The organism is Bacillus sp. ISL-78 (assembly GCF_018613455.1).
In the GTDB taxonomy this organism is placed as follows: domain Bacteria; phylum Bacillota; class Bacilli; order Bacillales; family DSM-1321; genus Peribacillus; species Peribacillus frigoritolerans.
In genome coordinates this window covers 1-230,686 of sequence record NZ_JAGGQC010000004.1, presented here as the reverse complement: position 1 = coordinate 230,686, position 230,686 = coordinate 1, and the positions used below count along the sequence as shown (strand labels likewise).

227 protein-coding genes, 1 tRNA gene, 10 pseudogenes and 1 riboswitch (1 of these 239 cut by a window edge) are annotated in these 230,686 nt (G+C 40.2%); of the genes and pseudogenes, 52 read left to right on the top strand and 186 right to left on the bottom strand.

Features of this window, described 5'->3' with window-relative positions; all coding sequences use genetic code 11:
- From J7I96_RS06660 to J7I96_RS06590, 16 genes are all read right to left on the bottom strand, one after another.
- Positions 1-3,694, bottom strand: partial view of a phage tail tape measure protein gene (locus tag J7I96_RS06660; protein WP_214922738.1) — the 5' portion only. The gene continues 1,232 nt to the left of window position 1, outside the view; 3,694 of the gene's 4,926 nt are visible here — the first part of the coding sequence; its start codon is at positions 3,692-3,694; its stop codon lies beyond the left edge, outside the window.
- A gap of 16 nt (positions 3,695-3,710) precedes the next feature.
- Complete coding sequence (locus J7I96_RS28355) at positions 3,711-3,833, bottom strand: hypothetical protein (protein WP_285292092.1); 123 nt, start codon at positions 3,831-3,833, stop codon at positions 3,711-3,713.
- Positions 3,834-3,892: 59 nt separating this feature from the next.
- Complete coding sequence (gene gpG / locus J7I96_RS06655) at positions 3,893-4,219, bottom strand: phage tail assembly chaperone G (RefSeq protein ID WP_214922740.1); 327 nt, start codon at positions 4,217-4,219, stop codon at positions 3,893-3,895.
- A 64-nt stretch (positions 4,220-4,283) separates the two neighbouring features.
- On the bottom strand, positions 4,284-4,859 hold the full coding sequence (locus J7I96_RS06650; protein WP_214922742.1) for a major tail protein: 576 nt from the start codon (positions 4,857-4,859) through the stop codon (positions 4,284-4,286).
- Position 4,860: 1 nt separating this feature from the next.
- Positions 4,861-5,244: a DUF3168 domain-containing protein gene (locus J7I96_RS06645; protein WP_214922744.1), complete on the bottom strand. Its 384-nt coding sequence runs from the start codon at positions 5,242-5,244 to the stop codon at positions 4,861-4,863.
- On the bottom strand, positions 5,241-5,642 hold the full coding sequence (locus J7I96_RS06640; RefSeq protein WP_214922747.1) for an HK97 gp10 family phage protein: 402 nt from the start codon (positions 5,640-5,642) through the stop codon (positions 5,241-5,243). The genes J7I96_RS06645 and J7I96_RS06640 overlap by 4 nt, the downstream gene beginning before the upstream one ends.
- A complete protein-coding gene (locus J7I96_RS06635; RefSeq protein ID WP_214922749.1) occupies positions 5,639-6,055 on the bottom strand; it encodes a phage head-tail adapter protein in 417 nt (138 codons plus the stop codon). Before J7I96_RS06635 ends, J7I96_RS06640 begins: the two co-directional genes overlap by 4 nt.
- Positions 6,039-6,338, bottom strand: a complete 300-nt coding sequence (locus J7I96_RS06630; protein ID WP_214922751.1) for a phage gp6-like head-tail connector protein — start codon at positions 6,336-6,338, stop codon at positions 6,039-6,041. Before J7I96_RS06630 ends, J7I96_RS06635 begins: the two co-directional genes overlap by 17 nt.
- A 9-nt stretch (positions 6,339-6,347) precedes the next feature.
- Entirely contained in the window at positions 6,348-6,569 is a 222-nt protein-coding gene (locus J7I96_RS06625) for a hypothetical protein (RefSeq protein WP_214922792.1), read from the bottom strand.
- Positions 6,570-6,585: 16 nt separating this feature from the next.
- The gene (locus J7I96_RS06620; RefSeq protein WP_214922753.1) at positions 6,586-7,743 is read right to left on the bottom strand and encodes a phage major capsid protein; all 1,158 of its coding nucleotides are present in this window, start codon (positions 7,741-7,743) and stop codon (positions 6,586-6,588) included.
- Positions 7,744-7,757: 14 nt separating this feature from the next.
- Entirely contained in the window at positions 7,758-8,513 is a 756-nt protein-coding gene (locus J7I96_RS06615; protein ID WP_214922755.1) for a head maturation protease, ClpP-related, read from the bottom strand.
- Entirely contained in the window at positions 8,494-9,651 is a 1,158-nt protein-coding gene (locus J7I96_RS06610) for a phage portal protein (RefSeq protein WP_311315160.1), read from the bottom strand. Before J7I96_RS06610 ends, J7I96_RS06615 begins: the two co-directional genes overlap by 20 nt.
- A gap of 7 nt (positions 9,652-9,658) precedes the next feature.
- Positions 9,659-11,374: a terminase large subunit domain-containing protein gene (locus J7I96_RS06605; RefSeq protein WP_214922757.1), complete on the bottom strand. Its 1,716-nt coding sequence runs from the start codon at positions 11,372-11,374 to the stop codon at positions 9,659-9,661.
- A complete protein-coding gene (locus tag J7I96_RS06600; protein WP_214922759.1) occupies positions 11,371-11,703 on the bottom strand; it encodes a hypothetical protein in 333 nt (110 codons plus the stop codon). Before J7I96_RS06600 ends, J7I96_RS06605 begins: the two co-directional genes overlap by 4 nt.
- Positions 11,704-11,824: 121 nt before the next feature.
- Complete coding sequence (locus tag J7I96_RS06595; protein ID WP_214922761.1) at positions 11,825-12,154, bottom strand: HNH endonuclease; 330 nt, start codon at positions 12,152-12,154, stop codon at positions 11,825-11,827.
- Between the two features lie 46 nt (positions 12,155-12,200).
- Positions 12,201-12,773, bottom strand: coding sequence for a hypothetical protein (locus J7I96_RS06590; protein ID WP_214922763.1), 573 nt, complete (start codon positions 12,771-12,773; stop codon positions 12,201-12,203).
- 171 nt (positions 12,774-12,944) lie between these two features.
- On the opposite strand from J7I96_RS06590, the gene J7I96_RS06585 reads away from it, so the two are divergent.
- On the top strand, positions 12,945-13,262 hold the full coding sequence (locus J7I96_RS06585; protein WP_214922765.1) for a hypothetical protein: 318 nt from the start codon (positions 12,945-12,947) through the stop codon (positions 13,260-13,262).
- Positions 13,263-13,283: 21 nt separating this feature from the next.
- On the opposite strand, the gene J7I96_RS06580 is transcribed toward J7I96_RS06585, so the two are convergent.
- From J7I96_RS06580 to J7I96_RS06560, 5 genes are all read right to left on the bottom strand, one after another.
- Positions 13,284-13,442: a hypothetical protein gene (locus J7I96_RS06580; protein WP_214922766.1), complete on the bottom strand. Its 159-nt coding sequence runs from the start codon at positions 13,440-13,442 to the stop codon at positions 13,284-13,286.
- 39 nt (positions 13,443-13,481) lie between these two features.
- Positions 13,482-13,712 (bottom strand): DNA-binding protein, encoded by a 231-nt coding sequence (locus J7I96_RS06575; RefSeq protein ID WP_214922768.1) that lies wholly within the window; start codon positions 13,710-13,712, stop codon positions 13,482-13,484.
- A 536-nt stretch (positions 13,713-14,248) separates the two neighbouring features.
- Positions 14,249-14,944: a BA5345 family protein gene (locus J7I96_RS06570; RefSeq protein ID WP_214922769.1), complete on the bottom strand. Its 696-nt coding sequence runs from the start codon at positions 14,942-14,944 to the stop codon at positions 14,249-14,251.
- 560 nt (positions 14,945-15,504) lie between these two features.
- Positions 15,505-15,885 (bottom strand): ArpU family phage packaging/lysis transcriptional regulator, encoded by a 381-nt coding sequence (locus J7I96_RS06565; protein ID WP_214922770.1) that lies wholly within the window; start codon positions 15,883-15,885, stop codon positions 15,505-15,507.
- A 93-nt stretch (positions 15,886-15,978) separates the two neighbouring features.
- Positions 15,979-16,326 (bottom strand): organic solvent tolerance protein OstA, encoded by a 348-nt coding sequence (locus tag J7I96_RS06560; RefSeq protein WP_214922771.1) that lies wholly within the window; start codon positions 16,324-16,326, stop codon positions 15,979-15,981.
- Positions 16,327-17,008: 682 nt separating this feature from the next.
- On the opposite strand from J7I96_RS06560, the gene J7I96_RS06555 reads away from it, so the two are divergent.
- The gene (locus J7I96_RS06555; RefSeq protein ID WP_251029108.1) at positions 17,009-17,197 is read left to right on the top strand and encodes an aspartyl-phosphate phosphatase Spo0E family protein; all 189 of its coding nucleotides are present in this window, start codon (positions 17,009-17,011) and stop codon (positions 17,195-17,197) included.
- Between the two features lie 410 nt (positions 17,198-17,607).
- Here J7I96_RS06555 and J7I96_RS06550 read toward each other — a convergent pair whose 3' ends face one another.
- The 15 genes and pseudogenes from J7I96_RS06550 to J7I96_RS06480 form a co-directional block, all read right to left on the bottom strand.
- Positions 17,608-17,877, bottom strand: coding sequence for a hypothetical protein (locus J7I96_RS06550; RefSeq protein WP_214922772.1), 270 nt, complete (start codon positions 17,875-17,877; stop codon positions 17,608-17,610).
- Between the two features lie 74 nt (positions 17,878-17,951).
- Positions 17,952-18,119 (bottom strand): Fur-regulated basic protein FbpA, encoded by a 168-nt coding sequence (locus J7I96_RS06545; RefSeq protein ID WP_214922773.1) that lies wholly within the window; start codon positions 18,117-18,119, stop codon positions 17,952-17,954.
- 151 nt (positions 18,120-18,270) lie between these two features.
- Positions 18,271-18,810: an ERCC4 domain-containing protein gene (locus tag J7I96_RS06540; protein ID WP_214922774.1), complete on the bottom strand. Its 540-nt coding sequence runs from the start codon at positions 18,808-18,810 to the stop codon at positions 18,271-18,273.
- A gap of 2 nt (positions 18,811-18,812) precedes the next feature.
- The gene (locus tag J7I96_RS06535) at positions 18,813-19,253 is read right to left on the bottom strand and encodes a hypothetical protein (RefSeq protein ID WP_214922775.1); all 441 of its coding nucleotides are present in this window, start codon (positions 19,251-19,253) and stop codon (positions 18,813-18,815) included.
- Positions 19,253-19,498, bottom strand: a complete 246-nt coding sequence (locus tag J7I96_RS28765) for a primase-like DNA-binding domain-containing protein (protein ID WP_214922776.1) — start codon at positions 19,496-19,498, stop codon at positions 19,253-19,255. The genes J7I96_RS06535 and J7I96_RS28765 overlap by 1 nt, the downstream gene beginning before the upstream one ends.
- Positions 19,499-19,790: 292 nt before the next feature.
- Positions 19,791-22,133, bottom strand: coding sequence for a phage/plasmid primase, P4 family (locus J7I96_RS06525; RefSeq protein ID WP_214922777.1), 2,343 nt, complete (start codon positions 22,131-22,133; stop codon positions 19,791-19,793).
- Between the two features lie 86 nt (positions 22,134-22,219).
- The gene (locus J7I96_RS06520) at positions 22,220-22,699 is read right to left on the bottom strand and encodes a DUF669 domain-containing protein (RefSeq protein WP_215048053.1); all 480 of its coding nucleotides are present in this window, start codon (positions 22,697-22,699) and stop codon (positions 22,220-22,222) included.
- Positions 22,699-23,391, bottom strand: a complete 693-nt coding sequence (locus tag J7I96_RS06515; RefSeq protein WP_214922245.1) for an AAA family ATPase — start codon at positions 23,389-23,391, stop codon at positions 22,699-22,701. The genes J7I96_RS06520 and J7I96_RS06515 overlap by 1 nt, the downstream gene beginning before the upstream one ends.
- A gap of 13 nt (positions 23,392-23,404) precedes the next feature.
- Positions 23,405-23,952 (bottom strand): annotated as a pseudogene (locus tag J7I96_RS06510) (host-nuclease inhibitor Gam family protein).
- Positions 23,952-24,122: a hypothetical protein gene (locus tag J7I96_RS06505; RefSeq protein ID WP_214922243.1), complete on the bottom strand. Its 171-nt coding sequence runs from the start codon at positions 24,120-24,122 to the stop codon at positions 23,952-23,954. Before J7I96_RS06505 ends, J7I96_RS06510 begins: the two are co-directional and overlap by 1 nt.
- A gap of 100 nt (positions 24,123-24,222) precedes the next feature.
- Entirely contained in the window at positions 24,223-24,381 is a 159-nt protein-coding gene (locus tag J7I96_RS06500) for a DUF6906 family protein (RefSeq protein WP_214922241.1), read from the bottom strand.
- Positions 24,382-24,393: 12 nt separating this feature from the next.
- Positions 24,394-24,615 carry a hypothetical protein gene (locus J7I96_RS06495; RefSeq protein ID WP_214922239.1) on the bottom strand — a complete coding sequence of 74 codons (222 nt, stop codon included), beginning with the start codon at positions 24,613-24,615 and terminating at the stop codon, positions 24,394-24,396.
- Between the two features lie 69 nt (positions 24,616-24,684).
- Positions 24,685-24,828: a hypothetical protein gene (locus J7I96_RS06490; RefSeq protein ID WP_214922237.1), complete on the bottom strand. Its 144-nt coding sequence runs from the start codon at positions 24,826-24,828 to the stop codon at positions 24,685-24,687.
- A gap of 13 nt (positions 24,829-24,841) precedes the next feature.
- Complete coding sequence (locus J7I96_RS06485) at positions 24,842-25,093, bottom strand: hypothetical protein (protein ID WP_214922235.1); 252 nt, start codon at positions 25,091-25,093, stop codon at positions 24,842-24,844.
- A 19-nt stretch (positions 25,094-25,112) separates the two neighbouring features.
- Positions 25,113-25,346 carry a helix-turn-helix transcriptional regulator gene (locus J7I96_RS06480; RefSeq protein WP_214922233.1) on the bottom strand — a complete coding sequence of 78 codons (234 nt, stop codon included), beginning with the start codon at positions 25,344-25,346 and terminating at the stop codon, positions 25,113-25,115.
- Between the two features lie 208 nt (positions 25,347-25,554).
- Between J7I96_RS06480 and J7I96_RS06475 the strand changes: the two genes are divergently transcribed.
- Together J7I96_RS06475 and J7I96_RS06470 are read left to right on the top strand one after the other, a co-directional pair.
- Positions 25,555-26,214 (top strand): LexA family protein, encoded by a 660-nt coding sequence (locus J7I96_RS06475; protein ID WP_214922231.1) that lies wholly within the window; start codon positions 25,555-25,557, stop codon positions 26,212-26,214.
- Between the two features lie 17 nt (positions 26,215-26,231).
- Complete coding sequence (locus J7I96_RS06470; protein WP_214922229.1) at positions 26,232-27,584, top strand: recombinase family protein; 1,353 nt, start codon at positions 26,232-26,234, stop codon at positions 27,582-27,584.
- 34 nt (positions 27,585-27,618) lie between these two features.
- Here J7I96_RS06470 and J7I96_RS06465 read toward each other — a convergent pair whose 3' ends face one another.
- On the bottom strand, positions 27,619-28,068 hold the full coding sequence (locus J7I96_RS06465) for a hypothetical protein (protein ID WP_214922227.1): 450 nt from the start codon (positions 28,066-28,068) through the stop codon (positions 27,619-27,621).
- 137 nt (positions 28,069-28,205) lie between these two features.
- Between J7I96_RS06465 and J7I96_RS27910 the strand changes: the two genes are divergently transcribed.
- The 5 genes from J7I96_RS27910 to J7I96_RS06440 all read left to right on the top strand — a co-directional run bounded on the left by J7I96_RS27910 (position 28,206) and on the right by J7I96_RS06440 (position 31,641).
- The gene (locus J7I96_RS27910) at positions 28,206-28,424 is read left to right on the top strand and encodes a helix-turn-helix domain-containing protein (RefSeq protein WP_251029106.1); all 219 of its coding nucleotides are present in this window, start codon (positions 28,206-28,208) and stop codon (positions 28,422-28,424) included.
- Positions 28,425-29,134: 710 nt separating this feature from the next.
- A complete protein-coding gene (locus J7I96_RS06455; RefSeq protein ID WP_214922225.1) occupies positions 29,135-29,323 on the top strand; it encodes a hypothetical protein in 189 nt (62 codons plus the stop codon).
- A 153-nt stretch (positions 29,324-29,476) separates the two neighbouring features.
- Positions 29,477-30,106 (top strand): hypothetical protein, encoded by a 630-nt coding sequence (locus J7I96_RS27905; protein ID WP_251025272.1) that lies wholly within the window; start codon positions 29,477-29,479, stop codon positions 30,104-30,106.
- Between the two features lie 72 nt (positions 30,107-30,178).
- Positions 30,179-31,126: a S8 family peptidase gene (locus tag J7I96_RS06445; RefSeq protein ID WP_311315149.1), complete on the top strand. Its 948-nt coding sequence runs from the start codon at positions 30,179-30,181 to the stop codon at positions 31,124-31,126.
- 161 nt (positions 31,127-31,287) lie between these two features.
- Positions 31,288-31,641, top strand: a complete 354-nt coding sequence (locus J7I96_RS06440) for a DUF4064 domain-containing protein (protein ID WP_214772214.1) — start codon at positions 31,288-31,290, stop codon at positions 31,639-31,641.
- A gap of 210 nt (positions 31,642-31,851) precedes the next feature.
- Here J7I96_RS06440 and J7I96_RS28760 read toward each other — a convergent pair.
- From J7I96_RS28760 to J7I96_RS06375, 13 genes and pseudogenes are all read right to left on the bottom strand, one after another.
- Positions 31,852-31,962: pseudogene (locus tag J7I96_RS28760) on the bottom strand (peptidoglycan-binding domain-containing protein); the annotation flags it as partial.
- Between the two features lie 397 nt (positions 31,963-32,359).
- Entirely contained in the window at positions 32,360-32,701 is a 342-nt protein-coding gene (locus tag J7I96_RS06430) for a hypothetical protein (protein WP_214922224.1), read from the bottom strand.
- Between the two features lie 113 nt (positions 32,702-32,814).
- Positions 32,815-33,606, bottom strand: coding sequence for a glycerophosphodiester phosphodiesterase family protein (locus tag J7I96_RS06425; protein ID WP_214772218.1), 792 nt, complete (start codon positions 33,604-33,606; stop codon positions 32,815-32,817).
- A 12-nt stretch (positions 33,607-33,618) separates the two neighbouring features.
- Positions 33,619-34,296, bottom strand: a complete 678-nt coding sequence (locus tag J7I96_RS06420; protein ID WP_214922222.1) for a hypothetical protein — start codon at positions 34,294-34,296, stop codon at positions 33,619-33,621.
- Positions 34,297-34,422: 126 nt separating this feature from the next.
- Positions 34,423-34,854 (bottom strand): hypothetical protein, encoded by a 432-nt coding sequence (locus J7I96_RS06415; RefSeq protein ID WP_214922220.1) that lies wholly within the window; start codon positions 34,852-34,854, stop codon positions 34,423-34,425.
- 128 nt (positions 34,855-34,982) lie between these two features.
- Positions 34,983-35,141, bottom strand: coding sequence for a hypothetical protein (locus tag J7I96_RS06410; protein WP_214922217.1), 159 nt, complete (start codon positions 35,139-35,141; stop codon positions 34,983-34,985).
- Positions 35,134-35,358: pseudogene (locus J7I96_RS06405) on the bottom strand (transposase); the annotation flags it as partial. The gene J7I96_RS06410 and the pseudogene J7I96_RS06405, both read right to left, overlap by 8 nt.
- Positions 35,359-35,562: 204 nt before the next feature.
- Positions 35,563-35,667: pseudogene (locus tag J7I96_RS06400) on the bottom strand (DegV family protein); the annotation flags it as partial.
- Between the two features lie 418 nt (positions 35,668-36,085).
- A complete protein-coding gene (locus J7I96_RS06395) occupies positions 36,086-36,508 on the bottom strand; it encodes a DUF4944 domain-containing protein (RefSeq protein WP_214772225.1) in 423 nt (140 codons plus the stop codon).
- 15 nt (positions 36,509-36,523) lie between these two features.
- Complete coding sequence (locus J7I96_RS06390) at positions 36,524-38,683, bottom strand: amidase domain-containing protein (RefSeq protein ID WP_214772226.1); 2,160 nt, start codon at positions 38,681-38,683, stop codon at positions 36,524-36,526.
- A gap of 1,242 nt (positions 38,684-39,925) precedes the next feature.
- Entirely contained in the window at positions 39,926-40,768 is an 843-nt protein-coding gene (locus J7I96_RS06385; protein ID WP_214922213.1) for a DegV family protein, read from the bottom strand.
- A gap of 182 nt (positions 40,769-40,950) precedes the next feature.
- A complete protein-coding gene (locus J7I96_RS06380; RefSeq protein WP_048687855.1) occupies positions 40,951-41,634 on the bottom strand; it encodes a response regulator in 684 nt (227 codons plus the stop codon).
- A gap of 33 nt (positions 41,635-41,667) precedes the next feature.
- The gene (locus tag J7I96_RS06375) at positions 41,668-42,822 is read right to left on the bottom strand and encodes a sensor histidine kinase (protein WP_214922211.1); all 1,155 of its coding nucleotides are present in this window, start codon (positions 42,820-42,822) and stop codon (positions 41,668-41,670) included.
- Between the two features lie 616 nt (positions 42,823-43,438).
- On the opposite strand from J7I96_RS06375, the gene J7I96_RS06370 reads away from it, so the two are divergent.
- Positions 43,439-44,074: a YigZ family protein gene (locus J7I96_RS06370; RefSeq protein ID WP_214772231.1), complete on the top strand. Its 636-nt coding sequence runs from the start codon at positions 43,439-43,441 to the stop codon at positions 44,072-44,074.
- 178 nt (positions 44,075-44,252) lie between these two features.
- Positions 44,253-45,275: an LCP family protein gene (locus J7I96_RS06365; RefSeq protein WP_214772233.1), complete on the top strand. Its 1,023-nt coding sequence runs from the start codon at positions 44,253-44,255 to the stop codon at positions 45,273-45,275.
- Between the two features lie 138 nt (positions 45,276-45,413).
- On the opposite strand, the gene J7I96_RS06360 is transcribed toward J7I96_RS06365, so the two are convergent.
- From J7I96_RS06360 to J7I96_RS06350, 3 genes are all read right to left on the bottom strand, one after another.
- Positions 45,414-46,463, bottom strand: a complete 1,050-nt coding sequence (locus J7I96_RS06360; RefSeq protein ID WP_214772234.1) for a glycosyltransferase family 4 protein — start codon at positions 46,461-46,463, stop codon at positions 45,414-45,416.
- A gap of 76 nt (positions 46,464-46,539) precedes the next feature.
- On the bottom strand, positions 46,540-47,643 hold the full coding sequence (locus J7I96_RS06355; protein ID WP_214922210.1) for a glycosyltransferase family 4 protein: 1,104 nt from the start codon (positions 47,641-47,643) through the stop codon (positions 46,540-46,542).
- A gap of 18 nt (positions 47,644-47,661) precedes the next feature.
- Positions 47,662-48,405 (bottom strand): WecB/TagA/CpsF family glycosyltransferase, encoded by a 744-nt coding sequence (locus tag J7I96_RS06350; protein ID WP_053536849.1) that lies wholly within the window; start codon positions 48,403-48,405, stop codon positions 47,662-47,664.
- 111 nt (positions 48,406-48,516) lie between these two features.
- Between J7I96_RS06350 and J7I96_RS06345 the strand changes: the two genes are divergently transcribed.
- The 3 genes from J7I96_RS06345 to J7I96_RS06335 are packed head-to-tail and all read left to right on the top strand — an operon-like array spanning position 48,517 to position 52,669.
- Positions 48,517-49,947, top strand: a complete 1,431-nt coding sequence (locus tag J7I96_RS06345; RefSeq protein WP_214922208.1) for an O-antigen ligase family protein — start codon at positions 48,517-48,519, stop codon at positions 49,945-49,947.
- 4 nt (positions 49,948-49,951) lie between these two features.
- On the top strand, positions 49,952-51,478 hold the full coding sequence (gene murJ / locus J7I96_RS06340) for a murein biosynthesis integral membrane protein MurJ (RefSeq protein ID WP_214922206.1): 1,527 nt from the start codon (positions 49,952-49,954) through the stop codon (positions 51,476-51,478).
- 24 nt (positions 51,479-51,502) lie between these two features.
- Positions 51,503-52,669, top strand: coding sequence for a glycosyltransferase family 4 protein (locus J7I96_RS06335; protein WP_214922205.1), 1,167 nt, complete (start codon positions 51,503-51,505; stop codon positions 52,667-52,669).
- A gap of 37 nt (positions 52,670-52,706) precedes the next feature.
- Here J7I96_RS06335 and tagH read toward each other — a convergent pair whose 3' ends face one another.
- The 4 genes and pseudogenes from tagH to J7I96_RS06315 form a co-directional block, all read right to left on the bottom strand.
- Positions 52,707-53,504 (bottom strand): teichoic acids export ABC transporter ATP-binding subunit TagH, encoded by a 798-nt coding sequence (tagH, locus tag J7I96_RS06330; protein WP_214772239.1) that lies wholly within the window; start codon positions 53,502-53,504, stop codon positions 52,707-52,709.
- A 17-nt stretch (positions 53,505-53,521) separates the two neighbouring features.
- Positions 53,522-54,319: an ABC transporter permease gene (locus J7I96_RS06325; protein WP_214772241.1), complete on the bottom strand. Its 798-nt coding sequence runs from the start codon at positions 54,317-54,319 to the stop codon at positions 53,522-53,524.
- Positions 54,320-54,322: 3 nt separating this feature from the next.
- Positions 54,323-55,531 (bottom strand): annotated as a pseudogene (locus tag J7I96_RS06320) (CDP-glycerol glycerophosphotransferase family protein); the annotation flags it as partial.
- A gap of 52 nt (positions 55,532-55,583) precedes the next feature.
- On the bottom strand, positions 55,584-57,725 hold the full coding sequence (locus tag J7I96_RS06315; RefSeq protein WP_214922201.1) for a CDP-glycerol glycerophosphotransferase family protein: 2,142 nt from the start codon (positions 57,723-57,725) through the stop codon (positions 55,584-55,586).
- A gap of 548 nt (positions 57,726-58,273) precedes the next feature.
- Between J7I96_RS06315 and tagD the strand changes: the two genes are divergently transcribed.
- Positions 58,274-58,672 (top strand): glycerol-3-phosphate cytidylyltransferase, encoded by a 399-nt coding sequence (gene tagD, locus J7I96_RS06310; RefSeq protein WP_214772247.1) that lies wholly within the window; start codon positions 58,274-58,276, stop codon positions 58,670-58,672.
- Positions 58,665-59,828, top strand: a complete 1,164-nt coding sequence (locus J7I96_RS06305; protein WP_214922199.1) for a CDP-glycerol glycerophosphotransferase family protein — start codon at positions 58,665-58,667, stop codon at positions 59,826-59,828. Before tagD ends, J7I96_RS06305 begins: the two co-directional genes overlap by 8 nt.
- A 180-nt stretch (positions 59,829-60,008) precedes the next feature.
- Here the strand turns inward: J7I96_RS06305 and J7I96_RS06300 are convergent, their stop codons facing one another.
- Entirely contained in the window at positions 60,009-61,574 is a 1,566-nt protein-coding gene (locus J7I96_RS06300) for a glycosyltransferase (protein ID WP_214772251.1), read from the bottom strand.
- Positions 61,575-62,851: 1,277 nt separating this feature from the next.
- On the opposite strand from J7I96_RS06300, the gene J7I96_RS06295 reads away from it, so the two are divergent.
- Together J7I96_RS06295 and J7I96_RS06290 are read left to right on the top strand one after the other, a co-directional pair.
- Entirely contained in the window at positions 62,852-63,892 is a 1,041-nt protein-coding gene (locus J7I96_RS06295; protein ID WP_214922197.1) for a C40 family peptidase, read from the top strand.
- A 276-nt stretch (positions 63,893-64,168) separates the two neighbouring features.
- Positions 64,169-65,095, top strand: a complete 927-nt coding sequence (locus J7I96_RS06290; protein WP_214922195.1) for an LCP family glycopolymer transferase — start codon at positions 64,169-64,171, stop codon at positions 65,093-65,095.
- A gap of 19 nt (positions 65,096-65,114) precedes the next feature.
- On the opposite strand, the gene J7I96_RS06285 is transcribed toward J7I96_RS06290, so the two are convergent.
- The 4 genes from J7I96_RS06285 to secA all read right to left on the bottom strand — a co-directional run bounded on the left by J7I96_RS06285 (position 65,115) and on the right by secA (position 69,973).
- Positions 65,115-66,902 carry an LTA synthase family protein gene (locus tag J7I96_RS06285; RefSeq protein WP_214922193.1) on the bottom strand — a complete coding sequence of 596 codons (1,788 nt, stop codon included), beginning with the start codon at positions 66,900-66,902 and terminating at the stop codon, positions 65,115-65,117.
- A 76-nt stretch (positions 66,903-66,978) separates the two neighbouring features.
- Complete coding sequence (locus tag J7I96_RS06280; protein WP_214922191.1) at positions 66,979-67,152, bottom strand: hypothetical protein; 174 nt, start codon at positions 67,150-67,152, stop codon at positions 66,979-66,981.
- Positions 67,137-67,598, bottom strand: a complete 462-nt coding sequence (locus J7I96_RS06275; protein ID WP_214922189.1) for an SLAP domain-containing protein — start codon at positions 67,596-67,598, stop codon at positions 67,137-67,139. The genes J7I96_RS06280 and J7I96_RS06275 overlap by 16 nt, the downstream gene beginning before the upstream one ends.
- On the bottom strand, positions 67,595-69,973 hold the full coding sequence (gene secA, locus J7I96_RS06270; protein ID WP_214922187.1) for a preprotein translocase subunit SecA: 2,379 nt from the start codon (positions 69,971-69,973) through the stop codon (positions 67,595-67,597). The genes J7I96_RS06275 and secA overlap by 4 nt, the downstream gene beginning before the upstream one ends.
- A gap of 257 nt (positions 69,974-70,230) precedes the next feature.
- On the opposite strand from secA, the gene J7I96_RS06265 reads away from it, so the two are divergent.
- A complete protein-coding gene (locus J7I96_RS06265; protein WP_214922186.1) occupies positions 70,231-71,655 on the top strand; it encodes an alkaline phosphatase in 1,425 nt (474 codons plus the stop codon).
- Between the two features lie 340 nt (positions 71,656-71,995).
- Here J7I96_RS06265 and J7I96_RS06260 read toward each other — a convergent pair whose 3' ends face one another.
- The 4 genes from J7I96_RS06260 to J7I96_RS06245 all read right to left on the bottom strand — a co-directional run bounded on the left by J7I96_RS06260 (position 71,996) and on the right by J7I96_RS06245 (position 77,974).
- Positions 71,996-74,065: a SpoIID/LytB domain-containing protein gene (locus tag J7I96_RS06260; protein ID WP_214922184.1), complete on the bottom strand. Its 2,070-nt coding sequence runs from the start codon at positions 74,063-74,065 to the stop codon at positions 71,996-71,998.
- Between the two features lie 27 nt (positions 74,066-74,092).
- Positions 74,093-74,278, bottom strand: a complete 186-nt coding sequence (locus tag J7I96_RS06255) for a hypothetical protein (RefSeq protein WP_214922182.1) — start codon at positions 74,276-74,278, stop codon at positions 74,093-74,095.
- Positions 74,279-74,381: 103 nt separating this feature from the next.
- The gene (locus J7I96_RS06250) at positions 74,382-76,388 is read right to left on the bottom strand and encodes a penicillin-binding transpeptidase domain-containing protein (protein ID WP_214922180.1); all 2,007 of its coding nucleotides are present in this window, start codon (positions 76,386-76,388) and stop codon (positions 74,382-74,384) included.
- 149 nt (positions 76,389-76,537) lie between these two features.
- A complete protein-coding gene (locus tag J7I96_RS06245) occupies positions 76,538-77,974 on the bottom strand; it encodes a hypothetical protein (RefSeq protein WP_214922178.1) in 1,437 nt (478 codons plus the stop codon).
- Between the two features lie 466 nt (positions 77,975-78,440).
- Between J7I96_RS06245 and J7I96_RS06240 the strand changes: the two genes are divergently transcribed.
- Positions 78,441-78,584: a hypothetical protein gene (locus J7I96_RS06240; RefSeq protein ID WP_214772273.1), complete on the top strand. Its 144-nt coding sequence runs from the start codon at positions 78,441-78,443 to the stop codon at positions 78,582-78,584.
- A 40-nt stretch (positions 78,585-78,624) separates the two neighbouring features.
- On the opposite strand, the gene J7I96_RS06235 is transcribed toward J7I96_RS06240, so the two are convergent.
- Entirely contained in the window at positions 78,625-78,927 is a 303-nt protein-coding gene (locus J7I96_RS06235; RefSeq protein ID WP_214922176.1) for a hypothetical protein, read from the bottom strand.
- Positions 78,928-79,475: 548 nt separating this feature from the next.
- Here J7I96_RS06235 and J7I96_RS06230 point away from each other — a divergent pair.
- From J7I96_RS06230 to J7I96_RS27900, 3 genes and pseudogenes are all read left to right on the top strand, one after another.
- Positions 79,476-80,369, top strand: a complete 894-nt coding sequence (locus J7I96_RS06230; RefSeq protein ID WP_214772278.1) for a helix-turn-helix domain-containing protein — start codon at positions 79,476-79,478, stop codon at positions 80,367-80,369.
- 489 nt (positions 80,370-80,858) lie between these two features.
- On the top strand, positions 80,859-82,484 hold the full coding sequence (locus J7I96_RS06225; protein ID WP_214772282.1) for a hypothetical protein: 1,626 nt from the start codon (positions 80,859-80,861) through the stop codon (positions 82,482-82,484).
- An 820-nt stretch (positions 82,485-83,304) separates the two neighbouring features.
- Positions 83,305-85,449, top strand: a pseudogene (locus J7I96_RS27900) (DEAD/DEAH box helicase); the annotation flags it as partial.
- A 126-nt stretch (positions 85,450-85,575) separates the two neighbouring features.
- On the opposite strand, the gene J7I96_RS06215 reads toward J7I96_RS27900, so the two are convergent.
- Positions 85,576-86,184, bottom strand: a complete 609-nt coding sequence (locus tag J7I96_RS06215; protein ID WP_214922174.1) for a LysE/ArgO family amino acid transporter — start codon at positions 86,182-86,184, stop codon at positions 85,576-85,578.
- A 124-nt stretch (positions 86,185-86,308) separates the two neighbouring features.
- Between J7I96_RS06215 and J7I96_RS06210 the strand changes: the two genes are divergently transcribed.
- A complete protein-coding gene (locus J7I96_RS06210; protein ID WP_214922172.1) occupies positions 86,309-87,754 on the top strand; it encodes an aminotransferase-like domain-containing protein in 1,446 nt (481 codons plus the stop codon).
- A gap of 70 nt (positions 87,755-87,824) precedes the next feature.
- On the opposite strand, the gene J7I96_RS06205 is transcribed toward J7I96_RS06210, so the two are convergent.
- The 8 genes from J7I96_RS06205 to ssb all read right to left on the bottom strand — a co-directional run bounded on the left by J7I96_RS06205 (position 87,825) and on the right by ssb (position 99,374).
- Positions 87,825-88,241, bottom strand: coding sequence for a hypothetical protein (locus tag J7I96_RS06205; protein WP_214772285.1), 417 nt, complete (start codon positions 88,239-88,241; stop codon positions 87,825-87,827).
- 733 nt (positions 88,242-88,974) lie between these two features.
- Positions 88,975-92,712 (bottom strand): S8 family serine peptidase, encoded by a 3,738-nt coding sequence (locus J7I96_RS06200; RefSeq protein ID WP_251029103.1) that lies wholly within the window; start codon positions 92,710-92,712, stop codon positions 88,975-88,977.
- A gap of 207 nt (positions 92,713-92,919) precedes the next feature.
- Positions 92,920-93,822 carry an ABC transporter permease gene (locus J7I96_RS06195; RefSeq protein ID WP_214922171.1) on the bottom strand — a complete coding sequence of 301 codons (903 nt, stop codon included), beginning with the start codon at positions 93,820-93,822 and terminating at the stop codon, positions 92,920-92,922.
- Positions 93,823-93,834: 12 nt separating this feature from the next.
- Complete coding sequence (locus tag J7I96_RS06190) at positions 93,835-94,839, bottom strand: ABC transporter permease (protein WP_214772289.1); 1,005 nt, start codon at positions 94,837-94,839, stop codon at positions 93,835-93,837.
- Positions 94,840-94,954: 115 nt separating this feature from the next.
- Positions 94,955-96,571, bottom strand: coding sequence for an ABC transporter substrate-binding protein (locus tag J7I96_RS06185; protein WP_214772292.1), 1,617 nt, complete (start codon positions 96,569-96,571; stop codon positions 94,955-94,957).
- Between the two features lie 42 nt (positions 96,572-96,613).
- A complete protein-coding gene (locus J7I96_RS06180) occupies positions 96,614-97,582 on the bottom strand; it encodes an ABC transporter ATP-binding protein (protein ID WP_095390538.1) in 969 nt (322 codons plus the stop codon).
- Complete coding sequence (locus J7I96_RS06175; RefSeq protein WP_214922169.1) at positions 97,563-98,567, bottom strand: ABC transporter ATP-binding protein; 1,005 nt, start codon at positions 98,565-98,567, stop codon at positions 97,563-97,565. Before J7I96_RS06175 ends, J7I96_RS06180 begins: the two co-directional genes overlap by 20 nt.
- 444 nt (positions 98,568-99,011) lie before the next feature.
- Complete coding sequence (gene ssb / locus J7I96_RS06170; protein WP_214922167.1) at positions 99,012-99,374, bottom strand: single-stranded DNA-binding protein; 363 nt, start codon at positions 99,372-99,374, stop codon at positions 99,012-99,014.
- A gap of 359 nt (positions 99,375-99,733) precedes the next feature.
- Here ssb and J7I96_RS06165 point away from each other — a divergent pair, with 359 nt between their 5' ends.
- Entirely contained in the window at positions 99,734-100,168 is a 435-nt protein-coding gene (locus J7I96_RS06165) for a YwpF family protein (RefSeq protein WP_034315749.1), read from the top strand.
- A 107-nt stretch (positions 100,169-100,275) separates the two neighbouring features.
- On the opposite strand, the gene J7I96_RS06160 is transcribed toward J7I96_RS06165, so the two are convergent.
- The 8 genes from J7I96_RS06160 to spoIIQ all read right to left on the bottom strand — a co-directional run bounded on the left by J7I96_RS06160 (position 100,276) and on the right by spoIIQ (position 106,725).
- Complete coding sequence (locus J7I96_RS06160) at positions 100,276-100,584, bottom strand: hypothetical protein (protein WP_214922165.1); 309 nt, start codon at positions 100,582-100,584, stop codon at positions 100,276-100,278.
- 277 nt (positions 100,585-100,861) lie between these two features.
- On the bottom strand, positions 100,862-101,290 hold the full coding sequence (fabZ, locus tag J7I96_RS06155) for a 3-hydroxyacyl-ACP dehydratase FabZ (protein WP_034315755.1): 429 nt from the start codon (positions 101,288-101,290) through the stop codon (positions 100,862-100,864).
- A gap of 128 nt (positions 101,291-101,418) precedes the next feature.
- Positions 101,419-101,673, bottom strand: coding sequence for a DNA-directed RNA polymerase subunit beta (locus tag J7I96_RS06150; RefSeq protein ID WP_053087418.1), 255 nt, complete (start codon positions 101,671-101,673; stop codon positions 101,419-101,421).
- A 114-nt stretch (positions 101,674-101,787) separates the two neighbouring features.
- Positions 101,788-102,630 carry a flagellar hook-basal body protein gene (locus tag J7I96_RS06145; protein WP_214772332.1) on the bottom strand — a complete coding sequence of 281 codons (843 nt, stop codon included), beginning with the start codon at positions 102,628-102,630 and terminating at the stop codon, positions 101,788-101,790.
- Positions 102,631-102,678: 48 nt separating this feature from the next.
- On the bottom strand, positions 102,679-103,518 hold the full coding sequence (locus J7I96_RS06140; RefSeq protein WP_214772334.1) for a flagellar hook-basal body protein: 840 nt from the start codon (positions 103,516-103,518) through the stop codon (positions 102,679-102,681).
- A 277-nt stretch (positions 103,519-103,795) separates the two neighbouring features.
- Complete coding sequence (gene mreB, locus J7I96_RS06135; protein ID WP_034315765.1) at positions 103,796-104,797, bottom strand: rod shape-determining protein; 1,002 nt, start codon at positions 104,795-104,797, stop codon at positions 103,796-103,798.
- Positions 104,798-105,103: 306 nt separating this feature from the next.
- On the bottom strand, positions 105,104-105,376 hold the full coding sequence (spoIIID, locus tag J7I96_RS06130; RefSeq protein ID WP_034315767.1) for a sporulation transcriptional regulator SpoIIID: 273 nt from the start codon (positions 105,374-105,376) through the stop codon (positions 105,104-105,106).
- A gap of 434 nt (positions 105,377-105,810) precedes the next feature.
- On the bottom strand, positions 105,811-106,725 hold the full coding sequence (gene spoIIQ / locus J7I96_RS06125) for a stage II sporulation protein SpoIIQ (RefSeq protein ID WP_214772607.1): 915 nt from the start codon (positions 106,723-106,725) through the stop codon (positions 105,811-105,813).
- A 152-nt stretch (positions 106,726-106,877) separates the two neighbouring features.
- Here spoIIQ and J7I96_RS06120 point away from each other — a divergent pair, with 152 nt between their 5' ends.
- Entirely contained in the window at positions 106,878-107,303 is a 426-nt protein-coding gene (locus J7I96_RS06120; protein ID WP_214772336.1) for a VanZ family protein, read from the top strand.
- Positions 107,304-107,323: 20 nt separating this feature from the next.
- On the opposite strand, the gene spoIID is transcribed toward J7I96_RS06120, so the two are convergent.
- The 45 genes from spoIID to J7I96_RS05895 form a co-directional block, all read right to left on the bottom strand.
- Entirely contained in the window at positions 107,324-108,361 is a 1,038-nt protein-coding gene (spoIID, locus tag J7I96_RS06115; RefSeq protein WP_251025279.1) for a stage II sporulation protein D, read from the bottom strand.
- A gap of 200 nt (positions 108,362-108,561) precedes the next feature.
- Positions 108,562-109,863, bottom strand: coding sequence for a UDP-N-acetylglucosamine 1-carboxyvinyltransferase (gene murA / locus J7I96_RS06110; protein WP_034315774.1), 1,302 nt, complete (start codon positions 109,861-109,863; stop codon positions 108,562-108,564).
- Between the two features lie 32 nt (positions 109,864-109,895).
- Positions 109,896-110,645 (bottom strand): YwmB family TATA-box binding protein, encoded by a 750-nt coding sequence (locus J7I96_RS06105; protein WP_214772338.1) that lies wholly within the window; start codon positions 110,643-110,645, stop codon positions 109,896-109,898.
- Between the two features lie 158 nt (positions 110,646-110,803).
- Positions 110,804-111,046, bottom strand: coding sequence for a DUF1146 family protein (locus J7I96_RS06100; protein ID WP_034315776.1), 243 nt, complete (start codon positions 111,044-111,046; stop codon positions 110,804-110,806).
- 149 nt (positions 111,047-111,195) lie between these two features.
- Entirely contained in the window at positions 111,196-112,722 is a 1,527-nt protein-coding gene (gene nuoN, locus J7I96_RS06095) for an NADH-quinone oxidoreductase subunit NuoN (RefSeq protein WP_214772341.1), read from the bottom strand.
- Positions 112,723-112,725: 3 nt separating this feature from the next.
- A complete protein-coding gene (locus tag J7I96_RS06090; RefSeq protein WP_214922163.1) occupies positions 112,726-114,249 on the bottom strand; it encodes an NADH-quinone oxidoreductase subunit M in 1,524 nt (507 codons plus the stop codon).
- Complete coding sequence (gene nuoL, locus J7I96_RS06085; RefSeq protein WP_214922161.1) at positions 114,246-116,117, bottom strand: NADH-quinone oxidoreductase subunit L; 1,872 nt, start codon at positions 116,115-116,117, stop codon at positions 114,246-114,248. The genes J7I96_RS06090 and nuoL overlap by 4 nt, the downstream gene beginning before the upstream one ends.
- Before the next feature lie 34 nt (positions 116,118-116,151).
- On the bottom strand, positions 116,152-116,466 hold the full coding sequence (nuoK, locus tag J7I96_RS06080; RefSeq protein ID WP_214772347.1) for an NADH-quinone oxidoreductase subunit NuoK: 315 nt from the start codon (positions 116,464-116,466) through the stop codon (positions 116,152-116,154).
- Positions 116,463-116,981, bottom strand: a complete 519-nt coding sequence (locus tag J7I96_RS06075) for an NADH-quinone oxidoreductase subunit J (protein WP_214922160.1) — start codon at positions 116,979-116,981, stop codon at positions 116,463-116,465. Before J7I96_RS06075 ends, nuoK begins: the two co-directional genes overlap by 4 nt.
- Positions 116,978-117,397: an NADH-quinone oxidoreductase subunit NuoI gene (gene nuoI, locus J7I96_RS06070; protein ID WP_048685828.1), complete on the bottom strand. Its 420-nt coding sequence runs from the start codon at positions 117,395-117,397 to the stop codon at positions 116,978-116,980. The genes J7I96_RS06075 and nuoI overlap by 4 nt, the downstream gene beginning before the upstream one ends.
- Before the next feature lie 33 nt (positions 117,398-117,430).
- Positions 117,431-118,438: an NADH-quinone oxidoreductase subunit NuoH gene (gene nuoH / locus J7I96_RS06065; protein WP_048685830.1), complete on the bottom strand. Its 1,008-nt coding sequence runs from the start codon at positions 118,436-118,438 to the stop codon at positions 117,431-117,433.
- Positions 118,439-119,536, bottom strand: a complete 1,098-nt coding sequence (locus J7I96_RS06060) for an NADH-quinone oxidoreductase subunit D (protein WP_034315793.1) — start codon at positions 119,534-119,536, stop codon at positions 118,439-118,441.
- A gap of 5 nt (positions 119,537-119,541) precedes the next feature.
- Complete coding sequence (locus J7I96_RS06055) at positions 119,542-120,591, bottom strand: NADH-quinone oxidoreductase subunit C (RefSeq protein ID WP_215048051.1); 1,050 nt, start codon at positions 120,589-120,591, stop codon at positions 119,542-119,544.
- The gene (locus tag J7I96_RS06050; protein ID WP_170946902.1) at positions 120,592-121,068 is read right to left on the bottom strand and encodes a NuoB/complex I 20 kDa subunit family protein; all 477 of its coding nucleotides are present in this window, start codon (positions 121,066-121,068) and stop codon (positions 120,592-120,594) included.
- A 26-nt stretch (positions 121,069-121,094) separates the two neighbouring features.
- On the bottom strand, positions 121,095-121,469 hold the full coding sequence (locus J7I96_RS06045) for an NADH-quinone oxidoreductase subunit A (protein WP_057278185.1): 375 nt from the start codon (positions 121,467-121,469) through the stop codon (positions 121,095-121,097).
- A 340-nt stretch (positions 121,470-121,809) separates the two neighbouring features.
- Positions 121,810-122,211: a F0F1 ATP synthase subunit epsilon gene (locus J7I96_RS06040; protein ID WP_034315803.1), complete on the bottom strand. Its 402-nt coding sequence runs from the start codon at positions 122,209-122,211 to the stop codon at positions 121,810-121,812.
- Positions 122,212-122,236: 25 nt separating this feature from the next.
- On the bottom strand, positions 122,237-123,634 hold the full coding sequence (atpD, locus tag J7I96_RS06035) for a F0F1 ATP synthase subunit beta (RefSeq protein WP_214772353.1): 1,398 nt from the start codon (positions 123,632-123,634) through the stop codon (positions 122,237-122,239).
- Between the two features lie 87 nt (positions 123,635-123,721).
- The gene (locus tag J7I96_RS06030; protein WP_034315808.1) at positions 123,722-124,582 is read right to left on the bottom strand and encodes a F0F1 ATP synthase subunit gamma; all 861 of its coding nucleotides are present in this window, start codon (positions 124,580-124,582) and stop codon (positions 123,722-123,724) included.
- Positions 124,583-124,619: 37 nt separating this feature from the next.
- Entirely contained in the window at positions 124,620-126,128 is a 1,509-nt protein-coding gene (atpA, locus tag J7I96_RS06025) for a F0F1 ATP synthase subunit alpha (protein ID WP_034315812.1), read from the bottom strand.
- A gap of 24 nt (positions 126,129-126,152) precedes the next feature.
- The gene (locus J7I96_RS06020; RefSeq protein WP_214772355.1) at positions 126,153-126,689 is read right to left on the bottom strand and encodes a F0F1 ATP synthase subunit delta; all 537 of its coding nucleotides are present in this window, start codon (positions 126,687-126,689) and stop codon (positions 126,153-126,155) included.
- Positions 126,686-127,204, bottom strand: a complete 519-nt coding sequence (gene atpF, locus J7I96_RS06015) for a F0F1 ATP synthase subunit B (RefSeq protein WP_057278186.1) — start codon at positions 127,202-127,204, stop codon at positions 126,686-126,688. Before atpF ends, J7I96_RS06020 begins: the two co-directional genes overlap by 4 nt.
- A gap of 150 nt (positions 127,205-127,354) precedes the next feature.
- Positions 127,355-127,579 (bottom strand): F0F1 ATP synthase subunit C, encoded by a 225-nt coding sequence (gene atpE, locus J7I96_RS06010; RefSeq protein ID WP_034315818.1) that lies wholly within the window; start codon positions 127,577-127,579, stop codon positions 127,355-127,357.
- Between the two features lie 73 nt (positions 127,580-127,652).
- The gene (gene atpB / locus J7I96_RS06005; protein WP_034315819.1) at positions 127,653-128,369 is read right to left on the bottom strand and encodes a F0F1 ATP synthase subunit A; all 717 of its coding nucleotides are present in this window, start codon (positions 128,367-128,369) and stop codon (positions 127,653-127,655) included.
- Between the two features lie 22 nt (positions 128,370-128,391).
- Complete coding sequence (locus J7I96_RS06000) at positions 128,392-128,760, bottom strand: ATP synthase subunit I (RefSeq protein ID WP_214772357.1); 369 nt, start codon at positions 128,758-128,760, stop codon at positions 128,392-128,394.
- 285 nt (positions 128,761-129,045) lie between these two features.
- Positions 129,046-131,274, bottom strand: coding sequence for a S8 family serine peptidase (locus J7I96_RS05995; protein WP_285292091.1), 2,229 nt, complete (start codon positions 131,272-131,274; stop codon positions 129,046-129,048).
- Between the two features lie 83 nt (positions 131,275-131,357).
- Positions 131,358-132,500 (bottom strand): non-hydrolyzing UDP-N-acetylglucosamine 2-epimerase, encoded by a 1,143-nt coding sequence (gene wecB / locus J7I96_RS05990; RefSeq protein WP_214772359.1) that lies wholly within the window; start codon positions 132,498-132,500, stop codon positions 131,358-131,360.
- Positions 132,501-132,523: 23 nt separating this feature from the next.
- Complete coding sequence (gene upp / locus J7I96_RS05985; protein WP_034315825.1) at positions 132,524-133,153, bottom strand: uracil phosphoribosyltransferase; 630 nt, start codon at positions 133,151-133,153, stop codon at positions 132,524-132,526.
- A gap of 233 nt (positions 133,154-133,386) precedes the next feature.
- Positions 133,387-134,628 carry a serine hydroxymethyltransferase gene (locus tag J7I96_RS05980; protein ID WP_053536892.1) on the bottom strand — a complete coding sequence of 414 codons (1,242 nt, stop codon included), beginning with the start codon at positions 134,626-134,628 and terminating at the stop codon, positions 133,387-133,389.
- A 362-nt stretch (positions 134,629-134,990) separates the two neighbouring features.
- Positions 134,991-135,584, bottom strand: coding sequence for a TIGR01440 family protein (locus J7I96_RS05975; protein ID WP_214772361.1), 594 nt, complete (start codon positions 135,582-135,584; stop codon positions 134,991-134,993).
- A gap of 59 nt (positions 135,585-135,643) precedes the next feature.
- Positions 135,644-136,090 (bottom strand): ribose 5-phosphate isomerase B, encoded by a 447-nt coding sequence (gene rpiB / locus J7I96_RS05970; RefSeq protein ID WP_034315832.1) that lies wholly within the window; start codon positions 136,088-136,090, stop codon positions 135,644-135,646.
- Positions 136,091-136,423: 333 nt separating this feature from the next.
- Positions 136,424-136,867, bottom strand: coding sequence for a low molecular weight protein arginine phosphatase (locus tag J7I96_RS05965; protein ID WP_214772363.1), 444 nt, complete (start codon positions 136,865-136,867; stop codon positions 136,424-136,426).
- 143 nt (positions 136,868-137,010) lie between these two features.
- Positions 137,011-137,577 (bottom strand): manganese efflux pump MntP, encoded by a 567-nt coding sequence (locus J7I96_RS05960; RefSeq protein WP_214772365.1) that lies wholly within the window; start codon positions 137,575-137,577, stop codon positions 137,011-137,013.
- A 74-nt stretch (positions 137,578-137,651) separates the two neighbouring features.
- Positions 137,652-138,701 carry an L-threonylcarbamoyladenylate synthase gene (locus J7I96_RS05955; protein WP_214772367.1) on the bottom strand — a complete coding sequence of 350 codons (1,050 nt, stop codon included), beginning with the start codon at positions 138,699-138,701 and terminating at the stop codon, positions 137,652-137,654.
- Between the two features lie 289 nt (positions 138,702-138,990).
- Positions 138,991-139,875 (bottom strand): stage II sporulation protein R, encoded by an 885-nt coding sequence (gene spoIIR, locus J7I96_RS05950; RefSeq protein ID WP_214772369.1) that lies wholly within the window; start codon positions 139,873-139,875, stop codon positions 138,991-138,993.
- A 150-nt stretch (positions 139,876-140,025) separates the two neighbouring features.
- On the bottom strand, positions 140,026-140,880 hold the full coding sequence (prmC, locus tag J7I96_RS05945; protein ID WP_214772371.1) for a peptide chain release factor N(5)-glutamine methyltransferase: 855 nt from the start codon (positions 140,878-140,880) through the stop codon (positions 140,026-140,028).
- Positions 140,881-140,887: 7 nt separating this feature from the next.
- Positions 140,888-141,958, bottom strand: coding sequence for a peptide chain release factor 1 (gene prfA, locus J7I96_RS05940; RefSeq protein ID WP_048683507.1), 1,071 nt, complete (start codon positions 141,956-141,958; stop codon positions 140,888-140,890).
- Positions 141,959-142,122: 164 nt separating this feature from the next.
- Positions 142,123-142,572: a hypothetical protein gene (locus J7I96_RS05935; RefSeq protein WP_214922155.1), complete on the bottom strand. Its 450-nt coding sequence runs from the start codon at positions 142,570-142,572 to the stop codon at positions 142,123-142,125.
- Between the two features lie 188 nt (positions 142,573-142,760).
- A complete protein-coding gene (locus tag J7I96_RS05930; RefSeq protein WP_034315845.1) occupies positions 142,761-143,366 on the bottom strand; it encodes a thymidine kinase in 606 nt (201 codons plus the stop codon).
- A gap of 138 nt (positions 143,367-143,504) precedes the next feature.
- Complete coding sequence (gene rpmE / locus J7I96_RS05925) at positions 143,505-143,705, bottom strand: 50S ribosomal protein L31 (protein WP_034315847.1); 201 nt, start codon at positions 143,703-143,705, stop codon at positions 143,505-143,507.
- A 149-nt stretch (positions 143,706-143,854) separates the two neighbouring features.
- Positions 143,855-145,144 (bottom strand): transcription termination factor Rho, encoded by a 1,290-nt coding sequence (rho, locus tag J7I96_RS05920; RefSeq protein ID WP_034315849.1) that lies wholly within the window; start codon positions 145,142-145,144, stop codon positions 143,855-143,857.
- Positions 145,145-145,465: 321 nt separating this feature from the next.
- Positions 145,466-146,428, bottom strand: coding sequence for a class II fructose-bisphosphatase (glpX, locus tag J7I96_RS05915; RefSeq protein ID WP_034315852.1), 963 nt, complete (start codon positions 146,426-146,428; stop codon positions 145,466-145,468).
- Positions 146,429-146,527: 99 nt separating this feature from the next.
- Positions 146,528-147,811, bottom strand: coding sequence for a UDP-N-acetylglucosamine 1-carboxyvinyltransferase (locus tag J7I96_RS05910; protein WP_034315853.1), 1,284 nt, complete (start codon positions 147,809-147,811; stop codon positions 146,528-146,530).
- A gap of 208 nt (positions 147,812-148,019) precedes the next feature.
- On the bottom strand, positions 148,020-148,670 hold the full coding sequence (fsa, locus tag J7I96_RS05905; protein ID WP_034315855.1) for a fructose-6-phosphate aldolase: 651 nt from the start codon (positions 148,668-148,670) through the stop codon (positions 148,020-148,022).
- 161 nt (positions 148,671-148,831) lie between these two features.
- A complete protein-coding gene (locus J7I96_RS05900; protein ID WP_048683519.1) occupies positions 148,832-149,689 on the bottom strand; it encodes a class II fructose-bisphosphate aldolase in 858 nt (285 codons plus the stop codon).
- A 247-nt stretch (positions 149,690-149,936) separates the two neighbouring features.
- Positions 149,937-150,308, bottom strand: coding sequence for a response regulator (locus tag J7I96_RS05895; RefSeq protein ID WP_034315860.1), 372 nt, complete (start codon positions 150,306-150,308; stop codon positions 149,937-149,939).
- A 311-nt stretch (positions 150,309-150,619) separates the two neighbouring features.
- Here J7I96_RS05895 and J7I96_RS05890 point away from each other — a divergent pair, with 311 nt between their 5' ends.
- Complete coding sequence (locus tag J7I96_RS05890; protein WP_063595704.1) at positions 150,620-151,150, top strand: DUF2529 domain-containing protein; 531 nt, start codon at positions 150,620-150,622, stop codon at positions 151,148-151,150.
- A gap of 249 nt (positions 151,151-151,399) precedes the next feature.
- Here J7I96_RS05890 and J7I96_RS05885 read toward each other — a convergent pair whose 3' ends face one another.
- From J7I96_RS05885 to J7I96_RS05840, 10 genes are all read right to left on the bottom strand, one after another.
- The gene (locus J7I96_RS05885; RefSeq protein ID WP_214922153.1) at positions 151,400-153,007 is read right to left on the bottom strand and encodes a CTP synthase; all 1,608 of its coding nucleotides are present in this window, start codon (positions 153,005-153,007) and stop codon (positions 151,400-151,402) included.
- Between the two features lie 411 nt (positions 153,008-153,418).
- Positions 153,419-154,003 carry a DNA-directed RNA polymerase subunit delta gene (gene rpoE, locus J7I96_RS05880; RefSeq protein ID WP_214922151.1) on the bottom strand — a complete coding sequence of 195 codons (585 nt, stop codon included), beginning with the start codon at positions 154,001-154,003 and terminating at the stop codon, positions 153,419-153,421.
- Between the two features lie 205 nt (positions 154,004-154,208).
- Positions 154,209-154,379, bottom strand: coding sequence for a hypothetical protein (locus tag J7I96_RS05875; RefSeq protein ID WP_214772379.1), 171 nt, complete (start codon positions 154,377-154,379; stop codon positions 154,209-154,211).
- Positions 154,380-154,517: 138 nt separating this feature from the next.
- Complete coding sequence (icmF, locus tag J7I96_RS05870) at positions 154,518-157,784, bottom strand: fused isobutyryl-CoA mutase/GTPase IcmF (RefSeq protein ID WP_214772381.1); 3,267 nt, start codon at positions 157,782-157,784, stop codon at positions 154,518-154,520.
- A 30-nt stretch (positions 157,785-157,814) separates the two neighbouring features.
- A complete protein-coding gene (locus tag J7I96_RS05865; protein WP_095396251.1) occupies positions 157,815-158,447 on the bottom strand; it encodes a TetR/AcrR family transcriptional regulator in 633 nt (210 codons plus the stop codon).
- A gap of 108 nt (positions 158,448-158,555) precedes the next feature.
- The gene (locus J7I96_RS05860; protein WP_214922149.1) at positions 158,556-159,695 is read right to left on the bottom strand and encodes an acyl-CoA dehydrogenase; all 1,140 of its coding nucleotides are present in this window, start codon (positions 159,693-159,695) and stop codon (positions 158,556-158,558) included.
- A gap of 26 nt (positions 159,696-159,721) precedes the next feature.
- Positions 159,722-160,858 carry an acyl-CoA dehydrogenase gene (locus tag J7I96_RS05855; protein WP_214772384.1) on the bottom strand — a complete coding sequence of 379 codons (1,137 nt, stop codon included), beginning with the start codon at positions 160,856-160,858 and terminating at the stop codon, positions 159,722-159,724.
- Between the two features lie 35 nt (positions 160,859-160,893).
- Entirely contained in the window at positions 160,894-161,745 is an 852-nt protein-coding gene (locus J7I96_RS05850; RefSeq protein ID WP_214772386.1) for a 3-hydroxybutyryl-CoA dehydrogenase, read from the bottom strand.
- A gap of 33 nt (positions 161,746-161,778) precedes the next feature.
- A complete protein-coding gene (locus J7I96_RS05845; RefSeq protein ID WP_214744521.1) occupies positions 161,779-162,969 on the bottom strand; it encodes an acetyl-CoA C-acetyltransferase in 1,191 nt (396 codons plus the stop codon).
- 197 nt (positions 162,970-163,166) lie between these two features.
- A complete protein-coding gene (locus J7I96_RS05840; RefSeq protein WP_214772613.1) occupies positions 163,167-165,296 on the bottom strand; it encodes a (Fe-S)-binding protein in 2,130 nt (709 codons plus the stop codon).
- A 291-nt stretch (positions 165,297-165,587) separates the two neighbouring features.
- Between J7I96_RS05840 and cls the strand changes: the two genes are divergently transcribed.
- Together cls and uvsE are read left to right on the top strand one after the other, a co-directional pair.
- Entirely contained in the window at positions 165,588-166,790 is a 1,203-nt protein-coding gene (gene cls, locus J7I96_RS05835) for a cardiolipin synthase (RefSeq protein WP_251025281.1), read from the top strand.
- Positions 166,791-166,818: 28 nt separating this feature from the next.
- Positions 166,819-167,772: a UV DNA damage repair endonuclease UvsE gene (gene uvsE, locus J7I96_RS05830; RefSeq protein ID WP_214772388.1), complete on the top strand. Its 954-nt coding sequence runs from the start codon at positions 166,819-166,821 to the stop codon at positions 167,770-167,772.
- A 49-nt stretch (positions 167,773-167,821) separates the two neighbouring features.
- Here the strand turns inward: uvsE and argS are convergent, their stop codons facing one another.
- From argS to speE, 4 genes are all read right to left on the bottom strand, one after another.
- Positions 167,822-169,492, bottom strand: coding sequence for an arginine--tRNA ligase (argS, locus tag J7I96_RS05825; protein WP_214772390.1), 1,671 nt, complete (start codon positions 169,490-169,492; stop codon positions 167,822-167,824).
- 3 nt (positions 169,493-169,495) lie between these two features.
- On the bottom strand, positions 169,496-169,936 hold the full coding sequence (locus J7I96_RS05820) for a YwiB family protein (protein WP_214772392.1): 441 nt from the start codon (positions 169,934-169,936) through the stop codon (positions 169,496-169,498).
- A 261-nt stretch (positions 169,937-170,197) separates the two neighbouring features.
- On the bottom strand, positions 170,198-171,076 hold the full coding sequence (gene speB, locus J7I96_RS05815) for an agmatinase (protein ID WP_034315888.1): 879 nt from the start codon (positions 171,074-171,076) through the stop codon (positions 170,198-170,200).
- Positions 171,077-171,090: 14 nt separating this feature from the next.
- Complete coding sequence (speE, locus tag J7I96_RS05810; protein ID WP_034315891.1) at positions 171,091-171,918, bottom strand: spermidine synthase; 828 nt, start codon at positions 171,916-171,918, stop codon at positions 171,091-171,093.
- Positions 171,919-172,125: 207 nt separating this feature from the next.
- Between speE and J7I96_RS05805 the strand changes: the two genes are divergently transcribed.
- Positions 172,126-174,195, top strand: coding sequence for a transglycosylase domain-containing protein (locus J7I96_RS05805; protein ID WP_214772394.1), 2,070 nt, complete (start codon positions 172,126-172,128; stop codon positions 174,193-174,195).
- A 150-nt stretch (positions 174,196-174,345) separates the two neighbouring features.
- Here the strand turns inward: J7I96_RS05805 and J7I96_RS05800 are convergent, their stop codons facing one another.
- Complete coding sequence (locus tag J7I96_RS05800) at positions 174,346-174,855, bottom strand: YwhD family protein (protein ID WP_054398584.1); 510 nt, start codon at positions 174,853-174,855, stop codon at positions 174,346-174,348.
- Positions 174,856-174,896: 41 nt separating this feature from the next.
- The gene (locus tag J7I96_RS05795) at positions 174,897-175,571 is read right to left on the bottom strand and encodes a site-2 protease family protein (RefSeq protein ID WP_214772396.1); all 675 of its coding nucleotides are present in this window, start codon (positions 175,569-175,571) and stop codon (positions 174,897-174,899) included.
- A 139-nt stretch (positions 175,572-175,710) separates the two neighbouring features.
- On the opposite strand from J7I96_RS05795, the gene J7I96_RS05790 reads away from it, so the two are divergent.
- A complete protein-coding gene (locus tag J7I96_RS05790) occupies positions 175,711-175,896 on the top strand; it encodes a 2-hydroxymuconate tautomerase (RefSeq protein ID WP_034315897.1) in 186 nt (61 codons plus the stop codon).
- Positions 175,897-175,925: 29 nt separating this feature from the next.
- Here J7I96_RS05790 and J7I96_RS05785 read toward each other — a convergent pair whose 3' ends face one another.
- The 3 genes from J7I96_RS05785 to J7I96_RS05775 all read right to left on the bottom strand — a co-directional run bounded on the left by J7I96_RS05785 (position 175,926) and on the right by J7I96_RS05775 (position 178,232).
- Positions 175,926-176,435, bottom strand: a complete 510-nt coding sequence (locus J7I96_RS05785) for a YwgA family protein (RefSeq protein ID WP_214772397.1) — start codon at positions 176,433-176,435, stop codon at positions 175,926-175,928.
- Positions 176,436-176,467: 32 nt separating this feature from the next.
- Complete coding sequence (locus tag J7I96_RS05780; RefSeq protein ID WP_214772398.1) at positions 176,468-177,775, bottom strand: HD domain-containing protein; 1,308 nt, start codon at positions 177,773-177,775, stop codon at positions 176,468-176,470.
- A gap of 235 nt (positions 177,776-178,010) precedes the next feature.
- Positions 178,011-178,232 carry a YuzB family protein gene (locus J7I96_RS05775; RefSeq protein WP_048683566.1) on the bottom strand — a complete coding sequence of 74 codons (222 nt, stop codon included), beginning with the start codon at positions 178,230-178,232 and terminating at the stop codon, positions 178,011-178,013.
- 270 nt (positions 178,233-178,502) lie between these two features.
- Between J7I96_RS05775 and J7I96_RS05770 the strand changes: the two genes are divergently transcribed.
- Positions 178,503-179,249: an RsfA family transcriptional regulator gene (locus J7I96_RS05770; RefSeq protein WP_214772399.1), complete on the top strand. Its 747-nt coding sequence runs from the start codon at positions 178,503-178,505 to the stop codon at positions 179,247-179,249.
- A gap of 232 nt (positions 179,250-179,481) precedes the next feature.
- Here the strand turns inward: J7I96_RS05770 and lipL are convergent, their stop codons facing one another.
- Both lipL and pta read right to left on the bottom strand, forming a co-directional pair.
- Positions 179,482-180,330 carry an octanoyl-[GcvH]:protein N-octanoyltransferase gene (gene lipL, locus J7I96_RS05765; RefSeq protein WP_214922147.1) on the bottom strand — a complete coding sequence of 283 codons (849 nt, stop codon included), beginning with the start codon at positions 180,328-180,330 and terminating at the stop codon, positions 179,482-179,484.
- 34 nt (positions 180,331-180,364) lie between these two features.
- A complete protein-coding gene (pta, locus tag J7I96_RS05760) occupies positions 180,365-181,351 on the bottom strand; it encodes a phosphate acetyltransferase (protein WP_214772401.1) in 987 nt (328 codons plus the stop codon).
- Between the two features lie 240 nt (positions 181,352-181,591).
- Between pta and hemQ the strand changes: the two genes are divergently transcribed.
- The 3 genes from hemQ (at position 181,592) to J7I96_RS05745 (ending at position 183,576) form a co-directional block, all read left to right on the top strand.
- Entirely contained in the window at positions 181,592-182,341 is a 750-nt protein-coding gene (hemQ, locus tag J7I96_RS05755; RefSeq protein WP_053536913.1) for a hydrogen peroxide-dependent heme synthase, read from the top strand.
- Between the two features lie 415 nt (positions 182,342-182,756).
- On the top strand, positions 182,757-183,272 hold the full coding sequence (gene gerQ / locus J7I96_RS05750; RefSeq protein WP_214772402.1) for a spore coat protein GerQ: 516 nt from the start codon (positions 182,757-182,759) through the stop codon (positions 183,270-183,272).
- Entirely contained in the window at positions 183,223-183,576 is a 354-nt protein-coding gene (locus J7I96_RS05745) for a hypothetical protein (RefSeq protein WP_214922258.1), read from the top strand. The genes gerQ and J7I96_RS05745 overlap by 50 nt, the downstream gene beginning before the upstream one ends.
- Positions 183,577-183,578: 2 nt before the next feature.
- Here J7I96_RS05745 and J7I96_RS05740 read toward each other — a convergent pair whose 3' ends face one another.
- From J7I96_RS05740 to J7I96_RS05730, 3 genes are all read right to left on the bottom strand, one after another.
- Positions 183,579-183,947, bottom strand: a complete 369-nt coding sequence (locus J7I96_RS05740) for a DUF423 domain-containing protein (protein WP_053536916.1) — start codon at positions 183,945-183,947, stop codon at positions 183,579-183,581.
- Positions 183,948-183,970: 23 nt separating this feature from the next.
- Entirely contained in the window at positions 183,971-184,228 is a 258-nt protein-coding gene (locus J7I96_RS05735; RefSeq protein WP_053536917.1) for a YwdI family protein, read from the bottom strand.
- Between the two features lie 270 nt (positions 184,229-184,498).
- Positions 184,499-185,179 carry a uracil-DNA glycosylase gene (locus tag J7I96_RS05730; RefSeq protein ID WP_214772404.1) on the bottom strand — a complete coding sequence of 227 codons (681 nt, stop codon included), beginning with the start codon at positions 185,177-185,179 and terminating at the stop codon, positions 184,499-184,501.
- A gap of 152 nt (positions 185,180-185,331) precedes the next feature.
- Here J7I96_RS05730 and J7I96_RS27890 point away from each other — a divergent pair, with 152 nt between their 5' ends.
- From J7I96_RS27890 to J7I96_RS05720, 3 genes are all read left to right on the top strand, one after another.
- A complete protein-coding gene (locus J7I96_RS27890; protein ID WP_251029102.1) occupies positions 185,332-185,469 on the top strand; it encodes a hypothetical protein in 138 nt (45 codons plus the stop codon).
- Positions 185,470-185,598: 129 nt separating this feature from the next.
- Positions 185,599-186,765 carry a phospholipase D-like domain-containing protein gene (locus J7I96_RS05725; RefSeq protein ID WP_251029101.1) on the top strand — a complete coding sequence of 389 codons (1,167 nt, stop codon included), beginning with the start codon at positions 185,599-185,601 and terminating at the stop codon, positions 186,763-186,765.
- Positions 186,766-186,900: 135 nt separating this feature from the next.
- Positions 186,901-187,248, top strand: a complete 348-nt coding sequence (locus J7I96_RS05720) for a YflT domain-containing protein (RefSeq protein WP_192207294.1) — start codon at positions 186,901-186,903, stop codon at positions 187,246-187,248.
- A 76-nt stretch (positions 187,249-187,324) separates the two neighbouring features.
- Here the strand turns inward: J7I96_RS05720 and J7I96_RS05715 are convergent, their stop codons facing one another.
- From J7I96_RS05715 to mobA, 4 genes are read right to left on the bottom strand one after another with little or no spacing between them, the layout of a single operon-like run.
- Complete coding sequence (locus tag J7I96_RS05715; RefSeq protein ID WP_214772406.1) at positions 187,325-188,344, bottom strand: MoeB/ThiF family adenylyltransferase; 1,020 nt, start codon at positions 188,342-188,344, stop codon at positions 187,325-187,327.
- 24 nt (positions 188,345-188,368) lie between these two features.
- On the bottom strand, positions 188,369-188,602 hold the full coding sequence (gene moaD / locus J7I96_RS05710) for a molybdopterin converting factor subunit 1 (protein WP_214772407.1): 234 nt from the start codon (positions 188,600-188,602) through the stop codon (positions 188,369-188,371).
- A complete protein-coding gene (locus J7I96_RS05705; protein WP_214772408.1) occupies positions 188,595-189,059 on the bottom strand; it encodes a molybdenum cofactor biosynthesis protein MoaE in 465 nt (154 codons plus the stop codon). Before J7I96_RS05705 ends, moaD begins: the two co-directional genes overlap by 8 nt.
- Positions 189,060-189,061: 2 nt before the next feature.
- Complete coding sequence (gene mobA / locus J7I96_RS05700; RefSeq protein ID WP_214772410.1) at positions 189,062-189,682, bottom strand: molybdenum cofactor guanylyltransferase; 621 nt, start codon at positions 189,680-189,682, stop codon at positions 189,062-189,064.
- A 350-nt stretch (positions 189,683-190,032) separates the two neighbouring features.
- Between mobA and pdxK the strand changes: the two genes are divergently transcribed.
- The 3 genes from pdxK to bshB2 all read left to right on the top strand — a co-directional run bounded on the left by pdxK (position 190,033) and on the right by bshB2 (position 192,098).
- Positions 190,033-190,860: a pyridoxine/pyridoxal/pyridoxamine kinase gene (gene pdxK / locus J7I96_RS05695; RefSeq protein WP_214922145.1), complete on the top strand. Its 828-nt coding sequence runs from the start codon at positions 190,033-190,035 to the stop codon at positions 190,858-190,860.
- A gap of 124 nt (positions 190,861-190,984) precedes the next feature.
- Entirely contained in the window at positions 190,985-191,332 is a 348-nt protein-coding gene (locus J7I96_RS05690; RefSeq protein WP_034315946.1) for a YojF family protein, read from the top strand.
- Positions 191,333-191,432: 100 nt separating this feature from the next.
- Positions 191,433-192,098: a bacillithiol biosynthesis deacetylase BshB2 gene (gene bshB2, locus J7I96_RS05685; protein ID WP_034315960.1), complete on the top strand. Its 666-nt coding sequence runs from the start codon at positions 191,433-191,435 to the stop codon at positions 192,096-192,098.
- A 148-nt stretch (positions 192,099-192,246) separates the two neighbouring features.
- Here the strand turns inward: bshB2 and J7I96_RS05680 are convergent, their stop codons facing one another.
- The 22 genes and pseudogenes from J7I96_RS05680 to J7I96_RS05580 all read right to left on the bottom strand — a co-directional run bounded on the left by J7I96_RS05680 (position 192,247) and on the right by J7I96_RS05580 (position 211,450).
- Positions 192,247-193,452: an MFS transporter gene (locus J7I96_RS05680; RefSeq protein ID WP_214772415.1), complete on the bottom strand. Its 1,206-nt coding sequence runs from the start codon at positions 193,450-193,452 to the stop codon at positions 192,247-192,249.
- An 18-nt stretch (positions 193,453-193,470) separates the two neighbouring features.
- On the bottom strand, positions 193,471-193,890 hold the full coding sequence (locus tag J7I96_RS05675) for a MarR family winged helix-turn-helix transcriptional regulator (RefSeq protein ID WP_214772416.1): 420 nt from the start codon (positions 193,888-193,890) through the stop codon (positions 193,471-193,473).
- 332 nt (positions 193,891-194,222) lie between these two features.
- Positions 194,223-195,311: pseudogene (locus J7I96_RS05670) on the bottom strand (PQQ-dependent sugar dehydrogenase).
- Between the two features lie 28 nt (positions 195,312-195,339).
- Positions 195,340-196,206, bottom strand: coding sequence for a Cof-type HAD-IIB family hydrolase (locus J7I96_RS05665; RefSeq protein ID WP_214772418.1), 867 nt, complete (start codon positions 196,204-196,206; stop codon positions 195,340-195,342).
- A gap of 155 nt (positions 196,207-196,361) precedes the next feature.
- Positions 196,362-197,480 carry a PRK06851 family protein gene (locus J7I96_RS05660; protein WP_053536930.1) on the bottom strand — a complete coding sequence of 373 codons (1,119 nt, stop codon included), beginning with the start codon at positions 197,478-197,480 and terminating at the stop codon, positions 196,362-196,364.
- Positions 197,481-197,569: 89 nt separating this feature from the next.
- Entirely contained in the window at positions 197,570-198,046 is a 477-nt protein-coding gene (gene ybaK, locus J7I96_RS05655; RefSeq protein WP_214772618.1) for a Cys-tRNA(Pro) deacylase, read from the bottom strand.
- Positions 198,047-198,265: 219 nt separating this feature from the next.
- Entirely contained in the window at positions 198,266-199,810 is a 1,545-nt protein-coding gene (gene gntK, locus J7I96_RS05650) for a gluconokinase (RefSeq protein ID WP_214772419.1), read from the bottom strand.
- A gap of 338 nt (positions 199,811-200,148) precedes the next feature.
- A complete protein-coding gene (locus J7I96_RS05645) occupies positions 200,149-200,415 on the bottom strand; it encodes a GntT/GntP/DsdX family permease (RefSeq protein WP_214772619.1) in 267 nt (88 codons plus the stop codon).
- Positions 200,416-200,605: 190 nt separating this feature from the next.
- Positions 200,606-201,304, bottom strand: coding sequence for an ATP-binding protein (locus J7I96_RS05640; RefSeq protein WP_214772420.1), 699 nt, complete (start codon positions 201,302-201,304; stop codon positions 200,606-200,608).
- Complete coding sequence (locus J7I96_RS05635; protein ID WP_214772421.1) at positions 201,301-201,795, bottom strand: ECF transporter S component; 495 nt, start codon at positions 201,793-201,795, stop codon at positions 201,301-201,303. The genes J7I96_RS05640 and J7I96_RS05635 overlap by 4 nt, the downstream gene beginning before the upstream one ends.
- 2 nt (positions 201,796-201,797) lie before the next feature.
- Positions 201,798-202,382 (bottom strand): cob(I)yrinic acid a,c-diamide adenosyltransferase, encoded by a 585-nt coding sequence (locus J7I96_RS05630; protein WP_214772423.1) that lies wholly within the window; start codon positions 202,380-202,382, stop codon positions 201,798-201,800.
- A gap of 14 nt (positions 202,383-202,396) precedes the next feature.
- Complete coding sequence (locus J7I96_RS05625; RefSeq protein WP_251029100.1) at positions 202,397-202,771, bottom strand: bifunctional adenosylcobinamide kinase/adenosylcobinamide-phosphate guanylyltransferase; 375 nt, start codon at positions 202,769-202,771, stop codon at positions 202,397-202,399.
- Between the two features lie 5 nt (positions 202,772-202,776).
- Positions 202,777-203,394, bottom strand: a complete 618-nt coding sequence (locus J7I96_RS05620; protein WP_214772425.1) for a histidine phosphatase family protein — start codon at positions 203,392-203,394, stop codon at positions 202,777-202,779.
- Entirely contained in the window at positions 203,352-204,143 is a 792-nt protein-coding gene (cobS, locus tag J7I96_RS05615; protein WP_214772427.1) for an adenosylcobinamide-GDP ribazoletransferase, read from the bottom strand. Before cobS ends, J7I96_RS05620 begins: the two co-directional genes overlap by 43 nt.
- The gene (locus tag J7I96_RS05610) at positions 204,140-204,715 is read right to left on the bottom strand and encodes a bifunctional adenosylcobinamide kinase/adenosylcobinamide-phosphate guanylyltransferase (protein ID WP_214772429.1); all 576 of its coding nucleotides are present in this window, start codon (positions 204,713-204,715) and stop codon (positions 204,140-204,142) included. Before J7I96_RS05610 ends, cobS begins: the two co-directional genes overlap by 4 nt.
- Complete coding sequence (cobD, locus tag J7I96_RS05605) at positions 204,688-205,761, bottom strand: threonine-phosphate decarboxylase CobD (protein ID WP_214772431.1); 1,074 nt, start codon at positions 205,759-205,761, stop codon at positions 204,688-204,690. Before cobD ends, J7I96_RS05610 begins: the two co-directional genes overlap by 28 nt.
- Entirely contained in the window at positions 205,736-206,701 is a 966-nt protein-coding gene (gene cbiB, locus J7I96_RS05600) for an adenosylcobinamide-phosphate synthase CbiB (protein ID WP_214772433.1), read from the bottom strand. Before cbiB ends, cobD begins: the two co-directional genes overlap by 26 nt.
- Complete coding sequence (locus J7I96_RS28975; RefSeq protein WP_483861590.1) at positions 206,698-207,333, bottom strand: adenosylcobinamide amidohydrolase; 636 nt, start codon at positions 207,331-207,333, stop codon at positions 206,698-206,700. Before J7I96_RS28975 ends, cbiB begins: the two co-directional genes overlap by 4 nt.
- An 87-nt stretch (positions 207,334-207,420) precedes the next feature.
- Positions 207,421-208,170 (bottom strand): annotated as a pseudogene (locus tag J7I96_RS28970) (heme ABC transporter ATP-binding protein); the annotation flags it as partial.
- Positions 208,171-208,175: 5 nt separating this feature from the next.
- Positions 208,176-209,231 (bottom strand): FecCD family ABC transporter permease, encoded by a 1,056-nt coding sequence (locus J7I96_RS05590; RefSeq protein WP_251029099.1) that lies wholly within the window; start codon positions 209,229-209,231, stop codon positions 208,176-208,178.
- Positions 209,194-210,165 carry an ABC transporter substrate-binding protein gene (locus tag J7I96_RS05585; protein ID WP_214772436.1) on the bottom strand — a complete coding sequence of 324 codons (972 nt, stop codon included), beginning with the start codon at positions 210,163-210,165 and terminating at the stop codon, positions 209,194-209,196. Before J7I96_RS05585 ends, J7I96_RS05590 begins: the two co-directional genes overlap by 38 nt.
- 175 nt (positions 210,166-210,340) lie before the next feature.
- A riboswitch (cobalamin riboswitch) is annotated at positions 210,341-210,515 on the bottom strand.
- A gap of 86 nt (positions 210,516-210,601) precedes the next feature.
- Positions 210,602-211,450, bottom strand: coding sequence for a polysaccharide deacetylase family protein (locus J7I96_RS05580; RefSeq protein ID WP_214772622.1), 849 nt, complete (start codon positions 211,448-211,450; stop codon positions 210,602-210,604).
- 228 nt (positions 211,451-211,678) lie between these two features.
- On the opposite strand from J7I96_RS05580, the gene J7I96_RS05575 reads away from it, so the two are divergent.
- A tRNA-Arg gene (locus J7I96_RS05575) sits at positions 211,679-211,752 on the top strand.
- Positions 211,753-212,237: 485 nt separating this feature from the next.
- Complete coding sequence (locus J7I96_RS05570) at positions 212,238-212,402, top strand: hypothetical protein (protein WP_156404392.1); 165 nt, start codon at positions 212,238-212,240, stop codon at positions 212,400-212,402.
- A gap of 54 nt (positions 212,403-212,456) precedes the next feature.
- On the opposite strand, the pseudogene J7I96_RS05565 reads toward J7I96_RS05570, so the two are convergent.
- Positions 212,457-214,334, bottom strand: a pseudogene (locus tag J7I96_RS05565) (DNA topoisomerase III); the annotation flags it as partial.
- A gap of 144 nt (positions 214,335-214,478) precedes the next feature.
- Here J7I96_RS05565 and J7I96_RS05560 point away from each other — a divergent pair.
- The 4 genes from J7I96_RS05560 to J7I96_RS05545 are packed head-to-tail and all read left to right on the top strand — an operon-like array spanning position 214,479 to position 219,941.
- Complete coding sequence (locus tag J7I96_RS05560; RefSeq protein ID WP_214772437.1) at positions 214,479-215,726, top strand: tyrosine-type recombinase/integrase; 1,248 nt, start codon at positions 214,479-214,481, stop codon at positions 215,724-215,726.
- A complete protein-coding gene (locus tag J7I96_RS05555; protein ID WP_214772627.1) occupies positions 215,710-217,653 on the top strand; it encodes a helix-turn-helix domain-containing protein in 1,944 nt (647 codons plus the stop codon). The genes J7I96_RS05560 and J7I96_RS05555 overlap by 17 nt, the downstream gene beginning before the upstream one ends.
- On the top strand, positions 217,643-219,280 hold the full coding sequence (locus J7I96_RS05550; RefSeq protein WP_251025287.1) for a tyrosine-type recombinase/integrase: 1,638 nt from the start codon (positions 217,643-217,645) through the stop codon (positions 219,278-219,280). Before J7I96_RS05555 ends, J7I96_RS05550 begins: the two co-directional genes overlap by 11 nt.
- Entirely contained in the window at positions 219,267-219,941 is a 675-nt protein-coding gene (locus J7I96_RS05545; RefSeq protein WP_214772438.1) for a hypothetical protein, read from the top strand. The genes J7I96_RS05550 and J7I96_RS05545 overlap by 14 nt, the downstream gene beginning before the upstream one ends.
- A 351-nt stretch (positions 219,942-220,292) precedes the next feature.
- Here the strand turns inward: J7I96_RS05545 and J7I96_RS05540 are convergent, their stop codons facing one another.
- From J7I96_RS05540 to J7I96_RS05530, 3 genes are all read right to left on the bottom strand, one after another.
- The gene (locus tag J7I96_RS05540) at positions 220,293-220,487 is read right to left on the bottom strand and encodes a hypothetical protein (RefSeq protein WP_214772439.1); all 195 of its coding nucleotides are present in this window, start codon (positions 220,485-220,487) and stop codon (positions 220,293-220,295) included.
- Positions 220,488-220,639: 152 nt separating this feature from the next.
- Positions 220,640-221,479 carry a tyrosine-type recombinase/integrase gene (locus J7I96_RS05535; protein ID WP_214772440.1) on the bottom strand — a complete coding sequence of 280 codons (840 nt, stop codon included), beginning with the start codon at positions 221,477-221,479 and terminating at the stop codon, positions 220,640-220,642.
- A 432-nt stretch (positions 221,480-221,911) separates the two neighbouring features.
- Complete coding sequence (locus tag J7I96_RS05530; protein ID WP_214772442.1) at positions 221,912-222,136, bottom strand: helix-turn-helix domain-containing protein; 225 nt, start codon at positions 222,134-222,136, stop codon at positions 221,912-221,914.
- Between the two features lie 124 nt (positions 222,137-222,260).
- Between J7I96_RS05530 and J7I96_RS05525 the strand changes: the two genes are divergently transcribed.
- Entirely contained in the window at positions 222,261-222,518 is a 258-nt protein-coding gene (locus J7I96_RS05525; RefSeq protein WP_214922142.1) for a transposase, read from the top strand.
- A 74-nt stretch (positions 222,519-222,592) separates the two neighbouring features.
- The gene (locus J7I96_RS05520) at positions 222,593-224,785 is read left to right on the top strand and encodes a DNA topoisomerase III (protein ID WP_214772444.1); all 2,193 of its coding nucleotides are present in this window, start codon (positions 222,593-222,595) and stop codon (positions 224,783-224,785) included.
- Between the two features lie 278 nt (positions 224,786-225,063).
- On the opposite strand, the pseudogene J7I96_RS05515 reads toward J7I96_RS05520, so the two are convergent.
- Positions 225,064-225,357: pseudogene (locus J7I96_RS05515) on the bottom strand (HNH endonuclease signature motif containing protein); the annotation flags it as partial.
- A gap of 235 nt (positions 225,358-225,592) precedes the next feature.
- Between J7I96_RS05515 and J7I96_RS05510 the strand changes: the two are divergent.
- The 3 genes from J7I96_RS05510 (at position 225,593) to J7I96_RS05500 (ending at position 229,007) form a co-directional block, all read left to right on the top strand.
- On the top strand, positions 225,593-225,958 hold the full coding sequence (locus J7I96_RS05510) for a hypothetical protein (protein WP_214772446.1): 366 nt from the start codon (positions 225,593-225,595) through the stop codon (positions 225,956-225,958).
- A gap of 420 nt (positions 225,959-226,378) precedes the next feature.
- On the top strand, positions 226,379-228,370 hold the full coding sequence (locus J7I96_RS05505) for a hypothetical protein (protein WP_214772447.1): 1,992 nt from the start codon (positions 226,379-226,381) through the stop codon (positions 228,368-228,370).
- Between the two features lies 1 nt (position 228,371).
- Entirely contained in the window at positions 228,372-229,007 is a 636-nt protein-coding gene (locus J7I96_RS05500) for a putative bacteriocin export ABC transporter (RefSeq protein WP_056520936.1), read from the top strand.
- 301 nt (positions 229,008-229,308) lie between these two features.
- On the opposite strand, the gene J7I96_RS05495 is transcribed toward J7I96_RS05500, so the two are convergent.
- Together J7I96_RS05495 and J7I96_RS05490 are read right to left on the bottom strand one after the other, a co-directional pair.
- Entirely contained in the window at positions 229,309-229,641 is a 333-nt protein-coding gene (locus tag J7I96_RS05495) for a YolC/YozM family protein (RefSeq protein ID WP_057219383.1), read from the bottom strand.
- A 212-nt stretch (positions 229,642-229,853) separates the two neighbouring features.
- A complete protein-coding gene (locus J7I96_RS05490; RefSeq protein WP_214772448.1) occupies positions 229,854-230,321 on the bottom strand; it encodes a hypothetical protein in 468 nt (155 codons plus the stop codon).
- Between the last annotated feature and the right edge of the window lie 365 nt (positions 230,322-230,686).

Sequence of the window (230,686 nt, the reverse complement as noted above, 5' to 3'; positions counted from 1 at the left end):
CTCCTGGATAACTGGCATTAAATTTTGGAGGGGACGAGGTCTTTTCTTTATTACCAAATATACCTTTAACCCAACTAATCGCGCCTTTCAAGAAACCTGTTAAACCCTCCATTGCTTTTCCTACTCCGCTTGTTTCTTTTTGGGCATTTTCAATATTAAGTTCCTTTTGTTTTTTGGAAGCTTTTACGGACTCACTTTTTTGTAGCGATGCATTCTTTATGACTCCGTCTTTTTTCTTTTTGGCTTGAGCAACGGTCTTGTCTTTTTCATTTTGAGCATCATTAACAATCTTGTTATACTCATCTTTAGAAATTACGCCTAATTTCTTGTATTGCACTTCAGCATTATGAACTTTATTTAAGCGTTTTTTTTCTGCATTTTTTATCGTTTCTTTATATTCTTTTTCTGCTGCTTTAATGGTCTGATTCATTTCTTTGGTCGTAATATCATATCGTTGCTTACTTCGTCTCTTGTTTATGGCGGTTATTTCATCTTCACTTTTGGCCGTCTTGTTAATTTTTGTATTATACATCTGGTCATTGATCTGGTTAATTTCAAGCTTTTCACTTCGAGTAAGGGCTCTTTTTTGTTTAGAGGCACTACTCATAATCTGTTTAATGCGCTCATTGCCACCATTGACTTTAGCAATTTCGGCCTTATGCTTTTCATCTAGTTTTTTTAGCGCATCATCTTTATCTTTTTGGGATAATTCCTTATTAGAATTCAAAGCCTTTACAGCTTCGACACGTTCTTTCTGGTGCTGATCTTTTAAGGATGAAAGAACACTATTGGTCATGGAATTATATTGTTTGGTGGTGTCATCTTTAATCTTTTTATTTATCACAGTATTGGATAGCATGATTTGATTAAGCTTGGTTTTTGCCCCGGTATATAGCTTGTCATACTCACTTAGTGCCTTTTGGGTTGAATCTGAAACTCCCTTGATTTTCAGGTTAAGTGAAGCGCCGTTTTCTGCTGTTTTCGTCGCTTTTTTACGGGCAGCTTCCTTCTTATCCTGTTTATCAAAACTCTTCCCAATAGCCGCACCAACGTCTTTCCCGACAATTCCACCGATAATGCCTCCTGCTATCCCGCCGATGGCTGTTCCAAACACTGGAATGACAGATCCTAACGCCGCGCCTGCTAAAGCACCAGCACCCATTCCCCCTAATGCACCGCCAATTCCACCGCCGATTGATTCTTTTGTTCCTGAACCGGTGGCCAACTCATACCCTAATGCGCCGACTCCAACAACCGTCCCGATTGCGCCAGCCCCTTTTACAAATTGTAAGGCCTTGGCACCTTTACCAACCTTTCCTGCATTTTGAGCCACTCTACTTCCACTAGAAACAGTGGGAGTAATGGTAGTTCCTGCAGGTGCCTTTTTGCCGCCTGTTATCCCGCCGCCACGAACGCTATTGTTGCGTTGTAAGGCTCTGGTATTGGTATTAAGGGCAACCGTCTCAGCGTTTAAAGATTGTGCGCTGCCTTTGGTCATGGACGTAAAGCTACCTAAATTAATGACACCATTTGATAAAAATTTAAGTAGGCCAGCCCCGCCAAGCGTAATCTTTCCAACTCCAGCAACTAAACCGCCAATACCGATCGTTAAAAATCCAAGTGCCGCACCTACACCTGTAGCCCCCACGCCGATTGCTGTCCATTTTGCGATGGTATGCTGCGTTCCTTGGTCTAGTTTATTGAACCATCCAACTACATCCTCGATGCCACCAGCTACCGTTTTTATGGTCGGGATCAATGCAGTTCCGAAACTCGTGGCAGCACTTTCAGCTTCACCTTTCATTTTTTCAATAGAGCCCTTTAATGTGTCCATTTTAGTGGCAGCTACATCATCGGCACTAATTTTATTAATAGCTACGCCCATTTCGTCAAATGCTTCAGCACCTGATTTACTGGCAATCATGGCCCCACGAATGGCATCCGAACCAAAAATGGTATTAAAGGCATTGATTTTTTGTTCTTTTGATAGATTCTTTGTGGATTCTTGAAGAATATTGAAAACTTCAGACATGGATTTAACATTACCTTGCTCATCAAAGAATGATGATGAAAGATACCCACTCGTTTTTTGAAGTCGGTCGTATTCTTTTCGTAATTTTGCCTTAGATGCCCCAGAACCAAGTTCTTGTTTGGCTAATTCTTTGAATGCCTTATCCAAATCCGGAATCGTTCTTGAAGCTGGCTGAATGCCCTTTTCCACTAAGTACTTATATCCGGCTGTTGTATTGGTTGTGGCAATTCCTAATTCATCCATCGCGGTTGCAGCCGCATCAGTCTGCGGAGACAATCGCATTATCATGGTTTTTAAGGATGTACCTGCATCGGATCCTTTAAGTCCCGCTTGAGCGAATACTGCCAATGCTGTATTTGTATCCGCAAAGCTAAAACCAACGGGTCCTGCCACACTTGAAACCTGGGATAATGAATAGTTCATTTCTTCTACGGATGTGGCGGAAGCATTAGCAGAACCGGCTAGTAAATCGGCTGCCTTTGCCATATTAATATTGTCATCTCTAAATGAATTCAACACGGTGGAGGCTATTTCAGCTGCTTGACCTAATTCCAATTCACCAGCTGTGGCTAATGAAAGGGATGCTTTTAATCCACCGCTCATGATGGATTCTAGATCAACACCTGCTTTAATCAACTCTTGCAAGCCTATGGCCACTTCTTTATTGCTATACTTTGTTTCCATTCCAAGTTCATTTACAAGGCTATTCATCTGTTTTCCATATTGTTTCCACTCTTGCGGACTCATGAGTGCCTTAATGTTGGCCATAGCTTGTTCAAAATCAGCTGCTTGTTTGATGGTATAGCCTAAACCTATACCGCCAGCTAAAGTAATGCCGCTAAAGCTAGATGAAATCGAATGCCCTGTTTCATTTAATGTTGAACTCGTGGTCATTGCGCGATTAGATAAACCTCGAAGCTTTGATTCAGCTTTTCCGATGTCATCCGCTAACTTACCAAAAGAAGGATGGACAGTGGAGATTTTTCGATTCAGAGTATTGAACGATGCATTCAATTTTTGTTGTTCATCCACGAGGGACTTGTATTTATTTTTGGCCTCAACGACTCTGCGATCATGTTCTCCAAATTCCCTTGTCAAATCCGCTACTTTTCGCTGTTGAGTATCAACAATCTGTTGATGGATATTAGCCTGGTCACTTAATCCTTTAAGCTTATCTTTTTGAGCCGAAAAGGCTAACCCGCTTTTTTTTTGGCTCTCAACATGGTCGTCCGTTTTCTTTTTAAGTTTGGCCAATTCGGATTCTAAATCTTTCGTGGACGATGTAAAGTCGACCATTTTGCTGGTAGCATCTTTGACTTGCTTTTGCCAGGCACTTTGTCGCTGTACGGCTGTATTAATTTCTTTATTTAAATCCTGTATAACCTTTGAACTTTCCGCGTTTGTCTTGAGCTCATTTTTACGTTTTTCATTCAATTGCTGAATGCGTTTTTCGTTCAAAGACATGATTTTATTCAAGCCGGCAACCTGCTTACCTAATGCACCATATTTATCATCTGCATTATTCAACACGGCCATATTGGCTTTCATTTCCCGTTCTGCGCTTTTAATCGATCGGTTTACAGCCGTTAAAGATTTGGTGAAATTGGTGGACGATAAATCCATTTCGATAATCATTTTCCCAAGGGGTTGATTTCCTATCAATTAGTTTCCTCCTTTCCTAGGATAATGTTTTTACAAAGTCTGCTAAATCCATGGCTTTTTCTTTTTTCGGTTTTTCATCATTATTTAATATTTCCATCAAATGATAGTAATCGGCATTCACAACATCGTGATAGCTCATGCCCTGCTGCATTAAATTAAGAAAAAGAGCATTTAGATTATCAATGGCTTCTTGTGGGGTTAATCCAGTTCCGCTTCTACTTCCCCGTCCTTCATGAACTGGATCAACTTCTGACTCTTTTTTTCACTGTAACCAAGAACCTTGTAATAGACTTCATACAACTTCTGCATCAATTCATGTGCCTGGATACCATCTAGAATGTCATTTGCTTTAATGCCAAATAAATCAGCAACAAAATTGACAAGAGCCATCGTAGATTCTTCATCATCTTCATAAATGGCATTATTCAGCTTTAACGCTGTAATTAATTGCTTGCCGCTTACCCATGGTTGTGTATGGGTAGTGACTTCTTTTGTTTTGGAATTGGTTAATTCTAATGTGTACATGTTTCATCCTCCAATTTTTATAAAAAATAAAATGAAAAAGCCCTCCATAAGGAAGGCTTTCTATTTATCCAGCTGGTGGTGCTATAGGGGGAAATGCATATGCTTTTAACTTTGTAGCAACTTCCGAACCGATTCCGTAAGCAATGGTTTCACCATCGTTATTTGCAATACATTCCATCGTCAACTTTTCATCATCTGGTTCTGCTGGTTTATCTTCACTTGTTTTAAGCGATACATCACCGGCAGACATTTTACCTTTTAATAAAGCAAATAAAACGGGCTGGCCTGCTGCATCCTCTGATTCAAGTAATGCTGCCACATACGGCGCCTCTGTACGTTCACCAATCAATGTAAAGCCATCTGTATGTTTCTTACGGCCAAGAACCGCTTCTGTCATTTCTTCTGGTACGTCCAGAATGCTAATTTCCGCTTTAACGTCACCCGTACCTTTTGCCGACACATAATACGCCACATTTGAAGCGTAAACCTTCACAGATTCAGGGGAGATACCTGAAATGGTTGCTTCCTTGGTACCACCCTTATTGGCCTTACCTTCTACAACAAAAACAGATGATGTGGCTTTACCATCTTTATCTAAAACGACAAATGTCGCTCGCTTGAAACCTACTCTAATACCCAATTTACAACACCTCTTCTTTTATTAGTCCTCGATAACGCCTGGCATCAACAAAGCGTTTTGTTTCTTTGAAGTATTCATCTAAACCATCTTTTAACTGTCCGAAACCAAGCTTTTTTAATTCTTTTTTTATCTCAGCCTGAATCTCTTTAACTTGCAAACGGTTCGTTGATTCCACATCAATTTGATACAAATATTCATTTGCATGATTTTCATTACTGGCATAGACAGTTGGAACAGGAACATCCAATGGATCAATCACAATAAAAGGTTTGCTGGTATCTCCTGTTTCGGGATATTCATAAAATTTTATCCGGTCTTCACAAAGGGAAACAATTAATTCATTTGATTTTAGCTGGTTATAGATCACCATTAAACCGTCTGTCATAATTGTTTTTTCATCTCCTTCGTGACCGCATGTAAAAAGGCTCCTTCACTATTCGAAATTGCTCGTTGAATAGATCCGTAGCCTTTTGGTTTTATTTTTATGCCTTGTCTGTTATACCCGAATTCATTTAAATGGACCAATCGATAACGCTCTTTTGGCCCGTTCCAACCAACTAATACCGATTTAAAACCGTTCTTGCTTGTTACCTTACCCACTACAATTTCTTCCTGAGACGCCCCTGAATCTTTAAATTCCTCGAATTCATCGGAAACGGCTTTTGAAACCACATTAGCTCCGGCCATTAAGGCTTTATTGGATACTCTGCTTAAAGCCTGTTCTGACAATTGATTTTGCAGTTTTTTATAAACGTCCTCGAACCCCTTAAATCCAACACTCATGTGATCACCGCCAAAAGAACGGTAATAAAATCGTTATTAGTTAGGTTAGCACGAACATCAATCACGTTAAAACGAATATATTTACGTTCACCATTTATCATTTTTGAATATCGATCATCCTCTAACTCTGCGTAGTGTTCAGTGTCGGGAAAATACTCACCGATTGAATCGCGGATATTAATAGTCACGGCATTTTTCGTATTCATAAATTTTAGCTGCTGTTGTTCCTTACCGGAATTGAGAATTTCGATATCTTTCATGCTGGCGCTGTACACTTCTGCAAAACACTCATATACCTGCATCAATGCTCCTTCACCTGGTTCTGGGCCATTATTCGGGGCATATTGGTAAAAACAAACTGGTGTCCTTAACTCACCACAGCCGATTTTATTCGGCTTAAAAGTTGGTTTCATCAGCAATCTCCCCAGTAGGTGTATAAAGCTCCAAAGCTAAAGATGTCATTTGCGACGCGAAATTATCGTTAAAAAACTCTAAGGCGTCATTATAAACATAGCGTGAACGTTCAAATACCAGCTCCCTAGCCCTTTCATTCTTTTCCATAGTAAAGGAACCACACTTTACTTTTATGTCCTCAGCAGAGGAAGATAGGATATCTTTTAACGCATCATCCTCGATACTATGTGAAATTTTCATACGTTTTTTAAATTTCGTTAATATTTCGCTTGTGATTTCCAATTAAATCACCTACTTTGTTTTCATTTTCTTATCTTGCTTTTCTTCTTTACCATCGTCTTTATTAGTCCCAGGATCTTCTTGCTTTTCTTCCACACGAACTAAAAAAGAGCCATCAAGGTTTTTCTCAACCTCATCAGCCCTTTTAATAGTCATTTCAATTTCAGATTTAGGAGTATAAATCACACCTGAATGAATGTCACGAAACGTTTTCAGCACTTTAAATTTAGCCATTAATAATTCCCCCCTATTAGCCTTCAGGCACTGTCTCTGTAACTTCTAGTTTATAAATCAGTGAAGCTTTATTATCTTTAGCTTTACCAAATGCAAAACCTTTCGCAGTATACAGATTGACATCTTCAATAGCTAACGTTTGATCGTATTTATTAACTTGAACACCACCAGCTGAATAAGCATCATAACGATCACGAACGAATGCTACTAATTCGCCTTCTTCTGCAAATTCTGATTCAACAATTTGTACGTTAAATGGTAACGCTGTGATATATGCGCCTAATGAATTTTGAATCGTAAAATTAATTTTCACATCCCACGCATCCATTGGATTTAGAAGGAAGTAAACTTTACCACCGACATTGATTTTTTTGTCTTTTTCTGTTTTAGATAATGTTTTGCAAATAGTTCCGATTTCTTTAATAGATGTTCTAGCATCAGTGAAAGTTAGAGTTCCTGTAGAATCTTTTTTAGCATGTCCATTCGTTGGGTCTACAGCTTTCTTTAAATCGCGAATTAAACCGATTGGTTCGTGTTTCGTTGGACCAGCACCAAGGATAATACCTTGCTCTAAAGCTACCGCATATGTTTCTGTAATTTGTGTACGTACATATGCTTCAACCCACGCTGGACCAAATTTATCTAAATCTTTTGCAAGTACAACAAACGATGTCAGTTTAGATTGATCGAATGATTCCTTTTTGAACGCAGCATCTAATTGACTGCGAATTTCTCCGAAAATTGGGCCCCACGCAAATGCGCCGGATTTTTCAGATGTAATAATTTCAGCTTTCACAGTACCTAGATTAGTGAAGTTGATAATTGATAGCAGTGGATGTTCTGTTGTTAAATCTTCAAAGATTCGGTCAACTGTTGTGTACGGTAAAACTGTTTCAGATTCAAAACCACCAGAACGAACAACTTCGTTGAAAAACTTCGTCTCTTCAGAAGTAAGTACGTTTACACCACGTGCAGCTAAAACTGTATTGTCATTATTTTGTGATTGTACACGATTAGTAATTTGTGTTGTTAGTGAGTTTACTAACTCATCTTGCATTGTGTTCCAAGCCGTTTCAATTTGTTCTGGTGTAGAGCTCTCGTTTTTCACCACTTGAGCATATGCTGTTTTAGCCTCGTCATAAGCTTTTGTATGATTATTTAATTTGATTGTCATTATTTTTCCTCCAATTAAAAAATGAACCCTCGTTTTTTCGCCACAGGCGTAGGTTCATTAGTTTGGTTAATATTCATCTGTAGATTAGCTGTTACTTTAGCAACGATGCTGTCTATTTGTTTATCAGAAATCTGGATATTAGTCATATCGTTGCCTGACTTATTCTTCATTTCTCTTGCTTTATCGATTACAGATTGCGGCAAAAGGACACTATCAATTGAATTTGTTAAAACCGGAATTTCAGTATCAAACATAATTTCATCTACAAATCCATGAGCTGCAGCTGATTGAGCATTAAAAAATGTTTCTTCATCCATCAGTTTTGCAAGCTCTTCACGAGTTTTACCAGTTTTTAAGATATACGCATTTGCGATACCTGTACTGATTACTTCCAACATATTTGCATTGTGTCTCATGGCATGTTGATCGCCTTGAGCGTAATTTGCAGCATTATGAATCATCATATAACCAGTAGGAGCAATAAGAACTTTACCCTCATCACCAGCCATTGCAACAACTGAAGCAGCCGAAGCAGCAGCGCCGACAATTTTTGTTGTTACTTGCCCCTGATATTCCTTAAGTATCGTATAAATCTCGCTGCCAGCATCAACGTGGCCGCCTGGCGAATTAATAATCACTTCGACTGGAGATGCATCGCTAGGCAAAGCATTGGCTACATCATTAGGCGAAACAGATTCCATCCCATACCAGTCATATACTTCTTTATAGTCGTTACTGACAATAACACCTTTAATTTGAATCTTCGTCATTTTTTTCACCTCCCTTCGGTTCATCGATGCTTTCATAGTTTTTAGTTAATATAAATTCATCGAGTTTCGGATTGTCTGAACGATTAAATCCAGCTTCCTCACGCAATTCATTTTGTGTAAATGCACCTGACGCTATTAACTTATCAAATGCTGCAGCAAGCTCAAATACATCTTTCACTTTTACGCCAATTGCCTTTATGTGTTCACCAATTTGATATTCCTGTCGAGTGATTGTTTTAGCGTTCAATTCATCTGTTATTTTCTTAACCAGTGGATTGATACATAGCTCGATATAAGCTTTTAAGCCGCTATCAAGCTCTGCAACCTCACCATGTAATAAATTGATTGGGATACCCAAAATGTTAGCTACATCGTCTATCAAGGCTCGTTTTATTTTGTTAATATCCTCGGCACTTGGTCCCTTTACACTTCCGTTCGAAAACTCTTCGTAACTAATGCCTTTGAACAAAGGGAAAATAGCTGTTACTTTATCTCTAACAGCACCTGTGATTTTGTTAATGAGTGACTGTGTTTTTTCTGTATCATTCAAATTTTGGGCAGAGTCAAACTTGATGGCACCACGTATTTGATAACTTCGCTTAGATGATTCGATTAACGATCCGAATAACTCGGCATAATCATTAATTAATCCATCCATAAAAGTTGTTAAACGCTTGTTGTTATAGGTAAGATAAATAACTTCATCCATATTCCATACTTTGTTGTTGAACGTGAAATTTTTCACCGTAACGCTCTGGAATGTGTCTGGGAATAGTGCATATTCATTACGTAGGAAAGAGTCTGCAATTAACAGTTGATCCTGGTAAGGAATGATTAACACTTCGTTATCACTTATTAAATTAGCTATAACCGTTTGCCAAAAGTCCGAAGCGCTCATATCTGTGTTAGGACGTACATTAAAAGCATAATCTAACTCATTACGTATTCGCTCATTATCACGCATGTAACGAAATTCTGTTTGCGATATAGTTCGAGCGATAAAATTAATACATGTTTCTAATGCAATTTCTTTTAAATACACTTTTTTTGATGCTTCAATAGTGAACTCATAATCATAGGACGAAGCCAATTCCTTATTTTTATGAAAAATACTGTCAAATAACCCGATTGTTTTCACCCCCTCCCTAAAAATTTAGTGCATCTAATGCATCTAAAGCATCTGAAAAATCGTAATCCTCTAAATCTCTAGATGCCCATACTCCATATAAAAACATCATAAAACCATCCGTTTTACGTTTGACTGGCTCTTTTTTTCGATATAACTTATTGCCCTTGTTATCAATAACCACCAGAACATTGTTTGTGTACCAACGCATAATAGGATTCTTACCAAAAATAACTCGCTCCTCATCAAACGCAAGGTCGATTTTAGGGGATAACAAAGCACTCGCCGCATCTGGATTTCGAATGGTTTCCACTTCGAATCCTTCTGCTTCAAAAAGAGGTCGTAAAATTTCCATACGGAAACTATCTCCTATGATTTTCTTTATATTCCAACCTTCATCACGGCGGTTAACGAACCACCCAACAACGATATATGGATCCATTGAATCTTTATCTAGCACTTTCAATAAACCATCTTCTTCCCATTTGCGAATAGGTGCAAATTTGCGATGGTCCTTTTTGTTATTACCTTCTGCTTTCGGCGTACTATAACCGTAATGTTTATCAGCAAAAGGTTTGCAAACGAATGAATACGATAGTTCTCTCGGTATGATGTAATAATCGTTTTTCAAGAAAAGCAACCCACATGCAACAAAGTCTCGAATAGCAGCATAGTCGACAGAACCTATACATTCGCGTTTTTTCAATTCTGATAAATCATATCCTTGATTGGTAGCTTTTATTTTCTCCCAGGATGCAACTGATTTTTCTAAATCAACTTTTGGTAGATTCATCCGTTTGGTAATGAAATTTTCATATCCTGATGAGTCGTTTTCGAGCTTCTTGTATTGTTTCAACACTTTCTTGAATAATGTTTTTGCATAGCTACTTAATGGCGGATGAAACTGTGGATTCGCCTTTTGCCACATGTCTGGATTATGCATTTCTTCTTCATCATCAATACAACACATGAATGGAAATAATGAATCTTCTTTTACCGAAACTTCACGCTTCAAAATACTCATAGCACGTTCTTTTAAACGATCGATAAAACCATCTCGTACAAATCCATCTGTACCAATAAAAAATTCCCGACTGTCTCGCACTTTACCGAGACCACCCGAGAATACATCTACTACATCATTGTTTTCATATTCATGTACTTCATCATAAATAACACAACCATCGCGCAAACCATCTTTCGTGCTTGCATTTGACGTATGGAATTGGAAGATAGCTTTTGTATCTACCGATTCAATAACAGCTTTTTGATGCTTGAAATAAGACTTCAAATCATCATTCATATCTATTGCATTGTAGACTTCTGCAAATGAAGTCTTAGCTTGTTTTTCGCTATTGGCCACAATTGACACATTATAAAATTCGATTCCGTGAAGCTCGCTAATTAGATAATTTACAAGTGCTGAAATAAAACCGTTTTTACCGGCTCCGCGTGCCATGTAAATGAAAAATTCATCGAATACTAAATCATCAGCATCCTTATAACGCAAGAAAATAAAACAAGTGATAAATGTTTGAAATGGCTCTAAATCGAAATACCACTTTTCAGCAAATTGTATAAACTGTTCAATGTGCTTACTGTCGAAGTAAACGTCATCCATAGTCAGAATGTCCGCTTCAAGCCACTCGATAAGCATGATCCGCTCTTTGTTTAAAATGATGTCGCCGTTACGCCACATCGAAATATATTCTTCTACGTAGTTATAAGTAATCAAATTAAACTACCACGCTTTTGTTTGTCTTCCACAGATGTTGATGCAGGGGCAGGAGTTGCCTTTAATTTAAATTTTATTGATTTTTCTAGAGCGATTTTTTGAGCGTTGATTTTCATTTTTTCATTCATACTTGGATGGCTTTTTATGAATTTTTGTTTTCCATTTTCAATAGTAATACTTATTCCGTCACGATCAATCACTGTATCGCACTCTGCATCTAATTCATGCAAACGAATTAAATCATTTACTTTCTTTACTTCCAGCAGATCATCAGTATCAATACGTGATAATAATTGAATTTTTAACTTTTCAAAGTTTGTTTTTTCCATACTACCCCTCCCCCCATCACCCCTAATGTGAAGGACTATTTTTTAAAAATTTTCAGACAGTTGGGCCCCCACCCGGTCCCCGGTTTTCGAAAAGTTGATCAAAGTTATTGACCGGGGGGTACTACCATTTCTCATCGTCCCATTTCTTAAGCTTTGTTCCTCCAAAAACTCTGTTGTGCATCTTGTTATGGCAATCCAGGCATAAAGTTTCAAGGTTATCCAATACCAAAGCCAATTGAGGATAGTGTTCAATCTCATACTTATGATGGACGTTGAGCTCCACACTCTTACGTTCACCCTCTACCTTGATTGAGTCCACATGCACCCTGCCTTCACGCTTACACTCTTGGCATTCACGAATGTCTCTATCCAATGCTTCAAGCCTTAGCTTGTTCCACTCACTTGAACGATAAAACTTTTTCTTCTGTGCATCTGTCTTGTACTCAGCCATCTCCTTTTATAATCCACCTTCTTTCTTTCTACGAAGAAAAAGACATCTACCTTTTACCTAGATGTCTTTTTCTTTTTCTCTTTATATATTTTTTTTGCTCAATTGCCTCTTCAATGATTACAGAATAACAATATAAATTATCTATTGGTTTTTTTATTGAACGGACAACTATTGCCATTGCAATAAATATTAATAATAAGATTAGACAAATCAAATATACCCATTTATTTACCGGTGCTGACAAATCAATACTAGTAAAGATATCACTTAAATTATCAGCGTCTTTTATTTGATTCTCATTAATTTTTAGAAAGTTATTGAGGAATGCCAGATTATAATTAGTAACGATATTAAAAATAGTTATGCCCATTGAAGTGAAAACAGGTATTAATAATCCCAGATACATAACAATATGATTATCTAAATAACCAGTATCTTTCTTGTATGAGATAGCAGCATTAATTCTTCTACTCATCATTTGTAAATCTTCTGTTGTATGGTCATTAACAATATCCTTAATGTATTGAACATCGTCAGCGATAGTATTACCTTTAAGCCTTCCATACCTTTTCTCTAAGTATTTTATTACGCTTTTTGCATATTTAAAATTATTTTTCATAATCTCACCCCATATTAAATATCGGGGAGAACGAAAAAAATTTAATTTATCTTAATGCTAAACTTAAAAAGCACACACTTTATGTAATGTGCACCTTGAATTATTTGTAGTTTATACAAGATTTTCAGTTTCCTAGTTTGGTATAATTCTCCTGGAAAGGAGGTGCTAATTATGGATATGGTTCTAAAGGTTTGTATTTCCGACGGTTCGGAGATCATTGTTGATGGTTTTGATAAAATTTCTTTTTACAATGAATTACCAAACATTGATGTAACAAATTCAGGATATTCTTGGCAAAGGGAATCTTATAATGAGTTAATCAATAATTTAATTAATTATAATTTTATTAGCATTAAGCGCCATGATTCGAAAGATAGATTGGAATATAGAAATCATACTTTCGCTTTTGAGAACAGTAATTTCAAGGGAAATGAACCTTTAATTGTACAAACAAAGTCCGTTACTACAATCATTGACATGTATAAATAAGAGTTTAAAGCAGACTGTTTTTTAGTCTGCTTTTTTCTTTGAAGAAATGTGATAACATCTCTCTAAAAGTGTACATTTCGCTTCTTCTAAAACTTCAATAGCTTCTAACGCGTTCGCTTCGCTTTCTACTAATGCACCAACAATTTTCGATATAACACTTCGTTTTTTTGATTCTTCCATCCCCACTCACTCCTTCTCCAAAATAAAAAGCACCATCGACTAGGATGATGCTTCTCTTTTCTTATCCATATAATCCTTACGCTTGACGATATCTTCTTTAAGAAAAAGCCGGTCTCTAGGCAAATCCTTAATTGGTGTAATGACATTTCTTTTTACTAAGTCGTTCAGGTTTTGTCTAGAGCATTGTAGGATATCTAAGGCTTCAGTTGTGTTGATAATTTCTTTCTGAACGAATTCTGCAAGTTCTTCCCTTGAATTAAATGTAAACATTACGATTTCCTTTCCTGGTAACGATGATAAAGAGATAATGATTTATCAATTATCATGAGTAGCATCAAGATAATAAGTAAGATATCCAACGTGCTCTTTAATAATCCACCATGTATCTTGTCTTGGAAAAACAAGAGATAAGCTAGAATCAATAATACTAAAAACCCGTCGTAATCTTTTGCTCTTTTCATCATATTGTTTAACAAGTGGCATCCTGTTATAATTCTTATTAAGGAAGAGAAGCCGTGAACTTCTCTCCCTCGGCTCAAATTTTGATTGCTTACTTGTCGGTAGCGTCATTTTTGAGCTTTTTTATTTTTGTAAGTATGTCTACGGTTTTTTCTACTATCATCAGCGATGTTAGTATCAACCCTAGCACGATTGCTGCTTTTGCCACTTGCTTGTCCCCCCTTTCTATATATTAATTATACCATTTATATTTACTCACGTCAATATAATTTGGGATATTTTATTACATTTACCAAATAAAAAGCACCCTGTGTCTGGATGCCAAATTCGGTAATAATATAAAGTTTCTATATAGTTGTTTTGGTGTGATTATCATTATTTTCCTTATAAATATCATTTAATAAATTCACCTGGAAAAATAACGCATTTGCTGAGAAATATCTGAAGTTTTTCAAAAAAATAAATCCTAAAAATCCATGTAAAATGCTACAACACAAAAAGATAAACCAAGCATGCTCAATTATGAATAATCCCCCAAATAAAAAAGCATAACAGGTAAATGCTAAATATATTCCACAAGAAAGCAACGTTACTTCAGTAACAGTCCCCATTGAATGAGTTGTAGATAGAAGGTGGGCATATCTTTGTGACAAATAAATCAATCTATCATTTTCTAATTTAGAAATATTGTATTGATACTGATACTCGATATAAAAGTAATTTTGAATATCATTTTTCTTTCCCCACCAATCTGGTTTTGGTACATTTTTAGTAAACTTATTAATGACTTCCATCTCTAATTCATGAATTTTTTTACCTTTCCTTATCCAAGCACTCATAAAAAAACTTCTCTGAAAAATGTATCCTATTGGTATTCCAATTGTAATCAATGAAATTATTAAAGTAATAAAATGAAAAGCTTTAAATTCACCGAATATTTTAGAATTAAATACCCCACTTAAAAACAGTATAGGAAGAATCCCCACGATAAATATCCATCCTGGAATACCCCATCTAATTAAATATTTTGTTTCAAAATTCATAATTAAATAACTCCTCTAATCCTACTTCGACAAAATGAGATAAATTCCTTCAAAATAAAAAGCACCCAAGTGAATGAGCGCTTTCTTAATTATTTATCTTTAGAGCACTCTTCACAATAACCAGTCAAAGCATTTTCATCTTCATAAATGTAACCCTCACATCCTGGACACTCTGATACTATTTTTCTTTCCACTTATAACACCTCCATTCGTCCAATTAATTATGGATGAATGGAGGTTAACTGACAAACACTATCGTTCGTCAAATAATGACAAATTACCTATAACCACCCCATTATGCTAATTGCTTAATAAAATAATTTTTTGGAGGGCTCTTACCCCCTTGCCCCGCCAGCAGTCACCGCAAACAAAGTGCATCAGCATAGAAATCATGCCTGTTTGACTACTCGAGTAATGCACTTTGATATGGGATATGTGCGTCTCCCAGGAATGACTTCCTGAGATAATCTTATAAAAATGACAAAGAAAAAAAGGCCCCAAAATTGGTAGCCTTTTTCTCCATGTTTTGTTCAGTTTTTGTTCGCAAAAAGTTCGGGAATTTAAATTATATTTAAACAATGAGCAATCATAAATATGGCTTGTTTCTTTTTTTCATAATATGCAGTCTTTTGTAAGCATAAATCAAGGTAAATATTGATGTCATTCTGTCTTTCAATATCTAAATATTTCTTTTCGATTATTTGACGTTCAATACAATCAAGGTTGTTTAGTGCTCTTTCCATATGAAGGACTTTCATTTCCTTTTCACGATCATTATCATAAAGCTTAGGAAATATATTTATCATTATCCCTTTCTCATTAAGCTCCTGTTTGTTTAATTGTTGAATCTTCAAGGCTCTAAATAATTTGAGTTCTTTCACAACGATAGAACGAATTTGCTTTTCATCAACGTCAGGAAAGAAGGATAATTGGTTACTCATTCATTCTCCCCCTATGGTATAATATCTCATCCAAATACAACACCATTGCCGGGAGAAATCCTGGCATTTTTTTATTTTCAGTTATGTTAATTATTAAAACGGTGAACCATCTTCCACTAAATCTTGCTGTCCTGTTGCTACACTTGCCGAACCATCTTTTTCAATCGTGTATTCCACACCTTCATGCGGCTCTTCTAAATCAGCTGTGCTCATTTGTCCTTCCGGTGCATTATCTTTTTGCGGATTCTCCATTACTTCTTTAGGAGTTTGATAAGCGTATGTTAAATCAATTAAGAAATACTGACCGTACTTGTTATATTTCTCTGTAATTTTGTGCATTTGAAGGTTGTCATTTTCTTTAGCAGCTGAAACGATTTCCTCTGCTTGCTCCCGACTATCTGCATAATGTTGTTCCTTTTGATTAAGTTGTACTTTTGCCATTGATTTTTCCTCCTATTTATAACCGTAATTTTTATTTGAATGTACGAGTAGACTAATTGCTCCTATATAGAAAGTTAATGAAAGTTTTCCTTTATTTATAAAGCGTTTCTAGCCTTAGAAAGCCTTTTAGCTGCTCTTTCCTTCTGCTCACCTGTATAGACCCGTTCTTTTTTCATGCTGACCTGTTTTTCCGTTAAAGTCCCCCTAACAGCTATCGGTCTATCATCCTCAGATTCTAATACGATTAACTCTGTTAAATTAGAGAGTTTTCGAATGTGTTTGGGAACAGTAGAGTAAACGGCCCACTCACCAGTACTATTATCAAAAACCAATGAAGTTTCTTGTTCTTCTCGGGAATAACCGATATCGGAACCTCCTTTGCATCGTTAACATATAATTTAATGTGTGATTCAATTTCCCTTTTGTTTACAGTAAAGTAACTATTCTCGCATGAGGTAGTTACTTTTTTATGTCCTGGTTTATTCGTACTTTACGATAATATTATCCCTATACTTATTAGTTCCAGACAATTCTGTTATGTCTTAGAACCGTTTTTTGTATAGATTTTGGTGGATTATTAAATAAAATGTCGAAACTGTTTCCCCTTTGTTAAATCTTGTATATAATGTTTTTTATTGATTATATTTTTGTCGGATTATTACAATTTGATAGGAGAAAGATTATGAAAAATGAAGCGATATCCAATAAAGAAATGACAAGCAATATTGATGGCTTGAGAGCTCAAATGATTGAATTCGGAATGTTAAAAGGACTTTCTCATCCCGAAACGATTAAATCTAGTCAACTGTTAGACAAGTGGTTATTCAAATATCAAAAAACTATTTCTACACTCCAAGTCACGCCAAATTAAAAATTTTCTCATTCTCAAAATTGATCTAATTCTAATAGTGTGCATCCCCCATTATTTTGGAGTAACTATTTATGTCCTAGAATAGTTACTTTTTTTTGTCTTTGTTTATTCGTACTGTGACATAAAAACCTTTTTAAAACTTTTGTCGAAACTCTTTTAATCATTACTATAATGTTAAATAATTGATGTACATTGTATCTGCAAGCAAAGGAGGGGATAACAATGATTCAGATTGAACTTATTTGTCACGAGCTTAAACGGTTAGTAGACGATTATTACAAGTGCAATAATTCCGTAATCAAAAAACAAATCTATTGCGATATCAAACTTTTAAGCGAAGCTTTGTTTCTTAGTGATTTGCCAGATTATTAAAACCATTAAAAAACTCATATATGTGTCACAGTTCGTGTCTACTCAACGATTCTTCTCAGCTTAGCAATCCAAGGAGAAGAAAAATCTTCTACCTGGAATCGCTTTTGCTCAAATGAATAATTACTAAGAACTTCTGATTGAGGATTCTCTTGTTTAAAAGGAGAAACAATCTCAAACCCTCTCGCCTCTAAATCCTTTATGGCTTGTTCAGCTTCATGCTTCCTTTGGCGGCGGATAATAACCGGTTGAACTTTATTAGCCATGAATATCAGTCCTTCCCTTTTCTTCAAGATAACCGGACTTAACAAAAATGTTCCTCCATGCACGATTCAACCTATCCTTTTTTCTTTTGGCCAGAGACTTTTTCAATCGACGTTTACCTTTAACCGTCATGTCTTCCCCTCGCTTTTTCAGCTTTATAGATATCCTCCAATTCGCTCAACGTTAATTCATAAAGCTGCAATCCTTCTGGCGTTTTGAAATATCCTATTTTCAGCAGTTCATTTTTATAAAAGTCTTTTTCAAGTTCGACTCTCTGACGTAAGTACATAGTTCAATCCTTTCTTGCAAAGTTAATATCTAAGACAAAATGACACCCGCACGTACAAGAAAATTTATAATTATTTAGACGTTGGCGCTTAACTGAATAAACAATAAACTTACAAGCTGGACAGAAAGCTTTATATATTTGTCCGTTCATATTAAAAAGCCCCAGTCCTAAGATAATGTTTTGCCTGATAATAAAAATGGTGATATATCCAATTGCCACTGAATTTTTGATCTAAATAAACGATTTCAAAATTGTATTTTGCTTTGAATGTATTGAGTCTTCCGAGCAACGCTAATGGGTTATACTTGGAACGATATTTTCCTTTCAGCATTTTTTCGTATCCGTGCAGATCTTCCACAATTAAAGTAAAAGGAATGTCTTTAGAGCGAATTAATTCATTTTCAAATGCTGTTTGTGTATCTTTTTGAAGATTTCCTGTAATTTCATCCATATGAGCTTTACGTTCCACTCGGCTGCTTAAATAAATATCACGACCTATTCCCAATTCTTCATTTTTCGGTATCATGCAGCCATAATCGCCAGTGTCCAGTTTTTGAATTTTTACTGGAATATCTTTTTGTCGTAAATAATCCAGTATATGGCCGTTTACATTTTCACGAGTATCAACAACGATAGTTAATGTTTTTAATATTTTATTTAATTCCGTATCTGAGTAGTGGTAGGAAATCAATTTCATTCACCTGCTTTATTTTGCTTTTTGGCATAGTTGACTGCGCGTATGTATAATTCTCTAGCCATTTCATTAGATTCATCATTTTCAAATTGTCGAAAATCTTCATAAATGTCATTCCATCCATTCCTAGCAAGTGAACACATCCATTCATCAAACAATGCAAATGTACCGTCTTCATTACATAACCAGTCATTCAACTTTTCGTTATGCTGCCACCCGCAGATTTGATGGACCATTTTCATAAGAGTAATTTTCTCTGCACTAGCGTTATTCCATGAATTAAACCATTCATCAATTGCTACGTAATCTCGTTCTGCAACTTCCATCACTTCTGGCGGAATTAAATTTTGATTTTTTATCGCTACCCGATCATCCGTTTCATCAAGATAGATATTTGCACCTGATTTCCAAATTTGGCTAAGGATCAATAATACTTGCATTATCTCAACCTCACTCCTAAAAAAATGATTCCATACTTTTTGTCTCTAATTTTCTTAAAATCTTTTTCTAAGCTGTCGTAAAATTTATTTCTTGATTTCGGTAGAGTATTGTATTCACTACACCAACTTTTATAAGTTCGATAGAGTTTTAATCCTGTACATTTATTACTACTCGATCTCCCTATTCTCCGTTTTACAAAATCTTCAATTTCATGGCTTATATATGGCTCTGCGTAGGTTTGCAACTTTTATCACCTCCGAGTTATTGAAAAAGCATCTAGTTATTCAAAAATCATCAAAAGTTATTAAAGAAAAACCACTTAAACCTTAGAGCGACAAGGGATTGAGAACAAAAGTTATCAAAGTTATCAGCTCCGGGGTATTACTGCTCCTAATATACTTATATATTTTTTTATTTTTTTTAATTAATAGAAAAACAAATAACTAAAATAACTTAAAAACTAAATACAGTACTTGAAGCCTTGATAATATTGAATTCATAGTATTTTACTAAGGATTATTAAAGCGATTTTTGAGTTACTTTACCACTTTGAAAAAGCTGTTTTCCTCATTTTCAATAATTCCTTTAGTAACTGGCATTCTCTCTTTTAAGGTAATTCCTGTTAAATATGTTTTATTTCCAGCGCCCTTCAATTTCCCGAATCCTTTTGTTTCTAACATTCGATAAAATGATCTGTTCCCTAATGTGCGCTCACCAGATTTAAAACACCAATTGTCATAAACGTTGTATAATTCTTTCGCTTCGATTTTGATCGCTTCATTTTTTGGTTCATCAATGTAACAAATTTCACCCAAGAACGGAGCTAGAATATCCATTTCTTCTTTGTAGTTACCGGTTGCATCCGTTACAACTTTCGGGTCTTGCAACCCTAACCTCTGCCACTTCAAGCAACCCTCAATCGCCCAATTTAAAATCCCTGGCATTTCAAATGACAATTTTTCTTCCAGTTTCTTATCACGTTCATGCGGCTTTAGATTTAAAGTAAATGGGATAATTTTTACACGCCTCCAAATACCATCGTCTACACCACCAATAATCGGTTTATGATTTGTTGTAAAGAAAACCTTAAATTCTGGAATAAATTCGAAATACTCTTGTCGTAAAAACCGAGCTAAAATTGGCTCTCCACCTGTAATTGTTTTTACAAGAGATTCCTGCAATTTTTCGCCTTCTTCTGACTCTACGGCCGAAACAAATCTCGAATTTACTAACCTAGCAATATCATTATTTGCACCAGTATCTTTTTTCTTAATGAACGTATCTGATTTTGTTTGGGATCCGTAATCGCCCATTAACTTTTTGATTGTATTTACAAAAGTCGATTTTCCGTTTGAACCACCGCCGACTAAGAAATACATGGATTGCTCTGATATGTCCCCAGTTAGCGAGTAGCCGACAAGCCGTTGCATATATTCAATCAAGTCTTTGTCACCCTTAAATATTTGGTCTAAGAAATTTGACCAAGTTGGATGTTTGGCATTTTCGTCAAATTCAACATTTGAGATTTTTGATATTCCAAGCTCACGATCATGCGGCTGAAGATTTCCAGATTTCAAATCGATAATTCCATTTTCAACATTCAATAAAAATTTATGTCGGTCGAAATCTTCACGTTCAGCTGGGACAAGTGGCATTAAATCTTTAATACTATTCATTCGGATATTTCTTCTTTCACACATTCGCGCCCACTTTGTTTCTGATTCATCCTCAGATTTATAAAGTCCGCGCAATACTTTTGCTGTGATGCGCTCAATTTCTTTTTTATTGTCTACCTTCCACCGTTTCCCATCCCATATGAACCAACCTATATCGCTAACGTATTTAATGACATGACCATATTCATATGCAATCCGTTCGGCGTTTCCAAGTTCAGTTAAACGGAATTTCTTTTTTGGTTTTTCCTCCACAACCACTTCTTTCTCAATATTGTGGAAGTCAAAAGAGAATTCTGTGAATTGTTCCTTGTTATCTAATATTGTTGTAGAGGTTGAAGAAATGGCTGTTGCTATCGTTCGTTCTCCATATGTTTCATTTGTTTCTCTAAAATGAATGACATCCCATTTATCACGCATAAGGGCTGATTCACGAAACATAGTATCCATTCGTGTTGCAGATTTACCTGTCCAAAATGCAAGGTGATTACATAGGGCCAAATCACTCGCTGAATGATCATCATTTATAAGATTCCCATTGAATAACGACCGTATTTCATCGCCATTTTTACTTCGGAAAATTCTCCCCCATAAAGCATCGTTCGTAATATTGATCTCGTCCTTTTCAAATTCAGCTAAGTTGACGCGGCCTTGAATATCACTGTCATCGAAATATTGCTCAAATACTTCAGCAATTTCATCTGTACGCTCATATACATCATTAGAATTTTCACGATTACCAGTGAAACTGAAATAACGTCCATAAGAATAAATTTCTAAGCCATGTTTAGTGTTCTTTCGGCCAGTCCCTAGAACAGTTTGAGGAAGGTTCCCCTTGATGATAATGTGGACCCCGGTACCAGAAGGAGAAAATTCCGTATAGCTGTCTAATGTATCGATTATTTCTGTTGAAAGAGTATTCGTCTTTCCATCTACAACACATTTGTCAATATCGATCCCGATGTAATTGTCCTGCCGGCTAAATACAAACCCTATGCCGTCATAGTCACCTTCTAAGTAGAATTTGACTGCTGTTGCAAATGTCGACCAGGTACGTCTATTGTTCGCCTGTGCCATTTCTCCATTTACTTGATATGGCACCTTTGTTGGTTTGTTATTTCGCTTTTCCGATCTCCATAAAATCCATTGAGGAAGGGCTTTTAATTCGGCAGGGATTTCGTTAAAATTGTATGGATTTTCTTTCATTTCGCCCTCCAATTAGTGCTAAACATCGTTTTTTGGGTATAAAAAAGAGAAGCTAGTAAAATACCAACTTCTCTATTTAGTTTTATTTAGAACGGGATATCATCGTCACAGATGGTAATTGACGGTCCTGCTTGTTCTGGAGGACTCACCTTAGATGCATCGAAGAATCTAGCTTTAGCATATTTTTTTGATTTATCTTTTTTATCTTCTTGATGCTTAACGGTAATAACCAAATTTTTATTGAAAAGCTGTTTTGCCATGTCGTCAGAATCCTTAAATTCTACTCCATTAGGGAAGCCGCATGCTTTGATAAGGCTGTTGATGCGTTTAATATTGTTTTCTTTATACTCAGGATCATCATTGTGGAAATATAGCGTGTTGTACAAAATTTTTGCACCCTGATGAGCTTGTGGAACATCTGAACGAATTTCAAAGTCTAGATTTAACGTTGGGTGGCCCTGAAAATCTTGTGCATTTGCATTAATAATAATTGCCTCGTATTTCCCTTCTGCTACTAACTCAAATCCTATGCTTACGTTTTCCTCATCAAATTTAAAGAATGACATTATTTATTTCCCCCTGTATTTTCATTTGTAGTTGATACTAATAATTCTTCTTGAACGCAACCTTTACGATCATCTAGATGATTCTTGGCAAAAATACTCTGGTTACCTTCCAAAATAAATCCGCGGGTCCCGTCTGCTTTTCTAATTAATCGAGCGACAACATGTACGATTCCCATAACGTGATTTACGATTTTGTCACGAATATCCGGAATGAATTGGTTATATTGCTGCCCATCATCATGGATAATGCTTCGTGTAGTTTCCCAGGCAGTGTAGATGACGTTTGCATCTAATCCATTGAATGTTTCAATAACCTTCAACAAGTGGTTATCGAACAATGCATAATCTTTTAACTCCGGCATTCCACTTTTCGTTTTTTCTCCCTTACTCATCAACCAAAGCTTTTGATAATGAGTAAGATTATCCACAAAAACGTTATCGTAATTAGCCATATTCGCTTTTGCATGTGCATAAAAGTCTAAAATGCTTTTATGAGGATCGTTCGAGTCGATTTTGGCGACATCCACATTTGAGTAGCCTTGTAATACTTGGCTTGTCCCATCAATATCGAGCACTAACGTTTTACCTGGTAGCAATCCAGAAACAGTAGTTTTACCATCTCCCGGCTTTGAATAAATGATGATTATTGCTTTTTTGCTTTTTGTAATTTCAGCACCATTTGTAGTTTCCAATTAGTTTTCCCCCTTAAACTTCCACACTATAAGAAATGGATTCAGGCTTAACAATTACACCAGGAACAATTTGGCCGTTCTCATCCACGACTACCTTTTCACCACTGATTTCTACGATCTTTAATGACTTTTTCAAGTCGGCCCATTTTACACTATTCTTAATGAATTCATCCATTTCGTTTTCAATAACATATTGAAGAATTACATCCTCATTTCCCTTATCAGGTGTCTCCTTAGACTTACGGGTTTTCGATTTGCCATAAGGTGTGCTGATGGTTTTAGCCTTAGGATCCTCAGCCAATTGTTTAGCATGATAAAGAGTAATAAGTGATTCGAAAAAGCTTGTACTATTGGTAATGGAAGAGAGCTCACCTTTTTCCCATTCAGCAATACGATCACGTTCCACATTTGCCAGCTGCTTGATTTCTTTCTCCTTTGACTTAGTGCAGTAAGTTTACGGAACGCCCAATTTAGGCTGTTGATGTCCGTAATCTCAAATTTAGTTTCTTGGGATTGGATTTCCTCAACTTCCATAAGCTCGATTTGTTGTAATGAATTCATTAGTTTTCCTCCTTCAATTCGTTATCAAGCGATTCATATATATCAATCAAGTCATCATAAAAATGACTTCCACCTAAAGCAGGCTCATGTTTTTCAAGGATTTTATACAGTTTTTCTAATTTAGGGTTAGCAGGACTAAAAACAGTATTTTTCTTTGTTTCGAAATACATTTATTTGTCCTCCTGTTGCATATTTGGTATAAAAATGTTTAGAATACTTATAAGCGTTGTACATTTTTCTTCAGGACTCCTGTCTGCAAACGGGAGTCTTTTATTCATTTGGTACCTCTTTGGTTTGACCTGTCATCCTGTGGACAATAAGCAATTCACCTTGAAGACTCTTAACAACTAACCATTCCTTTGTATCTCGTATGCCTGCCCACTCCATGGCTTTACGCTGTCGACCAGTTGGCCTTTTACCACTTTTCAAGAAATCACCTCCTTAATTGACTGCTGCTAATGGATATTCGTAATTCACACTAACTACAGGTAAATTAATTTCTGTGATATGCTCGTCCTTGCGATTAAACAATTTGAATACTCCATCGTGTTCGATGATGTCATCCACAGGTTGTCCACCAAATTCCTTACCAACTTCAAAGGTATAAATAAAAGGATTAGTTGCTTCAGCAATTACCTCAAAAGACTTAATCGTTCTTTCCAATTGTTTCACCTCCCTAATTATTTTTGACTTCTTACATAAGCCCGATAAATTTCCATGTACCGGTCTAACTCATTCATCGCTAACCATTCCCGAGCTTTTATTTTCAAATTTCCCACCACCTTTCAATCGTCCTGCAGTCAATGAACTACCGCACATACAGCCACCTAAAAAAACCAGTAATACGAAGAGTCCAGAAACCATTAATTCGCCCAATGAGTTACCCTCCTTAAGAAACTTTCTTATTTTCTTCACCTTTTTCTAATGGCTTTTTATAGGTCAAATATGTTCTGAAGTGCCCGTTTTCTTTAACAACTGTTCGATCATAATTTTCTAAGGGGTTTTCCTTTTGAGTTGAGCCTGGTGCTGTATACTTCCAAGCACCGGCTCTATTAAGTAGTTCAGACAACCCTTTTGGAACAGGAACCTCATATCCCCCAAGAGATATACTAGTTACAATTAAATCCTCCTTAATTCTCATATGAACACCTCACTCTACTTTAATAGGTAGAACTACTCTCTATCCCTCTACTTAAAGTAGAATCTACATTAAAAAAAATAAAATCATAACTTAAATCTAAAATGTCACAAATCTTCTTAGCTTCCTTTATCGTTACGTCATCAGGTTGTTTCTCCATCTTGCTGTATGTTTGAACATGAACACCGAGCTTTGAAGCTATTTCGCGTTGTGTAAAACCTCTTAATAATCTGGCTTGCTTTAGTGTGAGAATCATGGTTATCACCTCGCTTTTTACCCTTCACAATCACATGTTATTCTACTTTTAGTAGAATGTCAACGATATTCTAGTAACTTTTATCCACTAAATCTACTATTTTTTCATCTTGTATACTAAAAGTAGATTTTTCTCGTTATAATGTTGAATAAATTCTACTTTTAGGGTAAGATAAATCTCATAAAGAGACCGACCGGAGGGAATTAAATTGAGTATTGGAAAAAACATAAAAAAGTTGAGAGAAATACATAATCTTTCCCAAAAAGACTTAGCTGAAATTGCTGGAGTATCTGATAAAGCTGTATCTACTTGGGAGAATGGAATAAAAGACCCTCGAATGGGTGCTATTCAAAAAATAGCTGATCACTTTGGTATATTGAAAAGCGATATTATCGAGGATAAGGAAACAAAAGTAAATCCCATTAATCCTTCAAAGCAGCCAAAATTTGAGGGGTTTTCAAAACCTATGCCATTATTAGGATCAATTGCAGCTGGTCTTCCTCTTGAAATGATTCAAGTCCAAGAATGGATTAATGTTCCCTCAGAAGTTGCTGAAAAATATCCCCACGCTTTCTTAGTAAAAGTAAATGGAGATAGTATGAATAAAATTGTACCTTCTGATGCATTAGCTTTGATTGACCCTACTTTAGAAGTGAATAACGGGGATGTTGCTGCAGTTGCTGTTAATGGCTATGACGCAACGCTAAAAAGGTTCTTTAAGTTCAAAAATGGAATTACCCTGGAACCAGAGAGCTTTAATGAAAAACACACTACACAATATTACGATCATAAAGAACAAGAATTTAATCCTATTCACATAAAAGGAAAGTTAGTTTGGTACATGGCTCCAATAGATATTAAATTCTAATTTGAAAGGTGATTATTATGACTAAGGCGGCACTATATATACGCGTTAGTACACGGGAGCAGGTCGAAAATTACAGTATCGAAGTTCAAAAAGAACGCTTGGAAGCATTTTGTAAAGCTAAGGGATGGGAAATTTATAACACCTATGTTGATGGGGGATTTTCAGGATCAACATTAAATCGACCTGACTTACAAAGAATGATTAAGGATTTAAAAAATATAGATGTAGTTCTGGTTTATAAATTAGACCGATTGTCTAGATCACAAAAAAACACACTAGAATTAATTGAAGAACATTTTTTAAAAAACAATGTGGACTTTGTTTCCATTACAGAAACTCTTGATACCTCTACTCCTTTCGGAAAAGCCATGATTGGAATACTATCTGTATTTGCACAATTAGAACGTGAAACGATTGCTGAAAGAATGAGGATGGGACACATCAAGCGCGCTGAAAATGGATTGGGTTCAATGGGTGGAGATTATGACCCAGCAGGATACTCAAGGGAAAATGGGTTCTTGATAATTAAGGATGAAGAGGCCAAGCATATTCAAAGAGCCTTTGATTTATATGAACAATATCATTCAATCACAAAGGTGCAACAAAGTTTGAAAGAGGAAGGTCATGCAGTATGGAGATTCAGAAGATATAGAGACATCTTATCTAATCCTTTATACATAGGCATGGTTAGCTTCGCTGGTAAGCATTATAAAGGACAACACCAACCTATTATTACCCCTGAACAATTTGAACGCGTACAGGTACTATTACAACGCCATAAAGGGAACAACGCTCATAAGGCTAAAATGAGCCTATTATCCGGGCTATTACGTTGTCAATGTTGTAATGAACTTTTTGTATCGTATTCAACAAGTATAACGAAGAAAAATCCCAAAAAGTATTATTACTACATTTGCAAAGCAAGAAGATTTCCTTCCGAGTACGATGAGAAGTGTAACAATAAGATTTGGAATAGATCTAAATTAGAATCAATAGTGATTAGTGAATTAAAAAATATTTCAATTAAAAAGTCGAAGGCTCAAAAGAAAGAGCAAACGATTAACTACGAAAAACTAATAAAAGATACAGATAAAAAAATGGAAAGAGTAATCGAATTATACACAAATGAATTAATCAATAATGACTTACTGGAGAAACAAGTGAGCAAGTTGAATGCTGAAAAAGAAAAATTAATACAGAGTCAAAGGTCTTCTTTCGAGGATACACAAATAATTACTGATGAAATTTTAGAGAATATCCAAAGTGATTTTGAGGATTTAGAATTTAAGGATAAACAAGCAATTGTACAAACATATATAAAAGAAATTCACTTAGATGGTGATAACGTCATAATTGATTGGCGTTTTTAATTAGTCATTTTTTTATGTATTCATTCCCCGCTATTCATACAGCCCATACCAGGAATTCATCTTTTCCGTTTACGGCTTCAACGACAAAGTCGGACGCATTCTGTTGACCTGCCGATAAAGTGCCCGTCCACCTCATCACATTGTCAGGAATCGTATATTGAATGCCGGGGCCTGTCCACCTATAAAGCTTTGCACATTCACTGACCCGTCCCATCATGATGCATGACCGGCAGTAAGTGCAATCTTGATTGCAAATCTTGCAAGGGAAAGTATAAAACAAGGTTTGATCTTTGTTACCGCAGCGTACACAGTGATAACTGCCGTTCCCGGATTGCACGCCGCAAGTTTCCGAGACATACCCATTCTTGTGGGGCTCTGTGAGGATTTCTTGGGAGAAGGGAATTTCGAAGGCCAAAAGGTGTTTTCCGGTGAGATGGTTCTGAAGTTCAATGGAATAAGGCAGGGAAATGCTCATTTTTTTCAAACTGCAGCCTCCATTTCTTGATAAATTACACTCCCCCTTATCATTCGCTTTTAACTCCCGGATTCCTTTTTGTTCATAAAAAAACGCCTTTCACTTAGTGAAGGCGTCACAGCTGCAAGCAAATTGGTGTGAGCTACATGTGTAATAACACAATTGCATCCAAACTTGAGGTATCTTATAAATCAGTTCAACGTTTAATGAAGAAACTTGAAGACCTCGGCATGATCCGCCAGGTACCAATGAAGGGAAGACAAGATATGATGCAAACAGCCAACGCAATCATCATTCAGCCTGTAAAAGATGAAATGACCGCCCCCCCCCCCTGTGAAAGAGTCCAAGCAGTGTCCGGCCATTAAAACAACTACTTCTTTCTTATAACAAAATATTAAAAACAAGAAAAGTAAAGCCGTTCCTCAATTCTCTCAAGGGGATAATTCTCTAGAAAATTCTTTAAAACAAGCAAATTTTGTAGCCCATTGGGTGCCAGGCGTATTCAGGAGTTTTGGAAGGTAATTAAACAGTGTAATAGAGTGGTTGATTATTCTACTAACAAAAGAGCATTCACTAGGGACAAGAAATAGCGACCGGTACCAAAGCAGGAATTTGCTATGAAGGTTAAGAGTGGAGTTAACATGCATAAAGGTCCATTTGCTTACTTCAATGGGATTGTAAATAAACTAATGAATAAGCTTTTTTTTTGATGATGACTTTTTGACTTTATATACTTATAAAATTTGAAATTATAAAAAATAAAATAAAGCCTATCCTCAATAAATTAGTTAGGCTTTACTTTATAATGATTTCAATTTAATTCTAATTATTTTTTTTTACCATAATTGAGTAAATCCTTTTTGATGAAAAATACACAACATGAAGCAATAAATATAGAAGTAATAAAAAGGCAGAAACATAAATATAACCATTACCTTTTAATAGAATGTCATTAGATATACTAGAATATACAAGAACATATAAATAGAAAAATGCAAACATTAAAAGTGTTTCAGAAACGTAACTCAGAATTCCTTTTTTTAATATTAATATCTTTGAGAATAGAATGTCTACAATGCCAGTAACTACAACAGTTGTAATGAAAAATTTAAAAATAATTTTTATAGATGAAGTTGTGTTCTCAGAATTTATATATACATCTGATGTTAATGAAGCTATGTATATTACTAGGAAAAAGCATAAAAAAGGTACAGATAAAATTGCTGCACACATTAAAGTTACAGTTGAAATTGCAAAAATATGATCTCCACGTGAATAGCTTTTTGAATTTTTTTTACCCATAATTGGTATAGACTTCCCCTTTTGGATTTTTTTATAAGAAAAACATACAAAAATATGTAATTCATGGTAATATAGTACTGGTTTAAAAATACTACATATTTTTGGAGGTTTCAAGATGAAAAGAAAAAACTTTATTAAAGGCGTAGCTTTAACCACCTCAATAGCAGTACTTGGTAGCACTTTTGCCCCATTGTCCACTGCTTTTGCCGAGGAAACTAATCATCCTATTGAAAACATAAGTAAGGACGTTCAAGTTACTGTAGAAACACCTGATTCTTTAATTGAGTATATCGAAGAAGAAAAGGAGCTTCAAGAAGAGGCTCTTGGAGAAGAACTTACAACTAAAGAGTTTTTAAGTGATGAAGTTTCTATGGAGGCCCAAGATACAAGAGACTTTATTCAATATGCAACGACTACAGATGAATTTAAAGCTTTTGTTGGAGAAGATGTAAGTTCAAGTCAAGTAGATACTGCTGAAGCATCTGGAATTGTCGGTGGGATTTTAAAAGGAATCAAGGCCTTTGGATGGATTTGCAGAGTAGGAGGCAAATCATTAAAATATGCTATTAAACCCCTTTCCCCTTCTAAGGCAAAATTAGTTGATCAATATGCTAGAAAGATAGCATATGCTACTGAAAAACTAGACAAAGGAACTAAAGGCGCTTTAACTGCGGCATTAAAAAAAGCTGGTGTTCCAGGTAAGTCAGCTGAATCTTTAACTGAAATTATTTTTTGGCTAATATAAATAACAAATAAGAAGAGAAAGATGACTTTGAGTAGACTATGCTTAAAGTCATCTTTTTCGAATTCGAGGTGAATTCCTATTTCTTCAAAGTTTAATAAATTTTTATTCTTTTTAATTCTAATATCATCTTTAATATTTATTTTTAATATAATTCCGAAAAATAATGCAAAAGAGAAAGCAAATAATCACATTAATTCAGATAATTCACTAGTAAGCAAAAAAGAGAATTGGGGATATAAGGATACAATAGTTAAACGAACTTTATCAAACAATAAAATTAAAATAGCTATTTTGGATAGTGGGATTAATAAAGAACATCCTGATTTAAAAGGACGAATTCACAAAGAGTTTAATGCTATTAGTCCTGAAGAACCAGTGAAAGATAAATTTAATCACGGTACACCGATAGCTGGCATCATTGCCGCAAAAGATGATTCTAATGGTATTAAAGGTATTTCCCCAAAATCAGAAATTTATTCTGTTAAAGTACTCAATGATAAAGGAGAAGGATCTGTAGATCATATTATTAAGGGTATAGAATGGGCCATTAATGAAAAAGTTGAAATTATAAATATTAGTTTTGGTTTTAAAAATCACAATAAAAAATTAAAAAAAATCGTTAATAAAGCTACTTCCAACGGAATAATAATAGTAGCTTCTAGTGGAAATAATTATATAAATGACGTTGATTATCCAGCTAAATATAATAATGTAATTTCTGTTGGCTCAATTGATCAAGAACATGAGCGAGTCAAATTTTCACCGAGAGGAAAAATCGATGTTGTAGGTCCAGGAAGAGACATTCTTTCTACTAATAACCTTAATGACTTTTCAATATTTGAAGGTACCTCATTTTCTACTGCTTATGTTACAGGTTTAATTTCTTTATATCTATCTGAAAAACCTACTATAAAATTTGACCAAAAAGCTATTATTAAGTTATTAAAGAATCAATCTCTAGACTTAGGTATAAAGGGTAAAGATAATACTTATGGATATGGACTATTACAATATAAATAAATTATTACTTAACAAGGGATATATTGTTAATCGTGATACCTTTATAAATACTTCACTATTAGATATGAAGGCCTATGATTTATATGATGAGGAAGAGGGATGAAGAGGTGACCTATATTTGGTCTACAGTATAATTAAATAAAAAAGGGGGATTCATTTTTATGAGTCGTTCAACAGAATTTACTTTGTCTCTTATTGCAACAATATTTTTAACCATTGGTTGGATTATCGTTGGCCTTATTACTATCTATGCTGGTTTTGCGCCTGTTGATGAAATGGATTATACCTTGTTTACATACCTAGTTATATACTCAGTTCTAACTATCCCTTTACTTGTATTAATTTGGGTAGGTACTTTTAAAATCAAAAGGGATAGTCGTGGGTGGGGTATATTCATTCTAGTAATGGGTGTCCTTTATACTTTCTCTGTTTATTTCATTCCTGGTACCCTGCTTCTTATTTCAGGTATCATGATGGTTGCTAAAAAAGATAAAAGCCAGAACATTGCAGTTTAAGTAATATTGCAAGCACCGATATAGTTGTTGGTTTAATTAGAAGTGAATACATTACTGATAAATCAATTATAGATAAAATTAAAGTCCTTGTTGATAAAGATGAGGAAGAATTAAAAATCTATTATAAAATACTTATGGACTTTTTAAATGAACAATAACTTTCTGTTTCTTATACTAAAAAGCCCCTCTCACTAAGAGAAGGGCTTTTTGTTATGCGAACAATTTAGAAAATGTATCTCTTCCTGCAATTCCATCATCAGTCAAATGATTGGCCTCTTGGAATGCTTTCACAGCCTTTTCGGTGACAGTTCCAAAGATGCCAACAACGGTTAACTTAAAGTCAGGGTTTTCTGAATGGACCTGACAGTTGTATCGCCACTGTTTGAAGGTTTGGTCTCCTCTTTTTTATCAGTACAATCACGACTTTAGCATTTCCAAAATTGATTTTCTGACCTATTTTTAATTTTGTTGGATTGATGCCAGGATTCGCTTTAATTAGATTCAGCAAATGCACCGGCCCATAACCTTAAAACAATATCCATATCTGTGAATGGAAAAGCAACTGAACCTACTCCTAGCCCGACTACCAAGCTTAAGATTGGTAGTAATGTTCGCCAAGGTAACTGTCTGTTTTACCACCTAAACCATTGCTGCCACGATCGGTGCCAATATAGTGGTAAATATTAATACCTGTTGCATGACTTCGTTATCCATATGATCAACCTCCGAATGATTTTGTAATTTCTCCCCAAAAAGCAATTATGGCAGTGAGGATACCTACAAATCCCCCACCACCAAGTAATCCTAATATGATTTCCTTACGTGAACTAGTTTTTAATTTAGAAACTTCTCCTTTAGTCTCTTCCTGCTTAACAGTAATCCCAAGGCTGTGCTCAATTAATTTATTTAGCAAGTCTTTCTGATCGCCTGAGGATTTAAGGACAACATTTTGAATTTCCAATTGACCCTTTTCCATGCTATTAATCTTATCGATAACCTCACCATAATTGGTTTCCAACTTCGATATTCGTTGCTCATGGTTCTCTAACCGTTGTGGCATGTCCACCTCCTCCAATGTCCATAACCCCCTTTAACATAAAATTCTATCTATCTCTGTATGTCTAGGTTGTTTTTACATAATAAAAAGCCGCCCTTTTGGGACGACTTGAATTTTTATTGGTACTTATTAGCATTGACTAAGTAATCTGTAAAGACTCCGTCAACACCATAAGAAACCACTTCTTCAATTTGCTTTTTCTCATTATTTTTATCGAAGAAGGTGTGTACTACTAAATTAGCCTCATGGACCCTTTCTACAAATGTCTCATCTACCAGTTTGCCATTTAAACCAATTCCTATAGCATATTTCCTAATTTCGTTCTCCTTTAAATAAGGAACTTCCGAATCTTTACATAGTTGAACAAGAGGAATATCCTTATTTAATTTATGAATTAATTTCAAGCTTTCTGATGAAAAAGACTGTATAACCACCTTATCTAATAGTTGACGATCCGAGAGTATTTTAAGTAATTTCTCCTCCATCACATTTAGATTATCGACAGTCTTTGTCTCGATATAATAATTTGTATCAGTCTTAAATCTATCCAATATTTCTTGCAAGGTAAGTATTTCTTCACCCTTGTATTCCTCATTAAACCAACTACCAGCATCCAAAGCCTTAAGTTCATCTAATGTGTAATCAGATACTTTGCCCAAGCCGTTTGTGGTTCGATCAACTGTCTCGTCATGCATGGCAATTAACTGATTATCCTTTGTCATCCTTAAATCAATTTCAATAAAGTCAGCTCTCGAGTTAATTGCTTTCTCATATGACGGCATAGTATGTTCTGGTGCTTCTGATGAGTCTCCTCGGTGGGCAATGATTAATAACTCATCTGTTTCTGATGCTTGAGCGGAACATCCGGTTAATAATAGTGTAATAATAATTATTAGTAGTTTTTTCATATGATAAATTTTTTATAGTATCAATTCTGTTTTTTCATCTTGAACTTTAAGGTCGATACCATTAGCTCCAGAATCATTAATTAGTTTTTGTTGGAAATCATTCAGTTTTTTAGACTCAGTTTTATTTTTCTTAAGTTCTTGATAAAAAAGAAGTGTATTTGTTTTGAAGCTTTCTTCACTTACGTGTTTTTTTGCTTTTTCATTCAAAGTCTTGTACAACTCACTAATTACCTTTCCATTTGATGAATAATCTTTAAGTAAAATTGCGGGCTGTAATTCATCTTTGATAAATTCACCTTTACTAATGTCTACCATTTTATCGTCTTTGTATTCCTCGGCGAACAATTTATGTTTTTCATCAAGTTCCTTTTGGGAAAGTCCTACATATTTCACAAGTTCATTTTGAAGAATATATCTTCTTACGACTGATTCTTTATCGAATTTTTTGGATTCGCCAAGTTGAGACATATTTGTATCAGCAAATTCCTTCAATTCCTTTCCGTTAACATCTTTACCTTCGTAATTAAAAACCACTTCACTATCTTTTAATTGAATCACTTGATCTTTTATATCAACTTTAGCAGATTGAGTTTGAGTAGCCGGTTTAACACCTACCTCTTCCCCTGAACTACAAGCAGCCAAACCTAATACAGATAATAATAATGCAATGGCTAGTAAGATTTTTCTCATGGTAAAATTCTCCCCTTTTCTTCATACATTTTAATATTCTAACATAAAAAAAGGGAAATAGTACCTACTTATCCACAATAAACAAGGAGTATAATTAACTACAAAAAAACTCATGTTCTTTATCTATTAGTCTATTTCCTTATTTCCCAGCATCTTCTCTATTTCTAGTGCATAATAAATATCCGCCTTTTCGTCGGTTGTCATACTTACACTTTCAGTGGATGGGAAAACCCCGTTCGGTGTAATCGTTAAAATCGGCGTATCTGGTGCAGTGGTTCCGGAATCAATAGTTACTAATTCTCCTTCAGTCCAATCCTCATATAAAATGACATTGGAAGGTACGGATCCGCCACCACTACCACCACTTTCAATAATGTTTGCAATTTCTGCTAACTTATTAATATCGATATCTTTGAGTAATTCACCAGTTTCCAGTGCTTTACTAAGCACTGGAAACTCATTTGTACTTTGTAATGATTCCCCACTTAAAATGCATGTTTGGGTGAAGTACTTAAACTTATTCGAATCTGTTACCTTATCACTTCCTGCATAAACCATTACTTCTACTTCATGACTACCTGATACAATATAAGCTTATGAATCTAGTATAAACGTACATTCACCAGTTAAAGCATCAGTAATTAAACCCTCTTGAAAAACGGTTTTCCGATCAGGCTTTTTAACAGCTAGCGAACCGAAGTTGCCTCAGTTAAATCAACAGGAATACCACCTTTATTAATAATAATTGACAATTTTAATGTGTTTAGATCATTTGCATTCACGGTAAATACTGGGTTTTTAACAGTCTCTAATGCATCAACAACAATTGAAAACTCATTAAGCATCTTGCACTCTTTCATGGCAATAAAAAAAGCCCTGTTCCCCTTCATTTTCCCATGTCGTCTGGTAATCCTTTTTCGATGTGAAGCAAATTTTTTGCCTTGATGTCGCTAGTACACACTCTACAGCCATCGTTTTAAAAGTTTTGTTACCTTGTGTGGTTTTACTCGTTTTTTTACCAGCACTTTCATAATTTTCGGGACTCACACCAGCCCAAGAGGCAGAATGTTTAGTTGATTAAATACGGACATATTGTTATCACCCATTATTGTCAAGGGTTTAATGGGTTATTGTTGAACCACCGCTTATAACAAGTTTTAGTACATACCCCTTTTTTACAGTTTTACTTTCAGGATACCGCTTTTAACTCCCGGATTCCTTTTTGTTCATAAAAAAACGCCTTTCACTTAGTGAAGGCGTCACAGCTTAAATTTTATACCAGCCCATCCCCATCGAGCCTTCGCCCAGATGCGTTCCGATTGCTGGACCGAAGTAGCTGATGTCGAACTCGACATTCGGAAACCGATTCTTATAACCATTAATTTTTTTTTCGATTAGGGTGGACAGTCTATAATTTAGACGACATCCTGTGAAATAATGGAAGACCTGCTCCATCACTTGAATGCTTGAAAAACAAGAGGAAGGGGATATTCTGCTTAAGGCGTTCACTTACCCCTCTGTAGATTGTTGGGGGAAATCTTTTTGGAAGAAATTCAATTTTTTAACCGTCAATTAAGTAGTGAAAGGCATCAACTTTATCAACGATAATGATTTTGAAAACGATCTCAGCTCGAGTTGTTGCCAAACAAACTATAAAGAATCATATAACAACCTATCTTCTTTCACGGAAATCATTAAAACATTTTTCGCTAGGCTTGAAAGTGAATGAAGGTCAATGAAAATAAAACTATAAAAAGAGCAGGAATTAGCCTGCTCTTTCTTTTTAAAACTAATCGAGAGTAAATGTATCCGTGTGTTGTTTGTTATTTTTTTCCCATGTTACGGAAATTTTATAGGTTAATCCTTTTTTAGGAGCATCTGCTTGGTAAAAGTCAGGATAGTCTAAAGGGTTAATCTTGCGGACTATACCATCCTCGCTTTTACCAGGAGCAAATTCGGTTACCTCAACTAAGACTTTATCATCTTCCTGGAAAATAATTTTTTTAACTACTGCATCTTTATTCTTGTTACTCTGCTTAATAGAAGCTACCCATCCATAACCTTCACTAGGATCTCTATTTTTCTTGTAGGTTGCTTTCCACATATTATTTTCAGACTTCCCCGATATTTTTCCTGAAGAACTATACCAATAAAGCCCTACCAATATCACAAAAAATAATAATACGACAATAAAGATAATTTTTTTCTTCAAACATTTCACCTCCTTTTAAAATTTTATAACGCGATACTTAATCCACTCAGGACTAATGTTTTTGAAGTTCCTTTTAAGATAATTATCTGTGTGGCCTGATAAATATAGGGTATTATTAGATTTTTCATAAACAAACATAGAATGAGAGTATCTTGTTTTATTCTTTTTCTTAAACTGAATTACATCCCCTACATCTGCATAACTAATTAGCGTAGATTTACTAGTACTACTTTTTGTAGACTGAGTTTTACTCCAGAAGGCATAAAAATCACTTACGTTAACCCATGAAGAAGATCTTTTAAAATAAGGAACTTTAGCACCATCGTACTTATAACTATACCAATATTTCGTAGTCCCGTATATTCCCCCTGGGATTGTTGATGGTTTCTTTTTGCTTTTTCCACCTGCGTATATAATTTGTGATACGAAGTTTGTACAATCATTACCTTCAGATTGATATGAGAAATTATTTCTAGAATTATACCATTTCTTAGCATAATCTTTTGCTTTGCTTACACTGTATGCAGATAATATTGTGGCACCCGTTTCGATTGTAGAATCTGCTTCTTCAGCAGAAATGCTCTTTTCAACCTCGCCAATCGTTTTAGATCTGAGCCTTTCCAATGTATTTATAAACTCCAAGTTAATTTCAGTTGAAGTGTTTTCTAAATCATCAGTTGATGAAGTGGTTTCATAGGCGTATTCATATTCAGAAAGATAGGCTGCTATCACTGAATATAGAGAATGCTGAAGTAAATCTTCGTCAGCTTGTCCATATTCTTGATCTAGTACATAATTAGTAAACTCGCTTGAACCAATTGGATAGTCTAGTTTTTTTTCATTTAAATAGGAAACAAAAAGATCTTCCGCTTCCTTAAAAGTGTAGTTTTCGCGTGCTTTTTCATTCATAGCTTGACGAACAAAATTAGAGTATTCAGTCTCACCATGTGAGTTATATGCTGTAACTTTAAAATAGTAATTTTTAGAATTACAATAATTACCATTCGAATTACAATAAACTTTAGACGGGGAATTGGCTAATTCCACTCCCTTTTTATCGTGATGCAATTTATATATTCCTGCGTTTTCTTCTTGTGTTGTTGGCCAGATTTTTTGCTCTCTAGTTGTAAAGGTATTTACATTTCCAACATCAAAAGATTCATATGATTCACCGTTAAATATCCAAACATTATAACCGGTTGCATTTTCAATAGGTTCCCATTTTAAATCAGCAAAACCAGTTCCGTGTTCGTCTCCATTACTGTATAAGTTCCCATATAAATCAGGGATTTCTAAGTCAGGTATAGATGGCTTATACATACTTTTGGTAGAGGTGACTGTTTCCCCCAACTCGTTATAAGCACTAATTCTAAACCAGTAATTATTAGAACTAGCATATTGAGTCCCTGCATTTGAGTATACCTGAGAAGGATCGACTACTAATTCTTGACCCGATTTATCATATAAATGTAAGTTATATTTCCCACCATTGATTTCAGTGTCTGTTGGCCAAATATTTTTATTTTTTGAAGACCAAGTTGTTGCATTTCCTGCATCAAAAGATTCATATTCTTTTCCGTTAAATACCCAAACTTTGTAGCCAGCAGCCCCATCAACGCTATTCCAAGATAAGTTTACATAGCCACTGCTATCTCCATTACTAAATGCTTTTCCTGTAATATCAGGAATTTTTAAATTTGGAATGGTAGGTTTATAGATTGTAGAAAACTCGGTTTCAGTGCTGCCAATAACGGCAGAAATTTTAAACCAATAGTTCTTATTTGTAGTGTAATTACCTTTTGAATTTCTGTATACATCCGATGGATCTACGGATAATTCAGATCCTTTACTATCATGGTGAAGTGCATATCTCCCTGTGTTTATCTCTTCGACTGTAGGCCATAATTTTTTGTTTTTTGTAGACCAAGTTGTTGTATTCCCAACATCAAAAGTTTCATATTCTTTTCCATTATATAACCAAACCTTATAACTTGTTGCTCCTGGTACTTGTTCCCAAGATAAATCAACATACCCCGTCCCATCCCCATTACTAAATGTAGCACCTGTAGGCTTTAGTGGTACTGGTAAGGTTTCACCATTAACATTCTGGTGAGTGCTAAAAAAGAAAATACTACAAAATACAATTAATAAAGGGATAAATGGTTTAAGCTTCATACGATCTCTCCTTTTAAATTTTTCCAAAATAGTTCATATTGATTATAATTGGAAAAATCTAAGAAGCAATAGGTCTAAGGAACCATCCCTTTAGTTACTCCTGCTGGCATTGATTTTATTTTTGTGACTTATCCTATATTAATTATGGATATGGGATATAGGGATATTTTATTTTTAAGGCGTGAATCCTCTTAAAGTTTCAAGCCCTATTATATTTTTATATCCGATGGTATATCTTATGCCAAATTCCTTTATAACAACGAAGTTTACCAAAACGCTTCCTCAAACTTGAATAATAAAGACATACGAGTTTTTTACAGAAAAAATGTGACTTATGACATATTGGTTGTTCCAACCGCCATTACTTCACCAATATCTTTTCTAACCGCTTGTTACCATATATTATCCATATAATCCTCCTCTAAGTATGTCCATTCTCACTTTTAACCTAAGATTCCCTCTGTGTGTCTAGGTGTTGTTTCCATAATAAAAAGCCGCCCTTTTGGGACGACTTTGAATTATTTTGCTATTTAGTTTCAGCTACCCCATGTTGGACATAAGCAAGACACGCTATTCACTATATCGAGTGTAATATGAATCTGGCTGCCCTTCTGGATGCCACGGAACTTTATCCTGAAACCACGCATGAATAAATGAACCTGCCAGGTTCAAGCTTGAGATAATACCACTTTCTAATATATTAGAGTTAATAGAGGTAAACAAGTTGTTTCACCAAATATAGTGACCGCTTCCCGTTCGGGAGGGACTCTATACTTAATGATCCATTGAATATCCAAGTGTAACCTTCCCATTCGTAATTGGGGGACCGTAATAATACCGATTGTTTCTAACCCTTAGCATTTTCTATGCGAAAGAACTCCACTGTGATGTCCTGAAAGCAGCTATTTGCTCGTAATGTTGTCTCCAGAAGCCAATAGTAACTATAATTTTTTCTCTAATTCTTGTCTGTTGATCAGCGGCAAAAACGTGTATTAATATAAAATTAAAGTGGAGATGGAAAGGTCAACATCACCAGTTGGTCTAGGTAACGGAATCATCATTCGCTATACCGTAAAGTACATACCCTTTTTTACAGTTTTACTTCCAGGATATGCTTGTACACAATCCAAATTGAACCTCCATTTCTTGATGAATCACACTCCCCCTTATCATTCGCTTTTAACTCCCGGATTCCTTTTTGTTCATAAAAAAACGCCTTTCACTAAGTGAAGGCGTCACAGCTTAAATTTTATACCAGCCCATCCCCATCGAGCCTTCGCCCAGATGCGTTCCGATTACTGGACCGAAGTAGCTGATGTCGAACTCGACATTCGGAAACCGGGCTTCAAGTTCCGCTTTCCAGTCTTTAGCTTCACTTTCCCGTTTTGCATGAATGATGACGGCTTTATATTTCTCGCCGCTCGCCGCGTCTGCTCCAAGTAAATCGGCAATCCGTTTCATCGCTTTTTTCCTTGTACGGATTTTTTCGAATGGGACGATGACTTTCTCAACAAAGTGGAGCACCGGCTTCACTTGAAGCAGACTGCCAATCAAAGCTTGGGCACTGCTTAAACGGCCGCCGCGCTGGAGATGGGATAGGTCATCTGCCATGAAGTATGCCTTGACCGATGGTTTCATTTCTTCAAGCCTGTCCATGATTTCTTCTGCACCCTTACCATCAAGTGCCATCTTTGCCGCCTCGATCACGTAAAACCCCTGTACCATGCAGCTGATTTCCGAATCAAAGGCATGAACCCTGATTCCCTCGACCATTTCACCTGCAGATACCGCTCCTTGATACGTTCCGCTGATGCCGCTCGATAAATGGATGGAAATAACCTCATCATATTCTTTTTGCAGTTCCTCGAACTTCTCGACAAACTTCCCGATTGGAGGCTGTGAAGTGGTCGGCAATTTCTCCTGCCTCTTTACTTCCTCATAAAACTCATCCGCAGTAATATCAATTTCCTCCCGGTAAGCTTCATTGGAAAAAATGACATTAAGCGGCATCATATGTATATGTAAACGATCACGCATTTCCTTTGGTATATATGCAGTGCTATCTGTTACGACTGCGGTTTTCATAATAGTACCATCCTTATAAAAATTTACTTCGTATATATTCACCATTCTATCTGAAAATGCCTTTATTTGCATTAAACAGTTTTTTAATTGCCAAAAATTTGAATATAATCACATCCAATAAAAAAATCCAGCCCCTCAGCACGCATTGGAATCTGAAGAGCCGGACTTATAGAATGCTTTAATTACTTCACTTCTACCCAGCCGTTTTTAATGGCTAGGACAACTGCTTGTGTACGGTCATTCACATTCATCTTCTGAAGAATGTTACTTACATGGTTTTTGACTGTTTTTTCACTGATATATAGAGTTTCGCCGATGGCCCGGTTGCTTTTCCCGTCAGCTAAAAGCTGAAGCACTTCACATTCGCGTCGTGTCAATAGGTGAAGCGGCCTCCTGATTTCTATCGTATGTACGGAATCACGATCAGCACCCTCTTCAGCTGCTAAGCGGCGATATTCTTTAACTAAGTTATGGGTGACCTTCGGATGAAGGTATGAGCCGCCTTCAGCGACTACACGCACAGCATCGATCAACGCGTCTGCGTCCATTTCTTTCAGCAGATAACCTTGTGCTCCTGTTTTCAATGCGTGCTGCACGTAGTTTTCATCATCATGAATGGAAAGGATGATGACTTTTGTTTCAGGGTAACGGCTCACGAGCATTTTTGTAGCTTCGACCCCATTCATGTTCGGCATGTTGATATCCATGATAACAACATCAGGTTTATGTGTTTCAACGAGATCCATAGCTTCGCTTCCGTCATCACCCTCGGCAACAACATCAAAGGATGATTCAAAATCTAATATGCGCTTTACGCCTTCACGGAAAAGCTGATGGTCATCGATTATGACGATACTAGTCTTCAACGGCTTCTTCCTCCTAGTTTCTATTTAATATGTCTATTCTCCATTATTTAAATGGTAGGGAATTTGGATAAATACCAAAGTGCCTGCCCCCGGTTGTGAATCGATCGTCATTTCACCTTCCAGCAGCTCGACTCTTTCTCTCATTCCAACCAAGCCAAATGAACCTTCTTTTTGAATCGAAGAATCAAACCCCTTTCCATCATCTTTGACGACGACGGTCACCATCTCCTTGGAAATAGACAGTTTAACTTGAATCTGTTTTGGGTCAGCGTGCTTTAATGAATTCTGTACAGCCTCTTGAACCAGCCTGAATAATGCGACCTCCATATCGGAAGGGAGCCTTTTGACCTGCCCAAGGTTGACGAAATTCAGATTCACGCCATTATTATAGTCTTCGGTCGTTTGCAGGTACTTTCTGAGGGTAGGAACAAGTCCTAAATCATCAAGCGCCATAGGACGAAGGTCATAGATGATTCTTCGCACTTCATATAAAGCATTCCTTACCATGACCTTTAAACTGCGGATTTCCACTAACGCTTCATCCGGACCTCTCTCCCGCTGCACTCGTTCTATCAAGTCTGAGCGCATCATGACGTTTGCCAGCATTTGCGCCGGACCATCATGAATTTCACGCGAGAGTTTTTTACGTTCCTGCTCCTGGGCTTCGATTATTTTCAGACCGAAGTCCTGTTTGCGTTTCGCTTCTTGAAGGGCTTCCCCCACAAATTTAAGATCTTGTGTCAAATAATTCTGCACTACCGATATTTGCGAGACGAGATGCACCGCTTTATCGATCGTCTGCTGCAAACCCCTTAACCTTAACTCAAGCTCATCCCGGCGATTACGGAGCTCTTTCTCCAATTGCCGGTTAATTTGTAAATCGACTTGCAGCTTATGTGCCCTTTCATAGGCATCGCGCACCTGTTCTTCAGAAAAATGGTTGAAGTGCATACTGACTTCTGAAAGCCTTTTTCGAGCAAACCTGGCTTTTGAATCCAGTGCATCGCTGTCGGTTATCACAATGGCAACCCTGATTTTCACATCATCAAGCTCTTTTGATAATGTCTCGAAATCCTTTCGGCATTGTTCGCCGATATCAAAGACTTCATCCTTACTTTCACTAACAGTGCTCACCATTGTTTCTAAGATCTTGTCCAATGCTTTAGCATCAACCTTTTTAATGGACATTAAGATCCCTCCACTTAAATCAAAAGACTTAAACAAATTTATTGTCTTAAAGACTATGTATATGGAAAATAGTTCTTTCCCTTTTTCATGAATGGTTAAATTTCAGGAAACTTTTGTATGAAGTACCCTTCATGAACATATTGTACCAAAAAAAGATTAAAAATACGTTAATTTCCTTTTGTGCTTTCCATAAAATGTACATATTTACTATACATCTCATAATCCGGCATTAAGTCTGCCTATTAAAGGCAGAAAGCCATATCTATTATCCTAATACAAAATATCCTTTTCAATCAAATGGGATATTCCGCTTCATTGATTATCATATGAAACAGATGCATTTATTAAATGGCAAAATCCTTGAAATGAGAGGACACATTAAGGTAAAACCAAGATAATGGCACAGAACTCATGTTTTTCCTACAATGTTATTCTTTTACGCATATATGAGCAGCTAATAACAATAACAGGCAATGAAATTAATTATAACACGTACAGCTTTATCTTATATTAAAGTTTCTTTACACATGCAATATGTAAATGAATCGTCATTGCCACTTTTTCCGCAAAGCCTTATAATAAATCAACTAATAGGAAGCACGAAGGTGGAATAATAATGCTCACTCAATATTTAACGGTGGCAGGTCGCGGCGACCATGAAATCGTCATTGAAAAATCCCGTTTTATTTCCCACATCGCCCGGGTCGAAACCGAAGATGCCGCACAGGCCTTTATCCAGGAAATCAAGAAAAAGCACAAAGATGCTACACATAATTGTTCAGCTTATATGATAGGGGAACAAAATCAAATCCAAAAAGCCCTCGACGACGGGGAACCGAGCGGAACGGCAGGCGTCCCTATCCTGGAAGTGCTTAAGAAAAAAGAACTGAAAGACACCGCTGTTGTGGTCACACGGTATTTTGGAGGCATCAAACTTGGTGCTGGCGGTCTCATTCGCGCTTACAGCAAAGCGACTTCAGAAGGGATAAATACCACTGGTGTCGTCATCAGGAAACTGATGCGGGTCATTTCGACAACCGTCGACTATACCTGGCTTGGAAAACTGGAAAACGAATTGCGCTCTTCCATTTATCAAATAAAGGAAATTCAATACCTTGATCAGGTCAATATCCTTGTATATGTGGAGGAAACACAAAAAGAGACATATACCGCTTGGATTACAGAGCTGACAAATGGTCAAGGCCGCATCACTGAGGAAGAAATGCTTTATTTGGAAGAGGAATTCTCCTGATGTACTCCTGCATATTTTTCCTTTTTTATGCTGTAATATAATTGAAAAGAAATATTTATTTTACGAAATTATTAAATCATTGTAAAATTAGGTGTAATATATGACGAAATATAAACTGCAGGATTCGAAAAATAGCGATATATGTCTGATGTTCGTTATTTAAAAGGAGAAGAAAAAGATGTCTACTACTAGGCGTGTTTATAAAATTAAAAAAACAAAGAAAAAAAGGCGAAAGAGGCTTTGGTTATTGCTTGTTCCCCTGCTGGTACTTGGTCTGGGGGCTTCTACGTATGCTGCAACCCTGTATATGAAAGCCCAGAATGTATTCAATGATTCCTATGACCCTGTCGAAGCTTCAGCAAAGCGAAATGCAGCAATCGACCCGCTCGAAGATAATTTCTCGATCCTTTTCATAGGAATCGATGATAGCAAGGACCGTGACTTAAAAGGAAATTCCCGGTCTGATGCTTTAATGCTGGCCACATTCAATAAAGATCAAAAGTCTATAAAACTATTAAGCATTCCGCGTGATTCATATGTGTACGTGCCAGCCAAAGGCGTAACAACGAAAATCAACGCGGCCCATGCAGCCGGCGGGCCGAAAGCGACGATGGACACCGTCGAGGAGTTACTCGATGTCCCTGTCGATTATTATGTTCGCATGAACTTTAATGCTTTCATCGATGTCGTAGATTCATTGGATGGCATCGAAGTCGACGTCCCTTATGAAATGTATGAAATCGATTCACATGACAAAAAGAATGCCATCCACCTCGAAGAAGGATTACAGACCGTTGATGGTGAAGAAGCATTAGCATTTGCACGGACACGTAAAAAAGACAGTGATATCCAACGCGGCGAACGTCAGCAGGAAGTCCTGAAAGCCATCATTGCCAAAGCAACCTCTGCTGGATCACTAACGAAATATACAGACGTAATGGAAGCTGTCGGCGATAATATGACAACGAACCTTAAATTCTCGCAAATGAGAGGTTTCATAAAATATGTGACTACCGATAAAGGCATCAATCTTGAAACCATCAAACTTGAAGGTCAGGATTCTACCATTAACGGAACCTATTATTATCAGCTGAACGATACATCATTAGCGAACACCAAGCTGTTGCTTCAATCCCACTTGAACTTGGGACCAGCTGAAGGCAATCAAACGGAAGCAGTACAATCACAAATACAAGAATAAAGCGAACCCCCCACTCGTCATGAGCGGGGGGTTTTTTAATGTATTATATGAAATTACAAAAAAGCCACCAACCGTTACTTCTAACGATTGGTGGCTTTCCGATAAAACTAGCGAATCTAGTAATCTATTCCAAGATGATCATGGCTTATTTTTAAAGTTGAGCATCTTGAGCAACGGCTGGTAGTTTGAATTGACCAAACCAATTTTCTCCACGAAAATCTCTATGATCAGCAGAAGTCCCGTTACAAGGATCAAAGCCCCCCACATCGTTGCAAATGAAAAGATTATGGCCGCTAAACCAAAGCAAGCAGCTAAAGCGTAAATGAGCAAGACAGTCTGCTTATGGGTGAATCCCAAGTTTATCAAGCAGTGATGTAAATGTGATTTATCAGCAGCCGAAATCGGCTGTTTATTGACGACCCTGCGGATAATCGCGAAAAATGTATCCGAAATGGGAACACCCAAAATGATGATCGGTACGATCAATGAAATCATCGTTACGTTTTTAAACCCTAGCAGGGACAGAACGGCAATGATGTAACCTAAGAATAATGCGCCTGTATCTCCCATGAAAATCTTTGCCGGATGAAAGTTATATTTCAAGAAGCCAAGGGTGCTTCCAATCACGATCAATGCGACCATGGCAACAAATAGGTCCCCTTTAATGAGGGCCATGGTTGCAATTGTCACCAATGCGATCGTTGAGACACCGCCTGCAAGGCCATCCAGTCCATCTATCAGGTTGATTGCATTAATGATGCTGACAATCCACAAAATGGTGATCGGTATACTAAAAACACCAAATTCTAGTGTATCCGTAAAGAACGGCAAATTGATGAATTCCACTTCAAGACCGCCCCATAATACGATAATGAGGGCAGCCAAAACCTGGCCCAGGAATTTGGGTGCAGCTTTTAATTCAAAAATATCATCAGCCATCCCGATCAAAATGATGACAAGGGCTCCCACAAGAAGGGGCAGCTGCTCCCCAAAATCATCCATGAAAAGCAAGTAGGTAATGAAAAAACTCAAAAATATAGCTAAACCGCCCATGCGCGGCATAATTTTACTATGCACTTTTCGCTCATTCGGTTTATCGGTAGCTCCTAATTTAAAGGCCAGCTTTCCGACAAAAGGAGTCAAAAAAATGGATAATAAAAAGGCTACCAACAAGGCCCCTATTAACATCAAGAACCACCTCAATTCAACTAAAAATCTAATACCCGTTACGCTCTATAAGAAAACCTATATATAAATGCTTATTTTAATTTTTCATCCTCAAATAAACATTATATACGTTATTGGCTAAAGTTTCTATAGAAAAGTTGTTTTTTGCAAATTTTTGTAAATCCGACCCTATCTTTGTCAAGTCCCCTGACTTTTTTAATTCCAAAGCATTGCAGATGGCCAGTTTCAGCTGTTCGACATTGCCGATATCCGTTATCCAGCCCTTGCTCCGATCGGGAATCAATTCCTGTACACCGCCGACATCACTAGTGATTGCCGGAAGACCGGATCTTGCTCCTTCAAGTAAAACGAGTGGGAAACTTTCGCTTAAGGAAGTCAATAATGTGATGTCCCCCAACGGGTAGATTCGATCTAAATCTGCACGATACCCTAAAAAGTGCACGTGTTCGGATAATCCCTTTTCCGAGACCATCTCCTCCAGAGCGGATCTCCTGCTCCCGTCCCCTGCAAGGATCAGCTTCACATGGGGGAATTCCGATACCACTTCACTTAGGGCCGCTAAAGCAAATTCATGACCTTTCACCGGTTCAAGCCTTGCAGGCATGATGATGATGAAATCATCTTTCCCGAACCCGAAATCTTCTCTATGAAACGGGAAAGGCAGTTCCTTTTCAAAGTCAATCCCGTTCAGGATCTTCGTTATTTTGGCCGAATGGATTCCTTGGTCAATCAAGTCCTGCTTAAAGCGGTCGGAAACCGCCAGTATATGATCGGCATATTGAAATGACCTTACATGAAGGCCCGTAAACAATTTTCCTTTTACACCCTGCCCTAAAAAATCATGATGAGGCGAACTGTGAACAGTAAGAAGCCATGGGCATTTAATGAGGCGCTTTATAAAAGCACCATATATATTCGCCCGCGGACCATGTGTATGGATGATGTCTATATTATTTAGACGGATAAAATCCCTTAAAGGTTTCAAAATTGAAAGGTCATATTTGGAATGTTGCTTGAAAAGTTCAGTTTGTATCCCGGAGGACATGGCCCGCCGGTATAGTTCACCCTTTTCAAATACACCAAGCAAACACTCCTCTTTATTCAATTGGTTCAGTAAGGACATAATATGAAACATACCGCCGCCGGTTTCATTACCAGCGTTTAAGTGCAAGATCCTCATCCAGTCCACTCCTTATGTTCAGGAACGCTGCACCGTTTTCCTTAACCGCCGAACCTTTAATACGAATCTTGGCAGCGCAAGCATCCGTTTCCACCGTGAAGGTTGCTGGATCAGTCGGTACAACCATTCAAGACGCATTTTTTGCCAGAAAACCGGGGCGCGGTTCACCTTTCCCGCAAGGACATCAAAGCTTCCCCCTACCCCCATGAATAACCCTTTATTGAATAACGCATAGTGTCTGGAAACCCATTTCTCCTGCCTAGGGAACCCTAATGCAGTCAATATGATGTCAGGTTCAAGTTCCGCTATCGACTTCGGCAGGGTATCATCCTTGATATCAATGTAACCATGGTTGTATCCCACCAACTCGAGACCCGGATATAATTCTTTCACTTTCAGGGCCGCTGCTTCAATCACGCTTTCCTCCGCTCCAAGCAGATATACCTTCAACGCTTTTTCATCAGCGACCCGAAATAATTCATTCATCAAGTCGAATCCTGTAATCCGCTCTTGTAAAGGTTGATTTAGCCATTTAGAGGCCATAATAATACCAACGCCATCCGGTGTGATGTAATCAGCCGATATAATGATGTCTTTATAATCCTGATGTTCATTTGCATACTCGACTATTTCTGGATTTGCCGTAACGACAAACGTTTTTTCCTGATTCATCAATCTCGGATAAATCATTCCATTCATGAACTCATCCATATTGCTATCAATGAATGGAATGGTAAGTATCTCAACAAACTTCTCTGTCATTTCACTTCAGCCTTTCATATGTACTATACATCTAAAGGGTGGGGTATTATTCAAGAAATTTTTTCATACACATCATAGAACATGATTTTTGATTCAAAGGTGGTTAATCAATTGAAGTTTATAGAAAAACAATCGTTACCCATTCTATTTCTGTGCCTGCTCATCCCATCGGCAGTGCCTCACCCTATCGCCGGTTACATGGCTACGGCGTTGATGCTCGTTTTTATCGGTATAAATAAAAAAAACCTGTTACTAATTCTATTCATTTATTTCCCTGCCCGTCCCATATTGATGGAACTGAATAGCGGCTTAACTTATACAGGTGACCTGATCATCCTCACCTTATTCATTTCTTTGTTTATTGAAAAATTCAAAAAGAAAGAATGGCCATTTTCGAAATATCACTTTACTGCGCCATTTTGGTTGTTTTGTTTAATTGGTGCCGGTGCTGCACTCATAAACGGGGTGGCAATCCTCCCCATCTTGTTTGAACTCCGTGCATTGCTTATTACATTCTTGCTTCTTTACATTATCGGTGAATTAAATCTAGAAAGAAAGGATATCTTTCGCTTTTTGAAGGTAATCCTAATATTTACTATCTTACTTTGCCTGCATGGCATAGTGGAGAAAATCTTTTCACGTACGATCCTGCTTCCCCGCGCATGGGAATTGTGGAATCTTTCTCCAACAAACCGCATGAGGATTTATGGAGCACCAGCCAATCCTAATGTATTTGCTTTATTCTTAAGCATCCAGTTATTCCTTGGTTTCTTTTTATTTCAGTCGCTGAAAAAATATAAATGGATCGTCTTTCTGGCAGCCATCCTGATTTCCGGAACGTTATTGCTTACCTATTCGCGGGGCACGATGATTGCATTCGGGTTCGCTGCGCTTGTCTTTATAATCTGGACTAGAAATAAACCATTTCTCAAATATGCTGTAGGAGCATTTTGTCTTGGCCTGCTTCTTATTTATTACCCAGTTTTATTTGCATCAAGTAAAGTGGAGGTATCCGCATCGATTCCCATGGAAAATGTGGTAATCGGCAGCACCCCCTCTTCCGAACACGAACATGCCCTCTCCAATCGCTTTTCAGGAATGTTCTCTGATAAGACCCTGCACCAAAGTACGGAATGGGGCCGGTTATATGTCCTGATCAAGGGAATTGAAATTTTCAAAGATCACCCGATAATCGGTACCGGGCTGGCCACCTTCGGGGATTCTGCCACACTTTCCTTTTCCTCACCAATCTATAAGGAATACCAAATTGGTGAAAGGATGTATACCGATAATCAATATATCCAGATTCTGGTCCAAACTGGTGCGCTCGGCTTACTTGCGGTTCTTGCATTCATCCTTTTCACCTGCCGGAAAATCCTGAAATCGGGAAAAGGCACATTTGCGGCGTTCACCATCTGCCTGATGTTGGCCGCACTATTAGCAGGACTTTTCTACAATATTCTCGAAGATAAAACGTTTACGCTGATATTTTATAGTTGTTTGGGATTCTGTTTACAGAAGGACAACATTTTAAAGGATTGAAAATATGCCTACTCTTTCAAATGTCATTAAATCGGTCGGGCTCGTCACCATTATTGCAGCCATTGGAAAAGTCCTCGGATTCGGGCGGGAATCGATCATAGCCGCCTATTTCGGGGCATCATCCATGGCGGATGTTTTTTTCGTGGCAAGCCTCATACCAACCATTCTATTTACGGCACTCGGCAGCGGTCTTCAGGCCGGCGTTATTCCTATTTACTTGGAAAAGAAAGCGGATAACGCAAAGAAAGCTGATGAATTTATCAGTGTTTTAAATTCTTTCTTCATGCTTGTTGCCGGAGTCCTGACCATTGCCTGCATGATTTTCATAAAGCCGCTCGTCATGATGACAGCTCCGGGTTTCTCCGATTCAGAGCTTGCCCTGACGGAATCACTGACCCGGATCATGCTGCCCAGTTTACTATTTTTCACGCTTTCATACATGGCAACGGGAGTCCTGAATGCGAATAAGCGCTTTATTCTGCCGGCACTCACTTCAACTGCACAAAACACGGTCATTATAGCAGCCACCGTATTGTTCGCTGCTCCCTTTGGGATTGAAGGACTGGCTTGGGGGTTTGTGTTCGGTGCAGCAAGCCAGTTCCTCATTCAATACCCATCATTGAAGAAATACGGAATCCGTCCCATCGTCTCTTTCCTGCCTCATAAAAGGCAGATCGCACAAACACTGTTCACCTTTTATCCAATCATTATCGCCGCTTTGGCGATCCAGTTGAATAGTGTCGTCGATCGGATTATTGCGACTTCGCTCGAAACCGGAAGCGTATCGGCCCTGAACTATGCGAATCGCCTGCTATGGCTGCCATTGAGCATTGTCCTCACGCCGCTGATTACCGTATTGTACCCTTCAATCGTCGAGCGCGCGCTTATAGGCTATCAATCTTTCCTTAATTTGACCTTAAAAGGGTTGAAATCACTGTTATTTTTAGCGATTCCGTTCATGGTCGTCATGTTAATCAGCGGAAACAGCTTAATCACTCTGGCTTTCCAACGCGGGGCTTTCGATGCTACAGCAACTGACATGACTTATAGGGCATTCTTGTTTTATTCAGCTTGCCTCCCGTTCTTTGCACTGAGGGATTATTTGATGAACGCCTTTTATGCCTTGAAGAAAACGAAAGTGGCCATGTATTCCTGCTTGATTGCCGTTATGCTTAACGTGCTGCTCAGCTGGGTTCTATCACGTTATCTCGGCGTCGGTGGAATTGCTTTAGCATCGGGGATTTCCATGCTCCTGCAATCTCTCTACCTTTTCGGCTACCTGTGGCTGAAGACAGGAAGAACAGACAAGACCGCTTTCAGGGATGTTTTTCAGGAAATCGGCAAGCTTACCATCATCGGAGCCATCATTTACGGAATCGCTCTCTGGATCCATCCGCTCACCCTTTCGTTACCCATCATCATCGAATTGGTGATCATCTCGCTGCTGGTATTCGGATTATATCTCGCACTATCCATTCTTTTTAAAGTAAGCAGCCTGCAAGGGATGAAAAGGATCAGATCATCAAAGTAATACATTAGAAGAAGGAGTGCCATTATGAACATTTTAATCACAACGATTTTCAACTACCCTCATGAAGGAGGGCTATCGAGCCATATCACTACGTTAAAAAAAGGTTTAATGTCACGGGGCCATAATGTGGACGTATTATCTTTCTCTCAGTTACCACCTTTCAAGAGGAAGATGCTCGCCCAGGCTCCAGGATTTTTATTAAATAAAGTAAAACAAGGGAGCGGCCAGCTTTTCAATGATCGGCAACGTCAAAAATTATTGGCTTCATCTATTAATGCCTTGAAAAAGAATTATGATGTCATCAATGCCCAAGACATTTTCGCAACGCTTGCCTCCATCGAATCCGGGATACCAACGGTGCAAACCGTCCATGGGTATTATTCATTCGAGGCAGTCAGCAGGGGCGCCCTTCTTCCGGACAGTGAAGAAGATTTGATCATTCGCGAGCTAGAAAGAAAAGCATATCAGTCCGCTGCAAAAGTTGTGACGGTCGATCAAAGGATCAAAGACTATATAAATCATTTGGCACATATAGAGGCGGATACGATCAAGAACTTCATTGACGTGTCTGCTTTTAAACCGGAGATGGCAAAGCGGGAGCAAACTCGCCGGGACTTTCAAATACCGCTACATAAAAAGATGCTTTTCGTTCCGAGAAGGATGACGGAAAAGAACGGTGTCATCTACCCGCTCCTTGCTCTGCAGGAGGTGCTGGAAAACCATCCTGAAACGGTTTTGGTCTATGCAGGTACAGGGGAACAGCGAAGCCGGCTTGAGGAAACCGCAGCCAGTCTCAATATATCCGCTTCCGTACTTTTCCTGGGTTCTGTGCCGTTCGAGAAAATGCATAACCTCTATGAAGCATCTGACATCGTACTCATCCCTAGCGTTCATTCCCACGGGGTGGAAGAAGCGACTTCCATTTCCGCTTTAGAAGCGATGAGTTGCCGCTCACCCGTCATTGCAAGCGCAATCGGAGGTTTAAAGGAGATTCTCATTGATGGCGAAGATGGCCTTTTAGTAGAGGAAAAAAATAAAGAAGCACTTGCACAAGCCATCTCCCTTTTGCTTAAAGACCCTGAATATGCAGCAAAGTTAGCTTCGAAAGCACGGTATAAAATGGAAAGCGAATACTCCCACCTTTCAGCAGCTGAGCGGTTTGAGAAAGCTTATGTTGAAGTGCTTAACTAAAAAAAGCAGACCCGGAGCCCGGGTCTGCTTTTCACTTTCATACCAGTGCGGAACTACGCCTTTTCATTTGCTCTTCACGGTATTTTTTCTGTTCTTGTTTAGACATGGCGTTATATTCTTTTAAGAATGCCTCGTATTGCGGCATTACTTCATTCATGGCACCGTATGCCTTTAGCTCTCCATATTCAAGCCATAAAGCCTTTTGGCAAAATTTCTTCATCTGTCCGATTGAATGGCTGACAAAGAACATCGTTTTGCCCTTTTCCTTAAATTCGTTCATTTTCTCTAAACACTTCTCGGCAAAGTTTTTATCCCCGACTGATAAGGCTTCATCAATAATCAGGATATCTGGATCGATATGCACGGAAATGGAAAAACCAAGCCTGGACTTCATGCCGCTTGAGTATGATTTCACCGGTTGGTCAATGAACTTACCCAGTTCAGAAAACTCAATGATTTCAGGTTCAAGTTCTTTGATGCGATTTTTATCGAATCCGAGCATCAGCATTTTCAGTTCGATGTTTTCCCTGCCCGTCAACTGATTATTCAGGCCCGAAGAAACGGCAATCAAGGCGGTTTTCCCATTAGTTTGGACATTTCCGTCCGTAGGCGGGACAATCCCTGCAATAATATTGGACAATGTGGATTTACCTGATCCATTGACCCCGACAAATCCTATTACATCGCCCTTTTCTGCTTCAAAACTAACATTCCTCAGTGCGAAGTACTCTTCACCATAGCTTTTAGGCAAAAGGAGATCCAATAATTTTTCCGAGTTTTTATTATATAATTTATATTTCTTCGTTATATCTTTGACTATTACCGATTTTTCCAAATTTTCTCACTTCCAGTTTACTTAAAGTCAACAAAGCGATCTCTGAACCTGACATGCAGCGTGGAACCTATCATAAACAAGATGATAACGACTGCCCAGAAATAAAGCGTATACTCCCAATGCACTATCAGATACCATGATTCCCCCAACAACGAAGCTCGATACCCTTCCACAATATAATATAGTGGATTCAGCTTCATGATGTTGACTATGGTAGGATGTTCCTTAGCATCCATCACCCAAAGGATTGGTGTTAAATAAAACATGACTTTCATTAAGGACACGATGATATTATGAACGTCACGAATGATGGTTGATAATGTTGAAGTGATTAAACCCAATGAAAATAACAGCAAGACCGTCGCTGCAACATAATACGGCAGTTGCAAGATGAAGAGTGTAGGGAGGTAACCTGTAAACCCTAATAGGATGATGATGACTCCCAGCAGCATGAGATGCTGATACAACTTAGCAAAGATGACATACGATGGAATCACACTCATCGGAAAGCTCATCTTGGACACCATATTCATTCGGGAATAGACGGATTTTGACGTTTGGGTTATGGCCGGGTTCACAAAGAACCAGACAACGATCCCCGCCATCAGCCATGGAAGGAAATCATCCCCGCGATTTAAGATGATAAATCCAAATACAAACCAATAAATCGCAATCTGTATCATCGGATTGATGATTTCCCATAGGACTCCCAGGTAGTTACTGCTGTTGGCACTTTTCACCTCATAAACAGATAAACGCCTTACCAAATAAAAATGTTTGATTTGTTCTTTTAAAACGGTCAAAGCTGAACTCATAAATTACACAGACCTTCCTAAAAACACTTTTTCTACGACACGGCGTGAAGCCTGGCCATCCTCGAGTGCACAAAACCGCTCGTGAAAATGATTGATATCAGTGGTATTTTCATATTTCATCGTCTTGATACTATCAATGACCGCATCAGATGTTTTGACTAACAAACCTGGTGCATTCTTTTCGAAATCAAAGTAAAATCCGCGAAGCTTGTCCCTGTAATTTTCAATATCATATACATAGAAAATCATCGGACGCTGTAAATTTGCGTAATCAAAGAATACGGATGAATAATCGGTTATCAATAAATCCGAAATAAGATACAAATGACTAATATCTTCGTAACTGGATAAATCATAGGCGAATCCTTCATGCGCCGATAAATCCAAGTTCTCAGAAACCAAATAATGAAGACGGAGCAAAATGACATACTCCTCCCCCAATTCCCGTTTCATTCGATCCAGATCCAGTTTTATTTCGAACTTATATTTTCCCTTGCTATAAAACTCATCATCCCTCCAAGTCGGGGCATATAAAACGATCTTTTTCTCTATTGGTATACCCAACTTCTGTTTCAATGAGTCGATTGTATCACGATTATTCCCGTTGTAAAGGATATCATTACGTGGATAACCGGTTTCCAGAATTTTAGAGGCATCGACATTGAAGGCCCCGGCAAAGATTTCACTTGAATAAGCGTTCGGTGAAATTAAGTAATCCCATTTACTTGATTCGGCATGGAAATTTTCTTTATATTTATCCGTCGTCGTCCCAGGCATATGAACTTCATTCATATCCGCCGCAAGTTTCTTTAGTGGAGTACCATGCCACGTTTGCAAATAGATCGTGTGCTTCGGCTTCGGAATCCAAAGCGGGAGCCTGCTGTTCGTCACCCAATAACGGGCCCTTGTCATTTTGAGCAGCCAACTTAATGAAAAACGATCGAGATATGGAATGCCTGCCTCTTTGAAAAGAGCTGCATATCTTTTATCCACGCTCCAATACATTTTATATTCAGGATGGTTACTCTGCAAGTATTCATAAATCGCCCTGGGATTACAGCTATACTGCTTGCCCAAAAAGCTTTCAAAAATGACAAGCTTTTGATCTGCAGGCAACACTTTACCTGCAACGGCGAAAGCCATTTTATAGGCGCTCGTTAACATAGCTTTCCCTTTCGTCACTATTGATGCCATATGCTCCCCTTTCAAAAAAAGAACCGACTGTTAAACAGCCGGTATATTCATGATCATATTGAAAGCCATTCTAAACAGTAGTATTGCTCTTCACAAACACTTGCTCTACAACGCGTTTAGAGGATTCCCCGCATTCTAAGTAGCAAAACTTTTGATAAAACTCCTCAAATCGTCCACTCAACTTGAAATTGCTTCTTTCGATATTCCTGACCTCTTCAATAAGTTCTTCTGTGGTCTTTGTCAAAAGACCAGGTGCTTTCTCTTCAAAGTCAAAATAGAAGCCCCTTAAGTTATCACGGTAATCTTCTATATCATACGTAAAGAAAATCATAGGTCTTCTTAAGTTCGCATAATCGAAGAAGACGGAGGAATAGTCCGTCACTAGTAAATCAGATATCAAATATAGTTCGCGAATGTCCTCTAAATGAGAGAAATCATAGGCGAAGCCTTCATATTCCGAAAGGTCCATGTTCTGGGCCACTAAATAATGCATACGCATAATGACCATATAGGAATCGCCAAGCTCTTCCTGCATCCGCGCTAAATCCAGCTCCAAATTAAACTTATATTTCCCTTTCCTGAAAAATTGATTATCTCTCCAGGTTGGGGCATATAAAATAAGTTTCTTATCAAGAGGAAGATTGAATTTTCTTTTAAGCTCATTAATCGTTTCTTCATTATTGGAGTTATGCAAGAAATCGTTACGTGGGTAACCTGATTCAATCATCTTCCGGTCGAACTGGAATGCCCTTTGGAAAATCTCTGTGGAATACGCGTTAGGAGAAACTAAGTAATCCCAGTTACTCGCTTCCCTCAGGAAGTTCGCTTTATATTTATCCGTATTGGTCCCAGGCATATGAACTTCATCCATATCCATCGCAAGACGCTTAAGGGGAGTTCCATGCCAAGTTTGAATATATATCGTGTGTTTAGGCTTTGGAATCCACAACGGGAACCGGACATTGTTAACCCAGTACTTTGCCCTCGTCATGATTAATAACCATCGGATGGAAAAACGTCTGACATACTCTACATCCTTTTGAGCAAAATACTTCATTGAAGCACGGTCGACGCTCCACACCAGTTTATAGTCTGGGTTATTCACTTTCATGTATTCATATATGGCCCTAGGACTGTCGCTATATTGCTTTCCATGATAGCTTTCGAATACCACTAATTTTTTATTGGCTGGAATAAGCAAGCTTACTACTGCAAAAGCTGATTTATACCATTTTCTAAGCCTCTTGCTTCTTCGGATTTTCACCCAGTTACTTTTTGCCTTTTTGAGGACCTGTGTTTTAAAGTTATATTTAGATGCAGATAAAGAAAGGTACTTGGATAATTTTGTAGCTTTTATTTTTATTTGTATTTTTTTATCCTGCAATTTAATAATTCGGTTTGCAGGCATATTCTTTAGATTGCTGCATTTCATGCGAACGCTTCTTATCTCTTCCATTTCGCCATTCTTTTGATAGTGAAGAACTGTGTAAAACATGAAATACTTAGGTTGTTCACCATTGATTTCAGTTCTGAGGTCGACCTCACCTTGAAAACCGATATCTTCATGAAGCTTGACTCCAGGAAATTTTTCCGCGAGATCCATACGGTTGATACCAGTTAACGGTATTATGACTTCTTCTTCATTTAAATTATTTCTGACGAGCAATTCAACTTTTTCAAATTTCAAATCTTCAAATTGAAATAATGGTGGGTAATTAAAATGACCATTAAAATGAAGAGTTCCATCCTTTCGAAGCTCAATATCTTCAAAAAAGGAAAACATCTTATAATCGTTTGCAAAAAAAGAAAGATTTCCTTTTTTGGTCGCGAAAGGATAAAACATTTTCTTGCGATCTTCATCCAGCATGGAAAAGAAGTTCAACTGGCGATCATTACTTTTGATCCGTGTCATTACAGGTGCATCTTCCATTTGGCGAAGGATTTGCAAATCCCACATTTCACCATCAACAAGACGATCTTGCATCGCTTGATATGGCATCTTCACTTCGAATAAAAAATAATCATCAGTTTGATTTTTAGCGTGAAAATCCAAATGGATTATATCATCAATATTATATCTATTCGTTAATATAAAAGAGTGATTTTGTATTCTCTCAAGAAAACTCTTTTTTATAGCTATTTCTATATAATAAACTTCATCACTAAGACGGACATTCATTGTTTTTCTATTCTTATAAATATAGTTCTCCATTTTGAAGAAAATCCCCTCTCGACAGCATGCGTATCTTATGCTTCAAATAAGAATATTATAGGATTACAAACATCTAATTTCAAACTTACTTTTACCAAATATCTTTTATTTTATAATAATGAAGCAATTTTCTTTAATTTCCCAATAATCAAAATAATTTTCATTTTTAATATTAAGAAACCTAAGCAATTCTAGCAAAAAAATTGTATCCGGTCTATTACCTTGCCATTTTTAACATAAATGAAATATACCTTTCACTGATTTAGTTATGTGTTATACTAAAAATCTGATTATCATCATTTCAATATAACTTTAGTTATTATTCTTGATAAACAACCAATTAAATAATAGAATTGATTCCAAAATTACGAATAACTCTATCTTTATAATCTAACAGGATTGTAAAATTTTTGTGGTTCAATTGTAAATTTTATTTGTTATAATTAGATAGACAAGACATCTAAGCTTTATCATTTATAAATAACGAAGTCTTTTTTTGCGACCATCAAGATTAAAAATATATATACATTTGTACAGGAGGAATAAAAATGAAAAAAGTAATCACTTACGGAACCTTTGATTTGCTTCATTGGGGTCATATCAATCTATTAAAACGCGCTAAAGATTTAGGGGATTATCTGATCGTTGCCATTTCTACGGATGAATTCAATGCTTTAAAAGATAAAAAAGCTTATCACAGCTTTGAAAACAGAAAAATGATCCTAGAATCAATTCGTTATGTGGATGAAGTCATACCTGAAGACAATTGGGAACAAAAGAAGGAAGACATCATTCGTGAAGGTGTGGATATCTTTGTAATGGGTGATGACTGGAAAGGCCAATTCGATGAATTATCCGAAGTTTGTGAAGTGGTCTACCTTCCAAGGACAATCGGCATTTCGACTTCCCAAATTAAAGATGACCTTCTACAAGTTACTAATGGCTAAAGAATTCGCGATAGGGATTTATCTTTTTTGTTTCAAAGTTTTATTCTCTATCTTTAAACTTTTCCCTTTACATGACAAAACGACCTTTGTCACATCATTCGGGGACAATTGCCAATATATCGCAGATGAAATGGACAAGCAGGACATTTCCGTTCAAAAGGTATTTTTAATGAAATCAAGCAGTTCTATACAAATTAAGGACGATGGGGAAACCATCGTCCTTCCGTTTGAGTCAAAAAATATCAGTGCCATGATCCGATCGATTTATCATCTGGCTACATCAAAATGGATCATCATCGATAATTATTTCGGCTTTCTTTCAGCCATTTCATTCAAAAAGCAAGTGACATGCGTGCAAGTGTGGCATGCGGCCGGTGCCGTAAAGCAATTCGGAGCAAAAGACCCTTCCATTAAAAACCGTTCAGCCGGTGCAAGGAAAAGATTTTTTGAGGTATATGATAAATTCGACTATGTTACGGCAGGTTCAGAGAGAATGGCCGAGATTTATCAAGAAAGTTTCCAACTGCCGGCATCCCATATCCTAAGGACCGGGATACCTCGGACCGATTTCTTTTTTAATGATGAATCAAAAAGGACTGCCCGTAATGCTTTGCTGGCCAAGTATCCAGAACTTGAGCATAAGAAAATCATGTTATATGCCCCTACATTTCGTAATGATGGCTTGAACAACGGAGAGATTGCTCTTGATTTGGAATTGCTCTACAAGGAACTTAAGGGCGAAAATTATGCGTTATTACTAAAGCTGCATCCAGCCGTAAACGCAGAGCATGATTTACAAGATAAATTCCCGGGATTCGTTTACCCTGTCAATAGTGACTTTCACGTTAATCAACTTCTGATCAGTACGGATCTTTTAATAACCGATTACTCATCGATTCCATTTGAATTCTCTTTTTTGGGAAGACCCATGATATTCTTTGCATATGACTTAGAAAAGTATGTGCAGGAACGGGGATTCTGGGAGGATTACTCTTCTTCCATGCCCGGACCCGTGGTATTCACCACAGAAGAGCTCTTAAGGAAAATCCGTACCGCCGATCATTCATTAATGAAGATCGCTTCCTTTAACCAAAAATGGAATGAATACTCCACGGGAAATTCAAGCAGGAATTTAGTTGATTTCCTTTTTAAATAAAACCGGGGCTTTACGAAAGTCCAAATAGAGTTTGGTATCGTAGCCATCCCTGTAGCTGGCTATCTCCAGCTACTCACGATGAAGATTTATAAAAATAGAAAAACAGGTGACGAAAAACGAAATGTTTTTCGTCACCTGTTTTATTTCAGGAACTATAAGTCAGCTCTATTTAGTCATTTATTATGCGTAAATGCCAAGCTTAGCTTTTTTATTTTTCACCGCCGTTTCGATTGTGTCAACCCATTTATCTGTATATTGCTGCTCATTGAATCGTTCTTTCATATCCTTAACCGCATTCTTACCCATATTCAAAGCCGCTTTTTTGTTTTCAAACATCCAAATCATCTTCTCGGAGAGTTGATCGATATTGCCATTCTCTACTATAAATCCAGTTTCTTCATTAAGAATAAGATCCCGTGGACCATAGTTAATATCGTAACTAATAATGGGCGAACCATTTGACAAACTTTCCAGAATGCCTAATGAAAAGCCTTCACTTTTACTTGTTACTACAGAGAACAAAGCTTTTTGATAAAGCTTATCCGGATTATTCGTATATCCTTTAAGGAAGACATGGTTTTGTAAGTCCAGTTCCTTAATCAATTTTCTTAAATTCGGTTCTTCATCACCTAAGCCCCATATCTCCAGTTTAGCTTTGGGTATACGGTCGACTACTTTTTTGAAGGCTTTTATTGAATGGTCGATTCTTTTTAAAGTGGAGAATCGACTAATGATGACAGCTAAGTTATCAGCTTTCTTAAAAGTGCTGAACCACCCGGATTCAGCAAAATCTTTCATATAATGAGGAATTACCCGAATATTATCTTTTTTCCCAAAGCGTTTTTCCAAATCAACCTTTTGGGATTCCGTTAATAGCAAAGCTACATCCAGTTCATCGATGGCTTCCAAAGTAGGAGCGATTTTGACACCAATTTCACCGTCCACATCATATGGCGGTTTAACATGATTGCTATGGAGTCTCCATATTTTAATTGCTTTTTCCAGTTTGACATTCATCATGACTGGATCGGATGTTCTGGCATCACAAACTAAAACAGGGTAATCATAGTCTTTTATGATGCTCTCCACCCATTGGGTTTTTAAATCCAACTCATTCGTATGAACGGATAGGAGCACACCATTTGAGTTGAAGTGGTTTACTCGGTTGGCTATTCCATTCTTAGGGTTGGACCATACGGACAAGTAAGCTTGTCCTTTGTCATCAAAATAGATCATTTGCCTTGGTTTATTCAATTCAAAATCCATGTAGGCTACTTTCCTTAGATAGCCGAATTCATCATACTCCTCACGTTTTGTACGATAACGTTGTTCATTAAAGTAATCAAGGAAACTAACTCTGTTTTCTTTATCATAATTTATATAGGTTGTATATAAACCATTCTCATATGCTCTATAAGCATTAAAACCGGCACGTTTGTCCAATACTGCCTTACACTCTTCAATCCGTTTAATGGTTTCATTTTCCTTCTGCTGTAACGTACTTCTATTTGTACGGCTTAACGATTCATACATATTCAAAAGCTTGATACGTTTGTCGATCTTACCCTGTTTAATTAGTTGTTGAATGATCGTATTATAACGGGGATTGAAGTTAAAGGTAAGGATGTAAGTTTCATAACCTAATTCTGCAAATAAGTTTGCTTGCAGAAGTGCGGCCTTTGTCATTCCACCCCGATTAATGTCCAATGAGTTTAATACGCAAAACATCGTCGCGCGACTTTCCATTTTAAAACCTCCTGAATTAATAACTATAGAATCATTGTTTGAATTAAATATGTTACTAAGTTTAATTAATATAATTTTTTAGTGAAGTTTAGGAATAGGTCCCCCTATGTTCGAATTCACTTAAATTTATGATGGCCACTGCGATAACTAACCCCTAATACTAAAAGAGCAGAACATTAGACTTAGCTATCCAAACAATAACAGATAAGGAACAGAAAAACATTTATAGAGTTTGGTTTTCTCATCCTTAACTGACTTTTCTGCCTCATTAAGTTGGATGTCTTTTTTAACAAGGGGCCATGTACAAGGCCTGGGAACGTTATTAACCTCGCAAGCGAAATTAATGAACAAAAAAACGCTCTTTTACTAAAATGATGTTACCAACAAACCATTACGAAAGGCCGAGTTTTTTACCAGCAATTAATAGATTGCTACAGGAAATTATAACATGGGAACAAACTTCATTACCACTCTCCAATCAAGAGGAAAGAAAAACCATGAATAAATAGTTTTGGCTTTAGCCCATGATTCCACATGTGTCCCCAAAAACAAAACGTCGTTGCCGCTGTCGGCTATGGCTGTGAGGAAAACCATTTCTCCCCCTTAGAAGAAGAGTTTGAATCTTTAATTCCTAATAATACATGTTTAATGGAACAATAGCGAAGATACAAAGTCATACAAGTAACTGGGCATATGATGAACATAAGGAACTCAATACAACAACCCAATAACCGCAAGGTTATAATTAGACTTTATATTATATCCACGAGAGAATAGTTCTAATTGTTCATTAAAATAGAAATGTAAAAACGAAAAATCGATGTATGGAGAGTCTTTGGTCATGTCATGGGCAATCGTTATTTTCTTCGCTCTCCACTTCGACGCTTAAAAAATTCCAAACGGAGTTTGGTACCGTAACCACGGCCCATAATCTACTGAAGTTAGCTGGCTTTCGTCACACTGAAAAATTGGAAAAATAGAAAACCAAATTTTTTTCTTCACCTGTTTTAATTCAGGAGCTTTTAAAGACAATGAAACTTAAAATGCACATTCTAAAAACAAAGATGATTTTACAGAAAATCACAAATTAAAACGCAAAACTACCCAATGTGAAAAAAGACTCACAATATAGAAAATATTGTAGATTACAATACTCGAACGCCACCAATATAAACCAGTAAAATACTACTATTTTCCCCTTGTAACAAAAATGTAATATGTTCACACCCATTTATTTTGTTAGAATAGGGAAAAAGACATATTCGAGGTGGAAAACCGTGAAAAAAAGTGTTGTCGCATTTTCGACATTAGCCATTTTATCTTCTACTTTTGTTTCTCCTGCCCTTGCCGGTACATATACAGTCAAAAGCGGTGATAACCTAAGTAAAATCGCCCAGAAGCATAATACGACGGTAAAAGACTTAAAACAACTTAATAACTTAAAATCAGACTTCTTGAGAATCAATCAAAAATTAATTACACCCAACTCCCAAACAACATCAAATGCTTCTTCTGTTTCCGTGAAAACAACTAAGAAAACCACATATACCATTGTTTCAGGTGATACCTTAACCAGGATAGCAAACAAGCATAACCTTACACTTGCTGAATTGATGAAAATGAATAACTTAAAATCCGATAGAATTTATGCAGGCGCCAAACTTATCGTATCCAAATCAACCACCAATACTACCATTGATTTACCCGGCAGCTCCAAACCATCCAATGGTACACAGACCCCAGCCAATTCGTCTACATACATTGTGGTAAAAGGTGATACTCTTTCCAAGATTTCCAGAAAAACGAACTTGACTGTAGCCCAGCTTAAATCAATCAACTCATTAAAGTCCGATCTAATCAGAGTGGGTCAAAAACTGAAATTAAGTACATCGGCAAGCACTGCCCCTGCAGATAAAAACGATGGTGGAAAAGTGGAAGCGCCAAGTTCAGGAAACAAAGTGGCCAAGCTCGTTTCCGAAGCAAAGAAATTGATTGGCACACCTTATTCGTGGGCAGGTTCCTCCCCATCAGGATTCGATTGCAGCGGATTCATCTACTATACGTTCAAGAAGGCTGGGTATGATGTTCCAAGGCTTTCATCGTCCACCTACTATGATATGGGCAAAAAGGTTACTTCACCGAAAAGCGGCGATCTTATCTTCTTTGCAACGGGTTCCAATAAATCAGTCATAAGCCATATGGGAATTTACTTGGGCGGCGGGGAATTCATTCATGCCTCATCAAGTAAGGGAGTAACAATCAGTACTACTTCAAACTCTTATTTCAAAAGTAAAATCATCGGTTATAAAAGTTTATAAGATTTACTTGCCAGACTTTCTCTAAAAGTCTGGCAAATTCATGTAAAAGAATCATAACTTCTTTAACTCCGCTATACAATTTTGGAAAAAATGAATGCTGTGCAAACGAAGGAATTCAGAATCCTTCGTTTTTTTGAATGAAAAAAGGTAAATATGCACTCTACCTACAAAAAGAAACTATTCTATTTTTGACAAAAAAAAGGTATAGTTAAAAATACCGACTAGGTACTTTTTCACACCTTCCATTTTGTGGGATGGTTAAGGGAGGAATATTAAATGAGATCCGAACATAAAAAAAAGAAAAAGAAACGCAAAACGTTTAAAATAATCGGCTTCACCCTTCTTATCCTTATCATTGGCGCAGGTGTTTATGGCGCTTCAGTTTATCAATCATTAGCTGGTGCGATCAGCACTATGCAGGGTACAGCCCATAAAACGAATAAACGTGAAGAGGACATCAAGTTCAAAAGCCAAGATCCATTTTCATTACTAATTCTTGGTGTGGATGAAAGAAAAAATGACTCAGGTCGATCAGATACGATGATTGTCATGACCGTTAATCCTAAAAAAGAATCGATTGAGTTATTGAGTTTACCGAGAGATACCCGTACAGAGATCGTCGGTAAAGGTATAAATGATAAAATGAACCATGCCTATGCATATGGCGGAGTCGCCATGTCGATAAATACAGTGGAATCCTATTTGGATATTCCGATTGACTATTACGTCAAAATGAATATGGAAGGCTTTCAGGATATTGTGAATGCCGTTGGTGGTGTCACGGTGGATAATGATATGGACCTTGCCTATAAAGGATATACCTTCAACAAAGGCACAATCGACTTAAATGGTAAAGAGGCCTTGATTTATTCCCGAATCCGTAAAGAAGATCCCCGAGGGGATTATGGACGGCAAATGCGACAACGCCAAGTTATCCAAGCTGTCATGAAAAAAGGGGCAAGCCTATCGACACTTACCAATTATGACGATATATTCGAAGCTTTAGGTAAAAACGTGGAAACCAATTTAACTTTCAATGAAATGTTGAGCATTCAAAATAACTACAAATCATCCCTCAAAAATATTGAACAATATACACTTGAAGGTGACAATCAACGGGTGGATGGCGTTTGGTACAACATCGTTCCAGAAGATACAAAGCTTGAAGCCCAAAATCGTGTTAAAACACATTTGGGATTATAATGGAGGAGGATGACTTTTATCAGTCATCCTCTTTTTTTACCTCTTTCTCAATTTTTTTAAAGTAATCGGAACGTATCACTTGATCACTCAGATCAATCTCCTTTTGATCTTCTGGTGAAAATCCTTCGACCTTGCCATCCCCATTTATTTTCATTTGAGAACCATAATCCCCTTTTAATATCAAGGCATCACCCTCTTCGCCATCCAGCATGCTCTCTCCAAAGTATGAAGAACTCTTTATATTGAACAAATCATATAGAGTGGGCAGAATATTGATTTGGCCCGCCACCTTATCAATCGTTCTCCCTTCCATATCCTCCTGATAAATGATCACGGGAATGGGCATATATTTTTCAATCCACTCTTCATCGCTAATTTTACTACCGTAATACGCTTCAACCTCGTGTTTATCTTTTAAGAATAGCCCATCATGATCTCCGTAAATGACAATCACGCTGTCTTTCAATTTCCCGTCATCCTTCAACTTCTTCACGAAATCCCCGATAGCTGAATCTGTATAATGAATGGCTTCGAAATATTTAGTCAGGTAATTATTTTCTTTTCCAACTTCAGGCTTCATTGTTATCTGTTCCTTCGGCAGTGAAAAAGGTACATGGCTGGTCAAAGTAACGAAAAAAGCGTAATAGGGGTTTTGTTTATCTTTTAAGAAATCATAGCTTTGATTAAAGAAACTGCGGTCTCCCAAGCCCATCGAAATCAACTCATCCTGCTTCATATCCTCTATGGAAAGATAGTCATCAAAACCTAGCGAGGGATATGCATGCTGCCTGTTCCAAAAGTCTTCTTCATCTCCGTGGAAAGCAAAACTTTGATAATCCGACTTCTTTAATTCCTTGGCAAGACCAGGAAAATCATTATATGGGAACCGAAAAAAGGTCGCACCTTGCTTTAAAGGAAATAGTCCGGTATTCACGATAAGCTCTCCATCAGATGAATTTCCAAATACCGTCTGCGGATATACATGCGGGAAATACAATCCCCCTTTCGCCAGTTCATTCATGAATGGCGTGACCTCCTGCCCGGCACTGGTTTGAAAGAGCGGGAACGCCTGTAAAGATTCCACCTGGATGATAATGAGATTCTTCCCCTCCAAGGACCCTGAATGGGCTTTTTCCTTTCTTTTCTTTTTATTGAAGTAATCAGAAACGTCCTTCTTTTCTTCCGATGACAATTCATCCCTTCCCGAGTCAGTAAAATAGGCATACGCATCCAATGCGTGATGGCCGATAGGTCCCCAGTTTCTCAAGAAGGTATTTGCCTCATAACGCCGGGTTATATCCACTTTATCGATAAAGATATTCTTGACCGGTTTTAATCCTGCTATCATCAGGAATATTACGGCCGGCACGAGTGCCATATGCTTGAGGGGGTATTTTTTCTTCACAAAAGATTCAGCAATTGGAATGCCTGCTAGAAGAAAAATTGCATCCTTCATTTCCATCATACTGAAAATACTTTCACCAAGCCCATTCAGATTGCTTTTTTGCATCCACATATAGGATGTTATAGGTGTTGAATAATAACGATAAAACCAGATGTCCCCAAGGAAAAACAACATGATTGAAAGAAGGAAAACTGAAAAAATGATGCCCTTTACAATTCCATTTGATATCCATTCCTTCAAATAAACAATAAAACCGGCAGCACCGATGATTATCGTAATTATTCCAATAGAAAGATCGTTACCCATCCTATCATTCGTATAAATGAAAAGTATGGCCACGATTGAGAATGACAATAATTCCAATAGCCTCTCCTTCAATCGTTGATTACTGTTATTCTTCATGCTCCTGCCACTTTCCTCTTCATTATTTCCAAGCCTTAGTTAGGCCTGATTGCGGAAGATTACTTATAAATATTACTTAGCGTTGCCATTTATGAGAAATTGCACACGAAAAATGGCATAAATATTTGGTGCTACTGATAAACAAAAAACCTTCATCACTAAAAGGATGAGGGCTTTTCTTTGGCACTCCGGCAAAAAAACTGCGATTGCCGCTAGACTCTTGCGGTTGTTTTTCTACTTTCTCTTCCATTCAAAAGCAATCTTCCAACCTTCATCAGGAATCGATTCCGCCAAAATATATCCTTCCTCGAACAAGAAACGCCATGGCATGCTTGAAAGTGCCGGTATCTCACCAAGCTCTGTGAGATCGAATGTCTTTTTCGCAAGGAGTTTTCCATCTCCATCAACTAACAGTAAATCCACGATATCAAACCTGATGGCTTTATCTATTGAATTTCGTAGAAAAGCCACTATGATGACATCATCTTCCACCCTAGTCAGCTTGATGCCGGATATTGAAATTTGGTTCGGTTTTAATGCAGACAACCTTTGATGGTGGAATTTATATACATATTCCTCTTGCTTGGAAATATCCCACCCCTTATGAAAAATCAGGACAGTACGAACGGTGTCATCCTGACCTGCTAACTTATTTACATCTGAAGCTGCATTATCCCGTTTTCCAAATAAACTCATCGTTCCTCCCCCTCCAAAGAAGCTGCATCTTGCTGGTTACTTTTCATATATTCCATAAAACGGATGCTTATCTCCGCCTCAATTTTACTTAATAGAAGGTTGAATTGACTGAGAGCTGCTTTTTCAAACATCGCATATGGGTCCTGTTGACCATATCCGCTTAAATCAATGCCTTCCTTCAAACTGTTCATTTCATCTAAATGGTTCATCCAATTTGTATCGATGTGCTGCAGCATGAAAGCGCGCAACTGGTTTCCCCATTCTGCATCGTCTTGAAAGATCACCAGTCTCGACTCCAATTCACCTAAAGCCTCCAACACCCTTCCTTCCATTTGGCCTTCTATATCCTTCAAAACACTTTCCTGCCAACCTAACGACAGCAAAACAAGGGATAGCTCTTCAATAAAGGCAGAGGAATCAGGCTCCGCTATATGTTCACGGTCATATTTCACTGTGAGCCGAGTAATGTATTTTACGATGTATTCAAGTAAAATGACCGACATCCGTCCAGGCTCCATATCAAGAATCCGATCTCTCATGGCATAGATGATTTTGCTCTGCTCATTTATTGCATGTTCCAACTTCAATAAATGGTATCGGCTTGATTGATGCATCTGCTCTACCGTTTCCTGAACCATTTTAACGAATTTATCGGGTGCAGGGCCCAGAACCAACCCATTTTCATCCGTTTTGATTTTCTTGATATAACGTCCCATTTCTTCTTCATCATAGTAATTAAACAAATCATCTTCCAAAGAAATGATGAATTGTGTTGAACCAGGATCACCCTGCCGTCCGGAACGTCCTCTTAACTGCATATCGATCCGTCGGCTTTCGTGTCGCTCCGTCCCGATAATATGAAGGCCGCCCAATTCCTTGACATCATTCCCAAGTAATATATCCGTTCCTCTCCCAGCCATGTTGGTAGCCAGCATCACTTGTTTTTTTTGCCCGGCATTCGCAATGATCTCCGCTTCATCCTCTTCCGTCTTCGCATTAAGGATTTGATGTTTAATTTTTCGATTATCCAGTTGAACCGAAATTTTTTCAGATTGCTCAATGGAGGTCGTCCCGATCAGGATAGGTCTGCCTCCATCATGGATCCGTTTTACTTCCGTGACGATTTTGTTGATTTTGCTGGTTTCATTTTTATAAAGCAAATCATCCTCATCCACTCGAATATTAGGCTCATTAGTTGGAATTTCAATGACGGGGAGCTGATATATTTCCTGGAATTCAGACTTTGATGGCATGGCACTCCCTGTCATCCCAGACATTGAATGATATAATCGAAAATAATTTTGGACGGAAATCATAGCCTGTGTTTCATTCTCTTCTGAAATCCCCAATCCCTCTTTTGCCTCGATGGCTTGATGCAGCCCGTCACTGAAGCTTCGCCCTTCCATCACCCTGCCTGTGAATTTATCGATGATTGCAATCTTTCCATCGATGACAATGTAGTCCACATCCAATTTCATGATTGCCCGCGCTTTCAGCGCCTGTGTTACATTAAGTAATAACTCTTGATGTTCCATTCCATACAAATTGTCGATGCCAAAGGCCTCTTCAATCTTGGAAGCACCTTGATCCGTGAAGAAGGCGGACCTTGACTCGATGGAAATCTCGTAATCATCCTTTTCTATAAATGCCTTCATGATTTGCGCCGTGATCCGGTGTAGCTCGGTTCCGTCGTTTGCCCTGCCCGCAATGATTAATGGTGTCCTCGCTTCATCAATCAAGATGCTGTCAACCTCATCGATAATGGCAAATTGGTGACCTCTTTGAACCTTGTCTTCCCTTCGGTAAACCAGATTATCTCGCAAATAATCAAAACCGAACTCCGTTGCCGTCCCATACGTGATATCTGCCGCATATGCTTCACGTTTCGCCGAAGATCCCATTTGGGAAATGTTCAAACCAACCGTCAATCCTAGAAATTCAAGAATTTGTCCCATTAACTCTTTATCACGTTTGGCCAAATATTCGTTTGCCGTTATTATATGGACACCATTACCGAACAGTGCATGTAAATAGCTAGGCAATGTAGAGACAAGCGTCTTCCCCTCGCCCGTATTCATTTGGGCAATGCCCCCTTCACTCAGGACAAAACCGCCTGCAAGCTGAACATCATGGTGCCTATGATTCAATACTCGCTTGGAAGCCTCCCTCACAACCGCAAAAGCTTCAGCTTGTATCTCCAAAATATTGTCACCAGCATCCAAAATGCTTTTAAATCTATCCTTCATTCCGCTTAATTCCAGATCTGAATATTTTTCATATTTACCCTCTAGCCGATTCACTTCTTCTACCAACTTATAAATTCTCTTCAAGTCTTTAGAACCATCTTTGAAGAACTTTTTCATACTGGATAGCATAGGGTTTTTCTCTCCTATTATTTCAATTGACCTTTAGTGAAATTATATCAGTTATGTATTTACTGTTTATAAATTATCGCCTTTATATTGTAATTATATAGAAATTCTTTATTTTTTTGAAAGACAAATTATACAAAAACCGACTTGATGCGGCTAACCAGGCTAAAAAGCTTAGTTTATATCCTGAATTTCAGGGAGGGGTTTTTTTATCGATTTAAACAAATAATAAAAAGACTTTCACCATTGGAGGATTACAGATGAATAAGACATCCGGATACAAACTCGTACAGCCGCATCGCTTTGGATTATTCGTTCTTATAATTATCTTTATTTGCATGAGCTCCCCCATTCAAGCAAAAACAAGAAACACCCCCAAGAATGTCATATTGCTGATTGGCGACGGCATGGGGCTAGGAGCTATAGAAATTGCCCGGCAATTGGAATACGGAAAGACAGGTGTACTACATTTGGAAAAACTGGAGCATGTCGCCCTGATGCGCACCTATTCCGCCAATAATTACGTCACTGACTCGGCAGCAGGAGGGTCAGCGATTGCCACTGGTATAAAAACCAACAATGAATCAATCGGTGTCGATGCCAATGGTTCCGAGGTGGATAGTGTTTTGGATGCCTTTCAGAACAAGGGCAAAAAAGTCGGGATCATCTCAACCAATATGGTAGTCGATGCCACACCCGCTGCCTTTGGTGCAAGTGTGCCTAACCGCTGGACAGGTGGCGCAAATATCGCAAGGCAGCTCTTTGATAACCGGATTGACGTCATTCTCGGCGGTGGTGCCAGCTATTTCAAGGCGGATAAGCAGAATGGCGAGGATTTAATCGCCAAGTTTAAACAAGCTGGCTATGGGATTACGACGACTAAAGAAGAACTTAGTTCCATTAATAATCCGGCAAAACTTTTAGGATTATTTCACCCTACTTATATGAATTTCAAACTGGATAAAGAATTATTACATTCCCAAGAGCCATCCCTCCCCGAAATGACATCCAAAGCGTTGGATATTCTATCCCGGGGTGATAAGGGATTCTTCTTGATGGCCGAAGGTGCACGTATTGACCATATGGAGCATGCAGCCGACATCACTGGAATATGGAAAGAAACGATCGAATTTGACCAAACCGTGAAAGAGGTTGTAGATTGGGCAAGAAAACGAAATGATACGTTGATCGTTGTACTTGCAGACCACGAAACAATGGGGATCTCCGCTTCTGAAACAATGGATATCACGGCATTAAAAAAAATCAGGGTTTCATCTGAATATATGTCCAAACAGCTTACATTCGATAAAAATAATGAAATCAATCCAGAAAGTGTCGTTTCCACATTCAAGAAGTATGCACATATATCCCTTACGGATCAGGAAGTCGATCAATTCATCGATAACGTTAAAAAGAATAAAACGCTTGTCTATCCTAAGCATCAAATCGATTGGGAAATCGGTAGCACCATCGCCAGGCACCATAAGGCGGGCGTAGCTGATCGAAGCATACGGGCGGCCAGTTCCACAGGAGGGCACACTGCCAATATGATTCCCGTTTTCGCCTCGGGTCCAGGCAGTGAAGCCTTTGATGGAGTCATTGAAAACACCGATATCTCAAAAATCATCACAAAAGCCGCCGGAATTCCGTTCACACCCGGTCAGCATAAAACAAAAGAGGAATGAATGCATTCATTCCTCTTTTAAGATTCTCTTTGATTGAGGTCCGTTAACCCAAGTTATGGCGAAGTTTAGGGGCATTACTCGCGAATTTAGGGCATTTACTCGCGAATCCGTGCTTTACTCTTGAATTTAGTGCGTATACTCATGATTTTCCGCCGTTTACTCATGAGTTTAGTGCATTTACTCGTGAATTTATGCCTTTTACTCGTGAATTTGGTGCATTTACTCGTGAGTTTCCACCTTTACTCGTGAGTTCCCGCCTTTTACTCGTGAATTTGGTGAAGAGTCTTGATGCCATAAAAAATAGAGCAAAAATAGACGCCATGATTGACGTCCTGCTCATTCATTTTTTTATATGTTTTTTTAATGCATACCCAATTTGGCTTCCCTTTTTCACTTTGTACCACTCATCTTGTTGAGCCAAAATCGTTACTGATTGGTTCCTATATAGATTCCCAACCGTTTCAGAAGATGCATTTCTTTTTTCTTTAATATATATTTCGCTTGCTGTCACTATTCCCGTCGTCTTCCTAATCGAGATTTTCGTTGAAATGGTTTTCTGATTGTCACTCTTATCCTTAGCTGAGATTGTCACCGTAAATATCCCGCTGGACATATTTTGGAAATCCCATGTTGCGGATTGCCTGCCTTTACTGAACGGCCTTTCAGAAAGGATACCAACAACCTTACCTTTACTGTTCTTAATTTTCACTGTTACATTAGCGTTTTCATTAATTATATATGTTATGTTCGCTTTCTCGGTACTATAGTCACCCGATGTTTTGACATCGGTGATTTTCGGTGCCGACGTATCTTTACTGATCTTAATCGACATTGATGCCAAACCTACATTCCCGTTGCGGTCCATTGCTGATATTTCTGCTTCATATGTACCGTCACTCACCGCTTTTGTGTTCCAGATTGCTGAATGGGTTCCCTTTTTCTTTGTTTGGTCACGGACTGGAGAAGCTATAGATTTTCCTTTACCATCTGTAATCGTAAGTGTTACCACAGTATCTTCTTTTAGGGAGTATGTGATTCCAACCTCATCATTGACATGATCCGTTTGTGCTTTCATGCTTACTGATTTCGGTTCTGACTTAGCGACAAGATCCGTTTTTGTTCCAGCGCCTGGTCCATATTCCCTTTCTATAGTTGTGTCAGGATAATAAAACCCCAAAATATCTAGATAGGATTGTCCTGCTTCCGCTCTGTTTTTCGCCCCAAATTGACTTAGCCCGACACCATGCCCATATCCTGATCCTTTAATAGAAATTTTGGAGTGATCGGAGGATGAATGGTCAACCAGATAGCTTTTCATCACCTCTTGCCCCACCATGCCCCTGATTTTGGAAGCTGCTACATTTGTAAGCTTAACCGTTTGCAGCAAAAGCTTTCCCCGGTCATCAACGAGGTCCCTTACATAGAAATTCAATTGGATGGAGCCTTTCGTTACGCGGCCTCCCGTTTTCTCATCTGAAAATGTTAACAAGGGAATCTCCGTTATTTTAATATCTTTCTGCGCATATCCATTATTCTTCAGCCAAGCCTTAAGCTTCGGCACAACCGTTTTATCTTTTTCCTCTACACTTGTCCACCATTCTTCCGGTTTAGATAAGTCCATTTTTGAAAGGTCGATTTGCTGCTTGTCCAGCGTTATCTCCCAACTGGTTTTCGGATCATAGAAATCTTCTTTTATAGATAAATATGCAAGGGGGTTTCCACTTGACCAAACATTTGAATTCGATTCGGTCATTCCTCCATTGCTTGAAGAAAAGAACGCTTCGATTATTTCGCCATCATGCTTGATTACCATGCCCTTCGTCTGTTCAATGGCAGAATTAGTTCGATAGTGACCGGCAGCCCCGCCATATACTTGGTAAGAAACCGTATCATCAATTATTGTGGATTGATGGCGAAGTGCATAGGTCCGGGCTGCAATCGCCTGTGCTTTTAAGGCTTCGGCATGCCATAGTGCAGGCATCTCCAGCGGGACGACGCCCTTTAGGTAATCTTCCATATAAACAGTATTGATTGGCCGGATGTAACCATCCTCCGCTGTAAATGAAAATGAGCCTTGATACGGACGGCCGTTTATGGACAATGAAGAATCAGGTTTAACTGGTATTACCTTAAAAGTAGCATAAGATCCCTTTTTCTTAGAACCTTTGTATACGGCAAGTTTAGCCGACTCCACTTTCAAAGTCAGATTTTCCCCCGCCTTAATGAATACCTCTCCCCCTGATGTACGGTAGTCACCGGTTGCCGTTATTTCGGCGCTGGTTCTATTGCCCAAATAATTCTTCAGTTTCACTTCCATCGTCTTATTTTCTTCTGCTGCCGTCGCTTCATGAGAAGGAAATGCAAAAAAAGTGATAAAGAAAGCGATAAACAAATACTTTAATCTTTTCATTCCTTTTCATCCTCATTCCCATTCTATTCATCTTTCAAGGATTTTTGAATTAATCCTATTCATTCCATCGGCACGTCCTGAATATGTCACTGCTGCAAAAATCATGATTTCAGGTCCACGGGGTCCCGGGTGTACTTGCAAGTTATTGAACTCCCTTTTTACATTCTGTATGCACGTCCCATTCTCCTTTAAATCCAGCTTCATTGCTGCCACAAATTAGAATCCACAACCAAAATAAAGCAGGACATGGAAGAAGCCAATGTCCTGCTTTTTAATGTTTAAATGCTTGCCCAGTTCAGATGGGTGACTTTTTTCTTTACTTTAAATACTTCTTCAACACCGGTTTCATTTGGTCGACAACGACATGGCTGCCGCCTCGTCCTTTTACATCTTCCATCATCCATGCCATGAGAAGTTCCGGGTCTTCTGTGTCCATGGCAACAAACCAGCCGTTTTCTGTTCCGTCAGAGTTTTTGGATGCCTTGATTTCAGCAGTTCCCGTTTTGGCAGCGATTTTGATGCCAAGATCAGCTATTCCATGTCCGCTTCCTTTAGGATGCTCCACTACTTGTGTCAGCATCTTGGTGACCTGATTCGCTTGGTCTGCTGATATCGCATTTTCTTTCCATATTTTCTTTTCTATTTTATCTCCTGTGATCAAGAAAGGTGCAGGAATGTTTCCTTCATTCAAGAAGGCTGAATAGGTCATGGCGAGGTGGAGCGTGCTCATTTGAACTTGCGCTTGACCATATCCGGCATCTGCCAATCTTCCCTCACTGTCGATCTTGCCAATGCTCGATGCTTTGATCGGGTAATCATAATTCAAAGACTCATCAAATCCGAAAGCCTTGAGTCCATTCGTGAATTTTTCCTTTCCAAGCCCGAGAGCTTTTTGGGCAAAGTAAATGTTGTCTGAATAAATTAATGCCTTTTCCATATCGATTGGAACTCCAGGGTCCGAAACCCTTGTAATGGAATGATCTTTCCATGTCGATTTGGCCCACGTATTCCCTTGGATATTGATCGACTCTTTCGGATCCACACCATTTTTCAAGGCGATCGCTGAAGTGAGGGCCTTAATGGTTGAACCAGGTGCAAACGTCGAACTGAAGCGGTTCAGAAGTGGTTTTTTCGGGTCTTCTTCAAGCGCTTTTTGTTCCGCTTTCGTTATTCCGAAAATATATTTATTAGGATCGAATGACGGACTTGAAACAAGTGCAAGCGTTTCGCCTGTCTTGGGATCAATTGCCGATGCCGATCCAGCTTCGTTCTTATATTGCTCGAAGATATCCTTTTGAAGCTCGGCGTCGATTGTCAATGTAATTGTTTCTCCCTCTTCAGCAGGCTTTTCAGCAATCACTTTTTCTTCGCCATCTTCGGTTTTAATGAAGATTTTACCGCCAGGTTTGCCTTTAAGCCGCGCTTCCAACACTTCTTCAAGACCTCGCTTGCCAATCACATCACTTGCGGTATATCCTTTACCTTTCAATTTCTCCAGATCCTCGGCCGATGCCTCACCGACATATCCGATTAGATGGGCAGTGGCCTCTTTATACGGATATATGCGCTCTTCCGTATTATTGACAGATACACCGGCAATGCTCAATAGCTTTTCCAAAGTTGCGGTATTATCATTTGACATTTTCTTGATTGGCACGAAATAGCTTGGCTTTACCCATGTTTGTTTTAATTTCTGATTCACTTCGTCAGTGGACATGTTGAGGATTCCAGCGACCTTTTTAACCGTTTCGGATTCGTTGGCCATTTTCTCTGGCACGATTCCCACTTCTGCCACATTCCCATTCATGGCAAGACCGCGTTCATTTCGATCGACAATTTCCCCGCGAATGGCTGGATACGATTCGACCGATACCTTCTCACCAGCTTCCAATTGAGGGAATATGTAGCTTTCATCCCACTTGATGTACCAATTTTCTTCCTCGCCTTCCCCTTCCTTGACAAGTGTCGCTTTATGGTCAGAGCTGACATCACCCGCCATAGTGGACATATCAACGGTATATGAAAGGCTTACCTTTTCTCCATCTTTATGATCTTTTTCTTCTTTTGGCTGTTTATAGTCCACCTTTAATTGGTCGGCTTCAATGCCCGTATAGATTTTTTCATAACGCTTCTCGAATTCATCCGCACTGATTTCTTTCCTTGTCTCAGGTGACAGATACTCGTACATCTTCGCAAAATCCTGTTTATTCCAAAGCTTCGTGTATGCCGCAAAGCGCTCTTCCGGACTTGGCTCATCCGAGCAACCGGCCAGGAACAATACGCTCATCAACAATAAGCTGGAAACTAAAGCTAGTTTCTTCATGATTTCCTCCTAATGAATAGTTAGAATGATATACCTATAGTTTAGCAAAATATTAGGGAAATGGGGGATTTCATATGCCGAATTTCTTCATTTTTCTATTTAACCATGTTTTTTCTAAAACAAAAGTCCTGTACATATTGTACAGGACTTTAAAGCATTCTTTTTTTTCGGCTTTTTTTCTCTTGCAGCCATTTTTTCAAGAAGAAAAAGCCCAGGATGCAAGAAATGACTAGGCCGCTTGTCGTCACAATGACAGCTACCCATTCGTATAAGGAGTATTTCATATAAGCTTTCCAAGGTAATTTCCCTTTCCAATCTTCAATATATAGATTCATTCCGAATATCCCGGAGATCACCGTATAAATCGTTAGTATTTGCAAGAGATAATTACTGCTTTTCCCAGACAGTTTATCCTGATTTTGATAAAGGTAGGAAAGAGTTTCCTTCACTTCTCTGTAGAGAGGGGCAATCCTGAAGGTTTCATCCGTTTTTTTGAATAGCTCTTTTCCGATTGCCGTACTATTCACTTCAGTGAATAAGTACTTTGCAGAAAACTCAGTGATCATGTAAATCAGCTGTTCCGTATCCGATTGATCTTTTTCCACATCTATCTGGGAATGTTCGTGAGCCAATTTGAGCAGCACGATTTTATAATAAAAGAAAAGCAACACTGTATAAAAATGCTGGCCATACATTTCGCTCGCCAGTTCCTGTTCCAGTTTACCTGTCGCTTTCGTGACACACGCGAAATGATACATGCTAGTTACATAATAGGTTTCCTTGCCCCACCTGTCATATACCCTTTCTTGATAATACTTTTCTATATAATCAGGGTTTAATGCGCCTATATATGGCTCACCATCATTGTCATACCCGTTCAGCTCACTGATCCGGAATAAATCATTTTTAGAAATATCACGATTCTCAGGGAATGCCGTATAACTGATCACATACATTCTTTCATCGATGAAAAAGGGCAAACTCCCAAAATAGGTCGGATCCGCTTGTTCTTCATCCATATATTCCTCAATAGGCGGCAACAGTTCATTGAAGATGAAATCCTTCACCTGTTCATACTGACTTTCCCGGCAGCCAACTTTCGTTTTTTCTTCATCATCAGCAATCGGTTCGAGGATTCTAAATGTATCGCCAAAATAGAGCACATCATTATGTGAAAGCCCTTCAGGTAAAGTAACACGAAGATTCATCATGCCAATATGAAATGGGCATATGAAGATATCTATAGAGTTAATAATAAATGGGGTATTTAGATAGGGTGATTCGAAGGTACAATCAATATCCAGTTTTTTCGTGAAACGCCGCAAGCCTTCCTTCTGTTTTGCATGACCCGGAAATAAAATCGGCTCGATGTATGGCATGAAATACTTTTCCAATTTACGGTGTGAAACTTTATGGCCGCCGTAAAATTGATTTTGCTGTTCCATATCTTTCAAGTTCAAAAAAACGAAATTGTCCTCAAGCAATTTTTCCACAAACTTTTCAATCATTTTTCCCTCAAGCGTAAATGGAAAAATGAACTGCTGGAAAGTTCGCTTCGTGGGATCATTCTTCACTTTCACATCCATAAAATATATTCCTCCGATTAAACTGCGATGAACACAGGTTAATTCATCTTGTTTCTTATATTTACCCATGTATATACAAACAAAACGAAACATATTATAGAAATAAAGTGGACAAATTATCCAAAGAAAAAAAGATCCCCCAAGCAAGTGCTCGGGGGCCATCGAAAAGAGTTCTTCAACCCTCTTCACTTTAGGGTACTAGAAACTGATGTTTCTAATGAAAAATCCGATATTCGGACCATTTTAGCATTTATTTTAAGTATGATAAAACGCGAAATTCCTCCATATTTAGGCTTTACCACTTATTATCATCTAATTAATCCTTATATGCAGGGATTGACAGATGAAAATATAACTCTAGGAATAATTACATGATCTTTTTGATCATTATTCTTATCCCTTTATGAGCAAATCACGTTTTAATTAAAAAAATGTGGGTAAATAAAAAATGAAAAGGAGAGACATCATGAAATCCAATAGAAATAAACAACACTTTAAATTTTTTGAAAGAACAAATAACGCTAAACCAAGTGAAAGGAAACAATTGAGTGATTTCATCAAAAAGAAAATGAATGCTCAAAACTCTCATTTAAATGGTAAAAACTCATGACATATGGATGTCATGAGTTTTTATCGTTTAAAACGCGACTTCATTTCCCTGAAGGTTGTGCTTCACATTTTTTGATACCGATTACATTCAAAAAATGTTTAATCTTCTTCATTGAGGTTGCCTGATATTCATCCGCAATGGAAAACTCTTTAATATAGGCGACTTTTTCTTGTACATCTGTATCTATATAATCTTGGCTGTATTCTTTTTCATCTGATTTTTGGCATGTGTACACCACAGCTTCACCAATATTCCTTGTTGCCTTATCAAAATAAAAAGAAAACACAATGGCACATTCATCATCGTAAAAAGAGGGTTGAACTTTCATATTAATATCAATCATTAACCTTACACCTCTCTCCGTTTTGTTATTTACACTATAACAAAATCATTAAAAGGAAATAGGCGTAACAAACTAGCCTCACGTTTCTTCCACGCCTACCAAATGGTCCTTACACTCCCCATTCATAGATAATTATAACTACAGGAATATGCGCAAAAGAATAATCATTCACAAAATGATAACAAAAAAACATCTTCAATTGAAGATGCTTGAATCAGTAATAGTAAGCTTCATTTACTTATTTATATAAACCTGGAAGTTCTGCGTAAAGGCCTGGTAATTCGCTTGGGACAATAACAAAAGCAGCGATGATAAGAAAAGATACGACTAATGCTTTAGTACTTTTTTTCATAGGTCATTCCTCCTTTTCTTTTTAAAAAATATTGGTTAAAATAGAAATAAATTCTATAGTTATATTTAACCACACTTCTTAAAACCATATATTTCGACTAAAGAATCTATTTAAACCGTTCAGGACCTGTACATACCGCTTTCACCGATTTTTCATAACAAAATATAACTCTAGGCATATTTTAAGGAGAATCAAAATGGATTTTTTTGCAGTTGGACAAAAGATCAAAGAGCTACGTAAACAAATCGGGCTTTCCCAGGAAGAGTTGGCAACCGGTATTTGTACACAAGCACAGATAAGTAAGATTGAAAAAGGCGATGTCTATCCATATGCATCCACTCTCTATTTAATTTCCCAACGTTTAGGCGTTGATGTAAACTATTTTTTCGATATTGGAATGACCCCTAGGCTGGATTACGTGGAAGAAGTGATTTATCAATTAAAAATAGCCAGAAGAACCCGAAATTATGAGGAAATGCAGCAAATTGTAAAGGCTGAGGAAAACAGTCCCCTTTTTCTTCAGAATAAAAAGAATCATCAATTGATTCTTTGGCACAAAGGAATATACGAATATGAAAAAAATAAAGATTTGGATAAAGCCATCGATTTCATTAATCAGGCCATAGCCATTACCCATACGACAGACAAAATTTATTCGGAACGGGAGCTTGAAATCTTAAGCAGCCTTGGTGTAATGTATGTTGCCGAAGAACAGTACGAAAATGCATTCACCTTGTTACGGAAAGCTTTAGATCACTTGAAAGCCCTGCCCTTTTTGACGGATAAAACGCTTAAGACACGTCTATCCTATAACTTTGGCAGAGTGTTAACACGCCTGGTCCGATACGAAGAGTCCATTGCCTGCTGCCAAGATGCCATAAAGTGGTGCCTCGAACATGACCAATTATATGCTTTAGCGGATTTACATTACCATTTAGGGTATAATTTTGAACTCGTAGGTAACTTTGAAGAAGCAAAAGAGTACTTGGAAAAGTCAGCGTTTCTATTCAATTTACAAAAAAATCATACCTTTGTTACATTCATCAACAAAAAGTTGGACAGTTGGAAGAATGAAATGAAAATTAACTAATTTCATATTTTAAAGCCATTCCCGCGGGAATGGCTCTTCCCATTAACCAAGAATATGTATAATCTCACACTCATCATCTTCAAAACCTCTATTCTACATTTTAAATTCCAAGCCAAAATGAAGTATAATAAAGAGATGCTTCAAAAAACGCATATTAAAAAAGGGTTCCGGCCCCTCATCACTTAGTTTTATGAAGCTAATGAGGATGAAGGATTCCAGGCATGTTTATCGTGAATGCCGGTTATTCCTGTTTATATCCGAACCGCTTATATTCAAGCGGATTTTTGACGATATTGACTTTTACAGGGTTTTTATGAATATAACGGCAAGAAGCAGTGATTAAATCGAATAGAACGTAAAGAGAACGGCCATCGTCCGGCATTCGATCATATATACACAAAGCCGAGACGGGATTACGAAAAGTTAAAGAACTGAGGTTCATGATCATACAAAATATATAACTAGGGCTGGTCCCAGAAGGAGGAGAGTATGGAGCGGGAGTTGTTGTTAGTTGGGGAGCGGCTGGCGGAATTTTTGGAGGCCGGGGATCCGGAAGATTCGGATGTGGTGAATCAAGGGCTCCAGTTATACCGTCAGGGGCTCGTTGATATTAAAGAAGAAGCGGTGGATACGATTGCGGCTGAGGTACAGGAAGAGACAAGATTTAAGGCCAGGCTGAATTTGCTCTCCCCACAGGATGGAAGCTGTACATGTGATTCAAGGTTCATTTGCAGGCATCAAATGGCCGTTTTCTTTTCTGCATATTCTGAACACGCTAGTGTTTCCGAATGGCTGGGCGATTGGAAAGCACCAAAAAACGCCTCAGACGCCCAAGCACTGCAGCAGGTGAAACCGGCAAGTGAATTACTTAAACAGGCGGCGGGGAGATCCATCACCTTAGATAAAAGCTATCCATCATGGAAGCAATTCGTGAATGATGCCTTTGCGGAGCATGTCGAGCCCCATATAGGCGAGGCTACTTACATGATTGAAAATCATATACAAACTTACTTTAAACGCCTTAGCTCAAAAGCTCCAATGGAAAGGGAATGGAAGTTGCTTTATCATTTCGTTACGCAATTTTGCACAATGCAGCAGACACTGAGAATGATTCAGCTGCATAAAAGTGAGACGCAAACGATCAGGGTCTTTTATGCACTTGCCGTCGACCTGGCAGAAGAGCTGCATGAAACGGTACAGCCGCTAAGCAGGCAAGCGCGGCCCTTCGCCTTTGATCCCTTCGTTTTCAGCATCAAGGAAGATGTAGCTAAACTGCTGGATGGAGGAGAAGGACTCGAATATGAAAAGATCGACCTCTACCGGGAGATATGGAGCTACTTATTCTCCAATTCCTCATGGCGTAAAGAGGAACTTGAACGAATCAATAAAGAACTTCCCGAGAAGTATATGGGCACCACCGAGAGGACGTCCTATACCCTCGCAGCCATTCACCTATCGCTTTTGGAAAACCATGATAAACAAGCGATCGAGCTTCTTCATGAATTGAAGAAGGATGCCTGTCCATACATTTTTTATTGGCTGAATCTCCTGGCTGAATCTGAAAACCGGGCACGGGCCATCCCATTCATTGAATTCATCAATAATAATGTCCAAGAATTCCTTGCCGGTCTATCCGATTATTATAAACGGGTAGATTTCGTCCGGACCTTTACGACTTTAATTAACAGTTGCTGTTATAAATTAAAGCGGACCGATTTGCTTGAGAAATTTTACAGGGCCACCCTTCCGCACAGCTATTGGAACTATGCAAATTTCCTTTTTGAACAAGGACAATACAAAAAATGGGTGGAGATGCATATTTACTCGGAAATCAGCATTGACTTAATCAGCAGTGAATCCATCAAAGAAGTGGTCTCAAAAGAACCGGAACTAATCCTGCCCCTTTATTATCATGCGGTCCAGGAAAAGGTTTCTTTGAAAAACCGGCCTGCTTATAAGCAAGCTGTCCGTTATTTGAAAAGGATGCGCACCATCTATAAAAAGAGCAAAAAGGAAGACGTATTCGAACGTTATATACTTTATGTAGCAGATTCGACCAAACGGCTTCGCGCTTTCCAAGAAGAACTAAAAAGGGGTAAGCTTATCGATGTTTAATCCAGGGAAATTAAAAATCAAAATAGCCGCTCTCGAAAACGGAACTTACGCCCTTGGTGTCGTCAATGAAGAGAATACCTTCCTTACCACGAATCATATACGCAGGCTGTTATTCAACTGGGATGACGCAAGCTTTTATGGAACTAAAATGACTACGGATATAGTGGATGGAAATCAAGTATTCATTCTAGACGCATGGGGACTTCTCAACTTTTTTGCGAGGGAAAGCTTTAACTCCTTCATAGAATGGGAATGGTCCGAAATATCCTCCCTTTGCCTGTCAGCAGCGCCGGTTCTTCATGAATCCATAGAAGCTGGAATCCCCGTACCGGATTTCACAAATCTTCAATTGGACTCCATCGGCTGGAAACTGCCGGAAGAAGTGGAAGAGGAATTCGTCCCGTCATTTTGGGAAGAAGAAATATCTTTGGATCTTCCTTCACCTGAACTGGAAACCAACCGTACTTTTATCGAAAAGTGGTATAACGGTGCCGCTAACATGTATTTAAAAAACTATTCACCCATGCAGCATAAATGGAGTGAAGCCGTCGGGGCGTTAAAAGATACACGACTTTCCCCCGAAGAATTACAGGCCTTTTTTGACAAAGACAGCTGGCAGGAATGGCTCGGTACCCTGCCGGACCCAAAACCATTCACTATAGGTCTCCGTTTAACTGAGCCTCCTGAGGGTAATGGGCCTTGGATACTCGATGTTACCCTTCGTTCCAAAAGGGATGAGAATATCATTGAAACATATACAGGAAAAAAACTGCCGCGCGGCTGGAACAAGTATGCAAGTGATGTGGTACGTGCCACGAAACGCTGGCAACTTGTCGTGCCATGGCTTGGGGAGAATGGCCGTCTGAAAAGGGAGATTTCGGAAACGGACGCATGGGAGTTCTTGACCGATGCCAGCGAAAAGCTCCTGTTTCTTGGCGTCGAAATTCTCCTTCCATCGTGGTGGCTTGCCTTGAAGGAATCCTCATTGAAGGTCAAGGCGAAAGTGAAGAGCCAATCGAATCGCGGCCCGTCTTATGTAGGGTTAAAAGCATTGATGGACTTTGATTGGCGATTCTCATTAAATGGCAAAGAGCTCACTGAGGCGGAGTTCGAGGAGCTCGTCAATGAAAAAAGGCGGCTTGTCTTCATCCGCGGCCAATGGGTCAAGCTTGACCCAGCTTTCATTAAACAAATTCAGGAGCTGATGGAAACAGCCAATGAAAAAGGCATCCAACTGACTGACTTGCTGCAGCAGGAACTGTTGAATGGCGTAAATGAAGATGGCGATGACGATTCTGAAAACGATGAAATGCTCCGGATTCAATTTGAATTGAACCAGGAGCTCCGTAAAATGGTGGGAAGGCTCAGGGAAACTAAGAACATATCCGTCCTTCCCGTCCCTAATGCACTTCAAGGAGATTTACGCCCTTATCAAAAACTGGGCATGAGCTGGCTCCTTTTTTTAAGGGAGCATGGTTTTGGTGCTTGTCTAGCCGACGATATGGGACTTGGAAAAACAGTCCAGATGATTGCCTACCTGCTTCATGTGAAAGGAAAAGAAGGAGCTGGTGAAGAGCTGCCCACTGCGACCGGGGACGAACAAAAGAGTGAACCGATCATCGTCGAAGAGGATAGCGGCACAGAGAGCAGTGATGAGGCTGAGGTCATTGCCGCTGCCCCCGAATCCGTCTCTGTTCAATCGGCGCTCATCGTCTGCCCGACATCGGTCCTTGGCAACTGGCAAAAGGAATTGGAAAAATTCGCACCTTCACTTAAAGTTCACCTTCACTATGGATCGAATCGTGCTAAAGGTGAAGCATTTACTAAACTGGCAGCCGATCATGATATTGTCTTAACATCATATGGACTGACCCACCAAGATGCGGCTGAACTGACCTCGATCCATTGGAGCAGCGTTATCCTTGATGAAGCACAAAACATCAAGAATGCCCAAACGAAGCAATCCAAGGCGGTCCGAAAGCTAAATGGCAGACATCATATCGCCTTATCGGGTACGCCGATGGAAAACCGTTTAAGTGAGCTATGGGCGATTTTCGACTTCATCAACAAAGGTTATCTCGGAACGCTAGGTCAGTTCCAGGAAAAATATGTTGCGACCATTGAGCGTGATGAACAGAAGGATAAAATCAAGGAATTGCAGCGTTTGATACAGCCATTTTTGCTTCGCCGTACAAAACGCGATAAGGAAGTCGCTCTTAATCTTCCGGATAAGCAAGAACAAAAGGAATTCGTACCGCTTACCACCGAGCAAGCATCGTTGTATGAACAACTGATTAAAGATACATTCACTGATATCGAACAACTGTCTGCCTTTGAAAGAAAAGGCATCATCCTCCAGATGCTGAATAAGCTAAAGCAACTATGCAACCATCCAGCTCTTTACTTAAAAGAGACGGAAAAGGAAAACATCATGAAGGCACCTAACCGATCAGGCAAACTCGAGAAGCTGACCGAGCTTATCGATGCGGTCCGCGAACAGGATGAAAGCTGTCTCATTTTCACACAATATATCGGGATGGGCAATATGATTAAAGAATTGCTGGAAAAACGATATGGCTTTGAAGTTCCATTCCTGAACGGGAGTGCGAATAAGAAGCAGCGTGATGAAATGATCACCCGATTCCAAGATGGGGAATTCCCTATTTTCATACTCTCGTTGAAAGCAGGCGGCACGGGCCTTAATCTTACAGAAGCAAACCACGTGATTCACTATGATCGCTGGTGGAACCCAGCTGTAGAAAATCAAGCCACCGACCGTGCTTACCGAATTGGCCAACAGCGTTTCGTTCACGTTCATAAGCTAATCTGCACAGGGACCCTGGAAGAAAAAATCGACCAGATGCTTGATAAAAAGCAAGCCTTGAACGACGAAATCATCAGCAGTGACAACTGGATCACTGAACTTTCCACAGAGGAAATCAAGGACTTGGTCGCTCTTCAATAACCTGATATGAAGATGATTGAGGGCAAAAAAAGGGAGAATGCATCGATGATATGCATTCCCCTTTTTTTTTATACATGGACGTCCTGTTATACATGGCATCGTTTGGTTCGAAAACGTTTATCTGATTCAAAAAAGCGACTTCACCATATAGAGGGCTGTGATCCAAATGATGATTGCAGAAATTTTATTTAATATTCCAAGGAACTTTCCGGTTGTATCAACCTTTTTCAGCAATCGTCCCGCAAGACATAATCCGTGGAACCAGCACCATGACACAAAGATGCACGTCATGGTGAAAATCATTTTATCTTTTCCTGAATAAACAAGTGAGCTCGAACCGATTACACCTATCGTATCCAGGATTGCATGCGGATTCAGCAATGATACGGATAGAGCAAATACAATTTGTTTTTTTGCCGACATCTGCATGGATTGGACACCTGACTGTGAGTTTGATTTGGCAAACCAAATCTGAAAGCCCATATACAATAAAAATATAACGCCGATTATGATTAATGTAAGGCGCAACCAATCGTATTGCATGACAATCAACGAAACACCTAAAATAGCTAACAGAATGAGCACCGTATCACAAATTGCAGCCGTGACCGTTGCTGGCAATGCTTTTTTTATTGTAGGTTGGATTGCTCCTTGATTAAAAATGAAAACATTTTGCACTCCCAATGGAAGTATCAGCCCTAATGCCAATAATAATCCATGAAAAAACGGCCCCATATGAATACCCCCTTCCTTCATATTCAGTATAATGAATAAAACAAAGGAATTGACCATCCAATTGGTTGGTCTTCAAACCAACCAATTTATAATGAACATAGAACATGAAAGGAGTGGTTTCCGTATGTTTATCGAATGGGGACCAAACCGGTCTTCCGCGCAATCACTTCACCAACAAATAGTAGATTGGATCAAACAACAAATTACAAGGGGGGAATGGCCAGTTGGCACCAAGCTTCCATCACAGCGCTTATTGGCCGACTCATTTGGCGTAAACCGAAGTACCATCATCACAGCCATAGATGAGTTGATTGCAGACGGATTATTGGAAACTAAGCTTGGGTCTGGCACATTCGTTTCCAATAATACATGGAATGTCCTCGTCTCCAGCAAACAGCCCGACTGGAAAAACTATGTCCGGAATGGCCTTCATGAACCTAATTTAAAAACGATTCAGGATATTAATCAGTATGAAACGGACAATGCCAACATCAGATTAGGCACTGGTGAATTATCCCCAGCCCTATTGCCTACAAAGCAAATCGAAAAGACGTTGCGATCCACTTCCTTTGATGCGCACTCATTAGGATATTCCGAACCCAAGGGTGACAAGAGACTTCGCCAATGTATAAGTGTATATTTAGAAACAAAAGGGATCAACGCAAGTCCCGGCTCCCTCATGGTCGTTTCTGGCGGGCTCCAGGCACTCCAGCTGATTTCAGTTGGTTTACTTCAAAAGGGATCGATGATTTTACATGAGTCCCCTTCCTATTTAAATTCCGTCCACCCTTTTCAATCTGCGGGCATGCATTTAGTAGGTTTATCCAAACATGGACGTGAAAGTATCCCGACACAAATGAAGCGCATCAACGGAAGGAAGAAAGCATCACTGTTTTATACTGTCCCAACGTTTAACAATCCAACGAATACTACATGGTCAAAAGAAGAAAGAATGAACCTCCTATCACTATGCAAAAAAGAACAGATCCCGATTATTGAAGATGACGTATATAGTGATTTGTGGTTTGAAAAGGAACCGCCGCCGCCATTAAAATCCCTTGATGCAGATGGCCTTGTATTGCATATTGGCAGCATGTCCAAAACTTTAAGCCCAGGATTGCGCATCGGCTGGATTGCTGGCCCCATAACTGTGATTGAACGATTAGCGGACATTAAAATGCAAATGGATTACGGTTCCAGCGCACTTTCCCAACACCTTGTGGCAGAATGGTTGGCAAATGGTCAATATTCAAAGCATTTAGAGTGGCTAAGGCAAGAGTTGATGGAACGCAGGGATTTTACATTAACTCTTCTCAATCAATATTTTAAAGGGCTGGCCGAATGGCAAATACCTCAAGGCGGATTTTATATATGGCTAAAATTATGTAAATCCATCGTGAATCCAAACCTTTTCAAGCAAGCGATAAAGGAAAACATACTTCTTAATCCAGGATACATATACGAACCAAATAACCATACACATATACGGCTTTCATATTCATACGCCTCGGAGGAACAATTAGCTTATGGCATCCAAACCCTTTCAAAGATCATTCGGCGGTTGGTTTGACATCTCCAAGGATAGGAAACGCTCATCATGGCGAAACATCCATGGAGCTGCCGTGGCAGCTCCATCCAAATCACTTATTAGCAACTTTCATTTTTACGTTCCGCTCTTTTTGCTGGATGATGAAAAAAGAATGGTGATTGCCATGATTGATCATGATATGATCGAGGATTGCAGCAAGCGCCTCCCCCTTATTCACCTGATAAGTCTCTGAACTTTCCTCAATGATGATTTTTTCTTGGTGGGGGTCATAATTAATAGATATTTTAGCACCTCTTTCAAAAAAAGAAAGGGTTACCTCCTGACAAAGAGGAAAATCCTGATAGGGTGAATCTGAGCGGGGATCCTTTTCAAAGGGAGAATGGACGTGCTGAAGTGCATCAAAGAAACTCGTTTTTGTAAGATATGACCTGTCGCTTCCTCCCCTTTCGAATTTCACTGTAATTGCAATACTAGTTACTTTATTGCTAGATTTCTTCTTATAATTCATAGATACCCTCCTTTTAATAAGACCTTTATACCTAATTCTTTTATCCTATTCGATATACCTGCCGGATAATGAAAAAACTTCCTCACTAAGAGATTTCCATATTAGCACTGTGAAATTGTAGCAAACTACTCCACCTTCATGAAAAATTCAAATCCGGAAATCTTATTACGCAAAAACAGCCCTCTTGGATAAGAGGGCTTAGACTATAGAACAACTCGATAATAATTAATTTTGCCTACAGTTTTTTTGAGGGTTTGTACAATTGAAACGTTGATTTCCACTCCAGGCACTCGCTTTCCGCGGGCGGTCGGGGAGCCTCCTCGGCTTGCGCCTGTGGGGTCTCCCCTAGACACGCTTTTCCCGCAGGAGTCTCGTACCTTTCGTTTCAATCAACTGGTATGTTTTTTTAAAGCATACTGTAGGCTTCGTACAAAAGGAGCTTCGGAATGGATTAACCCGAACCATGAAGAAAGGAAGAGTTGTTTATCCTCCATGAATTTTTACCTTTTCATATGAAATGAAATTGAAGAAATCTGCGACACTCCTGCCGAATAACTGGCTAGCCGAGACCCCGCTAAATGCTTGCGGCAGGAGGCTTGGCAGACAGTCTGCGGAAAGGGAGCGGATTTCAGAAATCAACTGGAACTTATTAAGAAAAAACTGTAGGCAAACTCGCTTTCTTCTAATTTGTCCACAAAAAAACAGCCCTCTTGGGTAAGAGGGCTTCCTTTCGTTATTTTTTTGCTTTATTGATGTTAAAGGATTGCTTCGATTCATTTCCTGCAAGATCGGTCACCTTAAATTCAATCTTGTTGTTGCCAGTCTTAAGCGGCAGTTCCAAATCCTCTATCTTTTTCTTATAGAAACGCATTTTGTATGGTTCCTTGAATTCATGATAGAATATTTCACTTCCGTTCAGGTAAAGGCGGATTTCATCGAAATTATCTTCTACCGTCACGTCCACTTTTGGATTCTTTCCTTTGAATCCCACAGTTTCCGGTACGCCTTTAACTTTTAAACCCGGCTTTGTTGCATCGACCATTATCGTCCTTTTAAAGGAAACCGTATTATCCCATTTATCGGTTGCTTTAACGGTGAAGCTTTGGACACCATCTTCGAATTTCTTTTCATATGAGAATTCATATTTTTTATTCGTTTTGTTATACGTTGCAGGTACCGTTTTATTGTCGATTTTAAATTCCTTTATTTCCGACGCTTCTTCAATTTCCCCTGTTATTTTGATTTTATTTTTATTGTTCACGCTCAAAGCTTCAGGACTTTTGATCTTTACAGCTGGTGCATGATTATCAATTGGAGCCGAATCACCGGCCAATTCGGTTTCAGCCGTTTTCTCATTACCTGCATAGTCGATTGCCACAACCTGAACCTTTTCCCCTTTTACATCAGGTAGGGTGAATTGTTTAGCATTCGCCGGGAGCGGCTCTTCCATGATGGATGCTCCATCGACTTGTACATCGTAATAAGCAAGCCCTGAACCATTCAAATTATCCTTACCTTGGATGGTTAATACATTGCCTTTTTTCGAAATCTTGACCGTCGGCTTTACCGTATCGATTTTGATTGGCATTTTAACCGTCTGCCATTTTGCACCCTTGTAATCTATCATCGCTTTGATTTCAAAATAATAGACCCCATCCTTAGCGAGTGCATTATTGATTTTACCGTCCCATTTACGGGCTGGATCCAGCGTGTATGCGGTCCCTAGTCCGCCATCATAATAGTCCTTACGCACATTATTCTCTGTGCGAAGTTTCCGGACTGATTTGTTTTCACCATTCAATATATTATATTCTACCTTTTTCGCATTCCTTAAGAATGATAGGACAGGCACGAAGTCATCCTGTGCACCATCGCCATTCGGGGAAATCGCGATATTTTTGCCATTGAATGTTTTCCCCGCAGGGTCATAGCCAAGATACGTGAAGTCTTCACCTGCTGTCGATACTCCCCCTGCCATGCCATAGAAAGACTCTTTGTCATATTTGGTGCCATCCAGGATCGGGGCTTTGTCCCACTCCCCTTTAAAACCTACATACGGTACATTCAGTTCCGGATTCGTATCGGCTGGATCCTTCAATGAAATGAACCCTTCAACAAAATAGCCGTTTGGAAACACCTTGTCAATATCTACAAGAGTTTGAAGGTCATCTCCAAGTACCTTTGCATCGGATATGTCCACTTTCACTTCGAATGTAATCGATTTTTTTGCAGGAACGGTAATCTTATTTGTATTTTTATTATTGATTTTAATCGAAGCGTTCTTAATTTCCTGTGCTTCCAGCTCGTTAGCGGAATAGCCCAGTTGTCCCTGGATTGCATAGTCTGTTTGGATATTTCCCTTTACATCATACTTGACTGCTTTGTTGCTGAAGTTTTCAACCTTTAAAGTAAAGGCGAACTTATTGCCGACCTCCTTCATGGCAACCTTCGCTTCTTTCGTGAATGCCTCGGTCACGACAGCAGGTGTGGACAATGCGGATTGCAGCTGCATGATCCCGGCTCCCTGCCTGCGAGGCGAATAAGGGTTTTTCCAGTCAAGTGCCTTATTGACGACCCCCTGATCCGTTAATGGTTTTGATGTATTCATCATCAGGTTCTTCGCTAAATTAGCCCGGGCCGATCCTTCTATTTTAAAGTCTTTATCCACTCTTTCAAGAACCAGTGCCGAGCCGCCGGAAACATGCGGCGCCGCCATCGAAGTACCGCTCATCATTCCATATTCATCATTGTTCAGCGTTGAATAAATTTGTCCGCCCGGAGCGGTGATTTCCGGTTTGAAATCCAAGTTCGGTGCGACTCCCCATGAACTGAATGAGCTCATTTTCCCTGCTTCTGGATTTACAGCTTTTGTTTTATCACCATTAAAGGTAATCGTTACCTTTTCGCCATCCGTTAAAGCCGCTTTCAGCTTTGCGCCATCCGATTTCAACATGAACAGCTGGGGAATGGTGATGCTTGGATCTGTAGCCATGGAAATATATCCGTCAGCATTATTGTAAATTATGACACCTGTCGCTCCTGCTGCCTGGGCATTTTGCGCCTTTTCTATAAAAGAAAGCGTGCCGCGCTCGATGAGGGCGAACTTGCCTTTAACATCCACTTTGGAAAGCTCCTCTGGTGTCCCAAGTCCAGCAGCCACCAATTCATGTGTTTTATCCTTCAAGGCATTGGGATGTACGCTTGAAGCCGACATGAATGGAGCTTTTCCTGCTTGACCTCTTATTTCATAAGTCGCTGCATCCAAATCCATATAGTTATTCTCCACCGATGCCACTTGTACAGAATCGTAGGCAAGTCCTGGTGAACCTGAAACGCCAATGTCCGGGTTCGAGGCTGATGGGTTGGCAAATCCATTTCCAAAGTGTGCCGAGTTTCCTGCTGAAATCGACATGAGGATCCCATTATCAACAGCTCTGGATACCGCCTGCTGCTCCGGATCGTCTGCCGATACAAAGCCTGCAGTGGAGCCAAGGCTCATATTCAGCACATCCGCCCCAAGAATGATGGCATCGTCAATCGCCTTAATATATATATCGCCCCATGTTGTCTGCATGGCGGGATCATTTCCGAAGACCTTTAAAGCAAGCAGCTGGGCTTCAGGCGCAACCCCTTTAATGCCGCCATTCTCTTCATCTCCATTGGCTCCGGCCGTACCTGCCACATGCATTCCATGCATGGAAGCCTCTTCACCAAGGTCAAGGATTTCTTCATTTTCATCCATGTAATTGTATCCATAAGGAACCTTGGCCGTATAGTAATTGCCTGATAGATGGCTGGCTTCCTTCATCGCGCTGATTTCACTTTCAGTCAGTTCAGCCTTATTCTCATCGTTCAGGACCATATCACGGTGAGATGGGTCGATTCCAGTATCAATAATCCCGACGACCATCCCTTCCCCTTTATATCCATATTCCCGCCATGCTTCCTGGGCTTGAACAAGCTCTTTGCTATATAGCATGTCGGGTTTTTCCGCAGGACGTTCATATTCATTCGCTATATGTACTTCAGCAACTTCAGGCATGGCTTCCACCTTTTTGATCTCACCATACTGAAGTTCACCGCTGAATCCATTGACGACTGTCGTAAAACTTTCAAGTTCCTTGAAAGCTATTTTTTTCTCTTTCACCTTTTTTTTCAATTTCTTCTGGGTAGCTAACTTTTCGGACTTTAATTGTTGTTTTTTACTTTTCGATAACTGTTTAAAAAGCTTCCCTTCTTTCGAAGCCGTTTCTATTGCCGGGGCTTCCTTCATCTCTACGATGACCCTGACCTTCTCATTGCTTTTGTATTTCTTCCCCAAGTCATTTTTCTTCAGCTTTATAATACTTTCCTGATTCTTCTTACCTGCACCGCCCGAGCCTGTCGGGGGATCTGGGAGCTTGGCTGCGGAAACGCTTGCAGTAAATACTAATAGAAAGATTGCTAGAATGGACAAGCTACGTTTGATCAATGAACTTTCCTCCTCTAAAATAAGCAATTTTTGGAATATTCTTACTGAGTATAAAAGTATCACAACTTTTGGGGTGATTTTAAGGGGTAATAGTCACTATTTTCCTATTTAGAACTAGGATTTTTTTATTATTTTTCATATTTTGCTAGATTCTCAAGATAAACGGAAAAAAGATGGTGATGTTAAACTAACATCACCCTTTTACTTCTAGTTTTTCATTCTTGGATCCAAGGCATCACGCAGCCCATCCCCCATTAGGTTAAAGCCGAGTACCGTAAGCATGATCGCAAGACCAGGGAAGAGAACCGTCCATGGCGCTTGAATGATGAACGCCCTGGAATCGGCGAGCATTTTCCCCCACTCTGGCGCTGGCGGCTGTGCACCGAGACCGAGAAAGCCGAGTGCTGCGCACTCAATGATGGCTGTTGCAATCGCCAAGGTACCTTGAACGATAATCGGTGCAAGGCTATTCGGAAGGACATGGTGAAGGAGAATGCGGCCATCCCCCATTCCAATTGCCTTTGCAGCCGTTACATATTCCTCTTCTTTCACCGTTAAGACCCGTGACCGTAAAAGCCGGCCGAATATTGGGACATTGACGATGGCGATGGCAATAAGTGCGTTGCGAAGGGAGGGCCCCAAAACGGCAACGACAGCAATGGCAAGCAAGATACTAGGAAAGGCCAGAATAATATCAAAAATCCTCGATATGATCGTATCTATCCACCTGCCGTAATAACCGGCAATGATCCCCAAAAAAGACCCAACCACAACAGATCCGGCAACAGATAAGAAGCCGACCCCTATTGAAATGCGCGACCCATAAATGACCCTGCTCAAAATATCCCGGCCAAATTCATCCGTTCCGAACCAATGCTCCGCAGACGGGGCCAAATGTTTATCACTTAGCTTTTGCCCCTCAAATGAATAAGGTGCTATAACGGGCGCGAAGATGGCGATTAAGATGAAAAATGAAACAATCCCCAGACCCACGATGGCTACTTTGTTTTCCCTAAAGCTTTTCCAGCCTTCCTTCCAGGGAGAGATGACTTTTTCCTCTGCCTCTTTTGGAGGAAGGATTGGCGGAGTATTCGTTGCTATTTCAGGCATGAGTTTCCCTCCCTATTTATACTTAATCCTCGGATCGATCGCTGCGTACAATAAGTCTACAACTAGATTAATCATGACAAACAAAAAGGCGATGACGAGAATCCCAGACTGTATCACCGGATAATCCCGAGATAGGATTGCATCATAAATATATGTACCGATACCTGGCCAACCAAAAATGTTTTCCGTTAATATGGCGCCGCCTAAAAGTAATCCTGTCTGCAGACCGATAACCGTCACCACTGGAATCAAGGCATTCTTAAAGGAATGCTTATAAACAACCCAAAACATTTTCATTCCTTTAGCACGAGCCGTACGAATGAAATCCGATCTCATGACTTCCAGCATGGACGAACGTGTCATCCTTGCAATAATCGCCATCGGAATGGTAGCAAGCGCCATCCCCGGCAAAATGAGATGCTTGATCACCTCGAAAAACTGATCAACCCTGCCAGCCATGAGTGTATCTATCAAATACAGGCCGGTTATGGCCTCAACGGGATCCCTGATGTTGTCCCGACCTGTCGTCGGAAGTAAATCCCATTGAATTGAAATGATGTATTGCTCCATTAATCCCAGCCAGAAAATAGGCATGGACAAACCAATCAACGCAATCACCATGGCGACATAATCAAACCATGAGTTTTGAAACCAAGCAGATATTATCCCTGCATTCACGCCTATGACCACGGCGATGATCATCGCGATCAAGGCCAGTTCTATCGTGGCCATTAAGTATGGTCCAATTTCTTCAGAAACCGGACTATTCGTTTTTAACGAAACACCCAGGTCCCCCTTTAACAGGCCTGATAAGTAATCCCAAAATTGAATGAACCAAGGTTTATCCAGGCCAAGTTCCTTTGTCATCGCAGCGACTGCCTCTTCCGTTGCTTGCTGCCCTAAAATCACCTGTGCTGGATTTCCAGGAATTGCCCGTATCATCATGAACACAATAAACGCCATTCCGAGTAACACCGGAATGAGAGATCCTAAACGTCGTACGGTATAGGAAAACAAAACAATCACCCGCCTTTTAAATAAGGGTCCTTCGAAGCGCCCTCGATCATTTTGAAATGCATTCCATAACAAAACCGGGAAGCATGCAAGACTCCATACTACCCGGTTCGTACGGTTAATTTTCTAGAGAAACATTAACAAGGGATTGTGAACCAGTTGGATGTGGAACAAACCCTTTGACCGTCTTAGATCCGGCTAACTGCGGTAAAGAGTGTACAAGCGGAACCCATGGAGCTTCATCATGGATGATTTCCTGGGCTTTTCCATACAACTCATTACGCTTGGCTTCATCTGCCGTGGACTGGGCTTCGATCAGCAGTTCATGGACTTCATCGTTTGCGTAACGGGCATAGTTGTTGGAGCCGATATTATCTTTATCCAATAATGTATAAAGGAAGTTATCCGCATCTCCATTATCGCCTGTCCAGCCCATCATGAAGGATTGGGCTTCACCAGCCTGCACTTTCTCTAAATATGCAGCCCATTCATACGAAACGATATTCGCTTCGATGCCGACTTGTTTTAGGCTTGCTTGTATGGCTTCAGCCACTTTTTGACCATCCGGCATATATGGGCGCGGTACCGGCATTGCCCATAGATCCATTTTAAATCCGTCTTCAAGTCCAGCTTTTTTCAGCAGTTCTTTCGCTTTTTCCACATCGTAATCATAGTCTTCGATTTTGTCATTGTAGCCAGAAACGGATGGAGGCATAGGATTCTTGGCAGGCTCTGCTGTGCCTTCATAAAAATTATCAATGATTTCCTTTTTGTTGATCAAATGCGAGATGGCTTGACGCACTTCTTTCTTGTCAAATGGTGCTTTCTCAACATTGAAAGCAAAGTACCCTACATTCATGGATGCACGTTCGAATATTTGCAGTTTGTCATCTCCTGTAACCTTACTGATATCACTTGGGTTCAACCCGTCCATCAGATCTATTTCACCCTTGATTGCAGCATTTAAACGTGCAGAGTTATCTTTAATGACCTTAAACGTGACTCCATCAAGTTTAGGCAGTCCATCTTGCCAATAGTCATCGTTTTTCACCACTTCAATCGTATCGCCAGGTTTCCATGATTTGAACTTGAAAGGACCTGTACCAGATGGGTTTTTAGTGAAGTCGTCACCCTCTTTTTCAATTCCAGCAGGACTGGCTATAGCAAATGTAGGCATCGCAAGGTTTTTCAGGAACGGCGCCTGCGGACGGTTCAAAGTGAATTCCACCGTGTTGGCATCGATCGCTTTTACTTCTTTGATTACATGACCTTCATCACCTTCAAATCCCCCGAACATGGAGGCATAGTACGCAAATTTCCCTTCATCCTTACTTTGTGCCCATCGTTGAAAGTTTTTCACGACCGCATCTGCATTGAAATCCGTACCATCATGGAACTTGATTCCGGTTTCCAACTTGAATGTGTATGTTTTCGCGTCATCGGACACTTCCCATGACTTTGCAAGACCCGGTTTGATTTCCGTATCATCTTCCCCATATTTCACAAGCGTTTCAAAAATCTGCTGAGTGACGATGAATGATTCCCCATCGGTTACGATAGCTGGGTCAAGACCGACAGCATCTCCGCCTTTACCGTATATCAATACGCCGCCCTTCGCTTCACTAGATCCCCCTTTACCATCATCTTTCTCTTTTGATGTAGACGAGGAGCATCCCGCAAGCGCTAGCGAAAGAGCCAGGATACCAGTCAGCAACAATGCCAATGTTTTCTTCATATTCTTCCCCCTTATTATTTGCGAATTTATGTATACGTCGTGTCAATTGTATAGATGACAAGCAACGTAGTGACCAGGTTTATGTTCAGTCAGGATTGGCTTGTCCGTATTGCATTCTGCCATTGCCTTCGGACATCTCGTATGGAATGGACAGCCGCTGGGCGGGTTTGATGGGCTTGGAACATCTCCCTGCAGGATTACCCTGTCCCCCTTATATTCCACATCCGGAATGGGCACGGCCGATAATAAAGCCTGCGTATATGGATGAAGCGGATTTTCATAAAGTCCTTCACTTTCCGTCAATTCAACAATATGTCCAAGATACATGACACCGACACGGTCGGAGATATGCCTTACCACTCCAAGATCATGAGCAATGAACAAGTAGGTCAAATCAAAATCTTCCTGCAAATCCTGCAACAGATTCAAGACCTGGGCTTGAATCGACACATCCAGTGCAGATACCGGCTCATCTGCAATGATCAGTTTGGGGTTGACTGCAAGTGCCCTTGCGATGCCAATACGCTGCCGCTGGCCCCCGCTGAATTGATGCGGATACCTTTTAGCATGGTAACCGCTTAAGCCAACGACCTTAAGAAGTTCCTGTACACGGGCCTTTCGCGCCTTTTTGTCTTTAACCCCGTGGACGATGAGCGGCTCTTCCAAAATTTTTTCAATAGTATGCCTGGGATTGAGGGAGGCGAATGGGTCCTGGAAGACCATCTGCATTTCACGGCGCATCTTTCTCATTTCACTGGAAGATAAAGCTGTCAGGTCCTTTCCTTCGAAATAAACATTGCCCTCGCTCGGCTCAAGCAATCGAAGCAATAACCTTCCCGTCGTAGACTTCCCGCAACCGCTTTCACCGACAAGTCCCAAGGTTTCCCCTTTATAAATGGAAAAAGACAAACCATCAACTGCCTTAACCTCTCCAATGGTCTTTCCCAGGACCCCTCCTTTTATCGGAAAATGCTTCTTTAGGTTTTCAACCTTAACCAATGTTTGATTCATGCAAGGAAGCTCCTTTCCCATCTTCATACAGCCAGCAGCGAACATGCTGACCCTCATCGAATTCCAGTAGGGACGGGGTCTCATTTATACATTGCTCCATGGCATGGGAGCACCGGGGGGCAAACTGGCACCCGAGGTTGCTTGTCCCAGGTTTTGGCACATTACCAGGTATCGAGTAAAGGCGCTCTTTCTTTATTCGCATATCGGGAATAGACTGAAGTAAACCGACCGTATAAGGATGCTTAGGGTTTTGGAAAATCGTTTGCACATTTCCTTCCTCTATCACCTTGCCGGCATACATGACAATGACACGTTCACACATTTGCGCGACTACCCCAAGATCATGGGTAATCATCATGATTGCCGTGTCTGTTTCTTTATTTAAATTCTTCATTAACTCCAGGATTTGTGCCTGGATCGTCACATCCAAAGCCGTTGTCGGTTCATCGGCTATAAGGAGTTTCGGCTCACAAATCATGGCCATTGCTATCATGACCCTTTGTCTCATTCCGCCAGAAAGCTGATGCGGATACTCTTTGAGCAATTCCTCGGCACGGCCAAGCCCAACCAGCTTCAACATTTCCACCGCTCTATTTCGTGCATGCTTTTTACTCCATTTTTTATGTATCCGAAGCGTCTCGACCAACTGCTCGCCAATAGTGAAAACGGGATTCAAGCTTGTCATCGGTTCCTGAAATATCATCGCTATATCATTCCCGCGAATTTTTCTCATTCTCGCTTCAGAAGCATTTGCGATGTTTTCTCCTTTAAAAAGGATTTCCCCCTCCACCTTACCAGCAGGTGAAGAAACCAGACCCATGATGGACAGAGAAGTTACGCTTTTTCCGCATCCCGATTCTCCTACAATCCCTAAAACCTCACCAGGATTGACATGAAAATCGATTGAATTCACGACAGGGATCACCCCATCGTCCGTACGAAAACTGGTTCGAAGCCCATTAACCTTAATAATTGGTTCGTCCATCTAATCACTTCCTATATATAACTTATTTTCCATTATATTATTGGGTTTATTATTGCATCAAAATTAAAATATTACAATATATTTTCTAAAAATTCTAATTTAACAGAATTATTTTTTATTTTTTTCTATTTACACACATTTTGGCACAAAAAAAAGACTGCTTATTTGCAGTCATTACAAGGGGGAAATCAATATAACTCGATTTTTTTGAGGGTAAATCGGGGGTTCCAGCGGAGAAGAAGCTATATTAGCTTTGGGGAATGAATGGATGAAAAATAATTCTATATACTACTGCCAGGTTTCCTAATAAATCCCTGTAATTTCATGCATTGGTTTTTCATTATGGTCATATAAATACTTTTTTGTGTTTCGAATTTAGATCTTACACTTTCTTAAAAACAATTCTTTGTTAAGCAAGCTAGCATGCCCAACCTTCACGTAGCACTATAAACCAATATGTTCAAAATCCTTGGGCTTTCCATCATTTTGTTTAGTTCCGATGAATTGAACCCTCTCGGCGACCACTTCAGTTACATATACATATTTACCCTCCTGATTTTCGTATCTCCTTGTTTGTATTCTGCCAGTAATGCCGATTATGGCTCCTTTTTTACAATATTGAGCAGTATTTTCAGCCGACCTTTTCCATATGATACACTGTACAAAGTCTGCCTCATAGTTACCGACAGTATTTCGGAAGTTCCGGTTGACTGCTAATGTGATATTGGAAACAGCCTTGCCATCAGGTGTGTATCTTAATTCTGGATCCTTCGTAAGCCTGCCGACGAGGGTAACTTGGTTAATCATTGTTTCACTCCTTCCTCTTTAATTACTTTAATCATACGCTTTCTTCCATCGATTAAAAAATGGAGGAAATGATTTTATTACACCATTTTTCTTCATAAAAAAACGTTTGAATTGGTGCAAAAACATTTTTCAGTGATTAAAATCTGGTGAAAAACGAATAGTTAACAAAATTAAATTTTTTGCAAATTTTTATTCCATCCTTCATAATTTAGACAAATGTTGGGTTTTCATTTCATTAAGAGACTTTTTTTTAGTATGATATAATTACCTTTAAAAGGATTAATCGATATGTACCCTTTAAAAATTTACGTTTAAGAGAGGTAATCGCCGCTCTTTCTTGCAAGAAACGGAGGAATTAGATGAAATCATTCAAATTGATCTCGTTGCAAATTGTTACTGAAAATTTAAACTTGATTGATATTGCATTAACAGATGGATTGATCATAAATAAAGAAAATGATGCTAGATCATGGTTACTGGAAGCCTTTGTCGAAGAAAAACATTTTAAAGAGCTTGAACCCTCACTTCCCGATATAGACGGAGAGGTGTATATCCAGGCAGTCATTACCAAAAAGGACAATGAACCGGCTTTGTTTCAAACTGTTTTACGTACAATAAGAAAAGTGGGCAATCATTATAGCCTTTTATTCGTTGGTCACATCCAAAAAACACGGAGCAAATATGCAGAACTCCTTCTTGAAGATTTGGTCCAAAAAGGTCTCGTCGGCGATGAACTTATAAAAGAGTTCAAGCAAAAAATCCGCTCAAAGCCTAAATTAGCAACTAATAAATAAAAACCCTTCCCTTGATTTCCATCCCCTAATCGAATGCACATAAAAAAGACTGACTTAGAAGAATAAAGGATGATAATCCTCTTCCTACTAAGCCAGTCTTATGCTAATTACTTATTGTCGTCGTCTTTTTTATCATTGTCTTTAATCAAGTCATCGGCATCATCATCGACGTTATTATCGTCGTTATCAAGGATGTCATCATCGTTGTCGTTGTCGTTGTCGTTATCAAGCACGTCATCATCGTTATCGTTGTTGTTATCATTTACACCATTGTCATTGTTATCATCTTCTATGATGTTGTTATCATCTTCTGGTGCGGGATTATTATCATTATCATTATCATTATTTCCACATCCAGCAAGGAACATGATAGATAATAAAGATCCCCCAAGTAGTGCAAAAATTTTCTTCATCATTTTTGGCAACCTCCCTTCTTTCTTTATCATTAGGTATTTTGCCCGAATGTGAAAATAACTTGCGTCCTATTTTAAATTTAAAAAGAAAATCTGCTATTTGGAATTAAACATTAAAAAATGCCGGACATAAAAATGTCCGGCATTCAAAGGGAGAATAGAAAGATCTAAAAACCGCTCTTGCTTTAAAAAAGCAATGCAGTGCTTTTTATATACACCGCTTCACGATTCCTTAAACCACTTTTTGAAATATATAGTTAAAAGATATGGAAAAAGAATCTTATTTGTCACCAAAAGCAAACATGATATCGGCTTCACATGCTGTTTCTCCATCAACCGTTGCCACTGCTTTCCCTTTACCCATTGACCCTCTCATACGCACTATTTCCACTTCCAGACGCAGCTGATCACCTGGTTTAACTTGCTTTTTAAAACGGCAATTGTCAATCCCAGCGAAAAATGCAAGCCGGCCTTTATATTCTTCTTGTTTCAAGACCGCTACAGCGCCAACCTGCGCTAAGGCCTCTACAATTAAAACTCCAGGCATAACTGGATAATCGGGGAAATGGCCATTAAAGAATTCTTCATTTGCCGAGACATTCTTCAACCCAACCGCTCTTTTCCCTTCATCAATTTCTATGATCCGGTCGACTAATAAGAATGGGTAACGATGCGGAATGATTTCCTTTATTTGTGTGATATCTAGCATACTTGTTCCTCCTATGACTTAAATATTTCAAACATAACGTAAACTCGCCCCTGTCATCTAGACAGAGGCGTAGTTGCCATGAAATATAAATCCGTTAACGACAGCAACTACTTCAAAAAAACATGGAACTACGCGCCCTTGTTCACTATATCAAAAATATGGGTCCATGTGGATTTTTGGAAAACATCCATTGCATGTCCTCCGCCAATCACACTATATCCTAATAGTGCCCCTGATAATACAGCAATGAAAATCAATCCGATAACAATGAGTAAACGAAGCCAAATTGGCAAAAGACGTACCTTAATCCTTCGATTAGGTTTCGCCTCAACTTCCTTTATCTCTTCTTCAATTTGTTGTCTCATTACACGATTTTGTTCCATATAGAATGTGAAAGCTCCTTTTAAGAAAACTCGCCGAATGATTTCTCTTGTTATGAATTCATTATAACCGATTTGCCCTAATTCCGCAGGGAGACATTTTATTTTCCAGGTACCTTAACGGATTCCATTGATTAATCCGCTCATTTGATCAGCCATCGTAACCGCCCGGGATTGAAATTGGTAAGACCGCTGAACATTGATTAGATCCGTCATTTCTTTGGAAAGATCGACATTCGAGGACTCCAGAGTACCTTGACGGACTGCTGCCTGGTTGCGGGAATCCCCTCTTAATGCAGTCATGATATCGTCTTCCGTAACACCCAAGGCATTGAAGTTTTTGGGCAGGCCAAGTAAATTCCCGCCTAGCCGGTCAAGAAATTGCGGTTTCTTTACCGAGACTATTCCGAGCCCAAAACTCTTTTCGCCATATTCTTCCGTATCCACTATCAATAAGCCATTTTCCGAAATCTTAATGTCCTTAATATTTCCCTCTATGAGGATCGGTTCACCATTTTCATCAAGTACTTTATGTCCAGCAGAGGTAACGAGCATCATTTGGTCATTAGCATTAGGGGATAAATAAAAGGCACCATCCCTTGTAAGCCTTGTATTGACCCCATTATCGTCCTGAACGCTTACGGTGAAGAATTGGTCATCCCTGGTGAATGCGGCATCAAGGTTGCGATCCGTCGTCTTTAAGGCACCCTGTGAAAGGATCAATTGAGATTGGCTTATCATAGCACCTGTTCCCTGCCGGATGCCAGGTGCGGTCAACCTTCCTTTTTCCTTGGTCTCACTAGGTTGATTATTGAAACTCTGTGTCAAAAAGTCATTGAAACTCGTTTGGGTCTTTTTGTAGGCCGTCGTGTCCACATTCGCGATATTATTACTTATTTGATCGATTTTACTTTGAAGTTGGTTCAGCGTATTCGTCGCCGTCATCATCGTCCGGTTCATGGTTTTTCCCCTTACAGTTAAAATTTCCGAATTTCACCTACCGCTTAATTAGAGCCTGCCAACTTCATTGACCGCTTTATCCAAACTTTTATCATAGGCTTGAAGCACCTTCTGACTCGCTTCAAAAGAGCGGTATGCCGACATCATTTCTGTCATCGTTCTCGATTGGTCAACATTGGAGCCTTCAAGAAAGCCCTGCTTAGTGGAAAAACCGACATCCGCAGCAGCGTATGCGCTAGGTAAAGCCCCATCATTCAAAGCCTTATATAGGCCTTCTCCATCTTTCATGAGCTGTAATGACGGATCATCCGAATAACCGATCCCCAAACGTGCGGTTTGAACATTTCCTTCTGAGATAACACCGTTTTCCGCTACTGTGAATCGATCGCTATCAAGCTGGATCTTTTCATTATTTTCGTTCAATACATAATGACCGGACGGCGTGATCAGATAACCTTGCCCATCCAGGGTGAAACTGCCGTTACGCGTATAACGGATAGCACCATCGCCATCCTGGACAGTAAAAAACACCGAGCCTTGCCGACCCGTTTCCTCATTGATCGGCAGGTTTTCATCAACAAGGGAAATATCCGTATCAAGCTGGGTTTCCTCCAATGTGCCCTGGGTAAATAAAGGATTCGCCTCCTGTACGTAAACACCCGTACTGAGCCCCCCAACCTGGGAAAAGTTAGACATGCTCAATTTGCTCTCCGTGGGAACCGTTTCACTACTCATGCTGCTTATGAGCATTTCCGGAAAAGACCTTACACTCAATTGATCCGCTTTATATCCTGTTGTATTCGCATTGGACATATTGTTTGTGAGTAATTCCGTGCGCCTTTGCTGTGCAAGCATCCCGGAAGCAGCCGTATAAAAACCTCTTAACATCTTCTTCACTCCCCAATCCACATAAATTATCCGTTCAATATCTCATATCTATCTTATCGGTCATGAACATCATTATCTTAAGGAAAAGGAGAAGCATTAGGCAGAAGAATTTGTCATATCGCAGGCTAGGTCAAATTTAAAGGAATGGTGTTAAATTCTCGACTAAAAGAAGAGGGCCTATTGCTCATCAGTACTAGAACTGCACGCACTTTCACTATGCCTCACGTTTGTCTGAACCTTAGACCCCTATCTTATGATGCGGATTTCCACCCGCTTTTTAGTTGAATTTGTGCCGTGGCAATTTATCCATATTATCAAGCATGATACCAGTTCCGATTGCTACACAATCCATTGGCTGCTCGGCAACGAGTACTGGGACCTTAAGTTCTTCAGCAAGAAGTAAATCAATCCCGTGAAGCAAGGCTCCCCCGCCTGTTAAAATGACGCCGCGGTCGATGATATCAGCAGAAAGTTCTGGCGGCGTCCGTTCAAGTACGCTTTTTGCAGCTTGTACAATGATGGAAACCTGCTCGCGAAGTGCCTCCTCAATTTCTTCAGAATTGACCGAAATGGTTCTAGGCAATCCCGATACCATATCACGCCCACGGATATCGATGACTTCATTACGAGATCCAGGGAAGACGGTTGCAACCTGGATTTTAATGTTCTCCGCTGTACGTTCACCAATCAGGAGCTTATACTTCCGCTTGATATAATTTAATATTTCATTATCGAATTTGTCACCGGCCATTTTAATGGATGAAGATGTAACGATATCCCCCATTGAAAGAACGGCAATATCCGTTGTACCCCCGCCAATATCTACGACCATATTTCCGCTTGGTTGAAAAATATCCATACCGGCACCGATTGCAGCCACTTTCGGCTCTTCTTCAAGGTATACTTTCTTCCCGCCGCTTTTTTCGGCAGCTTCCTTAATCGCCTTTTGTTCGACACTTGTTATGTTGGTCGGGCAGCAAATTAAAATTCTAGGCTTTGAAAGAAAGCCTTTCACATTCAATGTATTGATAAAATGCTTAAGCATCGATTCTGTTACATCGAAATCTGCAATTACACCGTCTTTTAAAGGACGGATTGCAATGATGTTTCCTGGAGTACGGCCTACCATTTTTCGAGCTTCTTCCCCGACGGCAAGAACACGGTTTGTATTCTTATCAATCGCCACCACCGAAGGCTCATTTAACACAATTCCTTTACCTTTGACATGTATAAGAACATTGGCTGTTCCAAGATCTATCCCAATATCTCTAGCAAACATTTCTTAAATCCTCCTTGAATATCCTCACATATAACCTACTTCTGTCCTAATTGTTTATTTTACCATATTGCATTGACACAAGTAAGTATGAATTATAAATAAACACTAATACAGACTATTATTTCCTATTTTGCCAAAATGTAAAAAAAATCAATGCCTTATGTACTAACCTACCGTATTTTCCCATAAAAAAACCCCGGCATGGAACCGCAATCAAGGTTAAGAAAAGGCAAACACCACTTTCATGTCCCCTTACTCATTCCCCGATAGCCCGATTCACTTCCAATTGCCGGAATGATTCAAGTATCATTTAACGATTTCTTCTTCTCTTTCAGAACGTTTGTATTTTAATTTTGTCGCTTCTCCACCTCTAAGGTGACGAATGGATTTATGATAATCCAATATATCCTTCACTTCGTTAGCCAAATCAGGATTAATTTCTGGCAGCCTCTCAGTTAAGTCTTTATGCACTGTACTTTTAGAGACTCCGAACTCTTTTGCAATGACGCGGACTGTTTTTCTAGTTTCCACGATATACTTTCCTATCTTGATAGTTCTTTCTTTGATGTAATCGTGCACACCACTCGACCTCCCCAAATTGGATGTGAGAAGTGTGAAATGAGATTCGTATTTTTCGAATCGAATACCGCTGCCCTATAAACAATGAAAGATAGAATTATTCACCTATTAGATAATTTGTAATAAACGATTCCTCACCTCAAACACTCTCTTTGCATGGTTTATAACATCTTATTAGCTTGGTTAAGAATATATGCCTAATGGGACAGGAGGTTTGGATTTATTTCTGATTTTCATCTGTTTATTTTCATTAAACGTAAATTATTTCCCGAGAAATTTGTCAGAAATTCAAAGGTTTCAGCATATTGGCCAATATTTCCTCGAAAGAAAAAAAGAAGCCGTTCAAAGTGAACGGCTTCCTTTTACCAAATTTTCAGTTGTTGTCATTCGTAACGCTCTAGGTTTTTGTTTTGATTTTATTAAAAATCTTAATCTTAATTAGATTGATTTAACGAATCTTTTAAGGAATCGCTTTCTTCAGTTGTATCTTCACCAGGGACAGAGCCTTCCTCATCAGTGCCACTATCTAAATCAGTGCTCTCGTCAGTTTCGTCAACTGCAGGCGTTTCTTCTTTGTCAGCTTCAGACCCTTCGACTGCAGGTGTTTCTTTGTCAGCTTCTGATCCTTCGACTGCAGGTGTTTCTTCTTTATCAGCTTCGGCATCAGCTGCAGATTGAATCGCAGAAGCTTGTTTATCAACAAAATCAAGTGGGTTTAACGCAATGTTATCTTTTCTGATTTCGAAGTGGACATGTACGCCAGCCTCTTCATTAATTTGGCTTTTTCCAGCTGTAGCAATTGCTTGTCCTTGTTTTACTTTGTCACCGACTGCAACCTTAATGTCTTTAACAGATTGATAACGAGTAACAACGCCATCTTCATGCTCTACTTCAACTAAATTTCCAAGTAACGCATCGTCTTGAACTTTTGTTACATTTCCACTTAAGGAAGCTTTTACATCGAAAGACTTACCATCTTCCATTGCAATGTCTATACCTTTGTTTTGCTCATATCTATTGTTGTAGAAAACTAATGCTTCTTCTTGTGCCTTTTCATCCGCATTCACATCATAAAACTGTTTCTTGATAACCGATTTGTCTGCATCGGCTACAGGCATCTTGATTGTCTCAAGATTGCTATTAACCTCTACAGAAGGCTCACCATAGTTTTTTCCTGTTTCAGCCGATTCCTCTTTGCCATCGTTAGCTGAATCATCAAAACTATTTTGTAATAAGAAGGCCGCGGCTAAGATTATGGCTGCACTTGCGATATAGATTGCTGATAATGCCCAACGTTGTTTTAGTATACGTCGGATTGTGGAAGTTGGTTTCTTTTCTTCCTCTCTCATATTAATCACCTCAGCAATCATTCTGAACATTTTGTTAAAATTATATACATTCAGGAAAAATTTTTTTTGGATTTATTTTGTGGAAATGAAACCGATTTTATTCGTAGAATGGTAAAATGTTTGGTATCTTACTGTTGAAGGATGTTTAAATCATGAAAAAAGCTTTTAAAATTGTGTTAACGTTATTGCCTTTTCTATATATGATTGCCATTTGGATAATGTCGAGCAACCCCGATGATATGATTCTTGATCTTCCCTCATCCTCATCTGACCGATTTATCAAAGAGGCTCTTCATCTGGTCGAATTTGCCCTTTTGTATATATTATTTGTTTCGGCACTTGCTGCACACCAAAAACTGAGATCTGGTTTAAGCCTGTTGTCTGCCCTTGTAGCTTGCCTTTATGGAGTGATGGATGAATACCATCAATCTTTCGTCCCGTACCGCTCCTCTAGCTTAATAGATGTCATTAAAGACATCATTGGAGTAGCTGCAGTTTATTTTCATGTCCAATATCATTATTTCAAGCGTGAACGGGGCTTTTTGACCTTTATAGAAAAATTAAACGAAAAGAAATGAGAGATGGGAAATCCCACCTCTCATTTTTTTGCCGTCATCGTATTCAGCCACTTACTTGAAGACTGAACTTTGACGCCTTTATAATAATATTTCACGATGTCTTCATAGGTTTTCCCTTCCCTGGCCATGCCGTTAGCACCGTATTGGCTCATTCCAACTCCGTGTCCAGATCCTTTTGTCGTGATCACAATCCGGTTGCCTTGACGCTCCCAGTCAAAATCGGAAGATGTCAGCCCGAGCTTCTCACGAATCTGTTTTCCTGTCATTTTCTTTCCTCCGATATCCACTACACCTACGCGATTACCTGATGTTCTTTCAATAACAGTTCCTATGGATGATCCCGAAGAAAGACTTACACCCAATTTTTTTTCAAAATCTGCAGTATCGACTACTACTTTATTATAAAACTTTGGTGATTCTTCTTTATCCCATGGACTGGATACACTTTTTAAATAGGGAAATTCAGCTTGCCAATAGTCCTCGGAATTCTCCGTATAGCCATTGCTTGTCGAAAAAAAAGTGGCAGTAATCGGTTTTCCTTCATAGGTTAATATTTGACCCGCCGTTTCTTTTATGGCCTTGTTAATTTTTTGCATCTTCCATTTATAATCAGAGCCCCACTGTTTTTTCAGCTCATCATTATTCTTATAAACTTGGTGCATGACCGTATCGCTTACATCGGCACCATCCGGCAATCCTAATCGACTTTCGCTTATGAGCTGATTGACAATATAGGTTCTCGCCGTCAACGCTTGTGCTTTCAGCGCTTCTTCTTCAAAATCTGCTGGCATTTCAGCTGCAACCACACCGCTCAAGTACGATTCAATCGGCAGTTTTTCAATCTTTTTTGCAGATGTGCGGTAAACGGCAACTTCTACGGAACTCATTTCATTTGCCGCTACCTCTTTGCCCTCACTCTTCCCTTTCTTTTCTAATTGCTCGGTCAACTGCCCACTTGTCTTATCATTTGAAAATGGAAGCACAAGCACTGCTGGAATCATGATAATTACGAATGCTACTGCTATGAATAGTACGACCATCGGTTTGATTGCTTTCAAATTCCTGAGCCTCCCTACACTTGTTTTCTCTGCCGTATAATCGTATCCAGCAGGTATCTTTACATAACAAATGTATGTCGAAGGACAAGCATTTATGAATAGAAAAACGACAACTATTTAACTGTCGGCCAAGAATCCGGAACACGAAAAAAAACCACTCACGGTTCGGAGACTCGAACGTGAATGGTTTTATAAGCTACTTATGCGTTTAAATCTGCAATTTTTTTTGTTTCAGCAGGCACATCTTCGTTAATACGTTCCACATCAGCACCTAGAGATGCCAATTTTCCATGGAAATTCACGTATCCTCTGTCAAGATGCTTCAATTCTGTAACACGTGTAATGCCATCTGCAACCAATCCAGTCAGGATGAGCGCTGCCGCGGCACGTAAATCTGTTGCAGCTACTTCAGCACCTTGAATGTTAGTTGGACCATTAACGATAACGGAACGGCCTTCTATTTTAATATTGGCATTCATGCGACGGAATTCTTCAACATGCATGAAACGGTTTTCGAAAACGGTCTCCGTAATCATACTTGTTCCTTCAGCACGCAGTAATAATGCCATCATTTGCGATTGCATATCAGTCGGGAAACCAGGATGCGGCATTGTTTTGATGTCAATGGCCTTCAAGGTTTTTGGACCGATAACGCGTAATCCATCTTCTTCTTCAAGAATTTTAACGCCCATTTCCTCCATTTTAGCAATAAGGGAAGTAAGGTGTTCAGGTACAGCTCCTTGAACAAGAACATTGCCGCCAGTAAGAGCGGCCGCTGTCATGAATGTACCAGCTTCGATACGGTCAGGTATAATCGTATGTTCAGTGCCATATAATTTATCGACACCTTCGATTCTCATCGTACCGGTACCGGCACCTCTGACTTTGGCACCCATTTTATTAAGGAGATTCGCAAGATCTACAATTTCAGGCTCTTTGGCCACATTTTCAAGAATCGTAATACCTTCAGCAAGCGTAGCAGCCATCATGATGTTTTCGGTGGCACCAACACTTGGGAAGTCAAGATACACTCTTGCACCCTTAAGTCTGCCTTCTACCTCGGCATCAATGAAACCATTGCCGACCTTCACTTTTGCTCCCATCGCTTCAAATCCCTTTAAATGCTGGTCGATAGGACGTGATCCGATGGCACAGCCACCAGGAAGAGCAACGCGGGCCCGGCCATTCCTTGCTAGTAATGAGCCCATCACTAAAACGGAAGCTCTCATTTTACGTACATATTCAAATGGTGCTTCTTCTAATAACTCTCTTGATGCATCTACAGTTACTTGATTGTCATGAAAGGCAACATCTGCATTTAAGTTGCGCAATACTTCATTGATTGTATATACATCGGAGAGCGTAGGAACATCTTTAATGATACTTTTCCCATCACTTGCTAATAATGTTGCAGCGATAACTGGCAAAACGGCGTTTTTAGCACCTTCTACTTTAACTGTCCCGCTAAGCCTTTTTCCGCCGCGGACGATGATTTTTTCCAAAAGTATTCCCCTCCGCGTCCATTTTCTCTATATTAATATTCAAACGTTATGATTGGTGTGCCAACTACAAAGTTCGTTCGGTCACCCAATCCTTCTGTCCGTAGCCCAAACTGCAAATTTAATTTTTCTTTTGTCAAAGGTTGTTTAAACAATGTTGAATGTGCAGATATAGATGTAAAGTTTGTTTCGTGCACACTCTCAATTTCCCTTGCTCGGAACATATCTAACAGGTCTTCAGTTTTAGAGTTTAAAACCGAATCCATATTATCATTGATAGACCCTTTAATACAAGAAAAAATTGAAGGAGTTCCTATAAATAGGTCATTCACCCTGTTTTGGAACGTAGCGGTAAAAAAGGCATTATTGGCTTTCTTCCACTTTTTCCCCTTCACTTCGTAAATAACATAGGTAACTTTATCAAATTTCTCTTCCGTTGTCATTATTTTAATAGACTCGGTCAGACCTGAATCGACATTGTAAGTTAACGCCTCAGCCTTCCAGCCGGAAGCATCATCTTTCCGGTGCCATTGAAATTGAGGGTATTTTCGCTTTAAAGCTGTAACTTCGCTTTCAAACTCTTGTTTAGTTGTAATCTCTTTATTTATTTCTCTAGTGAGTACAGACCAATCCCCTATGTCTAAATCTTTATCTTCCTGTAACAGTCCCACCATTTTAACTATATCTGGTTTACTTTCTGCCACAATCGTACTATTCCCAATTAAAATCACCATCAAACCGAGAAATACTATGTATGTTAACATTTTTTTATTTAAAAAATACATGTTAAATCCCTCCCCTTTTACACATTCTTTCCATAAGGAGAGAGATCATACTTCGAGTTTTCCGACAATTGGTGACACCTTCCCCTTAAACTTGCAGGAAGCAATAGCGAATACAAGAGTAGAATCATATTTTGCTATAAGAATATTCTTACAGCTTATCAGTCATTACTAAACATATACGGAAGTTGGTTTGCAAATCCCAGGTAGTCGAGGAAGAAGTTACTTACAACTGAACCGATGGCAACCGTTAATAAAATATATAAAACCCTGGCCTTGATGACCGAATTGGATCTTAACATTTTATCAAAATGTAATGCCTGTAATGCCCACCAGGTAACTGCGATGAAAAACAAGTGTGCAATTATTCCTGTTAAAGCTTGCTGTCCCATTGCTGAAAACATGTACATACCTCCTAAAAGACACCCGAATTCTATTCTAACACAAAACCCCTTCATATTTGGAATTAAAAAGGAAGAATTGCAAAATATCTTTTTAAAACTGTAAATAGAGGCTTGATCCAATGGAACAAGCCTCTGATACAGGCATTATATCATTTACTCGAAATAAAGTCTGTAAAATCACCAAATTGATCATGAATAAAATCAAAGGCAATATTTGGCGCTATCCCGAAAAGTATGGTGCCTATTACGCATATGATCAACACGGCGTAAAGACCCGGACGAATTTTAATGACCTTCTCTGAATGAATCGGTCGGAAAAAGACCTGCACCAGTAATCCGAAATAATATACATAGGACACAATGGTACCTGCAATCATGATTCCCGCAAGGACGAAATGTCCAGGCTCCGTTATGAATGTCCCAAGAAAAATATTGAGTTTGCCAATGAAACCTGTCGTCCCGGGAATTCCAGCAAGCGACAGGATGAATACGGTGAATGCCAGGGCAAGATACGGGGATTTCCTCCCCAGTCCTGCAAGAATGCTGATATCTTCGGACCCACTTTGACTGGAGAGCAGCTGAATGACTGCAAATACACCGATATTCATTAATACATAAGCCATTAGGTAAAACCAGACAGTATCCAGCAGGAAATATCCCCCGCCCAATGTTGCCACCGCCACAAGCAGGTAACCCGCATGAGCGATGCTTGAATAGGCAAACATTCGTTTTAAATTTTGCTGCCTTAACGCAACCACATTTCCAATGATGATCGTCAGCCCCGCCAATGAAGCTATATAAATATTATTTTTATCCAAAAAATCTAGCGCCCCGAACGTATCACCGGAAGCCGTTAGGAATAACGAAAGAAAAAGGCGAAGGATGATGACAAAACCCGCCATTTTCGAAATTACACTCAAGAAGGCTGCGACCGGCGTCGGTGCCCCTTCATAGACATCCGGCGCCCACATATGAAACGGTGCGGCAGCTATCTTGAAGGATACACCGACAAACACCATGAAGAAAGCGAGTCCCATGATGTATTGCAGTTGCCCGTCGGTCATCGCAGCCATCGTCCTGCTCATTTCGCCTAGATTGACGGAACCGGTCACTCCATATAAATAGCTCATCCCGAATAAAGTGATTGCTGTGGAAATGCCTCCGTTTATCACATACTTCATGGACGCTTCGTTGGACTTCCGATCATGCTTCCGCATTCCTACTAATATATAAGATGAAAGTGAAAGAAGTTCCAGTCCAACGAACAGTGTGATCAAATCACCGCTTGAGGACATGACCATCGCTCCAAGCAAAGCGGTCAGGAACAGATAATAAAATTCCCCCCTATGCTCCCGCAGCCCCTCTCGCGGTTCATATCCTTCAGCCAGAAGGATGATCAGGGCCGCTCCGAATAATAGTAGCAGCTTAAAAGCTTTTGCAAATGAATCTAAACGAAACGTATCGGATAAGATACTGACTGTCTCAAAGGATAGCAGGCTAATCAGTGACAAACATGCCAAAATGATTCCGGTTAGCGCGAGCCATGCCAGTTTTCTCCGATTAAAGTGCTTCGGCCAGAATAAATCCAGTATCGAAAGAATCATGGTCGTTCCAAGAATGATGAATTCTGGCATCATCGCTCCCCAATCATAAGAAAGCATCGTGTTCCAATCCATCCTTCATCGCCCCCCTAGAGCAAGCATCATGGCTTCAATCGTTCCTTGAAGAGGCCCGCCTAACAAATTTGGGTATACCCCAACAGATATTATCAAACCGAGAAGAACCAACGTCGGCAAAAACTCCCAGCCCCTTAGGTCCCATTTCTCTTTTTCTATCAAGCTATCATTTTTCCCGAAAGTCATAAGCATGACCGCCCTCAGTACATAAACAGCGGTTAATACCAGCCCGATCGCTCCTATTGCCGCAAGCAACGGCTGACTCTTGAATAAGCCAAGAAATACCATGAATTCACTGATGAAACCGGACATGCCAGGCAAACCGAGTGAAGCCATCCCGCAAGCTAACATAAACCCTGAAAAAATCGGCATCGACTTGGCCAGCCCTCCAAGCTTAGGAAGCATCGTGGTTCCTGTACGCTCATACAACGCTCCCACCAAGAAAAACAACAAAGCAGCAATTAGCCCGTGTGAGATGACTTGAAAAATAGCTCCCTGAATGCCCGCTTCATTCAAGGCTCCCAGCCCCATCATGACGATACCCATATGCGAGATTGATGAGTAGGCTAAAACGAGCTTGAAATCCGTTTGTACCAATGCCAGAAAAGCACCATATAAAAAACTGAGGACCCCAAATAGGACTATGGTAAAAGCCAAGCTTTTATATTGTTCAGGAAATATCCCCATTCCAAACCGGATGATTCCGTACGCCCCAATTTTCAATAAGACACCCGCATGTATCATGACTATGGATGGAGGTGCTTCTGCATGGACCCGCACCATCCAGCTATGAAAGGGAAAGACCGGCAGCTTTATCGCAAATGCCACGAGAAATGCAAGACATAAACCATATTTCATCGAACCGGATATGGGTGCAAAAAGCGAAACGCCGCCCATTGTCATCATCTGTGTCAATGCTGCAATGTTGGTCGTACCTGTCCTGGCAAACAAAATCAAAATGGCCACCAATAAAACAGCCGAACCAATGCCATTATAGATCAGGAAACTATAAGAAGCTTTCTCCCTCTCCAGAAAGCCCCATCTGCCAATCAAAAAGAAAGCAGGAATCAAAGTCATTTCGAAAAAGATGAAAAAAAGGATCAAATTTTCTGCCGTGAAGACACCGAGCATTCCAATCTCCAGGATCAAAAATAATAAATAATACCCTTTCCATTCTTTTTTTATATAAATGGATGCGATTGCAGCCAGTGATGAAATGATTGTTGTCAGTAATATGAAGATGAGACTTAAGCCATCCAGGCCCAACTCAAAATCAACCGTGAAGAGCTTGGGATCATACATCTCCAAATTTCCAAACCTGATCCAATTCAACTTAATGTCAAATATGGATAGGGCCACACCCGAATAATATTGGCTGCAAAGAAAGAATGATAGGAAAAGGGGAGGCAGTGTTCCGAAAAAACCAAATTGTTTAATCGTCCTTTCCTCTTTTTTCGGCATGAGGGCAACCATCACGATGCCCAGCAGCGGTGAAAACACTAAAAGCGAGAGCAAATAGACATTCATCTTAGATACCCCCCAGTTACTGCAAAAATCACCAACAGTACCGCAAGTCCCAGAAAGGCTATCATGCCATATTGCTGTACCTGTCCCGTTTGCAGTTTAGACCCTATTTTCCCCAATCCTTCTATTGAACTTGTTACAGTGGAAACAAGTCCACCGACAATGAACCTTTCAATATAAGATAGGAATATACTAAAGCCTTTGATTGCATAGCCTGCAGTAAAATGATAAATCTCATCAATGTAATACTTATTTTCCAAAATCCTATATACCTCGGAGTTTTCTTTGACAAGCCATTCCCGAGATACCTTCTTTTTAACGTATATCATATAAGCAAGGTAAATCCCGGCCAGCGACACAAGCACGGCCATCAACATTATCCAAACGGGCCCCTCACTATGGCTGGCGCCTAGAAGAGCTTCATTTCCCTCCACAAGCCACTCCCCAAGAAAAGTTCCAAACCACGGTGTTTGGATATACCCACCGATTATAGCAAGCAAAGCCAATGTGAGCATGGGAATTAGCATGATGAAAGGTGATTCCTTGACCTGTTCTGCCTGACTGCGTGAATCGCCTGCAAACATCATGAAAAACAGCCGGAACATATAAAACGCAGTTAAAAAGGAGGTAACCACCGCTAGACCAAACAATATATAACTACCATTCTCCCAAGCTGCCATTAGAATTTCGTCTTTACTGAAAAAGCCCGAGAGCAACGGAAACCCCGTTATCGCCAACGTGCCAATCAAGAACAGCGGACCGGTCCAATTCAACTTGCGCCATAAGCCGCCCATTTTTTCCATATCCTGTGTATGTATAGCGTGAATAACACTGCCTGCTGCCAAAAACAGCAATGCTTTAAAAAAGGCATGGGTCATTAAATGAAAAACCCCGGCCACATATCCCGAAGTACCCAAAGCAAGCATCATAAAACCAAGCTGAGAGATGGTCGAATAGGCCAATACACGCTTAACATCCTTTTGCACTATGGCAATGCTTGCGGCAAATATGGCTGTAATCCCACCCGTTATGGCCACTACCTGCATCGCAGCAGAACTAGCCATGAATAAAGGAAACATGGCCGCCACCAGGTATACCCCTGCAGCAACCATGGTCGCTGCGTGTATCAATGCGGAAACCGGAGTCGGGCCTTCCATTGCATCCGGAAGCCATGTGTGAAGTGGAAATTGTCCAGACTTCCCAACCGCACCGATAAAAATCAAAATAGCGATTAATGTGAGTTTTTCACTTGATATCATGCCCGACTGAACGGCCTGAAAGATCTCGCCATATTCAAAGCTGCCTGTTTCCCAGAATAGGAGAATGATGCCGATTAATAACCCTACATCCCCAATCCTGGTCATGATGAATGCCTTCTTCGCCGCAGCCTTAGCTTCCAGTTTATAAAAGTAAAAACCAATGAGCAGAAAAGACCCCACCCCGACCAATTCCCAGAAGATATAAAGCTGTAATAAATTGGGTGCCATGACTAGTCCAAGCATGGCAAAGGTGAAGAAGCCCAGATAAGCATAAAAAATGGAGAATCGCACTTCACCCTTCATATACCCCTTCGAATATATCTGGACAAGCAGGCTGACAAGGGAAACGACCACAAGCATCAAGGCATTGAGCTGATTGATTTCGAATCCAGCTGAAAGTTGCGTCCCTCCGAAGGAAAGCCAATCTATCGATATATTATAAGTAGGTTCTTTAAATCGCTCGATCAGGACTAGCAACGATAAAACGAACGAAGCCACTGTACATATTATTCCTATAAAAGCCCCTCGTTCCCGCAGCCGCCCGCCTGATAGAAGCAGAACCAGAAACGTGACGAGTGGAAAGATCGGTATGAGCCATGCGTGCTCCATCATCGTATCAAATCCCCTTCTTCAATTATATAAACCTTCAATTCTTCATCATTTCCATTTCATCGACATTGACCGTCTTCCTATTGCGATAAAAGGATATTAGTATGGCCAGCCCTACAGCTGCCTCAGCTGCAGCAATCGTAATCGTGAATAAGGAAAAAACTTGACCCGTAATGGATGGCGTTACCCCGAATTTACTGAAGGCCACTAAATTGATATTTGCAGCGTTCAGCATCAGCTCGATTGAAATCAAAACAATGACCGCATTTCTTTTCGTCAAGGCACCATACAGCCCTATACAAAATAAAACGAGAGCCAATACAAGATAAGCCGACAAAGGAACTCCCGTCATGATCGATCTCCCTCCTCATCATCTTTTTTAGCCAATACGATGGCACCGACTAAAGCAACAAGCAGGAGTACCGACATCACTTCAAATGGAATGACATATTTTGAAAAAAGTTCGATACCTATTTGCTTTGTATTTTCCTCATGCAAGGCCGTTGGCTGTACAGGTATATCCAGATTATAAATCCCAAGATAGACCGCTACGGCAAATCCAGCAATCGCTACAAGCAAGGAGAAATTCCCCCAGCCCCCTTTAGCGGGTGCATCATTTTCTTGGTGTTTTGTCAGCATAATCCCGAATAGCATCACGATCGTAATGGCCCCTGAATAAATAAGGATTTGGACAATGGCGACAAACTCGGCCGAAAGCAACATATAAATGCCTGCAATGCCCAAGAAAGTAAAAACGAGTGCGATAACCATGTGCACCACTTTTGTTAAGGTAATCAACAGCACCCCGCCTACTATCGCGACGAGTGCCAAACCAATGAAGGCAATTAATTCACCTGACAAACTCATACTTTATTCACCTTCCGGATATTTTCATCATTTTCATCCAGCCACTCCAGATTTTTAAAAAGATGATCACGGCTATACTCGGCCAGCTCGAATTGATTCGTCATAACGATCGCTTCTGTAGGGCAGACCTCCGTACATAAATCACATAAAATGCAAATCTCGAAATTGATGTCATACGTATCGATGATTTTCCCTTTTTTCGACGGGTCCGGATGTTTCTTACCTGTTAATTGAATACAATCCGTTGGACAAATCGTCACGCATTGATTGCATACGATACACTTTTCAGGATAGAATTTTTGGATTCCGCGAAATCGGTCAGGGAGCGGAAGCGGCTCATTCGGGTAGTCATAGGTCACTTTTTTCCTCGTCAAGTTCTTTAATGTATAGGTTAAACCTTTTGCTAAACCAAGCATATAAATCCCTCGCTTTCCGACCAGCTTACGTTTCTAAAAAAGGTTAAGCAATTCTTTTATTAGTGCCGTCAAAAATATATTTGCCAATGCAACCGGAAGCAGCACTTTCCATCCGAATTCCATCAATTGATCAGCCCTTATACGAGGAAAGGTTACACGGATCCAGACCAATATATAGAATACGGCACTGAACTTCAGACCGAACCAGATGGCTGCCGGAATAAAATCCAAAAACGGAATAGAATTCCATCCCCCTAAAAATAATACAGTGGTTAGCGTTGCCATTGCAAACATATACACATATTCGGATAACATAAAGAAGGCCCAGCGAAATCCAGAGTATTCAACATGATAGCCTGCAACAAGTTCGGATTCCGCTTCCGGAAGGTCAAAAGGAACCCTGTTCAACTCGGCAACCGATGCAATGAAAAACACGATGAACGCAACCGGCTGAAGAAAAATGAACCAAACCTTTTCCTGGGCTGCAACTATATCATTCAAGTTTAAACTGCCTGTTATGAGGACTATGCCCACTAGCGACATCACCAAAGGAATCTCATAAGATATCATTTGAGCGGCTGCCCTCATTCCGCCAATCAAAGAATACTTATTATTGGATGCCCAACCTGCTGTGACGATGCCGATGGTCGATATGCCGGAAATCGCCATATAATAAAGCAGCCCGACACCTATATCAGCAAATTGGAAGGCATCGGTGAACGGCAAAGTGGCAAGGACCATGAAAGCGGGAGCAAACGCAATTACCGGAGCTAAGATATATAACGGCTTATCAGCTTTCTTGGGTATCGTATCTTCCTTGATCAGAAGTTTCAAAACATCAGCAACGGTCTGTAAAAGGCCCCATTTCCCTCCAATTTGGTTTGGGCCGACACGCATCTGCATGAATCCCATGATTTTACGTTCTGAAAGGATTCCATAGGTTACAAACCCTAATACGACAAACAGGAGCAGGACTGCCAAACCGAAAAAAATGCCGAAATTCAGTAGGCTTGGAGCGGAGTGGAGAAGATCCTTGATCATTTATCCATCCACCTCCCCTAACACGATATCGATTGCACCTAAAATCGTTATCAAGTTCGCCATATTTTCCCCCTCCAATAATTTCGGAAGAATTTGCAGATTATAAAACGAAGGTCTGCGGAATTTCAAGCGGTATGGCTCCTTTTTCCCTTCACTAGCGATATAACAGCCTATTTCCCCTCTTGGTGATTCAATTCGGACAAATGCCTCACCCTTAGGAACCTTTATTATTTTAGGGACCTTAGCAAGGACCGGCCCTTCTGGAAATTGCTCAACCGCCTGCTCGATGATTTTCAGTGACTCTTCGATTTCTTCCATTCTACAATGATAGCGTGAAAAGGCATCCCCCTCTTCCCTTGTAGGAACATCGAATGTGAACCTATCATAAATGGAATATGGTTCATTTTTTCGTAAATCCCACTTCACACCTGTACACCTTAAGTTGGCACCGCTAAGCGAATACTGCAAGGCTTCTTCCTTCGAATAGATGCCCACCCCTTTAACCCGATTAACAAAGATTTCATTCCCTGTCACAAGCTCATGGTAACCGGCAAGCTGCTCCCTCATATAAGGGACAAACTCGGCAACCTTCGCAATCCAGTCTTCAGGAGCATCCCATTTCACACCTCCGACACGCATATAATTGAATGTTAGGCGTGCCCCTGACAATTCAGTCAATAAATTAACGATCATTTCACGTTCTCGGAATGCGTAAAGGAAAGGACTCGTCGCACCTATATCCAGCAAGTATGTACCCCACCAGACGAGGTGGCTTGCAACTCTGCCCAATTCCATTGCGATGACCCGCAAATATTCTGCCCTTTCAGGGATCTCCACCCCCATCATCGTCTCAACAGCATGGCAAAGCACATAATTATTTGTCATTGCCGCCAGATAATCGAGCCGGTCAGTATAGGGGATTATTTGTGTATATTGCAGATTTTCCGCTAGTTTTTCCGTACCTCGATGCAGATACCCGATGACAGGTGTAGCCTCTTTGATAATCTCACCGTCAATCTTGATGACAAGCCGAAAAACACCATGTGTACTCGGATGCTGCGGCCCGACATTGAGAAGCATTTCTTCCGTCCTTAACATAGGGCTTACACCTCCACATCATAAGGCTCATAGTCTTTTCTAAGGGGATACCCTTTCCAATCTTCCCCAAGTAAAATCCGCTTTAAATCAGGGTGTTCATAAAAGTTAATGCCTAATAAATCATATGCCTCACATTCTGGCCAATTTGCACCTGACCATAATGGGACCAATGATGGGATAACGGGAGTATCCCTATCAAGCTTCACTTTCAAGGCAACCGATTGGTTCATTTTGAATGAGTGTAAATGTACATAGATTTCCATATGGGATTCAAAATCCGTACCATGAAGTTCCGATAAATACGAAAAGTCAAGCTGTTCATCATACCGCAGAAATTTAGCTATTGAGAAATATGTATCCGGATTAGCCACTAAAGTGGGTACATCTTTTGATAGTCTATTAATATAGTTCTCTAATAATGCCCCTTGTCCTACATGGCTTTCAATAGCAGAAACAATTTGATCGAGTTTCGACTGATTTGGGGAAATTTCGCTAGGGGTGTCAGCTTCCTCGCTTTCCTGTACAGCAGTCCTGTTCCTCGCAGCAGCAGCCGCTTTCGCTTTAGCAGCGGCTGCTGCCTTTGCCTTGGCTGCTGCCGCCGCCTTTTGCTTCGCTGCATCGATTTCGCCTGCCGGCTTTTCTGCCGCTTCTTCTTTTGCCTGTTTTTTGGCCAATGCCGCTGCCTTTGCCTTGGCCGCTGCCGCCGCCTTTTGCTTCGCTGCATCGATTTCGTCTTCCGGCTTTTCTGCCGCTTCTGCTTTCGCCTGTTTTTTGGCCAATGCCGCTGCCTTCGCCTTGGCCGCTGCCGCCGCCTTTTGCTTCGCTATATCCATTTCGCCTTCCGGCTTTTCTGCCGCTTTTTCTTTCGCCTGTTTTTTGGCCAATGCCGCTGCCTTCGCCTTGGCCGCTGCCGCCGCCTTTTGCTTCGCTATATCCATTTCGCCTTCCGGCTTTTCTGCCGCTTCTGCTTTCGCCTGTTTTTTGGCCAATGCCGCTGCCTTCGCCTTGGCCGCTGCCGCCGCCTTTTGCTTCTCTAAGTCTTCCTTTTCACTCATCTATATCACCCGCTTTCCGGTTTTAGCCTCATAACGGATTTTTTCTTTTAATTTATTGATCCCGTAAATAAGTGCAGCTGGATTTGGGGGACAACCCGGTATATAAACATCGACAGGTACAATTTGATCTACTCCTTTGACCACTGAGTAAGAGTGGACATAAGGCCCGCCAGCAGTTGCACAGGAGCCCATTGCAATAACCCATTTCGGTTCTGGCATTTGTTCGTATAATCTACTTATTATTGGAGCCATTTTTTTCGTTACCGTTCCTGAAACAATCATGACATCCGATTGTCTGGGGGATGTTCGAAAAAAAGAACCAAATCGGTCCAAATCATAATGAGAGGAGCCGACACCCATCATTTCAATTGCACAACATGCCAAACCGAAAGTCATTGGCCAGAGTGAGTTACTTCTTGCCCAGCCTTTTATTTGTTCAAGTGTGGATAAGAAAATACTGTGGCGCATTTCTTCCATTTCTTTAGGGGTAAGTTCATCCAACTTCAATTCCACTTTAACACCTTCTTTTTCCAAGCATAGATTAGCCCTAGCATAAGGATCACGACAAAAAACAGCATTTCAATCAATGCAAACAGTCCGAGTTCATCATAGGCAACCGCCCATGGGTAAAGAAAAACCGTTTCTACATCAAATATGACGAACATCAATCCAAATAGATAATACCTGACATTGAATTGGACCCTTGAATCCTGAAAAGGTTCGATTCCGCTTTCATAAGTCGTATACTTCATATCTGTCGGTTTATAAGGCCTTAGCAGTCTACCAAGAAATAAAGCGATCACAGGTAATAAAATACCGAGACAAAGGAAAACAAATACAATTAAATAATTATTTTGGTAAATATGCAGCTGTCCCATGTTCATCTCCCTTTATGGATATATCATGTTAAATGGCTACAATTTAAGTTTGCTTGTCTTCATTTTGGATACGTTATAAATATTATGCAGGGTAACATTCTTTTAGAAGCAACGTGATAGGAGGGGGTATGAAGCAATAAATGTAAGCGTATACATTATATCATTAGGATAAAAACATGTCGACGAGTAAAGGTTTAAAATGGAAAATACTTTACTTTATAATTCGACATTTTTTTCCTAATTCCGATATTCCATGTCAATAATCCTCAAAAACCTTCAGGATAAAAAAACACCTGGTCTCACCACGAATGGTTTGATCAGGTGTTTTAATCAATTAAAGTTATCGCATTTCTGCAATTTGGATTCGGTTGATTGCACGTTTAAGCGCTAAATCAGCTCTTTTAGCATCATTTGATCCATCATTGTTCTGCAATCTTTGTTCAGCACGGGCTTTTGCTGCTTGAGCACGTGCAAGATCGATAGTTTCAGCTCTTTCAGCAGATTGAGCCAAAATGGTTACCACATCAGGGCGAACTTCCAAGAAGCCACCATTTACAGCTACATAGTCTGTGTTGCTTCCATTTTTAAGACGGACAGCACCGATGGTAAGAGGAGCTACAGTTGGAACGTGTCCAGCCATGATTCCAAGCTCACCGCTTTTAGCTTTAGTGCTTACCATTTCAACTTCTGCATCATATACTGGGCCATCGGGAGTAACAACATTGACTTTAATGGTCTTCATTTCATTCCCTCCTAGGTCCCTTTAATTAAGCCATTTCTTTTGCTTTAGCAACAACTTCTTCGATGCGGCCAACTAGACGGAAAGCATCTTCAGGAAGTTCGTCATATTTTCCAGCTAGGATATCTTTGAATCCTTGGACTGTTTCTTTAACCGGTACATAAGATCCTTTTTGACCAGTAAATTGTTCAGCCACGTGGAAGTTTTGTGACAAGAAGTTTTGAATTCTACGAGCACGGGCAACGATTACTTTTTCGTCTTCGCTTAATTCGTCCATACCCAAGATCGCAATAATATCTTGAAGTTCTTTATATTTCTGTAAAGTTGATTGAACTTGGCGAGCCACATTATAGTGCTCAGCTCCAACGACTTCTGGGCTAAGGGCACGAGAAGAAGAAGCCAATGGATCAACTGCAGGGTAAATACCCATTTCAGAAAGTTTACGCTCAAGGTTAGTTGTTGCATCCAAGTGGGCGAAAGTTGTAGCTGGAGCCGGATCCGTATAGTCATCGGCAGGTACATAGATCGCTTGAATGGATGTAACAGAACCTTTATTGGTAGATGTAATACGTTCTTGCAATTGACCCATTTCTGTAGCAAGGGTTGGTTGGTAACCTACCGCTGAAGGCATACGGCCTAGAAGGGCAGAAACCTCAGAACCTGCTTGTGTGAAACGGAAGATGTTATCGATGAAGAAAAGAACGTCTTGTCCTTGTTCATCACGGAAATATTCAGCCATTGTCAAACCACTTAGAGCTACACGCATACGTGCACCAGGTGGCTCGTTCATTTGTCCGAATACCATCGCTGTTTTCTTAATAACACCAGAATCAGTCATCTCGTAGAAAAGGTCATTTCCTTCACGAGTACGCTCACCTACACCAGCGAATACAGAGATACCGCCGTGCTCTTGTGCGATGTTATTAATAAGTTCTTGGATAAGTACAGTTTTACCAACACCGGCTCCACCGAAGAGACCGATTTTACCACCTTTGATGTAAGGAGCAAGTAAATCTACTACTTTAATACCAGTTTCAAGAATTTCAACTGTTGTTGATAAGTCCTCAAAAGTTGGTGCTTGTCTGTGAATTGGATCACGGCGCACCTCTGCTGCAAGTGGTTCGAATAGGTCAATGTTTTCCCCTAATACGTTGAAAACGCGGCCTAATGTTACTTCACCTACAGGAACGGAAATTGGAGCTCCTGTATCAACAGTCTCTGCACCACGGGTTAAACCATCAGTGGAAGACATTGCTACAGTACGAACTGTATTATCACCTAGTTGAAGGGCTACTTCAAGAGTTAGTCCTGTACCAGACGCTGTATTTTCGATTCTTAACGCGTTATAGATCTTAGGAAGTTGTCCGTCTTCGAATTTCACGTCAACAACCGGACCCATAACTTGAGTAACGCGTCCTATATTCATCGTTTTCCCTCCTAACGTTGCTTATAACGACAATCTAGTTTATGGAACGGCCAAGCATCGTCCGGTCCGACCGTCCCTTTAATAATTTTATTCTAAAGCTGCTGCACCGCCGACAATTTCCGTTATTTCTTGAGTAATTGCGGCCTGACGTGCACGGTTATATTGCAATGAAAGTGAATCAATCAATTCTTTAGCATTATCGGTTGCATTTTTCATTGCAGTCATACGTGCAGAGTGCTCACTTGCTTTACCATCTAACAAAGCACCATAAATTAAACTTTCTGCGTACTGAGGCAGTAATACCTCAAGAATTTCTTCTGCATTCGGTTCAAATTCATAAGAAGTCATTGCTGCATTGGAAGTATTGAAGTCAGCTAACGGAAGGACTTGCGTTTCCGTTACATCCTGCTGGATTGGGCTGACATAATGGTTATAGTACATGTAAAGCTCATCACACAGTTCATTTAGATACAAATTCACTGTTGATTTAGCAAGGGAGCTAATGTCAGCGAAAGAAGGCTGATCAGGAACTCCAGTTACTTCAAGCTCTACGTGCATGTTACGGCTGACAAAGAAATCACGGCCAACCCTTCCGATTGCGATAATGACGAACTCATCATTGGATTTATGGCGTTCAAGAATGGTTTTATGAACGTGGCGAAGGATACTACTATTGTATGCTCCCGCCAATCCGCGGTCCGATGTGATTACCAGGTAACCGGTTTTCTTCACTGGACGCGAGACAAGCATTGGATGAGATGCACCCGTACTTCCGTTCGCAATACTTGATACTACTTCTTGAATTTTATCCATATATGGAACATATGCTTTAGCATTAGCTTCAGCACGGTTCATTTTAGAAGCAGATACCATCTGCATCGCTTTTGTAATTTGACTCGTCTTTTTCGTTGAAGTGATCCGAGACTTAATATCGCGTAAAGAGGCCATTCATTCTCACCACCCTTTATAAATTAGTTAGACCTTATTATTCAGAAATAACGAAGTTCTTTTTGAACTCATTAATTGCAGCAACGATAGCAGCATCTTCAGGAAGACCTTTCGTTGTGCGAATGTGATCTAATAATTCCGGATGAGAACGATCTAGGAACACATAATATTCTTCTTCAAAACGAAGGATATCCGATACTGGAATATCATCTAAATGACCTTTAGTCAATGCATAGAAAATCATGACTTGTTTCTCAACTTTGATCGGTTTGTTTAGATCTTGTTTTAGAACCTCAACTGTACGAGCACCACGGTTAAGTTTTGCTTGAGTTGCAGCATCAAGATCAGAACCGAATTGAGAGAATGCTTCCAGTTCACGGTAAGAAGCCAAGTCTAGACGTAAAGTACCAGCAACTTTCTTCATCGCTTTAATTTGTGCAGATCCACCAACACGGGATACGGATAGACCAGCGTTAATCGCAGGACGTACACCCGAGAAGAACAAATCGGATTGCAAGAAGATTTGTCCATCAGTGATGGAAATTACGTTTGTTGGAATGTAAGCAGAGATGTCGCCTGCTTGTGTTTCAACAAATGGAAGCGCAGTGATTGAACCGGCACCTAAAGTGTCATTCAATTTTGCTGCACGCTCAAGTAAACGGGAGTGCAAGTAGAATACATCCCCTGGGAATGCTTCACGACCTGGAGGACGGCGAAGTAGCAAGGAAAGTTCACGGTATGCAGATGCTTGTTTAGAAAGATCATCATATACTACAAGAACGTGCTTGCCAGCGAACATGAACTCTTCACCCATAGTCACACCAGCATATGGCGCTAGGTATAAAAGTGGTGCTGGTTGAGAAGCTGAAGCAGATACAACGATTGTGTAATCCAATGCACCATTTTTACGTAGTGTTTCAACAGTTCCACGAACAGTTGATTCTTTTTGACCGATAGCCACATAGATACAGATCATATCTTGGTCAGCTTGGTTAAGGATTGTATCGATCGCAACTGATGTTTTACCAGTTTGACGGTCACCGATGATTAACTCACGTTGTCCACGTCCGATAGGTACTAGCGCATCGATTGCTTTAATTCCTGTTTGTAATGGTTCATGAACAGATTTACGGTCCATAACACCTGTAGCAGGGCTTTCGATTGGACGAGTTTTTGTTGTAGCGATCGGACCAAGGCCATCTAATGGTTGTCCTAGCGGATTCACGACACGTCCGATTAATTCTTCTCCAACTGGCACTTCCATGATACGGCCAGTACGGCGTACTTCACTGCCTTCTTGAATATCTCTGAATGGTCCAAGAATAACAACACCTACGTTATTTTGTTCAAGGTTTTGTGCCAATCCCATTGAACCATTAGAAAATTCTAAGAGCTCCCCAGCCATTGCATTGTCTAAACCATGAACGCGAGCGATACCATCACCAACAGTGATCACTGTACCTACATCGCTTACTTTAATTTCCGACTGATAGTTTTCAATCTGCTTTTTAATCAGCGCACTGATTTCTTCAGCTTTGATGCTCATGAATTTCACCCCTATCTGTGAATATTAACCTAATAGTTGTTTGCTAAGGCGATCAAGCTTCCCACGTATCGTTCCGTCATAAATACGGTTACCGATTTGAAGTTTGATACCGCCAAGAATATTGCTATCCGTAACATTAGTGATACGCAAATTACGTTTGCCGATCTTTGCAGCAAAAGCTGAAGACACAGCTTCCGCTTCAGCTTCAGTTAATGGATTAACTGTATAAACAGTCGCATCCGCAACTGAATTTTCTTCATTTGCAAGTTCAATGAACTCTTGTGCCATGGCAGTCACTTCACTTGTGCGATGACGCTCCACCATTAACATTACAGTGTTTCGAACGGAAGACGAAAGACTTGCAAATGCATTTGCAAGCATTGAATTTTTGGCATCTCTAGTCATTTTAGGATGAGCCAAGAAGCCAAATAGATCTTTATCATTTGTGAATACTTCATTCACTATGCGAAGCTCTTCTTCAAGTTGGTTAATGAGATTTTGCTCTTTCGCAATTTGGAAAAGAGCTACAGCATAACGTCCTGCTACAGTTATATCGCTCATTTACCTTCTCCTGCCTCTTGAATATATTCATTGATTAGTTTTTCTTGATCAGCTGATGAAAGTTCTTTCTCAATCACCTTAGAAGCGATCATGACAGATAATGAAGCTACTTGCTCGCGTAAGGCGGCAACTGCTTTTTCTCTCTCTTGAACGATTTCACGTTTTGCTGATTCTTTAACTCTTTCAGCCTCTGCACGCGCTTGATTAATAATATCTTCGCGTTGTGCTTCGCCTTGTTGCTTAGCATTCTCTATAAGTTGTCCCGCTTCAGTGCGAGATTGTTTTACGATTTCACGCTGTTCTTCTAAATATTTCAGTGCTTCTTTTCTGCTAACTTCAGCTGCTTCAATTTCATTCGCAACATGCTCTTCACGTTCTTTCATGATGCCCATTAGCGGACCCCATGCAAACTTCTTAAGCAACGCTAACAAAATAATAAAGATTACAAGCTGGTATATGATGTCCCCACCATTAAAGTGGACTGCTTGACCAAGAACAAAATTGCTTGTTAACACGCTCGGTTCACTCCCTTCATGAGATTCACTATTGAAGTTCTGTATTTTCGATTGACAGTATCACTGCCATAAATGTTCACTTTAACACAGAGCAATGGCGAAGGGTCTCCTTGGATCATCTTCGCCATTATTGAACTTTTTCAAGTTATCTTATTTACCCATTACAATAAACGCGATAACTACAGCGATGATTGGAAGTGCCTCAACTAATGCAATACCAACGAACATTGTAGTTTGAAGCATACCGCGAGCTTCTGGCTGACGAGCCATTCCTTCAATTGTACGCCCAACGATAAGACCGTTACCAATACCCGCACCTAGTGCACCTAATCCAACTGCGATAGCAGCAGCTATAAGACCTAAAGAACCTGTCATGATAAATTTCCTCCTTGAAATGTTGTTTTATTTTTTTCAACAATATAATGTTCTAAATGAACAATATTTATAATTAATGGTCGTCACTTACTTTATGGGAAAGATAAACCATCGTTAACATAGTAAAGATAAAAGCTTGAATGGAGCCGACAAAGATACTAAATCCTTCCCAAGCTAACATCGGTAATGCAGCAGTGGCTGCACCCACAACACCACTTGTTCCTAGTCCAGCAAGTAAAGTTAATAGTAACTCACCCGCATAAATATTCCCGTAAAGCCGCAATCCAAGAGTTAACGTATTAGCGAACTCCTCAATAATCTTTAACGGAAACAAGAAACCCATTGGCTGAACATAAGTTTTGGCATAATTTTTCATGCCTCTCATCTTGATACCATAATAATGAGTTAAACCCATTACCATAACTGCCAAAGTTAAAGTTATTGCCGGATCAGATGTAGGTGATTTCCACCAAAGTTCATGTCCTATTACAATCGAGAACGGCAATCCTAACATGTTTGAAACAAATACGTACAATATTAACGTCATTCCCAACATTAGGAACTGACCACCCGTACGCCAATCCATATTGCTGTTGATGATATTTTTCACAAAATCCATAACCCATTCGATAAAGTTTTGGATACCTGTTGGCTTCATCGCAAGTTTTCGAGTTGCTGCTACAGCAATAATGAAGACAATGAGACTTGCGATGGTCATCATAAGAACATTAGCCAAGTTGAAATGTATTCCGGTATTCATAAATTCCCACATAGGAGCTTCATGATTCAACAGTATTCACCTCTCTTCTTTACTACCTACGTATGTTTTGCATAAAATAATCTATCATAATGACAAAGTAAACTGTCATTAATCCCACAACCACGCAGACCACCTGAAACTCATCAGGATATCTCAATGCAATAATTGCAGCTAAACCCGCTACAGACATTCTAGTTAAACTACCAAGGGAGCGCGTTTTCTTACCTTCGGCAACCTCTTGGGCGAACTTCTTGTTCTTTTTGACCATTGACCAGAATATAAATAGGCTGAAAGCAGTTCCAAGCAAAAATCCTTGGAAGACTGAATCATGTGAAGTGAAAACCACCCCAAGTAGATAAATACCCATTAAATACAACATGTATTTTAACTGCCTATTGAACATTTTTTCCAATTCTAGCATTTTGTCATGTAATCTCCCTAGAAATATTGTAGTATCTTGTTTAGCTTAGAAGAATTTGCCCGTAACAAGTCCAAATAGAAGGTCAAAACTCACTTCTATTTGACACGTTATTAACGTATGAAACCCCTCTCATTCTACATCCTTTGTTAGCATACAATAGGCTAGAATCATTGTCAATGAGTGGTTAGTGAAATTTGTCACAGGTTTGTAATTATTAACGAATTGTTCACAAATTATCTTTTTTATACTATTGACATCCATTTTATTTTACTTATTGTCCTCTCTTCACTCGATAAGTAACGTCTTTTCTATCCGATCTTCCCTTCCGCCCCTTCTTGCAAAGATTATCGCTTTATACACTCCTTTAGGCGGCAAGTCCTTTTTCAATACATCTTTTTTTATCAATCCGGAAGGAGCCGATCTGGACCAATCCAAATATCCAGCGAATTTCAAGCTATCTTCCTCATAAAGCGCAATACCGAATTCTTCAGCCCCGCGCGGAAGATACATTTCGTATCGATATGTGCCTTCCTTGTCCCCTTGGCCAAAATCAAATCCCATTATCCTTGGATAATCAGGCTCTTCTTTTACATATAAATAAGGAAGGGATATTCTTTTGGTTCCTTCCATTATAATGAGGTATCCATCAAAGACTCCCTTTTTAAGCTTGGCTGGGTTGACCTGCAATCCGACTTTTATCCGTTTCTTTTCCTTCGGTTTCAAAGTAAGGGATTTCGGCAATTCCCAAGTTAGTCCCATCTCTTTTAATGGGACCATGAATGAGTACTTCCTCATTTCCGTTCCGGTATTTTCTATGATTATCGTTTCATGATGCTCTTCAATTCCCTCTTTTTTTGTATACATCCCAAAGGACAATGAGCTTGGATTCAAGAGCGTGTCCGCTTTTAACGCTTCGTCGACCTGGATGCGTCCAGCCCCCTGTTCATATGTGTGATACAATTGATTTGCTGTTTTCCTCAATGGCTTGGAAGTGCTCATCAATGCAGATTTCACTTGATCAGGAGTCCATTCCGGGTGTTTTTGCAGGATTAAGGCGCATGCTCCTGCAACATGCGGTGCGGACATACTTGTTCCATCCAGGGACATATATCCTTTAGGAATGGTGCTTTCAATTTCCACTCCCGGTGCCAATACGTCAGGTTTTATACCCCATGATACGGTTACCGGTCCCCTGGAGCTAAAATCCGCAAGCCTATCCTGCTCGTTCTTATAAACAAATTGAACGGTTTTGCTCTGCCCTTGCTCCATGATTTGCTTGAGCTGCAATCCATCTCTTCTATTAATAGAGGCAGCTGGGATGTTCATTTCTTTTTCCAAGCTTCCAGTAAAGGTCCCGCTCGTATTATTAAAAACAATTACACCCTTCGCACCTGCCTTTTCTGCATTGGATACTTTCTGCTGGAAGGTAAGTGTGCCACGTTCCATCAACACAATCTTATCCCGAACATTCTTCAGGTCCTTTTCATTACCCAGTCCTCCATATATGACATCCTCGGAGAACGTCAGGTTCCATTTTTTAGAGCCTTGAAACAAGGTTAAATGCGATTGATGCTTTTTTGATCCAAGTCCGTAAATCATATACGGCACCCTTAAGGGCGGAGTCGAAGCTCCAACGGATATCGCTTTTTCCGCTGTACCGGGTGAACCGACGGTCCATACAGCCGGTCCGGAATTCCCGTTTGATGTCACGGCAACGATGCCGCTTTCCACAGCCTTATTCAACGCGAGGGAGATAGGTAAATCAGGACCATTGACGTTATTGCCTAGAGAGAGGTTCAATACATCCACCTTATCCTTCATGGCTGACTCAATGGCCGTCAATACTTGATCTGTATCTCCGGAACCGCCTGGCCCCAAAGCACGATATGCATAAATCTCCGCATCAGGTGCGACGCCTTTCATTTTTCCATTGGCTGCAATGATGCCCGCCACATGAGTGCCATGCAATGTATCCAGGTCGCCTTGATTTTTGGTTTCCATCGGATCTGCATCACCATCAACCAGATCCTTACCTCCTTTATAAGCTCGTTGCAAATCTGGATGTGTATAATCGATGCCAGTATCGATTATTCCTACCTTTATCCCTTTCCCGGTAATCCGGTGATTCTCCTTATCAAAGAAACCCCTGACCCTGTCTCCTCCTATGTATGGGACACTTTTATCCAACACGGCTTGATAAACGGATACTTCCGTTACAGCCTGAATTTCACTCTCCTTTTTAAGTTGCTCTATCTCATTCATTTTCCCATGAAGGGAAAATCCATTCAGGGCAACCGAATAAACATTCCGTAACTGAAGGGATGGATATTTTTTAAGCAATTTTTCAACCTTTTCTCGTTGAAACGCCTTATCCATCGTGACAACAACGGTTACTTCCTTAGATTCAGATAGTTTTGGTAAAGGCGGCAGAATGACGGATGCCCAGCCCTTTTCATTTTGATAAATAAATATAAAAAGGAAAACAAACACTATGAACGTTTTCTTTCCCAACATAATCATCCCCTTAGCAGTTAGCTTTTCTCAACAACCTTGGAGTATGCAAATAAAAAAAGGAAAAGCGCATGGCTTTTCCCTTTTTATGGTTCAAATCTATTTGGCGGCATATTCACTTGCTTGAAATAGTAACGGATGGCTTCAGCTATGCGGACCGAAGCATTTCCGTCCCCATATGGATTTGAAGCTTTCGACATTTTTTCGTGCACCTCTTGATCGGTGAGCAATTCATGTGCCAAATCATATATGGTTTGTTCATCAGTACCAGCCAATCTTAAGGTTCCGGCCGTAATCCCCTCAGGACGTTCGGTCGTATCCCTTAAAACCAGGACGGGTACACCAAGTGACGGTGCCTCTTCCTGGATTCCTCCAGAATCAGTCAAAATCAGATAGGCTCTAGAAGCGAAGTTATGGAAATCCAATACATCCAGCGGTTCGATCAAATGAACCCGCGGATCGTCCCCGAGAACTTCGTTTGCCAATTCTTGAACAAGCGGATTTAAATGGACAGGATATACCACTTGAACATCATCATGCTCAACAATGATTCTCTTAACGGCCCTGAAGATATTCCTCATGGGTTCCCCTAGATTTTCCCTGCGATGGGCGGTAAGCAAAATGAGCCTGTCTTCTCCAAGTCCATTTAAAACCGGATGGGAATATGTCGACCTTACAGTCGTTTTTAACGCATCCGTTGCCGTATTTCCCGTCACGAAGATATTATCCTTCTTGTTTTCGTTCAGAAGATTCTCCTCGGCTTTCGAAGTCGGCGCAAAATGCAAATCCGCCATCGTACCGGTAAGCTGTCGATTCATCTCTTCCGGATAGGGGGAATACTTATTCCATGTGCGCAGCCCCGCTTCTACATGCCCAATGACAATTTGATTATAAAAAGCTGCCAGACTGGCGACAAACGTTGTGGTTGTATCACCATGAACGAGAACAATATCTGGTTTAGCTTCCTTCATTACGGAATCAAGACCATTCAATGCCCTTGTGGTAATGTCAGCAAGCGTTTGCCTTTCCTTCATTATGTCCAAGTCATAGTCCGGCTTTATGGAAAATAGTTCAAGAACTTGATCTAACATTTGGCGATGCTGAGCCGTAACAGCAACGATCGGCTTGAAATATTCTGGGTGTTTTTGAAATTCGAGCACTAAGGGAGCCATTTTGACAGCTTCTGGTCTCGTCCCGAAAATGGTCATGACTTTAATCGGTTTGTTCATTCGTGACACCTCAGTTTCTTTCCTTATTTTGTGCCGAATAAACGATCTCCTGCGTCTCCAAGACCCGGAACGATATAACCATGTTCATTCAGTTTTTCGTCAAGGCCCGCAATATAGATATCAACATCAGGATGAGCTTCTTTTAAAGCTTCTACACCTTCTGGAGCTGCAATCAAACACATGAATTTAATATTGACTGCACCGCGCTTTTTAATGGAATGGATCGCTTCGATGGCTGATCCGCCAGTGGCTAGCATCGGGTCAACGACAATGCATTCCCTTTCTGCCAAGTCACTTGGCATCTTCGCATAATATTCAACCGGTTTCAATGTTTCAGGATCACGGTAAAGTCCAACATGTCCGACCTTTGCTGCAGGAATCAGCTTAATGATTCCGTCCACCATCCCTATGCCTGCACGTAAAATCGGGACGATCCCCACTTTTTTACCAGAAAGCATTTTCACTTTCGCTGTGCTTACAGGCGTTTGGATTTCCACTTCTTCCAGCGGCATATCCCTCGTGATTTCAAATGCCATCAATGATGCAACTTCATCCACTAGTTCACGGAATTCTTTTGTTCCTGTATTTATATCACGTATATAGGCTAATTTGTGCTGAATTAACGGGTGATCGAAAACATAAACTTTTCCCATTTGGCATCTCTCCAATTCCATTGCTTAGTTTTGCGCTTTTTTATGATTTCCCTAATCGAATAGAAAAATTTTCGTGTCTTTTAAAATTCACTTCAACCTATTTTACAGAAAAATGTTTCAATCTTCAATAAAGGTTTAGATGTCAGACCTATTTTCACTATTCGGATTCTTCTAACACACCGACCTTCCATAAATGCAAAAAAACCGCTCCCTTTAAAGGGAGCGGCCCGATATTACAATGAAGGATACAATTCAAATTTGTTCGCTAATGATTCAACACGCTGTTTCGCTTCTTCAAGCTTAGCTGCGTCTTCATTATTTTTCAATACTAGTCCGATGATGGCAGCTATTTCATCCATGTCTTCCAATCCGAAGCCACGTGATGTCACTGCCGCAGTCCCAATACGTATACCGCTGGTAACGAATGGTTTTTCCGGGTCATAAGGAATCGCATTTTTGTTAACGGTAATACCGATTTCATCCAAAACATGCTCTGCGATTTTACCCGTTAACCCTGTAGAGCGCACATCAAGAAGAATCAAGTGATTGTCCGTTCCATCAGAAACAAGAGTGAACCCTTCTTTCTTCAAACCTTCACCCAAACGTTTAGCATTGTCGATGATTTGTTGGGCATATACTTTAAAATCATCTTGAAGCGCTTCGCCGAATGCAACAGCCTTAGCTGATATAACATGCATCAAAGGACCGCCTTGAATTCCAGGGAAGATGGATTTATCGATCTTCTTACCGAATTCTTCTTTACAGATGATCATCCCGCCGCGTGGTCCGCGAAGTGTTTTATGAGTAGTTGTCGTTACAAAGTCAGCATAAGGAATTGGACTTTGATGTAATCCAGCCGCAACTAAACCTGCAATATGCGCCATGTCGACCATTAAATATGCCCCGACTTCATCCGCAATTTCACGGAATCGCTTGAAGTCGATTTCCCGTGGATATGCACTTGCACCCGCTACGATCAATTTAGGTTTGTGTTGACGCGCTTTTTCCAATACATCATTGTAATCGATACGGTGATCTTTTTCGTCTACACCATATTCAACAAAATTGTAGTTAACACCACTGAAGTTTACTGGACTTCCATGTGTTAAGTGACCACCATGCGAAAGGTTCATCCCAAGCACTGTGTCGCCAGTTTGAAGCACTGTAAAGTAAACGGCCATATTGGCTTGAGCTCCAGAGTGAGGCTGTACATTCACATACTCGCCTCCGAAAATTTCTTTCGCACGCTCACGCGCTAGATCTTCAACGATGTCTACATACTCACATCCGCCATAGTAACGTTTTCCAGGGTATCCTTCTGCATACTTATTAGTCAAGACAGACCCTTGAGCTTCCATGACAGCTTCACTCACGAAGTTTTCAGAAGCAATAAGCTCAATTTTACTTCTTTGACGCCCTAATTCCAGTTGAATTGCGTTAAACACTTGCTCATCTTGCTTTGCTAAACGATTCATTCCGTAATTCCTCCTTAAATTGTGCGTGATTCGCTTTTTAGTATTTATGTGCAACATGCCTTCAAAAAGCATGAAAAAGCCATATCAATAATTATTAGAAAATTCTACTCCATTTTAACATGTCTAATTTAGAAGTGATAGTCTATTTTTATCGAACATTAAATGTTTTTTCATTAAAAAATGTTCGTATTTAACATCGAAATTGTGATAAATAGCTCTTTCACCCTATATTACACGAGCGAAATCACCATTCTATTAGCAAAAAGTTTTTTTCTAATCCTTCACCTTGAGCGTTACGATTTTTGCCCGCCTCAATTAAAAAACAGCATTCCCCACCCGAGAAATGCTGTCTTACTTACCCATTAAGTACAACTTTTGTTTTCAGAGAGGTCCCGATAAACTGCACGCTCCCCGCCAATCAGTTTCGGGCGGGTTTTTGCCATGGTCACATGTGCATGACCTATTTCTTTAATGGCAGAGCGAATCGGAACCGCAACATGCTTCAGATGCATACCAATGAATGTGTCTCCAATATCTATCCCCGCATCCGCTTTGATATGTTCAACGACGACTGAATCTTTCCATTGCTGATAGGCGTACGTCGCCATCGATCCCCCAGCTGTTCTTACAGGTACGACCGACACTTCTTCATAACCATACCGAATCGCGGTTTCCCTTTGTAAAACCAAGGCCCTGTTTAGATGCTCACAACATTGATATGCAACCTGAACACCCGTTTTTCCTTGAAAATCCCTCACTACGGAAAAAATCATCCCAGCAACATCGAGTGTCCCTTCAGTACCGATCCTTTTCCCGATCACTTCACTTGTACTGCAGCCGATAACCAGTAGCTGTTTCTCTTTTAAAGCCGTCTGTTCTTGGAACTCGTATAAAAGTTCCCGAAACTGGTTTTCCCATATCTCAAGCTCATTTGAAAATGTAGCATCACTTGTCATGAAAACGCATCCTTTCAATAAGAAAACTTACTATCGGAACTCTCCAAAAACCAAAAGAATTAACTGTGCTTACCTTCGTACTCCGCAATCTTACCAATCCTGTTTTGATGGCGCCCGCCCTCAAATTCCGAAGTCAGCCACGTTTGGGCAATTTCCCTGGCCAGACCCGGGCCAATGACACGTTCCCCCATCGCTAACATATTGGTATCATTATGCTGACGGGTCAATTTCGCACTATAGACATCATGAACCAATGCACATCGTATTCCTTTGACCTTATTGGCAGCAATGCTCATTCCGATTCCAGTTCCACAGATTAAAATGCCCCGATCGAACTCACCCCGTGCCACTTTTTCAGCAACCGGCAAGGCATAATCAGGATAATCCACCGACGTACTGCATTCACAGCCAAAGTCCTCAAATGGAATCTGTAACTCATTCAATAAATTCTTTATTTCTTCACGGATATGTATACCACCATGATCCGAAGCAATCGCAACTTTCATCATAATCCTCCTCTAGCTTTTTCATTTGATTTTATTGTGTCACAAAATTATGAAAAGATAAAGGATGTCCATCCTTTTCCCCGCAAAGAAGCAGGAAACCAACTCTGGTTTCCTGCTAGCGGGTAATGGTCCTGTTCAACTTTTCCGCTTTCGCTTTAAGTTCCATTGCCGATTTTTCGACATTTTCCATGACTGCCCCTTGTTCGCTTGTGACAGCCGTCACTTCTTCCGCTCCAGCAGATGCTTATTCTGCAATGGCAGCCAATGCTGCCTTGATCCTATACCAAGCTTAGTAATATCTTTTACCCCAGCGTCCACATTATGTACCCCAGTTCAATTTTTAAGCCTTTTGACTAATTCATCTATCAATTCCTGCAGCTCTCTGAACGTTTCCCGATAAATGCCTTCAGAACCGCCGAACGGATCCATTATATCTCTATCATATTTATCTCCGAGAATGAATTCTTTTAAAGTAAAGGTCTTATCGATCATTTGGGGATATGAACGGGTAATGGCCGATTTATGCCCTTCCGTCATGGTGAAGACATGAGTCGCCCACTCCATTTCCTTCGCGGATAAAGGCGTTGAATGATGATTATGCACTATGTCATTTTCAACCAATACATTTTTAGCATGCATTGAAGCATCCTGACCTGTCGAAGCATACACGCCTGCGGACTTCACTTCAACACCCGCAATATTCTTGTTTTTCAATATCGCTTCTGCCATCGGGCTTCGGCATGTGTTACCTGTACATACAAATAATACCCGGATCATTTTAACGCCTCCTTTTTTATTCATTATAAACTATCGCCCGTTTATTATAGTCAAAAAATCACTGTCATTGTGTCCGAGGAAAAAATAAAAACCGCTCCGTTAATCGGAACAGTTGAGGTAGGAATGATATGAATTCAGGCGGATCAAAAAGAGAACAATAATTTCAATCCAAACGCACACAGGATGCTTCCGCCAAGAATCTCACTATACACGCCAAGCAAACCCTGCATTTTTCTACCCAGTAAAAGCCCCGCCCACGTTAATAGAGTGGCGGCAAACCCAAAACAAAGAACCGTTAAAATCGTTTTGGCACCGTAAATCCCCAGAGTCAACCCTACCGAGAAGCTATCCAGGCTTACCCCTAAAGCAAAAATGATTAAACCTTTCCCGACAGGAGCCAGCATCTTATTTTGCATGGCACCAGCGTCATCCTTTTTACCAGGAATAAACATCTGTATACCAAGAATGATCAACAATAGACCGCCGGCGTATGTAGCGAAGGTCCCGAATTTTTCTGAAATGAAACGGCCTGCCCCCATTCCAAGCAAGGGCATCCAAATATGAAAAATGCCTACTGTCAAACCTATAAACAGAATTTGCCTCAACCTTAGCTTAAACATTCCCATTCCAAGGCCCACTGAAAAGGCATCCATTCCCAAAGCGAAGGCCATTAGCAATAAGGTGATGATTTCTCCAGCAAATGTATTCATTCCAATCCCCCTCGGACGTGCCTACTACATGTTATGCATGTCCGAAAAGAAATAGAAGGATAAATCAGTCCTTATTACACATGTTCCTTGATGATTTGATGACCTGCAGCCTTCTCAAGCCGGTTCATGACCGCAGCCCCTATTCCATGGTCAGGAAACATTTCACTAAAAATGACATCGACCTCCAGCTCATCAAACTGTCTTAAGGCATCATATAAGCCTGTCGCAACTGTATGTAAATCGGCTAATGAACCTGGTACAACCACATAATCCGCCTTATAATCCTGTTGATGTTCATAAGCCGTAATGATGCCCACCTTTAACCCGTCGCTTCTTTTTTCATCCACAAGCTTCTGAAGGAAAGCTTGATTACCCTTAACTAAAAATAGAGGGGCCTTCGGAGCATAGTGGGTATATTTCATGCCCGGGGCTTTTGGCGCCGTTTCCTGATTCTTCAAAGCGACATCTTGCCTGACTTCCCCAATTACCGCTTCCAGCTGTTCCAGGGTCACCCCGCCAGGCCTTAAAATAACAGGGACCTCCACAGTGCAATCCAGTACTGTGGATTCCACGCCCACACCTGTATTCCCGCCATCGACTATACCTGCAATCCGGCCCATCAAGTCATCTTCAACATGTTTTGCTGAAGTGGGGCTTGGTTTCCCGGAAGTATTTGCACTTGGAGCCGCAATGGGCAAATCACTCGCACGAATAAGGCCAAGGGCAACCTGGTGATCCGGCATCCTGACAGCCACCGTGTCCAATCCAGCTGTCACAAGATTCGATAGCTGGCCCGGTTTCCGTTTCATGATCAAAGTCAAAGGACCCGGCCAAAATTCTGCCATTAGCTTCCGGGCCCGTTCCGGAATCTCTTCTACAATACCCGACAACTGGTCATCGGAGGCTATATGAACGATTAAAGGATTATCACTCGGACGCCCCTTTGCTTCGAACACTTTTTTGACCGCCTCGTCATTTTTGGCATTCGCGCCGAGTCCATAAACGGTCTCTGTAGGAAAAGCAACCACTTGATTAGCCTTTAATAATTCAGCTGATTGTGTAATCTGGGGATAACTTTGTAAATTATCCACATTTTTATCCACTGACCAAATTTTCGTTTTCATCTTGAACACCATCGCCTTTTAACATTTCTTATTTTATATAATCGCTTTAATATGAACGGTATTTTCATCTTAACGTACGAATTTCACTTAAAAGATACTTTGAAAGTATAAAAGAAGTATACACATAATTCAAGTGTTATCCACAAATTGGGGATAACCACATCAAATCCGTGGATAAGTTTGTGGATATTAATGATTAATGACAGACTTTTTTGATTTTTTGTTAATAACCCTGTGGATATGTTTTTAAAATTATCTGAATTTAAAGAAGAGGTACTCTGCCCCCTCCTTAAAATAGATCATTGAAGATTTCTGCAAACAAGGACTTCACTTCCACCTCGGGCTCCTTTTCCCCTTCATATAATTGTTGACCTTTTTCATTGGATGCCGCAAGTTCAACCTTGTTTTCCCCAACTTTTCCTTCCATGACTTCCTCTGTCACTTGTTCCTTATCTTTCACTGCCACTTCTTCTTTTACCTCTGGCTCTACAACCTCTTCTTTTACCGTTACTTCCGGTGCTTCCTCTTTTACACTCTCCTCGATTACCTCTTCTTCAACCACTTCCTCCGCAACAGGTTCACTCTCTTCATTCGTTGCAGCATACGCCGTTCCTTCCGAAGCCAAGGAACCTTCCTCTTCATCCTCGACAATCGGACTTTGACTTACAGCCGTCCCATTTGAAAAATCCAAGAAACACAATGGGGGAAATAACACACACCACCAATTAGCGCCGTCCCCTTCACCAAGCGTGATAATCACTGCTTCATATTCCCCTGCCGGATATAAATACTGCCCGTACAGCTTTGTCGGAAATTCAGCTTGTCCAAAATCCACTTTCACCGACTGCTCCAAACCCTGTTCCTTTATTACCGCCTCAGCCGTCGCCTGGATATCCGGCAGATGCGAGGTGATTACATCCCTCGCTTCATCCAAAGAAGTAAGCTCAGCGACCCACTTTGTGATATCTTCATTTACCTTATCCCTAATCAGCCGTTTAACCGCTTGGTCCTCTTCTTTATCACTATTGGCGAGTATCCGCAGCCGAATCGCCTCATCCGGGATTACCTTCGTATCTTCTGCACCGACCATCTCCGCTTTAGGCATATATATACTTACGATCGTTCCTATAGTTAAGATTAATAGATAAATAATGGCTAAATGTTTAGTTTTCATCGCCTTCGCCCCCTCACATGAATCAGTCTCACCATTTTCCAGCTATCTTAAACTAGTAAAAACAAAAAAAGTTGATAGCTGGAAATATAGATTCCAAAGGTTAATGAGGGTGCGGTCCCTAAAAAACCCGTCTCACATAAGGGAGACGGATCATTTTAATTCAGCAAAGACCATTCGATCTTTTTCATTAATATCATTTATGATGGATACTTCCGCGGCAGGAAAGGTTCGCTTCAATAAATCGGCAACCGCGGCCCCCTGTCCTGCACCCACTTCAAAACCGATCAGTCCAGGCACCTTCATGACTAAAGGTAACTGTTCCATAAAGCGGCGGTAAAAATCCAGCCCATCGATACCGGCAAACAACGCACGATGTGGTTCATGACCAGTCACGACCACTGACATGGATTCATGATCATCTTCTGGTATATATGGCGGATTCGATAAAAGAATGTCCACCTTCTCGTTTATATTCATGAACGGCGAAAGCAAATCACCTTGCATGAACTCCACTTCGGCACCAAGTGATTCGGCATTTTTCCTCGCCACCTCAAGCGATGGTTCCGCTATGTCTGTGGCCGCCACCATCAGGTTTGATTTTTCAAGTTTCATCGTTATGGCAATTGCGCCGCTGCCAGTCCCAATATCAACTAAACGGAGCTTCTGTCCCTCCATAAAAATGGCCGGGAGTTTACGTAATGTATAATAAATCAATTCTTCCGTTTCCGGTCTCGGTATGAGCACTTCTTCATTCACAAAAAAGGTCCGTCCATAAAATTCTTCACTACCGATTATATATTGGATGGGCGTCCCCTCAGCATGCAGCTCAATAGCGTCCTTAAATCTCCCAAAATCCGCTTCACTAAGCTCATCATGAAGGTTTGCCAGCATTTGGGAGCGAGTTTGTTTTAAAAAGTGCTGTAACAGGATTTCCCCAGCATTGGCATCACGATCATTTTCCTTTAAAAAAGAAGAAGCCCATTTAAGGGCTTCAAAAACTTTCACGGCAGAATTACTCATCTGCATTTTCCAGCCTTGAAGATTGGTCTTCCATGATTAATGCATCAACGACTTCATCCAGTTTACCTTCCATGATTTGATCCAGTTTTTGAATCGTTAAACCAATGCGGTGGTCGGTAACGCGGTTTTGCGGGAAGTTATAAGTCCGAATCCTTTCAGATCGATCACCCGTTCCAACGGCCAGCTTCCTGTTTTGATCATATTCCGCCTGTATTTCGCGATTGATTTTATCGAACACCCTGGCACGCAAAACCTTCATTGCCTTTTCTTTGTTCTTGATTTGTGATTTTTCATCTTGACAGGATACAACCGTATTAGTCGGAATATGAGTCAAGCGCACCGCTGACATTGTCGTATTGACACTTTGCCCTCCAGGACCGCTTGATGCAAAGGTATCGACACGAATATCCTTATCATGGATTTCAACTTCCACTTCCTCAGCTTCAGGTAAAACGGCAACCGTGGCTGTAGATGTATGAATCCGACCGCCTGATTCCGTTTCAGGTACTCGCTGAACGCGATGTGCTCCATTTTCGAATTTCAACTTTGAATAAGCGCCATTGCCATTAATCATGAATATGATTTCCTTGTAGCCGCCAAGCCCAGTAGGATTTGCTTCAATGACTTCAGTCCGCCAGCCCTGCACCTCGGCAAAACGGCTATACATCCGATATAGACTGCCTGCAAATAAGGCCGCCTCATCTCCGCCAGCCGCACCGCGGATCTCCATGATTACGTTTTTATCATCGTTGGGGTCTTTCGGAATAAGCAATATTTTCAGCTTATCCTCAAGGCCTTGTATGGTTTCATCAAGTTCATTGATCTCTTCTTTTACCATTTCACGCATTTCCGCATCAAGTTTCTCCTCCAGCATCGCCTTCGCTTCCTGAAGTTGCTCACGAACCGCTTTATATTCTTTATAAGTCGACGCGGTCTCTTGAATGCTGGATTGCTCCTTGGAATATTCCCTTAGCTTCTTGGAGTCATTAATGATCTCCGGGTCACTTAATAGTTCATTCAATCTTTCATATCTATCTTCTACTGCTTGCAAACGATCAAACAAATTATTCACCTCATAAATTTTCCAAAACATCTGAAACGAATTGGAAGTAATCCATCTCTTATTACTATAAATAAGTAGCTCAGTGCCCCAGCTCAGTTCACTTCTAGGTTAATTATAGTATAGGTGAATAATCAACGTCAAAGAGATTCAAAAATGTCGTGCTTTTACTTGTTTATTTTGACATCTACATTATATTGAGGCACAACCCTGTTTATCATGCCTTGTATTCGCTGCATTTCCTTATTTCTTTCTTTTTCGGTCTTGATTTTGCCTTTATCATGGATCGTAACGTGTATGGTATTTCCATTAAACCACACGGAACCGGCCTCATAATTAGTTTCCGATTCGATCACCCCGCGGATTTCATCAATTTGCTGACCCATGGATGGAGAATTATTGGATGTATGATGCGGTGTGTTAAGGAGCTGATCTGATGGTCGTTCCGCTTCATTATCCCAATCATTATTGGATACTTGATTTAAACCATTGCCAACCCTGCCATCCCGGGATTGATCTCCATATTCCGAATCATTATTTATTGCATTGTCATTTTGACCGCATGCCGTTAGTGCAGCAAGCAGACAGGCCGTCATGATAAGCAGTTTTGATTTCATATTTTTTCCCTCCATTTTGGCTGGTTAAAAAGAACATTTCCTCGTTAGCCTACCCAAAATGGGGCAATATTTATCTTTTATTTCCCTTCCATGTATTGGTCAGGCCACCTGAATAACTCGACAGTTTTTCCACTTTTCCGCATAAAAAAAGCACCCTGTGATCTCATTGGATCATAGGGCACCATCATTCAAATATGTTCTTTAATCCCAACAGCCTGCTTACCCGGAACTTCGTGATGATGGCGGCAGCGGGGCTCGTACGATTCCGATGCACCCACAAGGATGATCGGCTCATCATAGGAGGCCGGCTCCCCATCTATCAAGCGCTGTGTCCTGCTCGCAGGTGATCCGCATACTTCACACACTGCCTGCAGCTTAGTCACAGATTCTGCAAGCGATAATAGAACAGGCATAGGGCCGAATGGTTCACCTCTGAAATCTTGATCGAGTCCAGCCATAATCACTCGATAACCGCTGTCCGCAAGATGCTGGGCAACCCCGATAATTTCATGATCAAAAAATTGCACTTCATCTATTGCAATGATATCCAAGGGCTTGTCCAAATACTTAAAAATATCCGTTGAATGGGCAATCGGTTTTGCCATCACAGAAGAGCCATTGTGTGATACGACAGCCTCTTCCGCATAGCGATTATCAATAGCTGGTTTAAATACAGCTATCTGCTCTTTAGCAAATTGAGCACGGCTGACTCGTTTAATCAATTCTTCAGATTTACCTGAAAACATGCTTCCGCAAATAAGCTCGATCCAGCCTGTTTGTTTCATTACATACATGGAAACAGCTACTCCCTTCCACCTGTCGATCCATTGGCCATAATTGAAGTCGACCTGGCTTTGTATAAATTCTTACTTGTTTATGGAAAAGAAAAAACAGGCAAGAAAAATACTTGCCTGTTTTTTAAAAAGTCCGGCTTATTTAATACCGTATTTTTTGTTGAAACGATCAACACGTCCGCCAGCTTCAGCGAATTTTTGACGACCAGTATAGAATGGATGGCACTCTGAACAAGTCTCAACTTTGATCTCTTCTTTAACTGAACCAGTTTCAAAAGTGTTTCCGCAAGAGCAAATTACTTTTGAAAGCTTATAATTTGGATGAATTCCAGTTTTCATTCTTTTCATCTCCTTATGCCCTGAATCATTCGAAACAGAGTTATATACTTCAAGTTGAGGGAAAAGCACCCTCACATTTATTGTAAAAACACATGAACTCATTATAACAACTTAAGACTAGTTGTGCAACTGTTTGTTTCTTACAGGGTTTAAGAACGTTTTACGCTCGCTGGACCCTTTTTCATTTCTGACATCTCTTCATCCAGCTTACTGAAAAATTCTTCATTGCCTTTTGTCTGTTTTAGACGGCGAAGGAATTTCTCCGAGAAATCAGGCGAATCTGACATCGTTTTCCTAATGGCCCATAGTTTATCCAGGCGATCTTTCGGAATTAACAATTCTTCTTTACGCGTGCCTGAGCGACGAATATCGATTGCCGGGAAGATCCGTCTTTCGGCAAGGGCACGATCTAGATGCAGCTCCATATTGCCCGTACCTTTAAATTCTTCATAAATGACATCGTCCATTCTTGAACCTGTATCAACCAAGGCTGTAGCAAGGATCGTCAGGCTGCCGCCTTCCTCGATATTCCTCGCCGCACCGAAAAAGCGTTTCGGACGATGGAATGCAGCAGGGTCAATACCCCCTGATAGTGTACGCCCGCTCGGCGGAATGACAAGGTTGTAAGCACGGGCTAGGCGAGTGATGCTGTCCATCAAAATGATGACATCCCGTTTATGCTCCACAAGGCGCATGGCTCGTTCCAACACCAGCTCAGCCACCTTGATATGGTTTTCCGGCACTTCATCGAAAGTTGAACTTACCACGTCTCCGGCGACGGAACGTTCAATGTCTGTCACTTCTTCCGGGCGTTCATCGATCAACAGCACAATCAATTCCGATTCGGGATGGTTTGTGGTTATCGCATTGGCAATTTCCTTGATGAGCATCGTTTTACCGGCTTTTGGCGGTGCAACAATCAGACCACGCTGTCCAAAACCGACCGGTGCAAGGACATCCATGATCCTGGTCGATAAGTTCTTCGGTGTCGTTTCCAGTTTAATTTGCCTATTAGGATACAGCGGTGTTAAACCTGGAAAGTGGACACGCTCTTTAGCTGATTCCGGATTATCGCCATTGACCGCTTCAACATGCAGCAATCCATAATAGCGCTCGTTTTCTTTTGGAGGCCTTACCTTACCGGACACTTTATCTCCATTTCGCAAATCGAATCTGCGGATCTGTGAAGCCGAAATATAAATATCCTCCGAGCTTGGAGAGTAATTAATTGGACGCAGGAAACCGAAGCCCTCTGAAGGGATGATCTCTAAAACGCCCTCCATGAATAGGAGACCATCCTGCTCAGCTTGCGCTTTCAGGATAGCGAAAATAAGTTCCTTTTTGGAAAGTTTGCTGTAATAGGAAACTTTATATTCACGAGCGTGCTCATAGAGATCCTTAAGTTTCATGTTTTCTAAATTAGAAATAGTTAAATTCATTATGACACCACACTTTTATTAATTAAACGTTTTCACCCATACTGAAAAAGAATTGGTTTGTTAGATGGAAGAAAAACCGCAATCCATGTACCCGACCAGAGTTTTCTTAGAAAGGATGATACATTTTTACATGTAAAGAAGAAAATTATTTGAAGGCTTCTTGAAGTTTGGAGTGAAAGGGCAGATTTTAAATAATTAATAGTAGACCAAGCTTTATTTTACTTTTTTTATTTTAATTATTCAACTTAAATTTTTTTAAAGAGAAAGCGAGCGATTAAACCGCTCGCTTTTTAAAGAAGTGATTTTTTCTAAAAATCGCTATCAGTCAATCAAACCATTCGGTTTAATCTTAAGACTGTGACGCCCATCAATGAATCGAACGGTACCAGATTTAGCACGCATGACTACGGATTGCGTTTCGCCGTAATGCCCTTTAAATTGTACACCGCGTAAAAGTTCCCCGTCAGTCACACCCGTTGCCGCAAAAATTGCATCATCTCCGCGAACAAGATCTTCCATTCTGAGGACTTTTCCTAATTCAAGGCCCATTTTCCCACAGCGCTCCACTTCTTCATCAGTATGAGGAACGAGCTTACCTTGAATTTCCCCTCCAAGGCACTTCAAGGCAACGGCTGCAATGACTCCCTCTGGAGCTCCGCCAGATCCGAATAAGATGTCAACACCGGTAAGATCGAAGGCCGTATTTATCGCTCCTGCGACATCTCCATCGTTGATCAACTTGATACGTGCCCCTGCCTCACGAAGTTCATGAATGATCTTCGAATGACGATCGCGGTTCAATACTGTTGCAACCACATCTTGGATATCTTTATTTTTTGCCTTGGCTACCGCTTTCAGGTTGTCCAACACGGAAGCATTAATATCAATCTGACCAACCGCCTCGGGTCCGACAGCTATTTTATCCATATACATATCCGGGGCATGAAGCAAGTTCCCCTTATCGGCTATCGCCAATACAGCCAATGCATTCCAGCCGCCAGATGCAACGATGTTCGTTCCTTCTAATGGATCAACCGCAACATCCACTAGTGGCCCAAGACCAGTGCCAAGTTTTTCGCCGATATAAAGCATTGGCGCCTCATCCATTTCCCCTTCACCGATTACAACCGTCCCTTGCATGGGAATAGTATTGAAAACATCCCGCATCGCAGTTGTAGCTGCATCATCCGCTTCGTCTTTCTTTCCTCTTCCCATCCAACGAGCTGAATTTAGTGCCGCCGCCTCTGTTACGCGGACTAGCTCCATCGATAAACTTCTTTCCATTTCCGGTTCCCCCTCATGTACACTAGCATGATTTATTTATATATTAGTATAACACATTATATCATATATAGTAACACAATGAGGTAACAAGAAAAGGGATCAGCTTTTAAGCTGCTCCACTTCTTCCTGCGTCATTTCTTCACGCCAAATCGTCGCTCCCAAACCTGAAAGTTTTTCAACAAGATGGCTATATCCGCGATCTATATGTTCAAGCCCGGTCACCTCTGTAATCCCTTCTGCCATTAAGCCGGCAATTACCAGAGCTGCTCCGGCACGTAAATCGCTTGCCTTCACTTTTGCCCCATGAAGTTGGACAGGACCATCGACGATGCCTGCTCTGCCCTCGACTTTGATCTTAGCATTCATGCGTCGCAGTTCATCAATATGCTTAAATCGTGCCCCGTATATCGTATCGGTCACCATGCTAGAACCGCTTGCTTTTGTTAAAAGGGAAGTGAAAGGTTGCTGAAGATCTGTTGGGAAGCCAGGGTAAACCAACGTCTTGATATCAACGGATTTATAATTTTCTCCCGGTGAGACAAATATCTGGTCATCACCCGCTTCAATATTGATCCCCATTTCCCTCAATTTGGCAGTCAATGACTCCAAATGCTGGGGAATGACATTATCGATCAGAATCCCTTCACCGACAGCAGCGGCTAAAATCATGAAAGTACCGGCTTCAATCCGATCCGGTATGATCGTATGCTTGCAACCATGCAAACTTTCCACACCATCAATACGAATGATATCCGTTCCAGCACCCTTAATTTTCGCTCCCATATTGGTCAACAATGTGGCGACATCGATGATTTCCGGTTCTTTCGCAGCGTTTTCAATCACAGTGCGGCCTTTCGCCAAAACGGCGGCAAGCATGATGTTGATCGTTGCCCCTACACTAACGACATCCAAATATATGCGTGCTCCCCGGAGCTCGTCCGCCCTAAGGTAAATGGCTCCTTGTTCATTCGTCACTTGTGCGCCAAGTGCTTCGAACCCCTTAATATGCTGATCTATCGGACGGGGTCCTAAATGGCAGCCTCCTGGCAAGCCGATCACTGCCTTTTTGAATTTACCAAGCATTGCCCCCATTAAATAATACGAAGCACGTAACTTCTTGACCCTGCCATTCGGAAGAGGCATTGAAATCATCCTGCTGGGGTTGACTGTCATCTGTCCTTCGTCAAAGGACACCTCACCGCCAATTTCCTCCATTAACTCTTTCAGCATCTGTACATCCGAGATATCAGGCAGGCCTTCAATCGTTACGGGAGAGTCCGCCAAAATTGTTGCCGGAATAAGGGCAACCGCACTATTTTTTGCTCCGCTGACACGAATGCTTCCCTTTAGAGGATAGCCACCGGCAATTTTAAGTTTTTCCATAATAAACTCCCTTCCACGCTAAGCACTTAGAAGCTACTTCCAAAAAGTAATATTTTACCACAAGAAATTTGCATAATCCGACAACATTTACTATCTAGTTCTTTAGTTTACACAAAAGTAGAAAATTCATGTAAAAAAAGATAAAAATTTCTAATTTATGTTAATTTTATTAAAACAGTGCAATCTATAGCGACTTAGCGGCAAGGCATTATGCTTCTGTACGTGAATTCCAATCATTCAAGAAAGCTTCAATCCCTTTATCCGTTAATGGGTGGTGGAATAATTGCATTAAAACTTTATAAGGAATCGTTGCAATATGTGCTCCTTTAAGAGCCGCTTCTGTAATATGCATCGGATGGCGGATGGAAGCTGCAATGATCTCAGCATTGATATCATGGATTGCAAATATGTCAGCAATATCCGAAATTAAATCCAAACCATTTTGGCCGATATCGTCCAAGCGTCCTAAAAATGGCGATACATAAGTTGCTCCTGCCCTAGCTGCCAATAATGCTTGGTTGGCACTGAAAATAAGCGTGACATTTGTTTTAACACCTTGTTTTGTAAGTGCTGAAACAGCCTTCAAGCCATCTGGAGTCATTGGCACTTTGATCGTGATATTAGGTGCAATCGCAACAAGCTCCTTGGCTTCTGCCATCATTCCTTCAAAATCAAGCGCAATGACTTCAGCAGAAACGGATTCCTTAACAAGGCTTGTGATTTCTTTTAACCGGTCATGGAAAGAAACTCCCTTTTCCCTGGCAACAAGAGATGGGTTAGTCGTAACACCTGCTAGAACGCCAAGTTCGTGCGCTTGTTTGATTTCTTCCATATTTGCTGTATCTATAAAGAATTTCATAAAATATCCTCCGTATGTAATCGATTTTTTATTTCTCTATTGAATTCTAATTGTTCGAAAAATAGAGATCGGATTAAGCCTGCATCTAAAAGAAACCATTAGGGGGGAGCCCCCCAATGGGAATATTGCCTTACATTTAAAGGGATGGAACCCTTTTGGAATTATGCTTTGCCGTTTGAACCGAATTCACGAATTTTGCCGATGACCGTTTCTTTAATAGCTTCACGGCCAGGAACCATGTATTTACGAGGATCGTACACTTCAGAATCGTTATTCAGGATTTCACGAACCGCTTTTGTGAACACAATTTGATTTTCCGTATTCACGTTGATTTTTGATGTTCCAAGAGAAATCGCTTTTTGGATATCTTTCGTAGGGATGCCTGTACCGCCATGAAGAACAAGAGGTTTGTTCGTTAAATCCCGTACTTCTTCCATTTCTTTATAGCCTAGGTTAGGTTCACCTTTGTATGGTCCGTGAACGGATCCCAAAGCTGGAGCAAAACAGTCTACATTCGTTTCTTTAACCAACTGCTCACATTCTTGAGGGTCTGCATATACGACTCCATCAGCGATTATATCATCTTCTTGTCCGCCAACCGTGCCCACTTCCGCTTCAACCGAAACGTTCCGTGCGTGAGCGAATTCGACAACCTTCTTGGTTGTTTCGATATTTTCTTCAATTGGATGATGTGAAGCATCGATCATTACTGAAGTGAATCCCGCTTCGATGGCTTCCTTACATTTATCATAACTTGAACCATGGTCAAGGTGAATGGCCACAGGAACAGTGATTTTCATGTCTTCCAACAAACCTTGAACCATCATGACAGTCGTTTTAAAACCACCCATATGACGGGCAGCACCTTCGGAAACACCAAGGATGACTGGAGATTTTTCTTGTTCAGCAGCAGCTAGGATAGCTTGAGTCCATTCAAGGTTATTGATATTGAATTGACCTACTGCATATTTTTCATCAAGAGCTTTATTCAGCATATCTTTCATAGAAACTAAAGGCATTTGATTTCCTCCTACTAGTGGATGTTTATTTTTAAAGTTAATTCTTTCTAGATATTCCCTAAAACCAAAGTAGCATACGCTTTATAATTCAGAATATCTCTTCTCTTTTAGCATATCAATACATCAAAAAAACAGCAACAATTACAACTGTACCATGTCTCAAATTTTATTCCAAAAAAACACGGCCCATCTAAAAAAAGATAGCCGCGGCAATTTCCCCGTCAATAATATTAAATTTTCAAGACCGTTAACTGGATTGAATCGGTAAGTATTCACGAACGGCTTTTCTAATATCATCAATATCAAACGGCTTTGCAAAGTGTGTCATTGCCCCTAAATCCTTTGCTTCTTGAATCATATCAAGTTCACCATATGCCGTCATGATTATGACCCGGATGTCCGGATCGACGACTTTCATCCTTTTCAAGATTTCAATGCCATCCATTCCCGGAATCTTCATATCCAGCAATACAAGATCGGGTGAATGATTATTTAGCACTTCCAAGGCTTGAATGCCATTAGCTGCTTGAAATGTTTCATACCCTTCTTTATGTAACACCTCGTTCAATAAAATACGAATCCCGAATTGATCATCAACAATCAATATTTTCCCTGGCATTTTATCACCTCTCCCCTTCCCGATTCATCCATTAAATATATTAGCCTATTCGGCCATATTACCCGAAAAAGGGTAGTTACATAGATTGCGTTAAATTACTTGACCAACGCATTTATTCATTCATGATATCTATGTTCATATTCGATAATTGTAACAAAATTCCTGCTGTATGGCTAAAAGGAATTTTAATTTTTTTGTTTTTTCGACCGATTTAGTCAATTCAGCCCTTTGGACCAAAAGCCCTGAAACCTGTCAATGCAAAGGAAAGTCCTTTATAATAAGTATATTATTTTTTAAAGGAGTCCCTGATCATGTTAAAAATTTTCTCGACACAGATAAGCGGTTTATTTAAAAAAATGATTGAAAATGAAGCCTTTGAAATGGAGGATGCCGGACGCCTGCTGGCTCAGGCTGTGGTTGGGGACGGTTCTGTGTTCATTCACGGTTTTGGTGAAATGCAGGGCGTCACTGCCGAGGCATTGAATGGGGAAGAACCCTTTCCTAAGGCAAAAAGCTATGATTTAAGTGAAACAATTTCCAAGGAAGATCGATTTCTTATATTCAGCCGCCATTCGGACGATTCAGAAGCATTGATGCTGGCAAAACAACTCAAGGAAAAAGATATCCCATTTGTTGCGGTTTCTACATCCGTCCCTTCCGAAGAAGATTCTCTTTTGGAGTTGGCTGACGTACATATTGATTTACGCATCCAACGGGGATTGATTCCCGATGAAACCGGAAATCGATATGGGTACCCTACCCTCCTTACCGCTCTTTTCGCTTATCATGGAATTAAATTCACTCTTGAAGAAATCATAAAAGAATATGAAGATGAAGAATGATGAATTCATTTTTCAAAAAAAATATCCTTCATCAAATGATGGTCCCGAACCCACTGACCACTCTCTAAATGTTAAAACAAATTTGATTGGAGCGGGTGTGCGGGACTCATGCGGGAAAGCGCGTCTAAGCGGTGCTTGGAGTGGCCATCAACATCCTAAGTACAATCCATAAAAAAACTGCAGGCAAACTCGATTTTCTTCAAGTTTGCCTGCAGTCTGAAACAGCCACATGGGCTGTTTTTTTGTTTATTAACGATTTTCGCCGTTCTTTAATGACATACCGACAAAGTCGCGGAATAGCGGCTGTGGACGGTTAGGACGTGACGTGAATTCCGGATGGAATTGGGAAGCCACAAACCAAGGATGATCTTTCAGTTCAATGATTTCGACTAGACGACCATCTGGACTTGTACCGGAGAACACGAATCCTGCCTCTTCCATAGCTTGACGGTAGTGGTTATTGAATTCATAACGGTGACGGTGACGTTCATAAACAACCTCGTCATTATAAGCTTCGTATGCTTTAGTACCTTCAATAAGCTTACATGGATACAGACCAAGACGCAGTGTTCCGCCCAAATCTTCTACATCCTTCTGCTCAGGAAGAAGATCGATGATTGGATCAGGAGTATTCTCCTTAATTTCAGCTGAATGAGCTTCTGGCAATCCCAGGACGTTGCGTGCATACTCAATGGACGCCAACTGCATGCCTAAGCAAATTCCAAAGAATGGTTTTTTTGTCGTGCGGGCAAATTCAGTCGCTGCAATTTTCCCTTCGATTCCACGATCTCCAAAACCTCCAGGTACAAGGATTCCATCTGCATCTTGAAGAAGTTCTGCAACATTTTCTTTAGTTACATCTTCGGAATTCACCCAGTCGATTTCAACATCTGCATCAAATGCGTAACCAGCATGCTTAAGTGCTTCCACTACAGAAAGATAAGCATCTTGCAATTCAACATATTTTCCGACTAAAGCGATTTTCGTTTTCTTTGATAAAGAAGTAACCTTTTTGACTAGTTCCTTCCAATCTTCCATATCCGCTTCGCCACAGTCCAATTGCAAGTGATCACAAACGATTTGGTCCATATTTTGTGCTTGAAGCGCTAGAGGGATGGAGTAAAGTGTATCTGCATCAAGACATTCGATAACAGAATTTTTATCGATATCGCAGAATAAAGCGATTTTATCCTTCATATCTTGTGAAATCGGGCTTTCTGTACGTGCAACGATGATATTTGGCTGAATGCCAAGACTGCGTAATTCTTTAACACTATGCTGTGTCGGTTTTGTTTTCATTTCACCTGCAGCTTTGATGTAAGGAACCAGTGTACAGTGGATATACATAACATTATTGATGCCGATATCACTCTTGATTTGGCGAATCGCTTCAAGGAATGGAAGAGACTCGATATCCCCTACAGTACCGCCAATTTCAGTGATGACTATGTCGGCATTCGTTTCATTGCCTGAACGGAAAACCCGTTCTTTAATTTCATTCGTGATATGGGGAATGACTTGAACCGTTCCACCTAGATAATCGCCGCGGCGTTCTTTTCTCAGGACGGTTGAATAAATTCTGCCTGTAGTCACATTGCTGTGTTTACCAAGGTTGATATCGATGAAACGCTCATAGTGCCCCAAATCCAAATCCGTTTCAGCACCATCATCCGTTACAAACACTTCACCATGTTGATATGGACTCATCGTACCAGGATCCAAGTTGATATAAGGGTCAAACTTCTGGATCGTAACATTCAATCCCCTATTTTTTAATAATCTGCCTAAAGAAGCGGCCGTAATCCCTTTTCCCAAGGAAGAAACTACTCCACCTGTCACAAAAATATATTTTGTCATCTTATATCCTCCTAATAGAATGTTTTCTTCCAATTCAGTTCTTCACATCATTAGATCGGAACCTGAATCAAATCTTCCGCCACATGAGCGGTTAAAAGCTAAAAACCGTAACCAGTACAAACCATTAATCACTTAAAGGTCTTTAGTGAGAGTCATGCAGGATACATGAACAAGAATAAACTTCCTTAAATGACAGTTAACATAAATATGTTCTCTATAGTTTTTACAATTCTACGAGAAATCATTTTTAAAAATAAAAAAATGATGTCATTTATTCATTCCATCATTAAAAACAAAAACGCTCCGCTTACAAAAAAGTAAGGGAGCGATATAATTTAATCATTGTGTCCTTTTTTAAGGAGCCCAAAAATGATTCTACAAATTTCGCCTTAAAAAGTCAAGGGCGATTATTTATTTCTCATCCTCTTCATTCAAGTCATCCAAGTCATCTTCGTCTTCATCCTCATCATCTTCCAGGACAAATGCATCATCTTCGATTATTTCTTCTTCCAGATCGTCGTCATCATCCACGTCATCATCCAAAAGCACTTCGTCGATGACTGGAGAACCTAGAATATCATCATCGTCGTCATCTTCATCCTCGTCCAGATCATCGATATCTTCTTCAAAGTCAAGGTCTTCGTCTTCAAGTTCATCGAAATCATCGATGACGACAGCAGCCTTTTTGGCTTTCTTTTTCTTTTTAGGTTTTACAACATGTACGACTTCTTCTTCGATTTGGTCAACCGGGTACCATGTTTTCAATCCCCAGCGGTTGTCTCCAAGTGAAGTGAAACGGCCGTCCACATTTAAATCCGTATAGAATTGGGCAATTTTCTTTTCCACTTCCGCTTTGGATAAATGGTGCAGTGAAGCTAATTCACTAATTAAGTCTTTAAATGGAATCGGTTCATTTCTTTCAACTAACAAATCATATGCCATCTCTATTAAGGACATTTCCAATAATTGCTCTTTTGAGTATTGTTTTAAACTCAAATTCCGCACTTCCCTTCTCTATTCAAACACTGAATTCCGTGTTTTTTCACATAAAAAAATAATCTAAAACAGTAGTTCGATAAAATAACGACAATTCCTGCTAGACATATACTCCATTATAAACAATCTAAATGGGTTTATGCTAGTTCTATATGATACTTTCACAGATTTACCTTATTGTCTATCATTCACAGGAAACCAAAAGCTAAAGATCATTCCTTTTTTTCTTTTTCGATTTCTGACGATAGGCTGCCGCAAAAAAGACAACAGTCAGGATAAAAAAAGAAATGGCTCCCAATTGATGCTCATACAGCTCAAATAAAAAAATGATGGCAAGAATGTAACCTATGATCAACCCAATCATTTTCAGGTTCATTTTCTCAACTCCAGTAGGGCTGATTCTTCATTTTTGCCCCTTTTCCAAATAATTATAAGGTAAAATCTTCATTTTGTTAAAAAAGACGGAAATTATATAAAAAAAGGGCCCCTAAACGTTCGGAGCCCCCTTCTAAGTTTACATATTTCTTCGATATTGACCGCCTACATCATATAACGCCCTCGTTATCTGACCCAGACTGGCCACCCTCACGCAGTTCATGAGCTCAGCAAAGATATTTTCCCCATTCATGGCTGCCGATTTCAGTTTAGTTAACGCTTCATCCGTGAACTCCTTATTCCTTTCCTGGAATGCCCGGAGATTTATGATTTGCCCTTCCTTTTCTTCCTTGGTTGCACGGGCAATTTCCATGCTGTTCACCGCTTCTTCGGAAGGAGGATTTGGATTCAAATACGTATTGACACCGATGATCGGCAATTCTCCCGTATGCTTTTTCATTTCGTAATGCATCGATTCATCCTGGATTTTCCCGCGCTGATACTGCGTCTCCATTGCACCCAGCACACCGCCACGATCATTGATGCGATCGAACTCTTGCAGGACGGCCTCTTCGACTAGATCCGTCAATTCCTCCACGATGAAGGCACCTTGCATCGGGTTTTCATTTTTTGAGAGACCATGCTCCTTCGTAATGATCATTTGGATGGCCATTGCCCGGCGCACGGATTCTTCAGTAGGCGTCGTGATGGCTTCATCGTACGCATTTGTATGCAGGGAATTACAGTTGTCCTGCAGGGCCATTAAAGCTTGAAGTGTCGTTCTGATATCATTAAAATCAATTTCTTGGGCATGAAGCGAGCGCCCGGAAGTCTGTATATGATATTTGAGCTTCTGGCTGCGGTCGTTCGCACCATATTTATCCCGCATGACTGTCGCCCAGATCCTTCTTGCCACCCTCCCGATCACCGTATATTCCGGGTCGAGCCCATTTGAGAAAAAGAATGACAAATTCGGGGCAAAGTCATCAATATTCATTCCGCGGCTTAAATAATATTCGATGTAAGTAAAGCCATTCGCTAATGTAAAAGCCAGCTGTGAAATTGGGTTGGCACCCGCTTCTGCAATGTGATAGCCAGAAATGGATACAGAGTAATAGTTCCTGACTTTCCGATCGATGAAATAGGCTTGAATGTCGCCCATTAACCTTAGAGCAAATTCCGTAGAGAAAATGCATGTATTCTGGCCTTGGTCCTCTTTCAGAATATCCGCCTGAACAGTTCCGCGGACCGTCTGAAGCGTATAAGCCTGCACTTCTTCAGCTTCGGCGTCTGTAAGGGGACGTCCTAGCTCTTCTTCTTTCCGTTGAATCTGCTGATCGACTGCCGTATTCATATACATGGCCAAAATGATTGGTGCCGGTCCATTGATTGTCATGGATACAGAGGTTGAGGGGTGGCAAAGATCAAAACCTGCATACAGCTTTTTCATGTCATCCAACGTGCAGATGCTGACTCCGCTTTCCCCTACCTTTCCATAGATATCAGGCCGGTGATCAGGGTCCTCGCCATATAAAGTTACTGAATCGAAAGCCGTGCTTAGCCGTTTAGCAGTATCATCCTTTGATAAATAATGAAAACGCCTGTTGGTACGGTCGGGCGATCCTTCACCGGCAAATTGCCGCTTCGGGTCTTCCCCTTCACGCTTGAATGGAAAGACTCCCGCTGTGTAAGGGAAGAAGCCCGGAACGTTCTCACGAAATACCCATCCCAAAATCTCTCCATAATCCACATATTTCGGCAGTGATACTCTCGGAATCATTAACCCTGATAAACTTTTCGTTTTCAGCTTTGTGACGATTTCTTTATCCCTGACTTTCGTTACAAACTGTTCTCCTGCATACTTTTCTTTTAAATCCATCCATCCAGAAAGGATTTTTTTAGATTCAGGTGATAAATTCGAAGCGGTTTCCTTTTTCAGTTTTTCTAAAGAAGCCACCATATCGCCATCATTATCATTTTCCTTAACCGCATCAATGGCTCCTTCAAGCTGGAAAAGCCTCCGGGCAATACGCACTTGTTCAGCGGCACGCTTATGATACGATCTGACCGTATCACTGATTTCACGTAAATAATACCGGCGGTCAGTGGGAATGATGACATTTTGCTTGTAAACATCCGCTTCTTTCGAAAAGGCCGTACTCCAAGCCGTTCCTGATTTTTCATTAAGCTTTTCAATCAGTGCAGCGAATAATGCATTGGTGCCTGGGTCATTGAATTGGGAAGCGATTGTACCGTATACTGGCATTTCAGATGGATCTTGATCAAAAAGCGTACGGCTTCTTTGGTATTGCTTTTGCACTTGGTTTTTTGCATCCTCGGAACCTTTGCGCTCGTATTTGTTAATGACTATCAAGTCTGCATAATCAATCATATCAATTTTTTCAAGTTGCGAAGGGGCACCGAATTCACTCGTCATTACATACATGGATACATCGCATATTTCGGCGATTTCTGCATCGCCCTGACCGATCCCGCTCGTTTCAACGATGATTAAATCGAAGCCTGCTGCCTTCACGACGGAAATGGCATCCTTTATCGCCAAAGACAGCTCACTTTTTGAATGGCGCGTGGCTAGGCTCCGCATATAAACACGCTCTGAAAAGATCGAGTTCATTCTGATCCTGTCACCAAGCAGGGCACCTCCCGTTTTCTGTTTGGTCGGGTCTACGGATAGAATGGCGACTCTCTCGTCCGGAATTTCGTTAATGAACCTCCGTATCAATTCATCAGTCAATGAACTTTTTCCAGCTCCGCCAGTCCCCGTGATTCCCAGAACAGGAACTTTCTTTTCTGAAGTCTTGATCTGCTCAAAAAGACTCTCCACCGCTGCCGCTGATTCCTGTGAAACATCGAGTCTATTTTCGGCAAAGGTAATGAATTGGGCAATGGCATTCGTTCCCCCGGCAATCAATTCATCAAAACGTTCCTGTAAAGATGGTTTGACTGTCGAGAAATCACACTCCTCCATCAAAACGTTTATCATTCCTTGAAGCCCATATTCCCGCCCTTCATCAGGTGAAAAGATACGGGCAATCCCATAATCATGGAGTTCTTTAATTTCCCTAGGGATGATGACCCCGCCACCGCCGGCAAAAATCCGAATGTGCCCGGCTCCCTTTTCCATCAGCAGGTCATACATATATTTGAAATATTCCACATGTCCGCCTTGGTAAGATGACATGGCTATGCCTTGGACATCTTCCTGGATGGCCGCATTCACGATTTCTTCCACCGAACGATTATGACCTAGGTGAATAACTTCCGCCCCGCTGGACTGAAGGATTCTCCTCATTATATTGATGGATGCATCATGTCCATCAAATAAACTCGAAGCTGTAACGAATCTAATATGGTTCTTCGGTTTATACACCTCAACTGTACTCATTTAGCTCCTCCTTATTGAAACTTATTTATATCAGTGCTTTTTGGAACCCGATACATTTTGAATCAATAATTGCGTCTGCAGTTCAACATACTCTTGAAGCGTGTACTGTTTATGCAAAGCCCATCTTCTAAAACTCCACATCTGTCCCTGTACGAAAATATTATGTGAAACAAGGCTTATTTGTTTTTCCGTTAATGATAGCTCCCCATTTTCGACACATTTCGTTATCACTTTTTCGAACATGCCCACCATCCGAAGTTCTTTGTTCAGAACATATGGTAAAGCATCTTTCGTCAGGGCTTTCACTTCCTGATACATGACAAGAACTTCGTCCTGCATATCATCCATCACTTTATAAAAATAGGCGATCGTCAACTTCAAGCTTTCAAGTGTCCCATCACTCTGTTCTATTTCCTTCTGAAGCTTTTCCTGGACTTCATCATAGATAAAGTCACAAACGAGATATAAAATATCTTCCTTGGTCCGGATATACTCGTATAATGTGCCAATGCTAAAGCCTGCCGCTTTGGCAATTTCCCTGGTAGTCGTACGATGAAATCCCTTTTCTTTAAAAAGGGTCACCGCTCCTTTAATCATTTGAGTACGCCTTTTTTCAACCAGCCGCTCATCCTTTACAGATGCAAGAACCTCTCTTTTTTCCATTTCCAAACTCCTTTTGAAAGCCCATCATTCAACCATTGATATTCTGAAGAAATTGAAAAGGGAATTCCGGTAAAGGCAGAGCCTCATCGGAAAACCGCAGTTTCAACCCTATTTAGTAACCATCCGTGAGATGACCAGCTTTTGAATTTCCTGTGTACCTTCATAAATCTGCGTTATTTTCGCATCGCGCATATACCGCTCCACCGGATAATCTTTTGTATATCCATAGCCCCCGAAAACCTGTACGGCCTCCGTCGTCACTTTCATTGCTGTATCTCCTGCAAAAAGTTTGGACATGGCCGACTCTTTCCCATAAGGAAGGCCCACTGATTCCAACCAGGCAGCCTGATAGGTTAATAGCCTTGAAGCCTCAACACCCGTTGCCATATCCGCCAATTTAAAACCGATTCCTTGCTGTGCAGAAATTGGCTTGCCGAATTGGACGCGCTCTTTTGCATAATCAACCGCGGCATCCAATGCACCTTGGGCTATCCCTACAGCCTGGGCTGCAATTCCATTACGGCCGCCATCAAGCGTCATCATCGCGATTTTAAAGCCTTCCCCTTCTTTTCCAAGGAGATTTTCTTTAGGAACACGGCACTCATCAAAGATGATTTCCGTAGTCGGTGATGAACGGATTCCAAGCTTCTTCTCTTTTTTACCAACACTGAAGCCCGGGAAGTCCTTTTCAATGATAAAAGCACTCGTTCCTTTTTGCTTCGATTCAGGATCTGTCAATGCAAAGACGACATATGTATCCGCAATCCCGCCGTTCGTAATGAAGATTTTGGAACCGCTGATAACATATTCATCACCCACAAGCTTTGCAGTCGTTCTCATCCCTCCGGCGTCTGAGCCTGAGCTAGGCTCAGTCAGGCCATATGCACCGATTTTTTCACCCTGTGCCATCGGGCGAAGGTATTTTTGTTTTTGTTCTTCAGTGCCAAACTTATATATCGGCCATCCTGCGAGCGAAGTATGGGCTGATAAAGTCACCCCAGTAGAAGCGCAAACGCGGGAAAGTTCCTCAAGCGCTATGCAATACGCTAAGTAATCACTTCCAATTCCGCCGTATTCCTCAGGCCACGGAATCCCGGTCAATCCAAGTTCAGCCATTTTATCGAAGATTTCACGGTCGAATCGTTCTTCTTCATCCCTCTCGGCAGCAGTCGGAGCCACTTCATTCTGGGCAAAGTCGCGCACCATTTTCCTGATCATTTCATGTTCTTCCGTTAGTTTGAATTGCATGGCAATACCTCCTAAATTTCTCGTAATTATAGACTTTTACTGATGACCATTCTCTGTATTTCGCTTGTACCCTCATAAATTTCAGTTACCTTTGCATCCCTGAAATATCGTTCGACAGGATATTCCGTCGTGTATCCATAGCCTCCGAACACCTGGACTGCTTCTATCGCCACATCAACAGCCGTCCTCGAAGCGAATAGCTTAGCCATTGCCGCCTCTTTACCGCACTTCAATCCCTGTGAGCGTAAATATGCCGCTCGATAGACAAGTAACCTTGAAGCTTCTATACTCGTTGCCATTTCGGCCAGTTTGAAACCGATCCCTTGCTGTTCTGCAATTGGTTTTCCGAATTGCTCCCTGCTTTTTGCATATTGGACAGCATGTTCCATAGCACCCTCAGCAATTCCCAGCGCTTGAGCGGCAATCCCGATCCTTCCAGCATCCAAGTTGGCCATGGCGATCTTAAAACCTTCACCTTCTTTGCCAAGGAGATTGGCTGTAGGGACTTTCATATCTTCAAATGTTACCTGCACGGTGCTCGAGCCATGAAGGCCCATTTTACGTTCGTCTTTACCGATGATTAGGCCTGGCGTCCCTTTTTCTACGACAAAAGCAGAGATTCCCTTGCTTCCCTTTTGTGGGTCGGTTGAAGCAAAAACAATGAACACATCCGCTTCCCCGCCATTGGTGATGAAAACCTTGGACCCATTTATCCGATATTGTCCGCCTTCCTTTACTGCTACTGCCTTCGATTTCAAACTCGCAGCATCGGAACCTGAGCTTTGCTCAGTCAAACAAAAGGCCCCTAAATTTTTACCAGCGGCTAACTTAGGCACATACTTCCGCTTCTGCTCTTCCGTTCCAAAATAAACGATTGGATTTGTGCCAACAGATGTATGAACCGACAGTATGACACCGAGAGTGGGACTTACTTTGGAAATCTCATTGATGGCAATGATATATGACATGAAGTCCATACCCGCGCCACCGTATTCTTCTGAAATCGGAATTCCCATCAAACCAAGCTCACCCATTTTTTGCAGAATCGTTTTTGGAAACACGCCTGTTTCCATTGCCTCGATATGAGGAGTGATCTCTTTCTCCGCAAAAGCGCTTACCATTTTCCGCATCATTTCATGTTCTTCGGTAAACTTGAACTCCATCCTTCATCCCTCCCTGGCTGCACATCTTTCCAAGATTAGTTATATTCATAAAAGCCCCGTCCTGATTTCTTTCCTAACCACCCAGCCTTTACATATTTCCTTAACAGCGGACACGGCCGGTATTTATCGTCTCCCAGTCCGTGGTGAAGGGTTTCCATTATATACAAGCATGTATCCAGGCCGATGAAGTCAGCTAGCGTAAGCGGGCCCATCGGATGGTTCATTCCCAGTTTCATTACGTCATCGATCGCTTCTTTAGTAGCGACGCCCTCATAAAGTGTAAAGATGGCCTCATTGATCATCGGCATTAAAATCCGATTCGCTACAAAACCTGGAAAATCATTGACTTCCACAGGTACCTTATTCAAGGATTCCGCCATCTTTTCAACCTCTTGATAAACTTCATCCGCCGTAGCAAGGCCGCGGATGACCTCAACCAGCTTCATGACTGGAACGGGGTTCATGAAGTGCATGCCAATTACCTTTTCCGGCCTTTTCGTGGCAGCGGCTATCTCGGTAATCGGAAGCGAAGAAGTATTGGATGCAAGAATGACGTGACGGGGCGTGATTTCATCCAACTCGGCGAATATTCTTGTTTTAATTTCCATGTTTTCCACTGCCGCTTCAATCACTAAATCTACCGCAGCTGCATTTTTCAAATTCGTTGAGGAAGTAAGCCGGGAAAGGATTGCATCCTTCTCCTCGGATTCCATTTTCCCTTTTTCAACCTGCCGGGATAGGTTTTTGGTAATAGTCCCTAACCCCTTTTCTACATACTCATCTTTTAAATCGTGTAAAAGAACTTCATAACCGCTCATTGCACAGACCTGGGCAATGCCAGATCCCATCTGACCCGCACCAATGACCATCACTTTTTGAATGCCCATGGGAATATCCCTCCTCATTTATCTATGAAACTATTATCCTTGCTTAGGCACTTCTATTAAAATGGCATCTCCCTGACCGCCGCCACTACAGATCGCTGCGATGCCCAATCCCCCTCCGCGGCGTTTCAGTTCATGCATCAGCGTAATGATGATGCGGGCACCACTCGCCCCGATTGGGTGGCCTAAAGCTACAGCCCCTCCGTTTACATTCACTTTTCCCGGCTCGATGTTGGCAATTTTGCCACTGGCCAATGCAACCGCTGCAAATGCTTCATTCACTTCAAACAAATCAATTTCCTCTATCGATTTACCTGTCTTCTTCAGAAGTTCATTTATGACCAGACCTGGCGTTTTAGGGAAGTCCTTTGCTTCCACTGCCACTTCTGCATGAGCTAAAATATAGGCAAAAGGCGTCTTCCCTTCTTTTTCCGCACGTTCCTCGCTCATCAATACGAGTGCACCCGCCCCGTCATTGACACCTGGTGCATTACCCGCCGTAATGGTCCCCTCATTATTGAAAGCCGGACCTAGTTTAGCCAACTTTCCGGCAGATGTATCTTTTCTTGGGGCTTCATCATGTTCGATGGTAATTGGTTCGCCTTTTCGGACCGGCACCTGTACGGAAATGATCTCTTCTGCAAGAATTCCGCCATCGATTGCTTTTATCGCTTTTTGGTGACTCTCGTAAGCCCAGCTATCTTGTTCCTCACGGGTGATTTCAAGATCCTCGGCTGTACTGTTACCGTAAGTCCCCATATGGACACCCGTAAAACTGCAGCTAAGTCCATCCGATATCATCGTATCCTTCAGTTCCCCATCACCCATCCTTAGGCCCCACCTTGCTTTCGGAAGAATATAAGGTGCATTGCTCATCGATTCCATACCGCCGGCAACAATGATTTCTTCTTCACCCAAGCGAATGATTTGATCAGCCAATGTGACACTGCGAAGTCCTGATGCGCATACTTTATTAATAGTTTCCGTTTTCACTTCCCAAGGCAATCCAGCATGACGGGCTGCCTGGCGGGACGGTATTTGGCCTTGGCCTGCTTGAAGCACATTCCCCATGATGACCTCGTCCACTTGGCTGCCTTCAACCCCTGCCCGAACAAGTGCCTCTTTGATTGCTATTCCGCCAAGTTGTGAAGCCGTCAAACTGCTAAGGCCACCGCCGAATTTACCAAAAGGTGTTCTCACACCGCTAATAATCACTGTTTTCGCCATCATTATTTCCCCCTATAAGTAACATTGATTGAACGCTCGCTCAATTTGGAGTTAAAAAAATAGTGTTGTAAGCGCTTAATATTATATTATATTACACATTTTTCTCAAAAATGAAAATATTTAGTTTGTAAATATTGAAAATATTGCCTGCTTCCATTTGAATCTCATTTAGAGGAAGCAGGCAATTCCATTTAAAATTAAGAGGCAATCGATTTATTTTCACCAATGACCGCTTTTTCGAGTAGTTCAGCTACATCATACGTTTTAACATTTTCCTCAACTTCTTTTGCCTTCGTCCCATCAGATAGCATGGTCAAACAATAAGGACATCCTGAGCTGATCACTGTTGGACTGACGGCCAGCGCTTGTTCGGTACGGGCCACATTAATGCGGTTTCCAGTTTCTTCTTCCATCCACATCAAACCGCCTCCAGCTCCGCAGCACATACCCTTCTCACGGTTACGCTCCATCTCAATAAGTTTCACTCCATCAATGGATTGTAAGATTTCACGCGGCGGACTGTAAACTTCATTGTACCTTCCCAAGTAACAGGAATCGTGGAATGTAATCGTCTCATTCACCGGATACTGCGGCACCAGCCTGCCTTCACTGACAAGTTTGGCCAACAGCTCAGTATGGTGATACACTTCCGCTTCCAAACCAAAATCCGGATACTCATTCTTAAAGATATTGTATGCATGCGGATCGATCGTCACGATTTTCGTTATTTCATTCTTCTGGAATTCTTCAATATTTTTCATGGCAAGTTCCTGAAACACAAACTCATTACCCAATCGCCGTGGAGTATCCCCTGAGTTTTTCTCCTTATTTCCGAGAATTGCAAATGTGACGCCCGCTTCATTCAATAATTTAGCAAAGGAAAGGGCAATCTTCTGGCTTCGGTTATCGTAAGACCCCATTGAACCCACCCAAAATAAATACTCGAATTCTTCGTCTGCCTTTTTTAATTCCTTCACGGTTGGGACGCTGACATCTTCCCGAAGGCTTCGCCAATCTTCTCTCTCTTTACGGTTCAATCCCCACGGGTTCCCTTGACGCTCGATATTCGTCATGGCACGCTGTGCATCGGGATCAAGTCTGCCCTCAGTAAGAACTAGATAACGGCGCATATCAATGATTTTGTCGACATGTTCGTTCATAACCGGGCATTGATCTTCACAGTTCCGGCATGTGGTGCAAGCCCAAAGTTCTTCTTCCGTAATGACTTCGCCAATCAGGCTCCGACTGTAAGCTTCTGTTGCTGCAGCTGATTCCTGCGCCCCCTGCGCGGCACCAGCCAAAGCGATCTTATTTCCCTTCGTATTTCCAAAAACAAAAGACGGCACCCATGGCTGCTTCGTTGTAACGGCAGCGCCTGTATTTGTTAAATGGTCACGCATCTTGATTATGATGTCCATCGGGGACAGCATTTTCCCGGTACCTGTAGCAGGGCACATATTCGTACAGCGACCGCACTCCACACAAGCATAGAGGTCCACCATTTGATATTGCGTCAAGTCCTCGATATATTTGGCACCGTAATATTGATTGCCTTCTTTGTCGAATATCTCTTCTTCCAAATCAACCGGTTTCAATTTCCCCGGATTATCCAGACGATTAAGGAATACATTTATAGGACCGGCAATCAAGTGAGCGTGCTTAGATTGCGGGATATAAACAAGGAAAGATAATATGATCAGTAAATGCAGCCACCAAGCTACATAAAAAACGACGGTTGCCGCTGTTGTCCCCATCCAGCCGAATAGAAATGCGATGCTCGATGCGACTGGCTCTGACCAGGTTGCATCGTGTCCATGCCAGATCATCCCCATTCCATTCCCCAGCAATACGGTGATCATGATACCGGTAATGAAGATGACAACCAAACCTGCTTTGAAATCCCTTTTCAAGCGAACAAGCTTTTCGACATAACGGCGGTATGCCGCCCATAGGATTGCAACAAGAACGGTAAGCGTCACAATTTCCTGGAAGAATGTAAAGGCCGGATAAACAGGGCCAAACGGTAAATGCCACCCCGGTCTTAAGCCTTTAACGAAAAAATCAAGTGCGCCAAATTGCACTAAGATGAAACCATAAAATAACAGAGCATGAATGATCCCGCTCTTTTTATCTTTAAAGAGCTTCTTCTGTCCAAATACATAAATCCCTATTTTGACAAGACGATCTTTCACACGGTTATCGAATTCCACTTTTTTGCCAAGTTTTATATAAGCAATACGAGTCTTTATCAAATAGACAAACAAACCGGCGGCGTAAGCGGTTACAAACAGGAATGCAACTAAGTTGATCCACAGTAAACCATTCATTTCCATGCAGTCTTTCCCCCTCTTTAGTAAATTGCAAAATGCCAGGTATCATTATGGGAAATTTGGCATTTTTCTGAAATTTGATTAATTCCATTATATAATGAATGAGCATTCAGTCAACTTTTTTCTTTTAAAAACCATTTAATTTTTCTGCCCCTTAACTATATAATTCGACAAATCCATGCATTACCCTTCTGCATTATAAAAAAATGAAGGCCCTTTCCCACTTTTTAATGGTTACTGACAGGGAATTAGAGCCAAACTAAATATAATCATTTAGGGGGGGTTTTTTTGAAGATAATCACTACGATTGCCTCTATATTTTTATTGATCTTCACGTGGTGCTGGGTTGATCTTAAGGTAGGGCATAAGCGTTATTTGAAGCACGCAACCAACATTAAATATCCGCCTCGTAACAGCGAAATGACTGTATTCACATCAGGGGAAATCCTGTTTGAAGATTATATCAAGGAAGTCAGGCAAGCTCAGGATTCCATCCATATCCTTTTTTATATAGTGAAAAATGATAAATTCAGCAAGGACTTTTTGAAGTTACTGCAGTCAAAAGCGGAAGAGGGCGTGGAAGTGCGGCTTTTAGTCGATTGGATAGGGAGTAAAAAGATGTCCCGCCAGACCATTCAGGAGCTGACTGAAAGCGGCGTTCACTTTTCTTTCAGCTTTAAACCGAAACTCCCCTTCCTTTTTTATACTATACAAAAAAGAAATCACCGTAAGATCACGGTGATAGATGGAAAAATCGGCTATCTTGGCGGCTTTAATATCGGTAAGGAGTATATAAACCAAGGGGAGAAGTTGAACCCATGGAGGGATTACCATTTAAAAATGACCGGGGAGGGTGTAAAGGACCTTCAGGAAGTCTTCCTCTCGGATTGGTTCTATGATACAAATGAGGATTACAGAGGAACACCTTCCTATTTTCCGACATTGACTCCCGGGACGCAGGCCCATCAGTTTGTCGTCACGAATGGCAGTGATCTTGAACAGTCACTGACACACATGATTCGTCAAGCGACTAAAAAAATCATTATCGGGACTCCATACTTCATTCCCAGTGAAACTTTATTTCAGGAATTGAGGGAAGCCCTTGCACGCAATGTTTCCGTTACGGTCATCGTACCTGAAATTTCAGACCATGCCCTTGTAAAAGAAGCTTCTTTTCCCTACTTTCGGGCACTAATAAAAGACGGGGCTGAAATCATGCAATTTCAAAGAGGGTTCTACCATTCTAAAGTGATACTGATCGATGATATAATGTGTGATATCGGTACGGCTAATTTTGATAAACGCAGTTGTTTTTTAAATAGTGAAATGAACTGCACCGTATTTGACCGGACATTTATAAAAGATGTTGAAAGGGAATTGGCAGTGGACCTGGCCGAATCCAAGCCGCTGAACGGGGATGCTCTTTCCAGCATGAATGTAGTCCGTTCAGCAAAAGAATCGCTGGCTTCCATCCTTTCTCCTTTTCTTTGACAACCCTTTGCTCAAGGAGAAAAAAATAATGAAAATAAGATTTGGGTTCGTATCCAATGCCACCTGTTTATGGGAGGCTTCTCCGGCTAAGACACTTACTTTCAAGCGATATAGCATACTTGGCGCAGAAAAAGGAATGGAAAAGCTCCTGGATGTGACAAGGCAGAACATTGAAAATACCTTAAGGGTCCTTCAATATAACACGGCACACCAAATAGAAGTATACCGGATGTCCAGTTCCATTGTTCCTTTAGCCACACATCCCGAAATCGAATGGGATTTCGTCACTCCTTTTAAGAAAGAGTGGAAACAGCTTGGCGATTGGGCCACAGCACACAAGATGAGGCTCAGCTTTCATCCCAATCAGTTTACGCTATTCACCAGCCCGAAGCCCGAGATCACACAAAATGCAGTGAAAGATATGGAGTTCCATTATAAAATGCTTGATGCAATGGGCATTGCGGACACCTCTTTCATCAATATCCATGTCGGTGGGGCCTATGGTGATAAAGAGTCCGCCCTAGTAAGGGTTCATGACAACCTTAAATCGCTGCCTATGCACATCAAGGAAAGAATGACTTTGGAGAATGATGATAAAACCTATACAGCATCTGAAACCCTCGGTGTATGTAAAAGGGAGGGCATTCCACTTGTATTCGATTATCATCATCATCTCGCAAACCTTTCAGATGAGCCGCTTAACGAGCTGCTCACCGAGGTGTTCACGACTTGGAATCAAGCAGGAGCGGTACCAAAGATCCATATTTCATCCCCAAAATCCGCAGGTGAATTTCGCTCGCATGCAGATTATATCGATTTGGACTTCATCATGCCCCTTTTTAAAGTGCTTAAGGATCTTGGACAGGACGTGGATTTCATGATCGAGGCCAAGATGAAGGATCGGGCAATGTTGCAGCTGATTGAAGATATGGCTAGGATTCGAGGTGTAAAAAGGGTGAGCGGCGGAGCCATTGAGTGCTAATTAACCCAAAAAAAGCGGCTGTTTCGCTAGAAACAGCCGCTTTTTTCCATTACATTTTTTCCGGTGCCGAAACCCCGATGATGGCCAATGCATTCTTTAACGTAATTTGGACAGATTTGACCAGTCCAAGTCGCGCCTTACTTCTTTCCATTTCTTCAACATCCAGAACCTTATCTGCATTGTAGAAACTGTGGAATGTAGAAGCCAGGTCGAATATATAATTCGTCATACGGTGAGGCATCCGTTTTTCGGCTGCTTCCGCTATTGCCTGCGGGAATTCTCCTAATTTCTTCAAAAGCTCCACTTCTTTTTCAGTTGCTAGGGCAGAGAAATCAGTGACTCCTTCATAGCTGATCCCTTGTTCCACACCTTGGCGTAAAATGCTGGAAATACGGGCGTGGGCATACTGTGCATAATAAACCGGGTTTTCATTGGATTGTGATACTGCAAGATCCAAATCGAAATCCATATGGGTATCCGCACTTCTCATTGCAAAGAAATAACGTGTTGCATCCAGACCCACTTCATCAGTCAGGTCACGCATCGTAACTGCTTTACCGGTACGTTTACTCATCTTCATTTTCTCGCCATCCTTGTACAGGTGAACAAGCTGGATGATTTCCACTTCAAGCTGATCGCGGTTATACCCTAATGCTTCGATCGCCGCTTTCATGCGAGGTATATACCCGTGGTGGTCTGCACCCCAGATATTGATCAGCGTTTCAAAGCCACGCTCCAATTTATTACGGTGATAGGCAATATCCGGTGTCAAATATGTGTAAGATCCATCCTGCTTAATAAGCACCCGGTCTTTATCATCGCCTAATTCCGTAGAGCGGAACCATGTAGCCCCATCTTCCTCGTAAACATGGCCCCTTTCCCTCAACACTTTAAGTGCTTCATCAATTTTACCGTCTTGATAGAGGGATGTTTCGGAGTACCATACATCAAATCCGACACGGAAATTACCCAAGTCCGTTTTCAGTTTTTCCATTTCATATTTCAAGCCGTACTCACGGAAAAATTCAAAACGTTCCTTCTCATCGGCATTTACATATTCATCCCCATATTCACTTGCAAGCGTCTTACCGATGCCAATGATATCTTCGCCATGATAACCGCCCTCAGGCATATCCTTTTCGAGGCCAAGCGCCTGGAAATAACGGGCTTCTATGGAAATGGCCAAATTATTGATTTGGTTTCCAGCATCATTGATATAGTATTCACGTGAAACATCATAACCTGCTTTAGAGAGGATATTACATAGCGTATCACCTACTGCTGCACCACGGGCATGACCAAGATGGAGATCACCGGTCGGGTTTGCGGAAACGAACTCCACTTGGATTTTTTCGCCTTTACCAAAGTCACTTTCCCCATATGCTTCATCCACTTTCAAAATGACAGGAACCAATTCCGTCAAATAGGCATTATTCATGTAGAAATTGATAAAACCCGGTCCTGCTATTTCAATTTTTTCGATGGATGCTTTTGAGTTGTCAAAGTTTTCGATGATTGCCTCTGCTATCATCTTTGGCGCTTTCTTTGCAATCTTCGTTAATTGCATGGCCATATTCGTGGAATAATCTCCGTGTGTCTTATCTCTTGGCAGCTCCAATACAACATTCGGAATTTGCTCTTCCGTTGCTAAACCAGCTTTAATGACTGCCGCTTTAATCTCTTCTTTCAGTTTTTCCTGTACCTCATTAACTATATTCATGTGTTATGTTTCCTCCTTGTAGGAAATAGTCATCTCATATTGACCGGGTTCGCTTCCCTGCATATGTAACGTATATTTAAGGACAAGTTTCCCTTGTTTGGACTGCTCATCCCATTGATGATGGATCTTCTTCGCGGTCGTCCGTAATCCTAACCTGCCATAGATACTTTCGTAATGCCCATTTGTCGCTTCCTGCAGGCGGAAAAGCTGCCTCATTTTAATGGCACCATTTCTAAGCAGGATCGTTTCATCCGGTTTGTGCTTGATGGTCGTTTGTGTTTGACCGGTTTCATTTTCCTCTTTATATTGCAAATATAAATCTGCACCTTTATACATTTTTGTACCAAATGTGACCAGCTCATACGTTTCCGTTTCTGGACCATGCTTGATTTTTGTCTGTAAAGTCACTTTAATAGCATGCTTATCTATATCATGAAGAGTCAAAGCTACACTTCCTTCATCATGTCGTTCTTAACTTTATAAGTATAAATATTCTTCAAGGAAGTTTCAACTTGGAGCGGAAAATAAAGTGTTAATCCAAAATTGTGAGGATAATCTGTCGAAATCATGTTGTTGCAATCCATTTGATTTTAACGCAATAATGACTCATTGGGCGGAAATATTCAAAAAGAGCCTCAATTCTTATCCATGGATAAAAAAAGACCATTCCCGCTAAAAAAACAGGAACAGTCAAGTCTTCCATCATTAACCTTTTTGAACCCACCCTAGAATCATTTCGCGAATCAGCTTGCTCGCCGTATTCGCAGTTTGCTCGGATGGATCATAGATCGGTGCCACTTCTACTAAATCGCAGCCGACCACATTAATTTCAGACCGTGCTATCTCATGAATCGAAGCTAAAAGCTCTTTGGAAGTGATGCCTCCGCAATCTACGGTGCCTGTTCCCGGCGCGTGCGCAGGGTCAAGAACATCGATGTCGATCGTCACATATACAGGACGGCCAGCTAACTGCGGCAGTACTTCTTTCAAAGGTTCAAGTACTTCAAATTTAGAGATGTGCATGCCATTTTCTTTTGCCCATTGGAATTCTTCCTTCAGACCGGAACGAATGCCGAAAGAGTATACATTTTTCGGGCCGATAAGTTCTGCGGATTTACGGATGATGGACGCATGGGAAAGCGGCTCTCCCTCATAATCCTCACGTAAATCTGTATGGGCATCCATATGGATGATGGCCATATCGGGATACTTTTTGAACATGGCTTTGATGACAGGCCATGTGACAAGATGTTCCCCTCCCATACCCATTGGGAACTTACCTGCATCCAACAAGCTGTCGACAAATTTTTCAATCATATCGATACTGCGCTGCGGATTGCCGAATGGTAATGGAATATCCCCGGCATCAAAGAATTTAACTTCCTCTAATTCACGATCTAAATACGGGCTGTACTCTTCCAAACCAATCGAAACTTCACGAATCCGGGTAGGGCCGAAGCGGGAACCCGGACGGAAACTTACCGTCCAGTCCATCGGCATGCCGTATAGCACAGCTTCAGATTCCTCAAAAACAGGGTGGCTTTTAATGAATACATTGCCTGAATAGGCTTCATCGAATTTCATGGTCCATGCCTCCCTTATTTCACTAAATCTTGAACGAATTTAGGCAGAACGAATGCTGCTTTATGAAGTTCTTTTGTATAATACTTCGTTTCCATTTCATGGAAACGGTCTTCAGTCACTTCTAACGGATTATATTTTTTCGATCCGATCGTGAACGCCCAAAGGCCGCTTGGATACGTCGGGATATTCGCTAAATACAGGCTCGTGATTGGGAATATCTCTTTCACATCACGTTGTACATCGCGAATCAAGTCCGCTTTAAACCAAGGGTTGTCGGATTGTGCCACAAAAATCCCGTCTTCTTTCAAAGCTTTGGAAATCCCGGCATAAAAACCTTTTGTGAATAAATTGACAGCAGGTCCGACAGGTTCAGTTGAGTCAACCATGATCACGTCATATTCATTTTCACTTTTGGCGATGTGCATGAAGCCATCCCCAACTTGTACGTCTACACGCGGATCTTCAAGCATGCCTGCAATTTCCGGCAGGTACTTCTTTGAGTATTCGATGACTTTCCCATCGATATCCACCAATGTAGCTTTTTTTACGCTTGGGTGTTTAAGGATTTCACGGATAACTCCTCCGTCCCCTCCACCTACAACCAAAACGTTTTCTGGATTAGGATGGGTAAATAAAGGAACATGGGCTACCATTTCATGGTAAACGAATTCATCGCGCTGTGAAGTCATTACCATGTCATCCAGCAATAGCATATTGCCCCACTCTTCCGTTTCAATCATATCAAGCTTTTGAAACTCAGTTTGCTCCGTATGTAAAGTACGATTCACTTTCATCGTAATACCAAAGTTCTCTGTTTGTTTTTCAGTAAACCAAATGCTCATTTATTAACGCTCCTTTTCCATTTCATATTGTCAGTCACCTTATAGGTTCCCCAAAATCGGTATAGTCATTAGCTAGAAAAATTATAGACGAATCTAGCAGAATTGCAAGATAAATTTCTTAAATGCAGTTCTTATGTTTAAAATTTTCTTTTTTTTCCATAATAGTAATAGATACTAGATTCTTACCTGATAAGAGAGGTGAAAGCAATGGAATTGATTCCAAGCGAACGATTTAAAAGGACAACTAAATATGTACGGGCCTTCATCATCCTTGCCACAATCGGGCTGACAATACTCTTTGTATTGCTTCTCTCTTTACTGATTTATGCAAAAATATTAGGTCCGCCTCCTTTGGTCGTGCCGCAGTCCACTCTCTATTATAGTGATGATGGAAACGTGATCGGTGAAACAGATAATGGCCAGAAGCGTTATTGGGCCGGAATGGAGTCGATTTCACCACAGCTCATCAAAGCGACTGTCGCCGTTGAGGACCGCCAATTTTACACACATTATGGATTTGATATAAAGCGGATCGGCGGTGCCATCCTTGCCGATATTAAGGCAATGTCCAAGGTCCAGGGAGCAAGCACCATTACCCAGCAGTATGCCCGGAACCTGTTTCTTGGGCATGACAAAACGTGGTCGCGTAAACTTAATGAGGCCTTTTATACGATACGTTTAGAAATGAACTACTCCAAAAAGGAAATTCTAGAAGGCTATTTAAATACGATTTACTATGGCCATGGCGCATATGGAGCCCAAGCTGCAAGTCAATATTACTTTGGCAAGGATGCCAAGGATCTGACTCTTCCTGAAGCGAGCATGCTGGCCGGAATACCAAAAGGGCCGTCAAACTATTCTCCATTGGATAACTTTGAAAAAGCGAAATCCAGGCAGAAAGTTGTCCTGCAATCCATGAAAAGCAAAAACTACGTTTCAGACAAGGATATCGCGGAAGCGCTGCGAACATCCCTTACATTAAAAGGGGAACACGGAACGGTCACCAAGAAGACCGCTCCCTATTTCCAGGATGCCGTCAAGCAGGCTTTAAAATCTCAGCTTCATTTAGATGACCGGACGATCGAGCTCGGCGGCCTTAAGGTGTATACGACACTGGACGAAACCCAGCAGGATGCTGCCGAAGAGGTCCTTTCCAGTACCGTACCCAAGTCTTCAGGCATTCAAGCCTCGATAGTGGCAATGGATCCGGATACCGGGGAGGTCCGTGCACTGGTCGGCGGTAAAGATTATTCCGAGTCGCCATTCAATCGGGCCACACAGGCCGTTCGCCAGCCTGGTTCAACCATGAAGCCATTGCTATACTATTCAGCGCTGGAGAATGGTTTCACACCGTCCACCACCTTAAAAAGCGAGACAACTACATTTTCTTTCGATGGTGGTCACTCATCTTACACACCGCATAATTACAACCATCAATATGCGGAAGGCGAAATCACGATGGCTCAGGCCATTGCTCTTTCCGATAATATCTTCGCCGTAAAAACACATTTGTTCCTTGGGGAACAGTCATTGGTCGATACGGCGCGTCGATTCGGAATCACGGCAAAGATGGATGCGGTCCCTTCCCTGGCACTCGGTACGTCAGGTGTTAGGGCGATTGAAATGGTGAACGCATACAGCATTCTGGCTAACGGCGGCAAGAAGGTTGAACCCGTGTTTATCAAAAAGGTGGAAAATCAAAAAGGTGAAGTGATTTTTAATGAAAAGGAGAAACCGGAACAGATTCTGGATAAGGACAAGGCATTTGTCATGACCCAGATGCTTACAGGTGTTTTCGATGAAACGTTAAATGGTTATACGAAAGTGACCGGCAGCACCATCAGTTCCAAGCTGACCCGCCCATATGCCGGCAAATCAGGCTCCACCCCGACGGATAGCTGGATGATCGGTTACACACCCGAGCTTGTAGCAGGAGTATGGACTGGATATGATCAAGGCAAAAAGATCGAAATCCCTGCCGAAAAAGGCTATGCAAAAAAAATCTGGGCTTCCTATATGGAAAAGGGTCTAAAAGGTAAACCGGCAAAATCATTTAAGGAAACCGAAAACGTAATCGGGGTAAACGTGAATCCCGTAAGCGGAAAATTGGCCACAAAAGATTGTCCCGTCTCAAGAATGACTTATTATGTTAAAGGAACCGAGCCTGTCGAATACTGTGCCGAGCACTTTAAGGGTGAGAATCCGAAACATGCCCCAAAAGAAGAAGAACATAAAAAGGCCCCGTGGTACAAGAAAGTCTTAAAACCTTGGGGATAACGAAAAACCCCCGAAGCCTGCAGCGGCTTCGGGGGTTTTTCTGTCCTAGTTCCACAGTGACTAAACTGCTGTCTTTAAGTTTACTGATTTTATCGCTTTCCTACAAGTGCATTTTTCACTAAACTTAACATTTCATCCATCAAACGAGATTCAAACCGTCAATGACTCCTTCAGCTGATCTGAAGAACGCTCCCACATTCCCGCATCATGGTTTTTCAGAAAGTCTGCAAGCACACGTTTTGATTTATCGTCCATGTCCTCAACGATGATCTTTCGTTTTAGCGATTTATCCATCCGGTTAACATGCTCCGGGAGCGATTTGTAACCGCGTCTGATTGATCTGTCGACCGTCATTTCACATGCTGTCACACCTGCATAGTGCGGACCATTTTGAGTGGCCTCAATGGTCACCCAAACAAGCCAGTAAGGTTTGGCATTCGGGACTTCCTCTTTAGTCTTTAAAAACTTGATCCCTTTTTCCACAGCACTCCTTGCATGCATCGCACCGATATCGACCTCTGCTTCACCTGCATCCACATCGATGATGACCGGAGAAATATTATCGAGCGTCAATACCCCTGCCCCATATCCGCCATGGCCTTCTGTCGGGTCATTTTTTATAATATTGAAGCCTACCTTTTTCTTTGGTTGTTCTTCCATGTTCATATCCCCCTTCATCGTTTGTCATTCCTTATTATTGGTTAAAAAAACAAAAGTGAAAAAATTTGACTCAAGATTTCTCCCACAAACTTAGTACCAGTATCCAAAATCGGGCTGATTGTATATTGACTCAGCGGTGTGATGATCAAAATCAAAAAAATAAGGGAACCATATTGTTCATACTGGGTCATTTTTGCCCGCAAGTCTACTGAAACAAGATCCTGAACGATCCTATAACCATCGAGCGGCGGCAGCGGTAACAGATTAAATACAAATAGAAGGACATTTAAATTTATAAGTATATTTAAGAAGGGCTCGACGAAAAACGGTAACTCAGGTCCAACGCCTGCCGCCAGCAACCCGTAAAAAATCAAATACCCCAAAATTGCAACAAGCAAATTACTGAACGGACCGGCAAAAGAGACGAGCACTCCTGCCAATTTTGGGTTCTTGAAATGAAAACGATTGACAGGTACAGGTCTCGCCCAACCAAATCCGGCTATTAATATCAGCAACGTCCCGATCGGATCCAAGTGGGAAATCGGATTCAATGTGACTCTTCCCTCATTTTTTGCAGTCGGGTCACCGAACTTATAGGCCACATAAGCATGGGAAAATTCATGAACCGTAAATGCGATCAACAGTGACACAATGACATATGGAAGTTCTTCCAAACTATAAGCCAAAAACGGTTCTATTTGCTCAAAAAATTGCATCGATAGCTTCTCCCCCATTGTTTATTACCGTTAGTATACATCAAAAGTTCAAGAAGTGAAAAAACTCTGACTTCCGTGTCTTGCAATTCTTTTTCCATTGTGAAACACTACAAGATAAGAGAGGAAGGGGGGAAAAGAGATGCCATATGTAACAGTCAAAATGCTTGAAGGCCGTACAGACGAACAAAAAAAGGCTTTAGTCGAAAAGGTGACTGCAGCCGTGACGGAAACAACTGGAGCACCAGCTGAAGCCGTGACGATTTTCATTGAAGAAATGTCAAAAAACCATTTAGCAGTAGCCGGTGTCCGTAAAAGCGATCTATAAGATTTACATAATGGGGAAAAGCTAAGCCATCAATTCGGCTTAGCTTTTGTTTTTAACTGCTCAATATATTCATATGCCTCATCGATTTCTTCAAGGGTATATTTTTGTTTGCTTTTCAGCGTGAAAATTTTCTCGGTGACTTCCTCTTTTTCAAGCGTGTCGAAGTATAGCACCGTTGAAACCAGCTCCAAAAACCTGGCATTCTGTCCGTTCATATCCTGTAAGCATGCCTCAAGTGCCGGCATCTCCACTTCCTGTATGGATAGGAAATCCCTGCCGGCATCCGTTATCGAATAACAATATTGATAATAGCCTGCTTTTTTTTCCCTTACTTCATTCAAGTAGCCCATTTCGCAGAGCTCTTCAATCCGTAAGGTCAACTCCTCCGAATACGGTCCATAAAAGTGAAACTGAAACTTTTCATGAAATGGGAAGGACAGCTTCTTCGCGATATAAACGATTTTTTGTAACTTTTTCCGACCCGAGATTTCACCGGCAGTAGAAATTGCATTGATAATGTTTGCATGATCCTTAAACAAGGCCCGTCACTCCTCACCAAAAATGTACCACTTTAATCCGATAGCTCCAAAAGCTTGCGGATCTGTTTTTTAATATTTTTCTTCGTAGATTCATCACGCAATAAATCCGCTGGATAATACAACTTATGATCCGTTCTTCTTTTCCCTGAAATTGCATCGACAATTTCGGATTCACGTGATAATTCACGAATTTCGCCATTATTTTTAAGCAAGTGAATCGGAAGTCTCTCCTCTTCCTCACCTGGCCGGTAAAAATCATACGGCAGATCTGATGAGGAATCGACGACAAGATAATAATCCGGATCGATGCCTGCCTTCTTGAATAGCGTCCTTAGTTCCATCAATCTGTTCATTTGACTATTCGACGGATGGAATTCCACATATTTAAATAGTTTACGGTTAACGAAGCGAGTGCATAAATCTTTTAAAATCGCATCGTTTTCCTCTTCCCATGCTTCGAAATAATAGAGCATCACCGATTCATCCATTTTCAAATAGTCCGTTAAAGTCACTTCTCCCTTGAACAATGAATAAAAATGGTGCGGTTCTTGCGCAAACTCATAACCGGATTCATATAAATGTTTTGCCCTATGCAGGATCTTGGTAAGTATGACCTCCGCACTTCTCGTAACCGGATGGAAATAAACCTGCCAATACATTTGGTAGCGACTCATGATATAATCCTCAACCGCATGCATCCCGCTCTGCTTTATTACGGCATGTTCTTCCCTTGGCCTCATCACACGCAAAAGCCTTTCCATATCGAAATGTCCATAACTCACGCCAGTGAAATAAGCATCACGCTGTAAATAGTCCATTCTATCAGCATCGATCTGACTTGAAATCAGGCTGACTACTAATTTGCCTTTATAGGTTTTCGCGATGACTTCTGCCACTTTTTTTGGAAAATCACGCCCAACTCTAAGGAGGATCTTATTCACTTCCGTATCGCCTATGATTATCTGCTGCGTGAATTGCTCATGATCCAGATCAAACACTTTTTCAAAAGAATGAGAGAAAGGACCATGACCCAAATCATGCAGGAGGGCTGCGCACAAGGATAGTAACCGCTCCTCCGGTTTCCATTCCGGCCTGCCCTCGAAAACATCATCCACGATTCTCCGGACAATCTCGTATACTCCAAGCGAATGGCTAAGCCGACTATGTTCCGCACCATGAAAGGTTAAATAAGTCGTTCCCAGCTGTTTGATCCTACGAAGCCGCTGAAATTCCTTCGTCCCTATTAAATCCCATATAACCCGGTCACGAACATGTATATATCGGTGCACCGGATCCTTGAATACTTTTTCTTCTTGTAATTTTTCGCCGGAATATCCCATGAACTACCCTCTTTTTCATAATCTCGATGCACTCATTATAGCGTATTTTGACAAAAAACCCTAACTTCCACCTTGCTAGTAAGAGGTGGAATTTTGTAAGAAAACGGAAGTTCCGGTCTGGTTTTGTCTCGAAAATAAGGAAATAAAAAATCACCGCAGTGTGTCGAATCTGGGTGATGATTACTGGTTCCATATATCATAAGAAACAATCCACTCTACCTATATATCATGGATCCTACTTTAGTTTTTTATTGATTTTATCTAGTAACTCGTCTTCTGTCGGTGCAGCAACCGGACGGTTATTGACAAAGGCAAAAGACTTCTTTCTGCCAGGACCGCAGTAGGATTGGCAGCCCACTTCAATTTTCGCGTCGGGATCAAGCTTTTCAAGACGCGGGATCAATGTTTTTATGTTTACCGCCAAGCAGTCATCGCACACTCTGAATTCATTGGACATCCTCCGGTCACCATCCTTTCCATGACAAACTGTATTTCATCCATTTATATGACTAAAGGGTATTTTACCGTTTCTACTTATGAATATCAAGAGGGCTGAATGATGTGAAAAATGACGTAATTAATCAAAAAACTAGTATCCTTTTAACCTTTTTGTATAAAAAATCCATATTTTGTCCAAAATGCTAGTAGAACACTCCATAAATCACTGCCACACGATATTTTATATAGTTATTTATTTTAAAAGTTACCAGAAAGGGAGTATGTAGAAATGAAGGTTCGTCAAGACGCCTGGACAGAAGAAGATGATTTGCTTTTGGCAGAAACGGTGTTGCGCCATGTGCGGGAAGGCAGCACTCAGCTTAATGCTTTTGAAGAGGTAGGAGATAAGTTGAATCGCACTTCTGCAGCGTGCGGATTCCGCTGGAATGCAGTTGTCCGCCATAATTATGATAAAGCGCTATCCCTTGCCAAGAAACAGCGTAAGCAGCGGCAAAGGATCCTTGGAAAAGATCAAGGAGGAAAAAAACGGCTTCTTTATACACCGCCGTCCCCAACGATTTCCGACATAATGGTTCCCCATGTGCAAGAAGAGGAACTAGAGTTGAAATCCGAAGTCGATACTACCAATTATGAAGCAGCAGAGGAATTCGTTGTGGCAGAAGCCCTCGCTCCTAGGTCACAGCACACACCAGTTATTTTGGAAACGGCCATGAGCCTTGATACCGTCATCGCCTATTTAGAATCCATGAACGGCCGCATGCTTCAAGCCGAAGTATTAAAAACCGAAAATGAAAGATTGAAGCTTGAAATTAAAGGGCTGAAAAAGCGAAACGAAGAATTGGAGAATAAAATCAGCCACCTAGAACAAAACAGCGGCTTGATGCAGGAAGATTATGAAACTTTGATGAATATCATGAATCGGGCAAGAAAACTGGTCTTGTTAGAGGAAGAGGAACGTCCGGCAACTAAGTTCAAGATGGACCGGAATGGCAATTTGGAAAAAATGGCCGAGTAATAAGATAATGTGGGGTTCTGTTATATAGTTCAACCACATGCCAGGGGCCGTTTCATCCCTATTTATCCGAAAAAGGGAGCCAACAAGGCTCTTTTTTTCATTGTTTCAAGAAAGAAGGAATACTATCTCCGCCTATCATACAGTCCTTTTACAGTTTCAGTGAATGCTAAAGTCGTATTAAATATTAAATGAAAGAAGCCATTCCTGACTTAATGGAACGGCTTCTTTCAGATCAATCCTTTAATGCATCGAATACTTTATCATTGCGTTCGACCACTCTCGTCAAGTACGCCTCATACAACGGCCATTCCTCAGCGGAAAGTGTGTCAGAGAATATCCTTTCGCTATGTTCCTTCAATACTTGAAGGAATCTGAGCATCACGTCTTGAACACGCAATTGCACACCCAACAATTCGGTTAGGGATGCCATTACCGAAGGGACGATATCAGGATAAGCGAATTTGGTTTCTGCATTTCCTTTAGCTGCATCATAAAAACCCTTCACGAGACTGGCACGTTCAGCCCCGCTTCCATTGACACACAAATAGATTTGCACCGCTACGCCATTGCGGATCCTGCGTTGGGATATACCGGCAAACTTTTGCCCATTTATACTTAAATCATAACTGCCGGGACAATAGGAACCGACGATTTCCCGCGCCTCCATCTTGACTGGGAAATCGGAAAACATCAATTGGACAAGCTTCCACATCGCATCATATCCACGATTGATTTCAATTTTCTGCTCGTTTTCAGGAAAAATGAGCGAAAAATTAAGGACCCCCTCATCCAGGACGACTGCAAGCCCTCCGGAATTCCTCACGATGGCCCGGAAACCATGTTCCTCCAAATGTTCCAAGCCCTTTTTAAGAAAAGGCAACTTCGTATCCTGTATACCCATGACGATGGTTCGGTGGTGTACCCACGCCCTGGCTACGGCCGCTGATTTACCTGACCCAACGGAAGCGCAAAATGTATCATCCATCGCAAAGGACTCCAGAGCAGGAAACTGAGGCCCAACGGAAGATTGATCAATAATCCTCCACTCTTGCTGCATTAATAATGAATCTGTCTCACCCATACGAATCTCCCTCTACATTTAATCCTCAAGCTGCCTATTGATACTGCGCCACAAATCCCTGTGCCGCTGTAATGACAGCCAGTTTATATACATCCTCTTCACTGCATCCCCTCGAAAGATCGTTCACCGGACGATTCAGCCCCTGAAGGATCGGACCGACCGCTTCGAAGCCACCCAAGCGCTGCACCATCTTATAGCTAATGTTCCCAGCTTCGAGACTTGGGAAAATAAAAACATTGGCATCCCCCTGAATAAGGGAATCCGGTGCTTTCTTCCTTGCCACAGAAGGAACGAAGGCTGCGTCAAACTGAAATTCCCCATCAAGAATGACTTCAGGGTCCATTTCTTTTGCCAAATCGACGGCATCAACCACTTTTAAGGTCTCGGGGGATGTTGCCGAACCCTTTGTCGAAAAGCTCAGCATCGCCACGCGCGGTTCGATATCGAACATTAATGCAGTCTTCGCACTTTCTATAGCAATTTCAGCCAGGTCCTGGGAACTTGGGTTTATATTGATCGCACAATCCGCGAATACATATTTCTCTTCCTCCCGGACCATGATGAACACTCCCGAGGTTTTTTGGACGCCTGGCTTTGTTTTAATGATCTTTAAGGCTGGACGAACCGTATCGGCAGTCGAATGCGTTGCGCCACTAACCATTCCATGTGCCAGTTTCATATGGACGAGCATGGTTCCAAAATAGTTCTCATCCATTAAGGTTTCACGTGCTTGTACATCGGTCGCTTTACCATCACGGACCTTCACAAACGCTTCAACCATTTCATCCATCATGATATAATTCTTCGGATCATATATTTCGATTGCATCAAGGGAGATCTTTAAGTCTTTTGCCTTCTCTTGAATCAACCCGATATCCCCGATCAATACCGGTGTCACCAGTTTAGCTTGGGCAAGCCTGCCTGCTGCTCCCAAAATCCGTTCATCCAACCCTTCCGGAAAAACGATCTTTAAATTATGCCCCATAATTTTCGATTCCAATATTTCAAATAAATCACTCATTGGCTCTTCCTCCTTTTTAGATACGTTTCCCCCATTTTTTCTATATTTAACCATCCGGTAAAATCCATTGTCGTCTTCTTTTAAGAATACTCCAGCAGTCAGGTAAATTCCAGCCCTCCGCAAATTTGAAAATTACAGAAACACCGAAAAACAGTGATGGTGTTTGCGGGTTGATATAAATTTCCTTATACTGAAACTATGCTATATTAAAAGTTATAATAAGACTTAGGAGTGATTGTAATGAGTGAAGCAGCACAAACACTGGACGGCTGGTATTGTTTACATGATTTCCGCCTGATCGACTGGGCTTCTTGGAAAACGTTATCAAGTGACGAACGCCAATTGGCCATCTCGGAATTCCAAGGTTTACTGGATAAATGGAATATGACTCAAAGCGACAATGAAGGCAGCCATGCCCTATATTCCATCGTTGGTCAGAAAGCGGACTTCATGCTCATGTTTGCCCGTCCGACCATGGAAGAATTGAATGCAATCGAAAACGAATTCAACAAAACGAAGCTTGCCGAATATACAATTCCCGCTTATTCATACGTTTCGGTCGTGGAATTAAGCAATTACTTAGCTGGCGGAGATGGTGAGGACCCATACCAGAACCCTCATGTTCGTTCCAGACTTTATCCGATACTGCCAAAAGCGAAACATGTATGCTTCTATCCAATGGACAAGCGTCGTGATGGCGATGATAACTGGTATATGCTTTCCATGGAAGAGCGCAAAGGCTTAATGCGTTCCCACGGCTTGATTGGCCGCAGTTATGCGGGTAAAGTAAAACAAATCATTTCAGGTTCTGTCGGTTTTGACGATTATGAATGGGGCGTGACTCTATTCGCAGATGATGTCCTTCAATTCAAAAAATTAATCTATGAAATGCGTTTTGATGAAGTGAGTGCACGCTACGCTGCATTTGGCTCTTTCTTTGTAGGCAATATCCTGCCTGAAGAAAATGTATCTTCATTCCTATACGTTTAAGACGAAGGGCTTCCGGTTTCCGGAGGCTTTTTTTCCGTCCGCCCCTTTTTATTTTTTCCCCGGCTGTGGAATAAATCCAATCCCCATCCCATACATTTTCAATAGTGATGAATTTATTTTTTCACAGTCCCATTCAGCTTCAGGAAAATTGATCAAGGCAATTCCTGACTCCAGCGAGGTGAAGGAACGTTACTTCTATTCATTAGCCGGCAAGAGGATATGGCTTTTATCATGAACGGCAGCCGTTATGTATCGCTTAACATTCATTGTGGTTTTTTAAGCCACCCGGGGATTGTCCAGAAAACATATACAATACTACCGGTCGCTATAAATCGCACTGTTTCTCCCAGTCCACACTCTCGGATTATCCAAATTCCACAGCATCAACTAAACCTTGAATTCAGGAGGGAATGCAATGTCACAAAATAATCCTTATGGTAATTACCCGTACGGAGGAAGCCCTTATTACCCCTATGAAAGTAATGAGCCTGAACTAAGGCAGCAGAATCCTAACCAGCAGCAGGGTTACCCGCAGCAAGGATACCAACAACCGCCATACCAGCCACAACAGCCCACTATGGCCGGCACGCCACAACAAATGCCGATGCAGGTGAGTCCAGCCACTTCCGGACCGCAGATACCTGGCATGCTTCCGGTCGAACAATCATACATCGAGAACATCTTGCGTTTGAATAAAGGGAAATTAGCCACTGTTTATACAACGTTTGAAAACAACAAGGAATGGAATGCCAAGATCTTCAAAGGAATCATCGAGGCTGCAGGACGCGATCACTTAATCATAAGCGATCCTCAAACGGGAAAACGATACTTAATCCCGATGGTATACTTAGATTATATAACGTTTGATGAGGAAATCGAATATGAATATCCATTCGGGGGCGCTGGGCTTACCACCTATTCCCCAAGGTGAAGGAAATTCAATAAAGAAGAGCCTCGGAATCCATTTGATTCCGAGGCTCTTCTTATATTGGCATGACTTTTTCCAAAAAGATCGATCAGCTCAGTTTGTAGAGGTTCGGAAAACATTCCACCTTCAACTCATCAGGTATGGTTTCTATCTATATGTAATAACAAAGTTGATTGGAGAAAAAGGTGCGAGCCCGCCTCTGGATAAGCGAGTGCCTGCAGCGGTAATGTCCGTGCAAATTGTACAATCCATAAAAAAAACTGCAGGCAAACTCGATTTCTTCGAATTTGTCTACAGCCTCAGCTGACCTTACAAGTATTTATACGCAGCAATGATCATTAAGACCCAAGCAACCAAGAAAGAAACTCCGCCAAGCGGTGTGATGGCACCAAGGACTTTGATTTGCGTAACGCTTAGAACGAATAGGCTTCCGGAAAATAGGATAATTCCTATTAGCATAAGCCAGCCGGACCAGTTGATCAGCGGACTATCAATTTTCCCAGCCAATAAACCGAGCACCAATAAACCCACCGCGTGGAACATTTGATATTGAACAGCGGTTTGCCAAGTTTCCAAATATTTATCAGGAATTTTCCCTTCCAGTCCGTGCGCACCGAATGCACCAAGTGCCACTGCAATAAACCCATTCAATGCACCTAATATGATGAACAGTTTCAATTATTTCGCTCCCCTTCCCTAATTTAAAAATCGAACAAGGACTCCCCATTGGCCTCATCCATTTTAACCGGTTCTACATTCGGTGTAGCCGACATGACGGGCTGGGTCAATGTGATTGGCTTCTGTATGCTGATGTTCGCAGCTTTTTCATCAACCATCACTTCACAAAGGGACTTAATGGCCATAACATACCCTTGCACCTTATCCTCTGAATTTGCCTGTTTCGCTTTTAAAACAAGCTCTTCGATTTTATCCAACATTTGTCTTGATGAAATATCCAACTTTACCACCTCGTCTATATACAGGTCAAAACTATCATAACTAGCATAGCAAAAATCAGAGAAGAAAACACCTTGCATATTTCCTACCTTTTAATTGGCTTTGCTTGGAATTTCAAGCATGGCTCTCCTGAAGAACGAAAGACATCAAGAGAAGGCTGGTTTGATGTTTTGAATTGAAAAGCACGGCAGCCTTTTGGAAAACTCAGATCCCAAGTTATATAGAAATGACGGCACGCCATACAATTCACCCGTTTCGTTCTATTGCCGATATCATCGGTTCGGGATTTTCCAATCAATTGGAGATTCCCCCATTTCCATCAGCAATTGATTTGTTTTGGAAAATGGTTTGGTGCCAAAGAAACCACGGGATGCCGACAGCGGACTCGGATGTACGGACTTAATGATTTTGTGGCGGGCTTCATCAATCAAAGGGATTTTGGTTTGAGCAGGTTTCCCCCACAGGATGAATACAACCGGTTTCGGGCGGTCATTCAATAGGCGGATAATTTGATTCGTAAAGATTTCCCATCCTTTTCCGCGGTGTGAGTGCGCCTCTCCCTCACGGACAGTCAAGACGGTATTCAATAGAAGCACTCCCTGTTTTGCCCATTCGACCAGGTAACCATTATCCGGTACATCATAGCCAAGATCGGTGTGTAATTCTTTAAAGATATTTCTTAATGAGGGCGGGATGCGCACCTCCGGCTTAACTGAAAAACTAAGGCCATGTGCCTGACCCTCGCCATGGTAAGGGTCCTGTCCAAGGATGACAACCTTTACATCTTCAAAAGGAGTATAGTGAAGCGCATTGAAAATATCGTCCTGATCCGGATGAATGACTTGCTGACTGTACTCTTGCTTTATGAATTCCCATAGCTCCTGGTAATATTCTTTTTTGAACTCCTCTTTCAATAGAGGCCACCAATCATTTGTTAAAAACTGCTTTGCCATCTGCCACAGCCCCTCTCCGCTTTTTGAAACTATATTATATCAAACTTCATCGCCTTGCCTTTTTCCATAGATTACGATTTATGTTTCTATATACCCCAAAAAGGGGAAAATAGAAAGTTAGCAAGCAAATTAACCATGTTGGAGGCTTTCCTATGAAAAAGTGGTACAAAAGAAAACGATTTTATCTGCTTGTCAGCTTTTTGACCGTCATTGCAATCGTCATTGCCTATAACAGCTACAAGCCGCTTCCCGATGGCATTTCTTATGAAGGGAAAGTTCATCATGTCTAGGATATCGATTTCATCTATGACCTTTCCTATCACGATGAACAAGGGAATCTGCAACATGAGCAGCGAATTTTCCAAACCATAAATCAAGCCATAGAAGAGGCTGATTCTTATATCGTAATCGATATGTTTTTGTTTAATGCTTTTTATGATGAAAAGATAAACTTCCCGAAGTTAACCGAGACGCTGAAGGATAATCTGGTTGAACAGAAGAAAAAGAAACCTGACCTCCAGATTATATTCATTACTGATGAAGTGAATACTTCCTATAATGCCTACCAGTTAGAGGCATTGGAAACGATGAAGAAAAATGGAATTGATGTCATTGTTACCAACTTGGACCGCCTCCGGGATCCGAATCCTCTCTATTCAGGTGTGTATCGGACCTTTTTCCAATGGTTCGGTGAAAACGGGAAAGGCTGGATCGTCAATCCAATGGCTAAAAGCGCACCAAAGGTCACCTTGCGTTCTTATCTTAGACTGATGAATATCAAAGCCAATCACAGAAAAGTGGTCGCGACTGAAAAAACGGCCATCATCTCATCTGCCAATCCTCATGACGCAAGTGGATTCCATTCCAATATTGCCTTCCAGATGGACGGGAATATAATCGGCGATTTCGTTAAAGCCGAGGAAGCCGCTTCGAAATTCTCGGGAGGACCAAGGTCATTTCCTGATTTCAAGGAGAAATCAGCAGATAAAGGGCCAATATCGGTACAACTGCTAACGGAAGGAAAAATCAATAAACATGTCCTAAAGGCAATTAAGGATGCCGAAAATGGTGACAAGATCCATCTTGCCATGTTCTACATTGCCGATCGCGAGGTTGTCGAGGCATTAACGGATGCAGCTAAACGGGGTGTGAAGATTGAAATGATATTGGATCCGAATCAAAACGCATTCGGAAGCGAAAAAATCGGGCTGCCCAATCTTCCGGTTGCCGCCGAATTCGAAAAACTGGGGGATGAAAACATCTCGATCCGCTGGTATAAAACAGCTAAAGAACAGTTCCATACAAAATTGATGATGATCCAAAAAGCTAATGAAACGGTCATTCTTGGAGGATCGGCTAATTATACTTCACGAAATCTAGATGACTATAACCTTGAAGCGAATGTTGAAATCCATGCTCCAAATGATGGGGACGTTTCCAAGGATGTCGACAGCTATTTCCATAGACTTTGGACAAATCAAAACGGAACATACACGGTGGATTACAGTGAATACCAAAAGAAACTGCCTGTCTTCAAATACTTGACCTACCGCATACAGAAGGTATTCCGCTTCACCACTTACTAAATATTTTCTGATATAAATGTTTAACAGGGCCCAATTGAGGTTATATACTACTATAGCCAATCAACAACTGTAATAAGCAAGATTCCATTTACCTATATTCAAGAAAATCTTAATAAAATTCAAGGAGGAGTTTATATGTATCAAGTACATGTAGTAGAAAACGGTTTACAAGCAAAGGAAAAAATCGATGAATTAGTTACGTCAGGTTATACGAAAGACGATGTATATTTGTTTGCCCATGATAAAACCCGTTCTAAACACCTTACCGAGAATACAAATACAGAAGATGTAGGCATGAAGGAACAAGGTTTCCTTGATACCGTCGGAAATCTCTTTAAATCTCGCGGAGATGAACTTCGTAATCGAATGAGCAACCTTGGCCTTAGTGATATGGAGGCAGAACGTTACGAGGAAGTACTTGACGAAGGAAAAGTAGTCATCGTTGCTTCCAAACAAGATAACAAAGACGGGGTCACACACTAAAACCCGTACCATTACCCTATATGGATTCATAAAAAAGCGAGGACCCAAAACCTGGGGCCTCGTTTTTTTATGATCATTATCCCAGGATGCTTTGGTACGCGGCCTTTGCATGGACCATATCCTTCGTACCGTGAATCAACGCCCGGCCATCCTTGAAAATGACGATACGTTCCCCAGCTTTTTCACAGGAGAGAAGAAATGGATTGAATTTCACCAAATAACCGCTGCCGTCCAGATCTTTGGCTAATTTTTCGAGTTGCAGTTCCAGAGGTTTTGGCGGTCTTACCTGTACAGTGTCCCTCCCGCAAAGAACAGCCGTTTTCGTTGCATTTTCCATTGTTAAAAAGGGGTATGTCCTTTGCTCTCCGCATGAGAGACAATCTCTCTTTTTCGCTTTTGTCAATTTAACGGTTTGGTATTGATTTCTCCACAGATCAAAAGAAACAAGTGCAGGCCGTACCGATTCCCAATCTTCAACAAGGATTTTCAAAGCCTCGGCAGTTTGGTGTGCCACTACCATCGTAACAGCCGGTGATATGATCCCTCCTGTGTCACAGGTCATTCCTTGAATCGGGATCGCTTTAAGCAAACAGTGCAAACATGGAGTCTGCCCGGGAAGGATCGTCAAAGTCATGCCCACGCTCCCCACACAAGCTCCATAAATCCACGGAATATGAAGCTTTTGTGATAAATCATTAATAATCATCCGTGTCTCAAAGTTGTCGGTTGCATCCAATATCAAATCAACATCACCAAGCAGCTGTTCGAGATTCTGGGCAGTTGCGTCCATGATGATCGCATTCACCTCAACTTCATGATTGATATCCAATAAATGACGCTTTGCCGCCTCTGCTTTTGGCAGTTTCTCCGCGACATCCCGTTCCGTATACATTTGTTGGCGCTGTAAATTACTGGTCTCGACATAATCCCTGTCGACAATGGTAAGCTTCCCTACTCCTGCACGAGTAAGGGCCTCGGCATTAGCAGATCCCAAAGCCCCTGCACCAAGAAGCAAGACATGCTTGTTCATAATCTTCAATTGGCCCCCTTCACCAACGGGTGCGAATAAAGTCTGCCTTGAATATCGCTCTTTCACCGTGATCCCTCCCTTCCGGATCCTTCACCCTCCACTTACTGGCGGAATGAAAGCAACTGTATCTCCATCAGATAAAATCGTGTCATCATCGGCAAATTCCTCATTGACCGCTGTCATCACGGTTTCAAGACCTTCCAATTTAAAATCCACCTTCATCTTTGCTTTTAGCTGGGCAACACTCACTCCATTTCCTTCTATTGAAACAGTCTCTTTGCCTAGCTCATCTTTCAAATGGGCAAATAAAAGTACATTAATCATCAATATCCCCCTCTTCCGGTTTCCCTGATGGATATGGAACGGTTTCCAACTGGTTTCCTACCCATGTCTCCCCATCTTCCCAGTGTTCTTTTTTCCAAATCGGGACGATTTCTTTAATTCTTTCGATCGCAAACCTATTCGCCTCATATGCATCATTTCTGTGCGGCGTACTAACGGCAATAACCACTGCGATATCCGTGATTTCAAGTTTACCTACACGATGGGTGATCGCCGTTTCTGCATCAGGCCAACGCTCCTTGATCTCAGATCCGATTTGCTCCAATTTCTTGATGGCCATCGGTACATACGCTTCGTAAATTAGGAAGAGGGTCTTTTTTCCTTCCGTCATTTCCCTCACTGTACCAATAAAGGTCGTGACGGCACCTGCATTTCGACTGACTACTTTATCAATCACTTCCTGGATGACAATCGGCTCTTTTGAAATATTATAATTCATGTCTACCATCCTTTATATAATTCAGTTTGATCAATATAATCTGCCTTTTGATAATCTTCCCTCGTATTCATATTGAAAAAAAGGTAGTGAAATTGTTCAGGATTCTCGCGATATAACGTAAAGTCGGTTTCTTTCATGATTTTCACCGAGATCTTTTCCAAGAATAGGCTCATTTTTAATTCATGCTTTAATAAACACTCCGTCAGTACAGGAAGACACCTTTTATGGTAAACCGCAAAAAGCGGCTGGAGCCTGCCATTTATTTCTGGAATGACAGCATCGAATCCAGGTTCATAATGGGTAATGATTTCCTTGATGGCAGCTGCACTCACAAACGGCATATCGCACGCTGCAAGGAACTGAAGCTCCGTTTTCGATGAGGTCAGCCCTGCATGCAATCCGCCAAGAGGTCCTTGATCTTTATGTAAATCCGGAATGAGCGGAAGTTGCAGAAAATGATATTCTTCAAATGTATTCGTAATGACCATAATGTTTTCTGACACCTTTTTCAATTCGGATGCCACTCTTGAAATGTTCACAATGCCGCCTACGGTCAAAAGTGCCTTATTCACTCCCATACGGCTTGATTTCCCGCCAGCTAAAAGCAACATGGTCCATTCCATAGAAATCAACCTCCCTTTTTGGGTTTAATCCAGCATCGAACGGAAAAGCTATACTAAATGTGTCTCCACTATATTTAAATATATTAAATCAAATTTGAAAATAATGACACTTTCACAACCTTTGCTTTGTCCATCAAAAGATGGAAGTAGGGGCTGACATCCATCCAATTTCCTTAATTACAGGTTCGAAAAATGACTTATGCGAGGCGATTGCCCTTCCTTCGCCAAGACACTCATATTAGGCTGAAAACTAAGTTTTACATAAAAGAAATTTTGGTATATTCTAAAAATAGGATATTAACTGGTATGCTGATAATATCGATATCTAATTCTCCTGAGGAGGTCACATAATGACTATGAAAAGAGCTATGACGGTTGCCGGATCTGATTCGAGCGGCGGCGCAGGTCTTCAAGCAGATTTAAAGACATTCCAAGAATTCGGCGTTTACGGTATGTCCGCTTTAACGACAATCGTGACGATGGATCCGAAGAATGGCTGGGCCCATAATGTATTCCCTACACCTGTCGAAGTTTTGGAAGCCCAAATCGAAACGATTCTATCAATAGGCATTGATGCCATGAAGACAGGAATGCTTGGATCAGTGGAAATCATTGAACTTGTTGCCCGTAAAATAGATGAGTTGAAGCTGGACAAAGTCGTAATCGATCCAGTTATGGTATGTAAAGGTGAAGATGAAGTATTGCACCCTGAAACGGCTGTAGCACTGCGCGAACTGCTTGTTCCACGTGCAACTGTAGTCACACCTAACCTGTTCGAGGCCGCTCAGTTAGCGGGAACTGCTCCTATCAAGACGATTGATGATATGAGGGCTGCAGCTGAAAAGGTTCATGCACTTGGTGCAAAATATGTCTTGATCAAAGGCGGTAATAAGCTTGATCATGATAAAGCCATCGACCTTTTATATGATGGACAAGAATTTGAAATCCTTGAATCGGAAAAAATCGAAACGACCAATACACATGGTGCCGGCTGTTCATCTTCTGCCGCCATCGCAGCTCAATTGGCTGAAGGGAAAAGCCCGCGTGAGGCTATCCTCATTTCCAAAGACTTCATCACCGAAGCGGTTCGCCATTCTTGGAAAATGAATGACTATGTCGGACCCGTCAATCATGGCGCATACCATAAATATGGGGTTGCGGAAAAAACACAAAAATAAAACATCAAGTTTAATGGCCGCTCAAATTCATCGAGCGGCCTTTTTCGCTTTTTTTGTTTTTATCTAGTAAAATAGAAAGAAGGAAAAGCTTATCTAGCCGCCCAGTTAAGGAGGAAATTATCGAATGAAACCTATAGACCGTACAGAGGTGCAAAATGCCATTGATTCTTTCGCCGGACAAGATGTATATCTTCACCTTGAAACGACAAATGGCGCCTATGCCACTCATGTAGATGAAGCTTTCTTCTCGGCAGGTGCTTATATTCGTAACGCTTTTATTCAGTATGAACATGGCAAGATAGTTGGGGATGGACCCTATCGCATCGGCTTGAAGCTCAATATTGGCTGGGTATATGCAGAAGGCGTTAACCACTTCGAAATGGATGAACAGGGGAGATTGCTATTGGCAGGCCTTGATTTTTCCGGAAAGCTTGCTGTCTCCATGCAGCTCAGTCCCACTCCCTTTGAATGATGACAACTTGCTTGATATATATCATATGATGATTCCGATGAAAACTCCCATTCACCGATAAACATACTTACTGTAAGTAGTACGGAAGGAGAAATATACCTTGGAAAAAGAACGCCATGTATTAGTTATATTCCCACATCCCGATGATGAAGCCTTCTCGGTCTCCGGAACGCTTGCCCTTCATAGAGAAGCGGGCACTCCTGTCACCTATTTATGCTTAACTTTAGGAGAAATGGGACGTAATTTAGGAAACCCTCCATTCGCAACAAGGGAATCACTTCCTAAAATTCGTAAAAAGGAATTAATCGATGCTGCAAATGCGATTGGCATCCAAGATTTACGCATGCTTGGATTGCGTGATAAGACGATTGAATTCGAAGATGATGAAAAGCTGACTTCATTATTTACCGATGCCATCAATGAATTAAATCCATCATTGATCATTACGTTTTACCCAGGATACAGTGTCCACCCGGATCATGAAGCGACAGCACGGGCTGTAGTTCGGGCCGTGGAAAGAATGGAAGAGAAAGAGAGACCTAAACTTCATTGTGTCGCCTTCTCGAATAACTGCATTGACGAATTGGGACAGCCCGACATCGTCCATGATATCACTGCCGTCGAAGAAAAAAAGGTAGCCACATTCACTGCCCACCGTTCGCAAACGGAAGCAATGGTGATCGATTGGAAAGAGAAATTCGAGAATCAGGATGCAGATTTCCTTGACTGGATCCGCAAAGAAAGATTATGGACCTATAAATTTTAAGAAAACCGCCAATAAGGCGGTTTTCTTTGTTTAGGCATAAAAAAACGCCTGTGGATTACAGGCGGAGAAAAGGGGGATACTTTGGAAAATCAATCATAATATAAGCATCCCCAAAATTTTTCTTTTTATACAATCCTATTGAAAAAATTTAGGCAGACAAGCGTTCCTCATGCTGCATTTTCACTCTTGCCGATGCTTTTTTCCCATGTGCCAAGTAATAAATGCCAATAAGTACGAATGCAAAAACCGACATTCCCATGAATAACCCTTTGAACCCTGTAAATGGAATAAGGAATCCCAATAAGAATGGGCCAACACCAATACCGAAGTCATACATTGTAAAAAATGTGGATGTGGCTAATCCCATCCGATTTGATGGGGCTTCCTTGATGGAAATCGCTTGACAGCTTGATTGGAATGTACCGTACCCCACTCCGATCAAGGCGCCGGCAATCAGGAGCGTGATACCATGATGAGATTGACTGAGGATGACCATACCGACGGCAAATAGCAAAAGCGATGGGTAAATAACTGCATTTTCCCCCTTCACATCAAACATCCGTCCTGTAAACGGACGGGACGCCAAAAGGAAAACAGCAAAAACGACAAAGAAGAAGCTCGCCGCATCCATTAAATCCATTTCCTTCGCAAAAGACGTTAAATAGGACAAAATGCTCGAATAGGTAAATCCGGCAAATCCGATAAAAATGGAAATGGGCAGTGCCCTTTTTTCAAAATAATCGCTGATTTTAAATCCTTTTTGTGGTGAAGCTCCGCCCTTATCCCCTTCAGGCACATTCATGAATAATGATGCAACTAAAGAAAATGCGGCAAATAAGGAGGCTGCATAGAAAATGATGGAGTAACTGAAATGCTGTGTAATCAGCAATCCAATGAACGGACCGAATGCCATTGCCAAGTTGGTACTCATGGCAAAGTAACCTGTACCTTCCCCGCGTCTTTCATTCGGAATGATATCTGCAGCAATCGTGCCAGTTGCCGTAGTGGCAAGGCCAAAAGCAAAACCGTGAATAAGCCGATCGACTAATAAGAGGGATAAACTATTCACCAGGAAATATCCAATTGATGCAATCAGGAATAGAACCAACGAGCCAAGCAACATCTTTCTGCGGCCGATCTTGTCAATTTTTTTCCCTGCAATCGGTCTGACAAGCACAGCCCCAAGAACAAAAATACTTGAAGCAAGCCCTGCTTGTGCTTGCGAAGCATGAAAATTATCCATCGTATAAATGGTCAATGTCACCATCAGGACATAAAAAGTTAAAAATAGAAAAAAGTTCGCAGACGAAACAATCAGAAAGTCTTTCGTCCACAATTTCGGTTTGTGATTCATTTCAATCCTTCTTCCTTACTATTGTTTTAATTTTTCCTTCAGGAAAATCAACGTTCGTAACGTTGCCTCCCGGTCTTCTTCAGCCAAACCGCTCATTAATTGAAGTTCAAATTCCTCAACTACCTTTTTGGCCTCTTGATAAGTCCTTAAACCTGACTCCGTTAACTGTATTCTCCGTTCCCGTTTATCTTTTCCTGGAACTTGTTCAATCAACTCAAGTTCTTCCAATCGGTTTACCGTCCTGGTTACCGTCGGTTTCTCCACATCTAAATAAGTGCTTATATCAACAAGCGTAGAACAGCCGAACTGACTTAGATAATATACAATCGACCATTGGGAATGATAAAGATCAACCTTGGCCAATTGTTCATTTAACTTTTTCGTAAATGACCTTGAAAATTGTAAGTTATGATGAAAAAAACCATTTTGAAAGGACAAAGGTATTCCTCCTGTAAAGTAGTTACCTAGGTAACTATACACCTATTCATTAAAAATGTCTAGCCCTCAGGAAGAACGAAAATAATCGTAGACACTGTTTCCTTAGCTTCTCCACGACTTCCAAGACAAAAAAATCCCTTTTTCAGTAGATTGGGGATCTTACTCGTGAGTTTCACACTTTTACTCGTGAGTTTTGCGCTTTTACTCGTGAGTTTCACACTTTTACTCGTCAATTTCGCGCTTTTACTCGTGGGTTTTGGGGCCATACACAAAAAGGAAACCCCGCTAGCGGGGTTCCCGAATATATACTCCATTTCTTCTCACTGATAACATCAAGGCATATTTAACCGAGATAGCGACAAACGATATAGCTTATCATCCTTTTCACCAGGATTTCCTCGCCCGTCCGTATTGTTGCTTATGAAATATATGTATTCTTCATCAACGAATACATCACGTATCCTTCCTGAGCCCGTGATGATATTGGTCAGTTTTCCGCTCTTTACATCGTAACTCTTTAGCGCTTCGCCCCTTAAGGCTGCAAAATACAGCTTTCCGTCAAAATAGGCCATGCCTGAAGGAGCCCATGTATTTTCACCGGAATGAATCAATGGTTTTACCATATCCGGTTTTTGCTCATCGCCCTGTATGTCTGGCCAGCCATAGTTCTTACCCGGGTCAATTTTATTTAGTTCATCGTGAGCCGAATCTCCGTGCTCACTTTCATACAACTGTCCTGATTAATCCCAAGCCAGACCTTGTGGATTGCGGTGACCGTATGAATAGACGTATGAGTTCCCGAAAGGATTATCTTTAGGAATGGTGCCATCCAGGTTCAGGCGCAGAATTTTCCCGCCTAAAGATTCTATGTCCTGTGCGATTTCAGACTTTCTTGCATCACCTGTTGCTGCATATAGCTTATCATCCGGTCCAATCTTGATCCTGCCGCCATGGTGGAAGTCCCCGCTTGGTATTCCGTCGATTAAGGTCCCCATCTCCTGCCAAATATCATCACTTTTTTCTAAAATGACGATGCGATTGATGGAATCCCCGCCCTCTTCATAAGTATAATAGGCGAAAGCTTGCCCGCTCTTAGAGAAATCGGGAGCTAGCAAAAATCCAAGCAATCCAGCTTCCGCTTTAGCTGACAATGTCTTTTTAAGATTGACCTTTTGCCGTGTCATCTTATTCTTGTCCCATTCGACGATGGTTCCTGTCCGCTCTGACACATACATTGTGTTCCCATTCTTCTGAATCGACCATGGAGCCTGCAGGTTCGTTACCAACACATCCGGATCTTCCCCTAATGCGCCTGTCACTTCTTTGTCAGGATTCGGCCTGTTTTTGCTTTCGTCATCATTCCTGTTGCAACCAGTTAAAAACAATGTAGCCATAAGGAAAAATAAGAGCAATTTTTTCAAAGGTCTTTTCCCCCTTTGATTCATGAGTTTAATAGGCTGACTGTTTAAGTACCTTTAAAATGGCCTCCGCGACGCCTGATTCATCATTATTTCCTGTTACTTCATCGCACAGATTTTTAATTTCGAGCGGGGCATTTCCCATTGCGACAGACAAACCTACCCGTTCAAACATGGATACATCATTATAATTATCCCCAATAGCCATGGTTTCCTGCATCGAGCCGGATTTTCCATTTACATATGTTTCAAGTGCCGTACCTTTTTGAGCCGTTTCACTCATGATTTCTACATTTTCACGTCCTGATGAAGTGACTGTAACTCCTTGTCCTTCCAATTTCGCAGCAATTTGATTTAATAAAGTTAAATCCTTTGAGAAGCTGAGAATTTTATAATATTCCTCATTCGAACGGCTGAATAACTCGGAATAATCGGAAATGGAAGTTACCTGCCCCAGCTGTAAACGCTGCTCTGCAAATTTTCGCATACCCTCAGGGTCAATGTCGGGATTGGCTGTAACGAATACATCAACCAAAACAGATATTGCGTTTTCATAGTCTTTGGAATAAATCCCCTGACTCGTATATATTTCGAAATAAATCCCTTGTTCTTCGAGGAATCCAGCGACCATTTTAGCAGTGGCTGCTGACATTGGTTTGGAAGCGGCAATCTTCCCTTCCTCCGTGAAGAGGGCAGCACCATTTACACAGATGACAGGGCAAACGATGCCTGCTTCATCTAAAGCGAACCTCGCTTCCACATAAGATCTTCCAGTAGCAATGATCACTTCCACTCCCTCGTTTTGCGCCCTCTGGATTGCTTGTTTATTTTCCTCACTGACCTTTTGCATTTTGTTTAGCAATGTTCCGTCCATATCAATCGCAATCGTCTTTATCAATTCAATCCGCCCCTTTTTTTCAATATAATCCCTATTTTAACCGAAAGGGCGTGGATAAACACGTTTAACAAACCCGTATATATTCTTGGTGTGGCTTCGGGGATTAAAAAATATAAATAAACTGCGCCTAATTAAGGCAGGCGCAGTTTATTTTCTTAATGTAGAATCGTTTTTCTATCGACATCTTGAGCCCGTTCAGTAATCTGTTCATTGATGTCTTTTTGAATATCATCGATGGCTGTAAAATCCATTGCTTTCACATAAATCTTTTCGAGTTCGTCATGAAGCTCTTTTGCCTTAGCCAGATTTGCTGTCGCTTCATTCATTTTCGTGCGGTACCTGGTGGAAACATCCTTTAATTGATCGGCATATATTTCATCTGTTCCAGGCAAAATGGCCGTTTTATATATATCAATGATTTCATCCCCTCCACAACTAGGGAAATATTCATGAGGCGATGTGCTGTCAAAAATGGCGATCCCCACCTCCCGGACGATTACCATGTCCAAGCTATGCGGATCGAAGCCACAATGATATATTTCCACATCAAAGCCCCTTTGCTCCGCAGCCTTTGCAATCTTCTTCAGCATCGTTGATTTCCCTGAACCTGGACGACCCTTTAAAAAGTACCGTTTTTGTATTCCCTCAGTAATATTGGGGATGAAATCAACTGCACCCGTTGGTGTAGCTGCACCTAAGAATCGGTGACGAACATCCGACTTCTTATTAAGGACGATATCTCTATAAAAGCTTTCAATCAATTTATTGGTCAACCCATTCAATTTTGCGAAATCAATATTTGACTTGTAAATGTCTTCCCATTCATCATGTATCTTTAATGCTTCAGCGAATAGGGCATATGCTTTCTCGAAACTCTTGCTTCTCGCATTCGTCAACTTTATGATGGCCGCTCTTTCAGAAGCCAGCTGCTGGGAATCCCAGGCAGCCCCAAGATTGACATATTCCTCAATCGCCCCTGGTGCCTTCGGTTCAATCACATGCGGCGCAGTCCCATCCACGATACCGATTTTCAAAGCCGGTATGATTACTCCATCAATGGAATCATTATCGGACGAACAATGTAAATACTCGATGTCATAGTCTTTATCCAGCCATTCTTGGCCGATTTTTTTCATAATGGTCGATTTACCGGAACCAGGTCCGCCTTTTAATATGAATAATCTTTCCAGACCTTTTAAATTTGAATCATATAAACTATAAAAACCTTTAGCCGTATTGCCTCCAGCAAAATAATTCATCACTTTTCCTGTCACTTTCACACTCTCCCTCACAATAAAAATGTGATCTTCAAGACAGCGTATGAAGAAAAGGCCTAATAGGTGAATACCTAAAGGTAAACAATTTATTTTATTAGGGCTGCAGGTTCCGCTTGTGTGACTTCCAGGAATTCTGACGGTTTTAAAACGATCTGTGTACCGATTTTCCCCCCACTTACGATGATTTCAGTCAGGTTTGCTGCACTTTCATCGATAAAGGTCGGGTATTGTTTTTTCATTCCGATCGGGGAACAGCCTCCTCGAATGTACCCTGTGTATTTTTGCAGATCTTTAACCGCAAGCATTTCAATTTTTTTTGCACCTGCGGCCTTCGCTGCTTTTTTCAAGTCCAATTCGGTAGCTACAGGAATGACAAATACGTAAAGCTGCTGCGGTCCGTTATGGGTGACAAGCGTTTTAAAAACGGTTTCTGGCGCTTTTCCAATCTTGTCAGCAACAGTGATCCCATCAATTTTTCCATCGCGGGCATCATAACTCATCATGCCATACTCTATACGTTTGTTATCAAGAATTCGCATTGCATTCGTTTTACTGGCTCCCATAAGAAAATTCCCCTTATCGTTTTCTTCCATCTTACCATTATAATTACCAGGCAAAAAGAAAAGCACAGTGCTTATGCATCTGTGCCTTTAGACTATAGACAAATTCGAGGAAAAGCCTGTCTGCCTCAGTTTTTATTAATAAAAGTTCCAGTTGTTTTCTGTGAATTCCGCCCTCTTTTTTTCGACAAATTGAAGCACAGTGCTTATTCATCCTAAGAGTCATTCTAAATGGCGTCTTTGGAAATCCGCTATCCTCTTGTAGTCACCTTCCAATTGCCTGCTCAAGGATAAATAAATCGACATCAATTCCTCATACACTTTAACGTTCTCTTCGATCGGGACAAGTTCATTCGTTTCACCAACCATACCCTCAACCTCATAAAGGCTTTCGATTTCGCCTAAAGCATATAATCCAAGAACGGCGGCACCTAAGCTCGAACTCTCGAAGCTTTCTGGGATTGTCACGTTTTGATTGAATATATCAGCCATGATTTGGCGCCAGAGCTTCGAACGGACAAATCCGCCGCTTGCATGAATCTTCTCGGGAGCACCAGTCAATTCCTTTACGGCTATAAGGACACTGTACAAGTTATACATCACACCCTCCAGTACTGCCCGGACCATATGGTCACGAGTGTGATGAAGCGCCAGTCCAAAGAAGGAGCCCCTTGCATCGGCACTCCATAATGGTGCCCGTTCCCCTGCCATATACGGATGGAATATCAACCCATCAGAACCAGGTGCAATAATAGAAGCCATATCCGTCAGAATCTCATAGGAGTCCTGTCCCGAAGCCTTCGCTTTTTCGATTTCCACACGGCCCAATTGATCGCGTGCCCATCGGAAGGTGATTCCCCCATTGTTGACGGGTCCGCCGATTACCCAATGATTCTCAGTAAGGGCATAGCAGAATGTCCGGCCTTTGGGATCGGTAAGCGGCCTGTCACTGATGGTTCTTACCGCACCGCTCGTTCCGATTGTCACTGCCAGAACGCCAGGCTTGATTGCGTTTTGACCTAAGTTGGCAAGCACTCCATCACTCGCTCCAATCACAAACGGTGTACCAGCATGAATGTTCATTTTTGCAGCTAATTCCTCACTTAAGCCTGAGAGGATATGCGTTGTAGGGACAAGCATCGGCAGCTTATCAGCCCCAATTCCAGCAATGGTGAGTGCCTCTTCATCCCAATTCAGGTCATTCATGTTGAACATGCCCGTTGCAGAAGCGAGTGAATGATCCATTACATACTCATTGAAAAATTTATAGATGATGTATTCTTTAATTCCTATAAATTTGTCCGTTTCGTTAAAAATCCCGGCATGCTCATTTCTTAACCACATTACTTTCGTGATTGGGGACATTGGGTGAATAGGTGTTCCCGTCCTGTGATACAATTGCATTCCCTGTTCTGAAGCCTTCAATTTCTCCGCATAGGCAACACTTCGATTATCCGCCCATGTAATGCTATTCGTAAGCGGAATGCCGTCCTTACCCATTGCAATCAAGCTATGCATCGCCGAACTGAACGATATCAAGCCCAGTTCTTGCTTTTCTATTCCGCTTGCAATCATGACCTCGCCAATTGCTATGATGACCGCTTTATATATTTCTTCGGGCTCTTGTTCCGCAACGGAAGGAGTCGGACTGTGCAGAGGATATCCCCTTGAACAAGATTGGACAACTTCCCCCCCTTTTGTAAAAAGAACAACTTTCGTACTCGTCGTGCCAATATCGATCCCCATCATATAACCTGAATGTTTCATATATACATCATGCTCCTTTCTCTTAAACAATTGAATTCAATAGTAAGATTAGGATAAGTGAAACGACTGAGATAATCATTTCCATAACCGTTCAAGACTTTATCGTTTGTGCGACTGCCGACCATCCTAAATCTGCTCCATTCACATGTGATGGAGCAATGGACCAGAATTCACTATAACACCAGGACAGCAGATATGATCGGCAGGCAGCTTAATATTTATCATGGCTGTAACGAGCCAGCCCAACAATATCAAAGGATGTCGCTAGACTGACCTGCAATGGCTTCATTCATCAGCTCTTGCCATACATTTTTAAATGCACCGCCCGCTCCAATAATCTAGATGATGAAGGCAGCGGACATGAATTGGTTTTGCACCCCTTTATTAAAACCTCTAGCGCAACCTAATGCAAAGAATGAAACCATGAGGCGCAATGATTTTTTTTCCGATGAAATCAACCCATCATTCCATGTTGAATCTTCACCAAAGGTCCGATCAACATTACCAAGAGTATTACCTACCCCTGTCTGAACAGCATCTGCAACATCCCGAATATCCATACCTGTGATGATCCCTAAAGTGACGGAAGTGAGCAGTAACGCAATATATGGGTTTCATTTTACTTTGGCAGGATAAAATCGGGCAACAAGCCCGCCTATCCAAATAAACCAAACATCTTATTCAAGCTTTCACTCTAAATAGGATAAGGAAACCATCAAGGTAAGATCTCATGAAAAAAGCATCGAACCCGTTCATTATGAACTAAACTCGATGCCTGATTCAGTCATGAATCGATCAACCGCCAATAAAAAGAGGACCGGATCTTTGCTTGATTTCTTCCTCAAGTTGTTCAGGATAGGCAATGAGGAAGCAGGTGGATGGTCCTGATGATTTTTCAATATCGACTTTATTGCTTATATGCACAGAAACACCTTCACCACTTTGATCCAGATGCTCCCATTCATACGCTATCCCTTTTGAGCCGACTGGAAGTGCCTGAACACCTTCCATTTCACATAAGCTTTTATATAAAGATAATGGCGCGACCCACTCTTGCTGTTCCATTACTTCTTCGCCAACGAGCGGCCTGCCGATCAGAGCGATTTTCCGTAAGGGCTGTTGCTTTTTAACACGTTCATTCACTCGTTTACCAATCACCATAAGACCAAGTGCTGACTGAAGAAGCGGCATGTTACTTTCTGTGCTGCCAGTGATGGGAAGATCCTCCATTCCCAATTCATTCATCCCCTTCCTGACACCCCTGGTCAAGTCCTCCCAGGCTTCATCGCCGCAGAAATTATTTAGAACGACGGATACGGGGATTCCGCCAACGCCCAGGCATTCCATGACGGCAACCCGAAAGGAATAATATCCAACGACCTCATAAGGGACATGGACAAGATCTTTTTCCTTCAGTCCGATCCCGCCGCTATTGTCACTTGAGACGATCAAGGAATCTGATTCGGAAAATGGCAAAATCAATGAATCACTCATTCTGCTAATCCATCTTTAAAAATGATTTTTTTCAAAACAGGCTCCAAGCGCGGCAATAAAAGGACTGCCAATACTATATTTACCGCCGTCGCCACCGTTAAGCCCGGAACCAATAACGTGTAAAAGCCAGGGCTGATCAGAAATGCGAAAGGCAGGGCCAAAACGAAGGCATTACTGATAAAGAAGAGAAAAAATGCGCCTACTTTTTTCCCTTTTATATATAAAATGCTAAACAGCCATGTCAGGACAGCCATTTCGACCATGATCAAAAAATGGAATGGACCAAGTGTCATGCCGCCGATGAACGCTGAAATGATATGACCAAGCCCAGCAACTATAGCTCCCGATACCGGGCCAAGTATGACAGCCGCCAAAAGGGCCGGGAAACTATCCAAAGCGATGCTTCCGATCGGTGAAGGAATTTTAATCATTGCCCCTACCGCCGATAAGGCGATGAATATAGCAATTGCACTAATTTTTCTTACGTCCATGTTTACTCTTTTTCCTTTCTTTTCCCTCCTCGGAACACATTTGCGCTGCGGATATATTCCACATCTTTTACACCAAGACGGAAATTGATCACACGTGCAACAGCAAAGAAGTAATCCGACAAACGATTTAAATATTGAAGTGATAATGGTGAAACGGCCGCACCCGACTTGATCAATGAAACGACCAATCGTTCTGCCCTTCTTGTCACGGTTCGGGCAATGTGAATCGTTGCAGCCGCTTTTGAACCGCCAGGCAAGATAAACTTTTCCAGTTCCGGCGCTTCAAGTATGAAGGCATCTATCCGTTCTTCCAAATAGGTAATGGTCTCTTCCGTCAGCTTTTGCGGGGCTTTCTCGGAAACGGTTGCCAAATCTCCTCCGCAGTCAAATAACTCATGCTGGATTTTCTCTAGATCTGCCAGTACATCCGTAAATATCGCAGGATCCAATTCTGTCACCGCAAGACCGATATAGCTATTCACTTCATCCACCGTTCCATAAGATTCAACACGAATGTCATCCTTGTCAAGCCGACCTCCGATTACGCTGGTTTGTCCCTTATCCCCTGTACGTGTATAGATCTTCATCCCAATTACCTCCTCTACTTTATTCGCTGGTTAATTCCATACCAGATGATATCAACGCGCTTTGATATGGATGCTACATCTTGATAGATCCATCCGCAGGCATCGCGCCATCTGCGGTCTCTTGCTTCCATCGGGACAATTCCCTTGGAAATATCAGAACCGATCACAATGCAGCTGTGTTCATCCCTTTCTTTCTCCCATATTCGCCAATCAGCCATGATTTCCTTCCATCTTTTTCGAATCGAATCTGAATCCATCTTTTCTGCATCTTGTTGAATCCATGCATCCAAACCTTGCAATACAACTGTCCTGCCTTGGAAATCAATCAATTCCGGCTGTTCTTCTCGATAACCGGATAACCAAAGGACATCTTTTTCCAAACCATACAATTGCTTTACCCATTTAGTTTTCCCATTATAGGCGCCTCCTGTAACAAAGTGCAGCGTTCTCCCCTCCTTAAGCTGTTCCGGTCTTCCCATATCAGCTCATATCCCCTGCCATGGGAAATTCCCCAATCAAAAAAGGACTTTTCCTTCGGGGCATAGCGGACCAATAAATCACGAATTACCCCTCCATGGGTCATTAGGGCAAAGCGGTTTTCCTTACAGGCAATCAATTGTTTCCAGCCATTATTCACACGTTCGGAAAATGCCGGATAACTTTCGCCCCCAGGCACCAGTGCCTCCATGGGACGTTCCAGCCAATTAAGATAATCTCCATCTGTCTTCAACTCATGATACGTCCGCCCTTCCCAACTGCCGAAGTTCATCTCACGGAACAAAGGGTTTTTGATTGGAACTGCATGTGGAAACAGCAGGCGTGCAGTTTCCACACATCGGGACAAATCACTGCTGAAAATTTTTTCATACTGTGGGTACGAGCCCCTTAAGCCCAGTATTTCCTTTTCTCCTTCTGTACTTAATGGAGAATCCGTCCAGCCTAAATAGGCCTTTCGTTCATTGGCTACTGTCAGCCCATGGCGAAGTAATGTAATAGCCACAATATCAGCCATAACCAAAGTTCAACCCCTTCCACGGATGCCCCCAGGACATCCCCCGTTATCCCACCGAACCAACTGACGATTTTACGTTTTATATAAACCAGGAAAAACACGGCAGCCAGACACATGATGAAAAATAAGGGGACAAGCTTAAAATCAATGATCCAGGCGAACACCAGACTTACAAGAAGGTACAGCCAATAAATGGGCAAACTGCTTTTCATCACTGCACTTTGAAAAAAGGCACCGAGCCCCTCCTTTTTAGCGAGCGGCATCCGGATGAGTAAATAACCCATCACACATTTGCTTAAGAGCGGAAGGGCAATGATCAAGAAATATGTCCATTCATTTACCCTTTCAACAATTTCATAGATAAATAGAAACCGTGCGGCCAATAGGACTATGACGGAGATGACACCGAAGGCACCTGTCCTGGAATCCTTCATGATTTCCAATCGCCGCTCTTTATCCTGATAGGAAAAAAAAGCGTCACTTGCATCGATCCAGCCATCGAGATGCAAACCTCCCGTTAATGCCATGGTCAAAAACCAAAGGAAAAAGGCAATCGAAAGCGATGACAAGGGGGTCCATTCCACTAGTGCATACAAAACGCCGCCCAATATCAAGCCTAGCAAAAGACCTACTAATGGAAAGGTTTGAATGGCACGGTGAATATATTTCTTCTCCATCGGAAGCTGTTTCTTTATTGGAAAGACTGTAAAGAACTGCAGGTTAATTAAAAAACCGATCACTCCGCTCATTCCTGCATGCACCCTTTCTTCCGCAATGGAATTCCCGCTTCCACTAAATAGGCTTCATCGGCCATCCCGACGATCGTTTGATGAAGCAACCCCAGTGTTTTTCCGTATATATGAAGGAAATCATCCTGGAAAATCGGTTCCTGTACCAATTCATTGCTCACGACTATTAAACAATTGGATTGTTTTTTTATCTCATTGATTCCGGTTATTATTTTTGAAAAAACGCTATTTAAGAATTCTTCTTCAAGCGGAAGGCCAGGACCAAATAGTTCGTTATCAAGCAGGGTTGTCAGACAATCGAGCAGAATTATGGAATCCTGATCAATATCCGCCCCTATTCTTGTAATATCCGTTGCGTATTCGGAGGTCTTCCACGCAATCGGGCTGCTTTCCCTATCTTTCCGGTGCCTAAGGATGCGTTCACCCATCTCAGCGTCACTGACTCGGCCACAGGCGAGGTAATGCAAGTTCCCATCCATCTGGAGTGCATACTCCAGGGCTTTTCTTTCCGCGAAGCTGCTTTTTCCAGAACGGACACCCCCGGTTATAAAACAGAGCCTTGCTTTCTCCACTGTCTTACCCCCTCCATCAGTGCTTCGTTATCATGTTCACTCTTCACTGCAAACCGAAGCCACCTTCCATCCAAGCCCGGAAAATTATAGGTATGGCGCGGTACGATTCCTTTTTTCAGCAAAAAGGGGAAAAGGGATAAAGATTCATCTTTCACCAAATAAAAATTAACTGTGCTATCGGAGACATCCAACCCCTGCTCCTCATAAAACGGGAATAGTCTTTGCTTTTGCCATGCAATATAGTCTCTTGTTTTTCTCATATAGGCTTCTTCTGCAAGACAGATTTTCCCTACTTCAAGTGCCACATGGTTGACGCTCCAATGCGGTTTATAATTCCTTACCCGTTTTATGATGTCAGGTGACGCAAGCAAATAGCCTAGTCTCAAACCGGGGATCGCAAAGATTTTAGTCATTGATCTTAGTATGAGTAAATGTGGAAATGCATGGATTAAAGAAGCATAGCTAAAGGCATCCTCCGTGAAATCATAAAAAGCCTCATCCAGGACAACCAGGCAATCCGCTTTTTGGCATTCAATGATCAATTCCCTAACTGTATCCCGCTTAAATGAAACTCCAGTCGGATTATTAGGCGTACATAAGAAAATGGCATCGTATTCGGGTAATCTTGGAATCAATCGTTCCAAGTCCAATTGCCACCCAGGAGCATCAAGCTGGTGAAAATCGACCTTACATCCTGCTGCCAAACAAGCTTCAGCATATTCCGCAAATGCCGGCTGTATGATCAGCACCCTTTGATTGGCTAATCCGTTCGCTACCAGCATGATGATTTCAGCACCACCGTTCCCCATCAAAACGGATTCCTTGGGAAGTGCTTCTTTTTTTGCAATTGATTTTGTCAGTTCAATGGCATGCGGATCTGGATATTGAAGGATTCCTTCGAAAAACTCAGACCACTGTTCCTTTATGCGTAAAGGCGGACCCAATGGGTTGATGTTGGCACTGAAGTCGAGAACCGATTCAGGCATTTCGATTTCCAGCGCTTCATAAAGATAATGAGGATTAGAGCCATGAGAAGGTAACGTCAAGAGTAATTCCCCCTAACCATAGCATCAGCAGAAATAGAAAAGATGACCGATGCATGATGGTAATCGTTTGTGGTATATGTTTTGCTTCCAATCGAACAAGCGGAACTCCCATCCTCGCACGGTCGGAAACAATTCCTTTGTACATGTTCCGACCTCCAAGCTGGATTCCCAAAATGGCCGCAACGCCTGCTTCACACCACCCGCTATTCGGGCTTGGATGTTTTTTTGCGTCATTGAATAATATCTTCCATCTGGCGCCGAATCCATGATAGCCGGATTTCGAGCTCAGCAACATCAGGAATCCGGTGAGGCGGCTGGGAATCCAGTTGACGATATCATCGAGTTTAGCTGAAGCCCAGCCGAATTGCCCATATTTATCATTCTTGTACCCTACCATGGAATCGCAGGTATTAATCGCCCTGTACACCATCGCGAGCGGCGCACCGCCGATAGCTGCCCAAAATAATGGCGCTGTAATCCCATCACTGGTATTTTCCGCTACGGTTTCCACGGTGCCCCTGACGATTTCTGGTTCATCAAGATCAGCCGTATCACGGCCAACGATATAGGAAAGCTTTACCCTCGCTTCAGGGAAATCCCGTTCATTAAGCGGAAGGCAAACATCCATCCCAGCTTGCTTCAAGCCCTTCTGAGCTATCGTTGTGGAAATGACAACAGCTTCCCAAAGGATACCTGCAAGCGGATGGATTAGATAAGCCAAATAAACGGTAAGAAGTGTAATCAATAACACCGCCGATAGGACGATGATCAACATGAAGAGCCCTTTCCGTTTCTTATATGCCCCTTTATTGAATGCCAGATCCAACTTGCTGATCAGCGTTCCTATCCATTTGACTGGATGCGGCCAATTTGGCGGATCTCCAATTAATAAATCAAGGAAAAACGCCAGCGTAACCGCAAAAAGATGATGATAAATCATAATTCCTCAATCCGCTTCCGATTATTCTTCAATGCTTCCACTGTACAATCATATACACCGCGACTGATCAGCTTCCCTAACGGAGTGATGGTGCCTGCATATTGAAGCTTTGCCCCTCTTTGAGTTGCCGCAATCAACATGCTGTCTGTCGATGTTCCTGTTGCACAAGTATTTGTCACCTTATCCATGACAAGCAAATCATGAAGCGCTTTTACTTTTGCTTCGGTCGCAGTCACTATACTGTGGATATATGCCTCTTCTGCCAAATGCCCATTTACGAATATCCATGTATTTATCGTTCCTGGAGCGGAACTCCAAGAGTGCCGGTCAGCTAATGAAGCGTCGATGGCATTCCCCACACCGGCCGTCACAATGATAAAAACCGAGAAATCTTCAGCTCTTAATAGCCTGAATGCAACCGTATCGAGAAAGACAGCTGTCATCATCCCTACCGTTTCCTGAGGCTCAAAACCATGAGCTGTTAAATAGTCGGCCATTTCAACATGATGATCCTCGCAATCATAACCATGATGGACGTGCCTATTCACAAAATACTTATGCCAGCCCGTCCCTGAACCAGTCACTCCAGAAGACATCGTTCTAAGCGGGATCGGAGACTTCAATTGAATCATCTCAAATCCGACTGTCAAATAAGAATCATCAATTTCCAACGGGATCGTATCCTGGCCATGCTTTTCCGGAACGATGAACATTTGCGGTTTCGGAAGGGCGGGATGCGGATGTTTTTCGATCGTCGTATGATATACACCCTGAATCCGTTCCTGTTGAAGCACTTCATTCGGCACATCAACAACCTGAATCTGCCCTTTCTCAAGCAGCATAAGCCGATCACAATATAATCCAGCCAAATTCAAATCATGAAAAATTGAAATAACGGTCAACTTCTGCTCTTTTGCCATTTTCCTCATTAGATCAAGAAGATCTTTTTGATAGGAAAGATCCAAATGGTTCGTAGGTTCATCCAAAAAAAGGATTTCCGGCTCTTGGGCAAGGGCCTGTGCCAGAAGGACCCTCTGTCTTTCCCCTCCTGATAATCGATCGAAATGAAGATCCTGAAAATCAGCTACTCCCGTTTGTTCCATCACCCGCTGGACAATCGATTCATCTTCTGCGGACCAACTATGGAACCAACCTGATAGATGGGCATATCGCCCAAGCGAGACCGTCTCTTTTACTGTATAGGAGAAAGCTAATGAGGAATGTTGAGGGAGCACGGCAATGACCTGTGCAAGTTGCTTTGACGAATAATCCTTCAAATCCCTGCCGCTTATCCGTACGCTTCCGCCTTTATAATCGAGCACCCCGCTAAGCATACTTAAAAGCGTCGTTTTCCCGCTGCCATTAGGACCAAGAATCCCGAATAATTCCCCCTTATGTACATCAAAAGAGACAGAGTCCAAAACAGCTTTGTTGTGATATCCACCTGTTAACCCTTTTACTTCAAGCATCCGTTTTACCCTTCTCTCCGTCTCTTTAATAAAATCAGCGCAAATGCAGGTGCCCCGATAAGTGAGGTGATCACCCCGATCGGCAGTTCCGATGGGGCAATGATCGTTCGTGCTACAAAATCGGCCAATATCAAGAATCCGCCTCCTATCAGCAATGACAACGGAAGCAAATGTTTATGGTCAGGTCCCCAAATCTTACGGATAAAATGAGGAATGACCAATCCTACAAAACCAATCGCCCCTGAAACGGCAACGGCTGCCCCTGTCAATGACGAACCGGCTATCAAGATCCACATTTTCCGCCGCTTGACATTCACACCTAAGTGTTTTGCCCGGTCTTCCCCGAAAGTCATCGCATTCAATTCTTTTGTATTCATGATCAAGGTCAACGAACCAATGATAAAAAACGGCAAAATGATTACGATATAATTCCATCCGCGCATTGAAACGCTTCCCATCAGCCAGCCGATGATTTGTCTTAATTCATCACCCGTCAGCGCAATCATCAATGAAATGAAGGCACTTAAAAACGAGCTGAAAATGATTCCCGTTAAGATGATCGTTTCCACTTTCATCGATCGATCCATTTTTTTTGCAAAAGTCAGTACGCAGAGCATCGTGAGCACTGAACATAAGATACTCAATGCCGGAAGGGTATATAAACCGATGAATGGCAGTGATATATTCAAAAATATGGTCAATACGGCTCCGACCGATGCACCTGATGAAATACCTAATGTGTAAGGATCAGCGAGCGGGTTCCGGAGCAGTCCCTGAAAAGCCGCACCCGCAATCGCAAGTGATGCCCCAACCAAACCAGCGAGCAGCACCCGCGGCAAGCGGATGTTCATCACGATATTCGTAAGCATCACATCCGGATCGGCAGAAATCGGCAAGTGGAAAATCTCCTTGCCGATTATTTGCATAAGTACGGGAATCGGTACTGGCACCGAACCAAAGGAAATGCCTATCGTCATTGCGAATAACAAAATGAACAACGCAATCAAATAAGCAAACGCCCATTTAGTTGTCAAATTGGTTCGGATAGACTGCTTTGGCAAGTTCCTCTACTCCCTCTATTAAGCGTGGACCGGAACGGGTCACCAAGTCAGAATGGACATCAAAGACTTGGCCATCCTTAACAGCATTTACGTCTTGCCATCCTTTTCGGGCCTTCACTTCACTTACTGCATCTTTCGTATAATAACCATACGTTGTAATGATGACATCAGGATTTGCAGCAATCATCGACTCTTCATCAATTTTTGCCCAACCGTCCAAATCAGCAGCGGCATTATCCGCTGAAATAATAGTAAGCATCTCATTCATGAAAGTATTTTTCCCAGGTGTGTATATTTCCGGTGAAGGCGAAACTTCCACTAAAACGGTCTTCCTATCCTCTTTCTTTACGGATTTGGCTTTTTCCTGGATATCCTTGAGCTTCGTTTTCATATCCGCAACGATTTCATTTGCCTTATCATGTTCTCCCGTTGCCTTTCCAATCATTTCAATAGATTCATAGACTTGGTCAAAGCTTTGTGCATCATTGACTACGAGTACATCTATTCCAGCATCCTTAAGCTGCTGCAACCCCTCATTTGAATTATGGGCACTTGATGCATGCGCAAGAACAAGGTCAGGCTTCATGGAGACAATCAGCTCCGTGTTCATTTCCATTCCGCCTACTTTTTCAATTTCTTTCGTTTCCTCCGGGTAATTATCATTGTCGGAAACACCAACGACCTTTTTACCCAAACCAAGTGCAAAGACCACTTCCGTATTACTTGGTATCAACGAAACAATTTTCTTCGGTTCTTTTTCTATCGTTACTTTTTCCCCACTTGCATCTTTAATCGTAATCGGGAAAGCTTCGTGTTGAGCATGATTCGTTTGCTCTTTTTCTTTTTCTTTTCCTTCATCAGCAGCGCCACCGCAGCCAACCATCATGCCTGCAGTAAGTAACATTAACAGTATCAGACCAAAAATCTTCTTCATTTTCATTCCCCACAATCTTTTTATTAATTTCTTCATACCTAATAGAGAAAACCAATCCTGGAAGATGCCTGAAAACAAAAAGCATCTCCCGTTAAACGGAAGATGCTTGCATGGCAACAATATCAATACGGACTCTTCATAGGGTCTGCCACACACCTTCCCATCCGCGTAGGTTACAGGTGTACGAATTCTGGCAGGTCTCCTGGCTCATGGTCATCGTCAACGGCACCTTCCCATATCTCATACAGTGGTACACAGCCGTCAGCTCCCATATACAGTGGCGGGACCGCTTTGGCATTTCACCAACTTCCCTTTTAAGTCATTAAGACACCAAATCGTTCATATGTATATAATTTTCACTGCCTTCATTATACACCATGTAAGAATCGATTATTATATGATTTTTCTGAACAAGTGCGAAATGACCCTTCCAACTTCAGTGCTTTGAAGCATTTTCAATCAGCGACGCAAACCCATTGACCGATAACCCTGGTGAAATCCGAACTCGATGCAGAGCATGCATCCCTTGGTCGCTTGAAGCTCCCCCAGGTTCGGTAGTGACTGCCATCTTGTATCCAGCCTCTTCTGACAGCCTGAGACTCTCTTCGTTATACCTGCCAACCGGATAGGAAAGCACTGTCGTGTCCTGATCGAGGATACGGTCGAACAACACCTTCGACTGGACCATTTCCGCTTCTTGCTGCTCTGCCGTCATGCGGTTCAGCTCCAAATGGTTGATGGTATGGCTTTCAATTGAAATCCCATCCCTGCTCATCTCCAACATTTGATTTTCAGTCAGGTGATGACCTTTATCAATGGACTTTCCTATCATGAAGACAGTTGCTTTCATATCATTTTCTTTTAATATCGGGAATGCCTCCGTGTAGTTATCTGTATAGCCATCATCAAAAGTAAGCCAGACGCACTTCTCACTTGGCATCCGATTCTCGGTTAAAACGAGGAATGCTTCCTCAGGGGATAAGGTATAGTAACCATTCTCCCGAAGCCACGCCATCTGTGATCGGAATTCCTCCCTTGGAACCCGGAGGCCATTACCTTGGGAAATGCTGTGATACATCAATATCGGAAGCTGGACCGGGGACTCGGCCTTTATCCAGTCTCCCGTATCGATTTGCCCCTCCGAATCCTGCCCGCTCCCATTCTCAGCCGCTTCGGCCACTTCAATGTCATCTTCCGCAATCGGTGCAGCCGTCTTTGTGCCTATCCCCTCTAAAATCCCTTGTGTGCATCCAGGTAAAATCAAAATCCCCAGCAATGCCGCCATCCTTAAAACTCTATATTTTTTCACTATCATTCTCCTGATTTTTTATAGTATAATAGTACCAGATAACCAGCGAATAATAAAGTATTCCATTTAATGAAAAAAGAGGAAAAACGAGAGCTTAGCGATGCGCTGAACATTCTTGAGGATTTTTTTTCATAAGTATGTGCTATTAGCTTGAAAAGTTTGCCTATAAGAAATATAATAAATAAGTCGTCGACTTTAACATATGTCCCAGTAGCTCAGCAGGATAGAGCGACAGCCTCCTAAGCTGTAGGTCGTAGGTTCGATTCCTATCTGGGACGCTAATTATAAACCCCTGTTACAAGCGGTCCTTCCGCTGAGTAACAGGGGTTTTTTCTGTTGATTTTTTTGATGGAAAACGCAGGTCTCAAAGCTGAATTATTTCATCAAGCCATATAGATATAAAATCTGATTGCAATACTATGCAGAAAGCTTGGAAATATTGGCGAACAAGAATACAAACTGTTTGATAGCAAAAAAAGGCTTATTTATCACATCGATATATAAAAATACTGATTTCTGGATATAATCAAGTTTTTTTATAATATATGTTTTAACCTGTCCAATCCGGGTATACAAATACTGTAAGACATTCTCACCAAAGGAGATGATAGTGCATGATGAGTACAATCAGAAGCCAATGGAACAAAGAGAATGACGCAGCGGTGTTTAGTCCCGGCGATCAGCGTTAGAGTCAATGGAATGTTAGATGATGATCAAGCATGGGAATTACTAGTCTTCTCATCCAAAGGAGGAGGATACGATCATGAGTATTTACAGCCTATGGAATCCAGAGAATGATGAAGCAATTTTCAGTCCGGGTGATCAGAAGCCATTCAGTACGCTCATACGAGTAGATTCGGATAAACACACACACACTGACAAAACACTTGAATATGAATTACATGGCACCGTACTGAATGAAATTTAGTCGAAGCGGTAATATCCCGAAAAAGGATGGAGCGATTGCTCCATCCTTTTACTTTTATTTATCGAATTTCAGTTTTGCCAAGGCATCTGCCAATGCAGTATTGATCGGCTCTTCTTTATTTTGCTTTTTCATATAATTGGATACTTCATTTTTGGATACTTTTTGATTTTTATTTTGCCCTCTTCGTTTATTGTAAGAAGATAGTTTTTCGTGAAAACCGCATTTACAGGTGAATGTCTGTGCTTCTCCTTGACCGCGCATTTCCATCTTTTTATGACATTGCGGGCATCTGGCATTTGTTACACGTGAAACACTTTTTTTGTGGCCGCAATCACGATCTTGACAGACAAGCATTTTTCCTTTTTTACCATTCACTTCTAGCATCAGCTTGCCGCAATCAGGACATTTCGTTCCTGACACGTTATCATGCTTGAATTTTTGATCACTATTTTTGATTTCATGGACGATATTTTTGGCGTAGGCGCGCATATCGCCGATGAAAGCCTGTTTTGGCAGCTTTCCTTTTGCTATCGCAGTTAACTTTTGCTCCCATTGAGCTGTCAAAGCTGGAGAACGCAAGTCTTCAGGTGCCAGTTGAAGAAGTTGTTTCCCTTTCGAGGTGACATGCAGGCCCTTTCCTCTCTTCTCGATCAGGAAGCTATTGAACAGTTTTTCAATGACATCCGCACGTGTTGCAACAGTTCCAATCCCGCCAGTTTCACCAAGAGTCTTGATGAGCTCTTTGCTTTCCCCTGCCATGAAACGAGCAGGATTCTCCATTGCCGAAAGAAGCGACCCTTCATTGAATGGTTCCGGCGGTTTCGTTTCACCCTCTGTTTGTTTCACAGTCGAAATGGTTAAACTGTCTCCTTTTTGAACGTTCGGAAGCAATTGCTCCGCAAGGCCATCCTTAGCTTCTTCCTCATCGAATTGATGATCATAAACTTCCTTCCAACCTGACTTCAGGATGACCTTCCCTTTTGCCATGAACATCTCCTGCCCCATTTTTGCGGTGATGGTCGTTTGTTCATATTCAAAAGGCGGCATCAATACAGCAAGGAACCTTTTAACGACCAAATCATAGATTTTCGATTCTTTGTCGCTCAGTTTTCCCGGCAGCGGCGTTTGCTCAGTGGGGATGATTGCATGGTGATCAGAAACCTTGCTATCGTCCACGAACGATTTATTTGCTTTAATCGGGCTGCGCAGGATCCTCGATGCATACTGGGCATATGGTTTAATGCTTACAGCCTGTAATCTTTCTTTTAGCGTATCAACCAAATCCGTTGATAAAAAGCGTGAATCCGTCCTTGGATAAGTCAAGACCTTATGGCTTTCATATAAGCGCTGCATGATCGATAACGTCTCCTTCGCCGAATAGCCGAATTTCTTATTGGCGTCCCGTTGAAGTTCTGTTAAATCATATAAAGAAGGGGAAAAACTTTTCTTATGTGCCTTGTTCACTTCAACCACTTCTGCACTTTTCCCCTTAACGGCTGCAAGAACCTTTTCTGCCTTGTTTTTATCAAATGTACGGATGTCTTTTGATTGGGCATCTTGCCAGACGAGGCGCAAATTGGGTTCTGCAATTGCCGAAACTCCATAATATTTCTTAGGCTGGAATTGTTTTATTTCCTCTTCTTTTTTTGCAATCATCGCAAGTGTCGGCGTTTGGACCCTCCCGCAAGATAACTGGGCATTGTGCTTGGTCGTTAGGGCACGTGTCGCGTTCATCCCAACGATCCAGTCCGCTTCCGCCCTTGCTACAGCAGAGGCAAATAGGTTTTCATACTCCTTGCCGTCTTTCAGATTTTTAAATCCATCTTTAATCGCTTTATCCGTTACAGAGGAAATCCAAAGCCGCTTGACCGGCTTCTTCACATTCGCTTTTTCGAGAATCCAGCGTGCAACAAGTTCCCCTTCACGGCCTGCATATCTCTATGATGATGTACAATAAAAATACGTACAATATTAAAGAACACCAAAGGAGCTTTATTATTAGGTTTCTTAGGGAGGCAGGTGGTAATAACCTCATAAAATCTATTGCACATAAATATAAAAAGGAGGTAACGAAACTTGGGAGATATCATCTCAGCATATTGTGCAAATGAACACTTTAAATTTACAACTCATCCTATTTGGATTGATTATGTCATTGGAGAGAATCAGAATATTAAAGAGAAAAAACACCTTTGTTTAATTACTATTAAAGATATTGAAAAAGATACTTATGTAATTCATCATCTTAGTAACTTTATCATCGATAAATGGGGATACAAGTTGTTTAACACACAGAAGAAACACGCTACAAATACAGTAAAGTTTTTAAACTACTTAATAAATCATTATCCAAGTTTAAAAATCAAGAATCTAACTGAACTAACTGTTACACATGGATCAACATATTTAAGTTGGTTAGGTACTAATAAAGTTTCTCAAGAAACCGTTAAAGATGCCGAAAGAACTTTAAAACAATTCTATATTTGGGGAATTAACAAATCACTATTACCTAAAGTTAGTTTATCTGATTTCAAACAAGAAAAAACAGAGCACAATAACTGGTATTTTAATTCCCCTTTTAAAGTAGTTTATCCACAAAAGAAGATTAAAGAAGTCGAACACATTCTACCATTTGAATTTATACCTTTATTTTTAGAGATTGCCTCTACTCATACTCCTAGAATTGCATTAGGGATATATTTTCAAATCTTTGGAGGATTACGAATATCTGAAGTGGTGAATCTAAAAAGAACACAGGTTTCAAAAGCTATTGCAAACAGAGAGATTATTTTAAAAGTAGAGAACCAGAATTTCAGGACAGATTTAAAAGAGCATGCTTCTGTTAAAAAGACACGTTCTCAGGTTGTATTAGATGTTAATGGTTGGGGAGCTGCATTAATCCGTCAACATTTAAATTTATACTCTTCTAAATCAACTAATGCTTTATTTTTAAACAACGGTGACCAACCAATGTCAGGTAGAAGTTATAGACAGTACTTTGATAAATGTAAAGCGAAATTAATATCTACCTTAGAAGAGTCAAACAATATTGACCATCGTTTAGTAGCACAACATTTAAAAAGCATTAAATGGTCTACTCATATAGGACGAGGAACATTTACAAATCTCATAGCAAATGAAGCAGAGAATCCTTATGAAATTGCACATTTAAGAGGTGATTCTAGTTTAGAGTCTGCACTCTCCTATATGGTATCAACACCTAGAATGCATAAAAAAATTGAAAATAAGCTAGATCTTATGCATGAAAACTACATCCCTAAGCTTATCGAAAGGAAATCCAATAGTCATGGTTCATTTGAATAAAGATTATTATTCAATTAGAGAAGTCTCAAAAATCCTTAATAGGAGTATTACTGCAATTTATAATAATATTTATTCGAAAGCGTCTAAGCATAAAATAAATGCAGAGAAAATAAATGGCCAAGTATCTATATCAAAAGAAGAACTAGCTAAATACAAGCAATTTTTACACGAACGTGATGGCATTGTAGAAATCGATTGTGAATATGCGATTAAAAAAATCTCTATTGAAACCAAACAAAATATATTGTTTATTGAAACTCAATATCTATTTTTAGAGTATTCACGTGTTTACTTTAATAAAAGTACAGGCTCTACGACTTATAAGAAAGCTACTATTGCTCAATTTATTAACTTTCATAACAAATTACAAAATAACTTACATAGAGAAGTCTTTGAAACGGATATTGAGGAATTAAACAAATTATTTTTAAAAGAAACATTGTTCACTTCTAAGGAAAGACTGATTTTTACTCGTTTTCTATCATATGTTTTTGATCAAAAGAATATATCACAAAAGAATAAAATATTAGCTGTCCAAAAGAACAACCGGAATGAACAAGAAATTTATTCAGCTTCAACTTTTAATCAAATATATAAACATGTACAAAATATAGAACTTCATTTCGAAAAGAGCCTTAGTAAAAGAAAATATGTGAATATGTGGGTTTATGTAACTTTACTATGTTGCGACTTTATTCGAGGAAGTGATTTAATTCTTAACACGCCTATCTTGAATTTAAAAGAACTTGATATCCAAGAATCAGATTTTCATTCTAATAATTTCAAATTAAATAAACATCAAGTTCAAACAGTAATCAAAACTTTGTATCTTTCATATAGAAATAAGCGTGCTTCTAAAACTGGTGAGCTACTTACTTTCTTAGTGCCCTCAAATTTAGAGCAACCACTTGCTTATGCATTAGTTTTAGCAGAACGATTAAGAGAAGACAATACGCTTCAGTTAGACACCTTTATCGAAGGTAAATACCGCAAAATAAGGACTCAAGGTGGAGACGCTCATTTAAAATTCTTTGACGATTATAAAGATTTTGAAGGATTTAGATTTAGTAGTTTAATAATGAACCGTTCTTTAGCAACATACTTATATGGGTCTGTAACTGAAGGAGATGGTTACGATTCTGAATTAGCACTTACTTTAGCAAAAAATGCAAGATCACATAAAAACGAAGATAGCACAAAAGCTTATATACAAATGATGAATAAAGATGGCTCTATTGGAAGAGTTTCCACTAATATTTTCAGAAGAGGAAATTTTGGATGGTTATATGAACAATTATTAAGATTTACGTTTACTGATAACTATAAAATCTTAAGCCTAGAAGATAGGACAACTATTATTGAAGGGATAAAAGAACACTTCCCTCTTAAAGAAACTGAGTCAATAGCTGCTTATATTACTAATTATTTATCCCCTTCTGCTATAGAGGAGTCTAATGATGATACAGTAGAAAATGTAATAAATTCAATCTATGAAAAACGTTTAAAAGTGATACATCAAGTTATGCGTTTAAATACGCAGCAATTACACAAGTTATTTTCAAAACTATCAAATCATTCTATGCCATCTAAAACTGATCACGCTCAATGTTTAGTTTTTCCTAATTGTGCTTATCCAGCTTTAATGAATTGTATGTATTGCGAATATGTCCTTCCACAAAATTTAATTCTAATCCAATTAAATCAAGAACTTTTAAGACTCTTAACCTCCATACAGGAAAGTGAAAATGAAAACCTTTTAAAAAGGCAAAGTCGCTTTTTATTGCAATGTTTATTGATATTAAGCGAAGCAAATAACACTTTCGGTAAAAATCATGTAAAAGCTTATGTAGATGTAAATAAAATAAATAATTTATTAAAACAGTATGCTTATAAAATTTATATACCAGGAGTTAATGATGGAGATTAGAAAAACTTTAAATGAATCAGATTTTTATAAAGTAGAATCTATTCAACAAGTTTCTAAAAATGACTTGTTATTAAGTGATTACAAAAAGATTTTTGATGATTTAGTCGAAAGTGAAATTATAAAAAACAGCCTTTTTGAAGATAATATCTGGTTTGTTTATGATTCTTTATCGCAATTAGATTTACATTTGAAATTTAATTTAATTAGTTATCCAAAAATAAATGAACATTTAAAGTTTTATCTATTGCTTAGGCTTATATCAGGCAAGACTCCTAAAACTATTTATGATGAAATAGCTTCATTAAGAAATGTTATACTCGGTTCGCGAGGTTTTGAAGATTTAACTCAATTAAAAAGTTTACTGGCTGAGAATATTATGAAATATAAATATCTTGGTTATCACATGGTTAGTACTACATCTAATTTCATTGATTTTTATAGGACTGATAATCACCAAGAGATCCTTAATATTTGCTCTAGTATGCCTAGGCAGCCTAAAACAACCAGAGATTTACCTGATTTTCAAGATGTACTTGAATTAGATGATATCATTAACCATTATTTTAAAAATAATGATGTAGAAGAAGTTATAGGGTATATACCAATCCTAGTCTGGTGGCTACTAACTAATACGCTTCCAATGCGTCCAAGTGAGCTTTTGAAACTAAAAAAGAACTGCCTATCTTATGATGACAGTGAAAACGAGCCCTATACTATTTCTGTCCCTCGTATAAAAAATAAGTCTTCTGAAATCGGCTTTTCCATAAAGTATGATTCAGTTGCAATTGATCGAAAAACATATGAACTTTTAACTGAAGCTAAAGATAAAGTAAATATTTATTTTCCTAATTCGGAATACTTTTTTCCATCAGAAATGTTCAGCATAAATTCTAAAGTTAGAGGGCAAAAGAAGAATCCAATAATGAATTTACGAGATTTTAATGATTTAAAAGATCGATTCTATAAAAAAATCGCAGAAGAAAAATATCGGCGATACAAATTAGAACGTGTGAAAGCTGGTGATACTCGACATTTCGCTATCATTAATATGTGTTTACAAGGTTTTAGTATGCATAATGTGGCTACACTAGCCGGTCATAGTGAACTTAAAATTACGCAAGGTTATTTCAGTCATGCTAAACATTTCGCACAATCGTATGTATATAGGTTAGCTCAACTAAAACTTGAAACTAATATTAGCTATAAAATGGACAGCTCTATTGTAGGTTGGAAAAAATATATTGTTCATAAATCTTTAATTGAGAGGAATAAGCTAAACGAATCGCATGTAGGTATAGTTCAATATGGTTTTTGTTCAGAGCTTAAAGATAATTTTCCGAACACTTGTATTGAATTTTGTGAGTTTTGTCCAAAATACATTTTCTCTCCTAGTGTTAATGAAAGAGAAGAAGCAATAAAATGGCTTTCTCATCACTCTAAAGATTTAGAAAAACGAATTGAAGAGTCAATTGCGCTCTTAGAGAGTTTATTTTCCTTACCACAAAGATATGGTCACGATTTAAATACAGCAGAAAGAAAATCAGCAGCTAGAAAATTTCATCATTATATTGAATTAAAATCTAAAGTAGATGCTGATATTGCAGGTGATATGAATGGTAAATCCTAAAAGAGGTAAACCACAAAAATGGTCTGATGAGGATTTAAAGCAATTTGCTTTAGAAATTAAATACAAACAACCTAATCGTAAATTAACATCTTTATTATTAGAAAAGGAAACCGGGATAGGTAGAAATACTTGGAGTAGACGAATGAAAGAATTCATCGATCAATTAAATTCACCTGTCCACATTCCTAAACTTGATGAAAGTGGTATTATAACAATTCCTAGCGTTGAAGAACTATTTTTAAAATACGGTACTAATACAATAGAGTTAAAAAATGAAATTGCAAAGCTTTTAAATATTATTAGCGATCTATATACTGACGCTAAACAATTACAAACACTTAAGGAATCTACGCATAAAATGCAGTTAGAAATGGATCAACTAAAAGAAAAGCTATCCAAAACAACGGATCAGAAAGTACACTTAGAAACACTTTATAATCAAATTGTTGCTGAAAGTTATTTTCCTCATTTATACGGACGTTCAGAAAAGTTAAAACAAGCTAATGTGAAGGCAGAAATTATTCCTTTGCCAGTTCAAAAGACAAAAACATTAGAATTAGATACTCCGTTTAATATCTTTCAAAATGAGTTGAATCTTAAAAGTAAACAAGAAACAAATATTAGTGAATTAAATAAAATGTTTAATTTAGATATAGAATAGATTAAAAGTTCACGTTAATAAATATAAAGTTATCTATAAATTATTTAAGAAAATAGTAATAATTATAATTAAAAAAGGTTAGAGCCTTGCTACATAAAATTCAGTAAGGCTCTTTATAGTTACCTGATTCTTTCATAAGTAGCTTTGAAATAAAGATTAATTAAATTAATACTAGTAACCTTTATAAACGAACAAAAGAAAAGAGCATGCTTTGAGAAAAGATTAATCAAAACATGCCCTTATATATTTTATTGGATTCTACTTTTATAATTGATTATTTTTGTGTTCCTTAATGAGCTAACGCACCCGTTATTCACTAAAAGAAAATTTTAAAATCACCTTTTAACATCTCTAAACAACAAAGATGACTGCAAGTCCTGTTAATAAAGCAATACTTAAAAACAACATCATTCCAAAATCCAGATCTTTTATCTCTTTAAAATGATCTCGTATCAAATAAAGTAAAGGTATTGCCAAAAGTGTTGGAATACCTTTACCTGCCTTACCAAAAATATCAGTAAAAAAAATACTTTCCATTGAACCCATTACTAGGCCACTTAAAAGAAACAAATAAAAAAAACATAAGAAAACCCGAATACTAGCACCTCCTACAAATTACCCTACCTTTTCTGTTACTGTTCTTCCACTTACCTGCCCCGATAGTTCATTACGAACAAAATTAAAGGACCCTTGGTCCCTTAAAAATACTTTCTATATAAGTCTCTCCGCAAAGCACCACTTAGATATGCATAAATTTTTGTGGTTTCACTTTTTTCATGACCCATTAAATTTTGAATCACTTCTAGAGGGGCTCCATTATTCAATAAATTTGTGGCGTAACTATGTCTAAGCTGGTGGGGATGAATGCTCTTTTTAATGTCCGTTCTTTTTGCTACCAGTTTTATAATGTTTCTCGCTTGAGAAATACTCATTCGATGGGGTGCACGTGTTGTCACAAATAGTGCTTCCTCCTGATCTTTTCGCTCATTTAAATATCGCTTCAACCATATTTCACAACGAGTATTGAAATATACTTCTCGTTCTTTATGTCCTTTACCTAATACGATTGCTGATTGATTAGAGAAGTTGATTGAGTCCCTATCTAGCGTTATTGCTTCACCAATTCTGCATCCTGTTGAATACATAAATTCAAATAAAGCATTTTCAAATGTTGTATGACAAGCTTCCCGCAAATGCTCAATTTCCTCTTCAGACAAGTATTTTGGTACCCTTAATTCTAATTTTGGTTCCTTGATTTTGGAAGCAGGATTTCCATTAATTAAATTTTCATCCTGAGCCCATCTAAATAAAGATTTAATAAATCGAATTCTGTGACCCAGACTGGATGGCTTAAGCTTTTCAGCTGCTTTTCCCAGATAAACTTTAAGAGAATTAGTTGAAAGTTCTTGAATGGATATATTTCCAAAACTATTCACCAACAAGTTAAATTGGACATAATAGGCCTTTAATGTTTGTTGAGAATAACCTTGGATTTGCTTATCTGCCTTATATAAACCCCATACATCAGTTAAGATCATACCTGTTTCTCCCCAATCTATTATATTAATAGACAGTATAGACAAAAGAAGAACTATTATACTAGATTAGTAGATTTTTAATTAAATAATAACACCTGTTAGTTAAAGAAGAAAAAGCTGCCTTAAGACAGCTCCGATCTTCAGCTAACGCACCTTTAGTTGAATAAGATTTATTCATATTCAGTATTCAACAATATCATCAGGATGACAATCTAACGCCTTACAAAAGCATATACTTAATAACACCACCCCTGCTCATTTTTGAATATTTCTTGCTTTTGCTACTTAGAAAGGCGACGTTCATTTAATATCAATTAGATAAAACCAAACAAATCTACTTAAATTGGTAATTGCACCTTAAATAACAAGAGCCGACACTGATTGTTTAATAATGCGTCGGCTCTCAATTGATTTTAGTATAATAAATTATTTTTAGTTTATTAACTCTTCTACTTCCTTTATTAATATATGGGGCTTTACCTCTAACACCTTACAAATTGAAAATATCGTAGATATACTTGGTTGTCTTTGTGCTCTTTCAAGTAAACCAATATAAGTTCGATCTAATTCACAGTGTAGGGCTAAATATTCTTGTGAAAGATTAGCTGCTTTTCTATGTTTACGTAATACTTGACCAAATGCTTCTGAGACTTCCATGACATCACCTCTTAGTTAATTAACTAAGAAAAATGCCATCCCCTTCGACCGACTATAGTCATCAAAACATACTGATGATACAATATTAAGCAATTAAAATAAAATTTTGTCTGGGAAGGTTTAAATGATGACTTATAAAAAATATGACGAGCAGTTTAAAAAACGTATTGTTAAATTACATATTGAGGGTAAATCTGTTCCAGATTTAGGGGCCGAATATGGAATATCCCCTACTTCTATTTACACATGGGTTAAGATTTATTCAAATATAGAAACTACAATTTCTCCTAAAAAGTTAAATGAGATTTCTAAAGAAAATATACGCTTAAAAAAAGAAGTTGAAATTCTCAAACAAGCGATGTCTATTATGTCCTCTAAATAGGAGTCTATAGACAATTACCTCCTTGAAATTATGTTATATTAGACGGTAAATAGTTAGTAAGGGAGTTTGAACAAATGTCAAAAAGTGTGGTAATTGCTGAAAAGCCTTCAGTTGCACGTGATATTGCAAATGTATTGAAGTGTAATAAAAAAGGCAATGGATTTTTAGAAGGCGATAAATACATCGTTACGTGGGCATTAGGACATTTAGTTACACTAGCAGATCCAGAGGCATACGATATTAAATATAAAACATGGAAATTAGAAGACCTTCCTATGCTTCCTGAACACATGAAGTTAGTTGTCATGAAACAAACTGGAAAGCAATTCAATACTGTTAAAACACAATTAAATCGCAGTGATGTGAATGAAATAATTGTGGCTACTGATGCAGGGAGAGAAGGAGAATTAGTTGCACGTTGGATTATTGATAAAGCAAAAGTTCATAAGCCTATCAAACGTCTCTGGATTTCTTCTGTAACAGATAAAGCTATTAAAGATGGATTCAATAACTTAAAACCTGGTAAAGCTTATGAAGACTTATATATCTCTGCAGTAGCACGTTCGGAAGCAGACTGGTATATCGGTTTAAATGCAACTCGTGCTTTAACAACAAAATTTAATGCACAATTAAATTGTGGGCGTGTTCAAACACCAACAGTTGCAATGGTTGCAGCACGTGAAGATGAAATTACGAATTTCAAACCTCAAACATATTATGGAATTGAAGCCCAAACAGATGGACTTAATTTATCGTGGCAAGATGCAAACGGAAATAGTCGTAGCTTTAATAAAGAAATGACTGATGCAATCGTGAAATCACTTGGAAGTAAAGATGCGACTGTTGTTGCCATTGACCGCAAAGCAAAGAAAACATTCGCACCTGCTCTATATGATTTAACAGAGTTACAACGTGATGGGAATAAACTCTTTGGCTATTCTGCTAAAGAAACATTGAACATTATGCAAAAACTGTACGAGCAACACAAAGTCTTAACTTATCCCCGTACAGATTCACGTTATTTATCCTCAGATATAGTTAGTACGCTTCCAGAGCGTTTAAAAGCATGTGCTATAGGTGAATATCGTCCTCTTGCAAATAAAGTGTTAAATAAGCCTATTAAAGCGTCAAAAGGGTTTGTAGATGATAGTAAAGTAAGTGATCACCATGCAATTATTCCAACTGAAGGTTATGTAAATTTTTCATCCTTCACTGACAAAGAACGCAAAATCTACGACCTTGTCGTGAAACGCTTCTTAGCTGTTTTATTCCCTGCATTTGAATATGAGCAATTAACAGTGCAAACGAAAATCGGTGATCAAAAGTTTATTGCTAAAGGAAAATCAGTGATTAATTCTGGCTGGAAGGAAGTTTATGAAAACCATTTTGATGATGAAGAATCAACAGATGATATAAAAGAGCAGCTATTACCTCGTATTCAAAAAGACGATGTAATAAAGACAAAATTAATCACTCAAACGTCAGGCCAAACAAAGCCCCCAGCACGCTTTACTGAGGCGACTTTACTATCAGCAATGGAAAACCCTACGAAATATATGAAAACAAACGATAAGAAGCTTGTAGACACGTTAAAATCAACTGGTGGACTCGGTACAGTAGCCACTCGTGCTGATATCATTGATAAATTATTTAATTCGTTCTTATTCGAAAAACGTGGCGGTAAGGAAATCTATATCACTTCTAAGGGACGTCAGCTTTTAGATTTAGTGCCAGAAAAATTGAAATCTCCTGCGACAACAGCTGAATGGGAACAAAAGCTTGAACTAATCGCAAAAGGGAAACTGAAAAAAGATGCGTTCATCAATGAAATGAAAGATTACACAAAAGAGATTGTCAGTGAAATTAAAGTTAGCGATAAAAAGTATAAACATGACAATATCTCAACAAAATCTTGTCCAGACTGTGGTAAGCCAATGCTTGAAGTGAACAGCAAGAAAGGTAAAATGCTGGTCTGCCAAGATCGTGAATGTGGTCATAAAAAGAACGTGGCACGCGTAACCAACGCACGCTGCCCTCAATGTAAAAAGAAAATGGAACTACGTGGTGAAGGCGACGGTCAAATCTTCACATGTAAATGTGGATATCGCGAGAAACTATCTGCTTTTGAAGCAAGACGAAAAAAAGAGTCTGGTGGAAAAGTGGATAAACGCTCTGTACAAAAGTACTTAAAACAGCAAGAAAAAGAAGCTGAACCGATTAATAATCCATTTGCAGATTTATTAAAAGGGATGAAGTTTGATAAATAAACCTAGTTCTTAATTAAATATTGGAGTTTAAGCTTTTTTAAGCTAGCTGTAAAACATGAAGAACTCTTCACCTACCTCTCTAGATTTTATAGGGTGAGGAGTAGATTTGAAATAAAGTTTGATCAAGTTAATACAAGAAACCTTGATAAATGAATAAATAGAAAGGGCATGTTTTGAAAAAAGATAAATCAAAACATGCCCTTATACTATTTAATTGGATTATTCTTTTATAAAAAAGATTTATCATTTTTGTGTTCCATAATCAACTAACGCACCCGTTAGCTTAAGTAACTTTGTTCACAATCTCTTGTAGTTTCTTTCAGTTGTTTTCCATCTAATTGAAGAATGTTCCTATATCGTTCAATCGTCGTTTCACTAGTAGCATGTATTAATCTATGTACATCTTCATGCACGATTACAAGATTACTAAATTCATCTGTACCACCCATATGTCTGGGTAATTTATGGTGACAGTGCAGCTTGTCGGATTTCAAAAATTCCCCTGTTACTGCACATTTGCCTAGTTGCATAGAGTACCTTGAAATTCTGTTATCCGCAAATTCTAAGTTGTCTTTACCGTAAGGTTTATGTTACATTATTTTTTTGTCGAATTTCAAAAAAAAGCTGAAATAAAAATTAGGAAATTTATAGGATTGAATATCACTTATTAATATTTCATTCATTTCTTAACGGTATTATGACAATTTGTAACAATTTTATTGCAAAAACATTAACTTCCAAGTATATTAAAATATGTAAATATTTTTAAAAAGAGGCTACATAATATTTACAATTAGGGGGGGAAATATGAAAAAAGTAAAATCTATTCTCTGTTTAGCAATTATCTGTTTGAGTTTTCCATTTGTGGCACAAGCAGCTATTAAATACCCAGCTGTTGGAGCGCTCGCTGTTGATGCTGGAGAAAGTGATACTAAGGTTTTCTGTCGTATATGGGACCATAAGGCTTTTGGCAGTAGAGATGATGGAAAAAATTATGCAGTATTAGCAAAAGTTAAAGTTGGTAATACTGTATATTCATCTGGTTGGAAAATAGGGGAAGCATTTAAAAGTGCAAATAGAGTATGGTATGCTAATGAAACTTCTGATTATGATTATAAAAGTATAACGACAAAATATAAATCAGATTATAGTAATTGGGGAGATTCATATTAATAGTATTTAAAAGGTTATTATCACGTATTATGTGGCCAATAAAAAAATAGTTGGATAAATATATCCAACTCAGATTGTAGAAAAACCCCTAATTTTCAAAATGAGATATTGAAAAAGGGGTTTTTTGATGTTTTATTTGTCCTATTACCACAACATACGGGTATTAATTCATTGATACACCACTATATTTTGTAGTAAATAGATATGAAAAAAGCTGTCGAGACTTTCTCGACAGCCTGAGTTGGATAAATATACTATTTTTTACATTTAAAATATATACTAGTGTTTTGCGGTAATGAACTATACATATTAACTAGATTCTTTCAAAAATAGGCCCTTTTTAGGGCTTTTGGTAAAAATGCAAGAGTCAAGTAATTAAGCTAATGATATATATATTATAAGAAGATGGAAGGAATATATATGAAAAAAATATATATAATTTATTTGACTGGTTTAATGATTATATTCTCCTATATCTACACTAACTCTATTTATGAAATCTATGGGCTTAATAATATAGGAGATTCCTCATTAAATGAATATAAAGTAGATTATGAAACAGGTCAAGATTTATTAAAAGTCTATAAAGGACTTATTGAAGAGAACGTAGATTTTCAGATAGTAAAAAATCCAATGTCAGAAGATGGAAAAACCTATTATGATATTTACCATACAGATATAAACTCAGTAAAACAATATGTTGGGATTTCCAATAATATTTATCGGTATTTTAAAATGACAGAAGATGAGTTTATAGATAGTTCTGGATATTTTAGTGCAAATTTATCCGATAACCAAATGGTAGAACTTTCACTAAGGACTGCAGTAGACATTAAACCAGTAAGTAAGAATAGGTTGTCTTACAATCAAATTTTTAATAACAATCTATTACAATTTTTAGTATTAGGTATCACTACCTTTACAATTTTATACATATATACAATATTTAGATTTAAAACAAATGCAGTGAAAAAGTTAAGTGGTTTTTCTCCTACTAAAATAGTTATAACGAATATAAAGGAAACTTTACAAATTCAAGGAATCCTTATAACAATCTTGGTTGTGGGACATTCAGTATTTTATTTAATAACTGATAAATTTTCTTGGACTTATACAATTTTCTTATTTTTATTTTTATCAGTCGTTAGTATGATAATCATTTTGTTATTATTACTATTACAACATTTTGTAAGGAAAACCAATATCGTTGCAGCATTAAAGAATAAAATTTTTTCTAACAGGCTATATATGATTATTAATTTGATTAAGATTATATTAATTCTTTCTGTAACCATTCTAATGAATCTTGTTATTAATTATTACAAAGAGCTAGATGAAGTCTATAAAAAATATGATGACTATAAAATGTTAAATTCCTTGTATTCTTCGCATGGTAGAAATTCAGATGAATATGATAAATTACTCAACAATCCCCAAAGGTTAGAAGAAGTTGCAGACAATGTAAAGAAGATGTACGTCAAAAATATAGATCAAGCGTATGTTATGTTTGATCCAGTTCGTGATAATTTGGATCCAAATTTCCTAGCAAGTCGTGGAATATCGCGAGAAGAAGTAATGAATAATGAAAGAAACAATTTAATTTTAAATAAAAATTATATAGAAAACTATACTGACATTAAAATGGATTGGGATTTTAATGAGGATACCCCTACAATTCTTGTTCCTGAAAAATATAGAGATAGTGAAGAGGATATAAAAAAATATTTTATAGAAAGGTATAATACCACATTAAACTATAATACAAGATATGATATTAAAGGTAAGGAAGTTAGTATTGATGATTTACAAATTATTTATATTAACAATGGATATAAATATAAAATATTAAGTTCAATTCCCTATGAAGATGAGGTAGATATCGAACTTACTGATTCTATTATCATGCTTGATAATGGAAGTTTTGGAAGTGGTTTTTATTTCGATATGCTAGGATCTTCCCAGCTGGCTTTTAAGTTAAATGATAGGGAAGAATTTAAAAGTATGTTGATTCAGTATGATTTAGATAATCTATATATGGCACATAACTTGTTGACCCCGTTTGAATCTATTTTCAGTGGTTATGAATTTCTATTTGACCAAGCAAAGCTTTTTGTATTCTTATTTATCATTGTATTAATTTTTATCATTTATATATCAAATTATATAGATATGATTGTAAATGGTAGAAGTTATGCTGCAAGATATATGCAAGGGTATCATTTACTAAAGAATTTAAGGGCTAATTTAGTAATGATTATTTTTATGATCGGTGTTTCGAGTGTTTTGTATATTTTAAATGTAAATATTTTCATTTATTTGTTGTTTATCTTATATGATTTGGCATCTATGCTTTATTTGTATAATAAGCTAATAGTTAAAGACGTATATAAAGTAATGAATGGTGGGAATTAACTTGGAGATAGTAAGATTAGAAAACATATGTCAGGAGTTTAATGGAAATACGGTAATTGAAAACATTAACTTTTCTATAAATGATGGTGAAATGGTAGCAATCATGGGTAAGAGTGGTAAGGGCAAAACTACACTATTAAATATAATGGGATTAATCTCAAAACCATCTGAGGGAGATTTATATTTATTTAATAAAAAGAATGTTGATATCCACTCGAAAGAGGCAATGTTATTAAGACGTAATAAGATTGGTTATTTATTTCAAAATTATGGTTTGGTAGAAGATGAGACAGTAAAATGGAATTTAAATATTGCATTAGAGTACAAAAAGTTGTCTAAAAATGAAAGAGTACAAAAAATTAAAGAAGCACTAAAAATGCTCCATTTAGAGAAACTTATGGATAAACATGTATATAAGCTAAGTGGAGGGGAACAACAGAGAATAGCAATGCTAAAACTATATTTACAAGAAAGCCAACTCATACTAGCAGATGAGCCTACAGGCTCCTTAGATATAGAAAATCGGGATGTCATTATTCAAATGTTAAAGGATTTTAATAACGAGGGTAACACAATTGTTATTGTTACCCATGATAATCATATTGCTCAAACTTGTAGTAGAGTCATTAATATATAAAGAGGGGCACCAACATTTCGCGGAAAACATTTTCTGCGTTTTGTTGGTGGTATCCCTAAAATCATTGTACCATATTGGAAATATGTTCCTGTTTTGAGGCTGTTAATTCCTTTCCTGAGAATAACAGCCTTTTTTATTTAAACAGAGTATAAGACTGCCAGTTAGATTAATAAGCAACAGATCTAAAGTTCATCCAATGTAACAAAACCTCTATAATTATCAAGCTGAGCTTCTAATGTCTCATATTCCTGGTAATGAAATAAAGCACCCGTTAGTTTAAGTAAAATCCTTCACAAGGCTTTCAATTGGAAATTGGGTACCCATCTCTTATAGCTCTAACTATGACTTCATAATCCTTCATGCCATGCTTTTGGGCGATTTGAGCCAAAGAATAGGCCAGTTCATTCCGTTGTTCTTCCTCTATCGGCACATGGACTTTAATCGTTTTGTTATTTGGATTGACTCCGAGCGATTTAATATCATATTCATTAAATACCTTATTGCTTTCTTCCATGAATGCTCGGCTCTGTTCTTCCTTTTTCTGATTGTCTAAGTAATCATAGACTACAAAAAGTATATACGCAGCCATCAGCACACCTAACCCTAGAAAAACTCGTTTTTTTAATTTCTTCACTTTATATCTCCTTGTCCAAAATTCTGTCTCTTTTACATCCTTTTTAACTTTATCATATTTATCTATTTGTAGAACTATCTGGTATTTAGATGAATAAAAGCGACATAAAATAGGCTTCTCTCTTATTAAACTAAACTGCCCCGTTAGTGCCTTAAGGCTGCTTAAGCAACCTACCTTATTGAAGTAAAGCACCCGTTAGTTCCATAAAATTATCAGTCGTTATCTTCCGCCCAAAGGATACCTATATTATTTTTATCTATTACTAAGACTCCTGTATCAAATGTGGAGTCTGTGATAGATTGCCATCCTCTTAGCCTAAAGAAGCCATCATCCTCATCGAAGTCACCATTAGTATAATAAATAGCATTAGATAGAAATTCGTTTAAGAAATAATTGCTTAACATATTTGCTAAAGGCTTAGTTTCTAATTCAATATCATAAGCCATGTCCATTGATAAAATATATTCAAGGATTTTTTTAGCAATACTTTGGTCAATCTGCTTCCAATTTCCTTTTATCCTCTTAGGTTTAAGACCAAGTTCTTTCAAGAACAGTTCTTTTGCAATTTCATTTGTTGTAGTATTTACGAATTGATTCATGTCTTTGAAACTGCAAGTTACACTACCTGAATTTCTTTTGGCTAACAAAATTTCATTAAATTCTTCATGATTCTTAATCATAAAATTAACATCCTTTTATAGTATTTTTATACTTTTTCACGTCTTTCTTATAGCTTATATCCTAACAAAAAATTCATTAATATTCTTCAACTAACCTGCCCCTTTAGTTCATTAAGAAAAAAGTGTTACTTTAAAATAAATTTTGATCAAAGATCTCCCTTTAACTGTTACTTTAGGCGGTAATTTGCGTATATATAAAGTGCTATTTTGCATGCTAGATCCATTTAAAAGCTTAAGTACGTTTGTTTGAAACTAAGAGCCGAGACTAATTAATTAGTCTCGGCTCTTGATATTTACGATAGAATAGAAGTAATAATATTATGCCTATAATTTTCAGTGGACGCATCTTTAACACTAGGCAGAAA

Bases quoted from the DNA above. Each gene is read 5' to 3' on its own strand.
- J7I96_RS06535 (WP_214922775.1), bottom strand. From the start codon at position 19,253: ATGCAAGTATTATTGATCCTTAGCCAAATTTGGAAATCAGGTGCAAAT.
- J7I96_RS06585 (WP_214922765.1), top strand. From the start codon at position 12,945: ATGGATATGGTTCTAAAGGTTTGTATTTCCGACGGTTCGGAGATCATT.
- J7I96_RS05790 (WP_034315897.1), top strand. From the start codon at position 175,711: ATGCCATATGTAACAGTCAAAATGCTTGAAGGCCGTACAGACGAACAA.
- J7I96_RS06520 (WP_215048053.1), bottom strand. From the start codon at position 22,699: ATGTCATTCTTTAAATTTGATGAGGAAAACGTAAGCATAGGATTTGAG.
- J7I96_RS06000 (WP_214772357.1), bottom strand. From the start codon at position 128,760: ATGCTAGAATTGGAAAAAATGTTCAATAGGCAGTTAAAATACATGTTG.
- fsa (WP_034315855.1), bottom strand. From the start codon at position 148,670: ATGAAATTCTTTATAGATACAGCAAATATGGAAGAAATCAAACAAGCG.
- J7I96_RS06415 (WP_214922220.1), bottom strand. From the start codon at position 34,854: ATGGTTTATGCAGGAAGTGATAAGGTAACAGATTCGAATAAGTTTAAG.
- J7I96_RS06545 (WP_214922773.1), bottom strand. From the start codon at position 18,119: ATGTACTTACGTCAGAGAGTCGAACTTGAAAAAGACTTTTATAAAAAT.
- J7I96_RS05865 (WP_095396251.1), bottom strand. From the start codon at position 158,447: ATGGAAAAAAGAGAGGTTCTTGCATCTGTAAAGGATGAGCGGCTGGTT.
- J7I96_RS06420 (WP_214922222.1), bottom strand. From the start codon at position 34,296: ATGAGAAAAATCTTACTAGCCATTGCATTATTATTATCTGTATTAGGT.
- J7I96_RS05555 (WP_214772627.1), top strand. From the start codon at position 215,710: ATGGTTCATTTGAATAAAGATTATTATTCAATTAGAGAAGTCTCAAAA.
- J7I96_RS05770 (WP_214772399.1), top strand. From the start codon at position 178,503: ATGAAGGTTCGTCAAGACGCCTGGACAGAAGAAGATGATTTGCTTTTG.
- J7I96_RS05745 (WP_214922258.1), top strand. From the start codon at position 183,223: ATGAATATCCATTCGGGGGCGCTGGGCTTACCACCTATTCCCCAAGGT.
- J7I96_RS06485 (WP_214922235.1), bottom strand. From the start codon at position 25,093: ATGAGAATTAAGGAGGATTTAATTGTAACTAGTATATCTCTTGGGGGA.
- J7I96_RS06100 (WP_034315776.1), bottom strand. From the start codon at position 111,046: ATGTTTTCAGCAATGGGACAGCAAGCTTTAACAGGAATAATTGCACAC.
- J7I96_RS06595 (WP_214922761.1), bottom strand. From the start codon at position 12,154: ATGGCTGAGTACAAGACAGATGCACAGAAGAAAAAGTTTTATCGTTCA.
- J7I96_RS06315 (WP_214922201.1), bottom strand. From the start codon at position 57,725: ATGGAGAACTATATTTATAAGAATAGAAAAACAATGAATGTCCGTCTT.
- J7I96_RS06245 (WP_214922178.1), bottom strand. From the start codon at position 77,974: ATGGATGTGAAAGTGAAGAATGATCCCACGAAGCGAACTTTCCAGCAG.
- J7I96_RS05490 (WP_214772448.1), bottom strand. From the start codon at position 230,321: ATGATTAAGAATCATGAAGAATTTAATGAAATTTTGTTAGCCAAAAGA.
- J7I96_RS06055 (WP_215048051.1), bottom strand. From the start codon at position 120,591: ATGAGTGAAAAGGAAGACTTAGAGAAGCAAAAGGCGGCGGCAGCGGCC.
- murJ (WP_214922206.1), top strand. From the start codon at position 49,952: ATGCCTACTCTTTCAAATGTCATTAAATCGGTCGGGCTCGTCACCATT.
- J7I96_RS06185 (WP_214772292.1), bottom strand. From the start codon at position 96,571: ATGAAGAAAACATTGGCATTGTTGCTGACTGGTATCCTGGCTCTTTCG.
- speB (WP_034315888.1), bottom strand. From the start codon at position 171,076: ATGAAATTCGATGAAGCCTATTCAGGCAATGTATTCATTAAAAGCCAC.
- J7I96_RS06480 (WP_214922233.1), bottom strand. From the start codon at position 25,346: ATGATTCTCACACTAAAGCAAGCCAGATTATTAAGAGGTTTTACACAA.
- gntK (WP_214772419.1), bottom strand. From the start codon at position 199,810: ATGAAACATTCAGGTTATATGATGGGGATCGATATTGGCACGACGAGT.
- J7I96_RS05530 (WP_214772442.1), bottom strand. From the start codon at position 222,136: ATGGAAGTCTCAGAAGCATTTGGTCAAGTATTACGTAAACATAGAAAA.
- nuoK (WP_214772347.1), bottom strand. From the start codon at position 116,466: ATGACGGGAGTTCCTTTGTCGGCTTATCTTGTATTGGCTCTCGTTTTA.
- atpE (WP_034315818.1), bottom strand. From the start codon at position 127,579: ATGACAGGTTCTTTAGGTCTTATAGCTGCTGCTATCGCAGTTGGATTA.
- fabZ (WP_034315755.1), bottom strand. From the start codon at position 101,290: ATGCTAGATATCACACAAATAAAGGAAATCATTCCGCATCGTTACCCA.
- J7I96_RS05845 (WP_214744521.1), bottom strand. From the start codon at position 162,969: ATGGCGAAAACAGTGATTATTAGCGGTGTGAGAACACCTTTTGGTAAA.
- J7I96_RS06145 (WP_214772332.1), bottom strand. From the start codon at position 102,630: ATGAACCGGACGATGATGACGGCGACGAATACGCTGAACCAACTTCAA.
- J7I96_RS06620 (WP_214922753.1), bottom strand. From the start codon at position 7,743: ATGACAATCAAATTAAATAATCATACAAAAGCTTATGACGAGGCTAAA.
- J7I96_RS06360 (WP_214772234.1), bottom strand. From the start codon at position 46,463: ATGTTAATAGGGGCCTTGTTGGTAGCCTTTTTATTATCCATTTTTTTG.
- J7I96_RS05520 (WP_214772444.1), top strand. From the start codon at position 222,593: ATGTCAAAAAGTGTGGTAATTGCTGAAAAGCCTTCAGTTGCACGTGAT.
- J7I96_RS05510 (WP_214772446.1), top strand. From the start codon at position 225,593: ATGAAAAAAGTAAAATCTATTCTCTGTTTAGCAATTATCTGTTTGAGT.
- J7I96_RS05795 (WP_214772396.1), bottom strand. From the start codon at position 175,571: ATGCAATTTTTTGAGCAAATAGAACCGTTTTTGGCTTATAGTTTGGAA.
- speE (WP_034315891.1), bottom strand. From the start codon at position 171,918: ATGAGCATTTGGTTTACTGAAAAACAAACAGAGAACTTTGGTATTACG.
- J7I96_RS06600 (WP_214922759.1), bottom strand. From the start codon at position 11,703: ATGGAAAAAACAAACTTTGAAAAGTTAAAAATTCAATTATTATCACGT.
- J7I96_RS06375 (WP_214922211.1), bottom strand. From the start codon at position 42,822: ATGTCCATTAAAAAGGTTGATGCTAAAGCATTGGACAAGATCTTAGAA.
- J7I96_RS05975 (WP_214772361.1), bottom strand. From the start codon at position 135,584: ATGACAAGTGATGCTACATTTTCAAATGAGCTTGAGATATGGGAAAAC.
- J7I96_RS06120 (WP_214772336.1), top strand. From the start codon at position 106,878: ATGAAAAAAGCTTTTAAAATTGTGTTAACGTTATTGCCTTTTCTATAT.
- J7I96_RS06430 (WP_214922224.1), bottom strand. From the start codon at position 32,701: ATGCCACAACGGTTAGAGAACCATGAGCAACGAATATCGAAGTTGGAA.
- J7I96_RS05620 (WP_214772425.1), bottom strand. From the start codon at position 203,394: ATGGCTGATATTGTGGCTATTACATTACTTCGCCATGGGCTGACAGTA.
- J7I96_RS06280 (WP_214922191.1), bottom strand. From the start codon at position 67,152: ATGGAAGAGAAAGTAGAAAAACAACCGCAAGAGTCTAGCGGCAATCGC.
- J7I96_RS06590 (WP_214922763.1), bottom strand. From the start codon at position 12,773: ATGAAAAATAATTTTAAATATGCAAAAAGCGTAATAAAATACTTAGAG.
- J7I96_RS06180 (WP_095390538.1), bottom strand. From the start codon at position 97,582: ATGAATCAAACATTGGTTAAGGTTGAAAACCTAAAGAAGCATTTTCCG.
- J7I96_RS05910 (WP_034315853.1), bottom strand. From the start codon at position 147,811: ATGGAAAAACTTAAAATTGCCGGTGGCTATCCTCTAAAGGGAAGCATT.
- J7I96_RS06645 (WP_214922744.1), bottom strand. From the start codon at position 5,244: ATGACAGACGGTTTAATGGTGATCTATAACCAGCTAAAATCAAATGAA.
- J7I96_RS28975 (WP_483861590.1), bottom strand. From the start codon at position 207,333: ATGATTCAATTGAAGTCTCCGATCCCGCTTAGAACGATGTCTTCTGGA.
- spoIIQ (WP_214772607.1), bottom strand. From the start codon at position 106,725: ATGAGAGAGGAAGAAAAGAAACCAACTTCCACAATCCGACGTATACTA.
- J7I96_RS06290 (WP_214922195.1), top strand. From the start codon at position 64,169: ATGAGATCCGAACATAAAAAAAAGAAAAAGAAACGCAAAACGTTTAAA.
- lipL (WP_214922147.1), bottom strand. From the start codon at position 180,330: ATGGGTGAGACAGATTCATTATTAATGCAGCAAGAGTGGAGGATTATT.
- J7I96_RS05705 (WP_214772408.1), bottom strand. From the start codon at position 189,059: ATGAATTATAATATTTCAAAAGAGCCGATTGTCATCCAGGAAGTGATT.
- J7I96_RS06410 (WP_214922217.1), bottom strand. From the start codon at position 35,141: ATGCTTAATGAGTTTTCAATTGTTGTTGATGCATTAGAGACTGTTAAA.
- argS (WP_214772390.1), bottom strand. From the start codon at position 169,492: ATGAATATAGTTAATGAGGTACAGGAAAAACTGAAAGAAGAGATTAAA.
- J7I96_RS06385 (WP_214922213.1), bottom strand. From the start codon at position 40,768: ATGAAAACCGCAGTCGTAACAGATAGCACTGCATATATACCAAAGGAA.
- J7I96_RS06045 (WP_057278185.1), bottom strand. From the start codon at position 121,469: ATGGGACAGCTGCATATTTACCAAAATAATTATTTAATTGTATTTGTT.
- J7I96_RS06570 (WP_214922769.1), bottom strand. From the start codon at position 14,944: ATGAATTTTGAAACAAAATATTTAATTAGATGGGGTATTCCAGGATGG.
- J7I96_RS06260 (WP_214922184.1), bottom strand. From the start codon at position 74,065: ATGAAAAGATTAAAGTATTTGTTTATCGCTTTCTTTATCACTTTTTTT.
- J7I96_RS06305 (WP_214922199.1), top strand. From the start codon at position 58,665: ATGGCTAAAGAATTCGCGATAGGGATTTATCTTTTTTGTTTCAAAGTT.
- J7I96_RS06635 (WP_214922749.1), bottom strand. From the start codon at position 6,055: ATGAAACCAACTTTTAAGCCGAATAAAATCGGCTGTGGTGAGTTAAGG.
- J7I96_RS06235 (WP_214922176.1), bottom strand. From the start codon at position 78,927: ATGATTGATATTAATATGAAAGTTCAACCCTCTTTTTACGATGATGAA.
- J7I96_RS27905 (WP_251025272.1), top strand. From the start codon at position 29,477: ATGAAAAGAAAAAACTTTATTAAAGGCGTAGCTTTAACCACCTCAATA.
- nuoL (WP_214922161.1), bottom strand. From the start codon at position 116,117: ATGATGGAGCACGCATGGCTCATACCGATCTTTCCACTCGTCACGTTT.
- J7I96_RS06355 (WP_214922210.1), bottom strand. From the start codon at position 47,643: ATGAGGATCTTGCACTTAAACGCTGGTAATGAAACCGGCGGCGGTATG.
- J7I96_RS05800 (WP_054398584.1), bottom strand. From the start codon at position 174,855: ATGGAAGAACAACCAAAGAAAAAGGTAGGCTTCAATATTATAAAAAAT.
- nuoH (WP_048685830.1), bottom strand. From the start codon at position 118,438: ATGATCAAGGATCTTCTCCACTCCGCTCCAAGCCTACTGAATTTCGGC.
- J7I96_RS06470 (WP_214922229.1), top strand. From the start codon at position 26,232: ATGACTAAGGCGGCACTATATATACGCGTTAGTACACGGGAGCAGGTC.
- J7I96_RS06440 (WP_214772214.1), top strand. From the start codon at position 31,288: ATGAGTCGTTCAACAGAATTTACTTTGTCTCTTATTGCAACAATATTT.
- J7I96_RS06560 (WP_214922771.1), bottom strand. From the start codon at position 16,326: ATGGCAAAAGTACAACTTAATCAAAAGGAACAACATTATGCAGATAGT.
- hemQ (WP_053536913.1), top strand. From the start codon at position 181,592: ATGAGTGAAGCAGCACAAACACTGGACGGCTGGTATTGTTTACATGAT.
- J7I96_RS05580 (WP_214772622.1), bottom strand. From the start codon at position 211,450: ATGGCGGCATTGCTGGGGATTTTGATTTTACCTGGATGCACACAAGGG.
- J7I96_RS05720 (WP_192207294.1), top strand. From the start codon at position 186,901: ATGTATCAAGTACATGTAGTAGAAAACGGTTTACAAGCAAAGGAAAAA.
- J7I96_RS05635 (WP_214772421.1), bottom strand. From the start codon at position 201,795: ATGGACGTAAGAAAAATTAGTGCAATTGCTATATTCATCGCCTTATCG.
- J7I96_RS05890 (WP_063595704.1), top strand. From the start codon at position 150,620: ATGTTAAAAATTTTCTCGACACAGATAAGCGGTTTATTTAAAAAAATG.
- J7I96_RS05775 (WP_048683566.1), bottom strand. From the start codon at position 178,232: ATGTCCAATGAATTCAGAGTGTGCGATGACTGCTTGGCGGTAAACATA.
- J7I96_RS06525 (WP_214922777.1), bottom strand. From the start codon at position 22,133: ATGAAAGAAAATCCATACAATTTTAACGAAATCCCTGCCGAATTAAAA.
- J7I96_RS06195 (WP_214922171.1), bottom strand. From the start codon at position 93,822: ATGCCTGAAATAGCAACGAATACTCCGCCAATCCTTCCTCCAAAAGAG.
- J7I96_RS27890 (WP_251029102.1), top strand. From the start codon at position 185,332: ATGAAAAAGTGGTACAAAAGAAAACGATTTTATCTGCTTGTCAGCTTT.
- J7I96_RS05545 (WP_214772438.1), top strand. From the start codon at position 219,267: ATGGTAAATCCTAAAAGAGGTAAACCACAAAAATGGTCTGATGAGGAT.
- J7I96_RS06050 (WP_170946902.1), bottom strand. From the start codon at position 121,068: ATGGAAGAAATGCGCCACAGTATTTTCTTATCCACACTTGAACAAATA.
- J7I96_RS05805 (WP_214772394.1), top strand. From the start codon at position 172,126: ATGGAATTGATTCCAAGCGAACGATTTAAAAGGACAACTAAATATGTA.
- ssb (WP_214922167.1), bottom strand. From the start codon at position 99,374: ATGATTAACCAAGTTACCCTCGTCGGCAGGCTTACGAAGGATCCAGAA.
- J7I96_RS05690 (WP_034315946.1), top strand. From the start codon at position 190,985: ATGAAACCTATAGACCGTACAGAGGTGCAAAATGCCATTGATTCTTTC.
- J7I96_RS05630 (WP_214772423.1), bottom strand. From the start codon at position 202,382: ATGAAGATCTATACACGTACAGGGGATAAGGGACAAACCAGCGTAATC.
- J7I96_RS06505 (WP_214922243.1), bottom strand. From the start codon at position 24,122: ATGTATTTCGAAACAAAGAAAAATACTGTTTTTAGTCCTGCTAACCCT.
- J7I96_RS06275 (WP_214922189.1), bottom strand. From the start codon at position 67,598: ATGAGTTTATTTGGAAAACGGGATAATGCAGCTTCAGATGTAAATAAG.
- J7I96_RS06300 (WP_214772251.1), bottom strand. From the start codon at position 61,574: ATGGAAAGTCGCGCGACGATGTTTTGCGTATTAAACTCATTGGACATT.
- J7I96_RS06335 (WP_214922205.1), top strand. From the start codon at position 51,503: ATGAACATTTTAATCACAACGATTTTCAACTACCCTCATGAAGGAGGG.
- J7I96_RS06225 (WP_214772282.1), top strand. From the start codon at position 80,859: ATGGAGCGGGAGTTGTTGTTAGTTGGGGAGCGGCTGGCGGAATTTTTG.
- rpmE (WP_034315847.1), bottom strand. From the start codon at position 143,705: ATGAAAACTGGAATTCATCCAAATTATAAGCTTTCAAAAGTAATTTGC.
- J7I96_RS05840 (WP_214772613.1), bottom strand. From the start codon at position 165,296: ATGAATGGTTTACTGTGGATCAACTTAGTTGCATTCCTGTTTGTAACC.
- J7I96_RS06175 (WP_214922169.1), bottom strand. From the start codon at position 98,567: ATGGACGAACCAATTATTAAGGTTAATGGGCTTCGAACCAGTTTTCGT.
- J7I96_RS06160 (WP_214922165.1), bottom strand. From the start codon at position 100,584: ATGATGAAGAAAATTTTTGCACTACTTGGGGGATCTTTATTATCTATC.
- ybaK (WP_214772618.1), bottom strand. From the start codon at position 198,046: ATGGGAGCCAGTAAAACGAATGCAATGCGAATTCTTGATAACAAACGT.
- J7I96_RS05540 (WP_214772439.1), bottom strand. From the start codon at position 220,487: ATGGGTTCAATGGAAAGTATTTTTTTTACTGATATTTTTGGTAAGGCA.
- secA (WP_214922187.1), bottom strand. From the start codon at position 69,973: ATGCTATCCAGTATGAAAAAGTTCTTCAAAGATGGTTCTAAAGACTTG.
- J7I96_RS05505 (WP_214772447.1), top strand. From the start codon at position 226,379: ATGAAAAAAATATATATAATTTATTTGACTGGTTTAATGATTATATTC.
- J7I96_RS05930 (WP_034315845.1), bottom strand. From the start codon at position 143,366: ATGTATGTAATGAAACAAACAGGCTGGATCGAGCTTATTTGCGGAAGC.
- gerQ (WP_214772402.1), top strand. From the start codon at position 182,757: ATGTCACAAAATAATCCTTATGGTAATTACCCGTACGGAGGAAGCCCT.
- J7I96_RS05730 (WP_214772404.1), bottom strand. From the start codon at position 185,179: ATGGCAAAGCAGTTTTTAACAAATGATTGGTGGCCTCTATTGAAAGAG.
- wecB (WP_214772359.1), bottom strand. From the start codon at position 132,500: ATGAACAAACCGATTAAAGTCATGACCATTTTCGGGACGAGACCAGAA.
- J7I96_RS05860 (WP_214922149.1), bottom strand. From the start codon at position 159,695: ATGCAATTCAAACTAACGGAAGAACATGAAATGATCAGGAAAATGGTG.
- J7I96_RS06230 (WP_214772278.1), top strand. From the start codon at position 79,476: ATGGATTTTTTTGCAGTTGGACAAAAGATCAAAGAGCTACGTAAACAA.
- cobS (WP_214772427.1), bottom strand. From the start codon at position 204,143: ATGAGCGGAGTGATCGGTTTTTTAATTAACCTGCAGTTCTTTACAGTC.
- pdxK (WP_214922145.1), top strand. From the start codon at position 190,033: ATGACTATGAAAAGAGCTATGACGGTTGCCGGATCTGATTCGAGCGGC.
- J7I96_RS06215 (WP_214922174.1), bottom strand. From the start codon at position 86,184: ATGGGGCCGTTTTTTCATGGATTATTATTGGCATTAGGGCTGATACTT.
- J7I96_RS05570 (WP_156404392.1), top strand. From the start codon at position 212,238: ATGAGTATTTACAGCCTATGGAATCCAGAGAATGATGAAGCAATTTTC.
- J7I96_RS06390 (WP_214772226.1), bottom strand. From the start codon at position 38,683: ATGAAGCTTAAACCATTTATCCCTTTATTAATTGTATTTTGTAGTATT.
- J7I96_RS05980 (WP_053536892.1), bottom strand. From the start codon at position 134,628: ATGAATCGTTTAGCAAAGCAAGATGAGCAAGTGTTTAACGCAATTCAA.
- spoIIR (WP_214772369.1), bottom strand. From the start codon at position 139,875: ATGAAAACTAAACATTTAGCCATTATTTATCTATTAATCTTAACTATA.
- J7I96_RS05885 (WP_214922153.1), bottom strand. From the start codon at position 153,007: ATGACAAAATATATTTTTGTGACAGGTGGAGTAGTTTCTTCCTTGGGA.
- J7I96_RS05935 (WP_214922155.1), bottom strand. From the start codon at position 142,572: ATGAAATCAAAACTGCTTATCATGACGGCCTGTCTGCTTGCTGCACTA.
- pta (WP_214772401.1), bottom strand. From the start codon at position 181,351: ATGAGTGATTTATTTGAAATATTGGAATCGAAAATTATGGGGCATAAT.
- J7I96_RS06075 (WP_214922160.1), bottom strand. From the start codon at position 116,981: ATGAGTTTGTCAGGTGAATTAATTGCCTTCATTGGTTTGGCACTCGTC.
- J7I96_RS06040 (WP_034315803.1), bottom strand. From the start codon at position 122,211: ATGAAGACCATTAAAGTCAATGTTGTTACTCCCGATGGCCCAGTATAT.
- J7I96_RS06370 (WP_214772231.1), top strand. From the start codon at position 43,439: ATGCTCACTCAATATTTAACGGTGGCAGGTCGCGGCGACCATGAAATC.
- J7I96_RS05850 (WP_214772386.1), bottom strand. From the start codon at position 161,745: ATGGGCATTCAAAAAGTGATGGTCATTGGTGCGGGTCAGATGGGATCT.
- glpX (WP_034315852.1), bottom strand. From the start codon at position 146,428: ATGGAAAGAAGTTTATCGATGGAGCTAGTCCGCGTAACAGAGGCGGCG.
- J7I96_RS05895 (WP_034315860.1), bottom strand. From the start codon at position 150,308: ATGCCAGGGAAAATATTGATTGTTGATGATCAATTCGGGATTCGTATT.
- J7I96_RS06090 (WP_214922163.1), bottom strand. From the start codon at position 114,249: ATGAATGTCTATTTGCTCTCGCTTTTAGTGTTTTCACCGCTGCTGGGC.
- J7I96_RS06580 (WP_214922766.1), bottom strand. From the start codon at position 13,442: ATGGAAGAATCAAAAAAACGAAGTGTTATATCGAAAATTGTTGGTGCA.
- nuoI (WP_048685828.1), bottom strand. From the start codon at position 117,397: ATGCTTGGTTTAGCAAAAGGTTTAACCTATACATTAAAGAACTTGACG.
- J7I96_RS05525 (WP_214922142.1), top strand. From the start codon at position 222,261: ATGATGACTTATAAAAAATATGACGAGCAGTTTAAAAAACGTATTGTT.
- J7I96_RS06240 (WP_214772273.1), top strand. From the start codon at position 78,441: ATGAAATCCAATAGAAATAAACAACACTTTAAATTTTTTGAAAGAACA.
- atpD (WP_214772353.1), bottom strand. From the start codon at position 123,634: ATGAATATAGGACGCGTTACTCAAGTTATGGGTCCGGTTGTTGACGTG.
- J7I96_RS27910 (WP_251029106.1), top strand. From the start codon at position 28,206: ATGTGTAATAACACAATTGCATCCAAACTTGAGGTATCTTATAAATCA.
- J7I96_RS05780 (WP_214772398.1), bottom strand. From the start codon at position 177,775: ATGGGATATTCCGGCGAAAAATTACAAGAAGAAAAAGTATTCAAGGAT.
- J7I96_RS06615 (WP_214922755.1), bottom strand. From the start codon at position 8,513: ATGACGAAGATTCAAATTAAAGGTGTTATTGTCAGTAACGACTATAAA.
- uvsE (WP_214772388.1), top strand. From the start codon at position 166,819: ATGAAAATAAGATTTGGGTTCGTATCCAATGCCACCTGTTTATGGGAG.
- J7I96_RS05965 (WP_214772363.1), bottom strand. From the start codon at position 136,867: ATGATCCGGGTATTATTTGTATGTACAGGTAACACATGCCGAAGCCCG.
- J7I96_RS06030 (WP_034315808.1), bottom strand. From the start codon at position 124,582: ATGGCCTCTTTACGCGATATTAAGTCTCGGATCACTTCAACGAAAAAG.
- mreB (WP_034315765.1), bottom strand. From the start codon at position 104,797: ATGTTTGCTAGAGATATTGGGATAGATCTTGGAACAGCCAATGTTCTT.
- J7I96_RS05955 (WP_214772367.1), bottom strand. From the start codon at position 138,701: ATGAAAACGAAAATTTGGTCAGTGGATAAAAATGTGGATAATTTACAA.
- J7I96_RS28355 (WP_285292092.1), bottom strand. From the start codon at position 3,833: ATGAGCTATCACGATGTTGTGAATGCCGATTACTATCATTTGATGGAA.
- J7I96_RS05585 (WP_214772436.1), bottom strand. From the start codon at position 210,165: ATGAAGAAGATTTTTGGTCTGATACTGTTAATGTTACTTACTGCAGGC.
- J7I96_RS06150 (WP_053087418.1), bottom strand. From the start codon at position 101,673: ATGGAACAAAATCGTGTAATGAGACAACAAATTGAAGAAGAGATAAAG.
- mobA (WP_214772410.1), bottom strand. From the start codon at position 189,682: ATGGAATGGACCATGTTGCTTTTAGCTGGCGGGAAATCAAGCCGTATG.
- J7I96_RS05875 (WP_214772379.1), bottom strand. From the start codon at position 154,379: ATGAACCTGAAAATGATTGGGTTGATCATAGGTTACATTCTTGCCATC.
- J7I96_RS06365 (WP_214772233.1), top strand. From the start codon at position 44,253: ATGTCTACTACTAGGCGTGTTTATAAAATTAAAAAAACAAAGAAAAAA.
- J7I96_RS06105 (WP_214772338.1), bottom strand. From the start codon at position 110,645: ATGTATTTTTTAAATAAAAAAATGTTAACATACATAGTATTTCTCGGT.
- J7I96_RS05855 (WP_214772384.1), bottom strand. From the start codon at position 160,858: ATGGAGTTCAAGTTTACCGAAGAACATGAAATGATGCGGAAAATGGTA.
- J7I96_RS05640 (WP_214772420.1), bottom strand. From the start codon at position 201,304: ATGAGTGATTCATTGATTTTGCCATTTTCCGAATCAGATTCCTTGATC.
- icmF (WP_214772381.1), bottom strand. From the start codon at position 157,784: ATGAGTACAGTTGAGGTGTATAAACCGAAGAACCATATTAGATTCGTT.
- upp (WP_034315825.1), bottom strand. From the start codon at position 133,153: ATGGGAAAAGTTTATGTTTTCGATCACCCGTTAATTCAGCACAAATTA.
- J7I96_RS06165 (WP_034315749.1), top strand. From the start codon at position 99,734: ATGAAATCATTCAAATTGATCTCGTTGCAAATTGTTACTGAAAATTTA.
- J7I96_RS05550 (WP_251025287.1), top strand. From the start codon at position 217,643: ATGGAGATTAGAAAAACTTTAAATGAATCAGATTTTTATAAAGTAGAA.
- nuoN (WP_214772341.1), bottom strand. From the start codon at position 112,722: ATGGATTGGAACACGATGCTTTCTTATGATTGGGGAGCGATGATGCCA.
- J7I96_RS06555 (WP_251029108.1), top strand. From the start codon at position 17,009: ATGAAAAATGAAGCGATATCCAATAAAGAAATGACAAGCAATATTGAT.
- atpA (WP_034315812.1), bottom strand. From the start codon at position 126,128: ATGAGCATCAAAGCTGAAGAAATCAGTGCGCTGATTAAAAAGCAGATT.
- J7I96_RS06210 (WP_214922172.1), top strand. From the start codon at position 86,309: ATGTTTATCGAATGGGGACCAAACCGGTCTTCCGCGCAATCACTTCAC.
- tagD (WP_214772247.1), top strand. From the start codon at position 58,274: ATGAAAAAAGTAATCACTTACGGAACCTTTGATTTGCTTCATTGGGGT.
- J7I96_RS06020 (WP_214772355.1), bottom strand. From the start codon at position 126,689: ATGAGCGATATAACTGTAGCAGGACGTTATGCTGTAGCTCTTTTCCAA.
- J7I96_RS05995 (WP_285292091.1), bottom strand. From the start codon at position 131,274: ATGTTGGGAAAGAAAACGTTCATAGTGTTTGTTTTCCTTTTTATATTT.
- J7I96_RS06325 (WP_214772241.1), bottom strand. From the start codon at position 54,319: ATGAGTTCAGCTTTGACCGTTTTAAAAGAACAAATCAAACATTTTTAT.
- rpiB (WP_034315832.1), bottom strand. From the start codon at position 136,090: ATGAAAGTTGCGATTGCTTCGGATCATGGTGGTATACATATCCGTGAA.
- J7I96_RS05680 (WP_214772415.1), bottom strand. From the start codon at position 193,452: ATGAATCACAAACCGAAATTGTGGACGAAAGACTTTCTGATTGTTTCG.
- J7I96_RS05960 (WP_214772365.1), bottom strand. From the start codon at position 137,577: ATGAATACATTTGCTGGAGAAATCATCACCTTATTGCTAATGGCCTTC.
- moaD (WP_214772407.1), bottom strand. From the start codon at position 188,602: ATGATTAATGTACTTTTATTTGCCCATTTGAAAGATGAGCTAGGCAAA.
- J7I96_RS06625 (WP_214922792.1), bottom strand. From the start codon at position 6,569: ATGGCTAAATTTAAAGTGCTGAAAACGTTTCGTGACATTCATTCAGGT.
- J7I96_RS05535 (WP_214772440.1), bottom strand. From the start codon at position 221,479: ATGATCTTAACTGATGTATGGGGTTTATATAAGGCAGATAAGCAAATC.
- rho (WP_034315849.1), bottom strand. From the start codon at position 145,144: ATGAATTTAACTATTTCTAATTTAGAAAACATGAAACTTAAGGATCTC.
- J7I96_RS06285 (WP_214922193.1), bottom strand. From the start codon at position 66,902: ATGAAGAATAACAGTAATCAACGATTGAAGGAGAGGCTATTGGAATTA.
- J7I96_RS06205 (WP_214772285.1), bottom strand. From the start codon at position 88,241: ATGAATTATAAGAAGAAATCTAGCAATAAAGTAACTAGTATTGCAATT.
- J7I96_RS06350 (WP_053536849.1), bottom strand. From the start codon at position 48,405: ATGACAGAGAAGTTTGTTGAGATACTTACCATTCCATTCATTGATAGC.
- J7I96_RS06455 (WP_214922225.1), top strand. From the start codon at position 29,135: ATGCCAGTAACTACAACAGTTGTAATGAAAAATTTAAAAATAATTTTT.
- J7I96_RS06565 (WP_214922770.1), bottom strand. From the start codon at position 15,885: ATGAGTAACCAATTATCCTTCTTTCCTGACGTTGATGAAAAGCAAATT.
- gpG (WP_214922740.1), bottom strand. From the start codon at position 4,219: ATGTACACATTAGAATTAACCAATTCCAAAACAAAAGAAGTCACTACC.
- J7I96_RS06265 (WP_214922186.1), top strand. From the start codon at position 70,231: ATGAATAAGACATCCGGATACAAACTCGTACAGCCGCATCGCTTTGGA.
- J7I96_RS05900 (WP_048683519.1), bottom strand. From the start codon at position 149,689: ATGCCTTTAGTTTCTATGAAAGATATGCTGAATAAAGCTCTTGATGAA.
- J7I96_RS06425 (WP_214772218.1), bottom strand. From the start codon at position 33,606: ATGAAAAAACTACTAATAATTATTATTACACTATTATTAACCGGATGT.
- cbiB (WP_214772433.1), bottom strand. From the start codon at position 206,701: ATGATTTATCATCATCTTTTTGCGGTTACGCTGGCGTTTTTCCTTGAT.
- J7I96_RS06640 (WP_214922747.1), bottom strand. From the start codon at position 5,642: ATGAGTGTTGGATTTAAGGGGTTCGAGGACGTTTATAAAAAACTGCAA.
- J7I96_RS06060 (WP_034315793.1), bottom strand. From the start codon at position 119,536: ATGTTAAGGACGGAAGAAATGCTTCTCAATGTCGGGCCGCAGCATCCG.
- J7I96_RS06140 (WP_214772334.1), bottom strand. From the start codon at position 103,518: ATGTTAAGAGGTTTTTATACGGCTGCTTCCGGGATGCTTGCACAGCAA.
- J7I96_RS06250 (WP_214922180.1), bottom strand. From the start codon at position 76,388: ATGAAGAAACTAGCTTTAGTTTCCAGCTTATTGTTGATGAGCGTATTG.
- J7I96_RS06575 (WP_214922768.1), bottom strand. From the start codon at position 13,712: ATGTTTACATTTAATTCAAGGGAAGAACTTGCAGAATTCGTTCAGAAA.